This is a genomic window from Variovorax sp. TBS-050B (genome assembly GCF_029893635.1).
In the GTDB taxonomy this organism is placed as follows: domain Bacteria; phylum Pseudomonadota; class Gammaproteobacteria; order Burkholderiales; family Burkholderiaceae_C; genus Variovorax.
The window spans coordinates 4070609-4293115 of the sequence record NZ_JARXYR010000002.1 but is presented as its reverse complement, the minus strand read 5'-3'; the positions used below and the strand labels follow the sequence as shown (position 1 = coordinate 4293115).

Annotated in this window: 222 protein-coding genes, 4 tRNA genes, 4 pseudogenes and 1 riboswitch (2 of these 231 only partly in view); of the genes and pseudogenes, 129 read left to right on the top strand and 101 right to left on the bottom strand. The window is 69.2% G+C overall.

The window, feature by feature from the left end; genetic code table 11:
• Positions 1 to 623: the 5' portion of a MurR/RpiR family transcriptional regulator gene (locus M2165_RS22960; protein ID WP_280816881.1), read on the bottom strand. The gene continues 343 nt to the left of window position 1, outside the view; the window shows 623 of its 966 coding nt (coding positions 1-623); the start codon lies at positions 621 to 623; the stop codon falls past the left edge of the window.
• Between the two features lie 197 nt (positions 624 to 820).
• Between M2165_RS22960 and M2165_RS22955 the strand changes: the two genes are divergently transcribed.
• Together M2165_RS22955 and M2165_RS22950 are read left to right on the top strand one after the other, a co-directional pair.
• The gene (locus M2165_RS22955; protein ID WP_280816880.1) at positions 821 to 1225 is read left to right on the top strand and encodes a VOC family protein; all 405 of its coding nucleotides are present in this window, start codon (positions 821 to 823) and stop codon (positions 1223 to 1225) included.
• A gap of 89 nt (positions 1226 to 1314) precedes the next feature.
• Positions 1315 to 1893 carry a nucleotidyltransferase family protein gene (locus M2165_RS22950; RefSeq protein WP_280817604.1) on the top strand — a complete coding sequence of 193 codons (579 nt, stop codon included), beginning with the start codon at positions 1315 to 1317 and terminating at the stop codon, positions 1891 to 1893.
• Here M2165_RS22950 and M2165_RS22945 read toward each other — a convergent pair.
• The 4 genes from M2165_RS22945 to M2165_RS22930 form a co-directional block, all read right to left on the bottom strand.
• Positions 1863 to 2168: a type II toxin-antitoxin system RelE/ParE family toxin gene (locus tag M2165_RS22945; RefSeq protein ID WP_280816879.1), complete on the bottom strand. Its 306-nt coding sequence runs from the start codon at positions 2166 to 2168 to the stop codon at positions 1863 to 1865. The two genes, M2165_RS22950 and M2165_RS22945, sit on opposite strands and share 31 nt — an antisense overlap.
• Before the next feature lie 20 nt (positions 2169 to 2188).
• Positions 2189 to 2506 (bottom strand): type II toxin-antitoxin system ParD family antitoxin, encoded by a 318-nt coding sequence (locus M2165_RS22940; protein ID WP_280816878.1) that lies wholly within the window; start codon positions 2504 to 2506, stop codon positions 2189 to 2191.
• Positions 2507 to 2569: 63 nt separating this feature from the next.
• Entirely contained in the window at positions 2570 to 3328 is a 759-nt protein-coding gene (locus tag M2165_RS22935; protein ID WP_280816877.1) for an extensin family protein, read from the bottom strand.
• Between the two features lie 85 nt (positions 3329 to 3413).
• On the bottom strand, positions 3414 to 4307 hold the full coding sequence (locus tag M2165_RS22930; protein WP_280816876.1) for a LysR substrate-binding domain-containing protein: 894 nt from the start codon (positions 4305 to 4307) through the stop codon (positions 3414 to 3416).
• A gap of 60 nt (positions 4308 to 4367) precedes the next feature.
• Here M2165_RS22930 and M2165_RS22925 point away from each other — a divergent pair, with 60 nt between their 5' ends.
• Complete coding sequence (locus tag M2165_RS22925; RefSeq protein ID WP_280816875.1) at positions 4368 to 5543, top strand: FAD-binding oxidoreductase; 1176 nt, start codon at positions 4368 to 4370, stop codon at positions 5541 to 5543.
• A gap of 67 nt (positions 5544 to 5610) precedes the next feature.
• Here the strand turns inward: M2165_RS22925 and M2165_RS22920 are convergent, their stop codons facing one another.
• From M2165_RS22920 to M2165_RS22910, 3 genes are read right to left on the bottom strand one after another with little or no spacing between them, the layout of a single operon-like run.
• Positions 5611 to 6510, bottom strand: coding sequence for a transglutaminase family protein (locus M2165_RS22920; RefSeq protein ID WP_280816874.1), 900 nt, complete (start codon positions 6508 to 6510; stop codon positions 5611 to 5613).
• A gap of 52 nt (positions 6511 to 6562) precedes the next feature.
• Positions 6563 to 8446 (bottom strand): FAD-dependent 5-carboxymethylaminomethyl-2-thiouridine(34) oxidoreductase MnmC, encoded by a 1884-nt coding sequence (gene mnmC / locus M2165_RS22915; RefSeq protein WP_280816873.1) that lies wholly within the window; start codon positions 8444 to 8446, stop codon positions 6563 to 6565.
• Between the two features lie 16 nt (positions 8447 to 8462).
• Positions 8463 to 8738 carry an oxidative damage protection protein gene (locus tag M2165_RS22910; protein WP_280816872.1) on the bottom strand — a complete coding sequence of 92 codons (276 nt, stop codon included), beginning with the start codon at positions 8736 to 8738 and terminating at the stop codon, positions 8463 to 8465.
• Positions 8739 to 8874: 136 nt separating this feature from the next.
• Here M2165_RS22910 and M2165_RS22905 point away from each other — a divergent pair, with 136 nt between their 5' ends.
• The 13 genes from M2165_RS22905 to M2165_RS22845 all read left to right on the top strand — a co-directional run bounded on the left by M2165_RS22905 (position 8875) and on the right by M2165_RS22845 (position 19823).
• The gene (locus tag M2165_RS22905; RefSeq protein ID WP_280816871.1) at positions 8875 to 9915 is read left to right on the top strand and encodes a sulfate ABC transporter substrate-binding protein; all 1041 of its coding nucleotides are present in this window, start codon (positions 8875 to 8877) and stop codon (positions 9913 to 9915) included.
• Between the two features lie 28 nt (positions 9916 to 9943).
• Positions 9944 to 10528: an NADPH-dependent FMN reductase gene (ssuE, locus tag M2165_RS22900; RefSeq protein ID WP_280816870.1), complete on the top strand. Its 585-nt coding sequence runs from the start codon at positions 9944 to 9946 to the stop codon at positions 10526 to 10528.
• A gap of 113 nt (positions 10529 to 10641) precedes the next feature.
• Positions 10642 to 10776 (top strand): hypothetical protein, encoded by a 135-nt coding sequence (locus M2165_RS22895; RefSeq protein ID WP_280816869.1) that lies wholly within the window; start codon positions 10642 to 10644, stop codon positions 10774 to 10776.
• Positions 10777 to 10787: 11 nt separating this feature from the next.
• The gene (locus tag M2165_RS22890; RefSeq protein ID WP_280816868.1) at positions 10788 to 11744 is read left to right on the top strand and encodes a sulfonate ABC transporter substrate-binding protein; all 957 of its coding nucleotides are present in this window, start codon (positions 10788 to 10790) and stop codon (positions 11742 to 11744) included.
• Positions 11741 to 11905, top strand: a complete 165-nt coding sequence (locus M2165_RS22885; protein ID WP_280816867.1) for a hypothetical protein — start codon at positions 11741 to 11743, stop codon at positions 11903 to 11905. The genes M2165_RS22890 and M2165_RS22885 overlap by 4 nt, the downstream gene beginning before the upstream one ends.
• 11 nt (positions 11906 to 11916) lie before the next feature.
• Positions 11917 to 13086: an FMNH2-dependent alkanesulfonate monooxygenase gene (ssuD, locus tag M2165_RS22880; RefSeq protein WP_280816866.1), complete on the top strand. Its 1170-nt coding sequence runs from the start codon at positions 11917 to 11919 to the stop codon at positions 13084 to 13086.
• A 16-nt stretch (positions 13087 to 13102) separates the two neighbouring features.
• Positions 13103 to 13948: an aliphatic sulfonate ABC transporter permease SsuC gene (gene ssuC, locus M2165_RS22875; protein ID WP_280816865.1), complete on the top strand. Its 846-nt coding sequence runs from the start codon at positions 13103 to 13105 to the stop codon at positions 13946 to 13948.
• Positions 13949 to 13958: 10 nt separating this feature from the next.
• Entirely contained in the window at positions 13959 to 14939 is a 981-nt protein-coding gene (locus M2165_RS22870; protein ID WP_280816864.1) for an aliphatic sulfonate ABC transporter substrate-binding protein, read from the top strand.
• Positions 14936 to 15769 carry an ATP-binding cassette domain-containing protein gene (locus M2165_RS22865; RefSeq protein ID WP_280816863.1) on the top strand — a complete coding sequence of 278 codons (834 nt, stop codon included), beginning with the start codon at positions 14936 to 14938 and terminating at the stop codon, positions 15767 to 15769. Before M2165_RS22870 ends, M2165_RS22865 begins: the two co-directional genes overlap by 4 nt.
• A 36-nt stretch (positions 15770 to 15805) precedes the next feature.
• A complete protein-coding gene (locus M2165_RS22860; protein WP_280816862.1) occupies positions 15806 to 17095 on the top strand; it encodes an aminotransferase class I/II-fold pyridoxal phosphate-dependent enzyme in 1290 nt (429 codons plus the stop codon).
• A gap of 65 nt (positions 17096 to 17160) precedes the next feature.
• Entirely contained in the window at positions 17161 to 17376 is a 216-nt protein-coding gene (locus M2165_RS22855) for a molybdopterin-binding protein (RefSeq protein ID WP_042579699.1), read from the top strand.
• A gap of 96 nt (positions 17377 to 17472) precedes the next feature.
• Complete coding sequence (gene epsC / locus M2165_RS22850; RefSeq protein WP_280816861.1) at positions 17473 to 18378, top strand: serine O-acetyltransferase EpsC; 906 nt, start codon at positions 17473 to 17475, stop codon at positions 18376 to 18378.
• A 77-nt stretch (positions 18379 to 18455) separates the two neighbouring features.
• Positions 18456 to 19823 carry an NAD(P)/FAD-dependent oxidoreductase gene (locus M2165_RS22845; protein WP_280816860.1) on the top strand — a complete coding sequence of 456 codons (1368 nt, stop codon included), beginning with the start codon at positions 18456 to 18458 and terminating at the stop codon, positions 19821 to 19823.
• 27 nt (positions 19824 to 19850) lie between these two features.
• Here the strand turns inward: M2165_RS22845 and panE are convergent, their stop codons facing one another.
• Complete coding sequence (panE, locus tag M2165_RS22840; protein ID WP_280816859.1) at positions 19851 to 20786, bottom strand: 2-dehydropantoate 2-reductase; 936 nt, start codon at positions 20784 to 20786, stop codon at positions 19851 to 19853.
• 188 nt (positions 20787 to 20974) lie between these two features.
• Between panE and M2165_RS22835 the strand changes: the two genes are divergently transcribed.
• Positions 20975 to 21532 carry an NAD(P)H-dependent oxidoreductase gene (locus M2165_RS22835; protein ID WP_280816858.1) on the top strand — a complete coding sequence of 186 codons (558 nt, stop codon included), beginning with the start codon at positions 20975 to 20977 and terminating at the stop codon, positions 21530 to 21532.
• Between the two features lie 83 nt (positions 21533 to 21615).
• On the opposite strand, the gene M2165_RS22830 is transcribed toward M2165_RS22835, so the two are convergent.
• Positions 21616 to 22263 carry an NAD(P)H-dependent oxidoreductase gene (locus M2165_RS22830; protein WP_280816857.1) on the bottom strand — a complete coding sequence of 216 codons (648 nt, stop codon included), beginning with the start codon at positions 22261 to 22263 and terminating at the stop codon, positions 21616 to 21618.
• 133 nt (positions 22264 to 22396) lie between these two features.
• Between M2165_RS22830 and M2165_RS22825 the strand changes: the two genes are divergently transcribed.
• The 8 genes from M2165_RS22825 (at position 22397) to M2165_RS22790 (ending at position 29323) form a co-directional block, all read left to right on the top strand.
• The gene (locus M2165_RS22825; protein ID WP_280816856.1) at positions 22397 to 23311 is read left to right on the top strand and encodes a LysR family transcriptional regulator; all 915 of its coding nucleotides are present in this window, start codon (positions 22397 to 22399) and stop codon (positions 23309 to 23311) included.
• A gap of 104 nt (positions 23312 to 23415) precedes the next feature.
• Complete coding sequence (locus M2165_RS22820; RefSeq protein WP_280816855.1) at positions 23416 to 24057, top strand: peroxiredoxin; 642 nt, start codon at positions 23416 to 23418, stop codon at positions 24055 to 24057.
• 138 nt (positions 24058 to 24195) lie between these two features.
• Positions 24196 to 24768: an alpha/beta hydrolase gene (locus tag M2165_RS22815; protein ID WP_280816854.1), complete on the top strand. Its 573-nt coding sequence runs from the start codon at positions 24196 to 24198 to the stop codon at positions 24766 to 24768.
• The gene (locus M2165_RS22810) at positions 24765 to 25784 is read left to right on the top strand and encodes a sulfate ABC transporter substrate-binding protein (RefSeq protein ID WP_280816853.1); all 1020 of its coding nucleotides are present in this window, start codon (positions 24765 to 24767) and stop codon (positions 25782 to 25784) included. Before M2165_RS22815 ends, M2165_RS22810 begins: the two co-directional genes overlap by 4 nt.
• 3 nt (positions 25785 to 25787) lie before the next feature.
• Positions 25788 to 26675: a sulfate ABC transporter permease subunit CysT gene (gene cysT / locus M2165_RS22805; RefSeq protein WP_280816852.1), complete on the top strand. Its 888-nt coding sequence runs from the start codon at positions 25788 to 25790 to the stop codon at positions 26673 to 26675.
• A gap of 1 nt (position 26676) precedes the next feature.
• On the top strand, positions 26677 to 27567 hold the full coding sequence (gene cysW, locus M2165_RS22800; RefSeq protein WP_280816851.1) for a sulfate ABC transporter permease subunit CysW: 891 nt from the start codon (positions 26677 to 26679) through the stop codon (positions 27565 to 27567).
• A 149-nt stretch (positions 27568 to 27716) separates the two neighbouring features.
• Complete coding sequence (locus M2165_RS22795) at positions 27717 to 28814, top strand: sulfate ABC transporter ATP-binding protein (protein ID WP_280816850.1); 1098 nt, start codon at positions 27717 to 27719, stop codon at positions 28812 to 28814.
• Positions 28811 to 29323, top strand: a complete 513-nt coding sequence (locus M2165_RS22790) for a disulfide bond formation protein B (RefSeq protein WP_280816849.1) — start codon at positions 28811 to 28813, stop codon at positions 29321 to 29323. Before M2165_RS22795 ends, M2165_RS22790 begins: the two co-directional genes overlap by 4 nt.
• Before the next feature lie 6 nt (positions 29324 to 29329).
• On the opposite strand, the gene M2165_RS22785 is transcribed toward M2165_RS22790, so the two are convergent.
• The 5 genes from M2165_RS22785 to M2165_RS22765 form a co-directional block, all read right to left on the bottom strand.
• Positions 29330 to 30022: a mobilization protein gene (locus M2165_RS22785; protein WP_280816848.1), complete on the bottom strand. Its 693-nt coding sequence runs from the start codon at positions 30020 to 30022 to the stop codon at positions 29330 to 29332.
• Between the two features lie 90 nt (positions 30023 to 30112).
• The gene (locus M2165_RS22780; protein ID WP_280816847.1) at positions 30113 to 30538 is read right to left on the bottom strand and encodes a universal stress protein; all 426 of its coding nucleotides are present in this window, start codon (positions 30536 to 30538) and stop codon (positions 30113 to 30115) included.
• An 87-nt stretch (positions 30539 to 30625) separates the two neighbouring features.
• Positions 30626 to 31447, bottom strand: coding sequence for a sulfite exporter TauE/SafE family protein (locus tag M2165_RS22775; RefSeq protein ID WP_280816846.1), 822 nt, complete (start codon positions 31445 to 31447; stop codon positions 30626 to 30628).
• Between the two features lie 285 nt (positions 31448 to 31732).
• The gene (locus M2165_RS22770; protein WP_280816845.1) at positions 31733 to 32056 is read right to left on the bottom strand and encodes a cell division protein ZapA; all 324 of its coding nucleotides are present in this window, start codon (positions 32054 to 32056) and stop codon (positions 31733 to 31735) included.
• Positions 32053 to 32277 (bottom strand): DUF904 domain-containing protein, encoded by a 225-nt coding sequence (locus tag M2165_RS22765; RefSeq protein WP_280816844.1) that lies wholly within the window; start codon positions 32275 to 32277, stop codon positions 32053 to 32055. The genes M2165_RS22770 and M2165_RS22765 overlap by 4 nt, the downstream gene beginning before the upstream one ends.
• A 143-nt stretch (positions 32278 to 32420) precedes the next feature.
• Positions 32421 to 32674, top strand: a riboswitch (cobalamin riboswitch).
• Positions 32675 to 32741: 67 nt separating this feature from the next.
• Here M2165_RS22765 and M2165_RS22760 point away from each other — a divergent pair.
• The 10 genes and pseudogenes from M2165_RS22760 to M2165_RS22715 all read left to right on the top strand — a co-directional run bounded on the left by M2165_RS22760 (position 32742) and on the right by M2165_RS22715 (position 41868).
• Positions 32742 to 34688, top strand: a complete 1947-nt coding sequence (locus M2165_RS22760; RefSeq protein ID WP_280816843.1) for a TonB-dependent receptor — start codon at positions 32742 to 32744, stop codon at positions 34686 to 34688.
• A gap of 38 nt (positions 34689 to 34726) precedes the next feature.
• A complete protein-coding gene (locus M2165_RS22755) occupies positions 34727 to 35302 on the top strand; it encodes a bifunctional adenosylcobinamide kinase/adenosylcobinamide-phosphate guanylyltransferase (protein WP_280816842.1) in 576 nt (191 codons plus the stop codon).
• A complete protein-coding gene (locus tag M2165_RS22750; RefSeq protein WP_280816841.1) occupies positions 35299 to 36177 on the top strand; it encodes a helical backbone metal receptor in 879 nt (292 codons plus the stop codon). The genes M2165_RS22755 and M2165_RS22750 overlap by 4 nt, the downstream gene beginning before the upstream one ends.
• Positions 36178 to 36192: 15 nt before the next feature.
• On the top strand, positions 36193 to 37203 hold the full coding sequence (locus tag M2165_RS22745; protein WP_280816840.1) for an iron ABC transporter permease: 1011 nt from the start codon (positions 36193 to 36195) through the stop codon (positions 37201 to 37203).
• Positions 37200 to 38024, top strand: a complete 825-nt coding sequence (locus M2165_RS22740; RefSeq protein ID WP_280816839.1) for an ABC transporter ATP-binding protein — start codon at positions 37200 to 37202, stop codon at positions 38022 to 38024. The genes M2165_RS22745 and M2165_RS22740 overlap by 4 nt, the downstream gene beginning before the upstream one ends.
• A gap of 158 nt (positions 38025 to 38182) precedes the next feature.
• Entirely contained in the window at positions 38183 to 38752 is a 570-nt protein-coding gene (gene cobO, locus M2165_RS22735) for a cob(I)yrinic acid a,c-diamide adenosyltransferase (protein ID WP_280816838.1), read from the top strand.
• A gap of 13 nt (positions 38753 to 38765) precedes the next feature.
• On the top strand, positions 38766 to 39725 hold the full coding sequence (gene cbiB, locus M2165_RS22730; RefSeq protein WP_280817603.1) for an adenosylcobinamide-phosphate synthase CbiB: 960 nt from the start codon (positions 38766 to 38768) through the stop codon (positions 39723 to 39725).
• A gap of 9 nt (positions 39726 to 39734) precedes the next feature.
• Positions 39735 to 40761 (top strand): annotated as a pseudogene (locus M2165_RS22725) (aminotransferase class I/II-fold pyridoxal phosphate-dependent enzyme).
• A 19-nt stretch (positions 40762 to 40780) separates the two neighbouring features.
• Positions 40781 to 41134 (top strand): CidA/LrgA family protein, encoded by a 354-nt coding sequence (locus M2165_RS22720; RefSeq protein ID WP_280816837.1) that lies wholly within the window; start codon positions 40781 to 40783, stop codon positions 41132 to 41134.
• Positions 41134 to 41868: an LrgB family protein gene (locus M2165_RS22715; RefSeq protein WP_280816836.1), complete on the top strand. Its 735-nt coding sequence runs from the start codon at positions 41134 to 41136 to the stop codon at positions 41866 to 41868. Before M2165_RS22720 ends, M2165_RS22715 begins: the two co-directional genes overlap by 1 nt.
• On the opposite strand, the gene M2165_RS22710 is transcribed toward M2165_RS22715, so the two are convergent.
• A complete protein-coding gene (locus tag M2165_RS22710; RefSeq protein ID WP_280816835.1) occupies positions 41865 to 42779 on the bottom strand; it encodes a LysR family transcriptional regulator in 915 nt (304 codons plus the stop codon). The two genes, M2165_RS22715 and M2165_RS22710, sit on opposite strands and share 4 nt — an antisense overlap.
• 184 nt (positions 42780 to 42963) lie before the next feature.
• On the opposite strand from M2165_RS22710, the gene M2165_RS22705 reads away from it, so the two are divergent.
• The 10 genes from M2165_RS22705 (at position 42964) to M2165_RS22660 (ending at position 55890) form a co-directional block, all read left to right on the top strand.
• A complete protein-coding gene (locus M2165_RS22705; RefSeq protein WP_280816834.1) occupies positions 42964 to 43845 on the top strand; it encodes an alpha/beta hydrolase in 882 nt (293 codons plus the stop codon).
• A 136-nt stretch (positions 43846 to 43981) separates the two neighbouring features.
• On the top strand, positions 43982 to 45232 hold the full coding sequence (locus M2165_RS22700; RefSeq protein WP_280816833.1) for an efflux RND transporter periplasmic adaptor subunit: 1251 nt from the start codon (positions 43982 to 43984) through the stop codon (positions 45230 to 45232).
• Positions 45233 to 45272: 40 nt separating this feature from the next.
• Positions 45273 to 48551 (top strand): efflux RND transporter permease subunit, encoded by a 3279-nt coding sequence (locus M2165_RS22695; RefSeq protein ID WP_280816832.1) that lies wholly within the window; start codon positions 45273 to 45275, stop codon positions 48549 to 48551.
• A gap of 43 nt (positions 48552 to 48594) precedes the next feature.
• On the top strand, positions 48595 to 50082 hold the full coding sequence (locus tag M2165_RS22690; RefSeq protein ID WP_280816831.1) for an efflux transporter outer membrane subunit: 1488 nt from the start codon (positions 48595 to 48597) through the stop codon (positions 50080 to 50082).
• Positions 50083 to 50180: 98 nt separating this feature from the next.
• Positions 50181 to 51626: a cobyric acid synthase gene (locus M2165_RS22685; RefSeq protein WP_280816830.1), complete on the top strand. Its 1446-nt coding sequence runs from the start codon at positions 50181 to 50183 to the stop codon at positions 51624 to 51626.
• A complete protein-coding gene (gene cobT, locus M2165_RS22680) occupies positions 51623 to 52663 on the top strand; it encodes a nicotinate-nucleotide--dimethylbenzimidazole phosphoribosyltransferase (protein ID WP_280816829.1) in 1041 nt (346 codons plus the stop codon). The genes M2165_RS22685 and cobT overlap by 4 nt, the downstream gene beginning before the upstream one ends.
• Entirely contained in the window at positions 52660 to 53445 is a 786-nt protein-coding gene (gene cobS, locus M2165_RS22675) for an adenosylcobinamide-GDP ribazoletransferase (RefSeq protein ID WP_280816828.1), read from the top strand. The genes cobT and cobS overlap by 4 nt, the downstream gene beginning before the upstream one ends.
• Entirely contained in the window at positions 53442 to 54020 is a 579-nt protein-coding gene (locus M2165_RS22670) for a histidine phosphatase family protein (protein ID WP_280816827.1), read from the top strand. The genes cobS and M2165_RS22670 overlap by 4 nt, the downstream gene beginning before the upstream one ends.
• A gap of 33 nt (positions 54021 to 54053) precedes the next feature.
• Positions 54054 to 54941 carry a helix-turn-helix domain-containing protein gene (locus M2165_RS22665; protein ID WP_280816826.1) on the top strand — a complete coding sequence of 296 codons (888 nt, stop codon included), beginning with the start codon at positions 54054 to 54056 and terminating at the stop codon, positions 54939 to 54941.
• 46 nt (positions 54942 to 54987) lie between these two features.
• Entirely contained in the window at positions 54988 to 55890 is a 903-nt protein-coding gene (locus tag M2165_RS22660; RefSeq protein WP_280816825.1) for an SDR family NAD(P)-dependent oxidoreductase, read from the top strand.
• Positions 55891 to 55897: 7 nt separating this feature from the next.
• Here the strand turns inward: M2165_RS22660 and nth are convergent, their stop codons facing one another.
• The 3 genes from nth to M2165_RS22645 are packed head-to-tail and all read right to left on the bottom strand — an operon-like array spanning position 55898 to position 58133.
• Positions 55898 to 56545, bottom strand: a complete 648-nt coding sequence (gene nth, locus M2165_RS22655) for an endonuclease III (RefSeq protein WP_280816824.1) — start codon at positions 56543 to 56545, stop codon at positions 55898 to 55900.
• Positions 56542 to 57876 carry a type II toxin-antitoxin system HipA family toxin gene (locus M2165_RS22650; RefSeq protein WP_280816823.1) on the bottom strand — a complete coding sequence of 445 codons (1335 nt, stop codon included), beginning with the start codon at positions 57874 to 57876 and terminating at the stop codon, positions 56542 to 56544. Before M2165_RS22650 ends, nth begins: the two co-directional genes overlap by 4 nt.
• Positions 57870 to 58133 carry a helix-turn-helix domain-containing protein gene (locus tag M2165_RS22645; RefSeq protein ID WP_280816822.1) on the bottom strand — a complete coding sequence of 88 codons (264 nt, stop codon included), beginning with the start codon at positions 58131 to 58133 and terminating at the stop codon, positions 57870 to 57872. Before M2165_RS22645 ends, M2165_RS22650 begins: the two co-directional genes overlap by 7 nt.
• Positions 58134 to 58263: 130 nt before the next feature.
• Here M2165_RS22645 and M2165_RS22640 point away from each other — a divergent pair, with 130 nt between their 5' ends.
• On the top strand, positions 58264 to 59451 hold the full coding sequence (locus tag M2165_RS22640; RefSeq protein ID WP_280816821.1) for a PLP-dependent aminotransferase family protein: 1188 nt from the start codon (positions 58264 to 58266) through the stop codon (positions 59449 to 59451).
• Between the two features lie 7 nt (positions 59452 to 59458).
• Here M2165_RS22640 and M2165_RS22635 read toward each other — a convergent pair whose 3' ends face one another.
• The gene (locus M2165_RS22635; protein ID WP_280816820.1) at positions 59459 to 59686 is read right to left on the bottom strand and encodes a hypothetical protein; all 228 of its coding nucleotides are present in this window, start codon (positions 59684 to 59686) and stop codon (positions 59459 to 59461) included.
• 59 nt (positions 59687 to 59745) lie between these two features.
• Between M2165_RS22635 and M2165_RS22630 the strand changes: the two genes are divergently transcribed.
• On the top strand, positions 59746 to 60069 hold the full coding sequence (locus M2165_RS22630) for a DUF6172 family protein (RefSeq protein WP_280816819.1): 324 nt from the start codon (positions 59746 to 59748) through the stop codon (positions 60067 to 60069).
• Positions 60070 to 60363: 294 nt separating this feature from the next.
• On the opposite strand, the gene M2165_RS22625 is transcribed toward M2165_RS22630, so the two are convergent.
• The 5 genes from M2165_RS22625 to mfd are packed head-to-tail and all read right to left on the bottom strand — an operon-like array spanning position 60364 to position 66353.
• A complete protein-coding gene (locus tag M2165_RS22625) occupies positions 60364 to 61440 on the bottom strand; it encodes an Ldh family oxidoreductase (protein WP_280816818.1) in 1077 nt (358 codons plus the stop codon).
• Positions 61437 to 62171 (bottom strand): phosphoserine phosphatase SerB, encoded by a 735-nt coding sequence (gene serB, locus M2165_RS22620; protein ID WP_280816817.1) that lies wholly within the window; start codon positions 62169 to 62171, stop codon positions 61437 to 61439. Before serB ends, M2165_RS22625 begins: the two co-directional genes overlap by 4 nt.
• A complete protein-coding gene (locus M2165_RS22615; RefSeq protein ID WP_280816816.1) occupies positions 62172 to 62570 on the bottom strand; it encodes a type II toxin-antitoxin system VapC family toxin in 399 nt (132 codons plus the stop codon).
• Complete coding sequence (locus tag M2165_RS22610; protein ID WP_280816815.1) at positions 62567 to 62815, bottom strand: hypothetical protein; 249 nt, start codon at positions 62813 to 62815, stop codon at positions 62567 to 62569. The genes M2165_RS22615 and M2165_RS22610 overlap by 4 nt, the downstream gene beginning before the upstream one ends.
• A 49-nt stretch (positions 62816 to 62864) precedes the next feature.
• On the bottom strand, positions 62865 to 66353 hold the full coding sequence (mfd, locus tag M2165_RS22605) for a transcription-repair coupling factor (RefSeq protein WP_280816814.1): 3489 nt from the start codon (positions 66351 to 66353) through the stop codon (positions 62865 to 62867).
• Between the two features lie 102 nt (positions 66354 to 66455).
• On the opposite strand from mfd, the gene ispD reads away from it, so the two are divergent.
• On the top strand, positions 66456 to 67169 hold the full coding sequence (ispD, locus tag M2165_RS22600) for a 2-C-methyl-D-erythritol 4-phosphate cytidylyltransferase (RefSeq protein WP_280816813.1): 714 nt from the start codon (positions 66456 to 66458) through the stop codon (positions 67167 to 67169).
• Positions 67166 to 67654: a 2-C-methyl-D-erythritol 2,4-cyclodiphosphate synthase gene (gene ispF, locus M2165_RS22595; protein WP_280816812.1), complete on the top strand. Its 489-nt coding sequence runs from the start codon at positions 67166 to 67168 to the stop codon at positions 67652 to 67654. The genes ispD and ispF overlap by 4 nt, the downstream gene beginning before the upstream one ends.
• A gap of 28 nt (positions 67655 to 67682) precedes the next feature.
• Here the strand turns inward: ispF and M2165_RS22590 are convergent, their stop codons facing one another.
• Both M2165_RS22590 and ompR (M2165_RS22585) read right to left on the bottom strand, forming a co-directional pair.
• Positions 67683 to 69089 (bottom strand): sensor histidine kinase, encoded by a 1407-nt coding sequence (locus M2165_RS22590; RefSeq protein ID WP_280816811.1) that lies wholly within the window; start codon positions 69087 to 69089, stop codon positions 67683 to 67685.
• 79 nt (positions 69090 to 69168) lie between these two features.
• Positions 69169 to 69900, bottom strand: a complete 732-nt coding sequence (gene ompR, locus M2165_RS22585; protein WP_012747691.1) for a two-component system response regulator OmpR — start codon at positions 69898 to 69900, stop codon at positions 69169 to 69171.
• Between the two features lie 277 nt (positions 69901 to 70177).
• Here ompR (M2165_RS22585) and M2165_RS22580 point away from each other — a divergent pair, with 277 nt between their 5' ends.
• Entirely contained in the window at positions 70178 to 70429 is a 252-nt protein-coding gene (locus M2165_RS22580; RefSeq protein ID WP_280816810.1) for a hypothetical protein, read from the top strand.
• Between the two features lie 66 nt (positions 70430 to 70495).
• A complete protein-coding gene (locus tag M2165_RS22575) occupies positions 70496 to 71206 on the top strand; it encodes an SIMPL domain-containing protein (protein WP_280816809.1) in 711 nt (236 codons plus the stop codon).
• Positions 71207 to 71218: 12 nt separating this feature from the next.
• Here M2165_RS22575 and M2165_RS22570 read toward each other — a convergent pair whose 3' ends face one another.
• Positions 71219 to 71989, bottom strand: coding sequence for a 3-hydroxybutyrate dehydrogenase (locus tag M2165_RS22570; RefSeq protein ID WP_280816808.1), 771 nt, complete (start codon positions 71987 to 71989; stop codon positions 71219 to 71221).
• Between the two features lie 68 nt (positions 71990 to 72057).
• On the opposite strand from M2165_RS22570, the gene M2165_RS22565 reads away from it, so the two are divergent.
• From M2165_RS22565 to rimO, 6 genes and pseudogenes are all read left to right on the top strand, one after another.
• Entirely contained in the window at positions 72058 to 73017 is a 960-nt protein-coding gene (locus M2165_RS22565) for an alpha/beta hydrolase (RefSeq protein WP_280816807.1), read from the top strand.
• Positions 73018 to 73124: 107 nt separating this feature from the next.
• A pseudogene (locus tag M2165_RS22560) lies at positions 73125 to 75261 on the top strand (bifunctional (p)ppGpp synthetase/guanosine-3',5'-bis(diphosphate) 3'-pyrophosphohydrolase).
• 48 nt (positions 75262 to 75309) lie between these two features.
• Positions 75310 to 75386 (top strand) — tRNA-Val (locus tag M2165_RS22555).
• 152 nt (positions 75387 to 75538) lie between these two features.
• Positions 75539 to 75922, top strand: coding sequence for a hypothetical protein (locus M2165_RS22550; protein ID WP_280816806.1), 384 nt, complete (start codon positions 75539 to 75541; stop codon positions 75920 to 75922).
• 76 nt (positions 75923 to 75998) lie between these two features.
• A complete protein-coding gene (phaR, locus tag M2165_RS22545) occupies positions 75999 to 76559 on the top strand; it encodes a polyhydroxyalkanoate synthesis repressor PhaR (protein WP_280816805.1) in 561 nt (186 codons plus the stop codon).
• 39 nt (positions 76560 to 76598) lie between these two features.
• Entirely contained in the window at positions 76599 to 78005 is a 1407-nt protein-coding gene (gene rimO, locus M2165_RS22540) for a 30S ribosomal protein S12 methylthiotransferase RimO (RefSeq protein ID WP_280816804.1), read from the top strand.
• An 87-nt stretch (positions 78006 to 78092) separates the two neighbouring features.
• On the opposite strand, the gene M2165_RS22535 is transcribed toward rimO, so the two are convergent.
• From M2165_RS22535 to M2165_RS22520, 4 genes are all read right to left on the bottom strand, one after another.
• Positions 78093 to 78290, bottom strand: coding sequence for a hypothetical protein (locus M2165_RS22535; protein WP_280816803.1), 198 nt, complete (start codon positions 78288 to 78290; stop codon positions 78093 to 78095).
• A gap of 40 nt (positions 78291 to 78330) precedes the next feature.
• A complete protein-coding gene (locus M2165_RS22530) occupies positions 78331 to 78612 on the bottom strand; it encodes a hypothetical protein (protein WP_280816802.1) in 282 nt (93 codons plus the stop codon).
• 69 nt (positions 78613 to 78681) lie between these two features.
• The gene (locus M2165_RS22525) at positions 78682 to 79074 is read right to left on the bottom strand and encodes a YkvA family protein (protein ID WP_280816801.1); all 393 of its coding nucleotides are present in this window, start codon (positions 79072 to 79074) and stop codon (positions 78682 to 78684) included.
• A gap of 404 nt (positions 79075 to 79478) precedes the next feature.
• Positions 79479 to 79563: transfer RNA gene (locus M2165_RS22520), tRNA-Leu, on the bottom strand.
• Between the two features lie 80 nt (positions 79564 to 79643).
• Here M2165_RS22520 and rnr point away from each other — a divergent pair.
• Positions 79644 to 81917 carry a ribonuclease R gene (gene rnr, locus M2165_RS22515; protein WP_280817602.1) on the top strand — a complete coding sequence of 758 codons (2274 nt, stop codon included), beginning with the start codon at positions 79644 to 79646 and terminating at the stop codon, positions 81915 to 81917.
• 67 nt (positions 81918 to 81984) lie between these two features.
• Positions 81985 to 82749, top strand: a complete 765-nt coding sequence (locus M2165_RS22510) for an SDR family oxidoreductase (protein WP_280816800.1) — start codon at positions 81985 to 81987, stop codon at positions 82747 to 82749.
• Positions 82750 to 82774: 25 nt separating this feature from the next.
• Here the strand turns inward: M2165_RS22510 and M2165_RS22505 are convergent, their stop codons facing one another.
• Genes M2165_RS22505 through M2165_RS22495 form a run of 3 tightly spaced genes read right to left on the bottom strand, consistent with a single transcriptional unit; the run spans position 82775 to position 86911 of the window.
• Positions 82775 to 84241: an NAD(P)H-hydrate dehydratase gene (locus M2165_RS22505; protein WP_280816799.1), complete on the bottom strand. Its 1467-nt coding sequence runs from the start codon at positions 84239 to 84241 to the stop codon at positions 82775 to 82777.
• A gap of 30 nt (positions 84242 to 84271) precedes the next feature.
• Positions 84272 to 85531, bottom strand: a complete 1260-nt coding sequence (locus M2165_RS22500; protein WP_280816798.1) for a D-amino acid dehydrogenase — start codon at positions 85529 to 85531, stop codon at positions 84272 to 84274.
• A gap of 54 nt (positions 85532 to 85585) precedes the next feature.
• Positions 85586 to 86911, bottom strand: coding sequence for an amidase (locus M2165_RS22495; RefSeq protein WP_280816797.1), 1326 nt, complete (start codon positions 86909 to 86911; stop codon positions 85586 to 85588).
• Positions 86912 to 87134: 223 nt separating this feature from the next.
• Between M2165_RS22495 and rpsB the strand changes: the two genes are divergently transcribed.
• From rpsB to M2165_RS22385, 22 genes and pseudogenes are all read left to right on the top strand, one after another.
• On the top strand, positions 87135 to 87887 hold the full coding sequence (gene rpsB / locus M2165_RS22490; protein WP_280816796.1) for a 30S ribosomal protein S2: 753 nt from the start codon (positions 87135 to 87137) through the stop codon (positions 87885 to 87887).
• 80 nt (positions 87888 to 87967) lie between these two features.
• A complete protein-coding gene (tsf, locus tag M2165_RS22485) occupies positions 87968 to 88891 on the top strand; it encodes a translation elongation factor Ts (RefSeq protein WP_280816795.1) in 924 nt (307 codons plus the stop codon).
• Positions 88892 to 88992: 101 nt separating this feature from the next.
• Positions 88993 to 89716: pseudogene (gene pyrH / locus M2165_RS22480) on the top strand (UMP kinase).
• 13 nt (positions 89717 to 89729) lie between these two features.
• Positions 89730 to 90299, top strand: coding sequence for a ribosome recycling factor (frr, locus tag M2165_RS22475; RefSeq protein ID WP_280816794.1), 570 nt, complete (start codon positions 89730 to 89732; stop codon positions 90297 to 90299).
• 8 nt (positions 90300 to 90307) lie between these two features.
• Positions 90308 to 91051, top strand: coding sequence for a polyprenyl diphosphate synthase (uppS, locus tag M2165_RS22470; protein WP_280816793.1), 744 nt, complete (start codon positions 90308 to 90310; stop codon positions 91049 to 91051).
• A 26-nt stretch (positions 91052 to 91077) separates the two neighbouring features.
• The gene (locus M2165_RS22465) at positions 91078 to 91923 is read left to right on the top strand and encodes a phosphatidate cytidylyltransferase (RefSeq protein WP_280816792.1); all 846 of its coding nucleotides are present in this window, start codon (positions 91078 to 91080) and stop codon (positions 91921 to 91923) included.
• Between the two features lie 2 nt (positions 91924 to 91925).
• Positions 91926 to 93107 (top strand): 1-deoxy-D-xylulose-5-phosphate reductoisomerase, encoded by a 1182-nt coding sequence (gene ispC / locus M2165_RS22460; RefSeq protein WP_280816791.1) that lies wholly within the window; start codon positions 91926 to 91928, stop codon positions 93105 to 93107.
• Between the two features lie 27 nt (positions 93108 to 93134).
• On the top strand, positions 93135 to 94505 hold the full coding sequence (gene rseP / locus M2165_RS22455; protein ID WP_280816790.1) for an RIP metalloprotease RseP: 1371 nt from the start codon (positions 93135 to 93137) through the stop codon (positions 94503 to 94505).
• A 38-nt stretch (positions 94506 to 94543) separates the two neighbouring features.
• A complete protein-coding gene (bamA, locus tag M2165_RS22450; RefSeq protein WP_280816789.1) occupies positions 94544 to 96979 on the top strand; it encodes an outer membrane protein assembly factor BamA in 2436 nt (811 codons plus the stop codon).
• Positions 96980 to 97525 carry an OmpH family outer membrane protein gene (locus M2165_RS22445; protein WP_280816788.1) on the top strand — a complete coding sequence of 182 codons (546 nt, stop codon included), beginning with the start codon at positions 96980 to 96982 and terminating at the stop codon, positions 97523 to 97525.
• Positions 97526 to 97538: 13 nt separating this feature from the next.
• Positions 97539 to 98516 carry a UDP-3-O-(3-hydroxymyristoyl)glucosamine N-acyltransferase gene (gene lpxD, locus M2165_RS22440; protein WP_280816787.1) on the top strand — a complete coding sequence of 326 codons (978 nt, stop codon included), beginning with the start codon at positions 97539 to 97541 and terminating at the stop codon, positions 98514 to 98516.
• 23 nt (positions 98517 to 98539) lie between these two features.
• Entirely contained in the window at positions 98540 to 98989 is a 450-nt protein-coding gene (fabZ, locus tag M2165_RS22435; protein ID WP_280816786.1) for a 3-hydroxyacyl-ACP dehydratase FabZ, read from the top strand.
• A gap of 13 nt (positions 98990 to 99002) precedes the next feature.
• Positions 99003 to 99791 carry an acyl-ACP--UDP-N-acetylglucosamine O-acyltransferase gene (gene lpxA / locus M2165_RS22430; protein ID WP_280816785.1) on the top strand — a complete coding sequence of 263 codons (789 nt, stop codon included), beginning with the start codon at positions 99003 to 99005 and terminating at the stop codon, positions 99789 to 99791.
• Positions 99792 to 99799: 8 nt separating this feature from the next.
• Positions 99800 to 100948 (top strand): lipid-A-disaccharide synthase, encoded by a 1149-nt coding sequence (gene lpxB / locus M2165_RS22425; RefSeq protein ID WP_280816784.1) that lies wholly within the window; start codon positions 99800 to 99802, stop codon positions 100946 to 100948.
• Positions 100920 to 101645 (top strand): ribonuclease HII, encoded by a 726-nt coding sequence (gene rnhB, locus M2165_RS22420; protein ID WP_280816783.1) that lies wholly within the window; start codon positions 100920 to 100922, stop codon positions 101643 to 101645. Before lpxB ends, rnhB begins: the two co-directional genes overlap by 29 nt.
• A 12-nt stretch (positions 101646 to 101657) precedes the next feature.
• Positions 101658 to 102440 carry an RNA methyltransferase gene (locus M2165_RS22415; protein ID WP_280816782.1) on the top strand — a complete coding sequence of 261 codons (783 nt, stop codon included), beginning with the start codon at positions 101658 to 101660 and terminating at the stop codon, positions 102438 to 102440.
• Positions 102441 to 102581: 141 nt separating this feature from the next.
• A pseudogene (gene carA, locus M2165_RS22410) lies at positions 102582 to 103767 on the top strand (glutamine-hydrolyzing carbamoyl-phosphate synthase small subunit).
• Complete coding sequence (locus M2165_RS22405) at positions 103760 to 104317, top strand: ORF6N domain-containing protein (protein ID WP_280816781.1); 558 nt, start codon at positions 103760 to 103762, stop codon at positions 104315 to 104317. The pseudogene carA and the gene M2165_RS22405 overlap by 8 nt, the downstream one beginning before the upstream one ends.
• 3 nt (positions 104318 to 104320) lie before the next feature.
• Positions 104321 to 107569, top strand: a complete 3249-nt coding sequence (gene carB / locus M2165_RS22400) for a carbamoyl-phosphate synthase large subunit (RefSeq protein WP_280816780.1) — start codon at positions 104321 to 104323, stop codon at positions 107567 to 107569.
• Positions 107570 to 107577: 8 nt separating this feature from the next.
• On the top strand, positions 107578 to 108447 hold the full coding sequence (locus M2165_RS22395; RefSeq protein WP_280816779.1) for a Kdo hydroxylase family protein: 870 nt from the start codon (positions 107578 to 107580) through the stop codon (positions 108445 to 108447).
• 64 nt (positions 108448 to 108511) lie between these two features.
• Positions 108512 to 108988, top strand: coding sequence for a transcription elongation factor GreA (gene greA, locus M2165_RS22390; protein ID WP_280816778.1), 477 nt, complete (start codon positions 108512 to 108514; stop codon positions 108986 to 108988).
• Between the two features lie 8 nt (positions 108989 to 108996).
• Positions 108997 to 109419, top strand: coding sequence for a DUF4149 domain-containing protein (locus M2165_RS22385; protein ID WP_280816777.1), 423 nt, complete (start codon positions 108997 to 108999; stop codon positions 109417 to 109419).
• A 40-nt stretch (positions 109420 to 109459) separates the two neighbouring features.
• Here the strand turns inward: M2165_RS22385 and M2165_RS22380 are convergent, their stop codons facing one another.
• Together M2165_RS22380 and M2165_RS22375 are read right to left on the bottom strand one after the other, a co-directional pair.
• Positions 109460 to 110179, bottom strand: coding sequence for a glycosyltransferase (locus tag M2165_RS22380; RefSeq protein ID WP_280817601.1), 720 nt, complete (start codon positions 110177 to 110179; stop codon positions 109460 to 109462).
• Between the two features lie 41 nt (positions 110180 to 110220).
• Entirely contained in the window at positions 110221 to 110700 is a 480-nt protein-coding gene (locus M2165_RS22375) for a YhbY family RNA-binding protein (RefSeq protein WP_280816776.1), read from the bottom strand.
• Between the two features lie 34 nt (positions 110701 to 110734).
• Here M2165_RS22375 and M2165_RS22370 point away from each other — a divergent pair, with 34 nt between their 5' ends.
• The 5 genes from M2165_RS22370 (at position 110735) to M2165_RS22350 (ending at position 116318) form a co-directional block, all read left to right on the top strand.
• Positions 110735 to 111403 carry an RlmE family RNA methyltransferase gene (locus tag M2165_RS22370; RefSeq protein WP_280816775.1) on the top strand — a complete coding sequence of 223 codons (669 nt, stop codon included), beginning with the start codon at positions 110735 to 110737 and terminating at the stop codon, positions 111401 to 111403.
• A gap of 188 nt (positions 111404 to 111591) precedes the next feature.
• Positions 111592 to 113514 (top strand): ATP-dependent zinc metalloprotease FtsH, encoded by a 1923-nt coding sequence (ftsH, locus tag M2165_RS22365; RefSeq protein WP_280816774.1) that lies wholly within the window; start codon positions 111592 to 111594, stop codon positions 113512 to 113514.
• An 84-nt stretch (positions 113515 to 113598) separates the two neighbouring features.
• Positions 113599 to 114468 carry a dihydropteroate synthase gene (gene folP / locus M2165_RS22360; RefSeq protein WP_280816773.1) on the top strand — a complete coding sequence of 290 codons (870 nt, stop codon included), beginning with the start codon at positions 113599 to 113601 and terminating at the stop codon, positions 114466 to 114468.
• A gap of 33 nt (positions 114469 to 114501) precedes the next feature.
• Complete coding sequence (gene glmM, locus M2165_RS22355) at positions 114502 to 115833, top strand: phosphoglucosamine mutase (RefSeq protein ID WP_280816772.1); 1332 nt, start codon at positions 114502 to 114504, stop codon at positions 115831 to 115833.
• Entirely contained in the window at positions 115830 to 116318 is a 489-nt protein-coding gene (locus M2165_RS22350; protein ID WP_280816771.1) for a GNAT family N-acetyltransferase, read from the top strand. The genes glmM and M2165_RS22350 overlap by 4 nt, the downstream gene beginning before the upstream one ends.
• Before the next feature lie 65 nt (positions 116319 to 116383).
• On the opposite strand, the gene M2165_RS22345 is transcribed toward M2165_RS22350, so the two are convergent.
• The 9 genes from M2165_RS22345 to lexA all read right to left on the bottom strand — a co-directional run bounded on the left by M2165_RS22345 (position 116384) and on the right by lexA (position 125537).
• Positions 116384 to 117658: an acyl-CoA dehydrogenase family protein gene (locus tag M2165_RS22345; RefSeq protein WP_280816770.1), complete on the bottom strand. Its 1275-nt coding sequence runs from the start codon at positions 117656 to 117658 to the stop codon at positions 116384 to 116386.
• 28 nt (positions 117659 to 117686) lie between these two features.
• Positions 117687 to 118793, bottom strand: a complete 1107-nt coding sequence (locus tag M2165_RS22340; protein WP_280816769.1) for a phosphotransferase — start codon at positions 118791 to 118793, stop codon at positions 117687 to 117689.
• Position 118794: 1 nt separating this feature from the next.
• Positions 118795 to 119514 carry a Crp/Fnr family transcriptional regulator gene (locus M2165_RS22335; protein ID WP_280816768.1) on the bottom strand — a complete coding sequence of 240 codons (720 nt, stop codon included), beginning with the start codon at positions 119512 to 119514 and terminating at the stop codon, positions 118795 to 118797.
• Positions 119515 to 119575: 61 nt separating this feature from the next.
• The gene (locus M2165_RS22330; RefSeq protein WP_280816767.1) at positions 119576 to 120355 is read right to left on the bottom strand and encodes an enoyl-CoA hydratase; all 780 of its coding nucleotides are present in this window, start codon (positions 120353 to 120355) and stop codon (positions 119576 to 119578) included.
• 40 nt (positions 120356 to 120395) lie between these two features.
• On the bottom strand, positions 120396 to 121916 hold the full coding sequence (locus M2165_RS22325; RefSeq protein ID WP_280816766.1) for a 3-hydroxyacyl-CoA dehydrogenase: 1521 nt from the start codon (positions 121914 to 121916) through the stop codon (positions 120396 to 120398).
• A gap of 126 nt (positions 121917 to 122042) precedes the next feature.
• Positions 122043 to 123200 (bottom strand): MFS transporter, encoded by a 1158-nt coding sequence (locus tag M2165_RS22320; RefSeq protein ID WP_280816765.1) that lies wholly within the window; start codon positions 123198 to 123200, stop codon positions 122043 to 122045.
• A 34-nt stretch (positions 123201 to 123234) separates the two neighbouring features.
• Positions 123235 to 124242, bottom strand: a complete 1008-nt coding sequence (locus tag M2165_RS22315) for a D-2-hydroxyacid dehydrogenase family protein (protein WP_280816764.1) — start codon at positions 124240 to 124242, stop codon at positions 123235 to 123237.
• 90 nt (positions 124243 to 124332) lie between these two features.
• Positions 124333 to 124668, bottom strand: a complete 336-nt coding sequence (locus M2165_RS22310; protein WP_280816763.1) for a hypothetical protein — start codon at positions 124666 to 124668, stop codon at positions 124333 to 124335.
• A gap of 185 nt (positions 124669 to 124853) precedes the next feature.
• Positions 124854 to 125537, bottom strand: a complete 684-nt coding sequence (lexA, locus tag M2165_RS22305; protein ID WP_280816762.1) for a transcriptional repressor LexA — start codon at positions 125535 to 125537, stop codon at positions 124854 to 124856.
• 72 nt (positions 125538 to 125609) lie between these two features.
• Between lexA and M2165_RS22300 the strand changes: the two genes are divergently transcribed.
• Positions 125610 to 126608, top strand: coding sequence for an asparaginase (locus tag M2165_RS22300; RefSeq protein WP_280816761.1), 999 nt, complete (start codon positions 125610 to 125612; stop codon positions 126606 to 126608).
• 22 nt (positions 126609 to 126630) lie between these two features.
• Here the strand turns inward: M2165_RS22300 and adk are convergent, their stop codons facing one another.
• The 6 genes from adk to M2165_RS22270 form a co-directional block, all read right to left on the bottom strand.
• A complete protein-coding gene (gene adk / locus M2165_RS22295; RefSeq protein WP_280816760.1) occupies positions 126631 to 127287 on the bottom strand; it encodes an adenylate kinase in 657 nt (218 codons plus the stop codon).
• A gap of 140 nt (positions 127288 to 127427) precedes the next feature.
• Complete coding sequence (gene kdsB / locus M2165_RS22290; RefSeq protein ID WP_280816759.1) at positions 127428 to 128201, bottom strand: 3-deoxy-manno-octulosonate cytidylyltransferase; 774 nt, start codon at positions 128199 to 128201, stop codon at positions 127428 to 127430.
• Positions 128198 to 128380 (bottom strand): Trm112 family protein, encoded by a 183-nt coding sequence (locus M2165_RS22285; RefSeq protein ID WP_013541700.1) that lies wholly within the window; start codon positions 128378 to 128380, stop codon positions 128198 to 128200. The genes kdsB and M2165_RS22285 overlap by 4 nt, the downstream gene beginning before the upstream one ends.
• A complete protein-coding gene (gene lpxK, locus M2165_RS22280; protein WP_280816758.1) occupies positions 128361 to 129344 on the bottom strand; it encodes a tetraacyldisaccharide 4'-kinase in 984 nt (327 codons plus the stop codon). The genes M2165_RS22285 and lpxK overlap by 20 nt, the downstream gene beginning before the upstream one ends.
• A gap of 108 nt (positions 129345 to 129452) precedes the next feature.
• On the bottom strand, positions 129453 to 129875 hold the full coding sequence (locus M2165_RS22275; protein WP_280817600.1) for a biopolymer transporter ExbD: 423 nt from the start codon (positions 129873 to 129875) through the stop codon (positions 129453 to 129455).
• 14 nt (positions 129876 to 129889) lie between these two features.
• Positions 129890 to 130522, bottom strand: coding sequence for a MotA/TolQ/ExbB proton channel family protein (locus M2165_RS22270; protein WP_280816757.1), 633 nt, complete (start codon positions 130520 to 130522; stop codon positions 129890 to 129892).
• A gap of 313 nt (positions 130523 to 130835) precedes the next feature.
• Here M2165_RS22270 and xseA point away from each other — a divergent pair, with 313 nt between their 5' ends.
• The gene (gene xseA / locus M2165_RS22265; RefSeq protein WP_280816756.1) at positions 130836 to 132140 is read left to right on the top strand and encodes an exodeoxyribonuclease VII large subunit; all 1305 of its coding nucleotides are present in this window, start codon (positions 130836 to 130838) and stop codon (positions 132138 to 132140) included.
• Between the two features lie 55 nt (positions 132141 to 132195).
• Positions 132196 to 132777, top strand: coding sequence for a Fe-Mn family superoxide dismutase (locus M2165_RS22260; RefSeq protein WP_280816755.1), 582 nt, complete (start codon positions 132196 to 132198; stop codon positions 132775 to 132777).
• Between the two features lie 145 nt (positions 132778 to 132922).
• Here M2165_RS22260 and M2165_RS22255 read toward each other — a convergent pair whose 3' ends face one another.
• The 3 genes from M2165_RS22255 to M2165_RS22245 form a co-directional block, all read right to left on the bottom strand.
• Positions 132923 to 133384, bottom strand: a complete 462-nt coding sequence (locus M2165_RS22255) for a DUF192 domain-containing protein (RefSeq protein ID WP_280816754.1) — start codon at positions 133382 to 133384, stop codon at positions 132923 to 132925.
• An 84-nt stretch (positions 133385 to 133468) separates the two neighbouring features.
• On the bottom strand, positions 133469 to 133666 hold the full coding sequence (locus tag M2165_RS22250; RefSeq protein WP_280816753.1) for a hypothetical protein: 198 nt from the start codon (positions 133664 to 133666) through the stop codon (positions 133469 to 133471).
• Positions 133667 to 133823: 157 nt separating this feature from the next.
• Positions 133824 to 134147, bottom strand: coding sequence for a cell envelope biogenesis protein TolA (locus M2165_RS22245; protein WP_280816752.1), 324 nt, complete (start codon positions 134145 to 134147; stop codon positions 133824 to 133826).
• A 219-nt stretch (positions 134148 to 134366) separates the two neighbouring features.
• On the opposite strand from M2165_RS22245, the gene icd reads away from it, so the two are divergent.
• The 6 genes from icd (at position 134367) to M2165_RS22215 (ending at position 142840) form a co-directional block, all read left to right on the top strand.
• On the top strand, positions 134367 to 135626 hold the full coding sequence (icd, locus tag M2165_RS22240) for an NADP-dependent isocitrate dehydrogenase (RefSeq protein ID WP_280816751.1): 1260 nt from the start codon (positions 134367 to 134369) through the stop codon (positions 135624 to 135626).
• Between the two features lie 316 nt (positions 135627 to 135942).
• The gene (gene clpS / locus M2165_RS22235) at positions 135943 to 136302 is read left to right on the top strand and encodes an ATP-dependent Clp protease adapter ClpS (RefSeq protein WP_280816750.1); all 360 of its coding nucleotides are present in this window, start codon (positions 135943 to 135945) and stop codon (positions 136300 to 136302) included.
• Between the two features lie 67 nt (positions 136303 to 136369).
• Positions 136370 to 138691, top strand: coding sequence for an ATP-dependent Clp protease ATP-binding subunit ClpA (gene clpA, locus M2165_RS22230; protein ID WP_280816749.1), 2322 nt, complete (start codon positions 136370 to 136372; stop codon positions 138689 to 138691).
• 179 nt (positions 138692 to 138870) lie between these two features.
• Positions 138871 to 140316 carry a cardiolipin synthase gene (gene cls, locus M2165_RS22225; RefSeq protein ID WP_280816748.1) on the top strand — a complete coding sequence of 482 codons (1446 nt, stop codon included), beginning with the start codon at positions 138871 to 138873 and terminating at the stop codon, positions 140314 to 140316.
• Between the two features lie 177 nt (positions 140317 to 140493).
• A complete protein-coding gene (gene sbcB / locus M2165_RS22220) occupies positions 140494 to 141936 on the top strand; it encodes an exodeoxyribonuclease I (RefSeq protein ID WP_280816747.1) in 1443 nt (480 codons plus the stop codon).
• Between the two features lie 55 nt (positions 141937 to 141991).
• Entirely contained in the window at positions 141992 to 142840 is an 849-nt protein-coding gene (locus M2165_RS22215) for an NAD-dependent protein deacetylase (protein WP_280816746.1), read from the top strand.
• 8 nt (positions 142841 to 142848) lie between these two features.
• Here the strand turns inward: M2165_RS22215 and M2165_RS22210 are convergent, their stop codons facing one another.
• The 4 genes from M2165_RS22210 to M2165_RS22195 are packed head-to-tail and all read right to left on the bottom strand — an operon-like array spanning position 142849 to position 145347.
• Complete coding sequence (locus tag M2165_RS22210) at positions 142849 to 143670, bottom strand: alpha/beta hydrolase (RefSeq protein WP_280816745.1); 822 nt, start codon at positions 143668 to 143670, stop codon at positions 142849 to 142851.
• 56 nt (positions 143671 to 143726) lie between these two features.
• Positions 143727 to 144587, bottom strand: coding sequence for a sterol desaturase family protein (locus M2165_RS22205; protein ID WP_280816744.1), 861 nt, complete (start codon positions 144585 to 144587; stop codon positions 143727 to 143729).
• Positions 144588 to 144598: 11 nt separating this feature from the next.
• Positions 144599 to 144883, bottom strand: coding sequence for an EF-hand domain-containing protein (locus M2165_RS22200; protein WP_280816743.1), 285 nt, complete (start codon positions 144881 to 144883; stop codon positions 144599 to 144601).
• A gap of 17 nt (positions 144884 to 144900) precedes the next feature.
• Positions 144901 to 145347, bottom strand: a complete 447-nt coding sequence (locus M2165_RS22195; RefSeq protein WP_280816742.1) for a hypothetical protein — start codon at positions 145345 to 145347, stop codon at positions 144901 to 144903.
• 192 nt (positions 145348 to 145539) lie between these two features.
• On the opposite strand from M2165_RS22195, the gene ompR (M2165_RS22190) reads away from it, so the two are divergent.
• A complete protein-coding gene (gene ompR, locus M2165_RS22190) occupies positions 145540 to 146265 on the top strand; it encodes a two-component system response regulator OmpR (RefSeq protein WP_280816741.1) in 726 nt (241 codons plus the stop codon).
• Complete coding sequence (locus M2165_RS22185) at positions 146262 to 147572, top strand: ATP-binding protein (protein ID WP_280816740.1); 1311 nt, start codon at positions 146262 to 146264, stop codon at positions 147570 to 147572. Before ompR (M2165_RS22190) ends, M2165_RS22185 begins: the two co-directional genes overlap by 4 nt.
• Here M2165_RS22185 and M2165_RS22180 read toward each other — a convergent pair whose 3' ends face one another.
• From M2165_RS22180 to M2165_RS22130, 11 genes are all read right to left on the bottom strand, one after another.
• Positions 147573 to 148859, bottom strand: a complete 1287-nt coding sequence (locus M2165_RS22180) for an amidohydrolase family protein (RefSeq protein ID WP_280816739.1) — start codon at positions 148857 to 148859, stop codon at positions 147573 to 147575.
• Between the two features lie 22 nt (positions 148860 to 148881).
• On the bottom strand, positions 148882 to 149805 hold the full coding sequence (locus M2165_RS22175; RefSeq protein WP_280816738.1) for an ABC transporter permease: 924 nt from the start codon (positions 149803 to 149805) through the stop codon (positions 148882 to 148884).
• Complete coding sequence (locus tag M2165_RS22170) at positions 149802 to 150866, bottom strand: ABC transporter permease (RefSeq protein WP_280817599.1); 1065 nt, start codon at positions 150864 to 150866, stop codon at positions 149802 to 149804. Before M2165_RS22170 ends, M2165_RS22175 begins: the two co-directional genes overlap by 4 nt.
• Positions 150866 to 152476: an ABC transporter ATP-binding protein gene (locus tag M2165_RS22165; protein WP_280816737.1), complete on the bottom strand. Its 1611-nt coding sequence runs from the start codon at positions 152474 to 152476 to the stop codon at positions 150866 to 150868. Before M2165_RS22165 ends, M2165_RS22170 begins: the two co-directional genes overlap by 1 nt.
• Complete coding sequence (locus M2165_RS22160; protein ID WP_280817598.1) at positions 152467 to 153339, bottom strand: 5'-methylthioadenosine/S-adenosylhomocysteine nucleosidase; 873 nt, start codon at positions 153337 to 153339, stop codon at positions 152467 to 152469. Before M2165_RS22160 ends, M2165_RS22165 begins: the two co-directional genes overlap by 10 nt.
• Before the next feature lie 83 nt (positions 153340 to 153422).
• On the bottom strand, positions 153423 to 154427 hold the full coding sequence (locus M2165_RS22155; protein ID WP_280816736.1) for a BMP family protein: 1005 nt from the start codon (positions 154425 to 154427) through the stop codon (positions 153423 to 153425).
• Between the two features lie 178 nt (positions 154428 to 154605).
• Positions 154606 to 155238 carry a uracil phosphoribosyltransferase gene (gene upp, locus M2165_RS22150; RefSeq protein ID WP_280816735.1) on the bottom strand — a complete coding sequence of 211 codons (633 nt, stop codon included), beginning with the start codon at positions 155236 to 155238 and terminating at the stop codon, positions 154606 to 154608.
• A gap of 38 nt (positions 155239 to 155276) precedes the next feature.
• Positions 155277 to 156680, bottom strand: coding sequence for a URC4/urg3 family protein (locus tag M2165_RS22145; protein WP_280816734.1), 1404 nt, complete (start codon positions 156678 to 156680; stop codon positions 155277 to 155279).
• On the bottom strand, positions 156677 to 158002 hold the full coding sequence (locus M2165_RS22140; protein WP_280816733.1) for a GTP cyclohydrolase II: 1326 nt from the start codon (positions 158000 to 158002) through the stop codon (positions 156677 to 156679). The genes M2165_RS22145 and M2165_RS22140 overlap by 4 nt, the downstream gene beginning before the upstream one ends.
• Positions 158003 to 158096: 94 nt before the next feature.
• On the bottom strand, positions 158097 to 158564 hold the full coding sequence (locus tag M2165_RS22135; protein WP_280816732.1) for a DUF6152 family protein: 468 nt from the start codon (positions 158562 to 158564) through the stop codon (positions 158097 to 158099).
• Positions 158565 to 158581: 17 nt separating this feature from the next.
• On the bottom strand, positions 158582 to 159001 hold the full coding sequence (locus tag M2165_RS22130) for a hypothetical protein (protein ID WP_280816731.1): 420 nt from the start codon (positions 158999 to 159001) through the stop codon (positions 158582 to 158584).
• Positions 159002 to 159190: 189 nt separating this feature from the next.
• Here M2165_RS22130 and M2165_RS22125 point away from each other — a divergent pair, with 189 nt between their 5' ends.
• Together M2165_RS22125 and M2165_RS22120 are read left to right on the top strand one after the other, a co-directional pair.
• A complete protein-coding gene (locus tag M2165_RS22125; RefSeq protein WP_280816730.1) occupies positions 159191 to 159772 on the top strand; it encodes a sigma-70 family RNA polymerase sigma factor in 582 nt (193 codons plus the stop codon).
• On the top strand, positions 159769 to 160410 hold the full coding sequence (locus tag M2165_RS22120; RefSeq protein WP_280816729.1) for a DUF1109 domain-containing protein: 642 nt from the start codon (positions 159769 to 159771) through the stop codon (positions 160408 to 160410). The genes M2165_RS22125 and M2165_RS22120 overlap by 4 nt, the downstream gene beginning before the upstream one ends.
• A 46-nt stretch (positions 160411 to 160456) precedes the next feature.
• Here the strand turns inward: M2165_RS22120 and M2165_RS22115 are convergent, their stop codons facing one another.
• Positions 160457 to 161977, bottom strand: coding sequence for a helicase HerA-like domain-containing protein (locus M2165_RS22115; RefSeq protein WP_280816728.1), 1521 nt, complete (start codon positions 161975 to 161977; stop codon positions 160457 to 160459).
• Between the two features lie 101 nt (positions 161978 to 162078).
• Here M2165_RS22115 and M2165_RS22110 point away from each other — a divergent pair, with 101 nt between their 5' ends.
• Genes M2165_RS22110 through fabG form a run of 10 tightly spaced genes read left to right on the top strand, consistent with a single transcriptional unit; the run spans position 162079 to position 171563 of the window.
• A complete protein-coding gene (locus M2165_RS22110) occupies positions 162079 to 162390 on the top strand; it encodes a phosphopantetheine-binding protein (RefSeq protein ID WP_280816727.1) in 312 nt (103 codons plus the stop codon).
• A gap of 3 nt (positions 162391 to 162393) precedes the next feature.
• Complete coding sequence (locus M2165_RS22105) at positions 162394 to 163035, top strand: hypothetical protein (protein WP_280816726.1); 642 nt, start codon at positions 162394 to 162396, stop codon at positions 163033 to 163035.
• A gap of 16 nt (positions 163036 to 163051) precedes the next feature.
• Complete coding sequence (locus tag M2165_RS22100; protein WP_280816725.1) at positions 163052 to 164764, top strand: AMP-binding protein; 1713 nt, start codon at positions 163052 to 163054, stop codon at positions 164762 to 164764.
• Positions 164764 to 165756, top strand: coding sequence for an acyl-CoA synthetase (locus M2165_RS22095; protein ID WP_280816724.1), 993 nt, complete (start codon positions 164764 to 164766; stop codon positions 165754 to 165756). Before M2165_RS22100 ends, M2165_RS22095 begins: the two co-directional genes overlap by 1 nt.
• Complete coding sequence (locus tag M2165_RS22090) at positions 165734 to 166357, top strand: LolA-related protein (RefSeq protein ID WP_280816723.1); 624 nt, start codon at positions 165734 to 165736, stop codon at positions 166355 to 166357. Before M2165_RS22095 ends, M2165_RS22090 begins: the two co-directional genes overlap by 23 nt.
• Positions 166354 to 168750 (top strand): transporter, encoded by a 2397-nt coding sequence (locus tag M2165_RS22085; protein WP_280816722.1) that lies wholly within the window; start codon positions 166354 to 166356, stop codon positions 168748 to 168750. Before M2165_RS22090 ends, M2165_RS22085 begins: the two co-directional genes overlap by 4 nt.
• The gene (locus M2165_RS22080; protein WP_280816721.1) at positions 168750 to 169601 is read left to right on the top strand and encodes a polysaccharide deacetylase family protein; all 852 of its coding nucleotides are present in this window, start codon (positions 168750 to 168752) and stop codon (positions 169599 to 169601) included. The genes M2165_RS22085 and M2165_RS22080 overlap by 1 nt, the downstream gene beginning before the upstream one ends.
• Positions 169598 to 170362 (top strand): class I SAM-dependent methyltransferase, encoded by a 765-nt coding sequence (locus M2165_RS22075; protein WP_280816720.1) that lies wholly within the window; start codon positions 169598 to 169600, stop codon positions 170360 to 170362. Before M2165_RS22080 ends, M2165_RS22075 begins: the two co-directional genes overlap by 4 nt.
• Positions 170359 to 170835, top strand: coding sequence for a hydroxymyristoyl-ACP dehydratase (locus M2165_RS22070; protein ID WP_280816719.1), 477 nt, complete (start codon positions 170359 to 170361; stop codon positions 170833 to 170835). Before M2165_RS22075 ends, M2165_RS22070 begins: the two co-directional genes overlap by 4 nt.
• Positions 170832 to 171563, top strand: coding sequence for a 3-oxoacyl-ACP reductase FabG (gene fabG / locus M2165_RS22065; RefSeq protein ID WP_280816718.1), 732 nt, complete (start codon positions 170832 to 170834; stop codon positions 171561 to 171563). Before M2165_RS22070 ends, fabG begins: the two co-directional genes overlap by 4 nt.
• Positions 171564 to 171569: 6 nt before the next feature.
• Here the strand turns inward: fabG and M2165_RS22060 are convergent, their stop codons facing one another.
• From M2165_RS22060 to M2165_RS22050, 3 genes are read right to left on the bottom strand one after another with little or no spacing between them, the layout of a single operon-like run.
• A complete protein-coding gene (locus M2165_RS22060) occupies positions 171570 to 172346 on the bottom strand; it encodes a glycosyltransferase family 2 protein (protein ID WP_280816717.1) in 777 nt (258 codons plus the stop codon).
• On the bottom strand, positions 172313 to 173116 hold the full coding sequence (locus M2165_RS22055) for a lysophospholipid acyltransferase family protein (protein WP_280816716.1): 804 nt from the start codon (positions 173114 to 173116) through the stop codon (positions 172313 to 172315). Before M2165_RS22055 ends, M2165_RS22060 begins: the two co-directional genes overlap by 34 nt.
• Before the next feature lie 30 nt (positions 173117 to 173146).
• Positions 173147 to 174178 carry a Rid family hydrolase gene (locus tag M2165_RS22050; RefSeq protein WP_280816715.1) on the bottom strand — a complete coding sequence of 344 codons (1032 nt, stop codon included), beginning with the start codon at positions 174176 to 174178 and terminating at the stop codon, positions 173147 to 173149.
• 202 nt (positions 174179 to 174380) lie between these two features.
• Between M2165_RS22050 and M2165_RS22045 the strand changes: the two genes are divergently transcribed.
• The 8 genes from M2165_RS22045 to rng are packed head-to-tail and all read left to right on the top strand — an operon-like array spanning position 174381 to position 181304.
• On the top strand, positions 174381 to 175106 hold the full coding sequence (locus M2165_RS22045; protein WP_280816714.1) for a YebC/PmpR family DNA-binding transcriptional regulator: 726 nt from the start codon (positions 174381 to 174383) through the stop codon (positions 175104 to 175106).
• Between the two features lie 25 nt (positions 175107 to 175131).
• Positions 175132 to 176430, top strand: coding sequence for a phosphoribosylamine--glycine ligase (gene purD, locus M2165_RS22040; protein WP_280816713.1), 1299 nt, complete (start codon positions 175132 to 175134; stop codon positions 176428 to 176430).
• A complete protein-coding gene (gene hemF / locus M2165_RS22035; RefSeq protein WP_280816712.1) occupies positions 176430 to 177350 on the top strand; it encodes an oxygen-dependent coproporphyrinogen oxidase in 921 nt (306 codons plus the stop codon). The genes purD and hemF overlap by 1 nt, the downstream gene beginning before the upstream one ends.
• A gap of 28 nt (positions 177351 to 177378) precedes the next feature.
• Entirely contained in the window at positions 177379 to 178005 is a 627-nt protein-coding gene (gene nadD / locus M2165_RS22030) for a nicotinate-nucleotide adenylyltransferase (RefSeq protein ID WP_280816711.1), read from the top strand.
• Entirely contained in the window at positions 178005 to 178673 is a 669-nt protein-coding gene (rsfS, locus tag M2165_RS22025) for a ribosome silencing factor (RefSeq protein WP_280816710.1), read from the top strand. Before nadD ends, rsfS begins: the two co-directional genes overlap by 1 nt.
• Complete coding sequence (gene rlmH / locus M2165_RS22020; protein ID WP_280816709.1) at positions 178670 to 179137, top strand: 23S rRNA (pseudouridine(1915)-N(3))-methyltransferase RlmH; 468 nt, start codon at positions 178670 to 178672, stop codon at positions 179135 to 179137. The genes rsfS and rlmH overlap by 4 nt, the downstream gene beginning before the upstream one ends.
• 31 nt (positions 179138 to 179168) lie before the next feature.
• Positions 179169 to 179771 carry a nucleoside triphosphate pyrophosphatase gene (locus M2165_RS22015; protein ID WP_280816708.1) on the top strand — a complete coding sequence of 201 codons (603 nt, stop codon included), beginning with the start codon at positions 179169 to 179171 and terminating at the stop codon, positions 179769 to 179771.
• A 6-nt stretch (positions 179772 to 179777) separates the two neighbouring features.
• Positions 179778 to 181304, top strand: a complete 1527-nt coding sequence (gene rng / locus M2165_RS22010) for a ribonuclease G (RefSeq protein ID WP_280816707.1) — start codon at positions 179778 to 179780, stop codon at positions 181302 to 181304.
• Positions 181305 to 181413: 109 nt separating this feature from the next.
• On the opposite strand, the gene msbA is transcribed toward rng, so the two are convergent.
• A complete protein-coding gene (gene msbA, locus M2165_RS22005) occupies positions 181414 to 183207 on the bottom strand; it encodes a lipid A export permease/ATP-binding protein MsbA (protein WP_280816706.1) in 1794 nt (597 codons plus the stop codon).
• Between the two features lie 253 nt (positions 183208 to 183460).
• Here msbA and tolB point away from each other — a divergent pair, with 253 nt between their 5' ends.
• The 5 genes from tolB to M2165_RS21980 all read left to right on the top strand — a co-directional run bounded on the left by tolB (position 183461) and on the right by M2165_RS21980 (position 186988).
• Positions 183461 to 184687, top strand: coding sequence for a Tol-Pal system beta propeller repeat protein TolB (tolB, locus tag M2165_RS22000; RefSeq protein ID WP_280816705.1), 1227 nt, complete (start codon positions 183461 to 183463; stop codon positions 184685 to 184687).
• A gap of 26 nt (positions 184688 to 184713) precedes the next feature.
• Positions 184714 to 185235, top strand: a complete 522-nt coding sequence (pal, locus tag M2165_RS21995) for a peptidoglycan-associated lipoprotein Pal (protein WP_280816704.1) — start codon at positions 184714 to 184716, stop codon at positions 185233 to 185235.
• On the top strand, positions 185235 to 185984 hold the full coding sequence (gene ybgF, locus M2165_RS21990) for a tol-pal system protein YbgF (protein ID WP_280816703.1): 750 nt from the start codon (positions 185235 to 185237) through the stop codon (positions 185982 to 185984). Before pal ends, ybgF begins: the two co-directional genes overlap by 1 nt.
• Positions 185985 to 186072: 88 nt before the next feature.
• Positions 186073 to 186858 (top strand): tRNA threonylcarbamoyladenosine dehydratase, encoded by a 786-nt coding sequence (locus M2165_RS21985; RefSeq protein ID WP_280817597.1) that lies wholly within the window; start codon positions 186073 to 186075, stop codon positions 186856 to 186858.
• 54 nt (positions 186859 to 186912) lie between these two features.
• Positions 186913 to 186988, top strand: a tRNA-Lys gene (locus M2165_RS21980).
• Between the two features lie 215 nt (positions 186989 to 187203).
• Here the strand turns inward: M2165_RS21980 and M2165_RS21975 are convergent.
• From M2165_RS21975 to M2165_RS21920, 12 genes are all read right to left on the bottom strand, one after another.
• Positions 187204 to 187842, bottom strand: a complete 639-nt coding sequence (locus M2165_RS21975) for an SGNH/GDSL hydrolase family protein (protein WP_280816702.1) — start codon at positions 187840 to 187842, stop codon at positions 187204 to 187206.
• Between the two features lie 252 nt (positions 187843 to 188094).
• Positions 188095 to 188808 carry an XRE family transcriptional regulator gene (locus M2165_RS21970; protein WP_280816701.1) on the bottom strand — a complete coding sequence of 238 codons (714 nt, stop codon included), beginning with the start codon at positions 188806 to 188808 and terminating at the stop codon, positions 188095 to 188097.
• A 425-nt stretch (positions 188809 to 189233) separates the two neighbouring features.
• Entirely contained in the window at positions 189234 to 189737 is a 504-nt protein-coding gene (locus M2165_RS21965; RefSeq protein ID WP_280816700.1) for a hypothetical protein, read from the bottom strand.
• A 43-nt stretch (positions 189738 to 189780) separates the two neighbouring features.
• On the bottom strand, positions 189781 to 191808 hold the full coding sequence (locus tag M2165_RS21960) for an ATP-binding cassette domain-containing protein (protein WP_280816699.1): 2028 nt from the start codon (positions 191806 to 191808) through the stop codon (positions 189781 to 189783).
• Positions 191809 to 191955: 147 nt separating this feature from the next.
• Positions 191956 to 192843, bottom strand: coding sequence for a 50S ribosomal protein L3 N(5)-glutamine methyltransferase (gene prmB / locus M2165_RS21955; RefSeq protein WP_280816698.1), 888 nt, complete (start codon positions 192841 to 192843; stop codon positions 191956 to 191958).
• Positions 192840 to 194021 (bottom strand): succinyl-diaminopimelate desuccinylase, encoded by a 1182-nt coding sequence (gene dapE / locus M2165_RS21950; protein ID WP_280816697.1) that lies wholly within the window; start codon positions 194019 to 194021, stop codon positions 192840 to 192842. The genes prmB and dapE overlap by 4 nt, the downstream gene beginning before the upstream one ends.
• Before the next feature lie 15 nt (positions 194022 to 194036).
• Positions 194037 to 195185, bottom strand: a complete 1149-nt coding sequence (locus M2165_RS21945) for a PilT/PilU family type 4a pilus ATPase (RefSeq protein ID WP_280816696.1) — start codon at positions 195183 to 195185, stop codon at positions 194037 to 194039.
• Between the two features lie 67 nt (positions 195186 to 195252).
• Positions 195253 to 196086: a 2,3,4,5-tetrahydropyridine-2,6-dicarboxylate N-succinyltransferase gene (dapD, locus tag M2165_RS21940; RefSeq protein WP_280816695.1), complete on the bottom strand. Its 834-nt coding sequence runs from the start codon at positions 196084 to 196086 to the stop codon at positions 195253 to 195255.
• Positions 196087 to 196128: 42 nt separating this feature from the next.
• Complete coding sequence (dapC, locus tag M2165_RS21935; protein WP_280816694.1) at positions 196129 to 197346, bottom strand: succinyldiaminopimelate transaminase; 1218 nt, start codon at positions 197344 to 197346, stop codon at positions 196129 to 196131.
• Between the two features lie 44 nt (positions 197347 to 197390).
• Positions 197391 to 198044 carry a LysE family translocator gene (locus tag M2165_RS21930; RefSeq protein ID WP_280816693.1) on the bottom strand — a complete coding sequence of 218 codons (654 nt, stop codon included), beginning with the start codon at positions 198042 to 198044 and terminating at the stop codon, positions 197391 to 197393.
• Between the two features lie 16 nt (positions 198045 to 198060).
• Entirely contained in the window at positions 198061 to 199407 is a 1347-nt protein-coding gene (gene argA / locus M2165_RS21925) for an amino-acid N-acetyltransferase (protein WP_280816692.1), read from the bottom strand.
• Between the two features lie 40 nt (positions 199408 to 199447).
• Complete coding sequence (locus tag M2165_RS21920) at positions 199448 to 201442, bottom strand: AAA family ATPase (protein ID WP_280816691.1); 1995 nt, start codon at positions 201440 to 201442, stop codon at positions 199448 to 199450.
• A gap of 504 nt (positions 201443 to 201946) precedes the next feature.
• Here M2165_RS21920 and hrpA point away from each other — a divergent pair.
• On the top strand, positions 201947 to 205738 hold the full coding sequence (gene hrpA, locus M2165_RS21915; protein ID WP_280817596.1) for an ATP-dependent RNA helicase HrpA: 3792 nt from the start codon (positions 201947 to 201949) through the stop codon (positions 205736 to 205738).
• A gap of 80 nt (positions 205739 to 205818) precedes the next feature.
• Here the strand turns inward: hrpA and M2165_RS21910 are convergent, their stop codons facing one another.
• The 6 genes from M2165_RS21910 to lptF all read right to left on the bottom strand — a co-directional run bounded on the left by M2165_RS21910 (position 205819) and on the right by lptF (position 210919).
• A complete protein-coding gene (locus M2165_RS21910; RefSeq protein ID WP_012747828.1) occupies positions 205819 to 205977 on the bottom strand; it encodes a DUF3309 family protein in 159 nt (52 codons plus the stop codon).
• Positions 205978 to 206090: 113 nt separating this feature from the next.
• Positions 206091 to 207266 (bottom strand): pyridoxal phosphate-dependent aminotransferase, encoded by a 1176-nt coding sequence (locus M2165_RS21905; RefSeq protein WP_280816690.1) that lies wholly within the window; start codon positions 207264 to 207266, stop codon positions 206091 to 206093.
• Positions 207267 to 207289: 23 nt separating this feature from the next.
• The gene (locus M2165_RS21900; RefSeq protein WP_280816689.1) at positions 207290 to 208231 is read right to left on the bottom strand and encodes a CysB family HTH-type transcriptional regulator; all 942 of its coding nucleotides are present in this window, start codon (positions 208229 to 208231) and stop codon (positions 207290 to 207292) included.
• 63 nt (positions 208232 to 208294) lie between these two features.
• Complete coding sequence (locus M2165_RS21895) at positions 208295 to 208672, bottom strand: CbiX/SirB N-terminal domain-containing protein (protein ID WP_280816688.1); 378 nt, start codon at positions 208670 to 208672, stop codon at positions 208295 to 208297.
• Between the two features lie 7 nt (positions 208673 to 208679).
• Positions 208680 to 209786: an LPS export ABC transporter permease LptG gene (gene lptG / locus M2165_RS21890; RefSeq protein WP_280816687.1), complete on the bottom strand. Its 1107-nt coding sequence runs from the start codon at positions 209784 to 209786 to the stop codon at positions 208680 to 208682.
• Positions 209783 to 210919 carry an LPS export ABC transporter permease LptF gene (gene lptF, locus M2165_RS21885; protein WP_280816686.1) on the bottom strand — a complete coding sequence of 379 codons (1137 nt, stop codon included), beginning with the start codon at positions 210917 to 210919 and terminating at the stop codon, positions 209783 to 209785. Before lptF ends, lptG begins: the two co-directional genes overlap by 4 nt.
• Before the next feature lie 21 nt (positions 210920 to 210940).
• Between lptF and M2165_RS21880 the strand changes: the two genes are divergently transcribed.
• From M2165_RS21880 to M2165_RS21865, 4 genes are all read left to right on the top strand, one after another.
• Complete coding sequence (locus M2165_RS21880; RefSeq protein ID WP_280816685.1) at positions 210941 to 212479, top strand: leucyl aminopeptidase; 1539 nt, start codon at positions 210941 to 210943, stop codon at positions 212477 to 212479.
• Complete coding sequence (locus tag M2165_RS21875; protein WP_280816684.1) at positions 212476 to 212919, top strand: DNA polymerase III subunit chi; 444 nt, start codon at positions 212476 to 212478, stop codon at positions 212917 to 212919. Before M2165_RS21880 ends, M2165_RS21875 begins: the two co-directional genes overlap by 4 nt.
• A gap of 204 nt (positions 212920 to 213123) precedes the next feature.
• Entirely contained in the window at positions 213124 to 213309 is a 186-nt protein-coding gene (locus M2165_RS21870) for a hypothetical protein (RefSeq protein ID WP_280816683.1), read from the top strand.
• Between the two features lie 144 nt (positions 213310 to 213453).
• On the top strand, positions 213454 to 214662 hold the full coding sequence (locus tag M2165_RS21865) for a branched-chain amino acid ABC transporter substrate-binding protein (RefSeq protein ID WP_280816682.1): 1209 nt from the start codon (positions 213454 to 213456) through the stop codon (positions 214660 to 214662).
• A gap of 83 nt (positions 214663 to 214745) precedes the next feature.
• Here the strand turns inward: M2165_RS21865 and M2165_RS21860 are convergent, their stop codons facing one another.
• From M2165_RS21860 to M2165_RS21835, 6 genes are all read right to left on the bottom strand, one after another.
• On the bottom strand, positions 214746 to 215138 hold the full coding sequence (locus tag M2165_RS21860) for a response regulator (RefSeq protein WP_280816681.1): 393 nt from the start codon (positions 215136 to 215138) through the stop codon (positions 214746 to 214748).
• 108 nt (positions 215139 to 215246) lie between these two features.
• A complete protein-coding gene (locus M2165_RS21855; RefSeq protein WP_280816680.1) occupies positions 215247 to 215603 on the bottom strand; it encodes a hypothetical protein in 357 nt (118 codons plus the stop codon).
• Positions 215604 to 215736: 133 nt separating this feature from the next.
• Positions 215737 to 216012 (bottom strand): hypothetical protein, encoded by a 276-nt coding sequence (locus M2165_RS21850; protein ID WP_280816679.1) that lies wholly within the window; start codon positions 216010 to 216012, stop codon positions 215737 to 215739.
• A 164-nt stretch (positions 216013 to 216176) separates the two neighbouring features.
• A tRNA-Ser gene (locus M2165_RS21845) sits at positions 216177 to 216267 on the bottom strand.
• 35 nt (positions 216268 to 216302) lie between these two features.
• A complete protein-coding gene (locus tag M2165_RS21840; RefSeq protein ID WP_280816678.1) occupies positions 216303 to 217232 on the bottom strand; it encodes a stomatin-like protein in 930 nt (309 codons plus the stop codon).
• A 26-nt stretch (positions 217233 to 217258) separates the two neighbouring features.
• Positions 217259 to 217684 (bottom strand): NfeD family protein, encoded by a 426-nt coding sequence (locus tag M2165_RS21835; protein WP_280816677.1) that lies wholly within the window; start codon positions 217682 to 217684, stop codon positions 217259 to 217261.
• 115 nt (positions 217685 to 217799) lie between these two features.
• On the opposite strand from M2165_RS21835, the gene M2165_RS21830 reads away from it, so the two are divergent.
• Positions 217800 to 220100, top strand: coding sequence for an arginine/lysine/ornithine decarboxylase (locus M2165_RS21830; RefSeq protein ID WP_280816676.1), 2301 nt, complete (start codon positions 217800 to 217802; stop codon positions 220098 to 220100).
• Between the two features lie 26 nt (positions 220101 to 220126).
• Here M2165_RS21830 and M2165_RS21825 read toward each other — a convergent pair whose 3' ends face one another.
• Both M2165_RS21825 and fabI read right to left on the bottom strand, forming a co-directional pair.
• Complete coding sequence (locus M2165_RS21825; protein WP_280816675.1) at positions 220127 to 220993, bottom strand: DNA ligase; 867 nt, start codon at positions 220991 to 220993, stop codon at positions 220127 to 220129.
• Positions 220994 to 221037: 44 nt separating this feature from the next.
• The gene (gene fabI / locus M2165_RS21820) at positions 221038 to 221820 is read right to left on the bottom strand and encodes an enoyl-ACP reductase FabI (RefSeq protein ID WP_280816674.1); all 783 of its coding nucleotides are present in this window, start codon (positions 221818 to 221820) and stop codon (positions 221038 to 221040) included.
• 37 nt (positions 221821 to 221857) lie between these two features.
• Here fabI and M2165_RS21815 point away from each other — a divergent pair, with 37 nt between their 5' ends.
• Positions 221858 to 222507: the 5' end (the start) of an extracellular solute-binding protein gene (locus tag M2165_RS21815; RefSeq protein WP_280816673.1), read on the top strand. It continues 1147 nt past the right edge of the window; the window shows 650 of its 1797 coding nt (coding positions 1-650); the start codon lies at positions 221858 to 221860; the stop codon falls past the right edge of the window.

The window sequence follows — 222507 nt, the reverse complement described above, 5'->3', positions numbered from 1 at the left end:
ACCGTGTCGGTGAGGTAGCGCGGAAAGGTCAGCGCGATGCACAGGTCCTGCGGTCCCGCATGCGTGAGCGTGCGCGCCGCATGCGTGACCCCGCTCACGCTGGAGAGCAGCCGCACGTCGTTGCAGCTGCCGTCGAGCCCATGCTGCAGCAGGCCCGCGAGCCAGGCGCTGGCGCCGAAGCCCGCGATGTAGATCGAGCGCGCCTTGCCGATGCGTTCCACCGCGGCCTCGCAGGCGGCGTGGTCCAGCGTCTGGCGCGTGGCCTCGATGTTGCGCCGGCTCTCGTCGAGCGCGGTGGCGAACACCTCGGCCACCGTGCTCGGCCGCTCGAGGTTGCCGCGCAGCCGCTCGACCGGCGCCACCAGCGACTCGAAGCCGCGCACGAGCTCGGCGCGGAAGGTGGCGTAGCCGTCGAAGTCGAGCGCCCGCGCGAAGCGGTTGGCCGTGGCCACGGACACGCCCACGGCCGCCGCGAGTTCGTCGATCGGCAGCGTCGCGACCTGCAGCGGATGCTCGAGCACGTAGTCGGCCACCTGCCGGTGCGAGCGCGTGAGCCGCGGCAGCGATTGCGCGATGCGCTGGGCCACCGTGGTGCCGGTGGTGTCGACGTTGGTGCCGTTCATTCCGCGATGGTGCACCCATGGGGTGCGGTTGTGACAATGGATTTTCAAATATAAGACAAAAAAGAAAAATTTTTGTCATTTTGAGTCGAAAGGGTGCAAATTCCGGGCCAGGGCGTCGGGGCCCGCGGGCGAGGGCCTCCCTTATGCTGCGCGGACGGTGACGGCGTGGATGCCGTGGCCGCCACCAAGGAGCTCCCGTGTTCTCCCATGTCTTCACGAGCGTCGGCGACTTCGACCGCGCATTCGGCTTCTACGGCGCCCTGATGGAAGGCCTCGGCTTCGAACTGCGCTTCTGCGAGCCGGAGAAGCCGTGGGCCGGCTGGCATGGCGCAGGCGGCGCGCGGCCCTTGTTCGTCATCTGCAGGCCCTACGACGGCCAGCCGCACCACCCGGGCAACGGCCAGATGGTCGCCTTCACCGCGGCGTCCAGGGAGCGGGTGCGCGCATGCCATGAAATCGCGCTGAAGCACGGCGGAACCTGCGAGGGCCCGCCGGGGCTTCGGCCGCACTACCACGCGAACTACTACGGCGCGTACTTCCGCGATCCGGACGGCAACAAGCTCTGCGTGGTCTGCCATGACGCGGAGGGGCAAGGCGCGTGAGTGCGAGCGGCGATCGGCGCACAGGACCCGGTCGCGCCGACGCCGGCGCCGAGCCGTTGGAGCCCGAGCTCGAGCGGCGGCTCGTCGCGATGGTCCGTTCGTCGCCGGCGTTGATGACGGCACTCGCCGCGGTGCGCTCCCTCGCGCTGGATGCGTGGTGCATCGGCGCCGGGGCCGTGCGGTCGCTGGTGTGGGACCGCTTGCACGGCTTCGCGCAGCCCTCGACCTTGGACGACGTCGACGTCGTGTACTTCGACGAGACCGCCGGCGCCGGCGACGATGCCTGCCTCGAAAGCCGCCTCCGTGGGCTGATGCCGGGCGTGCGTTGGGAAGTCACGAACCAGGCCACCGTCCATCACTGGTTTGCCGCGGAACTCGGGCAGATCGTCGCGCCCTTGCGCTCGCTGGAAGAGGGCGTCGCCACCTGGCCCGAGTTCGCGACCTGCGTCGGCGTGCGGCTGGGCGCAGACGATGCGATCGAGGTCATCGCGCCGCATGGGCTCGGCGACCTGTTCGGCCTGCGCGTGCGGCACAACCCCGCGCGGGCGAGCGCGGCGACCTACCGGCAGCGCGTGGCGTCGAAGCGTTTTGCCGAGCGGTGGCCGCGGCTGTCGATCGACGCGGCGTGCGGCATTGCTCAAAGCCGATGCATCAGCTCCGCCACATAGTTGGTGCGCGTGTGCGGCACGTCCACCACGTCCACGCAGTCGGGGCGGCGGAAATAGATGATCAGGTACGGGTACGTCGACAGCGCCCACGAGCGCAAGCCGGGCATGTCGAGTTCGGCTTCGAGGCGCGGGGAACCCGCATCGGGGTTTCGCTTGAGCAGCGCGTAGGCGTCCTGGAGTTCGTCCACGAAGCCCCTGGCCGCGCTCGGCGCCTGCATGGTGATGGCGTAGTACCGGATGGCGGCCTCGATCTGCATCCTCGCGCGGGGACGCACGAGAAACCGCGTGACGCCCTTCAAGCCCTGGTCGCTTTCTTCTTCTTTTGGGTGGCGGGGGCCGGTGGGCGCCGCGTTCCGGGCGCAGCCGACTTCGTGCCCGCCGTTTCAGCGCGCGCGATCTCGGCACGCAGATCATCGAAATGCGTTGCCGTCCATTCCTCGGCCGCGCCCGATTCCAGGCCGGCAAGAACGGCGGCCCGAAACTGCTCACGGGCCAGGTCGCGGCGAATGAGGTCGCGCATGTATTCGCTGGCGTTGCCGTAGCGGCGATCGGCGACCTGCGCGTCCACGAAGGCCTTCATTTCGGCCGGCAGGGAAATGTTCATCGTCGTCATGCGGTTCACTGTATCGCACGATGGCAATCTTTGCCATTCACGCTGGTGCCTCGCCGTCGCCCTTCATCGGCACACCGAGAACCCACCCGTCTCCAGATGCAGATGATCCCGGTGCGCCGCGTTGTATTCGGGCCCGAGCACGCCGTCGAAGAAGCGGCAGCCGCCTCGGTGCGCATCGCGCAGCAGCCGCGCGGCGGGGTCGTTCGCGTCGGCCTGGGCTGACCAGTCCCGCCGCACGCTGATCCGCCGCCCGTTGGCGAGCGTGAATCCGGCGACGTCGAGCGCATCGGCGGTCGCATGCCGGCTGCGCGAGGCGCCCGGCACCGCGCCTTCGCCGCGGTTGATGTTGCGGCAGGCATAGCTGCCGAGGTGCTCGATTGCGCGCACCGGCTGGTCGAAATGCCGCCGCGCGGCGGGCTGCAGCGCATGCCGCTCCCACATGAAGAACGACAGCGCCATCGGGCAGCTCAGCGAGGGCGCGCTGCCGAGCTGCACGCCCCCGGCGTCGCGCAGGCGCACCGCATTCTCGAAGCCGCAGCCCGGCCCGGTGACGCGGTCGGGCAGGCGGTCGTACGCCATGCCGGTGCGCGCCAGCGCCGCGAAGCAGCGCGCGGGGTCGCGCTTCGCGCGTGCGAGCTTGAAGCCCGTGAGCCAGCCGGGCTCGGCCGCGAGGTCGAGCGGTGCCCAGGGGTTGAAGCGCTCGGGGATCGCGATGGCGCCGCTTGCCATCGCCCAGGCGAGCGCGGCCAGCGCGGCAGCGCAGAGGCCGGCGCCGAGCCATCGGGCGCGGCGCGACGAGGAGGCGGGAGGGCGGTCGGACACGTGGGCTGTCGGCGGAGGTTGCGTCGAGGTCGAGCCTGCCGTGGCCGCGAAGGTGCGCTCGTAGGCCGATGCCGCGCGGGCGGCCTCAGCCCGGCGTGAGCCCGAGCACCCAGCGCTTGAAGTGCTCGAGCGCGGCCGAGGCCGTGCGGCCTTCGGGATGGGCGAAGTAGTAGCCCTGGCGCACCTCGAGGTGGCGGTCGGTCGGCACCACCAGCTCGCCGGTGCGCAGCTCGCGCTCGACCAGGATGCGCGGCGCGAGGCCCACGCCCATGCCCGCGGCGGCCGCGGCGGTGACCATGGTGAAAAGCTCGTAGCGCGGTCCGCGCGAGGCGTTCACGGTGTAGTCCCAGCCCTGCTGCGCGTACCAGTCGCGCCACGCGTGGGCGCGCGTGCCCAGGTGCACGTGGCGGCAGCGCGCGAAGGCGGCTTCGTCCCAGGGCGCGTTCGCGTCGCGGAAGGCCGGGCTGCACACGGGCACCATCTCGCCCTCGGCGAAGATGAGGCCGCCCTCGGTGCCGGGCCAGAACTGTTCGCCGAAGTAGATCGCCGCGTCGTAGGCGTTCTCCTGGAACGAGAAGGGCTGCGAGCGCGACCAGAGGTTGACCGTGATGTTCGGATGCAGGCGGCTGAACGCGGGCAGCCGCGGGATCAGCCACTGCGTCGCGAAGGTGGGCACCACGGCGACTTCGAGCACGAAGCCCATGTCGTGGCCCGCGCTGATCTCGAGCGTGTCGCGCCGGATCTGGTCGAGGTGGCGGCGGATGCGCGCGGCGTATTCGCGGCCGGTGTCGGTGAGCGTGAGGCGCCGCCGCACGCGCGAGAACAGCGGCACGCCCAGGCGCTGCTCGAGCATGGCGACCTGCCGGCCGACGGCGCTTTGCGTGAGCGCGAGTTCGGCCGCCGCGCGCGTGAAGCTCCCCAGCCGCGCCGAGGCCTCGAAGGCCTGCAGCGCGCCGAGGTTGGGAATGTCTTTTCTCATCGGTGGCGCTATTCTGCTCGGTCATCCCATGGCAGCGCGCACGAGCGAGAAGGGCACATCATGCGTCGGGTGGTCATCATCGGCGGCGGCGCCATCGGCTCCGCGATCGCCTGCTTCCTGAGCTGCGGCTCGCCCGGCGACGAGCCGCTCGCGGTCACAGTGGTGGAGCGCGACTTCTCGTACCGCCAGGCCTCGTCGGCGCTCTCGGCCAGCTCCATCCGCCAGCAGTTCTCGACCGCCGTCAACATCCGCATGTCGCGCTACGGCATCGACTTCTTTCGGCAGATCGGCGAGCACCTGCGCATCGGCGACGAGGTGCCCGACATCGGCCTCGTCGAGCCCGGCTACCTCTACCTCGCATCGGCCGCGGGCGCCGACGTGCTGCGCGAGAACCACGCGCTGCAGCAGGCCGAAGGCGTGGACGTGGCGCTGCTCGCGCCGACCGAACTGCAGGCGCGCTTCCCGTGGCTTTCGACCGAGGGCGTGGCGCTCGGCTCGCTCGGCCTTTCGGGCGAAGGCTGGTACGACGGCTACAGCGTGCTGCAGGCCTTCCGGCGCAAGGCCGCGGCGCAGGGCGTGCGCTACCTGCAGGCAAGCGCGACGGGGCTGCGGCTCGAGGGACGGACCGTGACCGGCGTGCAGCTCGAAGGCGGCGAGACGCTCGATGCCGACGTGGTGGTCAACGCCGCGGGCGCCTGGGCCGCGAAGGTCGCGGACTGGGCCGGCATCGCGCTGCCGGTGCGCGGGCGCTGCCGCAGCGTGTTCAGCTTCTCCTGCCCCGAGCGGCTGCCGGGCTGCCCGCTCGTGATCGACACCTCGGGCATCTGGCTGCGGCCCGAAGGGCGGCAGTTCATCTGCGGCTTCGCGCCGCCCGAGGACCATGACGCGGACGACGCGCCGCTCGAGGTCGACCACGCGGCCTTCGAAAGCTTCGTCTGGCCCACGCTGGCCGCGCGCGTGCCGGCGTTCGAGGCGGTCCGCATGACCGGCGCCTGGGCCGGCTACTACGAGATGAACCTGTTCGACCACAACGCGATCCTCGGCCTGCACCCGGACTGCGCCAACCTGTACTTCGCCAACGGCTTCTCGGGTCATGGCCTGCAGCAGTGTCCCGCGGTGGGGCGCGGGCTGGCGGAGCTGATCCGCTTCGGCGAGTACCGCAGCCTCGACTTGTCGGCGCTGTCGTTCGCGCGCGTGCGCGAGAACCGGCCGCTGGTTGAGAAGAACGTGATCTGACGCCACGCCAGTGGTGGCCGGGCTCGATGCCGGGCTCGTGCGCATCGCCTGAGCCGTCGCCAGCGGCTCAGCTGTCGCGCTTGGTCACCACCACGGCCGCTTCGAGGCTTTCGAAGGCATCGGCATCGCCGTACCAGCTGCCCGAGATCGGCGCCGCCTGCGCCGGATCGCGCGAGACCGCCACGCGGATCAGCTGGCCGCTGCCCATGAGGTTGTTGGTCGGGTCGAAGGCGAGCCAGCCGGCGCCCGGCAGGTAGGCGTGCAGCCACGCATGCGTGGTGCCGGCGCCGGTCATCGATTCGCCCTGCGCGCGCGCGGCGGTGTCGAGCGCGGCGTCGTAGAGGTAGCCCGAGACGAAGCGCGTGGCAATGCCCAGGCGCCGCGCGGCCTCCATCATCAGCAGCGCGTAGTCGCGGCAGCTGCCGCTGCCGAGCGCGAGCGTCTGCAGCGGCGTCTGCGTGCCTTCCTCGTCGCGTGCCTTGTACTCGAGGCTCTGGCCGATGTGCGCGTTCATGCGCGTGAGCACTTCGCGCGTGCTGTTGGGCTTGTCGCTGTGCAGGAACTGGTGGGCCCAGCGGATCAGCGTGCCGGCATCGTCGTCGTCGTGGTGCGGGCGCAGGTAGTGCTCGAGGTCGAGCCGCTCCTGCACCGAATACGCGAAGGGCAGGAACTCGGCCGCCGGATCGAGTGTGAGCTGGTCCTGCGGCGCGGGCACGTGTTCGATGGTGAAGGAACAGACGATGCGCAGTTCGGTCGCTTCGCCGAGCGGCTGCACGAGCGCGACCGAATTGGAGTGTGGGTCCTGGATCAGCCGCATCGCCGCCTCGGGGCTCACCTGCAGGTCGGTGGCGAGCACGCGCAGGTCGTGGCTGTCGCGCGGGCGGAACATCACCCGGTGCAGCCCGAAGCTCACGGGCTTCCTGTAGCGGTAGACGGTGGTGTGCGTGATGTCGTAGTGGATGGCCATGGGCCGCATTGTCCTGCCTCGGCCGTGCGCGGCTTCGACCGCGCGCCGAGACTTATGTCTCGGAACCGCCTTCGAGCGGCGCGCCGGGTGCCCGCACGCGGGCGGTGCCGAGCGCGTCCGCCAGCCGCGCCGGCAGCGGCAGCGGCTCTGCGTGCCATTGCGCCGCCAGCAGCTCCGCGCACAGCGCGGCAAAGCTCAGGCCGCGCGAGCCCAGCGCGGTGCAGACCCAGAGGCCGGCGGCCGCGTCGAGCGGTCCGACGAGGGGGCGGCGGTCGCCCGAGGCGCAGCGGATGCCGACCCAGGCTTCGACCTCGCCGCGCGCGAAGGCCGGCGCGAGGGCGGCGGCGGCCGCGGGTGCGAGGCGTTCGAGCCGCTGGCGGTTCGCGGCCGCATCGGCAGGCCGCGGCGCGAGGTCGGTGTCGCCGCGGTCGTAGGTGGCGCCCGCGAGCCAGAGCCGAGCGCCGTCGGGCTCGGGCACCCCGGCGATCAGATGGCCGTCGCCGTTGATCGGCATCGCGGGCAGGGCGGCGGCATCGCCCCCATCGGCCGCGCGGCCCCAGGCGACCTGGCCGCGCACCGGCTGCAGCGGCAGGGCGGGCGCGAAGTGCTGCGATGCGCAGCCCGCGGCCACGACCACGCGCTCCGCCTCGGCCAGCGTGGCGCCGGCGGCATCGCGCAGTTGCCAGCCCGCGGCGCCGCGGACCAGGCGCTCGACCCGCGCTCCGCCGCGGAACACCACGCCCGGCGTGCGCAGCCAGGCCTCCACCAGCCGTGCCGGGCGCACCCAGCCCGCGCGCGCATGCCGCAGCGCCGGCGCGTCGGGCGGCAGTGCGGCCGCGGCCAGGCAGGCGGCATCGGCGCGCCACGATTCGTTGGGACCGTCCTCGCGCCACGCGGGCGGCAGGCGCAGGTCGCCGTCGGGACGGCGCTCGAGCACGCCGCTCGCGCGCCAGTCGCGCCCTTCCGGCAGCAGGCGCTCGAGCTCGGTCCAGGTCGCGCGAACGCCCGCGCGCGTGAGGCGCGAGAGCAGCGCGTCGTCGGGCGACACATGCGGCGCCATCACGCCGACCGGCAGCCCCGAGGCCCCGGCCGCGGGATGTGCGGCGGCATCGAGCACCGTGACCTGCCAGCCGCGCCGTGCCAGGCTCGCGGCCACGGCAGCGCCCGCCAGGCCGGCGCCCACGACAGCGCAGCGCGCGGGCTCCGCCTGCGCGGGCGACGGGCCGCGGCGCCGCACGGTCCAGGCCGGTGCGAACACGGCGCCGAGGCAGTCGCGCTTGGGCGGCAGGCCCGGCCGCCGTTCGAGCCGGAAACCGTTCTGGGCCAGTGCGTCCCGCACCGCGCGCGCGAAGGTCCAGGTGGCCAGGCCGGTGCCCTGGCGTGCGAAGCGCGAGACCGCCTTCAGCGTCTCGGGCGACCACATGGCCGGGTTCTTCTGCGGGCTGAAGCCGTCCAAAAAGATGCTGTCAGCCTCGAAGCGCTGCGCGCGCAGCATCGCCTGCACCTCGCCGACGCAGAGCGTGAGCAGCACGCGGCCGTCGTCGAAGGCGAGCCGGTGAAAGCCCGGCAGCAGCCCGTGCCATTGCGCGGCGAGGGCCTGTGCGAGCGGCGTGAGTTCAGGGTAGGCCTCGGCCGCGCGCAGCAGATCGTCCGCGGCCACGGGATGGGCCTCGATGGCGACGAAGTGCAGCATTTCCGGCCGCGCGCCATCCGCGCGCCAGGCCTGCCAGGCTGTCAGGAAATTGAGGCCGAGCCCGAATCCGGTTTCGAGAATCAGCCAGCGCGGCCGTCCGGCCCAGGCTTCGGGCAGGCCGCAGCCGCCGAGGAACACATGGCGGGCCTGCGCCAGCGCCCCGGTTTCGGTGTGATAGATGTCGTCGAAGCGCGCGCTGTGCGGAACCCCGTCCGGCCGCCAGGTGACGGGCTCGGCGCTCACAGCCGGGCCACGGTGCTCAGCTGCCCGAAGGAGGCACGTAGCCCTGCGCCACGTCGGCGCCTTCACCGAAGAAGTGCTTCTCCATCTGCCGCGCGAGGTACTGGCGCGCGCGCAGATCGGCCAGGTTGAGCCGGTTCTCGTTGACCAGCATCGTCTGCTGCTTGAGCCAGGCGGCCCAGGCCTCCTTGCTCACGTTTTCCCACAGGCGCTTGCCCAGTTCTCCGGGATAGGGCGGGAAGTCGAGCCCTTCGGCCTCTTTGCCGAGCTTGATGCACTGAACCATGCGTGCCATTTGATTGCCTCTGTGGGGGAAAGCGGTTGCTTAGTTGATTTGGCTATTTAGAACTGAGAACTCGGTCGTTCCCGTTTCCATATGCCGTATTGAGAATAGGTGGCTTCATCGATATGCCTTTTTGAGCAGGACAACAATGAGCATCCGCCGCGACTTTATCAAGCTTTCCCTCGGTGCCGGCGTGGCCGGCGCCATGGCCCTGACGGCGTTGCCGTCGTTCGCGCAGCAGGGCGCGGGCCCCGTGACGCTGCTCAACGTGTCCTACGACCCGACGCGCGAGCTCTACGTGGACTACAACCGCGCCTTCGCCAAGTACTGGAAGGGCAAGACCGGTCAGGACGTGACCATCAAGCAGTCGCACGGCGGCTCGGGCAAGCAGGCGCGCTCGATCATCGACGGCATCGACGCCGACGTGGCCACGCTCGCGCTCGGCGGCGACATCGATGCGCTGGTCACGCACGGCGGCGTGGTCAAGGCCGACTGGCAGAAGCGCCTGCCGCACAACTCGGCGCCCTACACCTCCACCATCGTGTTCCTGGTGAAGAAGGGCAACCCCAAGGGCCTGAAGGACTGGGACGACCTGGTGAAGCCCGGCGTGCAGGTGATCACGCCCAACCCCAAGACCTCGGGCGGCGCGCGCTGGAACTACCTGGCCGCATGGGAATTCGCGAAGCGCAAGTACGGCAGCGACGCCAAGGCCAAGGAATACATCGGCAACCTGTTCAGGAACGTGCCGGTGCTCGACACCGGCGCGCGCGGCGCGACCATCACCTTCGTGCAGCGCGGCGTGGGCGACGTGCTGCTGGCCTGGGAGAACGAGGCCTTCCTCGCGCTGAAGGAATTCGGCGCCGAGAAGTTCGAGATCGTGGTGCCGTCGATCTCGATCCTCGCCGAGCCGACCGTGGCGGTCGTCGACAAGGTGGTCGACAAGAAGGGCACGCGCGCGGTGGCCGAGGAATACCTCAAGTACCTGTACTCGGACGAAGGCCAGGACATCGCGGGCCGCAACTTCTACCGGCCCACCTCCGACAAGGCGAAGGCCAAGTACGACAAGCAGTTCCCGAAGCTCACGCTCGTGAGCATCGACCAGGCCTTCGGCGGCTGGGCCGCGGCCGACAAGGCGCATTTCGCCGATGGCGGCTCCTTCGACCAGATCTACGGTCCGAAGCAGAAGTAATCGACCTTCATCGGAAAGAAAGCCCCTCGTGTCCGTTCTCCTGATTGCCGGCAGCCCCTCCGCACCCTCGCGTTCCACCGCCTTGCTCGAGGCCGTGGGCGCGCGGCTCGCCGCCCGCGCGGCGCGCATCGACCGCCTCGTGGTGCGCGATCTCCCGGCCGAAGCGCTGCTCCGCGCCGAGTGGGGCCATCCCGCCATCGCGGCCGCCATCGCCAAGGTGGCGGCGGCGCGCGCGGTGGTGGTCGCGACGCCGGTCTACAAGGCGGCCTACGGCGGGGTGCTGAAGGTGTTCCTCGATCTGCTCGCGCAGAACGCGCTCAAGGGCAAGACCGTGCTGCCGCTCGCCACGGGCGGCAGTCCGCACCACATGCTCGCGCTCGACTATGCGCTGCGGCCGGTGCTGCATGCGCTCTCGGCGCGCCACATCCTGCCGGGCGTCTACGCGACCGACGCGCAGATCACGCTCACGCCCGAGAACGCCTGGCAGGTGCATGCCGAGCTGGCCGAGCGGCTCGACGATGCGGCCGAGGTGCTTGCGACCGAAGGGCTGCAGCTGCCGGCAAGACACGGCTTCGAGCCAGTCCCTTTTTCGCAGGTGCGATGTAGCGTCTGAAGACGGCCGCTCTCGCGGTCCCTGCTTTCCCTCCCCCAAGACCCCCGCTGCCCGCTCCTCGTGCGCCGGCGGAAGGGGCCGGCTTTGCCTGAATTTCCGAAGAAGGAGTCCCCATGAATCCCGTTGCCACCGAAGATTCCGTGCTCGAGACGCCGCCGCGCTCGTTCTGGCACGCGCTGCGCGACCTCGCGGTCAGCGCCATCGTCGTCACCGCGGTCGCGCTGATCGCCGGCTTCATCTCGGCCTGAGGAGCATGCGCATGACATCGCTCCCGATCCCGCGCCGCCGCCTGCTGCAGGGCGCGGCCGCAGCCATTGCGCTGCCTTCGTTCTCCGCGCTCGCGCAGCAGCCCGCGCGCCAGTTCCGCATCGGCAAGCAGAAGGGCCTGCTGAGCATCCTCAAGGGCCGCGGCACGCTCGAGAAGAGGCTCGCGCCGCTCGGCGTCTCGGTCAAGTGGACCGAGTTCACGGCCGGGCCGGTGCAGCTCGAGGCGCTCAACGTCGGCTCGATCGACTTCGGCGACGTGGGCGAGGCGCCGCCGATCTTCGCGCAGGCCGCGGGCGCGCCGCTGGCCTACGTGGCGGCCTCGCCGCAGCGCCCGCAGTCGGAAGCGGTGCTGGTGCCCAGGGGCTCGGCGATCCGCAGCGTGGCCGATCTCAAGGGAAAGAAGGTCGCGCTCAACAAGGGCTCGAACGTCCACTACTTCATCGTCAAGCTGGCCGAGAAGCACGGCCTGTCGTACGGCGACCTGAACCCGGTCTTCCTGCCGCCGGCCGATGCGCGCGCGGCCTTCGAGAAGGGCTCGGTCGACGCGTGGGTGATCTGGGACCCGTTCCTCGCCGCGGCCGAGAAGTCGCTCGATGCGCGCGTGCTGGCCGATGCCACGGGCGTGGTGGGCAACCGCTCCTACTACTTCTCGTCGCTCGGCTATGCGGCCAGGAACGCCGACGTGCTGGCCATCGCGATCGAGGAGCTCAACCGCGTCGATGCCTGGGGCAACGCGAACAAGGACGCGCTCGCGGCCGAGCTCGCGGCGCTCTGGGGCCTGCCCAAGCCCGTGGCCGACCTGACCGTGGCGCGCGCGGCCTACGGCACCGGCCCGATCACCCGGGCGATCCTCGCGGAGCAGCAGCAGATCGCCGACACCTTCTTCGAGCTGAAGCTGATCCCCCGAAAGATCAGCGTCTACGAGGCCGCCGCGGCGGGCACCGCATGACGCCCGCCGCGACCTCCCGCACCCTGCCGCACCGCGCCGCGCAGGTGCTCGCCACCACCTCGCGCGCCTGGGGCCTGCATGCGCGCCCGCGCCCGCACGCGGGGCCGGTGCGCCTTCGCCTTGCGCCGCCGTGCGTGCGCGGCTTCTTCTTCGCCATCTGACGAGCAACCCCATGCAGATCTTCTGGTTCCTTCCCACGCACGGCGACAGCCGCTATCTCGGCAGCACCGAAGGCGCGCGCCCGGTCGACCTCGCTTACCTGCAGCAGATCGCCGGCGCGGCCGACCACCTGGGCTACGAGGGCGTGCTGATTCCCACCGGCCGCTCCTGCGAAGACCCGTGGGTCATCGCCTCCAGCCTGATCGGTGCGACGACGCGGCTGCGCTTCCTGGTGGCGGTGCGGCCCGGCCTGCACCAGCCCGCGCTGGCCGCGCGCATGGCCGCCACCTTCGACCGGCTCTCGGGCGGGCGGCTGCTCGTGAACCTCGTGACCGGCGGCGACCAGGCCGAGCTCGAAGGCGACGGCGTGTTCCTCGACCATGCGGCGCGCTACGCGCAGTCGGCCGAGTTCATCCGCATCTGGCGCGAGATCATCGCGCGCAGCCACGAGGGCCAGGCCTTCGACTACGAGGGCGAGCACCTGCGCGTGAAGGGCGCGAAGCTGCTCTATCCGCCGGTGCAGAAGCCGCATCCCCCCGTGTGGTTCGGCGGCTCCTCGGCCGCTGCGCACGAACTGGCGGCCGAGCAGGTCGACGCCTACCTCAGCTGGGGCGAGCCGCCGGCCGAGCTGGCGAAGAAGATCGCCGACGTGCGCAACCGCGCGGCGCAGAAGGGCCGCACGGTGCAGTTCGGCATCCGGCTGCACGTCATCGTGCGCGAGACCGAGGCGGACGCCTGGCAGGCCGCGGAAGAACTGATCAGCCGCGTCGACGACGAGACCGTGGTGCGCGCACAGGCGGCGTTCGCCCGCATGGACTCCGAAGGGCAGCGCCGCATGGCGGCCCTGCATGCGTCGGGGACGAAGCGCTCGCGTGCCGAGCTCGAGATCGCGCCCAACCTCTGGGCCGGCGTGGGGCTGGTGCGCGGCGGCGCGGGCACCGCGCTCGTGGGCGATCCGCGGACGGTCGCGGCGCGCATCGAGGAATACGCGGCGCTCGGCCTCGACAAGTTCATCTTCTCGGGCTACCCGCACCTGGAGGAAGCCTATCGCTTCGCCGAACTGGTGTTCCCGCTGCTCTCGCGCAAGACGCGGACGCGGCTCGCCGGCGGGCCGGTCACGGGGCCCTTCGGCGAAGTGGTCGCCAATCTCGATGCGCCGTCGCGGCTCGTCTCCCAAAGCTAGAAGGACAGGAACACCCATGGTGGAACAGGTACAGGAACTGCCGGCGGTCGCGCCGGCCGAAGGCACGGGCCGCGCGCTGCGCGCCTTCGGCGGCCATGTCGCGAAGCGGCTGGTGCCGTGGATCGTGCCGGTGGCGCTGATCGTCGCCTGGCAGATCGCCTCGTCGCTCGGCTGGCTCAGCACGCGCGTGCTGCCCGCGCCGCTCGACGTGGTCAAGGCGGCCTGGTCGCTCACGGTGTCGGGCGAGCTCTGGACGCACGTCAAGGTCAGCGCGGGCCGCGCGCTCGCGGGGCTGGCGATCGGCGGCGGCGCGGGGCTGGCGCTGGGGCTGCTCACCGGCTCGGTCAAGTCCTTCGAGACGCTGCTCGACTCCACGATCCAGATGGTGCGCAACATTCCCGCGCTCGCGCTGATCCCGCTCGTGATCCTGTGGTTCGGCATCGACGAATCGGCCAAGCTGTTCCTGATCTCGGTGTCGGTGTTCTTTCCGATCTACCTCAACACCTTCCACGGCATCCGCAACGTCGATCCGCAACTGATCGAGATGGGGCGCACCTACGGGCTCTCGCGCTGGCAGCTCTACCGCGAGGTGATCCTGCCGGGCGCACTGTCGTCGATCCTCGTCGGGCTGCGCTTTTCGCTCGGGCTGATGTGGGTGATCCTGATCGTGGCCGAGACCATCTCGGCGCAGGCCGGCATCGGCTACCTGACGATGAACGCACGCGAGTTCCTGCAGACCGACATCGTGCTCGTGGGCATCCTGCTCTATGCGCTGCTCGGCAAGCTGGCCGACCTGTTCGCGCGCGGGCTGGAGCAATGGTGGCTGCGCTGGCACCCGGGTTACCAGAAGAAGGCGAAGTGAGGGCAGGGCAATGAACCGGAAGTCTTTCAACATCGGCCGCCGCACCGCGGTGGCCGCGCTAGGCGCCTTCGGTGCCGGCGCCGTGTGGGCCCAGGGCGCCACGCCGCGGCCCGCGGTGGTGCGGCTCGGCTATCAGAAGTCGTCCACGCTGACCGCGGTGCTGAAGGCGCAGGGCACGCTCGAGCAGCGGCTCGCGCCGCTCCACGTCGTGCCGAGCTGGCACGAGTTCACCAGCGGCCTGCCGCTGCTCGAGGCCCTGAACCTCGACAACCTCGACTTCAGCGCCGACGTGGCCGACACCGTGCCGGTGTTCGCGCAGGCCGCCGGCGCCGCGCTGACCTTCGTCGCACAGGAAGCGCCTTCGCCGACCGCGCAGGCGATCCTCGTGCGCGAAGACTCGCCGCTGCGCAGGGTCGCGGACCTCAAGGGGAAGAAGGTCGGCTTCGCCAAGGCCGCGGGCGCGCACTACCTGCTGATCGCGGCGCTCGAGAAGGCCGGCCTTTCCTTCCGGGACATCGAGCCCGCGTACCTGACGCCGGCCGACGGCCGCGCGGCCTTCGAGCGCGGCGCCATCGACGCCTGGGTGGTGTGGGACCCGTTCCTCGCCGCGGCCGAGCGCCAGGCCAAGGTGCGCGTGCTGGCCGACGGCACGGGCATCGCCCAGTACCAGCGCTACTACCTCGCGAGCACGCGCTTCGCGAAGGCCCGGCCCGACGTGCTGCGGGTGGTGTATGCCGAACTCGAGAAGGCCGGCCGCTGGGTCAAGCAGAACCCGAAGGACGCGGCGGCCCTGCTGTCGCCCGTGTGGGGGCTCGACACCGCGACCATCGAGCAGGCCAACGCGCGCCGCAGCTATGCGGTGCGGCCGGTGCGCGCCGAGGCGCTCGCCGAACAGCAGCGCATCGCCGACGCCTTCTTCGCCGAGAAGCTGCTGCCCCGAAAAATCAACGCGCTCGACGTGGCGCTGTTCCAACCAGGCTCGACATCATGAGTGCAGTGCACGAAGACATCCGACAGTCCGACGCGGCCCTCGCGGGCGGCGTGCGCCTCGAGGCGCGCGGGCTCCACAAGCGCTACGGCGAGCGCGAGGTGCTGCGCAACACGCAGCTCGCGATCGAGCCGGGGCAGTTCATCGCCATCGTCGGGCGCAGCGGCTGCGGCAAGAGCACGCTGCTGCGGCTGGTCGCGGGACTGGAGGCGCCCAGCGCCGGCGGCCTGTTCGCCGACGGCCGGGCGATCGACGGGCTGCACGACGACACGCGCATCATGTTCCAGGAGGCGCGGCTGCTGCCCTGGCGCCGCGTGCTCGACAACGTGACGCTCGGCCTGTCCGACGCCGCCCGTGCGCGGGGCCGGGAAGTGCTGGCGCAGGTGGGCCTGGCCGACCGCGAGAACGAATGGCCCGCGCGGCTGTCGGGCGGTCAGCGCCAGCGCGTGTCGCTCGCGCGCGCGCTGGTGCACCGGCCGCGGCTGCTGCTGCTGGACGAGCCGCTGGGCGCGCTCGATGCACTCACGCGCATCGAGATGCACCGCCTGATCGAAGACCTCTGGCAGCGCCACCGCTTCACCGCGCTGCTGGTGACGCACGACGTGCAGGAGGCGGTCGCGCTCGCCGACCGCGTGATCCTGATCGAGGACGGCCGCATCGCGCTCGACGAGCACATCGCACTCGCACGGCCGCGCTCGCAGGGCGACCCGGCCTTCGCGGCGATCGAGAAGCGCATCCTCGACCGCGTGCTGCAGAAGTCGGCCGACGGCGAGGCCGGAGAGCCCGGTGCCTGGCTGCCGCCGCCCGCGCACGCGCTGCGCTGGGCGATCTGAGATTCATTGTTCCCAACGCAGGACGAAAGACCTCCCATGTCGCAGAACTGGAAATTCGAGACCCTCTCGGTGCACGCCGGCTACTCGCCCGATCCCACCACGCGCGCGGTGGCGCCGCCGATCTACCAGACGGTGGCCTATGCCTTCGACAGCGCGCAGCATGGCGCCGACCTGTTCGACCTCAAGGTGCCGGGCAACATCTACACCCGCATCAACAACCCCACGCAGGACGTGCTCGAACAGCGCGTGGCCGCGCTCGAAGGCGGCATCGCCGCGCTCGCGCTGGCCTCGGGCCAGGCGGCCGTGACCTATGCGATCCAGACCATCGCCGAAGCCGGCGACAACATCGTGAGCAGCACCGCGCTCTACGGCGGCACCTACAACCTGTTCGCGCACACGCTGCCGCAGTTCGGCATCGGCACGCGCTTCGCGGACCACCGCGACCCGGCGAGCTTCGAGCCGCTGATCGACGAGCGCACCAAGGCCGTGTTCGTCGAATCGCTCGGCAACCCGGCCGGCAACGTGACCGACATCGCCGCCGTGGCCGAGATCGCGCACCGCCACGGCGTGCCGCTGATCGTCGACAACACCGTGCCTTCGCCGTACCTGAGCCGGCCGATCGCGCACGGCGCCGACATCGTGGTGCATTCGCTGACCAAGTACCTCGGCGGCCATGGCACCAGCATCGGCGGCGCCATCGTCGATTCGGGCAGGTTCCCGTGGGCGCAGCACAAAGAGCGCTTCCGGCGCCTCAACGAACCCGACGTGAGCTACCACGGCGTGGTCTACACCGAGGCGCTCGGCCCGGCGGCCTACATCGGCCGTGCGCGCGTGGTGCCGCTGCGCAACACGGGCGCGGCGATCTCGCCGTTCAACGCCTTCCAGATCCTGCAGGGCATCGAGACGCTCGCGCTGCGCATGGACCGCATCAGCAGCAACGCGCTCGCGGTGGCGCAGCACCTGAAGCGCCACCCGGCCGTGAGCTGGGTCAACTACGCCGCGCTCGAGGACCATCCCGACCACGCGCTGGCGCAGAAGTACTTCGGCGGCCGCGCGAGCGGCGTGCTGACCTTCGGCATCGGCAGCGGCCGCGCGGGCGGCGCGAAGTTCCTCGACGCGCTGCAGCTGTTCACCCGGCTCGTGAACATCGGCGACGTGCGCTCGCTCGCCACCCATCCCGCCTCGACCACGCACCGCCAGCTCTCGCCCGAGGAACTCGCGCGCGCCGGCGTGACCGAGGACACGGTGCGGCTGTCGGTGGGCATCGAGCACATCGACGACCTGCTCGCCGACCTCGACCGGGCGCTCGCCGCCGCGGCCGCATGAGCACGGCCGCAGGCGTGCTTTTTTCATTCTTCCCTCCACCCGAACCATCCGAAAGAGAACCCACCATGTCCATCCAGGCCATCAACGTGCGCAACCAGTTCAAGGGCAAGGTCCGCGAGATCATCCGCGGCGACGTCGTCTCCGAAGTCGACGTCGAGACCGCCTGGGGCATCGTCACCTCGGTGATCACCACGCGCTCGATCGACGAGCTCCAGCTCAAGGTCGGCTCCGACGTGGTCGCGCTGGTGAAGTCGACGGAGGTTTCGATCGCCAAGCTCTGACGGACCCCGGGGCTTGCGAATCCCGGCGCCGCGTTGGCGCCGGGTTCTTTTTGCTTGCTTTACAGTGCAACGGACGCTGTCACCGGAGAAGCAAGCATGGTCCATTTCGAAGTCGGCGAGATCGTCCGCGCGCTGCACGAGGCGCGCAACGAGTGGCGCGATTCGCAGCGCCGTTCGCGCGAGCCCGGCGCGCGCGAGTTTCCGTCGCGCGATGCGCTCGCGCAGATCGTCGAATCGCTCAAGGGCGCGCTGTTCCCGATGCGGCTCGGCCCGCCCGAACTGCGGCACGAGAGCGAGGACTTCTACGTCGGCCACACGCTGAACACCGCGCTGCAGGCGCTGCTGTTGCAGGCGCGGCTCGAACTCAACTTCAATGCGCGCCACGCGCCCGACGCCGCGGTCGACATCGACCAGACCGCCGCCGAGGCGGTGCGGCAGTTCGCGCTCGCGCTGCCGCGGCTGCGCCGGCTGCTCGACAGCGACGTGCTCGCGGCCTACCACGGCGATCCGGCCGCGCGCAGCGTTGACGAGGTGCTGCTGTGCTATCCGGGCGTGCTCGCGATGATCCACCACCGGCTCGCGCACGAGCTCTACCGGCTCGGGCTGCCGCTTCTGGCGCGCATCGTGGCCGAACTCGCGCATGCGCAGACCGGCATCGACATCCACCCCGGCGCGCAGATCGATGCCGGCTTCTTCATGGACCACGGCACCGGCATCGTGATCGGCGAGACCGCGGTCATCGGCAAGCGCGTGCGGCTCTACCAGGCCGTGACGCTCGGCGCCAAGCGCTTCCCGACCGACGCCGAAGGCAACCTGCAGAAGGGCCTGCCGCGGCATCCGGTGGTGGAGGACGACGTGGTCATCTACGCCGGCGCCACCATCCTCGGACGCGTGACGCTGGGCAAGGGCGCGGTGATCGGCGGCAACGTCTGGATCACCGACGACGTGCCGCCCGGTGCGAGCGTGACGCAGGCGAGCCTGCAGAACGCGCCGCGGGGCTGAGCGTTCGGCCAGGCGACGGGCGCCGCGGGCCGCGCTATGCTTCGCGGTCGTTTCCCAACCCTGTCGCCTGCATCCGCATGTTCCAGCCACAAGCCGCTTCTTCCGCTCCCGCTTCCACCGCGCCCGCCGCGGCATCCTGCGACGTCCTCGTCGTCGGCGGCGGCCCTGCCGGTTCCACCATCGCGGCGCTGCTCGCGCAGCAGGGCCGCAAGGTGGTGCTGGTCGAGAAGGAGCACCATCCGCGCTTCCACATCGGCGAATCGCTCTTGCCCGCGAACGTCGAGCTGTTCGAGAAGCTCGGCGTGCGCGACCAGGTCGAGAAGATCGGCATGCCGAAGTTCGGCATCGAATTCGTCTCGCCCGACCACGAGCACCGCAGCTACGTGGACTTCGCCGAGGGCTGGGACAAGTCGCTCGACTCGGCCTGGCAGGTGCGCCGCTCCGAGCTCGACGAACTGCTGTTCCGCAACGCCGCCGCGCGCGGTGCCGAGGCGATCGAGGGCTGCAAGGTGCGCGACGTGGCCTTCGACGCCGAGGGCGCCACGGTGCAGGCGGTGATGGACGACGGCGCGAAGCGCAGCTGGCGCGCACGCTTCCTGGTCGATGCCACGGGCCGCGACACGCTGCTCGCCAACAAATTCCGCTGCAAGGAGAAGAACCCCGACCACAACAGCACCGCGCTGTTCGGCCACTTCACCAACGCCGAGCGGCTCGAGGGCAAGAAGGAAGGCAACATCAGCATCTGCTGGTTCGACCACGGCTGGTTCTGGTTCATTCCGCTGGCCGACGGCACCACGAGCGTGGGCGCGGTCTGCTGGCCGTACTACCTGAAGACGCGCGACAAGCCGCTGAAGGACTTCTTCTACGACACCATCGCGCTCTGCCCGGTGCTCGTGGACCGGCTGAAGAACGCCACGCTGGTGGACGACGCGGTGCACGCCACCGGCAACTTCTCGTATTCGAGCACGCACGCCACCGGCGACCGCTACCTGATGCTGGGCGACGCCTTCACCTTCATCGACCCGATGTTCTCCTCGGGCGTGTACCTGGCCATGCACAGCGCCTTCGACGGCGCCGAACTCGTGGCGACCGCGCTCGACCGGCCGGCCGCGCTGGCCGCGGCGCGGCGCGACTTCGAGGCCATGATGCGCAAGGGGCCGCGCGAGTATTCATGGTTCATCTACCGCGTGACGAACCCGACGATCCGCGACATGTTCATGCACCCGGGCAATCCGTTCCGCGTGAAGGAAGGCCTGATGTCGCTGCTGGCCGGCGACATCTACCGCGACACGCCGATCTGGCGTGCGCTCGGCATGTTCAAGTTCCTCTACTACTTCATCTCGATCACCCACATGCGGCGCACCTGGGAAGGATGGAAGCGGCACCGCTTCAACATCCGCGACATGGGTGCGCTCAAGGGCGAGACGATCCTCAAGGCTGACTGACCGGCGCGCCGCCCGGCGCCGCTGCGTTCAGGCGGCTTCGCGCGCGCGGCGGGCTTCGTAGGCCTTGAGGTGGACGTAGGCGGCGCGCAGCATGGACGGCGCGGCCGAAGGGGCGGGCGAGGGCGCGCGGCCGAGCAGGTCGCCGACGATGTGGTCGGCCTCCACGGGTGCGCCGCGCACGATGTCCTTGTACATGGAGGCCGTCATCGGCGAGCCCGGCGCGGTGAGGAAGGCACGTCCGCGCTCGATGGCGGCAGGGCGCAGCGCAAAGCCGTTGTGGGCGGCGATGGCGGCGCATTCGTCGAAGATCGAGAGCGCCACGTCGCGGCCGCCCGCGGCCGCGATGTCGCCGATGGAGGCGCGCATCAGGCTCGTGAGGCCGGCGGCCGAGGCGATGAAGACCCACTTCTCCCACATGTCCTGCGAGATGTTCTCGCTCAGCGTGGCGTCGAACTTCGCGCCCGCGAACTCGGCCGCGATCGCCTCGACGCGCGCCGAGCGGCCGCCGCCGCGCTCGCCGTAGCTCAGGCCGTGCATGTCGTTGAGGTGCAGCACGCGGCCCTCGTCGTCGAGCGTGGCGGAGATCATGCAGAGCCCGCCGAGCACGCGCGCATCGCCGAAGCGCGCGGCCAGCCGGTCGACGTGGCGCAGGCCGTTGAGCAGCGGAAGGATCACGGTGTCGGGGCCCACCGCGGGCGCGAACGCGTCCATGGCCGATTCGAGGTCGTAGGCCTTGCTGCCCACCACGACCACGTCGTACGGCGCCTCGATGTCCTCGGCCAGCACGTGCGGCGGCGAGGGCAGGTCGAGGTCGCCGAAGGGGCTTCGGACCACGAGCCCGGTCTTTGCGATCTGCGCGGCGCGGCGCGGTCGCAGCAGAAAAGTCACGTCGCGTCCGGCCTCGAGCAGCCGTCCGCCGAAATAGCCGCCGAGCGCGCCGGCGCCCACCATCAGAAATCTCATCGCGATTCGCTCCTGGTCGAAGAATGACGCGGGCCATGATGCCCGCGATCGCGCAGGCGTGCTCGGCGCCTGCCAAAGGCGGGTGCGGCCGATGAACTTTTCCGGAAAAGGTCATGGGCGCTTCGCATAATCGTCCGGCCCGACTTTTTCTTCTTCTTCTTCTTTTCTTTCATCAAGGAGCCTCACCCATGAGCCAGACCCGGATCGCCGTCATCGTCGGCAGCCTCCGCAAGGATTCGTTCAACCAGAAGCTGGCGCTTGCGCTGGCGCACCTCGCGCCCTCGGACTTCACCTTCGAGCATGTGCGCATCGACGACCTGCCGCTGTACAACCAGGACGACGACGGCAACCAGGCGGCCCCGGTCCGGCGGCTCAAGAGCGAGATCGCCGCGGCCGACGGCCTGCTGTTCGTCACGCCCGAATACAACCGCTCCTTCCCCGGCGTGCTGAAGAACGCGATCGACCACGCTTCGCGCCCCTACGGGCAGAGCGCCTGGGGCGGCAAGCCGGCCGGCGTGCTGGGCGTGTCGGTGGGCGCCATCGGCACTGCGCTGGCGCAGCAGCACCTGCGCAACGTGCTGGCCTACCTCGACGTGCCCACGCTCGGCGCGCCCGAGGTGTTCCTGCAGGCGAAGGACGACCTGTTCGACGACCGCGGCCACATCGGCAACGAAGGCACGAAGAAGTTCCTGCAGGGCTGGATGGACAAGTACGTGGCCTGGATCAAGAGCCACGCGGCAGCCTGAGCCGCCGCGCGACCATGAAAAAGGCCGCCCCTCGGGGCGGCCTTTTTTCTGGCAGGGCGGAACGCAGGAGGGCGGACGCCCGCTCAGGCCGCCTGGGCCACGTTCTGCTGGTTCGCAGCCTCGGCGGTGACCGCGAGGATGTCGCCACGCGCCGCGCTCAGTGCGGCGGCCTTGGGCGCATCGCCCATCGCCAGGCCTTCCGCGCGCACGAAGCGCACGTCGGTGATGCCGAAGAAGCCGAAGATCACCTTGAGGTAGCTCTCCTGGTGTTCGGTGGCCTGGCCGGCCTCGGTGGTCGAGTAGATGCCGCCGCGGCTCGAAGCCACGATCACGGTCTTGCCGCCGGCGAGGCCCGTGGGGCCCTTTTCCGTGTATTTGAAGGTGCGGCCGGGCTGCGCGAGGCGGTCGATCCAGGCCTTGAGCTGCGTCGGGATCGAGAAGTTGTAGAGCGGTGCGCCCACGACGACCACGTCGGCCGCGAGGAACTGGCTCACCAGCTTCTCGGACAGCGCGTTCTCGCGCTGCTGGGCTTCGCTGGGCTGGGCCTGCAGGCCGATCTTGGCGCCCAGGGAGTCAGGACCGAAGTGGGGCGGGGCGTCGAGGGCGAGGTCGAGGTACTCGACGGTGGTGTCGGGGTGCGCAGCCTTCCAGGCGGCCACGATCTCGGCGGTGAGCTGGCGCGAGACCGAGCCGTTGGCGAGGACGCTGGAGTCGATGTGCAGCAGTTTCATGATCGATCGCTTTCTTGATGGAAAGCCGGCGCTCGAAAGTGGCCGGCGACGTGAGAATTCTATTTTTGGTGCCAGTGGCTGATAAGTAGTCAAATTTTGACGACTTCGTTCCATATGCAGGACAATCGAAGCCATGCAGGACCTCAACGACATGGTTTTCTTTGCCGAAGTGGCCGAGCGTGGCGGCTTCGCCGCCGCCAGCCGCGCACTTGGCATTCCCAAATCGCGCCTTTCGCGCCGCGTGGCGGAACTGGAGGATTGGCTCGGCGTGCAGCTGATGCAGCGCAGCACCCGGCGCCTGTCGCTCACGCCGGCGGGCGAACTCTTCCTGCGCCATTCGGCGGCGGTGCGCGATGCGGCCCAGGCGGCGACCGAGGCGGTGGCGCAGGTGCACACCGAACCCTGCGGCATCGTGCGCCTGGCCTGCCCGATCACGGTGGCCCACAGCGGACTCGCGCAGCTGCTGCCGCGCTTCATGGCGCTCTATCCCGCGGTGCGCATCGACCTGCGCGTGCTGAACCGGCCGGTGGACCTGATCGAGGAAGGCATCGACATCGCGCTGCGCGTGCGCCCCGCGATCGAGGACAGCACCACGCTGGTCGCCAAGGTGCTCGGCACCAGCCGGGCGGTGATGGTGGTGCGGCCGGACCTGCTCGAGCGCTTCGGCCCGGTGCAGACGCCCGCCGACCTCGCGAAGCTGCCGAGCGCGGCCATGTCGGCCAACGCCGAGGGCCGCAGCGAATGGCGGCTCGAGGGGCCGAACGGCGAGATCCACGTGCACCTCCACACCCCGCGCTACGTGGCGGACGACCTTGCCTCGCTGCAAGTGGCCGCGCTCGAAGGCGTCGGCGCGACGCTCCTGCCCGGCTACATGTGCCGCGCCGACCTCGCCGCGGGCCGGCTGGTGCAGCTGCTGCCGGACTGGGGGCCGGCGCAGGCGATCGCGCACATGGTCTTTCCGGCGCGGCGCGCGCTGGTGCCGGCGGTGCGCAAGCTGATCGATTTCCTCGCCGAGCACCTGAGCGGCAGCCAGTCGCCGATGTATTGAAAAGGCTTATTCGAAAATCGCCATAACCAAACAAGCAGATATTCGTTTGGCATTGAAGCGACCGTTCGCACAATCGCGGGTTCCATCTTCCAAGGAGAGCGACCATGGCGACCCTGCGACTCGGCGATACCGCCCCCAATTTCACCCAGGACTCGAGCGAAGGCCCCCTCGACTTCTACCAGTGGGCGGGCGACTCATGGGTGGTGTTCTTCTCGCATCCGGCCGACTTCACGCCGGTGTGCACCACCGAACTCGGCAAGACCGCGGCCCTGTCGGGCGAGTTCGCCAAGCGCGGCGTGAAGCCGATCGCGCTCAGCGTGGACCCTGCCGACAAGCACAAGGAGTGGATCGGCGACATCAACGAGACGCAGAACACCACGGTCAACTTCCCCATCATCGCGGACCATGACCGCAAGGTGGCCGACCTCTACGACCTGATCCATCCGAACGCCTCGGCCACGGCCACGGTGCGCAGCGTGTTCATCATCGATCCGAAGAAGACGATCCGCGCGACCATCACCTACCCGGCCTCGACCGGCCGCAACTTCGACGAGATCCTGCGCGTGATCGACTCGCTGCAGCTCACCGACAGCCACAAGGTCGCCACGCCCGTGAACTGGAAGGACGGCGACGACGTGGTCATCGTCCCGAGCATCCAGGACCCGGCCGAACTCGCCCAGCGCTTCCCCAAGGGTTTCAAGGCCGTGCGGCCGTACCTGCGCATCACGCCACAGCCCAACAAGTAAGACAGGGACAGCAAGGGTGCAGGCTTCGATGCTCCTTCAGGGAACACCGCGGAACCGGCTCTGCCGGGCCGCTGGTGTTGCCCCCGGCGAGGGGGTGGGCGAAGCGACACGAAGTGCGCGAAGCCTGGGGGAGAGCCAATGACTCGCATCGTGATCGTTCCCGGCTGGCGCGACTCCGGCCCGGGCCACTGGCAGAGCCTGTGGCAGGAGCGCATTCCCGACGCGGTGCGCGTGGTGCAGGACGACTGGGCCTCGCCCAAGCGCGAGGCCTGGGTCGGCACGCTGGCCCGGCTGGTGCTCGAGAGCCCGCAGCCGGTGGTGATCGCGGCGCACAGCCTCGGCTGCATCGCGACCGCGCACCTGCCGCCCGAGGCCGCCGCCCGCATCCGCGGTGCGCTGCTGGTGGCGCCGGCCGATCCCGAGCGCCGCGCCGCGCTCGCGGACTTCGCACCCGTGCCCTATGCCGCGCTGCCGTACCGCAGCATCGTGGTCGCGAGCAGCAACGACCCGTATTGCCCGATCCGTCTCGCGGGCGCATATTCGCGCGCCTGGGGCAGCGAGTTCGTTCGCATGCAGAATGCGGGCCATATCAACATCGACTCGGGGCACGGGGACTGGCCGCTGGGCCTGGCCCTGCTCCAGTCGCTGACCGACGAGCCCGCCGCGTGGCCGGCGGGCCGTGCATCTTCAGAAAACTTGGCAACCACATGACTTCCAGACTCAAGACCTTCGCCGCCGTGCTCGTGCTGGCTTCTTCCGCACTCGCAGCCAGCAGCGCGCTGGCCCAGCAGGGCAACACGCTGCTGAACGCGTCGTACGACGTGGCGCGCGAGTTCTACAAGGACTACAACGCCGCCTTCGCCGCCCACTACAAGAAGACCACGGGCAAGGACGTGAAGATCGACCAGTCGCATGGCGGCTCGAGCGCGCAGGCGCGCGCGGTGGCCGACGGCCTCGACGCCGACGTGGTGACCATGAACACCACCACCGACATCGACTTCCTCGCCAACGCCGGCGTGGTCGCGAAGGACTGGAACAAGAAGTTCCCCGAGAACGCCGCGCCCACCACCTCGACCATGCTGTTCCTGGTGCGCAACGGCAATCCCAAGGGCATCAAGGACTGGGAAGACCTCGTCAAGCCCGGCGTGCAGGTGGTGATCGTCAACCCCAAGACCGGCGGCAACGGGCGCTACGCCTACCTCGCGGCCTGGGGCTACGTGAAGAAGAAGGGCGGCACCGATGCGCAGGCGGCCGAGTTCGTCGGCAAGCTGTTCAAGAACGTGCCGGTGCTCGCGCGCGGCGGCCGCGACGCGACCACCGCCTTCCTGCAACGCAACATCGGCGACGCGCTGATCACCTTCGAATCGGAAGTGGTCTCGATCGACCGCGACTTCGGCACCGGCAAGGTCGACACGGTCTACCCGTCGATCAGCATCGTGGCCGAGAACCCGGTCGCGATCGTCGAGCGCACGGTCAAGAAGAAGGGCACGGGCGAGCTCGCCAAGGCCTACCTCGACTGGCTCTACTCCGAGGAAGCCCAGGAGATCGCGGCCAAGCATGCGCTGCGTCCGCGCTCGCAGGCGGTGCTCAAGAAGTACGCCGCCACCTTCAAGCCGCTGCAGCTGTTCACGGTGCAGGAACTCTTCGGCAGCCTCGGCGAGGCGCAGAAGGTGCACTTCAACGACGGCGGCCAGTTCGACAAGCTCTACACGCCCGGCGCGAAGTAATCGATGAGCGGCGCTGTTCCTTCGGCGCTCCCGTCCGCGGGAGCGCCGTTTTCACGTTCGAACCGGGCAGCGGGCGCCAAGCGCGTGCTGCCGGGCTTTCACATCACGCTCGGCTTCTCGGTCTTCTACCTGTGCCTGATCGTGCTGATCCCGCTGTCGGCGCTGGTCTTCAAGACCTTCACGCTGAGCTGGGAGCAGTTCTGGGTGGCCGTCACCGCGCCGCGCGTGATGGCCTCGTACCGGCTGACCTTCGGCGCCTCGCTGCTCGCGGCGATGGTGAACGCGGTGTTCGGCCTGCTCGTGGCCTGGGTGCTGGTGCGCTACAAGTTCCCGGGCAAGCGCATCGTCGATGCGCTGGTCGATCTGCCGTTCGCGCTGCCGACGGCCGTGGCCGGCATCTCGCTGACCGCGCTGCTCGCGGGCAACGGCTGGATCGGGCAACTGCTCGAGCCGCACGGCATCAAGCTCGCCTTCACGCCCGCGGGCGTGGTGATCGCGCTGATCTTCATCGGGCTGCCCTTCGTGGTGCGCACGGTGCAGCCGGTGCTCGAGGACGCCGAGAAGGAGCTGGAAGAAGCCGCCACCTCGCTCGGCGCGACGCGCCTGCAGACCTTCACCAAGGTGATCTTCCCCTCGATCGCGCCCGCGCTGCTCACCGGTTTCGCGATGGCCTTCGCGCGCGCCATCGGCGAGTACGGCTCTGTGATCTTCATCGCCGGCAACATGCCGATGATCTCGGAGATCACGCCGCTCATCATCATCGGCAAGCTCGAGCAGTACGACTTCGCGGGCGCCACCGCGGTCGCGCTCGTGATGCTGGTCATCTCGTTCCTGCTGCTGCTGGTCATCAACGGCCTGCAGGCGTGGCAGCGTCGCCGTGCGGGGGCCTGAGATGAGTGCTCCCTCCAAAGTCATCCGCCGCGTCCAGGCGGGCACCACCGAGGCGCCGTGGGTGCGCTGGCTGCTGATCGGCCTGGCGCTCGCGTTCATGTTCCTGTTCCTGGTGCTGCCGCTCGCGGCCGTCGCCACCGAGGCGCTGCGCAAGGGCGCCGCGGCCTACGTCGAGGCGCTCCAGGAGCCCGACGCCTGGAGCGCGATCCGCCTCACGTTGATCACGGCCGCCATTGCCGTGCCGATGAACCTGGTGTTCGGCGTGGCCGCGGCCTGGGCCATCGCCAAGTTCGAGTTCCGCGGCAAGGCCTTCCTGACCACGCTGGTGGACCTGCCGTTCGCGGTCTCGCCCGTGGTCGCAGGCCTGATCTACGTGCTGGTGTTCGGCGCGCAGGGCTGGCTCGGGCCCTGGCTCGCGGCGCACGACATCAAGATCATCTTCGCGGTGCCCGGCATCGTGCTCGCGACCGTCTTCGTGACCTTCCCGTTCATCGCGCGCGAGCTGATCCCGCTGATGCAGGCGCAGGGCAGCGACGAGGAGCAGGCCGCGATCGTGCTCGGCGCCACCGGCTGGCAGACCTTCCGCCGCGTGACGCTGCCCAACATCAAGTGGGGCCTGCTGTACGGCGTGATCCTCTGCAATGCGCGCGCGATGGGCGAGTTCGGCGCGGTGTCGGTGGTCTCGGGCCACATCCGCGGCCAGACCAACACCATGCCGCTGCACGTCGAAGTGCTCTACAACGAATACCAGTCGGTCGCGGCCTTCGCGGTCGCCTCGCTCCTGGCCATCCTCGCGCTGGTCACGCTGGTGATCAAGTCGGTGATCGAATGGCGCCACGAGCGCGAGATGAAGGCTATCGCCGAACTGCCGCCGGAGCGGCCGACCACCTGAAGACAGAACAGCCGTACGCAGAGGACGCGAAGGTTTCGCAAAGAGCGCGAAAGAAGACACTCAAAAATTTCTTTGAATTTTTGTGTGACTTCCGCGAAACCTTCGCGCCCTCTGCGTTCGGAGTCCGTATTCGGTTTTGAAAGAATGACATGAGCATCGAAATACGCAACATCAGCAAGCAGTTCGGCGACTTCCGCGCCCTGAACGACGTGAACCTCGACGTCGCCTCGGGCGAGCTGGTCGCGCTGCTCGGTCCCTCGGGCTGCGGCAAGACCACGCTGCTGCGCATCATCGCGGGGCTGGAGACGGCCGACACCGGCAGCATCCTGTTCGCGGGCGAGGACACCACCGACGTGCATGTGCGCGAGCGGCAGGTGGGCTTCGTGTTCCAGCACTACGCGCTGTTCCGCCACATGACGGTGTTCGAGAACGTGGCCTTCGGCCTGCGCGTGAAGCCGCGCCGCGAGCGGCCGAGCGAGGCGCAGATCAAGGCCAAGGTGACCGACCTGCTCAAGCTGGTGCAGCTCGACTGGCTGGCCGACCGCTATCCGTCGCAGCTCTCGGGCGGCCAGCGCCAGCGCATCGCGCTCGCGCGTGCGCTCGCGGTCGAGCCCAAGGTGCTGCTGCTCGACGAGCCCTTCGGCGCGCTCGACGCCAAGGTGCGCAAGGAGCTGCGGCGCTGGCTGCGCCGGCTGCACGACGAGCTGCACGTGACCTCGATCTTCGTCACGCACGACCAGGAAGAGGCGCTCGAGGTGGCCGACCGCGTGGTCGTCATCAACAAGGGCCGCATCGAGCAGGTGGGCTCGCCGCAGGAGGTCTGGGACCAGCCCGCGAGCCCCTTCGTCTACGGCTTCCTCGGCGACGTGAACCTGTTTCATGGCCGTGCCGACGACGGCGCGGTGCAGCTCGACGGCATGCGCCTCGATTCGCCCGAGCACCGCGACGCGCGCGGCGCCAAGGCCATGGCCTACGTGCGGCCGCACGACCTCAGCGTGGAGCGCTACACCGCCGGCGCGAGCGGCATCGTCGCCACGCTGTCGCGCGCCATCGTGGTCGGTCCGATCGCGCGGCTGGAACTTGAGCCCACCGGGACGAATCCAGATAATCCGGGCTCCGGAACCATCATCGAAGCGCAAATCCCTGCGCAACAGTTCCGCGACCTGGGCTTGAACGAGGGCGACACCGTGGTCGCCACGCCGCGCAAGGCCAGGGTGTTCGTCGAAGAAGATTGGGTTTCCCCTTGATCGCTTGGTTTTTCGGCGCGCCGCGCCGCGCGCTTGCTCTGATCTGCCTCGCCTGCGTGCTGATGCTGGCCTTCGGGCTCTACCTGCAGCACGTGGTGGGCCTCGAGCCCTGTCCCATGTGCATCGTGCAGCGCTATGCATTGGTGCTGGTGGCGGTGTTCGCGGGGCTCGCGGCGCTGTTCCGCGCGCAGGGGCTGCGCCTCGCGGGCACGGCGCTCGCGCTGCTGTCGGCGATCGGCGGCGCCTACACCGCGGCCGCGCAAAGCTGGCTGCAGTGGAATCCGCCCGAGGTGGTCACGTGCGGCCGCGACCTCTACGGAATGATCGAGACCTTTCCGCTCAAGCGCGCGCTGCCGATGATCTTCCGCGGCGGCGGCGACTGCTCGAAGGTCGACTGGTCGCTGTTCGGCCTCACGCTCGCGAACTGGTCGTTCGTGGCCTTCGCCGTCCTCACGGTCCTGCTGCTGGTGCTGCTGTTCCGCCGCCGCGCGGCAACGACAAGGGCCTGAGGCCGTTCAGAGCGGCAGCGTGTCGAAGGCCGCGTAGGCGGTCGCGAGCCACGACTTGACGCGCTGGCGCTCCAGCAGGCCGAGGGCCTGCGGGCTCTCGCGGTCGTTCACCGCCTTCCAGAAGCTCGTGTTCTGCGCATCGATCTTGCGCATGCTGGCCTCGTGCAGGCGCGGCAGCGCGATCACGCGTGCGCCGGCGGCCGTGGCCTTCGAGAGCGACTGCGACGCGAGCAGCATGCCGAAATCGCTGCCGCGGCCGTAGTTCTGCACCACGATGTAGTTGGGCCGGTTGCCGAAGGTGTCGATCAGGGTGCCGAGCAGGTCGGTGGCGTCCTTGCCATCGTCGAGCACGTGCCAGAAGTTGACCGCCACGCCGAGTTCGTCGAACACGTCGAACAGGTCCGACTCCTTGATCCAGCGCGCGAGCGGCGCGAGCGTCTGCGCCGCGAGGTCGACGATCACGCTCTGCTGCGGATTCGTCTCGAAGCCGTTCACCACGGTGTCGAGTCCCTCGAAGCTGTCGACCACGACGGGCGAGGCGAAGCCTTCGTAGAAGCGCGTGAACGAGCTGTGCGAACGGTCGGTGTCGAAGCCGGTGAAGGGCCGGCTGTGGTCGATGAAGTACTGCGCCAGCACGCGCGCGGTGACCGACTTGCCGACACCGCCTTTCTCGCCGCCGATGAAATTGATGGATGCCATGGTTGATCCGGTCGTCGGGGAGCGGTCCCACTGTAACCCGTGGATCACCGCGGACGATTGCCGCGCACGGCGGCGGCGCGGCGGCCGCCGTTACTGCACGAGCAGCACGGAGGTGTCGGTCTCCGAGATCACCTTGGTGGCCACCGAACCCATCAGCGCGCGCCCGAGGATGCCGTGGCCGTGCGTGCCGAGCACGATCAGCTGGGCCTTCGCCGCGGCCGCGGACTTGAGGATCTCCTCGGCCGCATGGCCGTGGCGCTTGTCCATCGTGTAGCCGGTCACGCCTTCCTTGGCGAGCAGGGCGACCACGGGATCGAGCACCTTGGCGCTTTCTTCCGCGTAATAGTCGTCCACCACCTCCTTGCTGAGGTGGCGCGCCACATGGCCCGAGATGCCGGTGACCACGTGCACGAAGACGAGTTCGTGGCCGTCCACGAACATCGCCCGGTTGGCGAGCAGATAGCTGAGCGCCTTCTGCGTGTAGGGGCTGCCGTCGACGGCGATGAGGATTTTCATGCGGCGGTTATACGGGCCGCCTCCGCGTGCCGCAACCGATCCACCCGGAGACCGAAGGGCTTTTTAGCCAAAGGGCGAAGGCCGGTCTCAGCCCTGCAGCCCCTTCCAGAGCATGTAGACCGCGAGCAGGTACAGGATGCTCGCGAACACGCGCTTGAGCTTCTTCACCGGCAGGTTGTGCGCGGCCTTCGCGCCCAGCGGTGCGGTGAGCACGCTGCACACCGCGATCACGGCGAGCGCCGGCAGCCAGATGTAGCCGAACGAGCCGTCCGGCAGTCCCTGCACCGTCTGTCCGCTCACCACGTAGCCGAGCACGTTGGCCACCGCGATCGGAAAGCCCAGCGCTGCGCTCGTGGCCACGGCGTTGTGGATCGAGATGTTGCACCACGTCATGAAGGGCACGCTCACGAAGCCGCCGCCCGCGCCGACCAGGCCCGAGATGAAGCCGATCGCACCGCCCGCGCCGAGCTGCCCCGCGGTGCCGGGCATCTGGCGCGTGGGCTTAGGCTTGCGGTCGAGGAACATCTGCGTGGCCGAGAAGCCCACGAAGAGGCCGAACACGATCGCGAGCACCGTCCCCTTGAGCAGCGCGAACACGCCCAGGCTGCCGATCAGGCTGCCGATCACGATGCCGGGCGCCAGGCGCCGGACGATGTCCCAGCGCACCGCGCCGCGCTTGTGGTGCGCACGCACGCTGGAGACCGAAGTGAAGATGATCGTGGCCATCGAAGTGGCGATCGCCATCTTCACCGCCAGGTCGGAAGCCACGCCCCGGTGACCCATGATGATCGTGATGAACGGCACCATCAGCATGCCGCCCCCGATACCGAGCAGGCCCGCCAAAAAACCGGTGCCCAGGCCGAGTGCGGCCAATTCGGCGATCAGGAGGGGGTCGAGCAGGGAAGTCACGCGAGGAAGCCTTGAGAAGAAAAAGCAACGGCCCCGTGCAGTGCATGCAGGGGCCGTATGAACGGAAAAAGGTGTCTGCAAGTGGGCGCCGAACCCGCATCCTGAACCAGGGTTCAGGTGGGCGAGGGCAGCAAGACTTCGGGTTCATCTGACGCGAGATGATCACGCCCGTCGAGCGATGTACCAAGCCCGGCTCCGGAGAGCATTGGAACAAGGAAATATTAAGCCCGACGCGCACCGCAGACAGTTCGGATTTTACGCCTGCACCGCGCCGGGTGCCTCCGCTCAGAGTAAATGGTCATCGCCCGCGAGGGCTTGATCGAGTTTATGAATGAGCTGCGTGGCCTTGGCGTCGGCATCGTCGTCGGCCGGGGCGGCGGCCTCGGGCGCCGGCGCGGGTGCTGCCGCCTGCTGCGCGGCGAGGTCGAAGGCGAGGTTCAGCGAGGCCAGCACCGCGATGCGGTCACGCGCCTTGACCTTGCCCGCATCGCGGATCTTGCACATGGCCGCGTCGACGCGGTCGACGGCTTCGCGCAATTGCGCTTCGCCGCCGTCGGGACAGCCGAGCAGGTAGCTCTGGCCCATGATCTGAACTTCGATCTGCTTCATGCGGGGGAATCTTCGGAAGGTGGTTCGGCCGGCAGCCGCTCGAGCAGCGCGTCGAGGCGCGTGCGGGCCGCGGCGAGCCGCGACTTCAGCTGGTCGCGCTCGCGCGTGAGCGCCTCGACCTGCTCCTGCAGCAGCGCATTGGTGCGCTGCACCTCTTCATGACGCACGAGCAGGCGTTCCACACGCTCGGCGATCTGGTCGATGGGGCTGGAGGCGGGCATGGTTGACGATTGTAGTTTCCCGGGGTTGCGGGTCCGCGGCGCCACGCGCCGTGGTGAACCGCACGGATTCTGCGGCCACCCGCGGCCGTCCTTCAAAAACTTTCTCGGCCGCGCGGCGCCGGCGCAACTTTCGGCTTACTGCGCCTAGAATCCCCGCCGTTGGTGCCTGCGGCGTGGTTCACGCGCCGCGGTTCAACGGGAAGCAGGAGTGAACGCCCCTTTCGGAAACGAAGTCCGGGCCGAAGCCGCCTGCGCTGCCCCCGCAACGGTCAAGCAGTCGACGCCGCGCGCGTCAGCCTCATCCACACAGCCACTGGGCGCCCTGAAACAGGCGCCCTGGGAAGGCGGTGAGGCCGCACTGCCAGCCCGGATACCGGCCAACAAGGCGGCTGCCGCATTCGGCAGCCATTGCGCCCACACGCCGGCGGGGAAGCCGGCGAAGGGCATAGACGTTCGTTCCATTCATGACTTCCTGCGTTCCAGTTTCCTTCGGCCGTGCACCCGCGCGCCGCAGCCGCCTCGCCTGCCTGCCGCTCGCGCTCGCCTCCGCCTTCGGCGGCGCCGCGCTGCTGCATCTGCCCTCGACCGCGCGCGCCCAGGCCCAAGGGCCGGCCACCCTCGGCGAGACGGTGGTCACGGCCAACCGCACGCCGCAGCCGCTGGCCGATCTCGTCGGCGACGTGTCGATCGTCGACCGCGAGACCATCGAGAAGAGCGGCGCCGTCGGCGTGGCCGACGTGCTCGCGCGGCTGCCCGGCATCGAGATCGCGCGCAGCGGCGGCGTGGCCAACACCACCAGCCTGTTCGTGCGCGGCGCGGAGACGCGGTTCACGGCGGTCTACATCGACGGCGTGCGCGTCGACTCGCAATCGACCGGCGGTGCCGCCTGGGAAAGCATTCCGCTGTCGCAGATCGACCGCATCGAGGTGCTGCGCGGCCCCGCCGCGGCGGTGTACGGCTCCGACGCGGTGGGCGGCGTGATCCAGCTCTTCACGCGCCGCGGCGAGGAGGGCGTGGCACCCTACGCGGGCGTCGGCATCGGCAGCCATGGCCTGCGCCGTGGCGAGGCCGGCGTGAGCGGCAAGTCGGGCGGCTTCGACTACGCGGTCGGCGTGTCGCACGAGGAGAGCAAGGGCTTCAACGTGCTGCCGATGGACAAGCGCACGCCTTCGAAGGACGGCTTCACCAGCCCCGACCGCGACGGCTACCGCACCAACGCCGGCAACCTGCGCCTGGGCTACCAGATCACCCCGGACCAGCGGCTCGACGCCACGCTGCTCTACAGCGACACCAACGCCGGCTACGACGCCCCGGTGAGCTTCAGGACCCGCCCGCCGATCCTCTTCAAGAACGACGTCTCGAGCAACACGCTGCAGACGGCCGGGCTCTCGTGGTCGGCCAAGTGGAACGAGGTCTACAGCACCCGCGTGCAGGTGACCGATTCGCAGTCGATCTACAAGACGCAGCCCTCGTTCTACCGCACCGAAACCAGGCTGCGCGGCTACCTGTTCCAGAACGAATTCCGCTTCGGCCCGCACCTCGTGACGGCCACGCTGGAGCGCCGCGAGGATGCGCTCGAGAACGCGCCCACCACCAGCAGCGGCCTGTTCGCGCGCGACCGCTCGCAGGACGCGGTGTCGCTCGGCTACGGCTTCGTGCAGGGCCCGCATTCGCTGCAGCTGCACGTGCGCCACGACGACGACAGCGAATTCGGCGGCAAGACCACCGGCAGCGCCGCCTACGGCTACGCGATCACGCCGAAGCTGCGCGCCACCGTCTCGGCCGGCACCGCGTTCCGCGCGCCCACGCTGTACCAGCGCTTCAGCGAATACGGCAACGCGAGCCTCAAGCCCGAGTCGGCGCGCAACGTCGAGCTCGGCCTGCGCTACACCGACGGCGCGACGCACGCCGGCATCGTGGTCTACGAGAACCGGGTCGAGAACCTGATCGTGTTCGACGGCGCGGCCACCGGCTGCAGCTCGAGCTTCGGCTGCTACGCGAGCACCGCGCGCGCGCGCTACCGCGGCGTCACGCTCTCGGGCGGCCACCGCATCGGCGACGTGACGCTGCGCGCGTCGGCCGACTTCCAGGATCCACGCGACCGCGACACCGACCTGCTGCTCGCACGCCGCGCGCGCCGCCACGGCACGCTGGGCGCCGACTGGCGCATCGGCGCCTGGACGCTGGGCGCGGAGGTGCAGAGCTCGGGCAAGCGCTACGACGACGCGGCCAACACCCGCCGGCTCGGCGGCTACACCGTGCTGAACCTGGTGGCGAGCACGCAGCTCACGCCCGAGATCGGCCTCGTCGCGCGCATCGACAATGTGGGCGACAAGGACTACATGCTCGCGCGCGGCTACGACACCGGCGGACGCAACGCCTACCTCGGCCTCAAGTGGACGCCGCGGTAGCGCAAGCCCGACCGATAGGCACCGACCGCGAAACGCCCATGACCCCTGCGCACGAATTCATCCTCGGCGGCCAGAAGAGCGGCAAATCGCGGCGTGCCGAGCAGCGCGCCATCGACTGGCTGGCCGAGGCGCCCGGCGCGCGCCGCGCCGTGCTGATCGCCACCGCGCAGGCGCACGACGCGGAGATGCGCGCGCGCATCGCGCGCCACCAGGCCGACCGCGCCGGGCGCGTGCCCGCGATGCGCACGGTCGAGGAGCCGGTCGAGCTGGCGCGCGCCATCGTCAGCCACAGTGCGCCGGACACGCTGGTGGTGGTCGACTGCCTCACGCTCTGGCTCACCAACCTGCTGATGCCGCTGCGCGACGCGCATGCGCGGCCGGCCACCCGCACGCCGGAGCTGCACGCCGGCATGCTGCAGCGCGCGCTGCGCGACGCACGCGGACCGCTGGTGCTGGTCGGCAACGAGATCGGCTTGGGCGTGATCCCGCTCGGCCGCGAAACCCGCGCCTTCGTCGATGCGCTCGGCCGCCTGAACCAGGAAGTGGCCGCGGCCTGCGGCCGCGTCACGCTGATGGCGGCCGGACTGCCGCTCACCCTCAAGGCCCCCGCATGATCCCGGCCACGAAGCAACGACTCCGCGCCTTCGCGTTCGCAACCGCGCTCGGCCTGGCCGCGCTCGGTGCGCAGGCGCTCGAGGTGAGCGACGAGCGCGGCGTGAAGGTGGCGCTGCCGCGGCCGCCGCAGCGCATCGTCACGCTGCTGCCCTCGCTGACCGAGGGCGTGTGCGCGCTCGGCGCCTGTTCGCGGATCGTCGGCGTCGACAGCTACTCCAATTCGCCCGAGTCGGTGCGCGGCCTGCCGCAGCTCGGCGGCGGGCTCGATCCGAACGTCGAGGCCATCGTCGCGCTGCGGCCCGATGCGGTGCTGCTCGCGAAGTCCTCGCGCGTCACGCAGCGGCTCGAGGCGCTCGGCCTCAAGGTGCTGGTGCTCGAGCCGAAGAGCCATGCCGACGTGCGCCGCGTGCTCGACAAGCTCGACCAGGTGCTCGGCACCGGCGAGGCGCCCGCGGTCTGGCGCACCATCGACGCGAGCGTCTCGGCCGCGGCCGAATCGGTGCCCGCGCGCGCCCGCGGCCTGAAGGTCTACTTCGAGGTCAACAGCGTGCCGTACGCGGCCGGCGAATCGTCCTTCATCGGCGAGACGCTGGCGCGGCTCGGCGCGAAGAACATCGTGCCGGCCGCGCTCGGTCCCTTTCCCAAGCTCAACCCCGAGTACGTGGTGCGCGCCGACCCCGACCTGATCATGGTCGGCACGCGCAGCGCGCAGGGCCTGGAGCAGCGCCCCGGCTGGGGCGCGATCCGCGCGGTGCGCGAAGGGCGCATCTGCCGCTTCGATGCCGCGCAGTCGGACATCCTGGTGCGCCCGGGCCCGCGCATGGACGAGGCGGCGCGGCTGATGGCGCGCTGCCTGGCCGAGAAGGGCGGCTGAGTGCGCGAGGGCGTCATGCACACGCAGCACCAGCGCCGCGTCTGGCTGGTCGGCGCGGCGCTGCTCGGCCTGGGCGCCGCGCTCGCCGTGCTCGGCCTCGGCATCGGCAGCACCGGCTACCAAAGCCTGCTGGCGGCCGGGCGCGATCCGGTGGCGCTGCAGATCGTCTGGGACATCCGCCTGCCGCGCACCCTCGGCGCCTGGCTCGCGGGCGCGCTGCTCGGGCTGGCGGGCGCGGTGGCGCAGGGGCTGTTCCGCAACCCGCTCGCCGATCCCTACCTGCTCGGCAGCGCCTCGGGCGCCTCGCTCGGCGTGGCCGTGGCGCTGATGCTGTTCGGCGGCACCGCCGCGCATGCGCAATGGGCGATGCGCCTCGGGCTCACGGGCGCGGCCTTCGTCGGCGCGGTGCTCGCGGTGATGCTCACGCTCACGCTGGCGCGCGGCGTGCAGCAGACGCTGCGGCTGCTGCTGGCGGGGGTGATCGTCGGCGTGGTGCTCGGCGCGGTGAAGGACCTGATCACCATCGCCTCGGCCGACGTGCTGCAGGCGATCCAGGGCTTCATCATGGGCAGCACCGGCCTGGTCGGCTGGAGCGCATGCGCGGTGATGGCGATCGTCGGCGCGGTCTGCCTGCTGGCGGGCTGGGCGCTCGCGCCGCTGCTCGACGGGCTGTCGCTCGGCGAAGCCACCGCGCGCAGCCTGGGCCTGCCGCTCGCCGGCATGCGCGCGGCGCTGGTGGTGGTGCTCGCGCTGGCCACCGGCGCGGCCGTCGCGCAGACGGGCCTGATCGCCTTCGTGGGCCTGGCCTCGCCGCACCTCGTGCGCTCGCTGGTCAAGACCACGCATGCGCGGCTGATCGTGCTGTCGGCCGCGATGGGCGGCCTGCTGCTGATGTCGGCCGACCTGCTCGCGCGCTGGCTGATCGCGCCGCAGGAGCTGCCCGTGGGCGTGCTCACCGCGGTGCTCGGCGGCAGCTACCTGCTGTGGCTGATGCACCGGCGCAGCGCGCGCGGAGGGATGGCATGAGCGCCACCCGGCGGCCCGAAGCGGCCCGCACCGCAGCCAGTCCGGTGAACGCCCCCGCGCTCGAAGCATGCGGCGTGACTGCCCGGCTCGGCAGCGCCGAGGTGCTGCACGGCATCGACCTGGCGATCGGCGCCAGGCGCTGGACCAGCATCGTCGGGCCGAACGGCGCGGGCAAGTCGACGCTGCTCAAGGTGCTCGCGGGCCTGCTCGCCCACCGCGGCGAGGTGCGGCTGTTCGGCGAGGCTGCGGCGCAGCTTTCGCACCGCGTGCGCGCGCAGCGGCTCTCGTGGCTCGGCCAGAGCGGCGCGGCGGGCGAGGGCAGTGCCGACGACCTGATGGTCTACGACATCGCGATGCTCGGCCGCCTGCCGCACCAGCGCTGGCTGGCGACGCCGAGCGCGGCCGACCATCGCGCGGTGGAGCGCGCGCTGCGCAGCACCCAGGCCTGGGACTGGCGCGAGCGCCCGCTCGGCCAGCTCTCGGGCGGCGAGCGCCAGCGCGTGCTGCTGGCGCGCGCGCTCGCGGTCGAGGCCGAACTGCTGTTGATGGACGAACCGCTCGCCAACCTCGACCCGCCGCACCAGGCCGACTGGATGCAGGCCGTGCGCGCCCTCGTGGCCGAAGGCCGCACGGTGGTCAGCGTGCTGCACGAACTGCCGATGGCGCTGGCCGCCGACGAACTCGTGGTGATGGACCAGGGCCGCGTGGTGCACCACGGCGCCAGCGACGATCCCGCCACGCACGCCGCCCTCGAACGCGTGTTCGACCACCGCATCCGGGTGCACTGGGTGGCGGAGCAATGGATTGCGTTGCCGGAATGAGATGCGGGCAGCCGAACGCAGAGGTCGCGAAGGTTTCGCAAAGGTCCCAGAAATGAAGACAAGAATCTGCCTGTTCTCCTTCTGCGACCTTTGCGTTTTTTCGCGACCTCTGCGTTCCCGGTCAAGTCCGCTTTCCAGGCCTGATTGAAGAGGTACACATGCAAATAGAAACCCCACCCACCGACAAGCCCTACGACAAGCCCGAAGGCGAGCGCCGCGGCCTCGTGATCGTCAACACCGGCGACGGCAAGGGCAAGAGCACCGCGGCCTTCGGCTTGGCGCTGCGCGCGCACGGCCGCGGCAAGGCCGTGAAGATCTACCAGTTCATGAAGGTGCCGACGGCGCGCTTCGGCGAGCACCGCATGTTCGAGCAGATCGGCATTCCGATCGAAGGGCTCGGCGACGGCTTCAGCTGGAAGAGCCAGGACCTCGAACGCTCCGCACAGCTCGCGCGCGACGGCTGCGAGAGGGCGAGGGCGGCGATCCTCGCGGGCGAGCACTTTCTGGTCGTGCTCGACGAGATCACCTATCCGCTGATCTACGGATGGCTGCCGCTCGAAGGCGTGCTCGAGACGCTGCGCACGCGGCCGGCCCATGTGCACGTGGTGCTCACCGGCCGCCGCTGCCCGCCCGAGATCGTCGAGCTGGCCGACACCGTGACCGAGATGACGATGGTCAAGCATGCCTTCAAGGCCGGCATTCCCGCGCAGCGCGGCATCGAGGATTGATTGATTGGCGCCGCTGCAAGCACCAGGATCGTCCGCGCTTTCGCTGGTTTTGATCGCCGCGCTGTGGCTCGCGCTGGCCATCGACCGCTGGCTCGGCGAGCCGCCCGCGCGCTGGCATCCGGTGGTGTGGATCGGCCGCTACCTGGGCTGGACCGGCGCGCGCATCGCACCGCCGGCGGCGCAGGCACGGCCGGTGGATTGGCCGCGCTTTGGCTGCGGCGCGCTGGTGTGGTGCGTGGGGGCGATCGCCACCGGTGCGGTGGCCGCGGCCGTGCAGGGGGCGGCGGTGCAGGGGCTGCCGGCCTGGGCGGCGGCGCTGGTGCTCGGGCTCGCGCTCAAGCCGCTCTTTGCATGGCGCATGCTGCGTGACGAAGTGCTGGCGGTCGAGGCGGCGCTGGGCGATTCGCTGGCCGCGGGCCGCGCACGGCTCGCGCGGCTGGTAAGCCGCGACGTGGAGGCGCTCGGCGAACGCGAGGTGCGCGAGAGCGCGATCGAATCGCTGGCCGAGAACCTCAACGATTCGCTCGTGGCGCCGTTGTTCTGGTTCGTGCTGCTCGGCCTGCCCGGCGCGGCGGTCTACCGCTTCGCGAACACGGCCGATGCGATGTGGGGCTACCGCGGCGAACGCCAGGGGCGCGACTGGACCTGGTTCGGCAAATGGGCCGCGCGCGCCGACGACCTGCTCTCGTGGCTGCCGGCACGGATCACGGCGCTGCTGCTCGCGCTCGCGGCCGGGCGCTGGCCGCGCGGCCTGGCGCGCGAGGCAGGGCGCACGCCTTCGCCCAACAGCGGCTGGCCGATGGCGGCGATGGCGCTGCTGCTCGGCGTGCGGCTCGCGAAGCCGGGCGTCTACGCGCTGAACGCCGAGGTCCGGGCGGCCGGCGCGGACGACACGCGGCGCAGTGCGCGGATCGGGGGCCGGGCGGTGCTGGCCTGGGCCGCCTGCGCATCGCTGGCGCTGGTGGCGGTGTAGGGGCTGCGAATGGAAAACCTGGGCATTGACGCCTTGCCGCACGGCGGCCCCGACGCGGGCGGTGCCGCCGCGCACGACTTCTCGACCAACGGCAATGCGGTCGGCGCCTGCCCCGCGGCACTGGCCGCCCTGCGCGACGCCGACGCCTCGCGCTACCCCGATCCGGCCTACACCGCGCTGCGCGGCGCACTCGCGCGCTTCCACGGCGTGGCGGCGGAGCGCATCGTGATCGCCGCGAGTGCGAGCGAGTTCATCCAGCGCATCACCGCCGCCTTCGCACAGGCCGGCGGCCGGCGGGTGCGGCTGCCGGCTAACGGCTATGGCGAGTACGGTGCCGCGGCGCGCGCCTGGGGCCTTGCGGCGGAACGTTCTGGCGACGCGGCGGCGCGACGACGCTGTCCTGCGCTGGTGCTGCGAGCCGTCGAGCCCGTTCGGCCAGGCGCAGACCGAGCTCGAGGCGCAGGTCGAGGCAGGCGGGCCCTGCGTGCTCGACCTGGCCTACGAACCCCTTCGCCTCGAAGGTGCCTGTTCGCTCGACGCGGCGCAGCGGGACCGCGTCTGGCAGCTCTGGACGCCGAACAAGGCCATGGGCCTCACGGGTGTTCGCGCGGCCTATGCCATCGCGCCCGACGATACGGCGGCCGGGCCGCTGATGCAGCGGCTTGCGCGGCTCTCGCCTTCATGGCCGGTGGGCGCGCACGGCGTCGCGCTGCTGCAGGCCTGGACCGGCGACGCGGCACAGGCCTGGCTTGCCGACAGCCTGCGCACGCTGGCGGCGTGGAAGGCGCAGCAGCGCGCCGTCTGCGCGTCGCTGGGCTGGGAGTGCTTCGCGAGCGCGGCCAACTTCTTCTGCGCCCGCACCGAACGGCCGTATGCCCCGCATGCCGCCGCGCTGCGCGCCGAGGGCATCAAGCTGCGCGACTGCGCCTCCTTCGGGCTGCCTGGCGTCGTGCGGCTCGGCGTGCTGCCGCCGGCGAGCCAGCAGGCGCTGAAGCGGGCCTGGACCCGTGCGACCATCGGCGGTCCCGACCGATGAAGAAGAACGCACCACGGCCATGCTCCACGCCATCACCACGCTCTTTCTGTGCCAGCTCGCGGGCGAACTGCTCGTGCAGTGGCTGCGCCTGCCGATCCCCGGTCCGCTGATCGGCATGCTGCTGCTCTTCGTGGCGCTGCTCGTGCGCGGCCGCGTGCCCGAGGCGCTGGAGGCCACCTCGGGCCATCTGCTGCGCAACCTGATGCTGCTGTTCATTCCGGCCGTGACCGGCGTGATGCTGCATTTCGAGCGCGTCGGGCGCGAGTGGCTGCCGTTCCTCGCGGCGGGCATCGTGGGTGCGGCCTTCACCATGACGGTGACCGCGCTCACGCTGCGCTGGATGATCCGCATCACCGGAAAGAACGCCGAATGATGAGCACCGCGCCCGTCAAGCTGTTCGAGATCTGGACCTTCCTCGCGCAGTCGCCGCTGTTGTGGCTGTCGCTCACGCTGCTGGCCTACCTCGGCGCGCTGTGGCTGCATGCGAAGAGCGGCCGCAATCCGGCGGTCAACCCAGTGCTGGTCTCGGTGATCGTCATCGTCGCGGTGCTGCTCGCCACGCGCACGCCGTACGACACCTACTTCGAGGGCGCGAAGTTCGTGCACTTCCTCATCGGCCCGGCCACCGTGGCGCTCGCGGTGCCGCTCTACGGGCAGATCGCGCGGCTCCGGCGGCTGTGGCTGCCGATCGGCGTGGCGCTGTTCGTGGGCTCCGTGGCGGCGATCGTCTCGGCCGTCGGCATCGCCTGGGCGCTCGGCGGCTCGCAGGAACTGCTGCTGTCGCTCGCGCCCAAGTCGGCCACCATGCCCATCGCCATGGGCGTGGCCGAGAAGATCGGCGGCCTGCCGTCGCTGGCCGCGGTGGCCGCGGCGGTCGCGGGCATTTCGGGCGCGATCATGGCCACCGGCCTGCTCAACCTGATCGGCATCAAGGAGCCGGCGGTGCGGGGCTTCGCGGTGGGCATGGCCGCGCACGGCATCGGTACGGCGCGCGCGATCCAGGTCAACGAGACGGCGGGCGCGTTCTCGGCGCTCGCGCTCGGGCTCAACGGCATCGCGACGGCGCTGCTGGTGCCGTTGCTGATCCGGCTGGCGGCGGCGCTCTAGCGCCGCTGCAGCCGCGGGTTGCCGGCGAACAGGTCGGCCGCCCAGTCGACGAAGGCCCGGACCTTCGCGCTCAGGTGGCGGTTGGGCGGGTAGACCACGTGGATCGGCAGCGGATCGCGCTCCCAGTCGGGCAGCAGCTCGACCAGCTCGCCGGTCTCCAGCAGCGGCTCGGCCTGGAAGCTGATCACCTGGGAGATGCCGAAGCCGCCGAGCACGGCCGCGAGGTGGGCATTGCTCTCGTTGACCGACACGCGGTAGGGGCCGTTGAGCTCGATGTACTCGTCGCCCTTCTTGAACTCGTGCGGGTAGATGCGCCGCGTGCTGCCCGAGAAATAGCTCACCACGTGGTGGCGCTTCTCGATGTCGTTCGGATGCTGCGGCTTGCCGTAGCGCTTGACGTAGGCGGGCGACGCCACGGTCACGAAATGCAGCGTGCCGATGCGCCGCGCCACCAGCGACTGGTCGCTGAGCTCGCCTGCGCGGATCACGCAGTCGACGTTGTCGCTGATGAGGTCGACCGTGCGGTCGCTCACGCCCAGGTCGACCTGGATGTCGGGATAGCGGTCGCAGAAGCTCGCCAGCGCCGGCAGGATGATGAGCCGCGCCACCGAGGTGCCGACGTCGATGCGCAATCGCCCCGTCGGGTTGGCGTTGGCGTTGGTCATGCTGGCTTCGATGTCGTCGAAGTCGTTCAGCAGGCGCGCCGCGCGCTCGTAGTAGGCCGCGCCGTCGGGCGTGACCGTCACGCGCCGGGTGGTGCGGTTGAGCAGCTTCACCCGCAGGCGCGACTCCAGCGCCTGGATCTGCTTGGTGACCGTGCCCTTGGGCAGGGCGAGCGAATCGGCGGCGCGCGTGAACGTGCCGGCTTCCACCACGCGGACGAAGATCCGCATTGCCTGGATTTGATCCATGGATGTTGACTATTCCTGGGGCCCGGCCGCTGCCGAGGGGACGCGGATTCTCACACAAGCAAGCAAATCCCCTGTGTGGTGCGGATTGTTCGCTGTTTGGAAACAGAGTAGGGGCGCGTTCCCTGTTTAACGTCACACCGGCCGCCTTATATTTCGACTATCGCCAATCCCCCTGAGGTTGCCCATGTCGCCCCGTCCATCGTCCCGCTCTGCCGACGCCGCCGCGCTTGCCGCGGCCGACGGCGTGGAAGCCGATCTCTCGATCGAGCTGCCCGGCCGCGACCCGGTGGACGCCCGGGTGTACGGCCAGCGCCCGCGCGGCGAGACCGTGCCGCTGGTGCTGCATTTCCATGGCGGCACCTTCGTCTGCGGCACGCTCGACAACGGCCGCAACGTGGCGCGCCTGCTGGCCGGGGCCGGTGCGGTGGTGGTCTCCGTGGCCTATCCGCTGGCGCCCGCCTCGCCGTTCCCAGAGCCGATCGAAGTCGGCTATGCCGCGCTCGAATGGCTCTACAAGCAGCGCACCAAGCTGGGCGGCAAGGGCGCGCAGGTGTACCTCGCCGGCGAGGAAGCCGGCGGCAACCTCGCGGCCGCGGTGGCGCTGATCGCCCGCGACCGGGCCCATCCGCCGCTCGCCGGCCAGATCCTGTTGTCGCCGATGCTCGACCCCTGCGCCGGCACCGCCTCGCTGCGCAAGGCCACCAACGACGCGGCCGAATGCCGCTGGGCCAAGGGCTGGGAGAAGTACCTGAGCTGCCCGTCGAACGCGATGCACCCCTATGCGGTGCCGAGCGGCTCGATCCGCCTCTCGGCGCTGGCGCCCGCGCTGGTGCTGGTGGGCCAGGACGACGCGATGCGCGACGAGGCACTGACCTTCGCCGGCCGGCTGCGCGCCGCGGGCATCGACGTGACGAGCAGCGTGCTGCCCGGGGCCGCCAACTGGCCCAAGGCGCTGTACGACCCCGAACCCTCGGGCTGCAAGGCCTGCGAGGCGAGCGTGCAGCAGCACTTCCGCGAGTTCTTCAGCGCGACCACGCCGCCGCCGGCCGCGCCCAAGCCCAGCTAGGCGGGGCATCGCGGCCGGGCTGACGCCGCGAAGCCGACTTCCCAGCCATTCCGTTTCCGAAATCCGTCTCCTGGCGCCGAAAGCGCCGGGATGGCCTGTTGCATCCCAAAAATGTCATCGAGAAGGACGAACCATCATGTCGAACAAGAACCAGAACCTTTCTTCCGCCGCCCGCAAGGGCCTGTGGCCCGCAGTCACCGGGCTGACCGCCGTGCTCGCCGTCGCCGCCGCGGTGCTGGGCATGCACAGCTTCAAGGCCGAGGCCACCGCGCCGGCCGCCGCGCCGCAGGGCACGCCGGTCTCGGTCGCCACCGTGGCGCCGAGCGAGGTCAACGCCTGGGACGAGTTCTCGGGCCGCCTCGAAGCGGTGCAGCGCGTGGACGTGCGCTCCCGCGTGGCCGGCGCGGTGCAGGCGGTGCACTTCCGCGAGGGCGCGCTGGTCAAGCAGGGCGACCTGCTGATCACCATCGATCCCGCGCCCTATGCCGCCGAAGTGGAGCGCGCCGAGGCGCAGGTCGCGTCGGCCCAGGCCCGCCAGGCTTTCGCCCGCAGCGAGCAGGAGCGCGCCAAGCGCCTCTGGGACGAGCAGGCGATCGCCCAGCGCGAGTACGACGAGCGCGTGAACGCCAGCCGCGAAGCCGACGCCAACCTGCGCGCCGCGCAGGCCTCGCTGCAGTCGGCGCGCCTGAACCTCGGCTACACCCAGGTGCGGGCGCCGGTGGCGGGCCGCATCGGCAAGCTCGAGATCACCGTCGGCAACCTCGTGGCCGCCGGTCCCGGCGCACCGGTGCTGACCACGCTGGTCTCGGTGAGCCCGATCTATGCGAGCTTCGATGTCGACGAGCAGGTGATCACCCGCGCGCTGAAGGACCTGCCCAGCGGTTCGAGCGCACGCGGCCAGATCGAGAGCATTCCCGTGCAGATGGGCACCGCCGGCCTGGAGGGCACGCCCTTCGCCGGCAAGCTGCAGCTGATCGACAACCAGGTCGACGCCCGCAGCGGCACGGTGCGGGTGCGCGCCTCGTTCGACAACAAGGACGGCGCGCTCATCCCGGGCCAGTTCGCCCGCATCCGCATGGGCCAGGCCCGCAACGAGACCGCGCTGCTGGTGAGCGAGCGCGCCATCGGCACCGACCAGAACAAGAAGTTCGTGATGGTCGTGGGCGACGACAACAAGGCCGTGTACCGCGAGGTCGCGCTCGGCGCGCCGATCAACGGCCTGCGCGTGGTCACCAAGGGCCTGAAGGCCGGCGACCGCGTGGTGGTGAACGGCCTGCAGCACATCCGCCCCGGCGCGCTGGTGGTGCCGCAGAACGTGACCATGGACGCGAAGGCCGACACGAAGCAACAACAACCGGAGCGCGTGGCCGAGGCCGCGAAGTCCTGACATCGGAGGGGAGCGCCTTCGCGCTCGCCGGAGAACCAACATGAATCTTTCCAAATTCTTCATCGACCGGCCGATCTTTGCCGGCGTGCTGTCGCTGCTGATCCTGATCGCAGGCCTGATCGCACTGCGCGGGCTGCCGATCTCGGAGTACCCCGAGGTCGCGCCGCCGCAGGTGGTGGTGCGCGCCCAGTATCCGGGCGCCAACCCCAAGGTGATCGCCGAGACGGTGGCCACGCCGCTCGAGGAGCAGATCAACGGCGTCGAGGGCATGCTCTACATGGGCAGCCAGGCCACCACCGACGGCGTGATGACGCTGACGGTGACCTTCCGCCTCGGCACCGACCCCGACAAGGCCCAGCAGCTGGTGCAGAACCGCGTGGCGCAGGCCGAACCCCGGCTGCCCGAGGAAGTGCGCCGGCTCGGCCTCACGACCGTCAAGAGCGCGCCGGACATCACGATGGTGGTGCACCTCGTGTCGCCCAGCGGCCGCTACGACATCGACTACCTGCGCAACTACGCGGTGCTCAACGTCAAGGACCGCCTGGCGCGCATCGAGGGCGTGGGCCAGGTGCAGATCTGGGGCGGCGGCGAGTACGCCATGCGCATCTGGCTCGACCCGCAGAAGGTCGCGCAGCGCGGCCTCTCGGCCAGCGACGTGGTGGCGGCGATCCGCGGCCAGAACGTGCAGGCCGCGGCCGGCGTGATCGGCGCCTCGCCGGGCCTGCAGGGCATCGACGTGCAGCTCTCGGTCAACGCCCAGGGCCGGCTGTCGACCGAGGAAGAGTTCGGCGACATCATCGTCAAGACCGATGCCGGCGGTGCGGTGACGCGCCTGCGCGACATCTCGCGCATCGAGCTCGGTGCCGCCGACTACTCGCTGCGCTCGCTGCTGGACAACGACTCCGCCGTGGGCGTGGGCGTGTTCCAGTCGCCGGGCTCCAACGCGCTCGACATCTCGGCCAACGTGCGCAAGACCATGGTCGAGCTCAACAAGAACATGCCCGAGGGCCTGGAGTACCGCATCGCCTACGACCCGACGCAGTTCGTGCGGGCCTCGATCAAGTCGGTGATCCACACGCTGCTCGAAGCCATCCTGCTGGTGGTGCTGGTGGTGATCCTGTTCCTGCAGACCTGGCGCGCCTCGATCATTCCGCTGCTGGCGGTGCCGGTGTCGGTGATCGGTACCTTCGCGGTGCTGCACATGCTGGGCTTCTCGATCAACGCGCTGAGCCTGTTCGGGCTGGTGCTGGCGATCGGCATCGTGGTGGACGACGCGATCGTGGTGGTGGAGAACGTCGAGCGCAACATCGAGGCCGGGCTCACGCCGCGTGAAGCCACCTACCGCGCGATGCGCGAGGTGTCGGGCCCGATCATCGCGATCGCGCTGGTGCTGGTGGCCGTGTTCGTGCCGCTGGCCTTCATCAGCGGCCTGACGGGGCAGTTCTACCGCCAGTTCGCGGTGACCATCGCGATCTCGACCGTGATCTCGGCGATCAACTCGCTCACGCTGTCGCCCGCGCTCGCGGCGCTGCTGCTGCGCGGCCACGACCAGCCCAAGGACGCGCTGACGCGCGGCATGGACCGGGCCTTCGGCTGGCTGTTCCGCGGCTTCAACAAGTTCTTCCACCGCGGCTCCGAGGCCTACAGCGGCGGCGTGAAGGGCGTGATCTCGCGCAAGACGCTGATGCTCGCGATGTACCTCGCGCTCGTGGCCGTGACCTTCGGGCTGTTCAAGGCGGTGCCCAGCGGCTTCGTGCCGACGCAGGACAAGCAGTACCTGATCGGCTTCGCGCAGCTGCCCGACGGCGCCACGCTCGACCGCACCGACGACGTGATCCGCCGCATGGGCGAGATCATGAAGAAGAACCCGAACGTCGAGGGCACGCTGGCCTTCCCCGGCCTGTCGATCAACGGCTTCACCAACAGCTCGAACTCGGGCATCGTGTTCGCCATGCTCAAGCCCTTCGAGGAGCGCACCCGCCAGGACCAGAGCGGCGGCGCGGTCGCGGGGCAGCTGAACCAGGCGTTCGCGGGCATCCAGGACGCGTTCATCGTGATGTTCCCGCCGCCCCCGGTGGCGGGCCTGGGCACCACGGGCGGCTTCAAGCTGCAGCTGGAAGACCGCGCTTCGCTCGGCTACGACCAGATGGACGCGGCGGTGAAGGCCTTCATGGCCAAGGCTTCGCAGGCGCCCGAGCTGACCGGCATGTTCTCGAGCTGGCAGGTCAACGTGCCGCAGCTCTATGCCGACATCGACCGCACCAAGGCGCGCCAGCTCGGCGTGCCGGTGACGGACATCTTCGACACGATGCAGATCTACCTCGGCAGCCTGTATGCGAACGACTTCAACAAGTTCGGCCGCACCTACAGCGTGCGCGTGCAGGCCGATGCGCCGTACCGCGCCCGCGCCGAGGACATTGGCATGCTCAAGGTGCGCTCCACCTCGGGCGAGATGATCCCGCTGTCGGCGCTGATGAAGGTGAACCCCACCTTCGGCCCGGAACGCGCGATGCGCTACAACGGCTACCTCACGGCCGACATCAACGGCGGGCCCGCACCCGGCTTCTCGTCGGGCCAGGCGCAGGACGCGATCGAGCGCATCGCCGCGGAGACGCTGCCCAAGGGCATCGACTTCGAGTGGACCGACCTGACGTACCAGGAAATCCTCGCGGGCAACTCGGCCATCATCGTGTTCCCGATCGCCATCCTGCTGGTGTTCCTGGTGCTGGCGGCGCAGTACGAGAGCCTGACGCTGCCGATCGCGATCATCCTGATCGTGCCGATGGGCCTGCTCGCCGCGATGACCGGGGTCTGGATCTCGGGGGGTGACAACAACGTCTTCACGCAGATCGGGCTGATCGTGCTGGTGGGGCTGAGTGCGAAGAACGCGATCCTGATCGTGGAGTTCGCCCGCGAGCTCGAGTTCGCCGGCCGCACGCCGATCCAGGCCGCGATCGAGGCCAGCCGGCTGCGCCTGCGCCCGATCCTGATGACCTCGCTGGCCTTCGTGATGGGCGTGCTGCCCCTGGTGCTGTCGACCGGCGCGGGCTCGGAGATGCGCAAGGCCATGGGCGTGGCGGTGTTCGCCGGGATGATCGGCGTGACGGCCTTCGGCCTGTTCCTGACGCCGGTGTTCTACGTGCTGATGCGCCGCCTCGCGGGCAACCGCCAGCTCAAGCAGCATGGCGAGGTGCCGCACGTCGAGGACTTCGTCTCGGCCGACCATCCGGCCGCGCCGGCCGCACCGTCGTCGCACGGCGGTTCGGGCGGCGGCGGGCTGCACCCGGTGCCGGCATCGCCCAGGCCTTCGCACGAGTGATCGCGCGGGCGACGAACGATCAAGAAGAAAGAAGAGTTTCATCATGAAATCCGCAAATCAATCGTGGGCCCGGCCCGCTCGCATGCTGCGCAACGCGCTGCTGCCGCTGGCGGCGGCCCTGGCCCTGGCCGGCTGCGCCAGCGTGCCGAGCGGCCTGCCGGAAGTGCCGACGACGGCCCAGTTCAAGGAGCAGGGCGCGACCCCGCCCGCGGGCTGGACCCGCGCCGTGCCCTCCGAGGCGCAGGCGCGCGGCGCCTGGTGGCTGGCCTTCAACGACCCGGTGCTCAATGCGCTGATCGAAAAGGCCGACGTACAGAACAACAACATCCAGGCCGCCGCGGCGCGGCTCGCCGAAGCGCGTGCGCTCGCGCGCAGCGCCAACGCCGACCGGCTGCCGCAGATCGGCCTGGGCGCGGGCGCCAACCGCGGTGCCGGCCTCGACAAGGCCACCGCCAGCACGCGGCCGGCGACCATGACCAACATCGGCGCGACCTTCTCGTACGAGCTCGACCTGTTCGGCCGCCTCTCGGGCGCGAGCGATGCGGCACGGCTCGACGCGGCAGGCCGCGAGGCCCTGCTGCAAAGCACCCGCCTCGCGGTGCAGGCCGAAGTGGCGCAGACCTACCTGCAGCTGCGCGCGCTCGACGCCGAGCGCGCACTGGTGCGCGAGCAGGTCGAGGCCTACCGCGACACGCTGCGCCTGTCGCAGCGGCGCCAGCAGGCCGGCGACATCGCCGAGCTCGACGTGGCGCGGGTGCAGACCGAGGTCTCGTCGACCGAATCGGAAGCGCTTGCGCTCGATCGCCAGCGCGCCCAGGTCGAGCATGCGCTCGCGGTGCTGGTGGGCGATTCGGCCTCGAGCTTCGGCCTGCGCACCGACGAGTGGAACACCGCGCTGCCCGCGGTGCCGCCCGGCGTGCCGGCCACGGTGCTGACGCGGCGCCCCGACGTCTCGGCGGCGCAGAACGCGGTGTTCGCGGCGCAGGCGCGCGTGGGCGTGGCGCAGGCGGCCTGGTTCCCGGACATCTCGCTGACCGGCGCGGCCGGCTATGCCTCGCCCGAGATCGGCGACCTCTTCAAGTGGTCGGCGCGGTCGTGGGGCGTGGGCGCGCTGCTGTCGCTGCCGATCTTCGACGGCGGCCGCCGCGAGGCCGGCGTGCAGGGCGCCAATGCGCAGCTCGATGGCGCGCTCGCGAACTACCGCAACCAGGTGCTCGTGGCCTTCCAGGAGGTCGAGGACCAGCTCGCCGCGATCCGCATCCTGCAGGAGCAGTCGGCGGTGCAGGCGCAGGCCGTGACCTCGGCGCAGCGCGCGACCAGCCTGTCGGACACGCGCTACCGCAACGGCTACGTGAGCCAGCTCGACCTGCTCGACGCGCGCCGCAGCGAGCTGCGCAACCGGCGCCAGGCGCTGCAGGTGAAGTCGGCGCAGTACCAGGCGGCCGTGGGGCTGATCCGCGCCATCGGCGGCGGCTGGGAGGCACCGCCCGCCACCGCGAGCGCCGCGCCGGTGCAGACCGCGGCGCGTTGAACACGCGCCACGCAGCAAGAAAAAGAGGAAGGGGCCGCGGGCCCCTTTTTCTTTGGCGCCCGCAACGGGGCCGCGCGGCGGCAACGGACAATAGCCGCATGAGATCTCGATGCGTGATGGTCCTCGGCACCACCAGCGGCGCCGGCAAGAGCTGGCTGGCCACGGCGCTGTGCCGCTGGTATGCGCGCCAGGGCCTGAAGGTGGCGCCGTTCAAGGCGCAGAACATGAGCAACAACGCACGCGTGGTCGATGGCGGCGAGATCGGCAGCGCGCAGTACTTCCAGGCGCTGGCCGCGCGCGCGCTGCCCGAGGTGCGCATGAACCCGCTGCTGCTCAAGCCCGAGCGCGACACCCACAGCCAGGTGGTGCTGCTGGGACAGGTGAGCGCGGAGCTCACGGCCTTGCCCTGGCGCGGACGCAGCGAGCGCGTGTGGCCGCAGATCGCCGAGGCGCTCGACGCGCTGCGCGCCGAGAACGACGTGGTGGTGATCGAGGGCGCCGGCTCGCCGGCCGAGATCAACCTGATGGCCAGCGACATCGTCAACCTGCGCGTCGCGCGCCATGCCGATGCGCGCTGCCTGCTCGTGACCGACATCGACCGCGGCGGCGCCTTCGCGCACCTCTACGGCACCTGGGCGCTGCTGCCCGAGGCCGAACGCGCGCTGCTGCGCGGCTTCGTGCTCAACAAGTTCCGCGGCGACGCGGCGCTGCTCGCGCCCGCGCCCGAACAGCTGCAGGCGCTGACCGGCGTTCCGACGGTGGCGACGCTGCCGATGTGGTGGCAGCATGGCCTGCCGGAAGAAGACGGCGTCTTCGATGCGCACAGCCGCTCGACCGGTACCGTCACCCGCACCATCGCCGTCGCCGTCGTCGCCTGTCCGCGCATCAGCAACCTCGACGAGTTCCAGCCGCTCAAGAACGTGCCCGGCGTCCGGCTGAGCTGGGCGCGCACGCCCGCCGATCTGGTGGGTGCCGACTGGATCGTGCTGCCCGGCTCCAAGCACACCAGCGGCGACCTCGCGTGGCTGCGCGCCCAGGGCCTCGACCGCGCGATCGCGGCGCATGCCGCGGCCGGCGGCGCGGTGCTCGGCATCTGCGGCGGGCTGCAGATGCTCGGCGAGGCGCTGGTCGATCCGCACGGCATCGACGGCAATGCGCCGGGCCTCGGCCTGCTGCCGCTGGTGACGGTGTTCGAGCGCGACAAGACGGTGCGCCACCGCAGTGCGGTGTTCGGCGCGCTCGCCGGGCCGTGGGCCGCGCTCTCGAACGTGGGCGTGAGCGGCTACGAGATCCATCATGGCCGCACCGCGCTCCATCCCCAGATGGCGCAGGACGGCCGCGAAGCGATGCCCGAGGGCCTGGCCTGGCAGAACGCCCGCGGCAACGTGCTCGGCCTCTACCTCCACGGCCTGTTCGAAGACCCCGCCGCGCTCCACGCGCTGTTCGGTGCCGCCGCGCCTACGCTCGACGCCACCTTCGACGGCCTGGCCGATTTCATCGACAACCACTTCGAGGCCGGCGTGCTGCACGGCCTGATCGCATGACCGACGACCACATGATCCCTTCGATTCCCGACCTCCACGACGACGCACTCGCGGCGCGCCTGCAGGGCCTGCTCGACAACAAGACCAAGCCGCTCGGCGCGCTCGGCCGGCTCGAAGGGCTGGCGCTGCGGCTCGGCCTGATCCTCGGCAGCGAGGCGCCCGCGCTCGAGGCGCCGCAGATGCTGGTGTGTGCGGCCGACCACGGGCTGGCGGCGCGCGGCGTCTCGGCCTATCCGAGCGAAGTGACCTGGCAGATGGTCGAGAACTTTCTTTCGGGCGGCGCGGCCGTGAGCGTGCTGGCGCGCCAGCACGGCCTGGCGCTGACGGTGGTGGATTGCGGCGTGCGGCGCGACTTCCAGCCGCGCCCGGGCCTCGTGCAGCGCCGCATCGCGGCCGGCACGGCCGATGCCTCGACCGGCCCGGCGATGAGCGCCGCGCAGTGCGCGCAGGCGATCGAGAACGGGCGCGAGGTGGTGCGGGCTTTGCCGGGCAATGCGCTGCTGCTCGGCGAGATGGGCATCGGCAACAGCTCGGCCGCGGCGCTGCTGCTCGCGCGGCTGGGTGGCTTGGACATCGACGCCTGCACGGGCGCGGGCACCGGCCTCGATGCCGCGGGGCTCGCGCGCAAGCGCACGGTGCTGCGCGAGGTGCTCGCGCTGCATGCGACGGCCGTGGCGCCGCTGGACGCGCTGGCGGCCTTCGGCGGCTTCGAGATCGCGACGCTGGCCGGTGCCGTGCTGCAGGCCGCGCACGAGCGGCGCGTGATCGTGGTCGACGGCTTCATCGCCAGCGCCGCGGTGCTGGTGGCGAACGCGCTCGCGCCCCACGTGGCGCAGCGCTGCGTGGCGGCGCACTGCTCGGCCGAACCCGGGCACACGGCGCTGCTGCGCTGCCTGGGCCTGGAGCCGCTGCTCGACCTGGGCCTGCGCCTCGGCGAAGGCTCGGGCGCGGCGCTCGCGTGGCCGCTGCTCGAATCGGCCTGCCGCATCCTGCGCGAGATGGCGAGCTTCGAGTCGGCCGGCGTGTCGCGCGGATGAACGGCCTGCGCCACTACCTGCTGGCCCTGCAGTTCTTCACGCGGGTGCCGGTGACCGGACGGCTCGCCGAATGGGTCGGCTTCAGCCCGCAGATGCTGCGCGCGAGCGCGGCCCATTTTCCGGGCGTGGGCTGGCTGGTGGGCGGCGCGGGCGCGGCGGTCTTCGTGCTGGCGCTGCAAGGGCTGCCGGGGCTGGTGGCGGCACTGCTGAGCATGGCGGCGACTGCGCTGCTCACCGGCGCCTTCCACGAAGACGGCCTGGCCGACGTGGCCGACGGGCTGGGCGGCTCGGCCGACCGCGGCCGCGCGCTCGAGATCATGAAGGACTCGCGCATCGGTGCCTTCGGCGCCATCGCGCTCGTGCTGGTGCTCGGCCTCAAGGCGGCGCTGCTCGCGGCGCTGGCGGGGCAGGGCGCGCCGGCCGCGGTGGCGGCGGCCGTCGTGGCCGCGCATGTGCTGTCGCGGCTCGCGCCGCTGTTCCTGATCCGCTGGCTGCCCTACGTGGGCGATGCCGGCGCGAGCAAGGCGAAGCCGCTGGCCGACGCGATCGGCGCCGGCGCCTTGGGCGTGGGCGTGCTCTGGTCGCTGCCGGCCGCGGGCCTGCTGCTCGCGACGCAGGGGCCTGCGCGCACGCTGGCGGCGGTGCTCGCCTGCGCGCTCGCGGCGCTGGCGATGGCGCGGCTCTTCCGGCGCCGGCTGCAGGGCTTCACCGGCGACGGCCTCGGCGCCACGCAGCAGGTGTGCGAGATCGCGATCTACCTCGCGCTCGCATGGCGGGCATGAAGCTCTGGCTGGTGCGCCACGCGCGCACCGACGCGGCGCCGGGGCTGTGCTACGGCGCCACCGACGTCTGCGCACCGGCCGAGGCGACGCGCGCGGTGGCGCGGGCCGTGGCATCGCGCCTGCCCGAGTCCGCGGCGCTGGTGCATTCGCCGCTGCGGCGCTGCGCCGAGCTCGCGCATGCCATCGCGGAACTCCGGCCCGGGCTGGCGCCGCGCGCGGACCCGCGCATCGCCGAGATGGATTTCGGCGCCTGGGAAGGGCGGCCCTGGTCCTCGATCGCACGGGCCGAGTTCGACGCCTGGACCGGCAGCTTCGCCGACGCCCGCGCGGGCGGGCATGGCGAGAGCACGGACGCCTTCATGCAGCGCATCGGCGCGGCCTACGACGCATGGCGCGCGTCGGGGCAGGACGCGGTGTGGATCACGCACGCGGGCGTGATGCGTGCGGCGCGGCTGCTGCACCAGGGCGTGCGCCGCGTCGCGCATGCGGCGCAGTGGCCGGCGGCGCCGATTGACTACGGGGCCTGCGAACTGATCGAATGCGGCCAGCAGCAGACGACCCACGGCGCGCCCTGAGCGGCCGCCGCGCCGCCACCGTTCGCGCCATCCATGTCCACGCCCGCCACCCACGAACGCCTCTACGTCCGCCTCGACGAGGACCCGCTGCACGGGCCCGAGGCGGCCATGCCCGCGGGCGCGCTGCGGGCCTTTCCCGTGTCGGCGGCGCTGCGCGCGCATGTCGCGCACATCCTGTGCTACCGCGAGGCGCTGCCCGAGGGCCGCGAGCTGCTCGAACGGGTGCTGCCCGACGGTGCCGTGCGGCTGGTGTTCAATCTCGGCGATGCGCCTTCGGCGGGCGCGGGTGAAGGACAGCCGGTGGAGGCCATCGGCGCCTCGGCCGCGCCGGCGCTGGTGCGGCTGCGCGGGCGCGTGGAGGGGCTGTCGGTGACGCTGCGGCCCGGCGCCGCCGCGGCCCTGCTCGGCATGCCGGCCGGCGAGATCGCGGGCACCGCGGTGCACCTCGACCAACTCTGGCGCGGCGAGGGCGCCATGCTGCGCGAACGCATGGCCGAAGCGCCCGACGACGCAGCGCGCGTGGCGCTGCTCGACACCGCATTGCGGCAGCGGCTCGGCGCGAGCGATTTCGCCGCGCACCCGGCGGCGGTGCGCGCCGCGCAACTGATCGCGGCATCGGGCGGCCGGCTTTCGCTGCGGGAGGTGGCGGCGGGGGTGGGCGTCGGCGAGCGCCGGCTGCAGCAGCTGTTCCAGCAGCAGGTGGGGCTGTCGCCGCGCGCCTGGAGCCGCCTCGCGCGGCTGCATGCCTGCCTGCGCGCGCTGCGCCGGCCTGCTGCCGCGGGCTGGGCCGAACTCGCGCTCGACGGCGGCTTCTACGACCAGGCGCATCTCGCGAACGAGTTCAGGGCGCTCTGCGGGCTCACGCCGACCGAGTTTGTCGGTCGCACGGCGATTTCGCATTCTTCCAAGACCGCGGCCTGAGCCCCGCGCTACCTTCGAGGCTCGACGCAGCGAAAGGAGAGAAGCGATGCAGAACGACAGGAGCGGGAACGACAAGCCGCTGAAGGGCCATGTGGCCGTGGTCACCGGCGCGAGCCGCGGCGCGGGGCGCGGCGTGGCCGTGGAACTCGGCGCCGCGGGCGCGACCGTGTACGTGACCGGGCGCAGCACGCGCGCGCAGCCGGCGCAGGGCTACGGCCGCATCCTCGCGCTGTCGGCGCTCGACGCGCTGCCCGGCAGCATCGACGACACCGCCGACGAGGTCACGCGCCTGGGCGGGCAGGGCATCGCGGTGCGCTGCGACCACACGCGCGAAGACGAGGTGGCGGCGCTCTTCGCGCAGGTGCAGAGCGAACAGGGCCGGCTCGACCTGCTCGTGAACAACGCCTGGGGCGGCCACGAGAGTTTCGACGGCGTGTTCGATGCGCCGTTCTGGGCGCATCCGCTGTCCCACTGGGACGCGATGTTCGACCGCGGCGTGCGCAACCATCTGCTCGCGAGCCGCTTCGCGGCACCCGTCATGGTGGCGCAGGGGCGCGGGCTGATCGTGACCACGAGCTTCTGGGACCAGGGCAAGTACATGCGCGGCAACCTGTTCTACGACCTCGCGAAATCGGCGATGAACCGGCTCGCCTTCGGCATGGCCGAGGAACTGCGCCCGCACGGCGTGGCCTCGCTCGCCTTGTCGCCGGGCTGGATGCGCACCGAGTTCGTGCTCGCGGGCCACCAGACCGACGAGGCGCATTGGCAGGAGCGCCCGGCGCTCGCGCGCACCGAATCGCCGCGCTACCTCGGGCGTGCGGTGGCGGCGCTGGCGGCCGATCCCGAGGTGCTCGGCAAGTCGGGCGGCGTGCACCGCGTGGCCGACCTGGCGCGCGAGTACGGCTTCACCGACATCGACGGCCGGCAGGTCGAGGCCTTCGTGCTGTAGCCCTGGTTCAGGCCGAATGCGGCGCCGGCGTCTTCGGCTTGTAGTCGCAGTACTCGCGCACCGCGCATTCCCAGCAGCGCGGCTTGCGCGCCACGCAGATGTAGCGCCCGTGCAGGATCAGCCAGTGGTGCGCATGCAGCCGGAACTCGAAGGGCACGCGCTTCTCGAGCTTGAGCTCGACCTCGAGCGGCGTCTTGCCCGGGGCGAGCCCGGTGCGGTTGCTGACGCGGAAGATGTGCGTGTCGACCGCGATCGTCGCCTCGCCGAAGGCCACGTTGAGCACCACGTTCGCGGTCTTGCGGCCCACGCCCGGCAGCGCCTCGAGTTCGGCGCGCGTGCGCGGCACTTCGCCGCCGTGCTGCTCGACGAGGATGCGGCAGGTCTCGATCAGGTGCTTGGCCTTGCTGCGGTAGAGACCGATGGTCTTGATGTATTCCTCCAGGCCTTCGACGCCCAGGCGCAGCATCGCCTGCGGCGTGTTGGCGACCGGGAAGAGCTTGCGCGTGGCCTTGTTCACGCCCACGTCGGTCGCCTGCGCCGAGAGCAGCACGGCGGCCAGCAGCTCGAAGGGGGTGGCGTATTCGAGTTCGGTCTCGGGCGTGGGGTTGGCCGCCTGCAGCGTGGCGAAGAAGGGGGCGATGTTGTCTTTTTTCATGGGGCGTCGGAGGCGGCGAGCCGCTTGGCATTGGACTTCATGCCTTCGAAGATGGCACTTGCGACCTGCTCGGGAAAATGGGTGGGCATCTGCGTCCGGACGCGGTCGATCACGTCCGGCAGCGTCTCGATGATTTCGGCGCGCAAGGCCTGCGCGTTGGCGAGGCCGGCGAGCTTCGCGACCACGTCCCAGTGGCGCGGCAGGATTTCGGCCAGCTTCCAATGCGCGTTGCGGCTGCGAATCGCCATGGCGAGCCGGGCCTTGTGCCAGCTGATGTGGTTCGGCCCTGTGCCGATGACGGGCCAGGCGGAAAGCACGTCGTACAGCGGTGCGAGACGATAACCGCCGCCGCGCTCCAGAAAGATCGAGAAGTTCTTCGCATGGCCGTCGGTGGCAGCCAGCAGCCAGAACAGCATCTGCGCCTTCACGAAGTTGCGTTTGTCGGCCGCGGTCTGCGTGCTGCCGTCGAGCACGCGCAGGATGTCTCGCATGCCGGGGCCGCCGTCGGCTTCGTACTTGCGCGCGCCCGGGGCGCCGAGCGCCTGGCAGAAGTCTTCCTGCGGCAGCCGGGCGATCCATTCTTGCGGTGTGCCGGCGCGCTGCAGGGCACGGTCGAACCGCCGCACGACCAGCACCTTGCGGGCGCCGAACACCGCGATCTCGCAATGCGCCACCGGCAGGCCGAAGGCTTCCACGATGCGCGAGCAGAGCCATTCGTTCTCGACCGAGGCGTGCATGTCGACGCCCATGTTGCCGACCAATCCCAGCGGAAGCTTCAGGATGTGGGTCGTCGGCGTCGTACCCAGGGGGCGGTACCACTGGCCGTCGCGCCGCAGGAGCGCGGTTTTTTCCTGTGCGCCGGCAATGGAAATGCGGAAATCGTCTTCTTCGCGCTGACCCAGCGCGCGGCCCGCGGACAGCGATACGTCGATCGCCCGTTCGACGCCGGCGAGGTCCAGCGGTTCGGCCTCCACGCGATCGAAACCGATGGGCGACTGCTCGGGCTGCAGCAATTGCACGGCGCCCACGCAATCCCGGCCGATCGCGCCCAGCAGATCGAAGGCGCCGGTGCTGCGCGTGGCGAACTTCGCCTGCAGTCGCTGGCGAATCGGGTCGCTGTCGGGAAGCAGGTTGTCGAAGTAGTTGCGCACCACCTCGCCGCGATGCGGCGCATTCCCGGGCATGAAGGGCAGCGAGAGCGAAATCCGGCGCGCCGCAGGCGACACGACCCACGACTCGACGTACTGGAATCGATGCTCGCCGTCGCGCACTTCCCAGTCGCCCACCTTCTGGCCATTGATCCAGACGGCCAGGCGCTGTGGGGCTACCACGAGGCATCTCCGGTTGCGGGCCCGACCGATGGCGACGACGGCAATTCCTCGAGGACGAAACGGTAGCCCATGGCGGCGACCAGCCGTGCCAATTGGTCGAAGCTGGTGACGCCGGGCTCGGCCTCGATGCGGGCGATCCGCTTCTGGCTCACGCCGAGGCGCGTGCCGAGTTCGGTCTGCGTCAGTTGGTTCGCCTGTCGCATGGCCTTGAGCAGGGTGCGCATCTGCTGCGGCGTCTCGATCGGGAAGGTGGCCATGGTTACTACTTTCAAGGAGTAATCTCAGAATACTACATAAAGGTGGTAAATCCGAAAAACCGCTTCAGGGCAGTAAAGTACCCGCGCCTCGGTCACAACCGACAATAGCGCCCAGAAAGTGAGACCTCCCATGCAATTCGCTTCCCGCCTCGACAACGTCGAAACCTCCGCCATCCGCGAACTCTTCAAGCTGCTCGGCAAGCCCGGCATCATCAGCTTCGCGGGCGGCTTTCCCGACAGTGCCATGTTCGACGTCGAGGGCTTGCGCGAAGCGAGCCAGAAGGCGCTGGCGGAAGAGCCCGGCGGGGCGCTGCAGTACGGCGCGACCGAAGGCTACGAGCCGCTGCGCACGCAGCTCTCGGCCTTCATGAAGACCAAGGGCGTGGCGGTCGACCCGAGCGGCCTGATCGTCACCACCGGCAGCCAGCAGGCGCTCGACCTGCTCGGCAAGACCATGATCTCGCCCGGCGACAAGGTGATCGTCGAGGGGCCGACCTTCCTCGCCACCATCCAGTGCTTCCGCCTTTACGGCGCGCAGCTGGTGAGCGCACCGGTCGACGCCAACGGCGTGAAGACTGACGAGCTCGAGAAGCTCATCGCCGAGCACAAGCCAAAGTTCGTCTACCTGATCCCGACCTTCGGCAACCCGAGCGGCGCGATGCTGAGCCTGGAGCGTCGCAAGAAGGTGCTCGAACTCGCGGTCAAGTACCAGACGCTGGTGGTGGAGGACGATCCCTACGGCGATCTCTACTTCGGCGAAGCGCCGCCGCCTTCGATCATGGCGCTGAGCCAGGAGGTGCCGGGCAGCCGCGAGTTGATCGCGCACTGCGGCAGCCTCAGCAAGGTGCTGAGCCCGGGCCTGCGCATCGGCTGGATGATCGCGCCGGCGGAACTGCTCGCGAAGGCGACGATGTGCAAGCAGTTCAGCGATGCGCACACCAGCACCTTCGCACAGGCGACGGCCGCGCAGTACCTGAAGAGCGGCCGGATGCCCGCCACGCTCGCGCACGTGCGCGAGGTCTACGGCCAGCGTGCGAAGGCGATGGGCGAGGCGCTCACGCGCGAGCTCGGCGATGCGGTGAGCTTCACGCAGCCGAACGGCGGCCTGTTCTTCTGGGCCCGCCTCACGGGCGCCAACGGCAGGCTGGCCGATGCGAACGAACTCGCCAAGCGCGCGATCGAGAAGCTCGTGGCCTTCGTGCCGGGCGCACCGTTCTATGCCGAGAACCCCGACGTCGCGACGCTGCGCCTGAGCTTCGCGACCGCCGACGTGGCGAAGATCGAGGAAGGCGTGAAGCGCCTAGGGCAGGCGCTCTAGCTTCCGCTCAGGGCGAGCGGTGCAGGCGGGGTGCCGCCAGCAGCGCGAGGTTGTCCGCGATGGCCGCATCCACGTTCGGATAGCGGCCTTTCATTTTGGAGAGCGTCATGATCGTCTGCAGCGCCTTCAGGTCCTTGACCGAGGGCGCGACGTTGATCTGCGCGATGGCCGCGGAGGGATTGCCGCGGTTGATCAGTGCCATCACCTTGCTTGCCCAGTCGTTCGCGCGTGCCATGCCTTCTTCACCTGCTTTCCATTGAACCGCCGACTGTACACAGCGGGGTACGATCCACCATGAGAAAAACCTTTCAGCTCCAGGTCGAGGGCAAGCACCCCGACCGCCTCGTCGAAGCCATCAAGCACGAGATCCGCAAGTACATCAAGCGCGAGCGCCGGCGCGAACTGCCCGAGGGCGCGGACTTCTGGGACTTCGACTGCCGCTTCGGCGGTGCTTCGGAGAACGCCGAGACCATCCATCTTTCCGCCATCACGGGGCTCATCGACGGCGTCGTGAAGGAAGGAGGCAAGCAGTTCTACGTCGAGATCCTGGCCAAGCCGGGCAAGCGCAGGCCGCGGGCGGAAGGGGAGGCTGCCGCTGCTTCCGACGAAGAAGACTGACGCGGGAGGGCGGGGGCGCGTGCCCAGGCCACCGGGTACTCCCCTCCGCGAATGTCCCCCGCCTTCGGCTCCTCCTTTATTTCGCTGCGGGGAGTACCCGGTGGCCTGTGCACCGGGGCACGCTCCTAGCGATCAGCCGATCAACCCCCGCCCTGTTTGCGCTCCCGCCGATGGGGTGCCTTGCGCAGCGAAATAAAGGAGGAGGCCGAAGGCCGGGGGACATTCGCGGAGCAAGGTACCCGTCGGCGGGATCGCAGCCCTGAACAGCCGCGCCAAAAAGCAGAACCGCCGAACTCAGAGCAGCGCCTGCGCCAGCCGCAGCCCGTGCCGCTGCTCCGCATCCTGCAGCGACCGCGCAATCGACGGATGCAGCCGCACCCCGTCCTTCGACTGCGCCTCGCGCCGCTTCAAACCGCCTTCGCCCGGCAGCCGCACGGGCCTGGCCGGGTCGATCGGCGCATTGCCGCGGCATTGCGCCGCCACGTGGTCCATCTGGCGCAGGAACGCGTCCTTGCCGCCGAAGGCACGCAGGTCGTGCAGCGTGATGTGCACCGTCGCGCCCCAGCCTTCGGGTGGATCGGCGCGGCCGTGGCCCGCGAGGCCGGCGGTCAGCGTCTCGACCAGCAGCGCCATGCCGTAGCCCTTGTGGCCGTGGCTCAGGCCGCCCACCGGCAGCAGCGTGCCGGGCGGCTGGTCGAACAGCACCTGCGGGTCGTTGGTCGGCCGGCCCGCGGCATCGATCAGCCAGTCTTCCGCGAAGGTCTCGCCGGCCGCGCGCTTGCGGTTGCTCATGCCATTGGTGGTGATCGAGGCCGAGATGTCGACCATCACGCCGCCCTGGGAGAGCGGAAAGCCCATCGCCAGCGGATTGGGCGTGAACACCGCCTGCGTGCCGCCGAAAGGCGCGACGCTCGCGGTGTTGGGGTCGGAACAGGCGAGCAGCATCAGCATGTCTTCCTGGAGCGCGCGCAGCATGTAGACCGCCAGGCAGGCGATGTGGTGGCTGCGGCGGATCACGAGCGAGGCGGTGCCGAGTTCGCGCGCACGTGGCACCAGCAGGTCCATGCCCTGGTCCATGAGCCACGGACCGGGCAGGCGCCTGCCGTCCCAGAGCACGGCGGCGGGGCGGTCCGACAGCACGTCCGGCGCGCCGTCGCGCGTCATGCCGCCCGATTCGAGCTCCTTCACGTAGCCGGCCAGCAGCGCGAGGCCGTGCGTGTCGTGACCCAGCAGATCGCCTTCGACGAGCGTGCGGCCGACGCTGTCGGCCATCGACGGCGCCAGTCCGGCCTTCTGCAGCATCGCGCTGGCGTAGTCCCGGAGCGCATCGGCGCGGTAGAGCGGGGCGGAGGATGCCGCGGTGTCAGTCATCGGAAGATCTCCAGCAGGCGGTCGAGCCCGCCTTCGTTGATGGCCACCATGGCCTGTTCGCGCACCTTCGGCTTGGCGTGGTAAGCGACCGAGAGGCCCGCTTCGCCCATCATCGGCAGGTCGTTCGCACCGTCGCCGACCGCGATCGTCTCCTGCGGCGAGATGCCGAGCAGCGAGGCCGCTTCGAGCAGCGTGCGGCGCTTCTCGGCGCCGTCGCAGATGTCGCCCCAGCTCTGCTGCACCACCTGACCCGTGAGATGCCCGTCGGCCTCGTCGAGCAGGTTCGAGCGAGCGAAGTCGATGCCCAGGCGCTCCTTCACGCGATTGGCAAAGAAGGTGAAGCCGCCCGAGACCAGCAGCACCTTGAGCCCCGCGGCCTTGCACGCGGCCACCAGTTCGGCGGCGCCGGGGTTGAGCTGGAGACGCTCGTCGTAGACCTGCTGCAGCGCCGCGACCGGCACGCCCTGGAGCAGCGCCACGCGGCGGCGCAGGCTTTCCTTGAAGTCCTTGATCTCGCCGCGCATCGTGGCTTCGGTGATGGCCGCCACCTCGGCCTTCTTGCCGACGGCATCGGCGATCTCGTCGATGCACTCGATGTTGATCAGCGTCGAGTCCATGTCGAAGGCGATCAGCTTGAAGTCGGCGAGCGCGAGCGGCGGGGTGAAGCGCTGGAGGACGAGGCCGGAACCGGGTTCGGAATGCGCATCTGCGCGCGGGGGGAGGGTGTTCATTCAGTCATGCCAGTTTTCGACGCGCAGGCCCGGCACGCGCGCGAACTCGCGGACGTTGCGGCTGACGACGATCAGGTTGTGTGCGATCGCGATGCCTGCGATGAGCAGGTCATAGGGGCCGATGGGCGTGCCTGCCTGTTGCAGATGGGCCTTGATGCGTCCCGCAGCCGCTGCGCCGGCGTCGTCGAGCGGCAGCACGCGCAGCCGCTCGCGCATTTCGTCGAAGAGCGCGCGCTGGGGGCCGGGGTTGCCGGACTTCGCAAGACCGAACTCGAGCTCGAAGACGTTGATGGCGCACAGGCTCATGTCCGCGTCGGGCGTCGCCGCCATGCGCGCGCGCACGCCGCCTGCGCCGCGAAACGCGTAGATCAGGGTGTTGGTGTCCAGCAGGAACTTCACAAGGATTCCCGCGGCGTGTCGGGTGGCAGGTCCTTGTGCATCTCCTCGGTCAGCGGAAATACGTCCCAGGCGGCCTTTTGCTCGTCGGCTGCTGCGAACACGCTCTGCCAGTCGGCTTTCTGACGCTGCCGTTCACGTTCCGCGAACTGGGCAAACCAGCGGCTCAAGGAGAGGTTGGCGGCGGCTGCCGCCGCGCGCGCTGCTTTCTCGGACTCGTCATCGAGGTAGATGGTGACTTGCGACACGGCGAATCTCCAAGAAAATTACATCGGAAATTATATAAGTGCGACCCACTTATACGGCAGCGACGGGGCTTTCCCGGGTGGTGGGCTGCCCCAGACTGCGCAGCACGTCGCGCACCATCTGCGCGCGCTCCTTCGGCTCCTTGAGTTCGCGCTCGATGCGCAGTTTCTCGTTGCCGGCGAGCTTGATGTGCCGGTTCTTCTGGATCAGCTGGATGATCGCCATCGGATCGACCGGCGGGTCCTTCTTGAAGCTGATGTTGATGATGCCCGGCGCCGCATCGACCTTGACCACGCCGTAGGGGCGCGCGAGCACGCGCAGCCGGTGGGTGTCGATGAGGGTCTGCGCCTGCGGCGGCAGCTTGCCGAAGCGGTCGACGATCTCCTCGAGCAGCGTGTCGATCTGGTCCGGCGTCTTGGCGGTGGCGAGCTTCTTGTAGAACGACAGGCGCAGGTGCACGTCGCCGCAATAGTCGTCGGGCAGCAGGGCGGGGGCGTGCAGGTTGATCTCGGTCGTGACCGACAGCGGCGCGAGCAGGTCGGGCTCCTGGCCGGCCTTGAGCGAGCGCACGGCCTCGCCGAGCATCTCGTTGTAGAGCTGGAAGCCGATCTCCATCATGTTGCCGCTCTGGTTCTCGCCGAGCACCTCGCCGGTGCCGCGGATCTCCAGGTCGTGCATCGCGAGGTAGAAGCCCGAGCCGAGCTCCTCCATCTGCTGGATCGCGTCGAGCCGCTGCGCCGCCTGCTTGGTCAGGCCCTCGGTGTCGGGCACCATGAGGTAGGCATAGGCCTGGTGGTGCGAGCGTCCGACGCGGCCGCGCAGCTGGTGCAGCTGCGCGAGGCCGAACTTGTCCGCGCGGCTGATGACGATGGTGTTGGCCGTGGGCACGTCGATGCCGGTCTCGATGATGGTCGAGCACAGCAGCAGGTTGTAGCGCTGCGCCACGAAGTCGCGCATCACGCGCTCGAGCTCGCGCTCCGGCATCTGGCCGTGGGCGACGGCGATGCGCGCCTCGGGAAGTATCTCTTCCAGCTTCTGGCGCCGGTTCTCGATGGTCTCGACCTCGTTGTGCAGGAAGTAGACCTGGCCGCCGCGCTTGAGCTCGCGCAGCACGGCCTCGCGGATCACGCCCGTGCCCTCGTTGCGCACGAAGGTCTTGATCGCGAGCCGGCGCTGCGGCGCGGTGGCGATCACGCTGAGGTCGCGCAGGCCCTCGAGCGCCATGCCCAGCGTGCGCGGGATCGGCGTGGCGGTGAGCGTGAGCACGTCGACCTCGGCGCGCATCGCCTTCATCGCCTCCTTGTGGCGCACGCCGAAGCGGTGCTCCTCGTCGATGATGAGCAGGCCGAGGTTCTTGAACTTGACCGACTGCGACAGCAGCTTGTGCGTGCCGACGACGATGTCGACCGTGCCCTCGGCCAGGCCCTTGGCGGCGGCCGTCACTTCCTTGGCCGAGCGGAAGCGGCTCATTTCGGCCACCTTGACCGGCCACTTCGCGAAGCGGTCGACCAGGGTCTGGTAGTGCTGCTCGGCCAGCAGCGTGGTGGGCGCGAGAAAGGCCACCTGCTTGCCGCCGGTGACCGCGATGAAGGCCGCGCGCAGCGCGACCTCGGTCTTGCCGAAGCCGACGTCGCCGCAGACCAGGCGGTCCATCGGCTGGGGCGAGATCATGTCCTGCACCACGGCGTGGATCGCGGCCTTCTGGTCGGCGGTCTCCTGGAAGCCGAAATCGTTCGCGAACACTTCGTAGTCGGCCGGCGAATAGCGGAAGGCATGACCCTCGCGCGCGGCGCGGCGGGCGTAGATGTTGAGCAGCTCGGCGGCCGAATCGCGCACCTGCTCGGCGGCCTTGCGCTTCGCCTTGTCCCACTGGCCCGATCCGAGCTTGTGCAGCGGCGCCTCGTCGGCGCTCACGCCGGTGTAGCGGCTCACCAGGTGCAGCTGCGAGACGGGCACGTAGAGCGTGGCCTTGTCTGCGTACTCGAGGTGCAGCATCTCCTGCAGCAGCGGCTTGCCGTCGGGACCGTTGCCCTGGCCCAGGTCCATGTGGATCAGCCCGCGGTAGCGGCCGATGCCGTGCGCCGAATGGACCACCGGGTCGCCCACGTTGAGTTCCGACAGGTCCTTGATCAGCGCCTCGACGTCGCTGACCTGCTCCTGCTTCTTGTTGCGCCGGCGCGTGGTGGGGGCGGTGGCGAAGAGCTCGGTCTCGGTGACGAAGTCGATGCCCTGTTCGCGCCAGGCGAAGCCCGAGGCCAGCGCGGCGGTCGCGATGCCGATCTTCTCGTCGGCGGAGGCTTCGAACTCGGCCAGCGAGTCGAAGGCCGGCGGGCTCACGCCGCTCGCGCGCAGGAAATCGAGCAGGCTCTCGCGCCGGCCCTCGCTCTCGGCGATGACCAGCACCCGGTGCGGCGTGCTGCGGACGTGTTCCTTGAGGCCGACCAGCGGGTCTTCGGCGCCGCGCACCACCGCGAAGGGCGGCAGGCGGTCGAATTCGGCATAGGGCGCCTCGGTGGCGACGTCGCCCCGGATGGCGAGCTGCGCATGCGGCTTGGCGCGCTGGTAGAACTGCTCGGCGCTCAGGAACAGCGCTTCGGGCGGCAGCGCGGGCCGCTCGGGATCGCCGCGCACGAGCCGGTAGCGCTCGCCCGTGTCCTGCCAGAAGTGCTGGAACGCGGGTTCGAGGTCGCCGTGCAGCACCACGGTGGCGTCGGCGCCGAGGTAGTCGAACACCGTCGCGGTCTCGTCGAAGAACAGCGGCAGGTAGTACTCGATGCCGGCGGTGGCGACGCCGTTGCCCATGTCCTTGTAGATGCGGCTCTTGGTCGGGTCGCCCTCGAGCAGTTCGCGCCAGCGGCTGCGAAAGCGCGCGCGGGCGTCGTCGTCCATCGGGAACTCGCGGCCCGGCAGCAGGCGCACCTCGGGCACGGGGTAGAGGCTGCGCTGGGTGTCGGGGTCGAAGGTGCGGATCGAGTCGATCTCGTCGTCGAACAGGTCGACGCGGAAGGGCACCGGCGAGCCCATGGGAAAGAGGTCGATCAGGCCGCCGCGCACCGCGTACTCGCCCGGGCTCACCACCTGCGTCACATGGCTGTAGCCGGCCAGCGTGAGCTGGGCCTTGAGCTTCGATTCCTCGAGCTTCTGGCGGGCCTTGAAGTGGAAGGTGTAGCCCGCCAGGAAGGCGGGCGGCGCCAGCCGATAGAGCGCGGTGGTGGCGGGCACCAGCACCACGTCGGCCTCCTTCTGGCTGATGCGCCAGAGCGTGGCGAGGCGCTCGCTGATCAGGTCCTGGTGCGGCGAGAAGCTGTCGTAGGGCAGCGTCTCCCAGTCGGGGAAGAGGGCGCAGCGCAGGTCGGGCGCGAAGAAGGCGATCTCGTCGATCAGCCGCTGCGCGTCGTTGGCGTCGGCCGTGAACATCGCGGTGGCGCGGCCGGCGGCCTTCTCGCGCAGGCCGAGCTGCGCGAGCAGCAGGGCATCGGCCGACAACGGGGGACGCGGCAGCGTGAATCGCTTGCCCGCCGTGAGGTGGGGGAGGTCCATGGAGCGTTGGCTGGAAATGCACGACACCCCGCGCCGGCTGGCGAGGGGTGTGCGAAGCGGTCGATTCTAGAATGGCGGCCCTTTGTCCGCTTGCCGTCGCCCATGTCCGCTTCCCGACTCTTCGTGCTGATTCCCTGCGCCGGCCACGGCCACCGCGCGGGCGGTACGCTGCCCAAGCAATACCAGCGCATCGCGGGGGCGTCGATGGTGGCGCACACGGTGCAGGCGTTCCGCGCGCTGGCGGGCCGCTTCGCGGGGCTGGCGGTGGTGGTCTCGCCCGACGACCGCGAGCTGCAGGCGGCGCTGCCGCGCTTTCCCGCCGAAGGCGAATACCTGCTGCAGGTGGGCGGCGTCACGCGCGCGGCCACGGTGCGCAACGGCCTCGCGGCGCTGCGGCAGAAAGGCGCGGGCGCGCACGACTGGGTGCTGGTGCACGACGCGGCGCGCTGCCTGGTGACGTCGAGCCAGATCGAGGCGCTGATCGCGGCCTGCGAGCACGATGCCGTGGGCGGCCTGCTGGCGCAGCGGCTGGCCGACACGCTGAAGGTCTCGTCCACCGACAGCCGGGTCGCGCAGACGCTGCCGCGGGCCGACAAGTGGCTCGCGCAAACGCCGCAGATGTTCCGCATCGGCATGCTGCTCGATGCGCTCGAGCGCGCCGGCGATGCGGTGACCGACGAAGCCAGCGCGATCGAGGCGCTCGGGCTCGCGCCGCTGCTGGTGCCCGGCAGCGCGCAGAACTTCAAGGTCACTTTTCCCGAGGACTTCGCGCTCGCCGAGGCACTGCTGCTGGGCCGCAAGAAAGGCATCGCATGAGCGCCCCGTTCGACATCCGCGTGGGCGAGGGCTGGGACGTGCACCAGCTCGTGGCCGGGCGCAAGCTGATCCTGGGCGGCGTCGAGGTGCCGCACACCACCGGCCTGCTCGGCCATTCGGACGCCGACGTGCTGCTGCACGCGATCACCGACGCGCTGCTCGGTGCGGCGGGGCTGGGCGACATCGGCCGGCACTTCCCGGACACCGACGCGCAGTTCCGCGGCGCCGATTCGGCGGTGCTGCTGGCGGAGGCGGCGCGCCGGGTGCGCGCGGCCGGATGGGCGATCGGCAACGTCGACAGCACCGTGATCGCGCAGGCGCCCAAGCTCGCGCCGCACATCCCGGCCATGTGCCGGCGCATCGCGGAAACGCTCGCGCTCGCGCCGGAACAGGTCAACGTGAAGGCCAAGACCGCCGAGAAGCTCGGGCCGGTGGGCGAGGGCCGGGCGATGGAAGCGCGCGCGGTGGTGCTGCTGCACCGCTGACGCGCACCGGCCGCGCGGCTCGGCCGGATCAGGCCCTGCGGGGCGGCTCGGCGGGCTTGCCGTCGGGCATCGCGCGCGGCATGCGGATGTGCGCCGCGAGGCCGCGGCCCGGCGTGCTGGTGAGCGCGAAGGTGCCGCCCATGCGCTCGATGTTCTTCGCCACGATCGACAGCCCGAGCCCGGCGCCCGCGGCCGAGGTGCGTGCCACGTCGCCGCGGAAGAAGGGCTTGGTCAGCTGCGACAGCAGCACCGGGTCGACGCCCGCGCCGTGGTCGCGCACCTTGATCAGCACCGCGTCGTTGTTGGCCTGCGCCTGGATCACCACGTCGGCCACGCCGGTGGCGGGCGTCTTGCCGTAGCGCCGCGCGTTCTCCACCAGGTTGGAGATCACGCGCGTGAGCTCGACCTCGTCGCCGAGCACGCGCAGGTCGGCCGGCACGTCGACGCGGATGTTCATCTCCTCGTAGTCCTGCACGGCATAGGTGCAGGCGTCGACCACGTCGCGCAGCAGCACCGGGCGGGGCACCACGTGGTCGGGGCGGGCGTAGTCGAGGAACTTGTCGATGATCGCGTCGAGCTGCGCGATGTCGGCCGCCATGTGGTCGCGCGCATCCTCGTCCTGCACGCTCATCTCGGTCTCGAGGCGCAGGCGCGCGAGCGGCGTGCGCAGGTCGTGCGAGATGCCGGCCAGCATGATGGCGCGGTCCTGCTCGATCTTGGCGAGCTGGTCCGCCATGCGGTTGAAGCCGATGTTGACCGCGCGGATCTCGTTGGTGCGCGCGCTCTCGTCGAGCCGGTGCGCCTCGTACTCGCCTTCGCGCACCTGCATGGTGGCGCGCGAGAGCTGCTTGAGCGGCAGGTTGATGAGCCGCGTGATCAGCGCCGCGCCGGCGAGCGACAGCGCCATTGCCGTGCTGAGCCAGACCAGCCAGGTGCGCCCGCCCACGCGGCTGAAGCGCGTGGGGTCGAGCAGCAGCCAGTAGGCGTCGCTCTCGATCGTGAAGCCGATCCAGAGGCCGGGCTCGTCGTTGACGCGGCTCGCGACGGTGGTGCCGTCGCCGAGGCGCTGCATCAGCTCCTCGGTCACGCGCTGGTCGAGCGCGCCGCTGGTGTAGGGCTGGAAGCGGTCGTTGGGCTCGCGCGGCAGGATGCGCACGCCTTCCTGGTCGGCCAGCGTCTTGATGAGCGAGACGCGCGTGATGGCGTCCGAGTACACCAGCGCCGCGCGCGTGAGGTTCACGAGCGAGGCGATCTGGTGCGCGGTCTGGATCGCGCGCGGTTCGTATTCGAGCGAGCGGAAGGTCTGCAGCCAGGCGACGGTGCAGCCGATCAGCAGCAGCGCGAGCAGGAAGAAGGTGCGCCAGAACAGGCTGAAGCCGAGCTTCAGCCCGCGGCGGCGCTCGCGCTGGCCGGCGCCCTCGAGCGGGCTCGGCATCGTGACCTGGGCGCCGTCCTCCGGGGCTGGGCTGGGTCGTCTTTCCGATTGCAGGCCGATGGCCACCACCTCGTGCCGGTCAGGCCGTGCCGTCCGGCACGAAAACGTAGCCCACGCCCCAGACGGTCTGGATGTAGCGCGGCGCCGCGGCATCGGCCTCGACCAGCTTGCGCAGGCGCGAGATCTGCACGTCGAGGCTGCGGTCGAAGGGCTCGAACTCGCGGCCGCGCGCCAGCTGGGCCAGCTTTTCGCGCGACAGCGGCTGGCGCGGATGGCGCACCAGCGCCTTCAGCATCGCGAATTCGCCGGTGGTCAGCGAGAGTTCCTCGCCGTCCTTCTTGAGGGTGCGCGAGCCGAGGTCGAAGGCGAAGGGACCGAAGGTCACGGTCTCGTTCTCGGTCGACGGCGCGCCCGGTGCCTCGAGCGGCGGACGGCGGCGCAGCACCGCATGCACGCGGGCCAGCAGCTCGCGCGGGTTGAACGGCTTGCCGAGGTAGTCGTCGGCGCCGACTTCGAGGCCGACGATTCGGTCGACGTCTTCGCCCTTGGCGGTGAGCATGATGATCGGGGTGCGATCGTTGGCGGCGCGCAGGCGGCGGCAGACGGAGAGGCCGTCCTCGCCGGGCATCATCAGGTCGAGCACGATCAGGTCGACCGTGTCGCGCAACAGGATGCGGTTGAGCGCCTTGCCGTCCTCGGCCACGATCACTTCGAAGCCTTCCTGGGTCAGGTAGCGGCGAAGCAGATCACGGATGCGGGCGTCGTCGTCGACGATCACGATCTTGTCGGTGCGAGCGGGAACTTGAGTCATTTCTACAACGTCGAATTTGTAACAGCGCCGATTCTGAAGGCGTTGACGTCCGGATGAGTCGCATTTGCCGGTGGTTTGACACTAAGTTACAAAACTTGCGGACGCTCGCTGTCTAGTCATCCGACGTTCGCCCGGTGATGGCAAAGTCGCCCTGACTGTCGATCTTTGCTCAATGAGAACCTTATTTCCCGCGCTGCCCATCGTCGTTGCATGCACCTGCTGTCCCGCATGGGCCGGTGGTGATTTTCTGGCGGTAGGGGATGCACGGCGGAACGACGTGCGCCAGGCCGTGGCGGCCCATCGCGCGGCGCAGCGCGACGAGATCCGCCGCGAGGAGGCCGCCGCCGGCCGGCGCCTCACCGCGGCCGAGCTGCACGAACTGCGCCAGCAGGTGCGGGGGCAATGGGCGCCGCCGGGTACCCCGGTGCGGATGAATTCGGCAGAATCCCAGCCGGCCGAGCGGATCGCGCCGGCGCCGCCGATGTCGGCCGCGCGGGTCCTGACCCTGCCGCGCAGCCAGCGCCGCTGACGCGGTCCGGCAGCGCGCCGGTCGCCTTCTGTTCTCCACCAACAACCCAAGAGGGAGTATTTCGCCTTGAAAAAACTGAAAACGATCGCAGCCTGCATCGCACTGGCCGCAGCGGCGGGCGCAGGCAGCGCCATGGCCCAGAACGGGGTCGCGCCGCCGCAGAACGTGCTGCAGCTCACGGCCTCGGGCACGGTGGAGGTGCAGCAGGATCTGCTGAGCATGACGCTGACCACCACCCGCGACGCCGCCGATGCCGCCACCGTCCAGACGCAGCTCAAGGCGGCCGTCGATGCCGCGCTAGCCGAAGCGAAGAAGAACGCCCAGCCGGGGCAGCTCGACGTGCGCACCGGCAACTTCAGCCTCTCGCCGCGCTATACCCGCGAGGGCAAGATCAACGGCTGGCAGGGCACGGCCGAGATGGTGCTCGAGGGCCGCGACTTCCCGCGCATCACCCAGACCGCGGGCCGCATCAGCACGCTCAACGTGGGCAACGTCGGCTTCGCGCTGAGCCGCGAACAACGCGCCCGCAGCGAGACCGAGGCGCAGACCATCGCGATCGAGAACTTCAAGCAGAAGGCCAACGAACTCGCGAAGGGCTTCGGCTTCGGCGGCTACACGCTGCGCGAGGTCTCGGTGAATGCGAACGACGGCGGCCCGATCCGTCCGCGCGTGATGGCGGCCGCCGCCAAGTCGTTCTCGGCCGACGCGCCGGTGCCGGTGGAAGCCGGCAAGACCAGCGTGGTGGTGACCGTCTCGGGCTCGGTGCAGCTCAAGTAAGCGCAGGCGCCTTCACTGGGCGGTCCAGCCGCCGTCCATCTGCCAGGCGACGCCGCGCACCTGGTCGGCGGCGGGCGAGCACAAGAACACCGCGAGCGCGCCGAGCTGCTCGACGGTGGTGAACTGCAGCGAAGGCTGCTTCTCGCCAAGCAGCTCGTTCTTCGCCTGCTCCACCGAGATGCCTTCGCGCGCCGCGCGATCGTCGATCTGCTTCTGCACCAGCGCCGTCAGCACCCAGCCCGGGCAGATTGCGTTGCAGGTGATGCCGGTGGTGGCGGTTTCGAGTGCCACCGACTTGGTCAAGCCCACGATGCCGTGCTTGGCCGCCACGTAGGCCGATTTCTGCGCCGAGGCCACGAGCCCGTGGGCCGAGGCGACGTTGACGATGCGGCCCCAGTTGGCCTCGCGCATCGCGGGAACCGCAAGGCGCGTGGTGTGGAAGGCGCTCGTGAGATTGATGGCGATGATCGCGTCCCAGCGCTCCGGCGGGAAGTCTTCCACCTTCGCGACGTGCTGGATGCCGGCGTTGTTGACGAGGATGTCGACGCGGCCGAACTTGGCGGCTGCGAACTTCATCATGTCCTCGATCTGGTCGGGCTTGCTCATGTCGGCGCCGTGGTACTCGGCGCGCACGCCGAGCGCCTCGATCTCGGCCTTGGGGGCCGCGGAATCGCCGAAGCCGTTGAGCACGACGTGGGCGCCTTGCTGTGCGAGCGCCTTGGCCATGGCAAGGCCGATGCCGCTGGTGGACCCCGTGACAAGCGCGGTTTTGCCTTTGAGCATAAAGATGTATCTCCGGATGAATTAGGATGCGACGAGACCATTATCCGCACCAGCACGACTTCGTTTTCATGACCGACCCGACGCTTCATGACGTGGCGTGCGATGACGCCCAGGGCGGCCATCGCATGGCCTATTGGCAGTGGGGCGACGCGCACAGTGCGCGCGTGGTGGTCTGCGTGCACGGGCTGACGCGGCAGGGGCGCGACTTCGACGTGCTGGCCCGCGCCATCGTGGCGCGTGCCGGCGGCGACGTGCGCGTGGTCTGCCCGGACGTGGCGGGCCGTGGCCGCAGCGACTGGCTGCGCGACCCGATGCTCTACCAGGTGCCGGTGTATGCGGCCGACATGCTGGCGCTGGTCGCGCAACTGCATCGCGAGCAGCCGATCGAGACGCTCGACTACCTCGGCACCAGCATGGGCGGGCTGATCGGCTTCGTGCTCGCGGGGCACCGCGAGCTGCCGCTGGTGCGGCCGATACGCCGCTTCGTCGTCAACGACGTCGGCCCGACGATCGAGGCCGCCGCGCTGCAGCGCATCGCCGCCTACGTGGGGCAGGGCGGTCGCTACGAGAGCCTGCAGGCCGCCGCCGATGCGATGTGGGCGATCTCCACCAGCTTCGGTCCGCACACGCCCGAACAATGGCTGGCGCTCTCGCGGCACATGGTGGTGCCGGCATCCGAGCGCACGGCCGACGGTGCGGCCAAGGCCGCGCCGCGCGACGGCGACGATCAGGTTGCCGGTCCGTGGCTGCTGCATTACGACCCCGCGATCGCCGTCGCGCTGCGTTCCATCACTCCCGAGGCCGCGGCCCAGGGCGGCGCGGTGATGTGGAGCCTCTACGACGCGATCACGGCACGCACTTTGGTGACGCGCGGCGCACAGTCCGATCTGCTGTCGCGCGAGACCGCACAGGCCATGACGCAGCGCGGACCGCGCGCGACATTGGTCGAGTTCGACGGCGTCGGGCATGCGCCCACCTTCGTCGATCCCGCCCAGGTCGCCGCCGTCGTGTCCTTCCTGTTCGATTGAGCTGCCACGTGAAGCGAGAGTCCTCGAACCTTCAGACGGCGACCACGCCCGACATGGCCGTGGTCGACTATCCGCTGTCCGCCGCCACGGCCGACCGCACGCCCGTGATGGCGAACATGCTGGCGCGCGCGCGCGCCTTCGCCGAGCCGCTGATCGCCGACGAGACGCTCGACACCGGCGAGAACACGCTCGCGCATGCCGATGCGGTGGCCGCCATCGTGGCGAAGATGGGCGGCTCCGAGGCCATGCAGGCGGCGAGCTACCTTGTCTACGCGTGCCCCCACCTCAACCGGCCGCAGGAGGTGATCGCCAAGGTCTTCGGCGAGAACTTCGCGGCGCTGGCGGTCGAGACCACCAAGCTGGTCCGCGTGCAGGAGCAGGCGCGCTCGGCGTCGCAGGGCCATGCCGAAGGCGCCGGCGCGCAGACCGAGAACGTGCGCAAGATGCTGCTCGCGTTCTCGCGCGACCTGCGCGTGGTGATGCTGCGCCTCGCATCGCGGTTGCAGACGTTGCGGCACGCCGCGGCGAGCAAGCAGCCTGCGCCTGAAAGCGTGGCGCGCGAGTCGCTGCAGGTGTTCGCGCCGCTCGCCAACCGGCTCGGCATCTGGCAGGTGAAATGGGAGATCGAGGATCTCTCGTTCCGCTTCCTCGAGCCCGAGACCTACAAGCTGATCGCGCGGCTGCTCGACGAGAAGCGCGTCGAACGCGAGGGCCACGTCGAGCAGTTGCGCTCGCAGCTCGAGCGGGAACTGCAGGCCGAGGGCGTGCGCGCCACGGTGCAGGGGCGGCCGAAGAACATCTACAGCATCGTCAAGAAGATGCGCGGCAAGTCGCTCGACTTCGCGCAGGTGTTCGACATCCTCGCGCTGCGCGTGGTGGTGCCCGACGTCAAGGACTGCTATGCGGCGCTGGCCTGGGTGCATTCGCACTTCCAGCCGATCGACGAGGAGTTCGACGACTACATCGCCAGGCCCAAGCCCAATGGCTACCAGTCGCTGCACACGGTGGTGCGCGAGCTGATCGACGGCAAGCCCGGCAAGCCGATCGAGATTCAGATTCGCACCGAAGAGATGCACGACCATGCCGAGCACGGCGTGGCGGCCCACTGGGCCTACAAGGAAGCCGGCCACAAGGGCTATGCCGGCGTGTGGGCCAGCGGCGAATACGACGCGAAGATCGCGGTGCTGCGGCAACTGCTCGCGTGGGAGCGCGATCTTTCCGGCGGCCTGCAGGGGCAGGGGCTTTTCGACGACCGCATCTATGTGCTCACGCCCGATGCGGCGATCGTCGAACTGCCGCAGGGCGCGACGCCGGTCGACTTCGCCTACACCGTGCACACCTCGCTCGGCCACCGCTGCCGCGGTGCGCGCGTGGACGGCGCGATGGTGCCGCTCAACACGCCGCTGTCCAATGGGCAGACGGTGGAGATCATCGCGGCCAAGGAAGGCGGCCCGTCGCGCGACTGGCTCAATGCCGAGCTGGGTTACCTGGCGAGCCATCGCGCACGCGCCAAGGTGCGCGCATGGTTCAACGCGCAGATCACGCACGAGACCGTCGCACGCGGACGCGAGGCGGTCGAGAAGCTGCTGCAGCGCGAAGGCAAGACCGCAACGCGGCTCGAGGACCTCGCCTCGCAACTGGGCTTCAAGTCGGCGGACCAGCTGTTCGAAGTGGTCGGCAAGGACGAGTTCTCGCTGCGCAACATCGAGATGCTGCTGCGGCCGCCGGAGCCCGCGCCGAATCCCGACGACGGCGTGCACATCAAGAAGCCGCGCGCGAGCGAGAAGTCGGGCAAGGGCGGCGTGCTGGTGGTGGGCGTGTCTTCGCTGATGACGCAGTTGGCCAAGTGCTGCAAGCCGGCGCCGCCCGATGCGATCAGCGGCTTCGTGACGCGCGGTCACGGCGTCAGCGTGCATCGCACCGACTGCAGCAACTTCCGCATGATGGCCTCGCGCGACAGCGGCCGCGTGATCGACGTCGAGTGGGGTACCTCGAAGGGCGGCGAGTCGCCGGTCTACGCGGTCGACGTCGCGGTGGAAGCCGCCGACCGCCAGGGTCTGCTGCGCGACATCTCCGATGTGTTCGCGCGCGAGAAAGATGAACGTGATCGGCGTGCAGACGCAGTCGGTCAAGGGAACGGCATGGATGACCTTCACCGTCGAGATCTCCGATGCCGCGCGATTGACGCAGGTGCTCGGGAGCGTGATGGCGGTCACCGGCGTGCGATCTGCACGTCGGCGCTAAAAAGTGCGTTTTCTCCTGCTACAATAGCTGCTTCTCGGACACATCCTTAGGCGCGTAGCTCAGCTGGTTAGAGCACCACCTTGACATGGTGGGGGTCGTTGGTTCGAGTCCAATCGCGCCTACCAATTTCTGCTTCATTCCCGGCCAACCACCGGGTTCCTTGAACAGAGCATCACCGGGTTCCCCGGTGCGTCCATCGTCCTTTCGGTGCGCAGACAAAGACCATGGCCCGGTTGTTGTGCTACCTTGGCCACTCTGCAAGCCTTTCTCAAATTTCTTGATAAGCGATCTGATGAATACGCGGTCAACGCTGGTTGATCGGGCTCAGGCCGAGAAGCGGCTGGCCGCATTGCTCCGGCAAGCCCCCATCGAATTTGCGCGCGCGGCCTACGGCATCACCGACCATGCCAGCGGTCGCACCGACACCATGGCCGCGCGCGAAATCGCACGCGCCCTTCGGCAGGGCGTGCCCGTGACGCAGGAACGCGTCGAGCAGCGCGCCCGTGCCTACCTGCCCACCGCCGGCCACGAGCATTGCCCGCGCTGCTGGGTGGTGTACGGACAGAAGAATCCCCTGCGCTTTCGCGAGGCGAGCGAAGAACGTCCGGAGACCGCGGGCTGCGGCGCATGCGGTGCCGAATATGCGACGTCGCTCGACTGAAGATGAGGGCGGCGCACGGTCAGGGTAAACCTTGTCGCGATGCAGCAAAACCGCTACCTAGAATCGTCCGCACGACATGGGCATCCATGTAGAGGAGCGCGCAGTGCAGAGCAAGAAGTCCGGGGTCAAACCGGTGCAACGTGTCATCAAGAAGTACCCCAACCGAAGGCTCTACGACACCGAGACGTCCACGTACATCACCCTGACCGAGGTGAAGCAGCTGGTCATCCAGAACGCCCAGTTCGTGGTGCGCGACGCCAAGACCGGCGACGATCTCACGCGCAGCATCCTGCTGCAGATCATCCTTGAAGAAGAAGCGGGCGGCGCTCCGATGTTCACCGAGCAGGTGCTGGCCAACATCATCCGCTTCTACGGCCAGGCGATGCAGGGCTACATGGGCCCGTACCTCGAGAAGAACATCCAGGCCATGACCGAAGTGCAGGCCCAGCTCGCCGAAAAGGCCGAAGGCCTCACGCCCGAGATGTGGTCCCGCTTCCTGACGATGCAGTCGCCGATGCTGCAGGGCCTGATGGGCAACTACGTGGAGCAGTCGAAGAACGTCTTCCTGCAGATGCAGGAACAGATGCAGAAGAACACCGAACAGGTGCTGGGCGCGTTCGGCATCAAACGCCCCTGAATCCCGGGCCCGGCCGATAGCTGGGACAATACGGCTCATATGAGCGAAGTTGCCTCCCACGAACGAACTGCCACGTCGGCCGCCCCCAAGGTCGGCTTCGTGAGCCTCGGCTGCCCGAAAGCCCTCACGGACTCCGAACTGATCCTGACCCAGCTGAGTGCCGAGGGCTACCAGACCGCCAAGACCTTCGAAGGCGCGGACCTGGTGATCGTCAATACCTGCGGCTTCATCGACGATGCGGTGAAGGAAAGCCTCGACACCATCGGCGAGGCGCTGGCAGAGAACGGCCGCGTGATCGTCACCGGCTGCCTCGGCGCCAAGACCGGGGAGCAGGGCGGCAACCTCGTTCGGCAGATGCATCCGAGCGTGCTCGCCGTCACCGGGCCGCATGCGACGCAGGAAGTCATGGATGCGGTGCACGCCAACCTGCCGAAGCCGCACGATCCCTTCATCGATCTGGTGCCGAATACCTTCGGCATCGCCGGCGTCAAGCTCACGCCGCGGCACTACGCATACTTGAAGATCAGCGAAGGCTGCAACCACCGCTGCACCTTCTGCATCATTCCGTCGATGCGCGGCGACCTCGTCTCGCGGCCGGTCGGCGATGTGCTCGGCGAGGCGAAGGCGCTGTTCGAGGGCGGCGTGAAGGAACTGCTGGTGATCAGCCAGGACACCTCGGCCTACGGCGTCGACGTGAAGTACCGCACCGGCTTCTGGGACGGCAAGCCGGTCAAGACGCGCATGCTCGAGCTGGTCCGCACGCTCGGCGAAATCGCGGAGCCCTTCGGCGCATGGGTCCGGCTGCATTACGTGTACCCGTATCCGAGCGTCGACGAAGTCATTCCGCTGATGGCCAGCGGCCAGGTGCTGCCGTACCTCGACGTGCCGCTGCAGCACAGCCACCCTGACGTGCTCAAGCGCATGAAGCGTCCCGCGAGCGGCGAGAAGAACCTCGAGCGCATCGCGCGCTGGCGCGAGGTCTGCCCCGAACTCGTGATCCGCAGCACCTTCATCGCGGGATTCCCGGGAGAGACCGAGCAGGAATTCGAGCACCTGCTCGACTTCATCCGCGAGGCGCAGATCGACCGCGCCGGCTGCTTTGCCTACAGCCCCGTCGAGGGGGCCACCGCGAACGACATCCCCGGCATGCTGCCGCCCGAAGAGCGCGAGGCGCGCCGCGCCCGCTTCATGGAAGTGGCCGAAGCCGTGTCGATCGCCAAGCTGCGCCAGCGCGTCGGTGCCACGATGCAGGTGCTGGTGGATTCGGCGCCGGCCCTCGGCCGCAAGGGCGGCGTGGGGCGCACCTATGCCGACGCGCCCGAGATCGACGGAACCGTGCGGCTGCTGCCGCCTGAGAAGATCAGCAAGACGCTCAAGGTGGGCGAGTTCACGCGCGCGCGCATCGTGGGCGCGGAAGGTCATGACCTGATCGCGCTGCCGATCTGAGGACCACTTCCGTCATTCAGAAAGAGAAAAGCCCGCGCGAGCGGGCTTTTCAACTGGCGGAGGCGCGGCCGTTCCGGCCGGCAGCCCTCAGTCTTCCGAGCGCGAGATGACCAGAAGGCTCATGAACAGCGCGCCGAGAAACATGCCGATCAACAAGGTGAATGCAGCGATCACGATGGTTTCCGTTTGGTTAGATGAACGTATTCTCAAACTAAACGTAACTTTATGTGTCGCATCGGCGTTACTTCCGGACGCTTTTTGAGTTGAAAGTGTGACTTTTGCCACACCTAGGACCAAGTCGTCCGGGCTGACGGCAGATGTCGGCTCAATCCGAAGGGGTGCGCTCGTCCTCGGAGGTCCGACCGGGATACAGGTACCTGAAGTATCGGCCTGACTTGCCGTAGAGCTGCGCCGCGAGTGCCACCGGGTCTTCGTTGCCGTGCTTTTCGTAGAGCACCGGCCCCCAGATGATGAAGCCGTCGATGCTCAGCGAGTGCGGCGCCGGCTCGATGGCTTTCCATGCATGCGCGAACTTCGAAATCCATGCCAGGGCTTCGCTCAGTGCATGGTTGCGGCCAGGAGGTGAGGGTTCTGCAGATGCGGACATGGCGGTATCCTTTGTTAAAAGACTGTATGAATGTACAGTAAATTAACCGCCGCAGGGTGCCGACTTGACTCAGCTGAAGCCGGCGACCCAGGCCCAGAGTCCGACGCCCATCGCGATCCACAGCATGACCACGAGCACGGCACCTCCAATGCTCCGCGGCTTGGCGCCCCGGGTCTTCATCCACTGGTCCGCTTGCGCGCGACATTCGGAAAGCACGTCCGCCGGCACGAGTCGGATGTTCAGCCAGATGAGGGCGGGCAGCAAGAGAACGTCGTCGAGGTAGCCCAGCACGGGAATGAAGTCGGGAATCAGGTCGATCGGACTCAGTGCGTACGCGACCACGAAAGCGGCGAGCAGCTTGGCGAACCAGGGCGTGCCCGGGTGGCGGCAGGCGAACCACAGGGTGACGGCATCACGCTTGATTCGCGACGCCCATTGGCGGATGCTTTGAAGGATGGGCATGGTCGATGAAAGACGACGAGAGGCACGGCGGCAAGGCGGACGATCGTATGCGCCGGCGCCTGGGCGATGCGCTGACCGGCGGTCGGTTTACCTTCGTCTCCGCGTGGTAAGGTGCGTCTCGGCTTCAAGGCCGATACGCAGACCCGTCCAGGGTCTCTGCCGCGGGTTGAACGCCGCACTCTTACCAGCCCACTTGTTCGAATCCGTGCCGTCGATCAGCGTTTCGCAGGATGTTCCTTTCGAGGAGCGCGAGCGTTCGTGCGGGTGGGCAGGAGTGCCGCTGATTGCGCCAGGGTTGGCTGCGGTCGGCATTCACGAGGGAAGGCTTCCCTCGATCATGTACCCAGGGCAAAGAAAAAACCCCTGCGAATCTACGATTCACAGGGGTTTCAGCTTGGTAGGGGTGGTGCCCAGAAGAGGACTCGAACCTCCACGATGTTACTCGCTAGTACCTGAAACTAGTGCGTCTACCAATTCCGCCATCTGGGCCCACATAGCTGCCGAAGCAGTTATGTTTTGAATTTCAGGAAAGAGAGAATCATATCAAAAATAATGGCCATTCCAGCGGACTGCTGGATGAATTTGAAGGAACCGTTCAAGGACATCGCGACGGACACGGTTTCGTGCAGCGCGACGACGGTGAAGCCGACATCTATCTGCCGCCCAACGAGATGCGCGCGGTGCTGCACAAGGACCGCGTCAAGGCGCGCGTGGTGCGGCAGGACCGGCGCGGTCGTCCCGAGGGGCGCGTGGTCGAGATCGTCGAGCGTCCGGAGCAGCCGATCATCGGCCGCCTGCTGCATGAAGGCGGCGTGTGGCTCGTCGCACCCGAGGACAAGCGCTACGGTCAGGATGTCCTGATCCCGAAGGGCGCCACCGGCCACGCGAAGGTGGGGCAGGTGGTGGTGGTGCAGCTCACCGAGCCGCCGGCGCTGTTCGGCCAGCCCGTGGGCCGCGTGAAGGAAGTGCTCGGCGAGATCGACGATCCCGGCATGGAGATCGAGATCGCGGTGCGCAAGTACGGCGTGCCGCACGAGTTCTCCGAGGCCTGCCTCGCCGAGGCCAAGGCGCTGCCCGAGAAAGTGCGTCCCGTCGACAAGAAGGGACGCATCGACCTGACCGACGTGCCGCTGGTCACGATCGACGGCGAGGACGCGCGCGACTTCGACGACGCGGTGTACTGCGAGCCCGCGAAGGTCGGCCGCGGCAAGGGCTGGCGCCTGCTGGTGGCCATTGCCGACGTGAGCGCCTATGTGCACACCGGCTCGGCCATCGACATCGATGCCTACGACCGCGCCACCAGCGTCTACTTTCCGCGCCGCGTGATCCCGATGCTGCCGGAGAAGCTCTCGAACGGCCTGTGCTCGCTGAACCCCGAGGTCGAACGCCTCTGCATGGTGTGCGACATGCTCGTGGCTGCGGACGGCGAGATCTACGCCTACCAGTTCTATCCGGCCGTGATGTTCAGCCACGCACGCTTCACCTACACCGAAGTGGCGGCGATCCTCGGCAACACGCGCGGTCCGGAGGCGGCCAAGCGCAAGGAGCGCGTGAAGGATCTGCTGAACCTGGCGGACGTCTACAAGGCACTGCTCAAGCAGCGCGGCAAGCGCGGCGCGGTCGATTTCGAAACCACCGAGACGCAGATCATCTGCGACGACGCCGGCCGCATCGAGAAGATCGTGCCGCGCACGCGCAACGAGGCGCACCGGCTGATCGAGGAAGCCATGCTCGCGGCCAACGTGTGCAGCGCCGACTTCATCGCGCAAGGCAAGCACCCGGGGCTGTACCGCGTGCACGAAGGCCCGACGCCGGAGAAGAAGGAGATCCTGCGCGGCTATCTGAAGGCGATGGGCGTCGGCATGAGCATCACCGACGATCCGAACCCCGGCGAGTTCCAGGCCATCGCCGAGGCGACCAAGGACCGGCCCGATGCGCAGCAGATCCACACGATGCTGCTGCGTTCGATGCAGCAGGCCATCTACACGCCGATCAACAGCGGCCACTTCGGTCTGGCCTACGAGGCCTACACCCACTTCACGAGTCCGATCCGGCGCTATCCCGACCTGCTGGTGCATCGCGTGATCAAGGCCATCCTGGGCAACACGCGCTACCAGCTGCCGATGCTGCCGACCCCGGGCGAGGCGCACGCCAAGCTCGCCAAGCGGCTCGCATCGCGCGTCAAGGCACCGACGGCCAAGCCGCAGAAGGCCACCGTGGCGCCGAGCAAGGAAGTGCTCGCCTGGGAGGCCGCCGGCCTGCATTGCAGCGCCAACGAGCGCCGCGCCGACGAGGCGAGCCGCGACGTCGAAGCCTGGCTCAAGTGCAAGTACATGCGCGAGCACCTGGGCGAGGAGTACGGCGGCGTGGTCACCGCGGCCACCACCTTCGGCATCTTCGTGACGCTCGATGCGATGTACGTCGAGGGGCTGGTGCACATCACCGAACTCGGCGGCGAATACTTCAAGTTCGACGAGATGCGCCAGGAACTGCGCGGCGAGCGCACCGGCATCCGCTATGCCATCGGCACGCGCGTGCGGGTGCAGGTGAGCCGCGTCGACCTCGACGGTCGCAAGATCGACTTCCGCCTCGTGCGCGAGGGCGAGGACCTCACGACGCGCGCGATGAAGGACAAGGGTGCGGCCCCCGCAGGCGTGCCGGTCAAGGCCTCGGCCAAGCGCAGTTCGCGCCACAAGGCCGAGAGCGCCGCCGCCGAGCCGCGCAGCGAGCAGCGCGGCGCGGCCGCCGCGGCGCCGGAACCCCAGACCGCGATGCAGGCGTTCAAGGCGGCGGTCAAGAAGGCCACCAACAAGATGAAGGGGCGCAAGCCGCGCCGTCCTTGACGCGCCGCATCGTGCCCGTCGAACACAGACTCAACCCCACCGACAAGCTGAAAAGGAGACACAGAGCATGAGCGTGGACAACAACAGGAGCCGCATCGCGATCGTCACGGGTGCGGGCACCGGCATCGGCCGTGCCGCGGCCTTGGCATTGCTGGGCGATGGCTGGAGCGTGGCGCTCGCCGGGCGCCGCCTCGAGCCGCTCGAGCAGGTGGCCGAGGAGTCGGGCGCCGGTGCGCGCGCCTTCGCGGTGCCCACGGACGTGGCCAGCGCGGAATCCGTGCAGGCGCTGTTCGCCGCCACCGTGGAGCGCTTCGGCCGTGTCGACCTGCTGTTCAACAACGCCGGCGTCGGCAACCCGCCCGGCCCCTTCGAGGACTGGACGCCCGAGCAGTGGCGCGGCGTGGTCGACATCAACCTGAGCGGCATGTTCTTCTGCATCCAGCAGGCGTTCCGCACGATGAAGGCGCAGACGCCGAGGGGCGGCCGCATCATCAACAACGGCTCGATCTCGGCCACCGCGCCGCGGCCGAATTCGGCCGCCTACACGGCGACCAAGCACGGCGTCGAGGGCCTGACCAAGACCGCCTCCCTCGACGGACGCAAGTACGACATCGCGGTGGGGCAGATCGACGTGGGCAATGCCATGACCGAGCTGGCCGCGCGCATGGCCAAGGGCGTGCCGCAGGCGAACGGCGAACTCGCGATCGAACCGCTGATGGACGTGAAGATCGTCGGCCAGTCCGTGCTCTACATGGCGAACCTGCCGCTGGACGCCAACGTGCTGTTCCATACCGTCATGGCCACGAAGATGCCCTTCGTCGGCCGCGGCTGACGCAGGGCGCGGAGCCCGCCTGCGTTCAGGAAGCGCCGCGCCTGCCGAGCGCGCCCGCCGTCAGCGCGGGTGCGCCGGCCGGCCAGACGTCGGCCGCATGGCCGTGGCGCCACACCGCTTCACGGGCGGCATCGAAGGCTGATCGCCCTGAGGCCAGCCCCGCTCCGATCATCCCCGCCAGAACGTCCCCGGTGCCGGCGGTCGCGAGGCGCGCATTGCCGGTCAGGTTGACGACAGGCGGCGCGCCGGCTTCGGCGATCACCGTTCCCGATCCCTTGAGAACCACCACCGCGCCGAAGCGCGCGGCGAGTTCGCGTGCCGCGCGAAGGCGGTCCGCCTGAACCTCCTGCGCGGTGCAGGCCAGCAGCCGCGCGGCCTCGAGCGGGTGCGGCGTCATCACCGTGGGACGTCCGCGGGAGGCCCGTGCCTGGAGCTGCGCCTGCAGATGGCCGTCGGTCGCGATCGCGTTCAGCGCGTCGGCATCGAGCACCAGTGCCGCCGCCGTCGCCAGCACGCGCGGCAGCACGGCGCGCACGGCGGTGCCCCCGCCGCAGCCGCAGACCGCGACCGTGCGGGAGAGGTCGAGCGAGGCGGCGTCGCGCAGCATCAGCTCGGGCTGGAGCGCGGCGAGCGGGGCCGCCGCGGGGTCGAGCAGCCCCGCGTAGACCCGGCCCGCGCCCGCGTGCAGCGCAGCCGTGGCCGCCAGCAGCGCGGCGCCCGCCATGCCGGGCGCGCCGCCGATCACCGCCACGTCGCCGTAGCTGCCCTTGTGCGAGGCGTGCGGGCGCGGCCGGACAGCCGGTGCGCCAGCGAGACGCGCCGCGGGCGCGCCGGCCGCGCCGCCGCAGCCGAGGTCGTCGAACCAGATGCTGCCGCAGGCATCGCGGCCCTGTGCCGTGAAGAGGCCAGGCTTCAGCGTCAGCAGGCTCAGGCAGTGGCGGGGCGAAGGGCTGCCGTCCGCAGGCCCGCCGGCGCGGTGCCGCAGCACGCCGGTTTCGGCATCGAGGCCGGAGGGCACGTCGATGCTCAAGGTGGGCGCCGGCGCCGCGTGCATGCGCGCCAGCCACTCGGCCATCGCGCCCTCCGGCGGCCGGGTGGCGCCGATGCCGAGCAGCGCGTCGATGGCGAGGTCGTGCGCGGCCGGCGGATGGGGCGCGAACTCGACGCCGGCGTCGCGTGCGCGCTGCAGCGAAGCCCTGGCGTCGGGCGGCAGCCGGCCTTCGTCGCCGACGAAGGTGACGACCGGCGCGAAGCCGCGAAGGCGCAGCCGGGCCGCGGCCTCGAAGCCGTCGCCGCCGTTGTTGCCGGGCCCGCAGGCCACCCAGACCGTGCGCGCATGCGGCGCGATCGCCATCGCCAGCCGCGCGGCGGCCAGCCCGGCGCGCTCCATCAGGGTGTGGGCGGGCAGTGCTTGCGCCGCGGCCTGCTCGATGCGGCGCGTGGTGGCGACGTCGAACAGGTCGGCGACGGTGTCGGGCGTGATGCGTTGCATGGGCCGATTCTGCGCCCCGCGGGCCTTCTGCTAGGCGTGCAGATGGAGCCGTTCGACGCCGAGTCCTTCGAGATCGACGCCGGCGTCGCGCCCCCCGATCAGGTCGGCCACCACGCGGGCGCTGCCGCACGAAAGCGCCCAGCCGCTCGAGCCGTGCCCGAGGTTGAGCCAGACGCCGGGTACGCCGCTCGCGCCGAGCACCGGCGGGCCGTCGGGCAGCATCGGCCGCGCGCCTTTCCATTGCTGCACGCCCGACTGCAGCGTGACCGCGCCCGGAAACCAGTCGTGCAGCACCTTGTAGAGCGTCTGCACCGCGGCCGGATTCATGCGGCCGAGCGAACCGCCGATCTCGGCGCTGCCCGCCACCCGCACGCGCTGGCCGAGCCGCGAGATCGCGACCTTGTAGCGCTCGTCCATCACCGCACTGCGCGGCGCGTTGAGCGATTCGCGGATCGGCGCGCTGATGGAATGCCCGTACACCGGCGCCAGCGGAATCCGCAGCCCCAGCGGCCGCAGCAGCGAGGCCGAGGCGAGCCCGGCGCAGACCACGACGGCGTCGAAGTTCAGCGGCGGCGAGCCGCTCGCGAGCGACAGCGACGTGGGCGTCGCGCGGCTCAGCGGCGCGATGTCGCAGTTGAAATGGAACTGGGCGCCGAGGGCCTCGGCCTCCCACTTGAGGAGCAGCGCGAACTGGCGGCAGTTCGCCACCTCGTCCTCGGGCAGATGGATCGCGCCCGCGAGCGCCGTGTCGGTGCTGAGCGCCGGCTCGATGCGGCGTGCCTCGTCGGCATCGACCTCGCGAAAGACGCTGCCGGCCGCGCGCAGCACCTCGAGCCCGGGCTGCACCAGTTTCTTCTCGCGCTTGGAGCGCAGGAGCACCAGGTAGCCGTCGCTGCGTTCGTAGCTCAGTTCGCGCGCTTCGGTCACCTCGTGCAGCCGGGTCCGGCTGTAGAACGCGAGGCGCTGCATGCGCGCGCGATTGGCGAGATACGTCTCCAGCTTGCACGCCTTCTGCCAGCGCGAGATCCAGCCGAGGTCGCGTGCGCCCAGCGGCCAGCGCAGCTTGATGGCCCCGTGCGAAGAGAGCAGCGAGCGCAGCACCTTGACGCGCATGCCCGGCGCGGCCCAGGGCGTGACGTAGCCCGGCGCCACCACGCCGGCATTGGCGAAGCTGGCTTCTTCGGCGGCGGCGCCGCGGCGCTCGAAAACGGACACTTCATGGCCGTCCGAGGCCAATTCCCAGGCGGTGGTGACGCCGATGATCCCGGCGCCCACGATCGCGATTTTCATTGATGGAAGAAGTAAGAAGAGAGGGCCCGCACCTGTCGGCGCGACTGCGCGAGCCTACCGTGCCTGCAGCACTTTTTCCGCCTGAAGGGCAATCGCGAGCACCGGATCGTCATGCAGGGCCCCGTGCCAGATCATCAGCCCGGCCGGAAGCTCGCCGGCCGCGTGGCATGGCAGTGAGATCGCGCAGCCGTCGAGCATGTTGACGACCGAGGGATTGCGCAGCAGCAGCGCGTTGATGCGGAAGAACGCGTCGTCGCGCTCGGCGCCGGGCGCCACGTCAGCGATGGCGGGCGCGGTGATCGGCACCGTGGGCGACAGCACGGCGTCGAACGGCGCCAGCGCCGTTTCGATGCGAGAGATCCAGTCGCGGCGCGCGTTCACGAGGTCGATGTATTCATGCGCCTTCATCGCGGCACCCTTGAGGATGCGCTGGGCCACGCGCGGGTCGTAGCCCGCGCCGCTGCGTTCGAGCAGCAGGCGGTGCCATGCATACGCCTCGGCGGCCGAGAAGCCGCCCGTGGCGTTGATCGCCGGCAGCTCGGCAAGCTCGGGCAGCACGATCTCCTCGATGCGGGCGCCGCCTTGTCGCAGCGCCGCGAGCGCATCGTCGAAGGCGCGGGCCACCGCGGGCTCGATGCCGTCGAAGAACAGGTTCTTCACCACCGCGAGCCGGTAGGCGCCCAGCGCCGCCGCGCCGGCCGTCACGCGCCGGGCGGCGAGGATCTCGTGGGCGAGGATGGCGTCGCGCACCGAGCGCGTCATGGCGCAGACGGTGTCGAGCGTGGTCGACAGCGGCAGCGCGCCGTCGGCCGGAACGAGGCGGGCGGTGCTCTTGAAGCCGACGATGCCGTTCAGCGCGGCCGGAATGCGGATCGAGCCGCCGGTGTCGGAGCCCAGGCCGATGAACGCAGCACCCGTGGCCACCGAGATCGCGGCGCCGGAGGACGAGCCGCCCGGAATGCGCGGCGTGGCGGCGTCGGCCACGTTGGCCGGCGTGCCGTGGTGGGGATTGACGCCGACGCCGGAGAACGCGAACTCCGTCATGTTGGTGCGGCCCGTGAGCACCCCGCCGGCGGCGCGCAGCCGCGCCACGGCGACGGCGTCGGCCCGGGCGGCCGGCGCGTGCGACAGCACCACCGAGCCGGCCGGCGTCGGCTGCCCTGCGATGTCGAACAGGTCCTTGGCGGTGAAGGCGAGGCCGGCGAGCCGGCTTGCGGGCGCCGCCGCGGCGACCTCCTGACGCGCCTCGTGGAACATCGTGCGGGTGAATGCGTGGCGGCAGGCCGCCGATTCGGAGAGGCCGATGGCGCGCTCCAGTTCGGTGCGTGCGTCGGTGCCACCGGCCAGGAGGTCCAGACGGGTGGCGTGAAGGTCGTTCATGGGTGGCTTGAAGGGCTGCGGACGGCTCGGTTCCGGGGGAGGGACGGGTGGGCCGTGCTATACTCGTTGGGTTTCGCTGACGGGTGGCAGGCTTTGACAGTCTTGTCGCCCCATCCAGCCAGACACATCCGCAAACCGGCCCATTCAAGGTGTTGCTGTTCCGCAGAAGCCAGGAGCAGCAAAACGGGCTGGATTTTAGACCCAACCTTTGGAGTAATTTTCAATGTCGACCACCATGCGCGAAATGCTGGAAGCCGGTGTCCACTTCGGACACCAGACCCGCTTCTGGAACCCCAAGATGGCCCCGTTCATCTTCGGCCATCGCAACAAGATCCACATCATCAACCTGGAAAAGTCGCTCCCGATGTTCCAGGAGGCGATGAAGTACGCCAAGCAGCTCACCGCCAACCGCGGCACCATCCTGATGGTCGGCACCAAGCGCCAGGCGCGCGAGATCGTGGCTGCCGAGGCGCGTCGCGCCGGCGTGCCCTACGTCGACACCCGCTGGCTCGGCGGCATGCTGACCAACTTCAAGACGGTCAAGACCTCGATCAAGCGCCTGAAGGACATGAAGGCCCAGCAGGAAGCCGGCCTCGACAGCCTGAGCAAGAAGGAACAGCTCACGTTCACGCGTGAAATCGAGAAGCTCGAGAAGGACATCGGCGGCATCCAGGACATGACCGCGCTGCCCGACGCCATCTTCGTGATCGACGTGGGCTTCCACAAGATCGCCGTGGCCGAAGCCAAGAAGCTCGGCATTCCGCTGATCGGCGTGGTGGACTCGAACCACTCGCCCGAAGGCATCGACTACGTGATCCCGGGCAACGACGACTCGTCGAAGGCCGTCACGCTCTATGCCCGCGGCATCGCCGACGCGATCATCGAAGGCCGCAACAGCGCCACCGGCGACGTGGTCAAGGCCATCGCCGAAGGCAGCGACGAATTCGTTGAAGTCGAAGAGGGCGCCTCGGCCTGATCGAGGCCTTCACGCGCCTGAAGAAGGGGCTTTGGTGCCCCTTTTTTTTAATCTGATTTTTTGGACACGGAGAGAGAACAATGGCTGCAATCACCGCAAGCATGGTCGGCGAACTGCGCGCAAAGACCGATGCGCCCATGATGGAATGCAAGAAGGCCCTGACGGAGGCCGACGGCAACATGGAAAAGGCTGAAGAGCTGCTGCGCATCAAGCTCGGCAACAAGGCCGGCAAGGCCTCGGGCCGCATCACGGCCGAGGGCGTGGTCACCGCGTTCGTCGAAGGCGACAAAGGCGGCATGATCGAGATCAACTGCGAGACCGACTTCGTCACCAAGAACGACAGCTTCCTGGCCATGGCCAACGCCGCCGCGATGCTGGTCGCGAAGAACAACCCGGCCGACCTCGCGGCGCTGGGCGCGCTGCCCTACGAGCAGGACGGCTTCGGCCCCACGCTCGAGGACGTGCGCAAGGGCCTGATCGGCAAGATCGGCGAGAACATGAGCTTCCGCCGCTTCAAGCACTTCTCGGGCAACGGCAAGCTGGCTTCGTACCTGCACGGCACGCGCATCGGCGTGATGGTGGAGTTCGAAGGCGACGACACCTCGGCCAAGGACGTGGCGATGCACATCGCCGCCATGAAGCCGGTCGCGATCTCGGCCGCCGACGTGCCTGCCGACCTGATCGAGAAAGAACGTGCCGTGGCGGCAGGCAAGGCCGAGGAAGACCGCAAGGCGGCCGAAGCCGAGGGCAAGAAGCCGCAGCCGGCCGACATCGTTGCCAAGCGCATCGAAGGCGGCGTGCAGAAGTACCTCAAGGAAGTCTCGCTGCACAACCAGGCTTTCGTGAAGAACGACAAGCAGACCGTCGAGCAGATGCTCAAGGCCGCCAACACCGCGATCAAGAGCTTCACGCTCTACGTGGTCGGCGAAGGCATCGAGAAGAAGGTCGACGACTTCGCCGCCGAAGTGGCCGCGCAGGTTGCTGCCGCCAAAGCCAACGCGTAAAACTGTTACGCACCGAAGCGACGGCACGCCCCTGTGCGCCGTCGCTTTTTCACCGCCTCGTTCTACACTCGCCCCCGCCAACTCAACCAAGGAAAATGCCCATGTCCGATGCCCGCCCAGCCCACAAGCGAATCTTGTTGAAGCTGTCGGGCGAGGCGTTGATGGGGGATGACGCCTTTGGTATTAATCGTGCCACCATCGTGCGCATGGTCGAGGAGGTGGGCCGAGGTCGTGAACATGGGCGTGGAGGTCGCGGTCGTGATCGGCGGCGGCAACATCTTCCGCGGCGTCGCGGGAGGCTCCGTCGGCATGGACCGCGCCACGGCCGACTACATGGGCATGCTGGCCACGGTGATGAACTCGCTGGCGCTGGCCGATGCCATGAACAAGCAGGGGCTGGTGGCGCGCGTGATGTCCGCCATCGCGATCGAACAGGTCGTCGAGCCCTACGTGCGGCCCAAGGCCCTGCAGTACCTCGAAGAGGGCAAGGTTGTGGTCTTCGCGGCGGGCACGGGCAATCCGTTCTTCACCACCGACACCGCCGCCGCGCTGCGGGGCGCCGAGATCGGCGCCGAGCTGGTGCTCAAGGCGACCAAGGTCGATGGCGTCTATACCGCCGATCCGAAGACCCATCCGGATGCCACGCGCTATTCGACGCTCACCTTCGACCAAGCCATCGCGCAGAATCTCGGCATCATGGACGCCACCGCCTTCGCGCTGTGCCGCGACCAGAAACTGCCGATCAAAGTGTTCTCGATCTTCAAGAACGGCGCGCTCAAGCGCGTCGTCATGGGCGAGGACGAGGGCACGCTGGTGCATGCCTGAGGAGTAAATTGAGATGACCACCCCGACCATTGCCGACATCCGCAATGCGACCGACAGCAAGATGAACCAGTCGCTCGCAGCGTTCCAGAACAACCTCACGAAGATCCGCACCGGCCGCGCGAATCCTGCGCTGCTCGACTCGATCCACGTCGAGTACTACGGCTCGCAGGTGCCGCTGAGCCAGGTGGCCAACGTGTCGGTGCTCGATTCGCGCACGATCAGCGTTCAGCCTTGGGAAAAGGGCATGGGCGCCAAGATCGAGAAGGCCATCCGCGAAAGCGACCTGGGCCTGAACCCCGCGTCGATGGGCGACCTGATCCGCGTGCCGCTGCCCGCCATGAGCGAGGAGCGCCGCCGCGAGATGACCAAGCTGGTGCGCAACGAAGGCGAGAACGCCAAGATCGCCACGCGCAACCTGCGCCGCGACGCGAACGAATCGGTCAAGAAGCTGGTCAAGGAGAAGCTCGCTTCCGAAGACGATCAGAAGCGCGCCGAAGCCGAGATCCAGAAGGTCACCGACCGCCACATCGCGGAGATCGACCGCCTGGTCGCGGCCAAGGAAGCGGAGATCATGGCCGTTTGAGGCTGCGCATGGCTTCCCCTTCGCCGCAGATTCCCCGCCACATTGCCATCGTCATGGATGGCAACGGACGCTGGGCCACGCGGCGGTTCCTGCCCCGCGTGGCAGGCCACAAGCAGGGCGTCGAGTCGCTGCGCCGATGCGTGACCGCCTGCGTGGACCGCGGCGTCGGCATCCTCACCGTGTTCGCGTTCTCGTCGGAGAACTGGAACCGGCCCGCCGAAGAGGTGTCGGGACTGATGGAGCTGATGGTCGGCGCCCTCGCGCGCGAGGTGCCCAAGCTCAGCCGCGACGGCGTGCGCCTGCATTTCGTCGGCGAGCGCGCGGGACTCTCCAAGAAGATGGTGCAGGGCCTCGTCGACGCCGAGACCGCCACCGCGCAGAACACCAAGCTGATCCTCAACGTCTGCTTCAACTACGGCGGCCGGTGGGACATCGCGCGGGCCGCCGCCCGGCTTGCGGCAGAGGGCGAGGCGCTCACCGAAGCCAATCTCGACCGCGCCATGGCCCTGGCGCATGTGCCCGATCCCGACCTGCTGATCCGCACGGGCGGCGAGCAGCGCCTGTCGAACTTCCTGCTGTGGCAGAGCGCCTATGCGGAGCTGTTCTTCAGCGACAAGCTCTGGCCCGAGTTCGACGAGGCCGCGCTCGATGCCGGCATCGCCGCCTACCAGGCGCGCGAGCGCCGCTTCGGCAAGACCTCCGCGCAGGTCACCGCCGGCAACCAACCCTCCCAAGACCGCCAGATGGCCTGAGGGCTGCCGGCACAACCCCAAGCCGCATGCTCAAACAACGCATCATCACGGCGGTCGTGCTGCTGGCCATCCTGCTGCCGGCGCTCTTCTACCCCTCCTACGTTCCCTTCGCATGCGTGATGCTGGTGCTGATCGGCGCCGCCGCATGGGAATGGGGACGGCTCAACGGCTACGGGCAGCGGCTGTCCGTCTTTCTGGGCGCCGAGACCATCGCGCTTTGCGCGCTGTCGTGGTGGCTCGGGCTGCTCGACCGCTCGCTGCTGCCGATCTGGCTCGTGGCGAGCGCATGCTGGGTGCTGGGCGGGGCCGCGCTGCTGCGCGTGGCGGTGCCCGGTTGGCCGCGCATTCCGCGCGGCGTGCGCCTCGTCGGCGGCCTGCTGGCGCTCTGGGTGGCCTGGCTCGCGGCCGTGCAGGCGCGCATGGTCGGCATCAACTTCCTGCTGTCGATCCTGGTGCTGGTCTGGGTGGCGGATGTTTTCGCCTATTTCGCCGGCCGGGCGCTGGGCCTCAAGTTCACGCGCGGCAAGCTCGCCCCCGCCATCAGCCCGGGCAAGAGCTGGGAAGGCGTCTGGGGCGGCATGGCCGGCGTGGTGGTGCTGGCCTTCGCCTGGGTGTGGGCCGACAGGGCTGCCGGCGCGGCCGTTGCCAGCCTCCACACGCGGCTCTACGACCGCGGCTGGTGGCTGCTTCTGCTCGGCGTGGTGTTTCTTTCGGCGATGAGCGTCGTCGGCGACCTGGTCGAATCGCTCATCAAGCGCAGCGCCGGCGCCAAGGACAGCAGCAACCTGCTGCCGGGTCACGGCGGCGTGCTCGACCGCGTGGATGCCCTCTTGCCGGTGCTGCCCATTGCCATGATGCTGGCTTCCTTGTGAACATGTCCAAACAACGCGTCACGGTGCTGGGCTCGACCGGCTCGGTCGGCGTCAGCACGCTCGACGTCATTTCGCGCCACCCCGAGCGTTTCGAGGTCTTCGCGCTTTCCGCGGCCACCAAGGTCGACGAGATGCTGGCGCAGTGCGCCCGCTTCCTGCCGCGCTTCGCCGTCATGGCGAGCGCGCCGCATGCGGCGCTGCTGGCTGAGAAGATCGACCAGAACCGCCTGCCGACGCGGGTGCTGAGCGGCGCGGCGGCCATCGAGGAGATCGCCGCGCACGACGAGGTCGATGCCGTCATGGCCGCGATCGTCGGTGCCGCGGGCCTCGGGCCCTGCCTCGCGGCCGCGCGTGCCGGCAAGCGACTGCTGCTGGCCAACAAGGAAGCGCTGGTCGTCGGCGGCGAGCTCTTCATGCGCACCGTGCACGAAGGCGGCGCCACGCTGCTGCCGATCGACAGCGAGCATTCGGCGATCTTCCAGTCGCTGCCGGAAGACCCCTCGACCTGGGCCCGGCGCATCGACAAGATCATCCTGACGGCGTCGGGCGGGCCCTTCCGCACCCGCGCGCCGGAGACGCTGGCGTCGGTCACGCCCGAGCAGGCCTGCGCCCATCCGAACTGGGTCATGGGCCGCAAGATCTCGGTCGACTCGGCCACCATGATGAACAAGGCGCTCGAGGTCATCGAGGCGCGCCATCTGTTCGGCGTGCTGCCGGAGCAGATCGAGGTGGTGATCCATCCGCAGAGCGTGGTGCATTCGATGGTGCAGTTCACCGACGCCTCGGTCATCGCCCAGCTCGGCACCCCCGACATGCGCGTGCCGATCGCCGTCGGCCTGGCCTGGCCCGAGCGCATCGAGAGCGGGGCGGGGCGGCTCGACTTCCGCCAGATGGCGGCGCTGAGCTTCGACGCCCCCGATGCGGCGCTGTTCCCCGGCCTGGGCCTGGCGTGGCACGCGCTGCGCGCCGCCCCGGGAACCACCGCGGTGCTGAATGCCGCCAACGAGGTCGCCGTCGAGGCCTTTCTCGACCGGCGGCTGCGCTTCGACCGCATTCATGCGGTCAACATGGAAACTTTGGAGGCCGTGGCTCCCTCCAAGCCCGCATCGCTGGCCGACCTGCTGGCGCTCGATGCCAGCGCCCGGGCGGCGGCCAATGCCGCGGCGCTGCGCTTCGCCGCCTGACGCGTCCCCTGCCAACCGAGAATCCCGATGCTCACTGTCATTGCTTTCGTGGTCGCACTCGGCGTGCTGATCGCCGTCCACGAATACGGCCACTACCGCGTCGCCGTCGCCTGCGGCGTGAAGGTGCTGCGCTTCTCCGTCGGCTTCGGCAAGACCCTGTACCGCTGGCAGCCCCGGCGCCAGCACCCGGGACAGGCGACCGAGTTCGTGATCGGCGCGTTCCCGTTCGGCGGCTACGTCAAGATGCTCGACGAGCGCGAAGGGCCGGTGGCGCCCGAAGAGCGGCATCGCGCCTTCAACACGCAGCCGCTGCGTTCGCGTGCGGCGATCGTCGCGGCCGGGCCGATCGCCAATCTGCTGCTCGCGGTGGCGCTCTACACCGCCGTCAACTGGATTGGTGTCGAGGAGCCGGTCGCCAGGCTCGCCCGTCCGGTGGCTGCTTCGCTCGCCGAGGCGGCCGGGCTGCGCGGCGGCGAGCATGTGCTGCGCGCGGGCTTCGAGGGGCAACTGGAGCCGGTGGACTCGTTCGAGGACCTGCGCTGGCGCATGACGCGCGGCGCGCTCGACAGCCGCGACCTGACGCTCGAGATCGCGGGCGAGGGCGGCCGGCCGGCGCGCGAGCTCGTGCTGCCCCTGAGCCGCATGCATGCGAAGGACGCCGATCCGCAGATGTTCCGCAAGATCGGTCTGCTCGCGCCGCTGACGCGGCCCGAGATCGGACAGGTCATGGCCGAGAGCGCCGCCGAGCGCGCCGGCCTGCGCAGTGGCGACGTGGTGCGCGCCGTCGGGAACACGGCCATCGTCGACGGCCAGCAGCTGCGCGAGGCGATCCGCACTTCGGTCGACGGCGACCAGCCGCGTGCGCAGACCTGGCAGGTGCTGCGCGGCGGCCAACCGGTCGAGCTCGTGGTCACGCCCGAGGTGCGCGACGACAACGGCGCCAAGGTCGGACGGATCGGCGCCTACGTGGGCGCGCCGCCCGAGATGGTCACGGTTCGGCAGGGGCCGATCGAGGGCTTCTGGCGCGGCATCGTGCGCACCTGGGAGGTGTCGGCCCTCACGGTACGGATGATGGGCAAGATGGTGATCGGCGAAGCATCGCTCAAGAACCTGAGCGGCCCGCTCACGATCGCCGACTACGCAGGCAAGTCCGCCAGCCTCGGATTCACGCAGTACCTCGTGTTCCTGGCCCTGATCAGCGTGAGCCTGGGCGTGTTGAATCTCATGCCGCTGCCGGTCCTCGATGGAGGACACCTGATGTATTATCTTTGGGAGGGCCTGACCGGCAAGGGCGTCTCCGACGCCTGGATGGAACGGCTTCAGCGCGGCGGTGTCGCTCTGCTGCTGGTCATGATGTCGGTTGCACTCTTCAACGACGTCACGCGGCTCTTTGGTTAACTTTCTGCCGGCCCTTTCCGCGCCGGCCCAATTCACAGATGAACACAAACTTCAGTCGCTTTCGCCTGCGTAGCGTAGCCGCGGTGGTGGCCAGCGCGTTGGCGGCCACGGCAGCCTGGGCCGTCGAGCCTTTCACGGTGCGCGACATTCGCGTCGAAGGCTTGCAGCGCGTCGAACCCGGCACGATCTTCGCATCGCTGCCGCTGCGCGTGGGCGACACCTACAGCGACGAACGCGGCTCGGCCGCGATCCGCGCGCTGTTCGATCTGGGGTTGTTCAAGGACGTGCGCATCGACGTCAACGGCAACGTGCTGGTGGTGATCGTCGAGGAGCGGCCCACCATCGCCGACGTCGACTTCGTCGGCACGAAGGAATTCGACAAGGCCGCGCTCCAGAAGGCGCTGCGCGAAGTGGGCCTGGCCGACGGCCGCCCGTACGACAAGGCGCTCGCCGACCGCGCCGAGCAGGAGCTCAAGCGCCAGTACGTGAGCCGCAGCCTCTACAACGCGCAGGTGGTGACCACGGTCACCCCGATCGAGCGCAACCGCGTCAACCTGACCTTCACCGTGACCGAAGGCGACTCCGCCCGCATCCGCGAAGTGCGCGTGGTCGGCAACAAGGCCTTCAGCGAATCGACGCTTCTGAGCCTGTTTGACCAGGACAGCGGCGGCTTCATGAGCTGGTACACGAAGTCGAACCAGTACTCGCGCACCAAGCTCAATGCCGACCTCGAGACGCTGCGCTCCTACTACATCACGCGCGGCTACCTCGAGTTCCGCATCGACTCGACGCAGGTCGCGATCTCGCCCGACCGCCAGGACCTGACGGTCACGGTCAACATCACCGAAGGCGAGAAGTTCGTCGTGGCGGGCGTCAAGCTCGACGGCAACTACCTCGGCCGCGACGACGAGTTCAAGTCGCTCGTGACCATCAAGCCGGGCGAGCCCTACAACGGCGAACAGGTCACGGAAACCACCAAGGCCTTCACCGACTACTTCGGCACCTTCGGCTACGCCTTCGCGCGCGTGCAGGCGCGTCCCGAGATCGATCGCGTCAACAACCGCGTGACGCTGACGCTGCAGGCCGAGCCCTCGCGCCGCGTCTACGTGCGCCGCGTCATCGTCGGCGGCAACACCAAGACGCGCGACGAAGTCATCCGGCGCGAGTTCCGCCAGTTCGAAGCCTCGTGGTACGACGGCGACAAGATCAAGCTCTCGCGCGACCGCGTGGACCGCCTCGGCTTCTTCACCGAAGTCAACGTCGAGACGCAGGAGATCCCCGGCTCGCCCGACCAGGTCGACCTCACGATCAACGTGGCCGAGAAGCCCACCGGCAGCCTGCAGCTCGGCGCCGGCTATTCGAGCGCGGAGAAGGTGGCTCTCACCTTCGGCATCTCGCAGGAGAACGTGTTCGGCTCGGGCAACTTCCTCGGCGTGCAGGTCAACACCAGCAAGTACAACCGCACGGTGTCGCTGACCACGACCGATCCGTACTTCACGAAGGACGGCATCTCGCGGACCGTGAGCCTCTATCACACCACCACGCGCCCGTACTCGACGAACGTCGATGGCGACTACAAGCTCGTGAACCAGGGTGGATCGATCCGCTTCGGCGTGCCGTTCAGCGAGGTCGACACGGTCTTCTTCGGCGTCGGCCTCGAGCGCTACGCTTTCGATCCGAACAGCACGACCTCGTTCTCGGGCCTGTTCACGCCGGCTTCGTACCTGCGCTACTTCCAGTGCTCGAAGGACGCGAGCGGCTGGTTCGTGACCGGCTGCGACCAGAAGAGCGTCTGGGGCGTGCCGCTGACCATCGGCTGGGGCCGCGACAGCCGCGACAGCGCGCTGGTCCCGACCACCGGCCGCCTGCAGCGCGCCAATCTGGAACTCGGCGTCGCGGGCGACATGAAGTACGTCAAGACGAACTACCAGTACCAGCAGTTCTTCGCGATCAACAAGCAGTACACCTTCGCGATCAATGCCGACGTCGGCTATGCCAAGCCGCTGGGCGGCAAGGTCTACCCGATCTTCAAGAACTTCTATGCCGGCGGCCTGGGTTCGGTGCGCGGCTTCGAGCAGAACTCGCTCGGTCCGCGCGACGTGCCGCTGCCCGGCCAGACCGAAGGCGCGGCGCTCGGCGGTACCAAGAAGGCGGTCTTCAACGCCGAACTCAGCACGCCGTTCCCCGGCGCCGGCAACGACCGCACGCTGCGCCTCTACGGCTTCTTCGACGTCGGCAATGTGTTCGGTTCGCGCGCCGACGGCCTGACCGACGAGCAGTGGAAGGCGCAGAAGAAGCTGCGCGCTTCCGTGGGCCTGGGCATCAGCTGGATCTCGCCGCTCGGCCCGCTGCGTCTGGCCTATGCCTTCCCCGTCAAGTCCCAAAAGGAAGTGCTGGATCCGGCCACCGGCTTCGTCCTGATCCCGAAGGATAGAATCCAGCGCTTGCAATTCCAGATCGGAACGTCTTTCTAAATGAAGCATTTGATCCGCGCCGCCGCTGGCGCGTTGTTGATTCCCGTCTTCGCGCTGGCTGCCGCGCCTGCCCACGCGCAGGAGACCTTCCGCATCGGTTTCGTGAATCCGGACCGCGTGCTGCGCGAGGCCCAGCCCGCGAAGAATGCGCAGGCGAAGCTGGAGGCCGAGTTCCTCAAGCGCGAGAAAGACCTCACGACGCAGGGCGAAGCGCTCAAGACCGCCTCCGAGCGGTTCGAGCGCGAGGCGCCCACGCTCTCCGAAAGCCAGCGCACCGCGCGCCAGCGTGCGCTGGTCGAGCAGGACCGCGACTTCCAGCGCCGTCGCCGCGAGTTCCAGGAAGACCTCAACGCGCGCAAGAACGAAGAGCTCCAGCAGGTCTACGAACGCGCCAACCGCGTCGTGAAGCAGGTGGCCGAGGCCGAGAAGTACGACGCGATCCTGCAGGAAGCGATCTACATCAACCCGAAGCACGACATCACGGACAAGGTGATCAAGGCGCTCAACGCCACGACCACTTCCTCCGCGCCAGCGGGCGGCAAGTAACGCCGCAGACGGCGTGTCGTTGCAGCTCGGAGCCATCGTCAGCGCCCTGGGGGGTGAACTCCACGGCGACCCGGCGCTGTCGATCGAGCGGCTCGCGCCGCTGCAGAACGCCGAGCCCGATGCGCTCAGCTTCCTGAGCCATCCCAAGTACCAGCAGGAACTCGCGGCCTCCCGGGCCGGCTGCGTGATCGTCGGCCCCGCCATGCGCGAGGCCGCGGCCGCACGCGGCGCCTTCATCCTCACGCCCGACCCCTACCTCTATTTCGCCCGCCTCACGCAGCTGTGGAAGGCGCACCATGCGCGGCCCGAGGCCGATCGCATCCATCCCTCGGCCGTGGTCCATCCCGAAGCAACCGTCGATCCGACGGCACGCATCGGCGCCTTGTGCGTGGTGGAGCGGGGCGCACGCATCGGCGCGGGCACGGTGCTCAAGTCGCGCGTCACGGTCAGCGAGGACTGCGTGATCGGCGAACGCTGCCTGCTGCATCCCGGCGTGGTGATCGGCGCCGACGGCTTCGGCCTTGCGCCGCATGCGGGTGCCTGGGTCAAGATCGAGCAGCTCGGCGCGGTGCGCATCGGCGATGACGTCGAGATCGGTGCCAACACCTGCATCGACCGCGGCGCGCTCGACGACACGGTGATCGAGGACGGCGTCAAGCTCGACAACCTGATCCAGATCGGCCACAACGTGCGCGTGGGCAAGCACACGGCCATGGCGGGCTGCGTCGGCGTGGCGGGCAGCGCGACCATCGGCGCGCACTGCACCTTCGGCGGCGGCGCGATCGTGCTGGGCCATCTCACGGTGGCGGACGGCGTTCACGTGTCGGCCGCGACGGTGGTCACCCGCTCGATCCACAAGGCCGGCCAGTACACCGGCATGTTCCCCATCGACGACAATGCGAGCTGGGAAAAGAATGCTGCAACGCTGAAGCAGTTGCACGGCCTGCGCGAACGACTCAAGGCGCTGGAGAAGGCTCCCGAGAAAAAGTGAAGACGATGCAGGAACAGACAATCATGACGACGACGCTCGATATCCATCAGATCCTCAAGCTGCTGCCCCACCGCTATCCGTTCCTGCTGGTGGACCGCGTGCTGGACATGGAGAAGGGCAAGCGCATCACGGCGCTCAAGAACGTGACGATGAACGAGCCGTTCTTCAACGGCCATTTCCCGCACCGTCCGGTGATGCCGGGCGTGCTGATGCTGGAAGCGATGGCGCAGGCCGCGGCGCTGCTGTCGTTCCGTTCGCTCGACATCGTGCCGGACGACAACACGGTCTACTACTTCGCCGCCATCGACGGCGCGCGCTTCAAGCGCCCCGTGGAGCCCGGCGACCAGCTCACGCTCGAGGTCGAGATCGAGCGCATGAAGGCCGGCATCTCCAAGTTCAAGGGCCGTGCGCTCGTGGGCAGCGAGCTGGCCTGCGAGGCCTCGCTGATGTGCGCGATGCGCCAGATCAACTGATGTCGACCGGCGCATGACGCAGGTTCATCCGACGGCCATCGTCGACCCCAGGGCCGAACTCGACCCGACGGTCGCGGTCGGTCCCTACGCCGTGATCGGTCCGCACGTGCGGGTGGGTGCCGGCACGACCATCGGCGCGCACTGCGTGATCGAGGGCCACACCACGATCGGGCGCGACAACCGGATCTTCCAGTTCTCCTCGCTCGGCGCGATCCCGCAGGACAAGAAGTACGCCGGCGAGCCGACGCAGCTCACGATCGGCGACCGCAACACGGTGCGCGAGTTCTGCACCTTCAACCTCGGCACCGTGCAGGACGTGGGCGTCACGCGCATCGGCGACGACAACTGGATCATGGCCTACGTGCACATCGCGCACGACTGCCAGGTCGGCAACCAGGTCACGATGGCCAACAACGCCACGCTCGCCGGCCACGTCGAGATCGGCGACTGGGCCACCATCGGCGGACTGACCGGCATCCTGCAGCGCATGCGCATCGGCGCCCATGCCATGGTCGGTTTCCAGAGCAACGTCGACAAGGACGTGCCGCCCTACATGGTGGTCGACGGCAGCCCGCTCGCGGTGCGCGGCGTCAATCTCGTCGGCCTGCGCCGGCGCGAGTTCTCCGCCGAGCGCATCGGCGCGATCCGCGACATGCACAAGCTCCTGTACCGCCAGGGCAAGACGCTCGAGGAGGCGCGCGCCGGCATCGCCGCGCTGGCCGCACAGGTGCCCGATGCCGCGGCCGACGTGGCGCTGATGGACGGCTTTCTCGCCACTTCGACGCGCGGCATCGCGCGCTGATTCCGGTCATGACATCCAACGCGCAGCGTCGCTTCGCGCTGGTCGCCGGCGAAGCCTCCGGCGACCTGCTCGCCGGCCTGCTGCTCGATGGCCTGCAGGCGCGCTGGCCCGCATTGCAGACCATGGGCATCGGCGGTCCCCGGATGCTTGCGCACGGCTTCCAGAGCTGGTGGCCGCAAGAGAAGCTCGCGGTCCGGGGCTACATCGAGGTGCTGCGCCATTACGCCGAGATCGCCGGCATCCGCCGCCAGCTCAAGGCGCGGCTGCTGCGCGAATGGCCCGAGCTCTTCATCGGCGTCGACGCGCCCGATTTCAACCTCGACCTCGAGGCCGGCCTGCGCAGCCGCGGCATGAAGACGGTGCATTTCGTCTGCCCCTCGATCTGGGCCTGGCGCGCCGACCGCATCGAAAAGATCCGTGCCGCGGCGGACCATGTGCTGTGCATCTTTCCATTCGAGCCCGCGCTGCTCGAGGCGCAGGGCGTGCAGGGCAGCTACGTCGGCCATCCGCTCGCCAACGTGATCCCGATGACGCCCGACCGCGCCGCGGCCCGCGCGGCCCTGGGCCTGGCGCCGGATGCGCAGGTCGTGGCGCTGCTGCCCGGCAGCCGGCGCTCCGAAGTGCGCTATCTGGCCGCGCGATTCTTCGCGGCCGCTGCGCTGATGCTGAAGGCAAAGCCGGCGCTGCAGTTCGTGGCGCCCATCCTGCCGGGGCTGCGCGTGGAGGTCGAGGCGCTGCTGCAGGCCAGCGGCGCGGCCGGCCGCGTGACGCTGCTCGACGGCCAGTCGCATGCGGCGCTGGCCGCCTGCGATGCCACGCTGATCGCGAGCGGCACCGCCACGCTGGAGGCCGCGCTGTTCAAGCGGCCGATGGTCATCGCCTACAACATGAATTCGCTCACCTGGCGGCTGATGCAGCGCAAGCAACTCCAGCCCTGGGTCGGCCTGCCGAACATCCTTTCCAACGAGTTCGTGGTGCCCGAGCTGCTGCAGGAGGCCGCGACGCCCGAGGCACTGGCCCGCGCCACGCTCGACTGGCTCGACGCGCCCGAGAAGACCGAGGCGCTGCAACAAAGATTTTCAGCGCTGCACGTGCAACTGCAGCGCGATACGCCGACACTTTGCGCCGATGCGATCCAGAAAGTTCTTGAAGGCTGAGCAGGCGCCGCTCGCCTGGGATGCGCCCGGCCTCGTGGCCGGCGTCGACGAGGCCGGTCGCGGGCCGCTGGCCGGCCCGGTGGTGGCCGCGGCCGTGATCCTCGACGACCAGCGCCCGATCCGCGGCCTGGCCGACTCCAAGACGCTGACGGCGCTGCAGCGCGAGCGGCTGCACGACCAGATCCTCGCGAAGGCACTCTGCTGCTCGGTCGCCCAGGCCAGCGTCGAGGAGATCGACACGCACAACATCCTGCAGGCCACGATGCTCGCGATGCGCCGCGCGGTCGAGGGGCTGCGCCTCAAGCCCGCCAAGGTGCTGGTCGACGGCAACCGGCTGCCCACGCTCGACGTGCTGGCCGAAGCCATCGTCAAGGGCGATGCGCGGATCAAGGCGATCTCCGCCGCTTCGATCCTCGCCAAGGTCCATCGGGACCGCCTGTGCGAGCAGCTGCACGTGGAATTCCCGCACTACGGCTTCGCCGGCCACAAGGGCTACGGCACGCCGGAGCACCTCGAGGCGCTGCAGCGCCATGGCGCCTGCGTCCACCACCGCCGGTCGTTCAGCCCGGTGGCCGCGGCGCTGGCCCGCACGGGGACGATCCCCGTGCTGCCGGCGGACGCCGCGCTGCTGCCGGATGCGGCGCAGATCGCCGCCGCCGCGGAAAGCGTCCGCCTCGACCTGCGCACCGCGCCCTGAGGCTTCGCACGCATGACCGAACCCGCCGGCCCGAGCCGCATCAGCTCGCGAGACAACCCGCTGCTCAAGGATCTGCGCAAGCTCGCCCAGGACCCGGGCGCCTACCGCAAGCTCGGCCGTGTCTGGCTCGAAGGCGACCACCTCTGCCGGGCGGCCTTGTCGCGCGGCGTCCGGCCCGCGATCGCGGTTTTTGCCGCGTCGTTCTGGCCCAGCGCGCCGGCCGAATGGCACCTCGGTGCTACCAAAACAGTAGTGGTCGACGACGACCTGCTGCGCGGCGCGAGCGGGCTCGAATCGCCCGCGCCGATGGGCTTCGTGCTCGACCTGCCGCCGCCGGCGGCCTTGCAGCCCGATGCGCCCAGCGTGGTGCTCGACCGCCTGCAGGACGCCGGCAATGCCGGTTCGATCCTGCGCAGCGCGGCCGCCTTCGGTTTCGCTCAGGTGATCGCGCTCAAGGGTACGGCAGCGCTCTGGGCGCCGAAGGTGCTGCGCGCCGGCATGGGCGCGCACTTCGGCCTGCGCCTGATCGAAGGCGTGGCGCCGGAAGCGCTCGACGCGCTGACGGTTCCGCTCGTGGCCACCAGCTCCCACCATGGCGAATGGCTTCACAAGGCGCGCCTGCCGCATCCCTGCGCATGGCTGATGGGGCACGAGGGGCAGGGCGTCTCGCCCGCGCTCGAGGCGCGCGCGGCCCTGCACATCCGCATCGCCCAGCCCGGCGGCGAGGAATCGCTGAACGTGGCCGCCGCCGCCGCGATCTGCCTGCACGCGAGCAGTGCCCTTCAAGCCGGGTAGGGGCGCAGTCCGGGCTACAATCGGGGGCTTACTCGCAAATCAGCGTCGCCCGGCCGCCTTCAACGCCATCTTCCCCTTAAGCAGCAGTCCGCAGGCAACGCGCCTGGGGCTCCGGGCGACCGTAACCATCCGGAGAACCCAGTGCTTTTGTCTCTCAAGGGAAGTTTCCCGCCCCGCCATCCTGGCGCTCGCAGACGGCACGGTCTTTCTAGGCAATTCGATCGGGGCCGCCGGCTCCACGACCGGTGAAGTGGTGTTCAACACCGCCATGACCGGCTACCAGGAAATCCTCACCGACCCGAGTTACTGCCAGCAGATCGTGACGCTCACGTATCCGCACATCGGCAACTACGGCGTCAACGGGGAAGACATCGAAGCCGACAAGATCCATGCCGCCGGCCTGATCATCAAGGACCTGCCCCTCGTCGCCTCCAACTTCCGCAAGACCGCGACGCTGACGGAGTACCTGGTCGAGGGCAAGACCGTCGCGATCGCCAACATCGACACCCGCAAGCTCACGCGCCACCTGCGCACCCACGGCGCCCAGAACGGCTGCATCCTCGGCCTGGCCGCGGGCGAGGCGGTCACGCAGGCGCTGATCGACAAGGCGATCGCCCAGGCCAAGGCCGCGCCGAGCATGGCCGGCCTCGACCTCGCCAAGGTGGTGTCGGTCACGCAGACCTACGAATGGACCGAGACCGAGTGGAAGCTCGCGAACGCGAACGGCAAGCCGGGCTACGGCGTGCAGATCACGCCGCGCTTCCACGTGGTGGCCTTCGACTACGGCGTCAAGAAGAACATCCTGCGCATGATCGCCCAGCGCGGCGCGCGCATCACCGTGGTGCCCGCGCAGACGCCCGCAGCCGACGTGCTCAAGCTCAAACCCGACGGCATCTTCCTCGCCAACGGTCCCGGCGACCCGGAGCCCTGCGACTATGCGATCGCGGCCACGCGCGAGCTCATCGAGACCGGCATCCCGACCTTCGGCATCTGCCTGGGCCACCAGATCATGGCCCTGGCCTCGGGTGCGAAAACCTTCAAGATGAAGTTCGGCCACCACGGCGCGAACCATCCGGTCAAGGACCTCGACAACGGCCGCGTGAGCATCACGAGCCAGAACCACGGCTTCGCGGTGGACGAGAAATCGCTGCCGTCGAATCTGCGCGCCACCCACGTCAGCCTGTTCGACAACACGCTGCAGGGCTTGGCACGTACGGACAAGCCGGCGTTCTGCTTCCAGGGCCATCCGGAAGCCTCGCCCGGCCCGCACGACATCGGCTACCTGTTCGACCGCTTCACCGAGCTGATGGAGCAGGCACGTGGCTGATGCACCCGCGGTGCTCGACGTCTCGGTGCTCGCGGCATTGCGCGAGGCCGAGAACAAGATCTACGTGCTGCGTGGCCTGAAGGTCATGCTCGCGCAGGATCTGGCCGATCTCTACGGCGTCGAGACCCGGGTGCTCCTGCAGGCCATGCGCCGCAACCTCGACCGCTTTCCGGCGGATTTTGCTTTTTCCCTTGAAAATCAAGACCTTGCGAGTTTGAGATCACAGATCGTGATCTCAAAAACCGAGAAGCCCGGCTCCGGTGGCGCCCGCTACCGCAGCGTGGCCTTCACCGAGCAGGGGGTCGCGATGCTCTCGAGCGTGCTGCGCAGCGAACGCGCGGTGGCGGTCAACATCGAGATCATGCGCACCTTCGTGAAGCTGCGCAGCATGCTGTCGGAGCATGCCGACCTCAAGCGCAAGCTGACCGCGCTGGAACAGAAGTACGACCAGAACTTTCGCGATGTCTTCACCGCGATCCACCAACTGATGGATGAGCCGAAGCCGGGCGCCTACAGCGGCCGCGGCATCGGTTTCACCAAGGACGATTAAAAGATGCCCAAGCGCTCAGACCTCCAATCCATTCTCATCATCGGCGCCGGCCCGATCATCATCGGCCAGGCCTGCGAGTTCGACTACTCCGGCGTGCAGGCCTGCAAGGCGCTGCGCGAGGAGGGCTACAAGGTCATCCTGATCAACAGCAACCCCGCAACGATCATGACCGACCCGGCCACGGCCGACGTGACCTACATCGAGCCGATCACCTGGCAGACGGTCGAGAAGATCATCGCCAAGGAGCGTCCCGACGCGATCCTGCCGACCATGGGCGGCCAGACCGCGCTCAACTGCGCGCTCGACCTCTGGCGCAACGGCGTGCTCGACAAGTACACCGGTGCGGCCACCAACAAGTCGGTCGAACTGATCGGCGCGACGCCCGAGGCCATCGACAAGGCCGAGGACCGCCTGAAGTTCAAGGACGCGATGACCAAGATCGGCCTGGGCTCGGCGCGCTCGGGCATCGCGCACTCGATGGACGAGGCCTGGGCGGTGCAGAAGAACGTCGGCTTCCCGACGGTGATCCGCCCCAGCTTCACGCTCGGCGGCACGGGCGGCGGCATCGCCTACAACCCCGAGGAATTCGAGACCATCTGCAAGCGCGGCCTCGAAGCCTCGCCGACCAACGAGCTGCTGATCGAGGAATCGCTGCTCGGCTGGAAGGAGTACGAGATGGAGGTCGTGCGCGACAAGGCCGACAACTGCATCATCGTCTGCTCGATCGAGAACCTCGACCCGATGGGCGTGCACACCGGCGACTCGATCACCGTGGCGCCCGCGCAGACGCTGTCCGACAAGGAATACCAGATCCTGCGCAATGCCTCGCTCGCCGTGCTGCGCGAGATCGGCGTGGACACCGGCGGCTCGAACGTGCAGTTCTCGATCAACCCGAAGGACGGCCGCATGGTCGTGATCGAGATGAACCCGCGCGTGTCGCGTTCCTCGGCGCTGGCCTCCAAGGCCACCGGCTTTCCGATCGCCAAGGTCGCGGCCAAGCTGGCCGTGGGCTACACGCTCGACGAACTGCGCAACGAGATCACCGGCGGCGCCACGCCGGCTTCGTTCGAGCCCTCGATCGACTACGTGGTCACCAAGATCCCGCGCTTCGCATTCGAGAAGTTCCCGCAGGCCGATTCGCGCCTCACCACGCAGATGAAGTCGGTGGGCGAGGTGATGGCCATGGGCCGCACCTTCCAGGAATCGTTCCAGAAGGCGCTGCGCGGCCTCGAAGTGGGCGTGGACGGCCTGAACGAAAAGACGCAGGACCGCGAAGTGCTCGAGAAGGAGCTCGGCGAGCCCGGCCCCGAGCGCATCTGGTACGTGGGCGACGCCTTCGCCATGGGCCTGAGCGTGGATGAAGTGTTCGCGCTGACCAAGATCGACCCGTGGTTCCTGGTGCAGATCGAGGAGATCGTGAAGATCGAACTCGAGCTCGAGACCAAGTCGCTCGAGGACATCGACCGCGACACGCTGCTCGCACTCAAGAAGAAGGGCTTCTCCGACCGCCGCCTCGCGAAGCAGCTCAAGACCACCGACACCGCGATCCGCGAGAAGCGCCGCGCCCTCGGCGTGCGCCCGGTCTACAAGCGCGTGGACACCTGCGCGGCCGAGTTCGCGACCAACACGGCCTACATGTACTCCACCTACGAGGAAGAGTGCGAGGCCGAGCCGACTACAAGCAAGAAGATCATGGTGCTCGGCGGCGGTCCCAACCGCATCGGCCAGGGCATCGAGTTCGACTACTGCTGCGTGCATGCCGCGCTCGCGATGCGCGAGGACGGCTACGAGACCATCATGGTCAACTGCAATCCGGAGACCGTGTCGACCGACTACGACACCTCGGACCGCCTCTACTTCGAGCCGCTCACGCTGGAAGACGTGCTCGAGATCGTCGACAAGGAAAAGCCCACCGGCGTGATCGTGCAGTACGGCGGCCAGACGCCGCTGAAGCTCGCGCTCGACCTGGAGGCCAACGGCGTGCCGATCATCGGCACCTCGCCCGACATGATCGACGCGGCCGAGGACCGCGAGCGCTTCCAGAAGCTGCTGCACGAACTCAAGCTGCTGCAGCCGCCGAACGCCACCGCACGCACCGAGGCCGAGGCGCTCGAGAAGGCCGCGGCGCTCGGCTATCCGCTCGTGGTGCGCCCGAGCTACGTGCTCGGCGGCCGCGCGATGGAGATCGTGCACGAGCAGCGCGACCTCGAGCGCTACATGCGCGAGGCCGTCAAGGTCAGCAACGATTCGCCGGTGCTGCTCGACCGCTTCCTCAACGACGCGGTCGAGTGCGACGTCGACTGCCTGCGCGATGCCGAGGGCCAGACCCTGATCGGCGGCGTGATGGAGCACATCGAGCAGGCCGGCGTGCACTCGGGCGACTCCGCCTGCTCGCTGCCGCCCTACAGCCTCTCGGCCGAGACCGTGGCCGAACTCAAGCGCCAGAGCGCGGCGATGGCGGCGGCGCTCAACGTGGTCGGCCTGATGAACGTGCAGTTCGCGATCCAGCAGAAGGACGGCAAGGACACGATCTACGTGCTCGAAGTCAATCCGCGCGCATCGCGCACCGTGCCCTACGTGAGCAAGGCCACCGGCATCCAGCTCGCCAAGGTCGCGGCGCGCTGCATGGCCGGCCAGTCGCTCGCGTCGCAGGGCGTCACGAAGGAAGTGACGCCGCCGTACTTCAGCGTCAAGGAAGCGGTGTTCCCGTTCGTCAAGTTCCCGGGCGTCGACACCATCCTCGGCCCCGAGATGAAGTCGACCGGCGAAGTGATGGGCGTCGGCCGCACCTTCGGCGAAGCCTTCGTCAAGTCGCAGCTCGGCGCCGGCACGCACCTGCCGAAGTCGGGCAAGGTCTTCATCTCGGTGAAGAACAACGACAAGGCGCGCGCGGTCGAGGTCGCGCGCGGGCTCGCCAAGCTCGGTTTCGAGCTGATCGCCACCAAGGGCACGGCCGCGGCCATCGCCGCCGCGGGCATCGCCTGCGAGACGGTCAACAAGGTCACTGAAGGCCGTCCGCACATCGTCGACATGATCAAGAACAACGAGATCGCGCTGGTGATCAACACGGTCGAGGAACGCCGCAACGCGATCGCCGACTCGCGCCAGATCCGCACCTCGGCGCTGCTCGCGCGCGTGACCACCTTCACCACGATCTTCGGCGCCGAAGCGGCGGTCGAGGGCATGGGCTTCATGGACGAACTCGGCGTGATTTCGGTGCAGGAGATGCACGCGCAGCTCGCCGCGGCCTGAGCCTCGCCATGGAAACGCAGCTCGTCGAACTGGACCTCGCGGACTGGGCCGCGGCCACGCCCAACGAGGCGTGGATCGCGGAACTCGAGGCCGGCAAGGTGCTGTACTTCCCGCGGCTCGGCTTCGAGCTGCTGCCCGAGGAGCGCCGGCTGCTGACGCCGAGCCTGCTCGCCGAGGGCGTGCGCAACATCAGCCTGGACGCCGAGGGCCGGCTCAAGGGCGCGGCCGGCGACGAGGCGGTGCAGCGCGCGACCGCGGCGATGGTGGGGCGCTTCCGCGCCCAGGCGACGCAGCTCATCCATGGCCTGCTGCCGCACTACACGCCCGCGCTGCGCCTCGCGCCCACGAGCTACCGGCCGGCACAGGTCGAGACGCGCGTGCAGTCCTGGCGCGCCGACGACCGGCGGCTGCACGTCGACGCCTTTCCGTCCCGGCCGAACTACGGCGAGCGCATCCTGCGCGTGTTCACCAACGTCAATCCCGACGGCGCGCCGCGCGTATGGCGCGTGGGCGAGCCGTTCGAAGACATCGCCCGGCGCTTCGTGCCGCGTGCCAAGCCCTATGTCCGCTGGCAGGCGAAGCTGCTGCAGGCGCTGCACGTGACCAAGTCCTTCCGCAGCGAGTACGACCACCTGATGCTGCAGCTGCACGACGGCATGAAATCGGACCTGGCCTACCAGGAGAACTCGCCGCAGGAAACCGCGAAGTTCCCGCCCGGCTCGGTGTGGGTGTGCTTCTCCGACCAGACCTCGCACGCCGTGATGGCGGGCCAGTACATGCTCGAGCAGACCCTTCATCTGCCCGCCTCAAAGCAATACAATCCCGATTCGAGCCCGCTCGCCATCCTGAGCCGGCTGACCGGACGCACACTCGTCTGATCATTTCCCCCATCGACCGCCGAACGGCAGCGTTCGGCGGTTTCGCTTTATGGAGACTACATACATGGCGACCATCCCCATCACCAAGCGCGGCGCGGAGAAGCTGCGCGACGAGCTGCGCAGGCTCAAGACGCAGGACCGGCCGGCCATCATCAGCGCCATCGCCGAGGCGCGCGCCCAGGGCGACATCAGCGAGAACGCCGAGTACGAGGCCGCCAAGGACCGCCAGGGCTTCATCGAGGGCCGCATCCTCGAGATCGAGGGCAAGCTCTCGGCCGCGCAGGTCATCGACCCCGCCGAGCTCGACGCCGGCGGCAAGGTGGTGTTCGGCTCCACCGTCGAACTCGAGGAAGAAGAGAGCGGCGATGCGGTGCAGTACCAGATCGTCGGCGAGGACGAGGCCGACCTGAAGCAGGGGCTGATCAACGTCTCGAGCCCGATCGCGCGCGCGCTGATCGGCAAGGAGGAGGGCGACACCGCCGAGGTGCAGACGCCCGGCGGTCTCAAGCGCTACGAGATCGTGGCGGTCCGCTACCTCTGAACGGGCGGATGAAGGCGCGTCTCGCCCTGCTGCTGGCCGCCTTCTGGTGGGGCAGCCTCACCACGATCGGGTTTCTCGTGGTGCCGATGCTGTTCGCGAAGCTCGGCAACCCGGCCGTGGCGGGCAATTTCGCGGCCCGGCTGTTCGAGGCGCAGAGCTGGATCGCGATCGGCTGCGGCCTGCTGCTGCTGGCTCATTTCAGGTCCAGGATGGACGACGAAGGCACGACCGGCGTCTTCATGCCCGCGATCTTCCTGATTCTCGCGGCCCTGCTGCTGGCACTGCTCCAGCAATACGCCGTGGCTCCGCGCATCGTGGCGCGCGACAACCTCAAGCTCTGGCATGCCGTGGGAAGCGGCATGTACCTGGCGCAATGGTTGTGCGCGGGTGCGCTGCTGTGGCGCATGAGCGCCCGCTCCCCGTCGGCTTGAGCGGACCTGGCGGCGCGCTCGCTGCTGCGCCGCCCGCCTGTCATTCCTTCCAGAACTTCGCGACCCAGTTCGCCGGCCGGATGTACCGGAAGGCGCGGTTGCGCCGGCCGGCCAGCGCGTCGGGCGGATTGCATTCGCCATGGAACACCATGACGCGGGCGCCTTCGGGCACGAACGGCTCTTCCCAGTAGTTGGAGGGCCAGGTCGGAATGCCGTGGTACTTGAAGCTCGGGCACCATGCCGCGGGCCAGTAGGCCAGCTTGCCCTGCTTGTGCATCATGGCCGACAGGTAGGTCTGCTCGTTGCGGTACTCGGCCTGCACCTCGTCCATGTGTTCGCGGAAATGCGCCAGCACGTCGGCGTGGGCGCCGAGCTCGAAGCGGTAGACCGACGAGTTGCCGGTGATCCGCTGGCGCCGCCAGGGGCGGGCGTAGTCGTGGATGATCAGGAACTCGCCGGGCTGCTCGAAGAAGGCGTCCAGGCCGCCCACCACGACCACGTCGAGGTCGAGGAAGAGGGCGGTGCCGCGCAGGCCGTGCAGATCCTTTTCGAAGGTCGTGAGCTTCTTCCAGGCGCCGTCGCGCTGGCCGGGGGCCAGGTGCAGGTTGAGCGGCGGGATCGGCAGGCAGAGGACTTCGGGCCGGATGCCGGCGCCGTCGTCCGTCAGGCACACGAACTTGAACTCGCCGCCGAGGTTGCGGCGAACCATCGCATAGAGCCGGTTGACGTACTCGGGGCCGTACTTGGTGCCCCACTTCATGCAGAGAATATGGCGCTCGGCGCCTTGTGCCGACACCGGGCTCAGTCCGACTGGTTGCGCTTCTTGGCCGACAGCGGACGCTTCGCCTTGGCGCGCTTGATGTTGCCGCCCGGGGTGAGCCGCTGGTTGCCGAGGACCCGCAGGGTCTTGATCTCGGGGCGCTGGCCGCCGCGCTTGCTGTACTTGACGATCTTCACGTCGCGCGGTCCGGGCATGCGGTCTTCGTCGAGCACGCGCTCCTTCTCGGGCTTGGGACGCCACAGCACCAGCAGCTTGCCGATGTGCTGGATGGGGGCGGCGTCGAGTTCCTCGGCGAGCTCGCGCAGCATCGCGTCGCGCGCGAGGCGGTCGTCGGAGAACACGCGGATCTTGATCAGGCCGTGGGCCTTGAGGGCCGCATCGGCCTCCTTCTTCACGGCAGGGGTGAGCCCGTCTCCACCGACCATGACGATCGGATCCAGGTGATGAGCTTCGGCGCGGTGCACCTTGCGCTCGGCAGGGGTAAGTTGAATGGCGGGCATCCCCGTATTATCGACGCGTCCACGAACACTCCCCATGAGCACCAAAGCCAAAAGCAAGAAAGTCAACAAGGCGTGGCTGCACGACCATGTCAACGACCCCTACGTGAAGCTCGCCACGAAGGAGGGCTACCGTGCGCGCGCCGCCTACAAGCTCAAGGAGATCGATGAATCGCTCGGGCTGGTCAAGCCCGGCCAGCTGGTGGTCGACCTGGGCTCCTCGCCAGGGGCCTGGAGCCAGTACCTGCGCCGCCGCATGTCGCCCGAAGGCGCCGCGGCGGGCGAACTCAACGGCACCATCATCTCGCTCGACCTCCTGCCGATGGAGCCGATCGAGGGCGTGACCTTCCTGCAGGGCGATTTCCGCGAGGCCGAGCTGCTGGCGCAGCTGGAAGGCGTGTTGGCGGGCCGCAAGGCCGACCTGGTGGTCTCGGACATGGCGCCCAACCTCTCCGGCATCCATTCGGCCGATGCCGCGCGCGTGGCGCACCTGATCGAACTCGCGATCGACTTCGCCCAGCACCACCTGCGGCCCGAAGGCGCGCTGGTCGCCAAGCTGTTCCACGGCAGCGGCTACGACGAACTGGTGAAGCTCTTCCGCGCCAATTTCCGCACCGTGAAGCCGTTCAAACCCAAGGCCTCGCGTGACAAATCGGCAGAAACCTTTCTGGTCGGCATGGGTCTGAAGGGGCGGGAAACGCTTTGATACCTTGACGCGATGCGCTCCATTGCGTCGGAATTCGGGCAATTCGCCGCGTCAACCCTGGTGCGGCTATGGCTGCTTTAGGGAAAAGCCGCTTTTTCGCAGCTTGAAAAGCCTAAAATGGGGCGCAATTGCGTACCCGTGGCGCGTCCTTTCACAATCTTGTCACGCGCTTTTGACTGGAGCTTCGTTTGAACAATCAGTGGTTTTCCAAAGTTGCCGTCTGGCTCGTCATTGCCATGGTGTTGTTCACTGTGTTCAAGCAGTTCGACACCCGCGGCGGCGTCGGCTCGGGGACGGTGAGCTATTCGGAGTTCCTGGACCAGGTCCGGAACAACCAGATCAAGAGCGCCGTCATCCCTGAGGGCGCCGGCGGCGGCGAGATCATCGCCGTCACCAACGACGACCGCAAGATCCGCACCACCGCCACCGTGCTCGACCGCGGCCTCGTGGGCGACCTGATCGACCACAACGTCAAGTTCGACGTCAAGCCGCGCGAAGAAGGCTCGCTGCTCATGACGCTGCTCGTGAGCTGGGGCCCGATGCTGCTGCTGATCGGCGTCTGGATCTACTTCATGCGCCAGATGCAGGGCGGCGGCAAGGGCGGGGCGTTCAGCTTCGGCAAGAGCAAGGCCCGCATGATGGACGAGAACAACAACACGGTCACCTTCGCCGACGTCGCAGGCTGCGACGAGGCCAAGGAAGAAGTCCGCGAGGTGGTCGACTTCCTGAAGGATCCGCAGCGCTTCCAGAAGCTCGGCGGCCGCATTCCGCGCGGCCTGCTGCTGGTCGGCCCCCCGGGCACCGGCAAGACCCTGCTGGCCAAGTCGATCGCCGGCGAGGCCAAGGTGCCGTTCTTCTCGATCTCGGGTTCCGACTTCGTCGAGATGTTCGTCGGCGTGGGCGCGGCCCGCGTGCGCGACATGTTCGAGAACGCCAAGAAGAACGCGCCCTGCATCATCTTCATCGACGAAATCGACGCGGTCGGCCGTCAGCGCGGTGCCGGCCTCGGCGGTGGCAACGACGAGCGCGAGCAGACCTTGAACCAGATGCTGGTCGAGATGGACGGCTTCGAGACCAACCTCGGCGTGATCGTGGTCGCGGCCACCAACCGCCCCGACATCCTCGACGCGGCCCTGCTGCGCCCGGGGCGCTTCGACCGCCAGGTCTACGTCACGCTGCCCGACATCCGCGGCCGCGAGCAGATCCTCGGCGTTCACATGCGCAAGGTGCCGCTGGGCCAGGACGTGAACCCGAGCGTCATCGCGCGCGGCACGCCCGGCATGTCGGGCGCCGACCTGGCCAACCTCTGCAACGAGGCCGCCCTCATGGCCGCACGCCGCAATGCGCGCGTGGTCGAGATGCAGGACTTCGAGAAGGCCAAGGACAAGATCTTCATGGGCCCCGAGCGCAAGAGCATGGTCATGCCCGAGGAGGAGCGCCGCAACACGGCCTACCACGAGTCCGGCCATGCGCTCATCGGCAAGCTGCTGCCCAAGTGCGACCCGGTGCACAAGGTCACGATCATCCCGCGCGGCCGCGCCCTCGGCGTGACCATGAGCCTGCCGGCGCAGGACCGCTACAGCTACGACCGCGAATACATGCTGAACCAGATCAGCATGCTGTTCGGCGGCCGCATCGCGGAAGAAGTGTTCATGCACCAGATGACCACCGGCGCCAGCAACGACTTCGAGCGCGCGACCTCGATCGCCCGCGCCCGCGACATGGTCACGCGCTACGGCATGTCCGATGCGCTGGGCCCGATGGTCTATGCCGAGAACGAAGGCGAGGTGTTCCTGGGCCGCTCGGTCACCAAGACCACCAACATGAGCGAGCAGACCATGGAAAAGGTCGACTCCGAAGTGCGCCGCATCATCGACGAGCAGTACGCCCTGGCGCGCCGCCTGATCGAGGAGAACAGCGACAAGATGCACGCGATGGCGAAGGCGCTGCTCGAATGGGAAACCATCGACACCGAGCAGCTCGACGACATCATGGCCGGCCGCGCACCGCGTCCGCCCAAGGACTGGACGCCGCGCATTCCGCCTTCGGGCAGCGGCGGCAGCGGCGGGACGCCCGCGGTCAATCCGGACCCCGCGCCCAGTGCCGCCTGAGGTGCAGCCGGACATCGACAGCAACGGGGCCCTGGGCCCCGTTTTCGATGACGACGCAGCAGCAGCAGCAGAAGAAGGCGCCGCATGACGATGGCTCCCGCGGTCTGGCAGACCGCCCGCTTCCCGATCGATCTCGCGCAGCCGCGCGTGATGGGCATCGTCAACGTCACCCCCGATTCCTTCTCCGACGGCGGCGCGCATGCCTCGACCGAAGCCGCGCTGCGGCATTGCGAGCAGTTGCTGAAGGAGGGCGCCGACATCCTCGACATCGGCGGCGAGTCGACGCGCCCCGGGAGTCCGCCCGTCCCCCTCGAGACCGAACTCGCCCGCGTGCTGCCGGTGGTGCGCGAAGCCGTCCGGCTCGGCGTGCCGCTCTCCGTCGACACCTACAAGCCCGAGGTCATGCGCGCGGTGCTCGACCTGGGCGCGGACATCGTGAACGACGTCTGGGCGCTGCGGCAGCCCGGCGCGCGCGAGGCCGTCGCCGCCCATCCTTCGTGCGGCATCTGCCTGATGCACATGCACCGCGACCCGCAGACGATGCAGGCCGTGCCGATGCAGGGCGACCCCGTCCCCGAAGTGCTCTCGTTCTGGGCGGCGCAGGTGTCGCCGCTGCTGGCGCTCGGCATCGCGCCCGCGCGGATCGCGCTCGACCCGGGCATCGGCTTCGGCAAGACGGTGGCGCAGAATTTCTCGCTGCTCGCGCGGCAGCGCGAACTGCAGGCGGCGGGGTATCCGCTGCTGCTCGGCTGGTCGCGCAAATCGTCGATCGGCGCGGTCACCGGCATTCCGGTGGCGGCCGAGCGGCTGGTGCCCAGCGTGGCGGCCGCGGTGCTCGCGGTCGACCGCGGCGCGGCGGTGGTGCGCGTGCACGACGTGCGCGACACCGTCGCGGCGCTTGCCGTGTGGCGCGCCATGCAGGCTGAACAGGAATCGCCATCGCTTCGCTGCTGAAGCGCCTCCAACCATCTACAAGAAGAACGAAACATGACCCGTAAATACTTCGGCACCGACGGCATCCGCGGCACGGTGGGCCAGTCGCCCATCACGCCCGACTTCGTGCTGCGCCTCGCACACGCCGTGGGCCGCGTGCTCAAGAAGAGCGAGTCGCGCCCCACGGTGCTGATCGGCAAGGACACGCGCATCTCGGGCTACATGCTCGAATCGGCGCTCGAGTCGGGCTTCAACTCCGCCGGCGTCGACGTGGTGCTGCTCGGACCGCTGCCCACGCCGGGCGTCGCCTACCTCACGCGTGCGCAGCGCGCGAGCCTGGGCGTGGTGATCAGCGCGAGCCACAACGCCTTCCCGGACAACGGCATCAAGTTCTTCAGCGCGCAGGGAACGAAGCTCGACGACGACTGGGAACTCGCGGTGGAGGCCGCGCTCGAGGAGGCGCCGGTGTGGGTGTCCTCGGCCGAGCTCGGCAAGGCGCGCCGCCTCAACGATGCGCCCGGCCGCTACATCGAGTTCTGCAAGAGCACCTTCGCCAGCGACCTCACGCTGCGCGGCATGAAGCTGGTGGTCGATGCGGCCCACGGCGCGGCCTACCAGGTGGCGCCGAACGTGTTCCACGAACTGGGCGCGGAGGTCGAGAGCATCGGCTGCGCACCCGACGGGCTCAACATCAATGAGGGCGTGGGGGCGACGCATCCCGCCGCGCTCGTCGAAGCCGTGAAGGCGCAGCAGGCCGACTACGGCATCGCGCTCGACGGCGATGCCGACCGCCTGCAGCTGGTCGACGCGAGCGGGCGCCTCTTCAACGGCGACGAACTGCTCTACCTCATGGTCGCCGAGCGCATCGCACGCGGCGACAAGCCCGCGGGCGTGGTGGGCACGCTCATGACCAACAAGGCCGTCGAGGTCGCGCTGCGCGGCCAAGGCATCGAGTTCGTTCGCGCCAAGGTCGGCGACCGCTACGTGCTCGAGGAGCTCGACCGGCGCGGCTGGCTGCTCGGCGGGGAGGGGTCGGGCCATCTGCTCGCACTGGACCGCCACACCACCGGCGACGGCATCGTGAGCGCGCTGCAGGTGCTGCAGGCCTGCGTGCGCAGCGGCAAGACGGTGGCGGAGCTTCTTGCGGGCATCACGCTGTTCCCGCAGACGCTGATCAACGTCCGCCTGACGCCGGGCCAGGACTGGCAGCGCAACGAGGCCCTGAGCCGCGAGACCCGGCGCATCGAAGCCGAGCTCGGCGACGGCGGCCGCGTGCTGATCCGCGCGAGCGGCACCGAGCCGCTGGTGCGCGTGATGGTCGAGGCGCGCGATGCGAAGCAGGCGGAGGCCTGCGCGCAGCAGCTGGCGGCCACGCTGGCGCCATGACGGCGACGGTGCGGGTCGTTCTCGCCGACTACCGCGATGCCGCGCAGGCGGCCGCGCTGGTCGAACTGCTCGACGGCTATGCGCGCGACCCCGCGGGTGGCGGCACGCCGCTCGACGCCGAGGTCCGCGCGGCCCTTCCGGCGGCGCTCGCGGCACGGCCACAGGCCTTCAGCGTGCTCGCCTACGACGGCGACCGGCCCGTCGGGCTGGTCAACTGCATGGAGGGCTTTTCGACCTTTGCCTGCAAGCCGCTCGTCAACGTGCACGACGTGGTCGTGCTGGCGAGCCACCGCGGCCAGCGGGTCGCGCAGCGGATGCTCGCCTGCGTCGAGCAGGAGGCGCGCCGGCGCGGCGCGTGCAAGCTCACGCTCGAAGTGCTCTCGGGCAACGCGCCGGCCCTGCGTGCCTACGAGCGCGAGGGGTTTGCGAACTACCAGCTCGACCCGGCCTTCGGGCACGCGGTGTTCCTGCAGAAGAAGCTCTGACGAAACAAGAAAGGCCGCGGCGATCGGATCGCCGCGGCCCTTGCGGTGCGTTGTTCGTCAGCGCATCAGAAGCGCGTCACCGGCATGTCGGCTTCGGTCTTGGCGGCGGCCGAATACTTGCCGAGCTCCCACTTCGCGATCGCGTTGCGGTGCACTTCGTCCGGGCCGTCCGCGAAGCGCAGCGTGCGCGCGCCGGCATAGGCGTAGGCCAGCGGGAAGTCGTCGCACATGCCACCGCCGCCATGCGCCTGCATGGCCCAGTCGATCACCTGGCAGGCCATGCTCGGCGCCACCACCTTGATCATCGCGATGTCGGTCTTGGCGACCTTGTTGCCGGCCACGTCCATCAGCCATGCGGCCTTGAGCGTGAGCAGGCGCGCCATGTCGATCTTGCAGCGCGCCTCGGCGATGCGCTCCTGCGTCACCGTCTGCGAGGCGACGGTCTTGCCGAAGGCCACGCGCGAGGATGCGCGCCGGCACATGAGTTCGAGCGCACGCTCGGCCAGGCCGATCAGGCGCATGCAGTGGTGGATGCGTCCCGGGCCGAGGCGGCCCTGCGCGATCTCGAAGCCGCGGCCTTCGCCGAGCAGGATGTTGTCGACCGGCACGCGCACGTTCTCGAAATACATCTCGACGTGGCCGTGCGGCGCATCGTCGTAGCCCATCACGTTGAGCGGGCGCACGATGCGGATGCCCTTGGCATCGGCCGGCACGATCACCATGCTCTGCTGCGAGTGGCGCGGCGCCTCGGGGTCGCTCTTGCCCATGGTGATGAAGACCGCGCAGCGCGGATCGGCCGCGCCCGAGATCCACCACTTGTGACCGTTGATCACGTACTCGTCGCCCTGGCGCTCGATGCGGGTCGAGATGTTGGTGGCGTCGCTCGACGCCACCTCGGGTTCGGTCATCGCGAAGGCCGAGCGGATCTGGCCTTCGAGCAGCGGCTTGAGCCAGCGCGCCTTGATGTCCTCGGAGCCGTAGCGGGCGATGGTCTCCATGTTGCCGGTGTCGGGCGCCGAGCAATTGAAGACTTCGGAAGCCCACTGCACGCGTCCCATGATCTCGGCGAGCGGCGCGTACTCCTGGTTCGTGAGGCCCGCGCCTTCATAGCCCGAGGCGGCGGCGCTGTCGACCGGCAGGAACAGGTTCCAGAGCCCCTGGGCCTTGGCCTTCTTCTTGAGCTTCTCGACCGTCTCGAGCGCGGTCCAGCGCTTGCCGGCGGCCGTGTTGGCGGCCAGTTCGGCCGAATACTCGGCTTCGGCAGGATAGATGTGATCGTCCATGAACGCGCTGACGCGTTTCTGGAGTTCCTTGGTTTTTGCCGAGTAATCGAAGTCCATCGTCTGTCTCCTGGTGGGGGTAGGGCAGCTACGCCTTTTGGGCAAACTGCCAGGCCATGTCGGCCATGGGGCGCGCACCGCGGGCCGAAGCCACGGCTTGCTCGCTCGATGCGGTGCCGGCCTCGACCCGCTTGGCAATGCCTTGCAGGATCGCGGCCATGCGGAACAGGTTGTAGGCCTGGTAGAAGTTCCAGTCCGGCGCCAGCGCTTCGGGCGTGCTGATGCGCGTGCGCTCGCAGTAGCGGCGGATGTATTCGCTCTCCGTGGGAATGCCCAGCGCCGCCACGTCGACGCCGCCGATGCCGCGGCCGGTGGTGGGCGGCATGTGCCACGACATGCAGTGGTAGCTGAAGTCGGCCAGCGGATGGCCGAGGGTCGAGAGCTCCCAGTCGAGCACCGCGATGATGCGCGGCTCGGTGGCGTGGAACATCACGTTGTCGAGCCGGTAGTCGCCGTGGACGATCGAGACCTTGCTCTCGTCGCGCGCGCTCTCGGGCATGTGCGTGGGCAGCCAGTCGATCAGCCGCTCCATCGCCTCGATCGGCTGCGAGAGCGCGCCGGCGCCGTCGGCCGAGGCCTTGTACTGCTTGCTCCAGCGGCCGATCTGGCGCTCGAAGTAGTTGCCGGGCTTGCCGTAGTCGGCCAGGCCGCGCGCGGCGAAGTCGACCGTGTGCAGCGCGGCGATCACGCGGTTCATCTCGTCGTAATGGGCCGCGCGTTCGGCGTTGCTGAAGCCCGGCAGCGACTGGTCCCAGAGCACGCGGCCCTGCATGAACTCCATCACGTAGAAGGCGCGGCCGATGACGCTCTCGTCCTCGCACAGGCAGTGCATGCGCGGCACCGGCACGTCGGTGCCGGCCAGCCCGCGCATGACCTTGAACTCGCGCTCGACCGCATGGGCCGAGGGCAGCAGCTTGGCGACCGGGCCGGGCTTGGCGCGCATCACGTAGCTCTGCTTCGGCGTGACCAGCTTGTAGGTCGGGTTCGACTGGCCGCCCTTGAACATCTCGACCGAGAGCGGACCCTCGAAGCCTTCGAGGTGCGCCGCGAGCCAGGCGGAGAGCGCCTCGACGTCGAAGGCATGCTGCGACGAGACCGCACGGGTGCCGATGAAGTTGGAGAAGTCCTGGCTCATGTCAGTGATCTGCTTCCGAGATGCGCATCAGCGCCGCGCGATCCAGCACCACGAGGCCCGCCGGTTCGATGCGGATCGTGCCCTCGCGCTCCATGGTCTTGAGCTCCTGGTTGACCCGCTGGCGCGAGGCGCCGAGCAGCTGCGCGAGCTCTTCCTGCGCCAGGTGCAGGCCGATGCGCGTCTGGCTGCCGTCTTCCAGGTTCGGCACGCCGTAGCTGCGCACCAGATGGATGAGCTGCTTCGCGAGCCGCGCGCGCAGGGGCAGGGTGTTGAGGTCCTCCACCAGGCCGAACAGCGTGCGGATGCGCCGCGCCTGCAGCCGCATCAGCGCTTCGTACAGCTCGACGTGGGTCGCGAGGATCTTCTGGAAATCGGCCCGCGCCACGCAGAGGATGGTGGTCTCCCCATGCGCATAGGCGTCGTGCGTGCGCCGGTCCCCGTCGAACATCGCCACGTCGCCGAACCAGATGCCCGGCTCCACGTAGGTCAGCGTCACCTGCTTGCCCGAGACCGCCGTCGAACTGACGCGCACCGCGCCCTTGGCGCAGGCGATCCAGTGATCGGGCGGATCGCCCCGGGCGGAGATCAGGTCGCCGTCCTTGTGGCGTTTGACGAAGGCGCATCGAAGAATGTCGTGCCGTAGCGATGGCGAAAGGGAAGAGAACCAGCGACCACTGTTGATCGCTTCACGTTCTTCGATGGTAAGAATGGGGTCGTCCATTGGTCTGTCCTGTCGGCGACTGAAAAGCTGGGAGGTGTCACGGGAGCGACGGGGCGCGCTGCTAGCCGTATTGCGGCGGCTTCTTCTCGAGGAATGCGGCGATGCCGATGCCGGCGTTCGGATGATGCAGGTTGCGCACGAAGTGATCGCGCTCCTGCGAAAGCTGCGATGCGTAGGTGGCGCCGCGCGACTCCGTCAGCAGTTCCTTGATGCTCGCGAGCGCATTGGGTGCATGCGCGTTGAGCCGGCCCGCGAGCGCCAGTGCGCCCGCGAGCGCCTGGCCGTTCTCGGTGAGTTCGTTCACCAGGCCGGCGGCATGCAGCCGCGGTGCCGTGATGCGTTCGCCGCCCATCAGCCACTCGCTCGCGAGCTGGCGCGGCAGCGCCCGGCCCAGCTCCCAGCTCAGGCCGCCGACCGGCGACAGCGCCACGTTGCTGTACGAGGACGCGAAGATCGCATCGCGCGCGGCCACGACGAAGTCGCATGCCAGCGCGAGCGAGAAGCCCGCGCCCGCCGCCGCGCCCTCTATGGCGGCGATGACCGGCTTGGGAAAGGCGCGGATCGAGTCGATCCAGTTGTGCAGGCCCTCGATGCTTTCGGCCTGCACCGAAGGATCGCGCTGGCGGTTGTCGGCCAGCCGCTGCAGCGAACCGCCGGCGCAGAACCAGGCGCCCTGGCCCACGATGACGACGCTGCGGACCTCGTGGCTGCTCTCGGCGCCGTTGAGCGCCTCGATGCCCGCGGCGTAGATCTCGGGGCTCAGCGCATTGCGCTGGGTCGGATTGGCGATGGTCAGCACCATGGTGCGTCCCTCGCTGGTGCTCTTCAGTTCGGCGGTCATGGCTGTGATGCTTTCATCGGTGGTTGGGGAATGGGTGGGGCTACTCTTCTTCGTGCAGCAGGCTCAGGCCGAGCGCGCCGCGCCGGCGCAGCCACGGGCTCGGGCGATAGCGTGGGTCGCCGTAGACCGTCTGCAGGTTGAACAGCACTTCGAGCATGTTGGTTGGCCCGTGCAGGTTGCCCATGGCGAGCGGCCCGCGCGGATAGCCGAGGCCCAGCTGCACTGCGGTCTCGAGATCGGCCGGCGAGCACACGCGCTGCTGGCACATGTCGGCGGCGATGTTCACGATGGTGCCGACCACGCGCTGCGTGACGAAGCCACCGCTGTCGCGGATCACGCTCACGGCCTTGCCGTCGCGCGCGAAGAGGGCATGGGCCGCATCGCGCATGTCGCGCCGGGTCGCGGGATTGGTGGCGAGCACGCGGCGCCGGGTGGCGGCATCGTCGATCAGCATGTCGATGCCGACGGTGCGCGTGGCGTCGAGGCGCTCGACGGCGGCCATGGTGGTCACGTCGAAGCCGAGCGGTGCCACCAGGATCAGCGAACCGGGCGCGGCCGACGCGCCGCTGTCGATCTGCGCGCCCAGCGTGTTCACCTGGCGCAGCAGTTCGGCGCGCCGGGCGGCACGGGGCGAGACCCAGACCGCGGGCAGCGTGCCCACGGTGGGCGGCGGCGCCTCGGGCGCCTGCTGCATCGCGCCGTCCTGGTAGCGGTAGAAGCCCTCGCCGGTCTTGCGCCCCAGCGCACCGGCCGCGAGGCGCTGCGCGGTGATCACGCTCGGCCGGAAGCGCGGCTCCTCGTAGTACTGGTGATAGATCGACTCCATCACCGGATGCGACACGTCGAGCGCGGTCAGGTCCATCAGCTCGAAGGGGCCGAGCCGGAACCCCGCCTGGTCCTTCAGGATGCGGTCGACCGTCGCGAAGTCGGCCACGCCCTCGCTCACGATGCGCAGCGCCTCGGTGCCGTAGCCGCGCCCCGCGTGGTTGACGATGAAGCCGGGCGTGTCCTGCGCCTGCACTGCGCTGTGGCCCATCTGCGCGGCATAGCCCGCGAGCCGCTTGCAGGTCTCGGCCGAAGTCTTGAAGCCCGCCACCACCTCGACCACCTTCATCAGCGGCACCGGGTTGAAGAAGTGGAAGCCCGCCACGCGCTCCGGATGCGCGAGTCCGGCCGCGATCGCGGTGACGGAGAGCGAGGAGGTGTTGGTCGCGAGCGTGGCCGTGGGGGCCACGACCGATTCGAGCTCGCCGAACAGGCGGCGCTTGACCGCGAGGTCTTCGACCACCGCTTCGATCACGAGATCACAGGCGGCGAGGGCGGCGATCGAATCGACCGCTTTGACGCGTGCGATGTGCGCATCGCGCGCAGCGGCGTCGATCTTTCCCTTCTCGTGCAGCTTGTTCCATTGGGCTGCGAGCGCTTCGCGCCCGCGTTCCGCGGCGCCTGCGACGCTGTCGAGCAGCAGCACGTCGCTGCCCGCCTGGGCCGCGATCTGGGCGATGCCTCGGCCCATGGCGCCGGCGCCGACGACGCCGATCCGGGTGTAGTTCACTGTCATTTGCAGAAAGATTTTCGCTGGTTGGGGGCGGGGCCCGTGGACGGCACCGCGGCGCGCCGCGGCGGGTGCAGCCCCCGATTTTGCAGGCACGGGCCGCGCGGGCGCTGCAGGTGTTACGCGGGTGCGTCAGGCGGGGCGGCGGCTGCGATCGACGGCCACGCTCACGCTGATGGCCGTGAGCAGCAGCGCCAGCCCGACCAAGCTCATCCATGCCGAGGCATCGTGGGCCAGCAGCCATCCGCCCAGCGCCGCGCCCACCGCCTGGCCGACGTAGATGCCCGAGCTGTTCAGCGCCACCGAACCCGGCGCGAGCGCGGGCGCGAGGCCCACGAGCCGCGCCTGCTGCGCCGAATTGGCGGCGAAGCAGCCCAGGCCCCAGGGCACGAGCACCGCGGCCAGCCACGGCAGCGTGTGTGCCGAGGGCCAGAGCAGCAGGCTCAGCGCGATCAGCGAACTCGTCACGAGCACCATGCGGCCCGCGCCGAGGCGGTCGATGAAGCGGCTCACGAGCATGTTGCCCGCGAGGCCGAAGAGCCCGAACAGCGCCCACATCAGGCTCAGCGTGCCCGGGTCGGCGCCGAAGTCCCGCTTCAGGATCGGGCCGAAATAGCTGAACAGCACGAACTGCCCCGAACCCTGCAGGGCCGTGACCGACACGATGCCCATCAGCACCGGGCTGCGCAGCACGCGCGACCAGGCGGCCGCCGTGAGCGCCGCGGGCCGGATGCCGGTCGGCAGGGTCAGCCAGACCCAGCCCGCGCTCGCGAGGCTCAGCAGCGCGATGGCCCCGAAGGCGGTGCGCCAGCCCAGATGTCCGCCGATCAGCGCGCCGATCGGCAGGCCCAGCACCGAGGCCACGGACCAGCCGAGGAAGACGAAGGTCACGGCGCGTCCGCGGTGTTCCTGCGGCACCAGCATGCCGGCGCAGGCCGCGGCCTGGGGGGTGAAGATGGCGGGCGCCACCACGGTGAGCATGCGCACGGGGAGCAGGGCGGCGAAGCTCGGCATCAGCGCCGCCAGCGCATGCCCTGCGGCATACCAGACCAGCGTGAGCGTGAGCAGCAGGCGGCGGTCCCAGCCCGCGACCACGGCCGCGAGCAGCGGCGCGCCAAGGCACATCACCATCGCCGCCGCGGTGATCAGCTGGCCCGCCGTCGCCACGGTGACGTCCAGCGAGGTACTGATCTCGTTGAGCGTGCCCGGCACCGCCATCACGCCCGTGCCGATCACGAAATTGCCCGCCAGCAGCGCCCAGAGCGCGCCGCGCGGTGCGGTGCGGTTCATGGCGTCGCTCCCGCTCTGCCGGGCGGGGCGGCGTTCACCGGCGAACCTGCAGGGCGCCGGGGTTCACGATGTTGGTGGGATTGCCCTTGATGAAGCTCACGACGTTGTCGAAGGCCTGGCCGAAATAGCTCTCGTAGCTCTCCTGCTCGACATAGCCGATGTGCGGCGTGCAGATGCAGTTTTCGAGCCGCAGCAGCGCATGGCCCTGCAGCGGCGGCTCGCTCTCGAACACGTCGATCGCTGCCAGGCCCGGACGGCCGCGGTTGAGCGCCGCGAGCAGCGCATCGGCCTCGACCAACTCCGCGCGCGAGGTGTTGACGAAGAGCGCGGTCGGCTTCATGCGCGAGAGGTCCTCGAGCGTGACGATGCCGGTGGTCTCCTCGTTCAGCCGCAGGTGCACCGACAGCACGTCGGCCGCGGCAAAGAACTCCTGGCGGTTCTGCGCCACCTGGAAGCCGTCGGACCGCGCCTTGGCGCAGCTCGCCTCGCGGCCCCAGATCACGACCTGCATGCCGAACGCCTGTCCGTAGCGCGCCACCAGCTGCCCGATGCGGCCGTAGCCCCAGATGCAGAGGGTCTTGCCCTTGAGCACCGAACCAAGTCCGAAATTGGGCGGCATCGAAGCCGACTTGAGCCCCGACTGCTGCCAGGCCCCGTGCTTGAGATTGCTGATGTACTGCGGCAGCCGGCGCATGGCCGCCATGATCAGCGCCCAGGTGAGTTCGGCGGGCGCCTGCGGCGAGCCCGTGCCCTCGGCCACCGCCACCCCGCGCTCCGTGCAGGCGGTGACGTCGATGTGCCCGCCCACGCGGCCCGTCTGGGAAATGAGCTTGAGCTTGGGCAGCTTCTCGATCAGCTGGCGCGAAATGTGGGTGCGCTCCCGGATCAGCACGATCACGTCGGCATCCTTCAGGCGGACCGAAAGCTGGCCGATGCCCTTCACCGTGTTGGTATAGACCTTGGCCGCATACGCGTCGAGCTTGGAGGCGCAGCGCAGCTTGCGCACGGCGTCCTGGTAATCGTCGAGGATCACAATGTTCATGGCACGCCATTGTGCCTCGCAGCATTGACATGACGTGCGTGTGAACGTTTGGATACCCGTCCCGGGCTCTGGTCACCGGGCGATACGGGTTCAGTGCAGGCGCGAGGACTGCGGCGTGGCAGCGACCGTTTCCATCGCTTCCAGGGCCGCGAGGCGGTCGAGTTCGGCACAGACGTCGGCCATGCGGCCCGAAATCACCATGCGGTTGGTGCTGCGCTTTTCGCCCTGGTGGCCGTCGACCACGCGGATCACGCGCAGGGGGCGGGCGGCCGCGGGCGCTGCTTTCGGCGTGGACTGGCCATGGCTGCGCGCCGTGCAGGCGGGGCGGACCGCCACGTAGCGCAGGCCGGCGGAGGCGCTGCCCGCCTGGCGCTGGCGCGCGCCGCGCGCCGGCAGCAAGCGGCTGGCGAGCGATTGCAGCGGCATCCAAAGGTCAACGATAGCGAGTAGGGCGATTCCCATGTGAACTCCAAGAAGGTTTGAGGTTGAACACAGGCAGGATTGCTTTCGCCGGACGCAACAGGGTGATGGCCACTGTGTGTGCCATACGCCCGCCACCTGATGCGGCTGGATGGGGTGGTGCTGCTGCTCGCAGCCGGCCCGAGGCCGGGCTACATCAGCATGGTGTTGCGGATGAGGCCGACCGCGAGGCCTTCGATCTCGAAAGGCTCGCCGGGCTGGACGATGATCGTGGGGTAGTCCGGATTTTCGGCGTGCAGTTCGATGACCTGCTTGTTGCGCTTGAGGCGCTTGACCGTGACTTCGTCGCCGAGGCGTGCCACCACGATCTGACCGTTGCGCGCCTCCTTGGTGGCCTGGACCGCGAGCAGGTCGCCATCCATGATGCCGGCGTCGCGCATCGACATGCCGCGCACCTTGAGCAGATAGTCGGGCTGCTGCTGGAACAGCGTGTTCTCGACGTAGTAGGTCTGGTCGACATGCTCCTGCGCGAGGATCGGCGAACCCGCAGCCACGCGGCCGATGAGCGGCAGCGCGAGCTGCGCCATGCCGGGCAGCGAGAGCGAGAACTGCGCGCCTTCGCGGTGGCGCGTTTCGTTGAGCGAGCGCAGTGCATCGCCCTTCAGCCGGATGCCGCGCGAGGTGCCGCTCACGAGTTCGATCACGCCCTTGCGGGCGAGCGCCTGCAGGTGCTCTTCGGCGGCGTTGGCGGACTTGAACCCGAGCTCGTTGGCGATCTCCGCCCGCGTGGGCGGCGCGCCGGTGCGTGCGATGGCGCTCTGGATCAAATCGAGGATCTGCTGCTGGCGGGCGGTAAGCTTCACGGCGAACTGCATAGTGGTTCCTTGCGGCACTGGCTGAATATCCAGTACCTGTATTTTTAACCAGTTTTTAAAAGTTGGCAACCCATGGTCGATTTCATCCCACCGGCTGCGCGGCGCGTCGTGGTCCTGGGCACGGGCGGCACCATCGCGGGCCGGGCCGCGAGCAGCGGCGACAACATCGGCTACACCGCGGGTGAAGTCCCCGTGGCGGACCTGCTCGGCGGCATCGCGGCGCCCGAGGGCATCACGCTCGCCGCGGAGCAGGTGGCACAGCTCGACAGCAAGGACATGGGCTTCGACGTCGGGCTGCAGCTGGCGCAGCGCTGCGCCGCCTTGCTGTCGGAGGCCGACGTCGCAGGCGTGGTGATCACCCACGGCACCGACACGATCGAGGAAACGGCGTACTTCCTCCACGCGGTGCTTGCGCCCGCCAAGCCGGTGGTGCTGACCTGCGCCATGCGCCCGGCGAGTTCGCTGTCGCCCGACGGGCCTCAGAACGTGCGCGATGCGATGGCGGTGGCGGCCACGGCGGGCGCCGGCGGCGTGACGGTGGTCTGCGCCGGCACGATCCATGGCGCGCCCGACGTGCAGAAGGTGCATACCTACCGTGCCGACGCCTTCGCCTCGGGCGATGCCGGGCCGGTCGGCTACGTGGAGGAGGGCGCGGTGCGGCGCCTGCGGGATTGGCCTCGCAGCGGAGCGCCGTTCGCGCTCGATGCGGCAGAGATCGCGGCCATGGGCTGGCCGCGCGTCGAGGTCGTCATGAGCCATGCGGGCGCGAGTGGCGCGCTGATCGATCTGCTGGTTCAGGAGCGCGCGTCGGGTGCTGCGGCGCCGGTGCGCGGCCTGGTGCTGGCGGCCACCGGCAACGGCACGGTGCACCATGCGCTCGAAGCCGCGGCGCTGCGCGCGCAGCAGGCCGGCATCGAGGTGCTGCGCGCCACGCGCTGCGCGAGCGGACGCATCCTGCCGAGGCCCGACGACCGCCTGCGCGATGCCGGCGCCCTGACGCCGGTCAAGGCGCGGATCGCGCTGATGCTGGAATTGCTCGCGGTGAAGAAGAAGGCGCAGGGCGCAGCCTGAAGGGCAGCGCCTCGCGCGGCGCTCAGCTGCTCAGGGCGGCCAGCGCGCGCTGGGTGATTTCGTCGACGGTGCCGACGCCCTTGATGGCGCGGTACTTGGGCGCGTTGGCGGGGTCGGCCTTCGCCCAGGCGGAGTAGTAGTCGACCAGCGGACGCGTCTGCTGGCTGTAGACCTCGAGCCGCTTGCGCACGGTTTCTTCCTCGTCGTCCTTGCGCTGGATCAGGTCTTCGCCCGTCACGTCGTCCTTGCCCTCGACCTTGGGCGGGTTGAACTTCAGGTGATAGGTGCGGCCCGACGCGGGGTGCGAGCGCCGGCCGCTCATGCGTTCGATGATGTCGCTGAACGGCACGTCGATCTCGAGCACGTAGTCGAGCTTGACGCCGGCTGCCTTCATGGCGTCGGCCTGCGGAATGGTGCGTGGGAAGCCGTCGAACAGGAAGCCGCCGGCACAGTCCGATTGCGCGATGCGTTCCTTCACGAGGTCGATGATCAGGTCGTCGCTCACCAGCCCGCCCGATTCCATGACCGCCTTGGCCTGCTGCCCGAGCGGCGTGCCTGCCTTGACCGCCGCGCGCAGCATGTCGCCCGTGGAGATCTGCGGAATGCCGTACTTCTGGCAGATGAAGGTGGCTTGCGTGCCTTTGCCCGCCCCGGGCGCGCCCAGCAAAATTAGTCTCATGGTGTCCTCGGACGGTTCTTAGATTTTGTGTCGCACCCTGCCACGGCCTCGTGGCCGCGCAAGGCGGAATTGCTTCGAGGATAGCATGCGAGGGCGCCCGCGATTCGTGCCGCCGCCCTCGGTGCGCGCGCCTCGGCGCCTCAGTCGGCGGGAGCGGCCGCGAGGATCGCGCGCACGCGGGCGAGGTCTTCGGGCGTGTCGACGCCGGGGCCCGGCGCCGTCTGGCTGACGTGCACGGCGATGCGGTGTCCGTGCCACAGCGCGCGCAGTTGTTCGAGCGCTTCGGTGGCCTCGACCGGCGCGGGGGGCAGCGCGGGAAAGCGCCGCACGAAGCCGGCGCGATAGCCGTAGATGCCGATGTGGCGCAGCGGCGCCGGCGAAGGCAGCACGGTGGGCGCCGCGCCGCCCGAAGAACCGTCGCGCCACCACGGAATCGGTGCGCGGCTGAAGTAGAGCGCATGGCCCTCCGCGTCGAGCACGGCTTTCACCACGTTGGGGTTCATGAAGTCGGCGAGCGAATCGATCGCGTGCACGGCGGTGCTCATCGCCGCCGAGGGCTTCGCGGCCAGCGTGGCTGCCACGGCGTCGATCAGCGCGGGGTCGATCAGCGGCTCGTCGCCCTGCACGTTGACGACGATGTCGTCGCCGTCGAGCGCCAGCTGCTCGCAGGCTTCGGCGAGGCGGTCGCTGCCGCTCGGATGGTCCTGCCGGGTGAGGACGGCCTCGATGCCATGCGCGCGGCAGGCATCGACGATCGACGCATGGTCCGCCGCGACCACGACGCGCGACGCGCCGGACCGGCCCGCGCGCATCGCCACGCGCACCACCATCGGCAGGCCGGCGATGTCCGCCAGCGGCTTGTCGGGCAGCCGCGTCGAAGCCAGCCGGGCGGGTACCAGGACGGTGAAGCTCACAGCCCCAGCTCTTCGTCGGACAGCGTGCGCGCCTCGTTCTCCAGCAGCACCGGGATGCCGTCGCGCACCGGATACGCGAGCCGCGCGCTGCGCGAGCAGAGCTCCTGCTTCTCGGCGTTCCAGGTCAACGGGCCCTTGGTGACGGGGCAGACGAGCAGTTCAAGCAGCTTGGTGTCCATCGAGCGATGATAGCTTCGCGTCGAGCGCGGCGAAGAAGGCTGGAGAAGGCATGAAGTCGAGCGGCACCGCCAGGGCGTCGGGCGCCTTGCGCCAGAGCTTGACCGCATCCTTCTCGGTGCAGAGCAGTCGCTGACCGTCGGCGGCGGGCCGCTCCCAGTTCTCGAAATCGTGGTGATCCGGCAGCGCGATCGTGGCCGAAAGCGTGAGCCCGCGCGCGCGCAGCATCTCGAAGAAGGCCTCGGGCCGCGCGATGGCGGCGAGCGCAACCACCGGCCGGGTCGCGAGCGTCTCGAGCGGAACGCGGGTGCCGTCGCGCGCCACCGCCTCCGGCGCCAGTGCGCGCGTGGCGGTGTAGCCGCCCTCGAAGGCCGGCCGGCTGCCGCTGTGGAGCACCAGGTCGCAGGGCCGCGGCCAGCGCTCGCGCAGCGGCCCCGCGGGCAGCCGCCAGCCGTTGCCGACGCCGCGGTCGTCGAACACGCAGATCTCGATGTCGCGCGCCAGCGCGAGGTGCTGCAGGCCGTCGTCGCTCACGATCACCTGCGTGGCCGGATGCCGCGCCAGCAGGGCGCGTGCCGCTTCGATGCGGCGCCGCGCCACGAACACGGGCGCTCCGGTCGCGCGTCGGATCAGGGCCGGTTCGTCGCCCACGTCCTCGGGCGCGCTGTCCTCGCGCACCTCGCGGCAATCGTCCGTGCGGCGGCCATAGCCGCGGGACACCACGCCGACCCGCAGGCCGCGGTCCCGCAGATGCCGCACCACCGCCATCACCACCGGGGTCTTGCCGGCGCCGCCGGCAATCACGTTGCCGACCACGATCACCGGCACGCCGACGCGTTCGGTGCGGCGCCAGCCGCGCCGGTAGAGCCAGCGTCGCAGCGCGAAGAGCGCCGCATACAGGAGCGACAGCGGCCACAGCAGGCAGGCCAGTGCGCCGCGGTGCAGCCACGCCTGCTGCAGCTTCATTCAGCTTCCTCGCGGGGGCGCGCTGCCTTCGGGCGTGCCCGCGAGACCGGCGCAGCCCGGCCGAATGGGCATCGCGCGTTCGAAGGAGGCGCTGCAGGAGCCGTTCATCTAGTGCGGATTCGCCGTCGACTGGGCTGCGAAGGTGATCTGCACCAGGCCCGCGCGGCGCGCGGCTTCCATCACCGTGATCACCGACTGGTGCGGGCTGGTGGCGTCGGCGCTGATGATGACCACGCTGTCCTTGCCACCGGTGGCGGCCGATGCCAGCGCTGCCGCCACCGCGTCCACGCTGCGCTCCGCCACGGGGGTCTTGTTGACCGTGTAGCGCCCGTCGGCGGACACCCCGACGATCACTTCCTTGGGATAGTCGCGCTGCGCATCGACGTCGGCCGTCGGCAGGCGCAGCTGCATCTCCGTGAACTTGCTGTAGGTGGTCGACAGCATCAGGAAGATCAGGATGACCAGCAGCACGTCGATGAACGGGATCAGGTTGATCTCCGGCTCGTCGCGCGCGCCGTGGCGAAACTGCATGCGGGCGCGGCGGCTCATTTGCGCAGTGCGCTGAGGTGGCGCGCGAAGCGTTCGCCCGAGAGTTCGAGGTGCAGCAGGTATTCGTCGACCCGGCTGCGGAAATAACGCCAGAAGATCAGCGTCGGGATCGCGACGATCAGGCCGAAGGCCGTGTTGTAGAGCGCGATCGAGATGCCGTGCGCAAGCTGGGCGGGATTGCCAGAACCCACCGCGCCGCTGCCGGGCGACTGGGAGCCGAAGATCTCGATCATGCCGATGACCGTGCCCAGGAGGCCGAGCAGCGGCGCCGCCGACGCGATGGTGGCCAGCGCCGGGAGATAGCGTTCCAGCTTGTGCGCGACGGTGCGGCCGGAGGCTTCCATCGCCGCGCGCAGGTCGTCCTCGGTGCACAGCGGGTTGGCATTGAGCGCGCGCAGGCCGGAAGCCAGCACCTGGCCGAGCATCGAGTTGCGCTCGAGCTTGGTCACCACCTCGGGGCCCGGCACGGCACCGTGCGAGACCGTGATGGCCTCGTCGAGCAGTTTGGGCGGCAGGACCTTGACGGTCTTCAGGCTGACAAAACGTTCGATGACGAGCGCGAGCGCGATGACCGAACAGGCGAGCAGCGGCCAGATCGGCCAGCCCGCGGCAACAATGATGGAAAACAAGAAATTCCTCCGGCCCGTAGACTGCAAATGCGCGGCGATTATCCACCGAGCGCACCCCTCGCCACGCGGTGTGTTGCCTGTAAGCGAAGACGCACAGATTCTGTGGATAACTTTGTGACTAACCCGTTGCGCAACTCGCCCGGACCCGCATGGGACGGGCCTTCCATTAGATCGATTGAATTTTGAGCACCGCTTTTTCCAATGAAATCAAGGGCTTGCACGACAAACCGTGCTTTTGTTTACCGTCGTGCGCCGCGTGCTGCGGCGCGGTGGGCCACTGTGGAAGAGTGGCGGCCCGCCACTCCCGCGCGTCGTGAGCTGGCGTGAGCCCGGCGCGGCGCCAGGGCCGCGGATCTGGGCCGTCGGCGCGCTGTGCCGCGCGGTGGCGGATGCGCTCGACGCGCGCTTCAACCCGGTCGCCGTCCGCGGCGAGATCTCCGGTTTTTCGCGCGCCTCCAGCGGGCATTGCTATTTCGCGCTGAAGGACGAATCGGGGCAGCTGCGCTGCGCCATGTTCCGGCGCGCGGCCGGCCTGCTCGATTTCTCGCCGCGCGACGGCGACCAGGTCGAGGTGCGCGGGCGGCTGGCCGTCTATGAACCGCGCGGCGACCTGCAGCTCGTGGTCGAGAGCCTGCAGCGCGCGGGGCAGGGCGCGCTGTTCGAACAGTTCCTGCAGCGCAAGGCGCGGCTCGAAGCCGAGGGGTTGTTCGACGTGGCGCGCAAGCGCGCGCTGCCGGTGATGCCCCGCGCGATCGGACTCGTGACCTCGCTCGGTGCCGCGGCGCTGCACGACGTGGTCACGGCACTGCGCCGCCGCGTGCCGCACATCCCCGTGGTGCTTGCGCCCGCGGCGGTGCAGGGCGCGGGCGCACCGGCGGAACTCGTGCGCGCGCTGCAATCTTTGTACGCGCTGACGCCCGCGGTCGATGCGATCCTGCTGGTGCGCGGCGGCGGCTCGATCGAAGACCTCTGGGCCTTCAACGACGAGACGCTGGCGCGCACCATCGTCCAGAGCCCGGTGCCGGTGGTCTGCGGCGTGGGCCATGAGACCGACTTCACCATCGCCGACTTCTGCGCCGACCTGCGCGCGCCCACGCCGACCGCCGCGGCGGAACTCGTCAGCGCGCCGCAATCCGTGTGGCTCGGCGCGATCGACCTGCTGAACGGGCGCCTCGACGATGCGCTCGGCGCGCGGCTGGACGCGCTCGGACAGCGGCTGGACCAGGCGGCGGGGCGGCTCGGACGGCCGTCGGCGCTGGTGGCGCGCCAGCAACTGCGGCTCGCGCATCACTCGCAGCGCCTGCGCTATGCGGTGCAGTCACGGGTGGAGCGCCTGGGGCATGCGCCGCGGGCGATCGCGGCCGACTTTCCGCTGAAGCTCGCGCGCACGCTGGCGCAGCGGCGCGAGCGGCTCGAGCGCGTGGCGCTGCGGCTTCGGCTGCTCGATCCCGCGCTGGTGCTGCAGCGCGGCTATGCCTGGCTCAGCGACGCCGACGGCCGCGCGATCGTCAGCGCGAAGAAGCTCCAGCCCGGCGACGCCGTGGTCGCACGGCTCTCCGATGGCGCCGTCGACCTGATGGTGGCAGCCGGCAGAACGGGAACGCGTCCGACGCCATGACGGGCATTACTTCCTAGAATCCCCGATTCCCCACAACCAACCCACGAGAAAAACCATGGAACATGTGCTCCCACCCCTGCCTTACGCCCTCGACGCCCTGGCGCCCGAATACTCGAAGGAGACCCTCGAGTACCACTACGGCAAGCACCACAACGCCTATGTGGTGAACCTCAACAACCTGCAGAAGGGCACCGAGTTCGAGTCGATGACGCTCGAGGAGATCGTCAAGAAGTCCAGCGGCGGCATCTACAACAACGCCGCGCAGATCTGGAACCACACCTTCTTCTGGAACTGCATGAAGCCCCAGGGCGGCGGCACGCCCACGGGCGCGCTGGCCAAGGCGATCGATGCCAAGTGGGGCAGCTACGACGCCTTCAAGGAAGCGTTCGTGAAGTCGGCCGTGGGCAACTTCGGCTCGGGCTGGACCTGGCTGGTGAAGAAGGCCGACGGCTCGCTCGACATCGTGAACATGGGCGCTGCGGGCACGCCGCTGACGACCGGCGACACGCCGGTGCTCACGGTGGACGTCTGGGAGCACGCCTACTACATCGACTACCGCAACCTGCGCCCGAAGTTCGTCGAGACCTTCCTCGCGAAGCTGGTCAACTGGGACTTCGCGGCGAAGAACTTCGGCTGAGCTGAATACGGGCAGCCGGACGCAGAGGACGCGAAGGTTTCGCGAAGGGCGCGAAAGGAAAACCAAAAATTTTGATTGGGATTCTTTTGCGACTTCTGCGCGCTTTTGTCTTTCTTCTGCGTTCGGCTGTCCGTCCCGATCCCGATCAGCGCCGGCCGGCGGCGAACAGCTCGCCGCCGAGCTTGGCGCCCTTCTTGATGTTCTTCTTGGCGAACCAGCCCTGGTTCATCTCGAGCACGTAGCGCACCGGCTCCTCGGAGCAGTGCGAGTTCTCGGTCATCGGCTGCATGTCCACCAAGTTGACGATCCGGCCGTCGTCGGCCACGAAGGCCGCGGTCAGCGGCAGCAGCGTGTTGCGCATCCAGAAGCACTGGGTGGCCGGCTGCTCGAACACGAAGATCATTCCCTCGGCCTGGGGCATCTCCTTGCGGAACATCAGACCGATCTCGCGCTGTCGCGGCGTCTGCGCGACCTGGGCATCGATCTTGTACAGCCCGACCGTCAACTGGGTGCGCGGCAGGTCGGTCTGGGGTTGTGGCTGCTGGGCCTGTGCGCCGCCTGCGACGAAGGCGGCAAGCAGAAGCAGGGCGGCGAAACGCTGGAACATCGGGGCCTCACTTGGGGGCGGGTCAGGGCGCAAGCGCCAATAAAAATGCCCGCTGATGCGGGCATTGCCGGTGCGCTCGAAAGCTTACACCTTCTTGGCGGCCGCCGTGTGGGCCTTGGCGACATGACGGACCTTGTGCTTCTTCACCGCGTGCTTGGCCTTGGGCTTGGCCTTGTGGACCGCAGCGGCGGGGGCCTCCACCTTCGGCGCGGGTGCCGGTTGCTGGGCGAAGGCGCCGGCTGCGAAGAGACCGGCGACGAGGGCTGCGAGCAGCTTGTTCATGAGACATCCTTTGAGATTGTTGGGTATGGATCACCTCCCGACGGAAGGCCCAGCTTCAACGCCGCAGGCGTGCGCTCCGGTTGACAGTCATGCCGCGGCCGCGGACGAAAAAAAAGCGCTCCCATGGAGCGCTTCTTCTCGAAGGATGAATCCTTGCTTACTTGGGCGTGCCGCCCTGGGTCGACTTGCGCTTCACGCTGCCGTCCTTGTTGCGACGACGCTGATCGCGGGTCTCGGCACGCTTTTCGCCAGCAGCTGCAGCCTTGTCGGTACCCAGGGCACCGCCTTCGGGCGTCTTGGCGATGTCGCCAGCGGGAGCGGGCACCTGGCCGGCGGGCTTGGCTTCCTTCTTGGCTTCAGCGCGGGCTTGCGGCTTGCTGTTGGTAGCGTTCCCTTGTTCGGGCGTGGTGCCGGTGGGGTTCTGGGCGTAGGCGCCAGCGGCGAACAGGCCAGCGATCATGACTGCGAGAAGTTTGCTCATTGTTGATTCCTCTATTCGAGAATTGGTTGGAAACGCCTCCCGGCGAGCAGAAGGTTTGCCACTAACGAGACCGTGGTCCCTTGGGTTGACAAACGCCTGCTGAAGGGTTGCGTCTAAAATGTACAGCGATTTGTTCGCGGGCTGTACAGCGATTGCCATCGCTGTCTGAATTCGCAGACAGTCGTCCGAATTACGTCACTCCCGGAGTCATTCCCACTCATGTCCAGCTACCAGCACATCAAAGTCCCGGCCGAAGGCCAGAAGATCACGGTCAACGCCGACAACTCGCTCAATGTGCCTGAGCAGCCGATCATTCCTTTCATCGAAGGCGACGGCACGGGTCTGGACATCACCCCGGTGATGCTCAAGGTGGTGGATGCTGCGGTGGCCAAGGCCTACGGCGGCAAGCGCAAGATCCACTGGATGGAGGTCTACGCCGGCGAGAAGTCGACCAAGGTCTACGGCCCCGACGTCTGGCTGCCCGAGGAAACCCTGCACGCGGTGCGCGACTACGTGGTCTCCATCAAGGGTCCGCTGACCACGCCCGTGGGCGGCGGCATCCGTTCGCTGAACGTGGCGCTGCGCCAGGAGCTCGACCTCTACGTCTGCCTGCGTCCCATCCAGTACTTCGAGGGCGTGCCCAGCCCGGTGCGCGAGCCGCACAAGACCAACATGGTCATCTTCCGCGAGAACTCGGAAGACATCTACGCCGGCATCGAGTTCGAAGCCGAGAGCGACAAGGCCAAGAAGCTCATCAAGTTCCTGCAGGACGAGATGGGCGTCAAGAAGATCCGCTTCCCCAACACCTCCGGCATCGGCGTGAAGCCGGTTTCGAAGGAAGGCACCGAGCGCCTGGTGCGCAAGGCGCTGCAGTACGCGGTCGACAACGACAAGCCCAGCGTGACCCTGGTCCACAAGGGCAACATCATGAAGTTCACCGAAGGCGGCTTCCGTGACTGGGGCTACAACCTCGCGGCGAAGGAATTCGGCGCCGAGCTGATCGACGGCGGTCCCTGGATGAAGTTCAAGAACCCCAAGACGGGCAAGGAAATCACCGTCAAGGACAGCATCGCCGACGCGTTCCTGCAGCAGATCCTGCTGCGTCCCGCCGAGTACAGCGTGATTGCCACGCTGAACCTCAACGGCGACTACGTGTCCGACGCCCTGGCCGCGCAGGTCGGCGGCATCGGCATCGCCCCGGGCGCGAACCTGAGCGACACCGTCGCGATGTTCGAGGCCACCCACGGCACGGCGCCCAAGTACGCCGGCAAGGACTACGTGAACCCCGGTTCCGAAATCCTCTCGGCCGAGATGATGCTGCGCCACATGGGCTGGAAGGAAGCCGCCGACCTGATCATCAGCTCGATGGAAAAGTCGATCGCCAGCAAGAAGGTCACCTACGACTTCGCCCGTCTGATGGACGGTGCCACGCAGGTGAGCTGCTCCGGGTTCGGCCAGGTGATGATCGACAACATGTAATTGCGCGAGCAGTCGCGTTTCGGCGCCTCCGGGCGCCCGAAAAACGAGCCCTCAGGATCGTTCCGGTCCTGGGGGCTTTTCTTCTTTTTCGGAAGCGGCGACGGCAGCGTTTCGGCGGAATTGCAACACCTCCGGAACACCTTGCTCCAGCGGCGGTGCTGCGTAATATTTAGGTCGTCGGCACTGGCGACAGGGCGGAAATTCCCGGGGTATTTTTTGCTGTCACCCCAGACGCAAGCCCCTTGATTTGTCGAATACAAGCCACCAAGTCTTCCTGCGCCGGCACGGTGCTTGCACGCTCTATAGAATCTTTTTTATGGCAACGAGAATTCCCAAGACTCCCCCGACTCCGCCGGCCCAGAAACCGGCCGGGGACGACGGAGATTCGGTCGTTCTGGAGCGGCGGCCGCAGAAAACCGCGCCGCCGCAGATGTACCAGGTGGTGATGCTGAACGACGACTACACGCCCATGGAGTTCGTCGTCGTCGTATTGCAGGAATATTTCAACAAGGATCGCGAAACCGCGACCCAGATCATGCTCAAGATCCATCTTGATGGCCGCGGCGTTTGTGGGGTTTATTCCCGCGATCTTGCGGCCACCAAGGTCAACCAGGTGATGGAGGCCGCGCATCAGGCCGGGCATCCGCTCCAGTGCGTGAGCGAGCCGGTTGCGTGAACCAGTTGAATTGCGCAAGCTCCAACCCATCTGAGAACTTATTTACAGCAAGGCAAAAGGAAATCACATGATTGCCCAGGAACTGGAAGTCAGCTTGCACATGGCCTTCGTCGAGGCCCGGCAGCAGCGCCACGAGTTCATCACCGTGGAACATCTGCTGCTCGCTTTGCTGGACAACCCGAGCGCCGCAGAGGTCCTGCGCGCCTGCTCGGCCAACGTCGACGACCTGCGTGCGTCGCTCACCAACTTCATCAAGGACAACACGCCACAGGTGGCGGGTACCGACGATGTCGACACCCAGCCCACGCTGGGCTTCCAGCGCGTGATCCAGCGCGCCATCATGCATGTGCAGTCCACCGGCAACGGCAAGAAGGAAGTCACCGGCGCCAACGTGCTGGTTGCGATCTTCGGCGAGAAGGATTCGCATGCGGTGTACTACCTCCACCAGCAAGGCGTCACGCGCCTCGATGTGGTGAACTTCATCGCCCACGGCATCAAGAAGAGCGATCCGCCGGAAGCCGTCAAGGGCAGCGGCGATGCGCCTTCGAGCGAGGGCGAGGAGGGCGGCGGCGAAAAGAACGAGAAGGCGTCGCCGCTCGAGCAGTTCACGCAGAACCTCAACCAGATGGCCAAGGACGGCAAGATCGATCCGCTGATCGGCCGCGAGTACGAGGTCGAGCGCGTGATCCAGATCCTGTGCCGCCGGCGCAAGAACAACCCGCTGCTCGTCGGCGAGGCCGGCGTGGGCAAGACCGCGATCGCGGAAGGCCTCGCATGGCGCATCACGCAGGGCGACGTGCCCGAGATCCTCGCCGAGTCGAACGTGTTCTCGCTCGACATGGGCGCGCTGCTCGCGGGCACCAAGTACCGCGGCGATTTCGAGCAGCGCCTGAAGGGCGTGCTCAAGTCGCTCAAGGACAAGCCGAACGCGATCCTGTTCATCGACGAGATCCACACGCTGATCGGTGCGGGCGCGGCTTCGGGCGGCACGCTCGATGCGTCGAACCTGCTCAAGCCGGCGCTCTCGAGCGGCCAGCTCAAGTGCATCGGCGCCACCACCTTCAGCGAATACCGCGGCATCTTCGAGAAGGATGCGGCTCTGTCGCGCCGGTTCCAGAAGGTCGACGTGGTCGAGCCGACGGTGCAGGAAACCGTCGACATCCTCAAGGGACTGAAGTCGCGCTTCGAAGAGCACCATGGCGTCAAGTACGCGGTGGCGGCGCTGCAGGCCGCGGCCGAGCTGAGCGCGAAGTACATCAACGACCGTCACCTGCCCGACAAGGCCATCGACGTGATCGACGAGGCTGGCGCCGCGCAGCGCATCCTGCCCGCGAGCAAGCGCAAGAAGACCATCAGCAAGACCGAGGTCGAGGACATCGTGGCGAAGATCGCGCGCATTCCCCCGGCCAACGTCAGCAACGACGACCGCAGCAAGCTGCAGACGATCGAGCGCGACCTCAAGAGCGTGGTGTTCGGCCAGGACAAGGCGCTCGAGGTGCTCGCCTCGGCCGTCAAGATGGCGCGTTCCGGCTTGGGCAAGGGCGACAAGCCGATCGGCTCGTTCCTGTTCTCCGGTCCCACGGGCGTGGGCAAGACCGAGGCCGCGAAGCAGCTCGCCTACATCATGGGCATCGAGCTGATCCGCTTCGACATGTCGGAGTACATGGAGCGCCATGCGGTGAGCCGCCTGATCGGCGCGCCTCCGGGCTACGTCGGCTTCGACCAGGGCGGCCTGCTGACCGAGGCCGTCACGAAGAAGCCGCATGCGGTGCTGCTGCTCGACGAGATCGAGAAGGCACACCCCGACATCTTCAACGTGCTGCTGCAGGTCATGGACCACGGCACGCTGACGGACAACAACGGGCGCAAGGCCGACTTCCGCAACGTCATCATCATCATGACGACGAACGCGGGTGCCGAGACCATGAACAAGGCGACCATCGGCTTCACGAACGCGCGGCAGGCGGGCGACGAAATGGGCGACATCAAGCGCCTGTTCACGCCTGAATTCCGCAACCGGCTGGATGCCATCGTCAACTTCAAGGCGCTCGACGAGCAGATCATCCTGCGCGTGGTCGACAAGTTCCTGCTGCAGCTCGAAACGCAGCTGGCCGAGAAGAAGGTCGAGGTCACCTTCACCGACAAGCTGCGCAAGCACTTGGCGAAGAAGGGCTTCGATCCGCTGATGGGCGCGCGTCCGATGCAGCGCCTGATCCAGGACACGATCCGTCGTGCACTGGCCGACGAGCTGCTGTTCGGCCGCCTGACCGACGGCGGGCGCCTCGAGGTCGACCTCGACGACAAGGACGAAGTGCTGCTCGACATCCAGCCGCTGCCGAAGAAGGAGGGCAAGTCCAAGCCCGAAGCCGAGGAAGCGGCGGCAGGTTGATTGGCTCTCCCCCGGGCTGCGCGCACTTCGTGTCGCTGCGCCAACCCCCTTCCGGGGGCGATGCCTGCGGCCCGGCAAAGCCGGTTCCGCGGCATCCCCGGAATGAAGTCAAAGGCCGGTAGCATTCGCTGCCGGCTTTTTTTTGCCGGTCGAAAAATCGACGACTGTTTCGCTTCGCCTTGATCCTCCCCGAACTCAGCCAGGAATGGAAAACCGGCCTCTCCCTCGCGTGGAGCGGCTACATCGCCGTCCTCTCGGTCTGGATCGTGATGCAGAAGCGTGCGCCGGTCTCGACGATGAGCTGGATCCTGTCGCTGGCGCTGCTGCCGTTCGCGGGCTTCGTCGTCTACTACTTCCTCGGCCCGCAGCGGCTGCGCAAGCAGCGCATCAAGCGGCTGCGCAGCCGTGCCGCCGCGCATGCGCAGGCCGACGTGGCGCTGCTGCGCGACGCGGCGCAGAAAGCGCCGCCCGCGCTGCAGCAGATGGCGCGGCTGGGCACGGCCGCCTGCGGGCTGCCGGTGTCGAGCGCCACCGGGGTGGAACTGCTCTCGGGCGGTGCGCGCACCTTCGACGCCATCTTCGAGGCCGTGCGCGCCGCGCGCGACCACATCCATCTCGAGTACTACATCTTCGAGCCCGACCGCATCGGCACCGCGCTGCGCGATCTGCTGGTCGAGCGGGCGCGCGATGGCGTCGCGGTGCGGCTGCTGATCGACGCGCTGGGCTCCAAGCGCATCGGCCGCAAGTTCATGGCGCCGCTGCTGGAGGCGGGCGTGAAGGTGGCGCTGTTCCATGACACCAAGGTGGGTCGGCGCCTGCGGCCGGTCACCAACTACCGCACCCACCGCAAGATCGTGGTCTGCGACGGCCGCGTGGGCTTCACAGGCGGCGTCAACATCACCGACGAGGAAGACAAGCGCACCCGCCCCGACGCCTACCACGACGTGCACCTGCGCATCGAAGGCAGCGCCGTGCGCTGGCTGCAGACCACCTTCCTCGAGGACTGGACCTACGCCACCGGCGAGGACCCTCGCGGCATGGATGCCACGCTCGCCGCGATGCTGCCGCAGCTCGAGGCCGGCGACATCCCGGTGCAGATCGTCACCAGCGGGCCCGACAACATGCTCGAGCCGATCCACCGCATTCACGTCGCCGCGATCCATTCGGCCACGCACCGTGCCTGGCTCACCACGCCTTATTTCGTGCCCGGCGAGCCCGCGCTCATGGCGCTCACGAGCGCGGCGCTGCGCGGCGTCGACGTGCGCCTGCTGGTGCCGCGGCGCAGCGACTCGGCGATCGTGAGCGCGGCCGCGCGCTCGTATTACGACGAGCTGATCGCCGCCGGCGTGAAGGTCTGGGAGTACGAGGCGCGCATGCTGCATTCCAAGACGCTGGTGGTCGACGACCAATGCGCGATGATCGGCACCGCGAACTTCGACAACCGCAGCTTCCGCCTCAACTTCGAGGTCTGCGCCGTGGTCTACGGCCCCGAGCTGGCGCGGCCGCTGGCGGCGCAGTTCGAAACCGACCTGCACAGCGCCGGCGCGGTGCGCGCCAACCGGCCGCAGAGCTTCTGGCGCAGGTTGGGGGATTCGATCGCTCGCTTGTCTTCGCCGCTGCTTTGAATTCGGGCTTCCGGACGCAGAGGACGCGAAGGTTGCGCGAAGGACGCAAAAAAATCCAGAACAGGTTTCAGGACCCGGATCTTTTCTCATTCGATCTGTCTTCTTTCGCGTCCTCTGCGAAACCTTCGCGCCCTCTGCGTCCGGTACCCGCTCCCGCTCCCGTATCCTTCCCAACCCATGACTGCTCAAACCTTCCTCTGGCACGACTACGAAACCTTCGGCGCCGTGCCGCGCCGCGACCGGCCCTCGCAGTTCGCCGCCATCCGCACCGACGCGGCGCTCAACGAGATCGGCGAGCCGCTGATGATCTACTGCAAGCCCGCGCCCGACTACCTGCCGAGCCCCGAGGCCTGCCTGATCACCGGCATCACGCCGCAGCTCTGCCTGGAGCGCGGCATCCCCGAGCACGCTTTCGCCGCCCAGATCGAGAAGGCCTTCTCGCAGCCCGGCACCATCGGCGTGGGCTACAACACCATCCGCTTCGACGACGAGGTCACGCGCTTCCTGTTCTGGCGCAACCTGATCGATCCCTATGCGCGCGAATGGCAGAACGACTGCGGGCGCTGGGACCTGCTCGACGTGGTGCGCCTGACCTACGCGCTGCGGCCCGACGGTATCGAGTGGCCGGTGAAGGAAGACGGCAAGCCCAGCTTCAAGCTCGAGGACCTCGCGCGCGCCAACGGCCTGCTGCACGAGTCGGCGCACGATGCGCTGTCCGACGTGCGCGCCACCATCGCCCTGGCGCGGCTCATCCGCGACCGGCAGCCGCGCCTCTTCGAGTTCGCCCTCGGCCTGCACAAGAAGGACCGCGTGGCCGCCGAACTCGGCCTGCCGGCCGTGCGCGAGACCGCCAGGCCGTTCCTGCACGTGTCGGGCATGTTCCCGGCCGAGCGCGGCTGCCTTGGCGTGATGTGGCCGCTCGCGAGCCATCCGACCAACAAGAACGAATTGATCGCATGGGACCTCGCCCATGATCCGAGCGAGCTGCGCGACCTCGACGTCGAGACGCTGCGGCTGCGCCTGTTCACGCGCTCGGCCGATTTGCCCGAAGGCGTGGTGCGCCTGCCGGTGAAGGGCGTGCACCTCAACAAGTCGCCGATGGTCGTGGGCAACCTGCGCACGCTCGCGCCGGCCATGGCCGAGCGCTGGGGCGTCGATCTCGATACCGCCATGCGCCACGCGGCCATCGCGCGCGACCTGCCCGACATGAGCGCGATCTGGTCGCAGGTGTATGCGCGGCCGCAGGAGGCGACGCCCGACGTGGACGAGGATCTCTACGGCGGCTTCGTCGGCAACGCCGACCGCCGCCGCCTGAACCAGCTGCGCGCGCTCTCGCCCGAGGAACTCGCGAAGGACCGCACCGGCTTCGACGACGCGCGACTCGACGAGATCGTGTTCCGCTACCGCGCGCGCAACTGGCCCGAGCTGCTGAGCGAGGAGGAGACCGAGCGCTGGGAATCGCTGCGCGCGGCGCGGCTCTTCAAGGGCGAGGGCGGCGCGCGCACCATCGAGGCGCTGTTCGCCGAAGTCGATGCGCTTTCCGAGACGGCGGACGAGCGCGGCGAGGAAATCCTGGGCGCCCTCTACGAATACGCCGAGGCGATCGCGCCCGAAGCCTGATCGGGCAAGGCGGGCGGCGACGGCACGAAGCGCGCTGCCGCCGTATGCTCCGGGCATGACTGCCACCGCCGACGCGCTCGCCGACTTCGCCCATTGCCACCCGAGGCTCTTCGTGCTCACCGGCGCGGGCTGCAGCACCGAATCGGGCATCCCCGACTACCGCGACGCGAAGGGCGACTGGAAGCGCCCGTCGCCCGTCACCTACCAGGCCTTCATGGGCGAGGAATCCACGCGCCGCCGCTACTGGGCGCGCAGCCTGATCGGCTGGCCGACCATGGCCGGCGCGCGTCCGGGCGCGGCGCACCGTGCACTTGCGCGGCTCGAGGCCGCGGAGCGCGTGGGCCTGCTGCTCACGCAGAACGTCGACGGGCTGCACGAAGCCGCGGGCAGCCGGGGCACCATCGACCTGCACGGCCGCATCGACACCGTGCGCTGCATGGGCTGCGAAAGGCGCATGCCGCGCGCGGCGCTGCAGTCGGTGCTGCGCGAGCGCAATCCACGCTGGGCCGCACTCGAGGCCCGCGCCGCCCCCGATGGCGATGCCGACCTCGAAGGCCATGACTTCGCCACCTTCGACGTCCCGGCCTGCGCGCATTGCGGCGGCCTGCTCAAGCCCGACGTGGTGTTCTTCGGCGAAAGCGTGCCGAGGGAGCGCGTCGCCGCAGCCTTCGCGGCGCTCGAGGCAGCCGACGCCGTGCTCGTGGCCGGATCGTCGCTCATGGTGTATTCGGGCTTTCGCTTCGTGCAGGCGGCGGTGGCGGCGGGCAAGCCGGTCGCAGCGGTGAACCTCGGGCGCACGCGGGCCGACGAACTGCTGTCGCTGAAGGTCGAAGCGCCGGTGGGCGAGGCGCTCAGCGCGCTCGCGCGGCAGCTCGCGCCCGAGGCGCAGCCCGATCCCGCCTAGCTGCAGCTTCAATGCGGCCGCGCGCCGGTCGAACGGATGAAGGCATCGACCGCCGCCGTGTACGCGCCCGGCAGGCCCAGCTCGGCGTTGATGCCGGCATGCGTCAGATCTTCGGGCTGCACTTCCGCACGCGTGCCGGCGGACCTCACGCGTGCGGCGAACGCCCGCGCCTGTGCGCACGCGTCGTCGCGCCGCAGCGTGGAGCACACCAGCAGCATCGGCGGCGCGCCCGGTGCGAGCGTGTCCGTCGGCGACACCGCGCGCCACAGCGCGGGATCGCTGCCGAACGCGCGGTCGTACAAGCGCAGGTGCGGCCGCTGCATCAGCGCGGCGGTGTCCAGCGCCGCGCTGTCGAGCATGACCGCGCCGAGCCAGCGCCGCGCGCCTTGCTGCCGCGCGATCTCGGGCGAGGCGCTGAGCAGCGCCACCAGGTGCGCGCCCGCCGAATGGCCCATCAGCACGAAGCGGTCCGGATCGCCGCCCCATGAGCGCGCGCTCGCCTGCGCTGTGGCGACCGCGAGCGCCACGTCCTGCGCCTGTTGCAGCACGTCGACCTGCGGCACCAGGCGGTAGCCGACCGAGACCAGGATGAAGCCCTGGTCGCGTACCCAGTGCGCGATCTTCGGCGCCACCACCGCAGCGGCCGTCTTGTCGCCGAACATCCATGCGCCGCCGTGGACCATGACCAGCACCGGCGCACCGCGCGGGTTCGCGGGCAGGTACACGTCCATGCGCTGGCGCTCGCCGGGTCCGTAGGGCAGGTCGGCCATGCGGCGCACCTCCACGGCCGGCCAAGCCGCGGGCGGCGGTGCGCCGGCCTGTTGGGCCATCGCCGGTCCTAGCGCCATCAGCCCGAGCCAGGCCGCGCAGGCCCGCAGCCGCCGGTTCACGACACGGCCCCCGGTGGACCGAAGAGCGTCGCGGCCTTCGCGCGCCAGCCTTTCGCCTGCCGCAGGTCGCGGCCGAGGTTTGCCCATTCGTGGAAGGCGATGCGCAGCGGATTGTTCGTGCGAAGCGGCACGGTGAGGCCGTAGCGCAGCGGCACTTCCTTGCGCTCGTCCGCGAAGGTGCCGAACAGGCGGTCGAACACGATCAGCACGCCACCGTAGTTGCGGTCGAGGTACTCGGGGTTCGACGCATGGTGCACCTTGTGGTGTGTCGGCGTGTTGAAGACCCATTCGAGCGGCCCGAGGCGGGGCATCCACGGCGCATGCAGCCAGAACTGGTAGAGCAGGTTGGCCGCGAGCGTTGCCGCCACGGCCACGGGCGGAAAGCCGAGCCACACCAGCGGGGCGAAGAAAAGCGCGGTGCCCGTGAGCTTGCCGGTCCAGCCCAGGCGCAGCGCGGCGGCCAGCGTCAGCTCGTTGGGCGAGTGGTGCACCGCATGCGAGGCCCAGAACCAGCGCACCCGGTGCGCCGCACGGTGGTACCAGTAGTAGCAGAACTCCTGGCCCAGGAAGAGCAGCGCGAAGGCGGAGGGCGTCGAGAGCACGATGGTGTCGATGCGGTGCGCATGCGCGAACGCGAGCACCGGCGCGGCGATCGACAGGCCCAGCGCATCGACCGCGCGGCGGCCCGCGGCATCGGCCAGCGAGGCGCCGTAGGCGCGCCAGTCGTAGGCCCGGCGCCGCACGAAGCTCTGCACCAGGCCCTCGAGCGTGGCCGCGGCCAGCACCACGGCGAGCAGGCCCGCGAGCCAGATGGCGATGCCGGGCCCCACGGCGGGTCGGAGGAGGTCGAAGGACATGTTGTCGCTGCTCAGCGGCGGTTGCGCTGCCGGCTCGCGGCGTAGCGCTCGATCTGCGCCATGGTCACGCCGCCCGTGCCGGCGCCGTCGATGGCGTCGAAGTTGCGGTGCACCCAGGGCATCCCTGCGCGGGCTTCGTCGCGCGTGAGGCGGCCGTCGGAATTGGCGTCGGCGGCGCCGAAGCGCTGCTGCAGCTGGCTGCGCATCTGTTCCGCGCGGTCGCCGCCGGGCCCGCGGGCGCAGGCCGTGACGGAGGCCGCCGCGAGCAGCAGAAGAAGGGCATGGCGGATTGTCATGGACGTGCTCCTTTGCATCAACGGCATGGAATGACCGCGCCGGCGGCGCTGTAGCAGGTGGCGCTGCGCGTCAGGCCGCCGTCGCTGCTGTAGCTGGTGCTGCGCTGGATCGTGTTGCCGGTGAGCGCGCTGGTGGCGGTGGTGCTGCGGCTCTGCGTCACGTGGCCCGCGGCGTCTCGCGTGGCGCTGCCGCTGCTGGTGACGGCACCTCGCGCCCCGACGGCGGACATGCGGCCATGGTGGCTGGCCGAGCCGTCGGGCTGGAAGGACGTCGCACCGGCGCGCGCCGCATAGCCGCCGTAAGGCCCGCGCACCGCGCGCATGTTCGTTGCGGTGATGCCGCCCGCGGCGTTGGGGCGCAGCACATGGCGGCTGGCCGCGGCGGCCTCGGAGGGCGCGAGCGCCGGCGCCAGCAGCACGGCCGCGAGCATCGGCAGCGTGGAAAGGGAAAGCACGCGAATCATATCGAAGGTCTCCTTTGCGATGGCGGCCCCGCACCTTGCGGAGCCCGAAGGCCAATGTGGACGGGAGATGTGAGCCAGACGTTTCGACGCCGGGCCGGTTCATGACAATCGATGAACGCTCCTCGGGCGCTGTCATCGTTTGTCATGATTTCGCCCGCGGTCGGGCCGGGCCCTCGCCGTTACGATTCCCGCATGACCGACGCGCTCGCCCGCATCCTGATCGCCGACGACGAGGCCGACCTGCGCGCGCTGCTGCAGCGCTACCTCGGCGACCAGGGCTATGCGGTGCGCACCGTCGACGGCGCCGGGCCGCTCGACCGGCTGCTCGCGCGCGAGCGCTTCGACGTGCTGGTGCTCGACGTGATGATGCCCGGCGAGGACGGCCTGGCCGTCTGCCGCCGGCTGCGCGCCCAGGGCGAGACCATTCCGATCCTCATGCTCACCGCGCGCGGCGATCCGGTCGATCGCATCGTCGGACTCGAAATGGGTGCCGACGACTACCTGCCCAAGCCCTTCAACCCGCGCGAACTGCTGGCGCGCATCCAGGCGCTGGTGCGGCGCCAGCGCATGCTCGGCGCCCATGTCGGTCCCGCGCCGGCGCAGCAAAGCGTCCGCTTCGGCGCCTTCCGGCTGCACCTGGACGAACGCCGCCTCGAGCGCGAGACGGCGGACGGCGCCGTGCAGGACGTGCCGCTCACCACCGGCGAGTTCGCGCTGCTCCAGGCGCTGGCGCTCCATGCCAACCGGCCGCTCGGCCGGGAACGCCTGATCGAGCTGGCGCGCGGCCGCGAACACGAGGCGACCGACCGCAGCATCGACGTGCAGGTGATGCGCCTGCGCAAGCTCATCGAAGCCGACACCGCGCAGCCGCGCCACATCCGCACGGTGTGGGGCCTCGGCTACATGTTCGTGCCATGAGCCTCCTCCCGCGCAGCCTGTTCGGGCGCAACGCGCTCCTGATCGTGCTGCTCATCGCGCTGGGCCAGATCGGCGGTGGTCTGCTGCTGCGCGAGATGATCATCAAGCCGCGGCTCGACCAGATCGCCGAGAGCGTCGCACGCAACGTGGCCGCCATTCGCGCGGGCCTGCGCGCGCTGCCGCCGGCGCAGCGACCGGACTTCGTGGCGGGATTCAACGGCCAGGCGCTCGCGGGCCGCGCGGACCGTGCACGCACGGCAGGCGACGATGCCCGCGTGCTGCTGACGCCGCTGGAGCGCCGCTTCGTGCGTGCGGTGTCGGCGCGCATCGCGGCGCAGGGCGTCGAACTCGTGTGGCGGCGCGAGCCCGACGGCGGGCTCGCGCTCCGGCTCGCGCTCGACGGCAGCGAACACTGGATCGTTACGCCCGGGCTGCTGCCCGTGCGCGAGTTCACGGGCGCGCTGGTGGCGGTGTCGGTGGGCAGCGCGCTGCTGGCGCTGGTGGGTGCGCTGTGGCTGCAGCGCCGGCTCAACCGGCCGCTGGCGCGCGTGGTCGAGGCGGCGCGCATGCTGGCGGCGGGCCGCGAACCTGCACCGCTGTCCGAGGACGGTCCCACCGAAGTCGCCACCGTGAGCCGCAGCTTCAACCAGCTCGTGGGCAGCCTGCGCCAGACCGAGCGCGAACGGGCACTGATGCTCGCCGGCATCTCGCACGACCTGCGCACGCCGTTGACCAAGCTCCGCCTGGGCGTCGAGATCGTGCGCGACCGCCTGGAGCCCGAGCTCGCGAGCAGCATGACGCGCAGCGTGGAGGAGATGGATGCCATCGTCGGGCAGTTCCTCGATTTCGCGCGCGGGGAGGGCGACGAGCAGGCGGTGCCGGTCTCGCTCGACGAACTCGTGCAACAGCTTGCGGCCGCGGGTGCCGACCATGGCCGGCCGATGGCGCTGCACCTGGGCGGCCTGCCGCCGATGCCGCTGCGGCCCGTCGCGATGCAGCGCGCCATCGGCAACCTGATGGAGAACGCGTGGCGCCATGGCAGGCCGCCGGTCGTGCTTTCGACGCGCGTGGCCAGCGGCGAAGCGGTGGTCGAGGTGGCGGACCACGGTGCGGGCATCGAGCCGGCCGAGGCGGAATCGCTCAAGCAGGCCTTTCGCCGCGGACGTGCCGACCGCAGCGGGGCGCCTGGCGCGGGGCTCGGCCTGGCGATTGCGCAGCGCATTGCGCAGGCGCACGGCGGGCGGCTCGAACTGGACACACCGGCCGGCCAGGGCCTGCGCGCGCGGCTGTGCCTGCCGCTGTCCTAGCTAGCCGTTGCGCTGCGGCGTCATCCAGCTCGTGGCCGCGCCGCGCCCCGCCAGGTGCAGGCTCGCGGTGGCCGGCGGCGTTTCCGCCAGCAGCCGGCCTTTGCGGTAGACCTTGAGCCGCGTGGCGCGCAGCCGGATCGCCTCGATGGGATCGCGCGCCTGCAGCAGCACGAAGCTCGCGTCGCAGCCCGCCTCCAGGCCGTAGCCTTCGAGGTGCATCGCCCGCGCCGCGTTCGCGGTCACCGCATCGAAGCACTGGCGGATGCCGGCTTGGCTCGTCATCTGCGCCACGTGCAGGCCCATGTGCGCGACCTCGAGCATGTCGCCCGAGCCCATGCCGTACCACGGGTCCATCACGCAGTCGTGGCCGAAGGCGACGTTCACGCCCGCGGCCATGAGCTCGGGCACGCGGGTCATGCCGCGGCGCTTGGGGTAGCTGTCGTGGCGGCCCTGCAGCGTGATGTTGATGAGCGGATTGGCGACCACGCCCACGCCGCTCTCGGCGATCAGCGGCAGCAGCTTGCTCACGTAGTAGTTGTCCATCGAGTGCATCGAGGTGCAGTGCGAGCCGGTCACGCGGCCCTGCATGCCCAGGCGCTGCGCTTCGAAAGCCAGCGTCTCGATGTGGCGCGAGAGCGGGTCGTCCGACTCGTCGCAGTGCATGTCGACCAGGCTGCCGCGCTCGGCGGCGAGTTCCATCAGCAGCTTCACGCTCGCGGCGCCGTCGGCCATGGTGCGCTCGAAATGCGGAATGCCGCCGACCACGTCCACGCCCTTGTCGAGCGCGCGCCGGAGGTTCTCGACGCCGCCCTGGGAGCGCAGCACGCCGTCCTGCGGGAAGGCCACGAGCTGGAGGTCGATGTAGGGCGCGACGCGGCGCTTCACCTCCAGCAGCGCATCGACCGCGAGCAGGCTCGGGTCGCTGGTGTCCACGTGCGTGCGGATCGCGAGCAGGCCCTTGGCGACTGCCCAGTCGCAATAGGCGAGGGCGCGCTCGATCAGCGCGTCGGCCGTGAGCAGCGGCTTGAGTTCGCCCCACAGCGCAATGCCTTCGAGCAGCGTGCCGCTCTGGTTGACGCGCGGCAGGCCGTAGCTCAGCGTGGCGTCCATGTGGAAATGCGGGTCGACGAAAGGCGGCGCCACGAGCAGGCCGCCGGCGTCGAGCGTCTCGTGCGCCGGCGCATCGAGGCCTTCGCGGAGCTCGGTGATGCGGCCGGCCTGCACGGCGATCGACATGCCGCTGCGGCCGTCGGGAAGGGTGGCGTTGGTGACGAGGAGATCGAGCATCGTGGGGAGGTCCGGTGAGCGTTCAGCGCTCGCCCTTGCGATAGGGCTTCATCAGCGCCTGCGGATAGCTGGCCTTGCGCGCCACCAGCACCAGCGCCAGGATCGACAGCAGGTACGGCAGCATCAGGTAGACCTGGTAGGGCAGCACGGCATCGCCCGATTGTTGCAGCCGCAGTTGCAGCGCGTCGAAGAAGGCGAACAGCAGCGCGCCGAGCAGGGCCTTGCCGGGCCGCCACGAGGCGAACACCACGAGCGCGACGCAGATCCAGCCGCGCCCGTTCACCATGTTGAAGAAGAAGGCATTGAAGGCCGAGAGCGTGAGGAAGGAGCCCGCCACGCCCATCAGCGCCGAGCCCGCCACGATGGCGCCCGTGCGCGTGGCCGCGACCGACACGCCCTGGCTCTCGGCCGCCTGCGGGTTCTCGCCCGCCATGCGGACCGCAAGGCCGAGCGGCGTGCGGTACAGCACCCAGGCGACGGCCGGCACCAGCAGCAGCGCGAAGAGCGTGAGCGAGGTCTGCGCGTTCAGCACCGGCACCGGCAGCCATTCCATCGGCGCGAAGGGCGTGATGGTCGGCGGCGTGTCGACCTTCGGAAAGCTCACGCGGTAGCCGAAGTAGCTGAGCGCCGTGGCGAGCAGCGTGATGCCGAGACCCGAGACATGCTGCGACAGCGCGAGGCCCACGGTCAGGAAGGCATGCAGCAAGCCGAAGACCATGCCCGCGAGCGCGGCCACGCCCACGCCGGCCCACAGCGGTGCACCGGCATACACCGCGAGCCAGCCGGTGAACGCACCCGCGACCATGATGCCTTCGATGCCGAGGTTGAGCACGCCCGCGCGTTCGCACAGCAGCACGCCGAGCGTGCCGAGGACCAGCGGCGTGGCGATGCGCAGCACCGCGATCCAGAACGCGGGGTTGGCGAGGATGTCGAGGACGTCGCTCATCGCATGCGCACCCGGTACTGCGTCAGCAGCGTCGCCACCAGCACCGCGATCAGCGAGGCCGCGACGATCACGTCGGCGATGTAGGTCGGCACGCCCACGGCGCGGCTCATGGTGTCGGCGCCGACCAGCACGCCCGCGACGAACACGCCCGCGGCGATCACGCCGAGCGGATGCAGCCCCGCGAGCATCGCGATCACGATGCCGGTGTAGCCGTAGCCCGGCGACATGTCGAGCGTGACGTAGCTCGTGCGGCCCGCCACCTCGATCGCGCCCGCCAGGCCCGCGAGCGCACCCGAGAGCAGCGCGACCGCCACCACCACCGTGCGCGTGACCGGCACGCCCGCGAAGGCCGCGGCGCGCGCATTGGCGCCCGTGGCACGGATGTCGAAGCCCAGCACCGTGTGCTTGAAGATCGCCCACACGATGACCGCGAGCGACACCGCCCAGACCAGCCCGGTGTGCACGCGCGTCTGCGCGATCAGCTTGCCGAGTTCGAGGTCGGGTTGCAGCGACACGCTCTGCGGCCATCCCATCGCGGCCGGGTCCTTCATCGGGCCGTCGAGCAGCGCGGAGACGCCGAGCAGCATGATGAAGTTGATCAGCAGCGTGGTCACCACCTCGTCCACGCCCAGCCGGTTCTTCATGAGCGCGGGCCCGAGCAGCAGCAGCGCGCCGGCCGCCGCGGCGGCCAGCATCATCAGCGGGAACAGCAGCCAGTTCGGCAGTTCGAAGCCGGTGCCGCCGTGCATGCCGCCCACCGCCACGGCCGCGAGCGCGCCCGCGAACAATTGCCCCTCGGCGCCGATGTTGAAGAGCCGCGCCTTGAAGGCCACCGTCGCGGCCAGCCCCGTGAGGATCAGCGGAATCGCGCGCGTCAGCGTCTCGCTCCAGGCGAACACCGAGCCGAAGCCGCCTTCGAAGAGCAGCACGTAGGTGCGGCCCACCGGCGCGCCCGCCCAGAGCACCAGCAGCGCGCTCACCGCCAGCGTGAACGCGATCGCGCCGACGGGCGCGAGCACCAGCGCAGCGCGCGAGCCTTCATGGCGTCGTTCGAGCCGCATCATGCCGCGGCTCCCTGGCCCGAAGCCGGTGGCGATGCGGCACCGGCCATCGCCAGGCCGATCGCTTCGCGCGTCCATGCCGCGGCCGGCCGGGCCTCGCCGATGCGGCCGCCGTGCATCACGGCCACGCGGTCGCCGAGCGCGAGCACTTCGTCGAGGTCGTCGGAAATGACCAGCACCGCCGCACCCGCGTCGCGCGCGGCGATGAGCTGCTGCTGCACATAGGCCACCGCGCCGATGTCCAGCCCCCAGGTCGGCTGATGCGCCACGATCAGGCGCGGCGCGCGGGTGGGATGCTTCCGGTTGTCGTCGTGCCGGTCGGCATCGGGGGGCGCCGGCGGGAGCAGGGCGCGCCCGAGGATCAGCTTCTGCATGTTGCCGCCCGAGAGCGCGCGGGCCGGCGCCGAGAGGCCGGCGCCGCGCACGTCGAAGGCCTGCTCGATGCGGCGGGCATGCAGCCGCGCCGCAGTGCGCCGCACCAGCGACGACCAGCGCGAGAAGGCCGGGCTGCGCAGGCGCTCGGACACCGCGTTCTCCCACACCGGCAGATCGCCGATCACACCCACCGCATGCCGGTCTTCGGGAATGCGCGCCACGCCGCGCTGCACCAGCCGCGCCGGCGAGGGCGGCAGCGCGCGGCCCATCAGCTGCGCCGTTCCCGAGGCGGCGCGCCGGGTGCCGCAGAGCAATTCGGCCAGCGCGGCCTGTCCGTTGCCCGACACGCCCGCGATCGCGGTGATCTCGCCCGCACGCAAGGTCAGCGACACGTCGCGCAGGCGGTCCCGTCCGTGTTGCGCATCGGCCGCGGTGCTCACGTGGTCGAGCACGCACACCGCGTCGCCCACCGACCGCGGCGGCCGGCGCTGCGGCACCTCGACCGCATGGCCGACCATCCACAGCGCGAGCTGCGACTGCGTGACCTCGGCCGTGCGCGCCTCGGCCACCAGCCGGCCGGCGCGCAGCACCGCCACCCGGTGCGACACGCGCAGCACCTCGCCGAGCTTGTGGCTGATGAAGATCACCGACAGCCCCTGCGCCACCATCTGCGCGAGCGTGGCGAACAGCGCTTCGCTTTCCTGCGGCGTGAGCACGGCCGTGGGTTCGTCGAGGATCAGGATGCGCGCGCCGCGGTAGAGCGCCTTGAGGATCTCCACGCGCTGCCGCTCGCCCACCGAAAGGCTGCCGATCCTCGCCTCGGGCTGCACCGGCAGGCCGAAGCGCTGCGCCACCTCGAGCAGCCGCTCGCGCGCGGCCGCGCGGCGCGACACCGGGCGCCACAGCGGCTCGGTGCCCATCATCACGTTGTCGAGCACGCTGAGGTTGTCGGCCAGCGTGAAATGCTGGTGGACCATGCCCACGCCGGCGGCCAGCGCGGCCTTCGGATGGCCGGGTTCCAGCGGCGCGCCGAAGACTTCGATGCGGCCTTCGTCGGCGACGTAGTGGCCGAACAGGATCGACATCAGCGTCGACTTGCCCGCACCGTTCTCGCCGAGCAGCGCCAGCACTTCGCCGGCCTGCAGGTCGAGCGAGACGGCGTCGTTGGCGACCAGGCTGCCGAAGCGCTTGGTGATGCCCTGCAGGCGCAGGACCGGCGTACCGCTCACTGCCATGCCGCGAGGAAGGCCAGCATCACCTTGGCCGAGTTGTCGGCCGCGATGTTCATGAAGGTGCCCATCTCGTTCTCGCCGTCGCCGCCGCCCGCCAGGTCGCTGAGCGAACGGAAGGCGATGTACGGCACGCCGTTGGCGTACGCCACCATGCCGACGGCGGCGGTCTCCATGTCGAGCACGTTGGCCTCGAAGGTGCGGAAGGTGTATTCGCGGAACGCCTTGTTGTCCATGAAGGCCTGGCCCGAGACGCCGTTGCCGCCGACCACCAGCTGGGGCTTGCGCGCGAGGCACTTGCCCGGAGCCGCGCAGTGCGCGAGGTCGACGTTGCGGATGCCGCGCGCCACCTCGAGCATCTTCGGGTCGGCCTCGAACCAGAACTTGCGGTGCAGCTGCGGGCGCGCCGCCGAGCGCACCTCGACGGGGCGCGGGTGCAGCATGCCGAAGTTCGGCAACGTGGCGTCGGTGATGAAGGGAGGCGCGGTGAACCGGCCCGGCGACGTTTCGCGCGCCATCAGCACCTCGAGGTACTGGCCCCATTGCGCCGGCACCGTGACGTCGCCCACGTGCAGCCGCGGATTGACCCCGCCCGCGATGCCGCTGAACACGATGTTCGTGACGCGGAAGCGGTCGAGCGCGAGCTGCGTGTTCATCGTCGCGTTGGTCATGCTGATGCCCGAGAGGAACAGCACGACCGGCTTGCCCTCGAGCCTGCCGGTGGTGAACTCGACCCCGTTCGCGCGGTGCGTGGCCGGCCCCTGGAGGCGGCCGAGCAGCAGCTTGAGCTCGGGCTCGAAGGCCGAGATCACCGCGATGCGCGGCGTGTCGTCGAGCCGCGCGCCGCCCGGCACCGCCTGTGGCTGCATGCCGGCGCAGCCCGCCAGCCCGGCCGCGAGCGCGCAGGCGGCGAGCGCGCGCCGGCAGGCCCGGCGCAGGTTCGCTGCCGCCTTCACTTGGCGGTCGACTTGGGTTGGCTGTCGTCCACCTTCACCGTGAACTTGCCCGCGAGGATGTCGGCCTGCCGCGCCTTGACCTTGGCGACGACCTCGGCCGGCACCTTCTTCTCGAAGGTGCCGAGCGGCGCGAGCTCGGAGCCCTTGTGCTTCATGTGCGAGTAGACGCCGTAGTCCTCGGCCGTGAACTTGCCTTCCTTCACGAGCTTGATCGCGCGGTCGGCCGAAGGCTCGAAGTTCCACAGCGCCGAGGCGACCACCGTGTCGGGGTACTGCGCCTGCGTGTCGATCACGTTGCCGATCGCGAGCTTGCCCTTTTCCTTGGCCGCGTCCGAGACGCCGAAGCGCTCGGCGTACATGACGTCGGCGCCCTTGTCGATCATCGCGAACGCAGCCTCCTTGGCCTTGGGCGGGTCGAACCAGCTGTTGATGAAGCTCACGCTGAACTCCACCTTCGGGTTCGTTTCCTTCGCGCCAGCCATGAAGGCGTTCATGAGCCGGTTCACCTCGGGGATCGGAAAACCGCCGACCATGCCGATGCGGTTCGTCTTGGTCATGCCGCCGGCCACCATGCCGCTCAGGTAGGCCGGCTCCTGGATGTAGTTGTCGAACACGCTGAAATTGGGCGCCTGCGGCTTGAGCGACGAGCCCATGAGGAAAGCGACCTTCGGGAAGTCCTTCGCCACCTTGCGCGCCGCGGCTTCCACCGCGAACGCTTCGCCCAGGATCAATTGGTTGCCTCCCGTGGCGTACTCGCGCAGCACCCGTTCGTAGTCCGCGTTGCCGACGTTTTCGGTCGCCTTGTACTCGATCTCGCCGCGCGCCTCGGCCGCCTTGAGCGCCTTGTGGATGCGGCCCACCCATTGCTGCTCGAACGGCACGGTGTACACCGCCGCCACCTTGAGCTTGGCCTGCGCGAGCGCAAGGCCGGGCGCCCCGGCCGCGAGCGCAGCGGCGGCGAGGGCGGCGGTACGAATGATGATCTGGCGGCGTGCTGTCACGGTCTTCTCCTCGTCGATAAAAAATTCAAGCGCTGCAATCCCCATGCCACACCGCACCAAACCCCCCCCGGCCCATCCGGGAAACACCGCGGAACCGGCTCCGCCGGGCCGCCGGTGTTGCCCCCGGTAGGGGGTTGGCGAAGCGGACACGAAGTGCCGCGCAGCCTGGGGGCGAGCGTTATTTCGTTCCGAAGATCCGGTCGCCCGCATCGCCCAGCCCCGGCAGGATGTAGCCATGGCTGTTGAGCTCGCGGTCGATCGCGGCGGTGTAGATCGGCACGTCGGGATGCGCTTTCTGCATGGTGGCGATGCCTTCGGGGCAGGTCAGCAGGCAGACGAACTTGATCGACTTCGGATTGAGCTCCTTCAGGCGCTCGACCGCGGCCACGGCCGAATTGCCGGTCGCCAGCATGGGATCGACCACGATCACGTCGCGGTTCTCCATCTCGCCGGGCATCTTGAAGTAGTACTCGACCGCGGTCAGCGTCTTCGGATCGCGGTACAGCCCGATGTGGCCGACGCGCGCGCCCGGCACCACGGTGAGCATGCCGTCGAGGATGCCGGTGCCCGCGCGCAGGATCGACACCAGCACCAGCTTCTTGCCGTCGATGACCTTGGCCTGCATGGTCTCGAGCGGGGTTTCGACCTCGACGTCCTGCATCGGCATGTCGCGCGTGACCTCGTAGGCCATGAGCATGCTGATCTCGTTCAGGAGCCGGCGAAAGCTGTTGGTGGAAGCGTCCTTGCGGCGCATCAGCGTGAGCTTGTGCTGGACGAGGGGATGGTCGAGGAGATGGACGTTGCTGCTCATTGAATTTTTTTCTTTGCCGTTGTGCGGAACCGGCGAGTCTAAAAGACCGTGCCGTCGCTTTCGATCAAAAGCGGCGGCGCACCGTCCCGCAAGCGCTGTGCCAGGGCCCGGCCGGCGGCCCAGGTGCCGCCCTCGAGCACGCAGGCGAGCGGCAGTTCCTCCTCGCTGCGGTCGAGCACCTTGCGCACGCGCGGCGCCAGTTCGTCGAGCAGCGCGACGGTGAGCGCGCGCCATTCGACGATGAATTCGTCGCTCGCCTTCCATTGCCGTGTCAGGAAGGCCGGGTCCTTCGGCACGATCACGCCGCTGTCGATCAGCAGGCCGCCGTTGCGGTATTCGGGCAGGGCGGTGAGCGCATTCACCTGCCGCACCTTCACGCCGGCCCATTCGAAGGGTTCCAGCAGCGAGTAGGTGAGCCACTGCGACAGCTTGTGGAACGGCATCCATCCGTTGGTGAGCCCCGGGCCGCGCACCGCGCTGTGGCGCCAGCAGTCGCCGAGCGCGAGCGCCGGGTCGGCGGCCCCGATGCCGCCGAGCACGTCGCTGCCGTCGGCCGCGATGCTGTCGACGGCATTGGCTGCGGGCCAGATGCGCGAGAGCGAATCGAGCAGCAGGGTCAGGATCTCGTGCGCCGTGACCTCGGCCGTCGGCGGCGCGGCCGGGCCGAAGGGGCCGACCAGCGTGTCGAACAGGTTGCCGGGCCGGCCTTCGTCGCCGAAGTACTCGGGCTGCTCGGCCAGCGCCTCGCCGAGCCGGCGCAGCAGCATCGCCCGGCCGGCCAGGCCGACCAGCGGATTGACCTCGCTGACCTGGAACGCGGCGCCGAGCCGGTCGGTCACGAGCGCGCGAAGCCCGGCCGCATCCACCTGCAGCGGATGACCGGCGCGCGAGGAGAACATGCCGCTCGTGAAGGCGTGGAAGCTGGCGATGCCCAGGCCCTCGGAGCGCGTGAAGCGCTCGCCGGTGGCGGGCTCGGTGTAGTGCCAGTCCGGGCCGGCGCCGGCGTCGAGCAGCACGCTCACGAGCACCAGGTCGATGTGGGCACGGGCGCGCTGCCGCGCGTCGGCGTCGCCGAGCAGGCTGTTCAGTTGCGCCAGGCGGTCCACGCCGCCGGCCTCGAAGTGGCGCCAGCGGCTGTGGTACGGAATGGTGTCCCAGGGATAGCGTTCGCGCGTGACCTCGGCCACGCTGCGGGCGGCGTCCTCGAGTGCGTCGTCGCCGCCGATGCGGAACCAGTCCGATTCGCCGCGGCGCGCGCGTGCGAGCAGGCCGGCCGCGCGGCGGCGGATCTCGGCCGTGCTGCGCAGCAGGCGGGCCGCGCCCGCGGCGTCGTGGGTATCGACCGCGAATTCGATCGCCGGATCGACGTTGCCCGCGGCGCCCGGCGCCAGGCTGCCGGAACCGTCGGCGGGGAGATGGTCTTGCGCTTGGCTGTCGTTCATTCGCTCAGTCCCCGGCCCTTGGCCTTCTTGAGTTCCTCTGCATCCGGCACCGGACCGGGCGTGAAGTAGCCGGCCGCCATCTTGGCGTCCATCTCGACGCGCGCATCGGCCGGGATCAGTTCGTCTGGAATGTTCACGCGCTCGCCGATCTCGATGCCCGAGCCGACGATGGCGTCGAACTTCATGTTGCTCATCGACACGAGGCGGTGGATCTTCCGGATGCCGAGCCAGTGGAACACGTCGGGCATCAGCTCCTGGAAGCGCATGTCCTGCACCCCGGCGACGCACTCGGTGCGCGCGAAGTACTGGTCGGCCGTGTCGCCGCCCACCTGGCGCTTGCGCGCGTTGTAGACCAGGAACTTCGTCACCTCGCCGAGCGCGCGGCCTTCCTTGCGCGAATAGGCGATCAGGCCCACGCCGCCGCGCTGCGCGCCCTGGATGCATTCCTCGATGGCGTGCGTGAGGTAGGGGCGGCAGGTGCAGATGTCGGAGCCGAACACGTCGGAGCCGTTGCATTCGTCGTGGATGCGCGCGGTGAGCTCGACCGCGGGGTTGGCCAGATCGCGCGGGTTGCCGAAGATGTAGAGCGTCTGCCCGCCGATCGGCGGCAGGAACACCTCCAGGTCGGAGCGCGTGACGAGCTCGGGGTACATGCCGCCGGTCTCCTCGAACAGCGTGCGGCGCAGGTCGGTCTCGGAGCAGCCGAAGCGCCGCGCCACCTCGGGCAGGTACCAGACGGGCTCGATCGCCGCCTTGGTCACCATCGCCGCGCCGCCCGCGGTGAGGAACTTGCCGTCGGCGTGCAGCCGGCCTTTCTGCAGCGCCTCGATCACCTCGGGCAGGATCACGTGCGCCTTGGTGATCGCGATGGTCGGGCGGATGTCGTAGCCCGCCGCGAGTTCGGCCGAGAACACGTCGGACACCAGCGCCCCCCAGGGATCGAGCGAGACGATGCGCCCCGGCTCGCTCCACTGCGGATAGGGGCCGATCACGTCGGTCGGCGAGGTGTTGGTCAGGTCGGCCTTGTGCTCGCGCTTGAGCGCCCCGGCGGCCACGGCCAGCGCGCGATAGACGCTGTAGGAGCCGCTGTGCGTGCCGATGACGTTGCGATGGGCCCGCTTGGTGGTGGTGCCGACGACCGGGCCGCGCTCGGTGGCGGTGGCCGCGCCCCAGCGGATCGGCAGTGCGCCGAAGCCGCCCGCATGCGAGGTCAGCCGGATGTGGCCGGCCGAGGGCGAGGACGGAAGCGGGGGAAGGGGAGAAACGGGAAGCGCCGGCGTCGCGGGGACTGCGGCAGAGGTCGCTGTGCTGTCTGCTGGCATTGGAGGCCCTCAAAAAATGCAATGTACCGATCGCGCGCGCGGCTGGCAAGCCGGGCGCGCGCGAGGTCACTGCCCTCTTCGGGCCGGTGCGGCCTCAGGCCGGCGAGGAGCGCAGGCCGTAGGCCTTGCCGTCCACGAACAGGTATTCGGCACGCAGCACCGCATCGCCTTTCTCGCCCGTGAAGGTGAAACCGAGCGCGGCGACCGGCGTGCCGGGCTTGATCTCGGCGACGCCCCAGGCCTCCAGCCGCGTGAGCGGCGCCAGTTCGATGAGCCACTTGCGGTCGGGCCGGCTCGGCAATTGCGCCTTCGCGAGCAGCGCCGGACCGTCGACCGCCGCGCTCTGCCGCGGCAGCGCGCGCTGCTTCAGGTCGGCCGGCAGGCTCGGGTTCTCGGGGCGCTCGATCTCGACCTCGCCATGGGGGTTGCGCCACATGACGCGGGTGGCGCGCCCCTCGAGGTAGAGCGGGCGCTCCTGGTCGAAGCTGCTCCAGCCGTGGTGCGCCCAGGCCGGCAGCGCGAGGGCGAGCGAGCCGGCGGTGAACATGCGTCTTTGAATCATCGGTGGGTCTCCTGGGTTCAGACGTAGGCAATCCAGCGCCCGCAGATGATGACAGCGAGCCAAAACCCCAGCGACAGCAGGCATTGCGCGCGCGGCAAGGCGCCGTTTGCGGCCGGGCCGCCGCGCAGGTGGAACCAGAGGGCGTTGGCGCCCGCCAGCGCGATCAGCACGAGCTTGGCGCGGAAGGCGGTGTTGGCCAGCAGTTCGCCGGGCTGGGTGGAGAACATCACCAGGCCGGTGGCCGCGCACAGCCCGAAGCCCGCGAGCGCCGGAACCAGGGTGATGCGCGCGAGCTGCGGCGCCGGCAGCGCCCGGGCCAAGCCGAGCACCCGCAGCTCGAACACCAGCAGCCCGCCGAACAGCAGTGCGATGCCCACGATGTGCACCGCCTCAAGCGCGGGGTACGCCCAGGGGTGGGAGGCCAGTCCGGCCAGCATCGGCGTCAGCCGCCGGCCGGCCGCGGCAAGCAGGCGGCGGGGCGGGAGGGGGCAGGCGGGTCGGTCGGTCGCATGGGATGCTCCTTCCAGGGGTGGGGCGAGCTTATCCGAGGCCGGTCCCGGGACTTTCGTGTGGGCAAGGCACAATCCTTCGGACATCTTTTCGAAAGGCTGTAACTGGCCGGGCCGATGGTACGAAACACACTGGACAGTGAAACGCGACTGAGTGCCACCGAGGCGACGCTGCGAGCTCTCTTCCTGCGTGGCCTCGACGGCGACGCGGCGGCGTATCGCGAATTCCTGCAAAAACTCAGCGCGCATCTGCGCGCGTTTCTGGCCAGGCGGCTGTTCGGCTGGCCCGATGAAGTGGAAGACCTTGTCCAGGAATGCCTGCTCGCCATGCACAACCAGCGCCACACCTACCAGAGCGACCAGCCGCTGACGGCCTGGGTGCATGCGATTGCCCGCTACAAGATGATCGACCTGCTGCGCGCCAAGTCCTCGCGCGAGGCGCTGCATGACCCGCTGGACGACGATCTCGAGGTGTTCGCCGACTCCGCCACCGAGGCCAGCGACGCCCGGCGCGACCTGGAAGGCCTGCTGAAGACGCTGCCCGAGCGCCAGCGCCTGCCGATCGTGCACGTGAAGCTCGAGGGCCTCACGGTGGCCGAAACGGCCGGGCTGACCGGCATGTCGGAGTCGGCCGTGAAGGTCGGCATCCATCGCGGCCTCAAGGCGCTGGCGGCAAGGATCAGGAGCAAGACGCAATGAAAACCGATGACCTCGTCGCCATGCTGGCCGCCGGCCCCACGGCGGCGCCGCGCCGCGCGGCCGCACGGCGCCTCGAACTCGCGCTGCTCGCGGGCCTGCCACTGTCGTTCGCCATCCTGTGGGCCGGCTACGGCATTCGCCCCGATCTGCTCCAGGCCATGTTCTGGCCGATGTTCTGGATGAAGCTGCTGTTCCCGGTGACCATCGCGATCGCGGCCTTCGTGATGGCGCAGCGCCTGGGTCGACCCGGCGTGCGGGTCCGGCGCAGCTGGCTCGGTGTCGCGGTGCCCGTGGCCATGGTCTGGGGCATGGCGGGCTTCGCCCTGTTCGATGCGCCGCCCGGCGAGCGCATGCCGCTGCTCATGGGCCAGACCTGGCGCACCTGCCTGGTCAGCATCGGGTTCATCGGGCTGCCGGTCTTCGTGGCGGCGCTGTTCGCGATGAAAGGCCTGGCGCCCACGCGCCCGGCACTCGCGGGTGCGGCAGCCGGGGCCTTCGCGGGCGGCGTGGGCGCGGCGATCTATGCGCTGCACTGCCCCGAACTGGCGGCGCCGTTCCTCGCGGTCTGGTACATCGGCGGCATGGCGGTGCCCGTGGCCGCAGGCGCGCTGATCGGGCCGCGCCTCTTGCGCTGGTGACGCGCGCGGGCACCCGCCCGCACGGCCCGCGCGAGCGTCCGGCCTGCTAGCGGCGCTTCTTGGCGCCGAAGATGCCGCCGAGCACCCCGCGCAGGATCTCCTTGCCCACCGAGGTGCCCATGGTCCGCACCGCCGACTTGGCCATGGTCTGCACCAGCCCGTCGCGCTTGCCGCCGCGCGGGCCGGTGCTGCCGAACAGCAGGTCGTTGAGCATGCTGCCGGCGCCAGAGGCTTCGGTGTCCGCGCCGGCCTTGCCGCCGGGCGTCTTCGCCGCGGGCGCATCCGGCGCGCTTTCGGCGCGGCCCTTGAGCTTTTCGTACGCTGATTCACGGTCCACCGTCTTCTCGTAGACGCCGGCCACGAGCGAGCCGGCGATCACCGCCTGCCGCTGGGCCGGCGTGACCGGGCCGATCTGGCTGCCGGGCGGCACCACGAACACGCGCTCGGTCACGCTCGGACGGCCCTTCGCATCGAGAAAGCTCACCAGCGCCTCGCCCACGGCGAGTTCGGTGATCGCGGTCTCGATGTCCAGGCCGGGCTTCTGGCGCATGGTGGTCGCGGTGGCCTTCACCGCCTTCTGGTCGCGCGGCGTGAAGGCGCGCAGCGCATGCTGCACGCGGTTGCCGAGCTGCGCCAGCACCGAGTCGGGGATGTCTAGCGGGTTCTGCGTCACGAAATAGACGCCCACCCCCTTGGAGCGGACCAGCCGCACCACCAGCTCGATGCGCTCGACCAGCGCCTTGGGCGCCTCGTTGAAGAGCAGGTGGGCCTCGTCGAAGAAGAAGGCCAGCTTGGGCTGGTCGGGGTCGCCGATCTCGGGCAGCTGCTCGAACAGCTCCGACAGCATCCAGAGCAGGAAGGTCGCGTAAAGCCGCGGCGAGTTCATCAGCTTGTCGGCCGCAAGGATGTTGACCACGCCCTTGCCGCCCACGGTCTGCATGAAGTCGGCGATGTTGAGCATCGGCTCGCCGAAGAACTTCTCGCCGCCCTGGGTCTCGATCTGCAGCAGCCCGCGCTGGATCGCGCCCACGCTCGCGGCGCTGATGTTGCCGTATTCGGTGGTGAACTGGCTCGCGTTCTCGCCCACGTACTGCAGCATGGCGCGCAGGTCCTTCAGGTCGAGCAAGAGCAGGCCGTTGTCGTCGGCGATCTTGAAGACCAGGTTGAGCACGCCGGCCTGGGTTTCGTTCACGTCGAGCATGCGGCCGAGCAGCAGCGGCCCCATGTCGGAGACGGTGGCGCGCACCGGATGTCCCTGTTCGCCGAACACGTCCCACAGGGTGACGGGGCAGGCGGCGGCCTCGGGCAGTTCGATGCCGCGTTCCTTCAGCGTGGCCGCCATCTTCTCGCCGATGCTTCCTTTCTGGCTCATGCCGGTCAGGTCGCCCTTCACGTCGGCCATGAACACCGGCACGCCGATGCCCGAGAGCTTCTCGGCCAGGGTCTGCAGCGTCACGGTCTTGCCGGTGCCGGTGGCGCCGGTGATCAGTCCGTGGCGGTTGGCGAGCTGGGGCAGCAGGTGGCACTCGATGGTGTCGTGGCGCGCGATCAGAAGAGGGTCGGCCATGAAGGGCTCCGGGGTCGTATCGAAGCGGGCAGTCTACTCACGCCGCGCTCCTATAATCCACCGCCCCCGAGGTCGTAACCCAAAAAGTTCAGGAGGTTTTCTTGTCATCGACTGCTCAGCCCCCCATTCCCGCCGCTGGCGATTCCCCTGAACAGTCGCCGATGGAGAAAGAGCTGGCCGTTCTGCTGGTGAACGCGCTCAATCTCGAAGTCGCCCCCGAGGACATCGTGCCGACCGATCCGCTGTACGGCGAAGGCCTGGGCCTCGACTCGATCGACATCCTCGAAGTCGCGCTCGAGGTGTCCCGCCGCTACGGCTTCCAGTTGCGCTCGGACGACGAGCGCAACCAGCAGATCTTCCAGTCGCTGCGCACGCTCGCGACCCACGTCGCCCAGCACCGCAGCGCTTCCTGATCCATGTCTCGATGGCGACTGGCGCTCCTGCTGCTGGTGGGGGTGGCCTATGCCGGCCTCTCGCACTGGATGATGCTGTTCCACCCCACCGAGCCGTGGGCCGTGGTGGTGCTGCTCGGCCCGCTCTGGCTCGCCGCCATGGGCTTTGCCGCGAGCCGGTTCGGCCGCTTCGGCTTTGCCGCCGCGCTGCTGCTCGGCATCGCGGGCTTCGCGCTCGTGTTCATGGGTGAGGCCGGTGACACCAACCGGCTCTACGTGTTCCAGCATGTCGCGATCAACGGGCTTCTGTGCGGCTGGTTCGGCGCCTCGCTGCGCGGCCCCGGGCTGCCGCTGATCACCCAGTTCGCGCAGCGCGTGCATCCGCTCAAGGGCCAGATGCTGGCCTACACGACCCGCCTCACGCGCGTCTGGACCGTGTACTTCGCGGTGGTGGTGGTGTCGTCGATCGTGGTCTACCTGACGCTGCCTTTCTCGGCCTGGTCGCTGCTCGCGAACGTGCTGACGCCGCTGTCCGTCACGCTGCTCTTCGTCGGCGAACACCTGTTGCGCTACCGGCTGCACCCGGAGTTCGAACGCACGCGGCTCATCGACGCGGTGCGCGCCTTCCAGGGCAGCTCCATCGGCGAGCGTCCGGGCCACCGTTGACCTGCGGAGGCTTTTCTTGAGCGCCGACACCCGACTGCTGCCGCTGATCGCGCACCGCGACCTCGATGCGCCCCTGGCCTGGCGCGCGGGCGTTGCGGTCAGCACGCGGCAGTTCCTGGCCGACGTGGCGCGCTTCGCGCCGGTGCTGCCGGCCGAGGGACCGGCGGTCAATCTCTGCGTCGACCGCTATGCCTTCGCCGTCTGCCTCGCGGCCGCGCTGGTCCGCGGCCATGCGAGCCTGCTGCCGCCCGACGCACGCCCCGACACCCTCGCGCGCCTGCGCGGCGCCGAGTCCGCCGACAGTCTTTTCGCGCTGACGGACGATCCCGGCCTCGCCACGCCGGGCATGCCGCGCGTGCTGATCGAGGACCGCTCCAGCGCCGAAGGCAGTGAGCACCTCGAGGTGCCCGCCGTCGACGCGCGAATGCATGCGGTGAGCCTGCTCACCTCCGGTTCCACCGGCGCGCCGCAGCCGCATGCCAAGCGCTGGGAAACCCTGGTCGGCGACGTCGCGGTGGCCGTCGAGCGGCTTTCGAGCCTGCTCGGGCGGCCGTCGCTGGCCGGCCTGACGCTGGTCGCCACCGTGCCGGTGCAGCACAGCTACGGGCTCGAATCGTCGGTGCTGCTGGCCCTGCTCGGCGGCGCGGCCTTCGAGAGCGGCCGGCCGTTCTTTCCGGCCGACGTGGCGCGCACGCTGGAATCGGTGCCGCGCCCGCGGGCACTGGTCACCACGCCTTTCCACCTCAAGACGCTGCTGCTGTCGGGCATCGCGCTGCCGCCCGTGGACCTGATCCTCTCGGCCACCGCGCCGCTGTCGCCGCAGCTCGCGGCGCAGGCCGAGCAGATGCTGGGCGGCGTGCTGATCGAGATCTACGGCAGCACGGAATCGGGCCAGGTCGCCACCCGCCGCACCACGCAGAGCGAGGTCTGGGAGAACTTCGGCCAGATCCGCGTGCACGCCGAGCCGGGGGAGGGCGATGCGCCCGAGCGCTTCGTCTTCAGCGGCGACTTCGTGCCCGAGCCCACCCCCATGGCCGACGTGCTCGAACTGCTCGACGCGCGCCGCTTCCGGCTGCTCGGCCGCGCCAACGACCTGATCCACGTGGCCGGCCGGCGCAGCTCGCTCGGCCACCTGAACTACCACCTCAACAGCATCCCGGGCGTCGAGGACGGCGCCTTCTGGCTGCCCGACGAGGTGGCCGACGGCGTGGTGCGGCCGGTGGCCTTCGTGGTCGCGCCGACGCTCTCGGCCGGCGAGATCATCGCCGCGCTGCGGCAGCGGCTCGAGGCCGTGTTCGTGCCGCGCCGCGTGGTGCAGGTGAAGGGCTTTCCGCGCGAAGGCACGGGCAAGCTCACCGCCCGCGCGCTGCGCGAGTTCGCGCTGGCGCAGCTGGCCGAGGACGACACGCCGGTCCAGCTCGCGCACCGGGTGCCGGCCGACCATCCGGCGTTCGCGGGCCACTTTCCGGGCCAGCCGCTGATGCCGGGTGCGCTCCTTCTTGCCGAGGTCATGGAAGCCGTGCAGCGCGTGCCGGCGCTGGTGGCGCGGCTCGGCAGCCATCCCACGCTCGCGGCCGCGAAGTTCCTCGCGCCGGTGCGGCCGGCCAGCCTTCTTTCGATCGAGCTGCAGCCGGAGGCCGGCGCCGCGCGCGGCGTGCGTTTCGACGTGCGCTGCGACGGCGTCGTGGCTGTCACCGGCCGCTGGACCGCCGCGCCAGAGTCCGCCTGATGAAGCACACCGACGAGGAAACGCGCGCCGTCGACGCGGCCGCGCAGGCCGGCCAGCGCGGCGACTGGGCGCGCGCGCCCGAGCGCAGCAACATGCTGGCGCTGCGCTTCATCTGCCTCATGGCGCTGGTCTGCGGACGGCGCATCACGCGGCTGCTGCTGCCGCCGATCAGCCTCTACTTCCTGCTGTTCGCGCCCACGCCGCGCCGCCACATCAAGCGCTACCTGTTTCGCGCCATCGGGCCGCACGCCGGATGGCTCGACGGCTACCGGCTGCTGCACGCCTTCGCATCCACGGTGCTCGACCGCGTGTACTTCCTGCGCGGCCGCATGGACCTGTTCGACGTGAAGGTCGAAGGCGCCGAACCGCTCGAAGCCGAGGTCCTGGCAGGGCGGGGCGCCTTCCTGCTCGGCGCCCACTTCGGCAGCTTTGAGGCGATGGGCGCCTGCAAGCAGCACAGCGCCCACCGGCAGCAGCTCCGGCTCGCGATGCTGATGTACCCCGACAACGCGCAGCGCATCACGGCCATCCTCAATGCGATCAGCCTGCCCGAGCTGCGCCCGCACGTGATCGCGCTGGGCCGGCCGCATTCGATGCTGGCGCTGCGCGACTGGCTCGACGGCGGCGGCCTGGGCGGCATGCTGGCCGACCGCACCCTGCCGGGCAGCGAGGACCAGCCGGCGCAGCAGCGCGGCAACAACATCGTGCTGCCGTTCCTCGGCCAGCCGGCACGCTTCAACGACGGGCCGTTCCGCCTCGCGGCGCTGCTGCGGCGCAAGGTGTTCTTCATGGCCGGCGTCTACGGCGGCGGTGCGCGCTACGATGTCCGGTTCGACCTGCTGGCCGACTTCGGCGAACGGGCCGCCGACCCCGCCGAGCGGGAACGCCGCATCCGCGCGGCCGTCGAAGCCTATGCGGCGCGGCTCGAAGCGCTGTGCCGCGCCCACCCGTACAACTGGTTCAATTTTCATGACTTCTGGCTCGAAGACTAGTTTTGCCCGCCGTTGCAGGGGCCTGTGGCTGGCGCTGGCCTTCTGCTGCGCCGCGCCCGCATGGGCCTTCGACCTGCCCGAACTGATGGGCCTGCTGTCCAGGCAGAAGAGCGGCGAGGCGCGCTTCACCGAGCAGCGCTTCGTGCACGGCCTCGAAGGGCCGCTCGATGCCCGCGGCACGCTGAGCTTCGAAGCGCCCGACAAGCTGGTGCGCCGCACGCTGTCGCCGCGCGTCGAGACCATGGCCGTCGACGGCAACACCCTCACGCTCTCGCGCGGCGGGCGCAGCCGCGTGCTCACGCTCGACAGCATGCCCGAGCTGCTCGGCCTGGTGGAGGCCATGCGCGGCACCCTGAACGGCGACGGCGCGACGCTGCAGCGCTATTTCCGCAGCACCGTGGGCGGCTCGGCCGCCAGCTGGACGCTCGATCTCGCGCCCATCGACAGCCGCCTCGCGGCCCAGATGCGCAGCATCCGCATCAGCGGTCGCGCGAGCGAGGTGCTCGGGCTCGAAATGGAATTCGTCGGCGGCGACCGCTCGGTCATGAGCATCTCGCCCGAGCGCGCCGGCGCCGCGCCCGCCGGGCGCAGCACGCCGTGATCGCACGCGGCAGCGCGGAGGGGCCGCCGGGCCGCCAGCGCCGCACGCTGGTGCTGCTGGCGTGGCTGCTGATCGTGCTGGCCGGCGCGCTGCAGATCGCGCGCACGCAGTTCAGCGCCGACCTCTCGGCCTTCCTGCCGAAGAGCCCCGACGCGCGGCAGCAGGTGCTGATCGAGCAGCTGCAAAGCGGCGTCGCCTCGCGCACGCTGATGCTCGGCATCGAAGGCGGCGCGAGCGCCGAGCAGCGCGCCGCGGTGTCGCGCGCGGTGGCCCGGGCGATGCGGGAGAGCCGCCTCTTCGACCTGGTCCAGAACGGCGACACCGGCGACTGGAGCGAGGCCGGCACCTGGGTGTTCGAGCACCGCTACCAGCTCTCGCCGGGCATGCGCCCCGCGCATTTCAGCGTCGAGGGCCTGCGCGACGCCATCTACGAAACCCTCTCGATGCTCGGCACGCCGGCCGGCAATGCAATCAAGCCGCTGCTCGACCGCGATCCGACCGGCGAGACGCAGCGCATCGCCGTCGACCTGGTGCCGGCCAGCGCGCCGCGCAGCGAGAACGGCGTCTGGGCCTCGCGCAGTGCGCCGCGCGCGCTGCTGATCGCCACCACGCACGCCGCGGGCAGCGACCTCGATGCGCAGGCCGTCGCCATCGCCCGCGTGCAGGCGGCCTTCGATGCCGCAACGCGCGACATCGCCGAGGCCAGGCCGAAGCTGCTGCTGAGCGGCCCGCCCGTGTTCTCGGTGCTGAGCCGCGACAAGATCAAGACCGAAGCCACCCATCTGGCGATCGTCGGGGGCATCGTGATGGGCGTGCTGCTGCTGCTGGCCTTCGCCTCGCCGCGCGCGCTGGTGATCGCCTTCCTGCCGGTGGCGACGGGGGTGGTGGTGGGCACGGCCGCGGTGAGCCTGGTGTTCGGTTCGGTGCACGGCATGACCCTCGGCTTCGGCAGCACGCTGATCGGCGAGACCGTCGACTACGCCATCTACTTCCTGATCCAGGCGCGGGGCGCCGCCGTCGCCGGCACCGGCTGGGCGCGCTGGCGCGAGGTGCACTGGCCGACCGTGCGGCTCGGCCTGCTGACCTCGGTCTGCGGCTTCGCGGCGCTGGTGTTCTCGGGCTTCCCGGGGCTCGCGCAGCTCGGCGTGTTCTCGATCGCGGGGCTCGTGGCGGCGGCGCTCGCCACGCGCTACGTGCTGCCGATGCTCGCGCCCGACGGCGCGAGCGGCATGGGAATGCGCAAGTACATGGCGCGTGCCGCCGGCATGCTGGTGCGCGGCCTGCCGCGCCTGCGCTGGGCGCTCGCCGCGCTCGGCGTGGCCGCGCTCGCGATGGTGGTCTGGCAGGGCGGCCATCTCTGGCGCGCCGACCTCGGCGCCATGAGCCCGGTGCCCAAGTCGGCCCAGCAACTCGACGAGATGCTGCGCGCGGACATCGGCACCGGCGACGGCGGCACGCTGGTGGTGGTGTACGGCGCCGACGAGGAGACCGCGCTGCGCAACACCGAAGCCGCCACCGCGCGGCTCGAGGCGCTGGTCGACAAGGGCGAGCTCGGCGGCTACGAGGCCGTGACGCGCGTGCTGCCGAGCGTCGCCACGCAGCAGGCGCGGCTCGCGAGCATTCCCGATGCCTCGACGCTGCGCACCCGGCTCGCCGAGGCAACGGCGGGCTCGCCGCTGCCGGCAGCGCGCCTCGGACCTTTCCTGGCCGACGTCGAGGCCGCGCGGCAGCGCGCGCCGGTGCGGCGCGCCGACCTCGAGGGCAGCCCGCTCGGCGCGGTCGTCAACACGCTCATGTACCAGCGCCCGGGCGGGGAGTGGGCGACGCTGGTGGTGCTGCATCCCGGCCCGGGCTTCGACGCGGCGCGGCTCGAGGCGGCACTGGCCGGCGCGCCCGAGGTGCAGGTGGTCGACGTCGGCCGCGAACTGGCCGGGCTCTACCAGCGTTACCTGCACGAGGCCTTCGTGCAGGTGCTGCTCGGCGCGCTCGCGGTGGTGGTGCTGCTCGGCGCGTACCTGCGTTCGGGCGCGCGCCTGTTCGCGGTGTGCCAGCCGCTGGTGTTCGCGGTGGTGCTCACGCTCGGCGGCATGGCGGTGCTGCAGGTGCCGCTCGGCATCCTGCACCTGGTGGGGCTGCTGCTGATCGTGGCGGTGGGCTCGAACTACGCGCTCTTCTTCGACCAGTTGCGCGTGGCCGGACGCGCCGACGAGGACACGCTCGCCTCGCTGATGCTCGCCAACCTGACGACGGTCGTGTCCTTCGGGCTGATCGCGATCTCCGACATTCCCGCGCTGTCCTCGATCGGCCGCGTGGTGGCGCCGGGCGCCTTGCTGGCGCTGCTGCTGTCGGCCGCCTTTGCCCGCCGGCTGCCGGCCGCGACGGCGCGCGGCTGATGGGAAAATCCTGCGCCATGCCTTCCGCTTCCGCCCCCGCCACTGCCCGCGAATCCTGGCCCTGGCCGCCGGCCATCCGCGCCAGCGCGGCGCTGCACCTGGCGGCGGTCGGCGCCGGCGCGCTGGTGCCGGGCGCGCTGCCATGGGCCATCGGTGCCGTGGTGCTGAACCATGCGCTCATCACGGGCGCGGGGCTCACGCCGCGCAGCAGCCTGCTGGGCCCCAACGTCACGCGCCTGCCCGAAGCGGCCGGCGCGCGGCGCGAGGTGGCGATCACCATCGACGACGGCCCGGACCCCGAGGTCACGCCGCGCGTGCTCGACCTGCTCGACGCGCACGGCCAGCGCGCCACCTTCTTCTGCATTGCCGAGCGCGTGCTCGCGCATCCGGCGCTCGCGCGCGAGATCGTGGCGCGCGGCCACAGCATCCAGAACCACACGGCGCGGCACCGCCACAATTTCTCGTTCCTCGGGCCGCGCGGCTTCGCCGCCGAGATCGCGCGGGCCCAGGAGATCCTGGCCGATACCACCGGCGAGCGACCGAGCTGCTTTCGCGCGCCCGCGGGCTTGCGCAACCCCTTCCTCGAGCCCGTGCTGCACCGGCTCGGCCTGTCGCTCGTGAGCTGGACGCGCCGCGGCTTCGACACGCGCGAGGGCGATCCCGCCAAGGTGATGGCGCGCCTCGGCCGCAACCTGCGCGCGCGCGACATCCTGCTTCTGCACGACGGCAATGCCGCGCGCACCCCCCTTGGAAACCCTGTGCTGCTGGAGGTACTGCCCTTGCTGCTCGAACGCCTGCGCGCCGATGGACTGCGCGCCGTGACCCTGCCGGAAGGCCTGAAGACGCCATGAGCGCCGTGCTTCCCGCATCCACCGACGGCGCCTGGCGCGAACTGCACGAGGCCGCCACCGTTCCCTACAAGAAGGGCGGCAACTTCGCCTGGCATTTCGCGCGCGGCAAGCTCGGGCGCGACCCGGTGTTCCGCGGCCTGCTCGAGCGCGGGCTGATCGGCGAGACGCACCGCCGCGTGGTCGACATCGGCTGCGGCCAGGGGCTGTTCGCGAGCCTGCTCGCATCGATGAGCCGCATGCAGGCGCAGGGGCGCTGGCCTTCGGCCTGGAAGCGCACGCCCGCGGCGGCAGACTACACCGGCATCGAACTCATGCCCAAGGACGTGGCGCGCGCCGAAGCGTCCATCGGCCACCTGCAGCCGGCGCCGCGGCTCGTCTGCGCCGACATGTGCTCGGCGCCGCTGCCCGACTGCGACCTGGTGGTGATCCTCGACGTGCTGCACTACGTGAACATCGATGCGCAGAACGACGTGCTGCGGCGCGTGCGCGACGCATTGCGCGCCGGCGGCAATCCCGACGCCCGGCTGCTGCTGCGTGTGGGCGATGCGGCCAGCCGCCGCGGCTTCGCGATCAGCCAGTGGGTCGACCGCACGGTGACGCGCATCCGCGGCCACAAGGTGTCGCCGACCTGGGGCCGTCCGTTGGCGCAGTGGGTGGCGGTGCTGCAGCAGCTGGGTTTTCGCGTGCAGAGCATTCCGATGAGCGAAGGCACGCCGTTCGCCAACGTGCTGCTCGTGGCCGACCTGGAGCCCGCCGCATGACGGCCGCGCCGCAGACGCTGACCCGCGAGGGCATTGCCGCGCGCATTCCGCACAGCGGCAGCATGTGCCTGCTGGACCGGCTCGAGCGCTGGGATGCCGAATCGATCCACTGCAGCACCCGCTCGCATGCGCAGCCCGACAACCCGCTGCGCACCGCGAGCGGCCTGCTCGCGCCCAACGCCATCGAATACGCCGCGCAGGCCATGGCGCTGCACGGCGGCCTGCTCGCGGCCGAGGGCAGCACGCCGTCGGCCGGCTTTCTCGCGAGCGCGCGCCAGGTTCGCTTTGCGGTGGCGCGGCTCGACGACGTGCCCGGGGCGCTGCAGGTGCAGGCGCGCCGCCTGTCGGGCGATGCGAACCAGATCCTCTATGAATTCGCGGTCAATGACGGCGACGGCCGCGCGCTCGCCGAAGGCCGCGCCGTGGTGGTGCTGAACACGCCGCTTGCAGCAACCGGAGCCAGGGCACCATGAGCCTCGAAGGAAAACGCGCATTGATCACCGGCGCCAGCGGCGCGCTGGGCAGCGCCATGGCCGAGCGCCTCGCGCGCGACGGCGCCACGGTGCTGCTGCATGCCAACTCGCGGCCCGATGCGGTGGCACAGCTCGCGGACGCCATCACGGCGGCCGGCGGCAAGGCCGAATGCCATGTGTTCGACCTGCGCAGCGACGAGGCCTGTCAGGCCGCGTGCGAACGCATGCTGGCCGACGGGCCGGTCCAGATCGTCGTCAACAACGCCGGCGTGCACGACGACGCGGTGCTGCCCGGCATGCGCGCCGAGCAGTGGCACAAGGTGATCGACGTCTCGCTCAACGGCTTCTTCCGCGTCACGCAGCCGCTGCTGCTGCCGATGATGCGCACGCGCTGGGGGCGGATCCTCAACATCTCGTCGGTGGCGGCGCTCGCGGGCAACCGCGGCCAGGTCAACTATGCGGCCGCGAAGGGCGCGCTCAACAGCGCGACCAAGGCGCTGTCGCTCGAGGTCGCCTCGCGCGGCGTCACGGTCAATGCGATCGCGCCGGGCATCATCGCCTCGCCGATGGCCGACGCGGTGTTCGATCCGGCCGTGGTGCAGCAGATGGTGCCGATGAAGCGCGCCGGCACGCCGCAGGAGGTGGCCGCGCTCGCGGCCTTCCTCGCGAGCGACGAGGCGGCCTACATCACGGGGCAGGTGATCTCGGTCAACGGCGGGATGATCTAGCGCCGCTCAGGGCTGGAACGGCGGCAGCCGCCGGAACTTGCGCCACAGCAGCGCCGGCAGGCGCAGCACGAACTCGATCACGAGCCGCGTGTGCATCCAGGTCAGCAGCACGTTGTCGCGTCCGTAGCGGAAGTGCGAGACGCCGCCTTCCTCGGGGGTCAGGTACTTGACCGGCGCATCGATGTTCACCGGCTTCACGCCGCGCCAGGCGAGCCGCACGACGGCTTCGGTGTCGAAGTCGAAGCGGCGCATCCAGGGCTGGCGCTCCATCACCGCGATCAGCTCGGGCACCGGATAGACGCGGAATCCGTAGAGCGAATCGCCCACGCCCGCGAACAGCGTCTCGAGCTGGGTCCAGCCGTTCGACACGCGCCGGCCGCGCACGCGCAGCAGCGGCGCGGAGGCGTCGAAGACCGGACGGCCGAGCACCATCGTCTCCGGGCGCGCTTCGGAAGCGGCCATGAAGGCGGGGATCAGGTCGGCCGGGTGCTGGCCGTCGGAATCCATCGTCAGCGCATGGGTGAAGCCGGCTTCGCGCGCCGCGCGCAGGCCGTGCAGCACCGCCGCGCCCTTGCCCTGGTTCTGCGGCAGCAGCCACACGCGCAGGCCGGGGTCGTGCGCTGCCATCTGCTGCAGGCGCTCGCCGGTGCCGTCGGTGCTGCCGTCGACCACCACCCAGACCGGGTTCCACTGCGCGCGTGCTGCTTCGACCGTCGAGAACAGGCGCTCGCCCGTGTTGTAGCTGGGGATCAGGACAAGGTGGGTGCGCGAGGCGTCTGGCATGCGGGGGACGCGTCGGAGGCGCGCTGTTCCATGTGTTGGCGAAAGTACTGTTCCAGCTCCGACTGCAGCGCGTCGCTGTGCTGCGTGGGCGCGAAGCGCTGCCCCAGGCGCAGGGTGAAGACGATCGGCAGCGGCGGCACGCGCCAGATCGGCCAGCCCTTGGCGAGGTAGGGCGAGTCGGTGTCGATGAAGACGGTCTGGATCGGCGCCTGCGCGAGCTTGGCGATCAGCGTCACGCCGGGCCGGAACGGATTCAGCGGCGGCGTCACGGTGCGCGTGCCCTCGGGAAAGATCACGAGCTGGCCGCCGTTGCGCAGGTCGGCCACCGCGAGGCGCACCATGGTGCGTGCCGATTCGTTGCTGATGTAGCGCGCCAGCCGCGCGCCCGCGCCGAGGAAGATGTTGCGCAGCAGGTCCGCCTTCATGATGCAGGCGCTGCGCGGCAGCCGCGCCACCAGCAGCAGGGCGTCGAGCATCGTCGGATGGTTGGCGACGAAGATCACGCCGGGCTCGTCGCGCATGCGATCGAGGCAGCTCGCGTCGATGCGCATCATCCCCGTCACCGACGCCAGGCCCCAGAACATGCGGTAGGCGAAGGCGATGGTCATGCGGCCGAGCGCGCGCGCCGGGGCCTCGGGCATCACGGGATAGAGCAGCATCGCGATCAGGTTCCAGGCCAGCGAGATCAGGCCCAGGAACGCGAGCAGCGCGTAGAGCATCAACGCGAGCGGAAGGGTCGAGGCGATGCGCAGCACGCGGTTCATCGACATGGTGTCGCCGGTCCGGTCGGTCGCACCGGATCAGGCCCGCAGGCGACCCGGGGCGACCGCGTGCGCTTCGATCTCGACCAGCAGGTCGCTGCGGCAGATGTCCGCCTCCAGGTAGACCGCATGCCGGATCATCGGTGCGTCGGCGCCGAGCGCCTGCTCGAGCACGCCGCGCACCTTGTCGGCGTCGGCCGGATGGCGCACGTAGACCACGCAGTCGAGCATCGCGAGCGAGAACACGGCGCTGGACTGGCCGTTGGCCGCCGCGATCACGGCCTCGAGGTTGCGCAGGGTTTCGCGCGTCTGTTCGAGCACGTCGCCGTGGTGCACGGTCTCGTGGCCGACGATGCTCGCGGTGCCGGAGATGAAGAGCGCCACGTTGCCGTTGCCGATCTCCGCCAGCGCGGCGCGCGAGAAGGTGGGCGAGCGCGGGCCGTAGGTTTCGGGATAGCGGTAGGCCGAGACCTGGCGCGGGTTCTCGACCGGCAGCGGCGCGGTCTGGCCGGCCAGGAAGCGGATCGACAGCGCGCCCTGGTGGATGCCCAGCGCGCAGGCCGCCGGCGCGCCCTCGAAGGCGGCGCGGCCGGCTTCGAAGAAGGCTTCCTGGCGGCCGAGGTTGAACTGGCGGTAGCGCTCGAGCCCGCCGCCGTCGGCATTGATCTGCGGCAGGTAGTTCCAGATGCGCAGCAGGTGCGGCGTGCCGCCCTGGTCCAGCGTCTTGAACAGGTCGCGGTAGGCGCGGTGGGCGAGTTCGGCCAGGCCTTGCTGCTCGGCGGCTTCGTCGAGGTCGATCGCGCCGAGCAGCCATTGCCCGTTGCTGCGCCAGCGCGCGATGCCGGTGGTGCCGGAGCCGACCGGTGGGCCGTCGACATGCCACACGTCGGCCATGGCGCCTTGCGCCGAGAGCACGCGCGCATTGACGGTCGGCATCCACGCGAGGCCGTGCGGCGTGCCGTAGCCGAGTGCGGCGAAGGGCGCGCTGCCGTTGGCCAGCGCGAGGCTGTCCGGAAGCGAAAGGCGCTCGACGCGCAGCGGCGAGAGGGGAGCCGGGGACTGCACGGTCATCCGGCCTCGGCGTTGCGCCGCACGGGCGTGCGCGGCGGCAGGTGGCGCGGATTCCCCGGCGCGACGTGAAGCGATGGCGTCATCGAGGGATTATCACCAAAAGACATGGCCGCTTTTGGCGCCGCGGCGCCGGCCGTTGTGCGCGCCGGACAGTAAACTCGACACCTTGCTTTGAAAACACAAGATTGCGAGATAGAAAGCCATGGCCGGACACAGCAAATGGGCGAACATTCAGCACCGCAAGGGCCGCCAGGACGAGAAGCGGGGCAAGCTCTGGACCCGAGCCATCCGCGAGATCATGGTGGCCGCGCGCGCCGGCGGCGGTGACCTCAGCGCCAACCCGCGGCTGCGGCTCGCGGTCGAAAAGGCCAAGGCCGTCAACCTGCCGGCCGACACCGTCAAGCGCAACATCGACAAGGCGACCGGCAACCTCGAAGGCGTGAACTACGAGGAAATTCGTTACGAAGGGTACGGCATCGGCGGCGCCGCGATCATCGTCGACACCATGACCGACAACCGCGTGCGCACCGTGGCCGAGGTGCGCCACGCTTTCGCCAAGCACGGCGGCAACATGGGCACCGAAGGCTCGGTGGCCTTCCAGTTCAAGCACTGCGGCCAGATCATCTTCGCGCCCGGCACCGACGAGGACAAGGTGATGGAACTCGCGCTCGAGGCCGGCGCGGAGGACGTGGTCACCGACGACGACGGCGCCATCGAGGTGCTGACCGCGGTCGGCGACTTCGAAGCCGTCAAGAGCGCGCTCGAGGCGGGCGGCCTCAAGCCCGAGGTGGCCGAGGTCACGATGCGGGCCGAGAACACCGTCGAGGTGACCGGCGAGGACGCGGCCAGGATGCAGAAGCTGCTCGATGTGCTCGAAGACCTGGACGACGTCCAGGAGGTCTATCACAACGCTGCGCTTTCCGAATGACAGACATACAGATGAAGGCCTGCGAATGAAGGTACTGGTAATCGGGGGCGGCGGCCGGGAGCACGCGCTCGCGTGGCGCCTGGCGCAGTCCAGCCGCGTGAGCCGCGTCTACGTGGCGCCGGGCAACGGCGGCACCGCGAGCGACGAGCGCTACGACTGCATCGACATCACCGAGCCCGCCGCGCTGCGCGAGTGGGCCGCGAAGGAGAAGATCGCGCTCACCGTCGTCGGCCCCGAGGCGCCGCTGGCGGCCGGCGTGGTGGACGAATTCCGCTCGCACGGCCTGCGCATCTTCGGCCCCACGCGTGCGGCCGCGCAGCTCGAAAGCTCCAAGGCCTTCTCCAAGGCCTTCATGAAGCGCCACAAGATCCCGACCGCCGAATACGAGGCCTTCACCGATGCGGCCGCGGCGCATGCGTACATCGACGCCAAGGGCGCGCCGATCGTGGTCAAGGCCGACGGCCTCGCGGCCGGCAAGGGCGTGGTGGTGGCCATGACCGCGCAGGAAGCGCACGAGGCGGTCGACTTCATGCTGGTCGACAACAAGTTCGGCGTCTCGCACAACGACGGCGGCGCCCGCGTGGTGATCGAGGAGTTCCTGCAGGGCGAGGAAGCCAGTTTCATCGTGCTGTGCGACGGCAAGAACGTCACCGCGCTCGCGACCAGCCAGGACCATAAGCGCCTGCTCGACAACGACGAGGGTCCGAACACCGGCGGCATGGGCGCGTATTCGCCCGCGCCCGTGGTCACGGCCGAGGTGCATGCGCGCGCGATGCGCGAGATCATCCTGCCGACCATCCGCGGCATGGAGAAGGACGGCATCCCGTACACCGGCTTCCTCTACGCCGGCCTGATGATCGACGCGGCCGGCCATCCGAAGACGCTCGAATTCAACTGCCGCATGGGCGACCCCGAGACGCAGCCGATCATGATGCGCCTCAAGTCCGACCTGTTCCAGGTGTTCTGGCATGCCACCGACGGCACGCTCGACCAGGTCGAGCTGCAGTGGGACCGGCGCGTGGCGCTCGGCGTGGTGATGGCGGCGCACGGCTATCCGCTCTCGCCGCGCAAGGGCGACCGCATCACCGGCATTCCGGCCGAGGCGCCCGATGCGGTGGTGTTCCATGCGGGCACCACGCAGCAGGACGGCGAGCTCAAGACCAGCGGCGGCCGCGTGCTCTGCGTGACCGTGCTCGCCGACAGCGTCAAGCTCGCGCAGCAGCGCGCCTACGAAGTCGCGGCGCGCATCGGCTTCGACGGCGCCCAGTACCGCAAGGACATCGGCCACCGCGCCGTGCAGGCGCGCAACAACCCGCAAACCTGATGCAGCAGACCCAACCGACTGCGGTCGGCGACTACCTGCGCCAGCTCCAGCAGCAGATCGTGGCGGCGGTCGAAGCGGCCGACGGCGGCGCCCTCTGCGTGCGCGATGCGTGGCAGAAGGAACCCGGCGAGGCGCTGCAGGGCAGCGGCCTGACCTGCATCCTCGAAGGCGGGGCGCTTTTCGAGCGCGCGGGCTGCGGCTTCTCGCAAGTGCGCGGTCCCAGTCTGCCGCCCTCGGCCACGCAGAACCGGCCGGAACTCGCCGGCGCGCCGTTCGAGGCCATGGGCGTGTCGCTGGTGTTCCATCCGCGCAACCCCTACGTGCCGATCGTGCACATGAACGTGCGCATGCTTGCCGCGCTGCCCGAGGGCCGGGACCCGGTGTGCTGGTTCGGCGGCGGCATGGACCTCACGCCCTGCTACGGCTTCGAAGAGGACGCGGTGCATTTCCACGCCACCTGCCGCGACGCGCTCGCCGCCTTCGGCGACGACAAGTACCCGCGCTTCAAGGCCTGGTGCGACGAGTATTTCTTTCTCAAGCACCGCAACGAGCAGCGCGGCATCGGCGGCATCTTCTTCGACGACTTCTCCGAAGGCGGCTTCGAGAACGGCTTCGCCATGCTGCGTTCGGTGGGCGATGCCTTCCTGCCGGCCTACCTGCCGATCGTCGAGCGCCGCCGCGCCACGCCCTTCGGCGAACGCGAGCGCGCGTTCCAGCTCTACCGGCGCGGCCGGTACGTGGAGTTCAACCTCGTGTGGGACCGCGGCACGCACTTCGGCCTGCAGTCGGGCGGCCGCACCGAATCGATCCTGCTGTCGATGCCGCCGCTCGCGAGCTGGGCCTATCGCCAGCAGCCGGCGCCGGGCAGCCCCGAAGCGGCGCTGTACAGCGACTTCATCGTGCGCCGGGATTGGGTATGAAGCCTGGTCGGGCGCGCGGCGGGCGATCATGCGGCTGAGCGAGGGCGCGCGCATCGGCGTCTTCGGCGGCGCCTTCGATCCACCGCACAACGCGCACGTGGCGCTCGCGACGGCGGCGCTCGCGCAATCGAACCTCGCGGAACTGCACGTCATTCCCACCGGCCAGGCCTGGCACAAGCGCCGCACGCTCACGGCCGCGGAAGACCGCCTCGCGATGGCGAAGCTCGCCTTCTCGGACCCGGAGGGCAGGGTGGTGGTCGACAGCCGCGAGGTGCTGCGCGACGGCCCCACCTACACGCTCGACACGCTGCACGAACTGCAGCGCGAGCAGCCCGGCGCGCAGCTGGTGCTGATCATGGGCGCCGACCAGGCGCGCGCGCTGCCGACCTGGCACGGCTGGCAGGATATACTCGGCATTGCTATTGTTTCTGTAGCGTATCGCGCATTGTCGACGGGCAGCACCGCTCGTTTTGACCCGAAGATGCTGCCAGGCCTGCCGGCCGGTGCGCGCTTCGAGGCGCTCGAACTGCCCGCCATGGACACCAGCGCCACCGACATCCGGCGGCGCGCGGCGCTTGGCGAGAACATTTCCTCGCTGGTTCCGCCCGCCGTTGCACGCTATATTGACCAACACCACCTTTACCGCTCTGCCTGATGACCACTGAAGCCGCCGCCAAGAAAGACACCCAGAAACTCCAGCGGGCCATCATCGATGGCCTCGAAGACGTCAAGGCGCAGGACATCCAGGTTTTCGACACCGAGCATCTCTCGCCGCTTTTCGAGCGCGTGATCGTCGCATCGGGCACCTCCAACCGGCAGACCAAGGCGCTCGCCTCGAGCGTGCGCGACGCGGTGCGCGAGGCCGGCTTCCCCAAGCCGCGCGTCGAGGGCGAGGACAACGGCGAATGGATCATCGTCGACTGCGGCGCCGCGGTCGCGCACATCATGCAGCCGGCCATCCGCCAGTACTACCACCTGGAGGAGATCTGGGGCGACAAGCCGGTGCGCGCCAAGCTCGGCGGCACCAAGCCCGCGGCCGCCAAGGCGGCAAAGAGCGGCGACGAAGAAACCAAGAAGCCGGCCAAGGAGCCCAGCCTGCGCCGCGCGAGCGCGGCCAAGACCGCGATCCGCGCGGCCGAGCAGGAGGCCAAGGCCGAGAAGGCCGCCAGGGCGCCCGCCAAGAAGACGGCTGCGCGCAAGGCACCGGCCAAGAAGACCGCCACCACGGCGCGCGTGCCGGTGAAGGTGGTCGGCAAGCCGGCCGCGAAGAAGCCCGCGGCCAAGAAGGCGCCTGCCAAGAAGGCGCCAGCGCGCCGCGCATGAAGCTGCTGGTGGTCGCCGTCGGGCAGCGCATGCCCGACTGGGCGCAGACTGCCTGGGACGACTACGCCAAGCGCTTCCCGCCCGAGCTCAAGCTCGAGCTGCGGGCCGTCAAGACCGAACCGCGCGGCTCCAAGTCGCTCGAGACCCTGTACGCCGCCGAGCGCGAGCGCATCGAGGCCGCCATCGCCCGCGGCATGCGCATCGTGGTGCTCGACGAACGCGGCACCGCGCTCACCACCAAGGCGTTGGCCGCGCGCCTGCAAGCCTGGCAGGGCGAGGGCGACGACGTGGCGCTCGTCATCGGCGGGCCCGACGGGCTCGATCCCGCCTTCAAGGCCGCGGCCCACGAACGCATCCGCCTGTCCGACCTGACGCTGCCGCATGCGATGGCACGCGTGCTGCTCGTGGAGCAGCTCTACCGCGCCTGGTCGGTCAATGCCGGCCATCCCTACCACCGCGAGTGAGCGGGCCGGCGGGCCGCACGGAGACCTGAACTTGCCTGATTTCATCTACCTCGCATCGCAAAGCCCGCGCCGCGCGCAGCTGCTCGGCCAGTTCGGCATCCGGCACGAACTGCTGCTGGCCGGCCCCGACGAGGACGCCGAATCGCTCGAGGCGGTGCGGCCGAACGAATCGCCGACCGCCTACGTGCAGCGCGTGACCGCGCTCAAGCTCGATGCGGCGGTCGCGCGCCATCGGCGCCTGGGTCTGGCCGCGGCGCCGGTGCTCTGCGCCGACACCACGGTGGCCCTCGGCCGCAGCATCCTCGGCAAGCCCGCGGATGCGCGCGATGCCGAGCGCATGCTGGCGCGGCTCGCCGGCACCACGCACCGCGTGCTCACCGCCATCGCGCTGCAGCACGGGCGCCAGCGGCACGCGGCGCTCAGCGTCTCGCGCGTGCGCTTCGCCGCGATGACGCGCACGCAGATCGCCCGCTATGCGGCGAGCGGCGAACCGCTCGGCAAGGCCGGCGCCTACGCGATCCAGGGCGCCGCCGCCGCGTTCGTCGAGCACATCAGCGGCTCCTATTCGGGCATCATGGGACTCCCGATGTTCGAGACCGCGCAGTTGCTTCGACGCGCCGGCTTCACCCTCTAGGACCTCATGCAAGACATCCTGATCAATTGGTCTCCCCAGGAGACCCGCGTGGCCGTGGTCGAGCATGGCGCGGTGCAGGAACTGCACGTCGAGCGCACGCTCGAGCGCGGACTCGTCGGCAACATCTACCTCGGCAAGGTCTCGCGCGTGCTGCCCGGCATGCAGTCGGCCTTCATCGACGTGGGCCTCGAGCGCACCGCGTTCCTGCACGTGGCCGACCTGGTCGCGCCGTTCACGCCCGGCTCGCGGCCGAGCGCGCCCGCACCCGAGCGCGACCATCGCAACGGCGGGCCGATGATCCCGATCGAGAAGCAGGTGTTCGAGGGCCAGTCGCTGCTGGTGCAGGTCATCAAGGACCCGATCGGCACCAAGGGCGCGCGGCTCTCGACGCAGATCAGCATCGCCGGCCGGCTGCTGGTCTTTCTGCCGCAGGACAACCACATCGGCGTGTCGCAGAAGATCCCGGCCGACCAGCGCGATTCGCTGCGCGCGCGCATGCTCGCGCTGATCGAAGCCGCCGCCGCCGCCGACAGCGGCGGCGTGGTGCCCGCCAACACCGGCGGCTTCATCCTGCGCACCAACGGCGAGGACGCATCCGACGCGGAACTGGCCGAGGACATCGCCTACCTGCGCAAGACCTGGTCGCGCATCCGCGAGGCCTCGGGCCGCATGCCGCCGATGTCGCTGCTGCACCAGGACCTGAGCCTGCTGCAGCGCGTGCTGCGCGACATGACGACCGAGGACACGCAGACCATCCGCATCGACTCGCGCGAGCAGTTCGAGGTGCTGCTGAAGTTCGGGCTCGAATACATGCCGCAGGCGGCGGGCAAGCTGCAGCACTACCGCGGCGAGCGGCCGATCTTCGACCTGTACGCGGTGGACGAGGAAATCGCCAAGGCGCTGGGCCGCCGGGTCGATCTGAAATCGGGCGGCTACCTCGTGGTGGACCAGACCGAGGCGCTCACCACCGTCGACGTGAACACCGGCGGCTTCGTCGGCGCGCGCAACTTCGACGACACCATCTTCAAGACCAACCTCGAGGCCGCGCAGGCCATCGCGCGGCAGCTGCGGCTGCGCAACCTGGGCGGGATCATCATCGTCGACTTCATCGACATGGCGCGCGACGACCACCGCGAACAGGTGCTCGCCGAATTCCGCAAGCAGCTGGCGCGCGACCGCGTCAAGACCACGGCGGGCGGCTTCTCGCAGCTCGGCCTCGTCGAGATGACGCGCAAGCGCACGCGCGAATCGCTGGCGCACATGCTCTGCGAACCCTGCGTCGCCTGTGGCGGCCAGGGCATCGTAAAGACCGCGCGCAGCGTGGCCTACGACGCGATGCGCGAGATCCTGCGCGAGGCGCGGCAGTTCACGCCGCGCGAGTTCCGCATCGTGTCGTCGCCGCAGGTGATCGAGCTGTTCCTCGACGAGGAGAGCCAGCACCTCGCCGGGCTCAGCGACTTCATCGGCAAGCCGATCTCGCTGCAGGCGGAGCCGGCGATCGGGCAGGGGCAGTACGACATCGTGCTGCTTTGAAGGCGGACTTCCGGACGCAGAGGACCCGAAGGTTTCGCGAAGGGCGCGAAAGGGATACCTGAAGGACGGGTGGTGCGGGGGCTCTGGCGGAACGCGGCTGGCCTTGAACCTAGAGGGTCGGCGGCTGGCCGGCGGACGCGGTGCGCAGCGCGGTGCTCTGCAGGCGCGCGTAGAGGCCGTCGAGCGCCATGAGCTGTGCGTGGCTGCCTTGCTCGACCACGCGGCCCTGTTCCATCACCACGATGCGGTCGGCATGCTGGATGGTCGAGAGGCGGTGCGCGACGATCAGCGTGGTGCGGTTCTGCATCAGGCGCTGCAGCGCGTCCTGCACCAGGCGCTCCGATTCGGTGTCGAGCGCCGAGGTGGCCTCGTCGAGCAGCAGGATCGGTGCGTCCTTGTAGAGCGCCCGCGCGATCGCCAGGCGCTGGCGCTGCCCGCCCGAGAGCTGGGTCGCGTTGTGGCCGAGCACGGTGTCGATGCCCTGCGGCAGGCTCTCGACGTGGCTGGCGAGGTTGGCCGCGGCCACGCATTGCTGCACGCGTGCGCGGTCGATCTCGGCATCGGCGCCGAGCGCCACGTTGGCGGCCAGCGTGTCGTTGAGCATGACCACGTCCTGGCTCACCATCGCGAACTGCGCGCGCAGGCTGCGCAGTTCCCATTCGGCGATGTCGTGGCCGTCGAGCAGCACGGCGCCGCCGCTCGGCAGCACGAAGCGCGGCAGCAGGTTCATCAGGGTCGTCTTGCCGGAGCCCGAAGGACCGACGAAGGCCACGCTCTGGCCCGGCTCGATCGCGAGGCTCACGCCGTCGAGCGCCGGGCGCTCGTCCTCACCGCGGTAGTTCACGCGCGCGTCCCTGAACTCGATGTGGCCCTGGGCGCGCGCCATGGCGAAGCGGCCCTGCGGCTCCGTCGGCACCTCGTCGACCAGCGCCAGGCCGCGCTCGAGCGCCGCCAGGCCGCGCGTGATCGGCCCGGCGACCTCGGCGAGCCGGCGGATCGGCGCGATCAGCATCAGCATCGCCGTGATGTAGGCGACGAAGCCGCCGACCGTGAAGCCCTGCTCGCCGCTCTGCCAGAGCGCGATCATCACCACCACCGACAGCGCCAGCGCCGCCATCATCTGCGTCAGCGGCGTGGTCGCGGCCTGCGCGATGGTGGACTTCACGGCCAGCCGGTTGAGCTGCTGGCTCAGCTGCTCGAAGCGCCGGGCCTGGGCCGTCTCGGCGCCATGCAGGCGCACCATGCGGTGCGCGAGCACGTTCTCCTCGACCACGTAGGCCAGCTCGTCCGTGGCCTGCTGGCCCTGCTGCGTGAGCTTGTAGAGGCGCTTGGAGAACACCTTCATGATCCACGAGATGCTCGGCACCAGGAAGGCCACGATCAGCGTGAGCTTCCAGTTCAGATAGACCAGGTAGCCCAGCAGCGCCACCAGCGTGAAGCCGTCGCGCGAGAGTCCGAGCAGCGCCTGCACCAGCAGCATCGCGCCGGTCTGCACTTCATAGACCACGGTGTTGGACAGCGTGCTGGCCGACTGCCGCGCGAAGAGGGCGAGCTCGGCGCCGAGCAGCCGCTCGAACAGCACGCGGCGCAGCCGCTGCATGCCTTCGTTGGCGATGCGCGAGAGCGCGTACTGCGAAATGAACTGCGCGATGCCGCGCACGGCGAACAGCAGCAGCACCGCGGCCGGCACGAACCACAGCGGCATCTGGCCACGCGTGAAGCCGCGGTCCAGCAGCGGCTTGAGCAGCGCGGCCATCAGTGGCTCCGTCAGCGCCGCGAGCAGGGCGCCGATCAGTCCCAGCGCCCACCACTGGCGCGAGCCGCCGAACCAGGTCATGAGACGCGCGAGCCGTCGGAGCAGGGGAGGGCGTGCGGAGGTCTCGCTGCCGGGGGATGCTTGCATGGCGGCGGATTCTACGGGGCGCCCGCCGGACCCTTCGGGCGGGACGCCTTGTAGGACCGCGCCGATCGATACACGTTTTGTGACGGCGCCGCCGGGCCAGTGTGTAACATGTGGGGCGTTGCACCGGGGAGAACTTTTTTACCCCGAAACATCTCCGAACCGCATGAACAAGCCGTTGCCAGCTTCCATTCCAACTCCTTCTTCATCGCTTCTTGCTCGCCGCTCCCTGATCGCGGCCCTGGCCGCGACCCCCATGCTGCCCGCGCTGGCCCAGTTCAGGGTCGAGGTCTCGGGCGTCGGGCTCACCCAGCTGCCCATCGCGCTGGTTCCCTTCAAGGGCCAGGACGCTTCGCCGCAGAAGATCTCCGACATCGTGCAGGCCGACCTCGAACGCAGCGGCCAGTTCCGTGGCGTCGATGCCTCGGGCCAGGCGCTCGACGAGGCCTCGCGCCCCGATCTCTCGCTGTGGCGCCAGCGCACCGCCGACTCGCTCGTGGTGGGCAGCGTCACGCGGCTCGGCGACGGCCGCTACGACGTGCGCTTCCGCCTCTGGGACGTGGTGCGCGGACAGGACCTCGGCGGCCAGAGCTACACCGTGCCGCAGGGCGACCTGCGGCTCGCATCGCACCGGATCGCCGACTACGTGTACGAGAAGCTCACCGGCGACAAGGGCATCTTCTCGACGCGCATCGCCTACGTGACCAAGGGCGGCAGCCGCTACTCGCTCTGGGTGGCCGATGCCGACGGCGAGAACGCGCAGGCCGCGCTCGCGAGTCCCGAGCCGATCATCTCGCCCGTGTGGTCCTCCAACGGCCAGCAGCTTGCCTACGTGTCGTTCGAGTCGCGCAAGCCCGTGGTGTACGTGCACAACGTCGCGAGCGGCCAGCGCCGTTTGCTCGCGAACTTCCGCGGCTCCAACAGCGCGCCGGCCTGGGCGCCCGACGGCAACTCGCTGGCCGTCACGCTGAGCCGCGACGGCGGCTCGCAGCTCTACACGATCCCCGCGAGCGGCGGCGAGCCGCGCCGGCTCACGCAGAGCGCGAGCATCGACACCGAGCCGGTCTACTCGGCCGACGGCAGCACCATCTACTTCGTGAGCGACCGCGGCGGCGCGCCACAGATCTACAAGATGAGCGCCAGCGGCGGCGCGCCCACGCGCGTCACCTTCAGCGGGACCTACAACATTTCTCCTTCCGTCAGCGGCGATGGCCGGTGGTTGGCCTACATCTCGCGCATTGGCGGTGCGTTCAAACTCCATGTGATGGAGTTGGCAACCGGCAATGTCTCGGCCATCACCGACACCTCGGCAGACGAAAGCCCAAGTTTCGCCCCCAACAGCAAGCTCATCGTCTACGCAACGCACCTGCAAGGCCGCGAAGCGCTCATGACGACCACGCTGGACGGAAAAATAAAGGCACGGCTGGCGGGCCAGGCGGGAGACATAAGAGAACCGGACTGGGGTCCGTTTCAAAAGCAATGACCAAAGGTTTATTTGAGGAGTACCCAATGTTGAAACGTACGATTTATTCGCTGGCCATCGTGGCTCTGATTGCCGGTTGCTCGTCGGGCACCAAGCTCAACGACACCCCCGTGACCGACCGTTCCGGCACCGCCGGCGGCAGTCAGCAGGGCAGCGCGAGCGCCGTGGCTCCCGTCACGATCGACCCGAACGCAAGCACTGCGCAAGGCCCGACGGGCGTCGAACGGATCGTCTATTTCGACTACGACAGCTACACCGTCAAGCCCGAGTTCCAGTCGGTGATCGACGGCCACGCGCGTTTCCTGCGTGCCAATGCGCAGCGCCGCATCTCGATCGAAGGCCACACCGACGAACGCGGCGGCCGCGAGTACAACCTCGCGCTCGGCCAGAAGCGCTCCGAGGCCGTTCGTCGCGCGCTCACGCTGCTCGGCGTCAACGATTCGCAGATCGAGGCCGTGAGCTTCGGCAAGGAAAAGCCGGCGGTCCAGGGCTCGGGCGAGGAAGTCTGGGCACAGAACCGTCGCGCTGAAATCCGCTACACCCGGTGATGCAGCAATCCCTCTGGCGAAGCGCGGCCCTGGCGGCCGCCTTGCTCTGCGCGTCGGCCGGCTCGCAGGCCGCTCTGTTCGAGGATGACGAGGCACGCCGCGCCATCCTCGACCTGCGCCAGCGCGTCGAGGCCATGCGGCAGCAGACCGATCAGCGCCTGGCCGACGAGAACGGCCAGCTGCGCCGCAGCCTGCTCGATCTGCAGACCCAGATCGAGCAGATGCGCGGCGATCTCGCGCGCATGACCGGCCAGAACGAGCAGCTGCAGCGCGCGCTGAGCGAAATCCAGTCCCGCCAGACCACCATCGACGACCGCCTCAAGCAGAACGAGCCGACGAAGGTTTCGGTCGATGGCCGCGAGTTCAACGCCGATCCGCGCGAGAAGGCCGACTTCGATGCCGCACTCGGCATCTTCCGTGCGGGCCAGTTCGCGCAGGCGCAGACCGCCTTCGCCGAGTTCGTCAAGCGCTACCCGCAGAGCGGCTACAACGCCTCGGCGCTGTTCTGGCTCGGCAACGCGCAGTACGCCACGCGCAACTACAACGAGGCCATCGCGAACTTCCGTTCCATGCTCTCGCTCGCGCCCGACCACGCCAAGGCACCCGAGGCCGTGCTGTCGATCGCGAACTGCCAGATCGAGCTGAAGGACACGCGCGCCGCGCGCCGCACGCTGGAAGACCTGACCAAGGCCTATCCGCAGTCCGAAGCCGCCCAGGCGGGCCGCGAGCGCCTTTCGCGCCTGCGCTAGCGACAGCGGAGCTTTCCGCTTGAGCACAGCAGAGGCCGTCATCTCTTCCGAAGAAGCTTCGAGCGTCGCCGCGGATGTCGTCACGGACATCGCGGCGCCTGATTTCGCGCGCCGCTTCGGCGGGCTCGAGCGGCTCTACGGCGTGGCCGGTGCCGCGCGCATTTTCCAGTCCCACGTGGTCGTCGTCGGCATCGGCGGCGTCGGCTCGTGGGCCGTCGAGGCGCTCGCACGCAGCGGCGTGGGGCGGCTCACGCTGATCGACCTCGACCATGTGTCGGAGTCGAACATCAACCGCCAGATCCACGCCCTCGAGGCGACGGTTGGGCAGGCCAAGGTCGAGGCCATGCGCGAGCGCATCGCGCAGATCAATCCCGCCTGCAAGGTGCTTGCGCTCGACGAGTTCGTCGAACCCGACAACTGGGCCGCCTTGCGCGAGGCCGCGGAGGCCGCCAACGGTCCGGTCACGGCCGTCATCGATGCCTGCGACCAGGTCAAGGCCAAGCTCGCGATGGCCGCATGGGCACGCAGCGCGCGCGCGGTGGCCTTCGTCACCGTGGGAGCGGCGGGCGGCAAGCGGCAGGCCCACAAGGTCGAGGTGGAAGATCTCTCGCTCGTCACCCACGACCCCTTGCTCGCCCAACTTCGCCAACGCCTGCGCAAGCAGCACGGCGCGCCGCGCGAAGGCCGCAAGATCGGCGTGAGCTGCGTCTTCAGCCGCGAAAGCGTCGCACCACCCGACGCGTCCTGCGCCATCGAGGGCGATGGCTCGCTCAACTGCCACGGCTATGGGTCGGTGGTGAGCGTGACCGCGACTTTCGGCCAATGTGCGGCCGGCTGGGTTCTGGACAAAATCGCGAGCAACGCCGCGCTATAATCTTTGGCTTTGCCGCGCTCGGCGCAGCAGGAAAACAAAAAGAGAAATGGTTCCGGGACGTTAGCTCAGTTGGTAGAGCAGCGGACTTTTAATCCGTTGGTCACTGGTTCGAATCCAGTACGTCCTACCACCCATCTCTTCTCTGCAGAGACACTTCGAAGGCCGCTTTCAAGCGGCCTTTCTCTTTGGCGCGTCGGGGGTGTGCACGACGTTCTCCGCTGCCGTCAAGGGCGGCTCGAGCCTATCGATGGCGTGCTTTCCTTCGAGAGGGGACGACGGGCGCGCCGCGGCCCATTTTTCGCGGCTCAATGGCGCCCCGCAACACGCCGAGGCGATCACCGCGAGCTACCCGCGGCACTCCGGCGCCGCCTTCTCCAGTGTCTCGACGAGGCGCTGCACGAGCCGCGTGCTGTATTCCTGGCTCGGGTGGACGTCGTCGACCATGTGCTTCGGGTCAAACGGTACGCTGCCCCAGTCGGCAAAGACTGCGCCTTCCTCGGCGGCAATCCGGCGCGCGGTGGCGTCGTACTGTTCGCGGCGCTCGGCCAAATTCCCACGCACTCTCGACAGCCCCGTGACGACCAGCGCTTTTCTCTGCGCCTTCACATGCCGCGCCATGGCGCGGAACGCCGGCTCATAGTCGTAGCTGTTCCCCACATCATTGATTCCGTACTCGAGCACCACCACGCGTGCGGTGCTGGGCTGACGCACGAATGCCGGTCGGCGCTGGAACGCCGAATCGCCGACGACCGAGTGATCGGAGATTTGCCAAGTGGGCCGCATGCGCCGCATCGCCACGACAGGAGGGTCGGGCAGGCGATTTCCAAGGTTCGCGCCGAATCCGCCATAGAGGATGGAGTCGCCATAAAGACCAACGGAGCACACCAACGCCGCCGGCGGGGGCGCCTTGGCATCCTCGATCGGCGCCTTCTGTGGTGCTGGTCCGAATGTGCTGCACCCGGCCAATAAGACGGTGGCAGCCATGGTGGCCCACTTGGAGCGCGAGATGAGAAGGGGATGTTTTGCCATGGGGCAGGAGTATGCCCCCCTACCTAGCGCAGGGCTGGAACTCGGAAGCGCCGCCGGGCAAAAAAGAAGCCCGCGCAGAGGCGGGCTCGAAGGTGACCTGCTGGAGGGAGGAGGGAGGATCAGAGGTGCAGGCCACAGGGAGAGCCTCGACTGTGCGCCGCCAACCTGCCTGCGACCTGACCAGCATCCGCGTTCTTCGCGGCGTCATCAGTCCTCGTCTTCCCATTTGCCGACGACGGTGCCGAGCACGGTGAACGGCGTGCGGATCGGCTCGTGCTTGGGATTCAGCGGCAACAGCCAGCGGCGTCCATCCTCTTCCTTATAGGTCTTGAAGGTGATCTCGCCGGTTTCGAGCCGGGCGATGACGCGCTCGCCGTCGGCGGGCGTGGTGAGCTGGGTGTCGACGAAGATGATCGATCCGGCGGGGTAGCTTTTGAGATGGCCGCTCGGCGCGGTCATGCTGTCGCCGCGCACGCGCAGCGCGTAGCTCCGGTCCCGGCTGTGGTGCGCGATGCAGGGGATCCAGCGCTCGGCCTTGGTGCTGTCGCGCGAGGCGCTGGTCCATGACGCGACCTCGGACCAGCCGATCAGCGGCAGGGTGTCGGGCGTGCCGGGCTCGAAGGCGGGGCCGGCAGGCGGGGTGCGTGCGACGCGGTAGGGGGGCGGCGGCTCGTTGGCGTTGTCGCGCGAGGGGCGCGACTGCACTTCGTCCCACGGCGCGGGTCCGTCGCCGGTGTCGAGCCAGTTGGGGTCCACGCGGTAGGCGCGTGCCAGGGCCAGCAGGCCCATGGAGCGGCCGGTGTCGCCGCGTTCGATCTTCGAGATGTTGGATTGCTTGACGCCCGAAGCGGCTTCGGCCTGCTTCTGAGTCATCTTCGCGAATTTGCGAGCGGCCTTTGCGCGCGCGGCAATAGTCTCCATGAAGGAGATTTAAGCCCAGGCGAATATTCAACTTGGACTCTAAAATAGTTGCAAGGGAGTAAATGCCATGAAGCCACGTGAGTTGGTGCGGGCGCAAAGAGCCATCAGGCCGGCGCAGGAGCGAACGAGGGGCGCAGCGTCGGAATTGCGGCGTCTGCAAGGCACGGCGGCAGCAGCGCGCCTGGCTGCGGCGCCGGTGGTCGTGCCGGTGGTGGTGGTACTCGCCTCCCGGGCTGAGCGTTTGCCAAGGCGGCCATCGGCCGATCTGTGGCTCGACCGTGCGCTGTGCGCGCTCGTGGCGCTGCTCGCCGCGGCGGCGCTCTGCTACGGACTCTGCGTGGACGACAACGGACTTGCGGGCTGTGCGCTCTCGGCGCTGGTGGCCGCGGCGTGGGCGGCGTCGGTGCTGTCCGACCGGGCCACGCTCACGCGCTCGCGCGAGATTCGGGCGGCGATAGAGCGAGCGTCGCGCGCACGCGGACGCAATCCTTGATGTGCTGCTCGCCGAGGGCGCGCAGGGCCGCGTAGCCGAGCGCGGCGGAAACCACCTGGCCGGCGATCGGCACGTACTTGGCCGCCTGCTTGGTGGTGAGCTTGATGCCCGCGTGCCGCGCGAGCTTGATGAGCAGATCGCGCGTGACCAGCCGGCCGACGAGCAGGGCGCCGACGGTGGTGGCCGCCTTCTGGATGCGCTCGCGCTGGTGCGGCGCGAGCTTCTCGACCTGGGTGGCCGAAAGCCCGAACTCGGCGCTGATCTGCGGCACCAGCCGCGACAGCAGCGCCGCGTCGGCGGCCCAGTCGACGCCCGGCAGGGGCACGGCGCTGGCGGCGGCGGCCATCAGGGCCTTGCGGCCGATCAGGCGGCGGCTGCGGTGGATCGCCGCGATCAGTGCTTCGTCGCCGCGGGCGAGTTCGATGGCGGATGGCATGCGGCGGATCTCCTTCCCAAGGTGGCTGCGCGCGGCCGTCCCGTCAGGTCGCGAGCGCCTCGAGTTGATCCGAAAGTGCCAGCCAACGTTCCTCGAGCCGCTCGATCTCGTCGTTGAGCGCCTTGAGCCGCTTGCCTGCTTCGGCGATCTCGGCGGGCGGCAGCGGCTCGGCGAGTCGGGCTTCCAGCGCGCTGCGCTCGGTGCCGGCGGCGGCGAGGCGCTCGTCGATCTGCGCGATCTCGCGCTTGAGCGGACGCGCCTGGTCGTTGCGCTGCTGGCGCTCCTGGGCGTCCTGCTTGCGCTGCTGCGCGGCGGCGGGCGCGGCGGCCGCGGGCGCGGCGACAGGCACCGCCGGTGCGGCCTCCGATGCAGCGGCGACGCTGGCTGCCTCGCGCACGGCGAGCCTTGCTTCCTCGCGCAGCCGCTTGGCCTCGTCGAGCAGGTAGCGCTGGTAGTCGTCGAGGTCGCCGTCGAAATCGGTCACCGCGCCGCGGCCCACGAGCCAGAACTCGTCGCACACCGAGCGCAGCAGCGCGCGATCGTGGCTGACGAGCATCAGCGTGCCCTCGAATTCGTTGAGCGCCACGGCCAGCGCCTCGCGGGTTGCCAGGTCGAGGTGGTTGGTCGGCTCGTCGAGCAGCAGCAGGTTCGGACGCTGCCACACCATCATCGCGAGCACCAGCCGCGCCTTCTCGCCGCCGCTCATGGTGCCGACGGGCTGCTTGACCATGTCGCCGCTGAAATTGAAGCTGCCCAGGAAGCCGCGCAGCGCCTGTTCGCCGGTGGCTTCGCGCGCGTTGCTGCCGAGCTCGCGCGCCAGCCGCACCATGTGCTCCAGCGGATTGCTCCCGGGATGCAGCACGTCGAGCTCCTGCTGCGCGAAGTAGCCGATGTTCAGGCCCTTCCCCTCGGTCACCTGACCCGCCAGGGCGCCCATTTCCCGCGCGATGGTCTTCACGAGCGTGGACTTGCCCTGGCCGTTGGCGCCCAGGATGCCGATGCGCTGGCCCGCCAGCACCGAGCGGTTGACGCCGCGCAGAATCACCTTGGGCTCCGCGCCTTCGCCGCCTTCCGGATGCGGGTAGCCGAAGCTCGCATTGCTGATCGAGAGCATCGGGTTCGGGATGTTGCCGGGCTCCTTGAACTCGAAGCTGAACTCGGCTTCGGCGAGCAGCGGCGCCACCTTCTCCATGCGCTCCAGCGCCTTGACGCGGCTCTGCGCCTGCTTGGCCTTGCTGGCCTTGGCCTTGAAGCGGTCGATGAACTTCTGCAGGTGGGCGATCTTGTCCTGCTGCTTGGCGAAGGCCTGCTGCTGCTGTTCCATCTGCAGCGCGCGCATTTCCTCGAACTTGCTGTAGTTGCCGCCGTAGCGCGTGAGCTGGGCGTTGGCGATGTGCAGCGTCACGTCGGTCACGGCGTCGAGGAACTCGCGGTCGTGGCTGATGACGATCATGGTGCCGGCGTACTTCTGCAGCCAGGCTTCGAGCCAGACGAGCGCGTCGAGGTCGAGGTGGTTGGTCGGTTCGTCGAGCAGCAGCAGGTCGCTCGGGCACATGAGCGCGCGCGCGAGCTGCAGGCGCATGCGCCAGCCGCCCGAGAAGCTGTTGACGGGCTGGTCGAGCTCGTGCGCCTTGAAGCCCAGGCCGAGGATCAGCGCCTGCGCGCGCGGCACGGCGTCGTGTTCGCCGGCGTCGGCGAGGTGGGTGTAGGCGTGGGCCAGCTCCATGCCGATCTCGGCATCGTCGGGGTTGGCCTCGTAGGCGGCCTCGGTGGCGGCCAGCGCCTCGCGCAGCTCGACCAGCCGGGTGTCGCCGCCGACCACGAAGTCGGTCGCCGATTCGTCGGTCTCGGGCATGTTCTGCGCGACCTGCGCCATGCGCCAGTGCTTCGGCACGGAGAAGTCGCCGCCGTCCTCGTGCAGCGTGCCGTTGAGCAGCGCGAAGAGGGTGGACTTGCCGGCGCCGTTGCGGCCCACGAGGCCGACCTTTTCGCCCGGATTGAGGGTGACGGTGGCGCCGTCGAGCAGAACCTTGGCGCTGCGGCGAAGAATGACGTTCTTGAGAGTGATCATGAAATGGAGCCCAACCCCGGATTATCCGAGTTGGGCTGAATCGAGGCGCCAATGCGGGTACAGAACGCAGAGGGCGCGAAGGTGACGCAGAGGTCGCAGAAGAAAATCCAAAAAAGATTCTTCTGCGTCTTCTGCGAAGTTTTTGTCTTACTTCTGCGTTCGGCTGTCCGATTTCAACAGCGCCTCGCGCGTGACCAGCAGCACCTGGTCCTCGCCCGCCGAGGTTTCGAGCCACACCACCTCGAGCCGCGGAAAGGCGTTCTCGAAATGTTCGCGCTCGTTGCCGATCTCGAGCACCAGCACGGCCCGCTCGCTCATGCGCGCGGGCGCATCGGCCAGCAGCCGGCGCACGAAGTCCATGCCGTCGGCGCCGCCGGCCAGCGCCAGTTCGGGTTCGGCGCGGTATTCGGCGGGCAGGGCGGCCATGCTGTCGCTGTTCACGTAGGGCGGATTGCACAGCACCAGGTCGTAGGGCCCGGGCAGGCTGGCCAGGCCGTCGGACTCGACCAGCCGGATGCGGTCGTCGAGCTGGTGGCGCGTGACGTTGATCGCCGCGACTTCGAGCGCCTCGCGCGAAAGGTCGGCGGCGTCCACCGTGATCTCGGGGTAGGTCATCGCGGCGAGCACTGCGAGGCTGCCGTTGCCGGTGCACAGGTCGAGCGCGCGCTGCGTGTGCTCGCCGAGCCAGTAGTCGATGCTGCCGTCGGCCATCAGCTCCGCGATGAAGCTGCGCGGCACGATCGCGCGTTCGTCGACGTAGAAGGGCACGCCCTGCAGCCAGGCTTCCTTCGTGAGGTAGGCCGCGGGCTTGCGCGTGGCGATGCGTTCGTCGATCAGTGCCGCCACCTTGGCGGCATCGGCCGGCGAGACCGCACGCTCGGCCACGGCGTCGAGGTCGTCGAGCGGCAGCTTCAGGCGCCACAGCACCAGCCAGGCGGCTTCGTCGAAGGCGTTGGCGGTGCCGTGGCCGAAGGCGACGCCCGCGGCTTCGAGGCGCCCGGCGCCGGCTTCGATGAGTTCGATGACGGTGCTCATCCGGCGAGCGAGGCTTCGAGCCGCTCCAGCGTGCGCCTGTAGATGTTCTTCAGCGTCTCGATCTCGGCCACCTCGATGTGCTCGTCGATCTTGTGGATGCTCGCGTTGACCGGTCCGAGCTCGACCACCTGCTTGCAGATCTTGGCGATGAAGCGCGCATCGCTCGTGCCGCCGCTGGTCGAGAGCTCGGTCGCGATGCCGGTCTCGTCGGCGATCGCGGCCTGCACGGCGCCGACGAGTTCACCGGGCGTGGTGAGGAAGGGCAGTCCGCCGACGGTCCACGCCAGCGTGTAGTCGACGCCGTGCGCATCGAGCACCGCGTGCACCCGCTGCTGCAGCGACTCGGGCGTGGATTCGGTCGAGAAGCGGAAGTTGAAGTCGATCACCGCGCTGCCGGGAATCACGTTGCTGGCACCGGTGCCCGCGTGGAAATTGCTGATCTGCCAGCTGGTCGGCTGGAAGTACGCGTTGCCGGCGTCCCAGCCGCCCGCGGCGTTGATGGCCACCAGTTCGGCCAGCGCCGGCGCCACGGCATGCACCGGGTTCTTGGCCAGGTGCGGATAGGCGATGTGGCCCTGCACGCCGTTGACCGTGAGCCGCCCGCTCATCGTGCCGCGGCGGCCGTTCTTGATCATGTCGCCGCAGCGCTCGACCGCGGTGGGCTCGCCGACGATGCAGTAGTCGACGGTCTCGCCGCGCGCGGCCAGGGCGTTGCAGACGATCACGGTGCCGTCGACGCCCGGGCCTTCCTCGTCGCTGGTGAGCAGCAGCGCGAGCGTGAGCTTCGGGTCGGGCGTGGCCTGCAGGAATTCCTCGATCGCCACCACGAACGCCGCCAGCGAGGTCTTCATGTCGCAGGCGCCGCGGCCGTAGAGCCGGCCGTCGCGGTGCGTGGGCGTGAAGGGATGGCTGCGCCACTGATCGAGCGGGCCGGTGGGCACGACATCGGTGTGGCCTGCGAACACGAGCGTGCGGCTCGCCGCCGCGGCGCCGGCCGGCGGGCGGCGCACCGCCCACAGGTTGGTGACGCGGAAATCGGCCGGGCCGCTTTCGATGGTTTCGAGCGTGAAGCCCAGCGCCGCCAGCCGCTCGCCGATGATCCGCTGGCAGCCTGCGTCGTCAGGCGTGACGGAAGGGCGCGAGATGAGTTGTTCGGCGAGCTGGAGCGTTCGGGACATCGGGGCTTTTTCTACTCAGAATTTCACGTCGAGCGTGATGTCGGTGAAGGTCGGTTCTTCCACCTGGTCCATCAGGCTGCGTTCGTCGACCTTGGGCTTGGGCGCGGCGCGGTTCTGCAGGCGCCACATCAGGTTGGTGGGGGAGTCGGCATGGGCGAGGCCTTCCTCGCGCGTCACGCGCTCCTCGGTGATCAGGCGCGCGATGTCTTCCTCGAAGGTCTGCGAGCCTTCGGCCATCGACTGTTCCATGGCCTCCTTCACGCCCGAGAAGTCGCCCTTCTCGATGAGCTCGGCCACGAGCGCGGTGTTCAGCATCACCTCGAGCGCCGGCACGCGGCCGCCCGCGGGCGTGCGCAGCAGCCGCTGCGACACGATGGCGCGCAGCGCGCCGCCGAGGTCGCCGAGCAGCGTGGGGCGCACCTCGACCGGGTAGAAGCTCAGGATGCGATTGAGCGCGCGGTAGCTGTTGTTGGCGTGCAGCGTGGCCACGCACAGGTGGCCCGACTGCGCGTAGGCGATGGCGGCCGACATGGTGTCGCGATCGCGGATCTCGCCGATCTGGATCACGTCGGGCGCCTGGCGCAACGCGTTCTTGAGCGCGACCTGCAGCGATTCGGTGTCGCTGCCCACGTCGCGCTGGTTCACCACCGACTTCTTGTTGGTGTAGGTGAATTCGATCGGTTCCTCGACCGTGAGGATGTGGCCCGTGGCGTGCTCGTTGCGGTAGTCGAGCATCGAGGCGAGCGTGGTGGTCTTGCCCGCGCCCGTGGCGCCCACCATCAGGATCAGCCCGCGCTTTTCCATGACGAGCGTCTTGAGCACGTCGGGCAGGTTCAGGTCGGCGAAGCTGGGAATGGCCGAGGCGATGTGCCGCACCACCACCGCATAGCTGCCGCGCTGGCGCATCGCGCTGACGCGGTAGTTGCCGGCGCCCTCGAGCATCACGGCCATGTTGAGTTCGCCGGTGCGCTCCAGCTCCTGGATGCGGGCCTCGGGCACCACTTCGGCCAGGAGCGCGAGCGGCGCGGTCGCGGGCAGCACCTGCGCGTTGATCGGCACGCAGACCCCGTTGATCCGGATCAGCACCGGGGAGTTCGCCGAGAGGTAGATGTCGGACGCCTTGCGCTCGGCCATCAAACGAAGGATCCGTTCCATCATGTTCATCGGGCTTTCTCCTCGGGTGCTTTTGTGAAAATCATTGCCGGGCTGCGCAAGTGCCGCCGCGCTGCGCTCAGTCGCGCAGCAGGTCGTTCAGGCTGGTCTTGGAGCGCGTCTGCGCATCGACCGTCTTGACGATGATCGCGGCATAGGTGCTGTAGTCCTGGCCCGACTTGGTCTTCTTGGGCAGGTTGCCGCTGATGACCACGCTGCCCGACGGCACGCGGCCGTACGAGATCTCTCCGGTCTCGCGGTTGAAGATCGGGGTGCTCTGGCCGATGTACACGCCCATGCCGAGCACCGAGTTCTCTTCGATGACCACGCCTTCGACCACTTCGGAGCGCGCGCCGATGAAGCAGTTGTCCTCGATGATGGTCGGGCCGGCCTGCAGCGGCTCGAGCACGCCGCCGATGCCGACGCCGCCCGAGAGGTGCACGTTCGCGCCGATCTGCGCGCAGGAGCCCACGGTGGCCCAGGTGTCGACCATGGTGCCTTCGCCCACGTAGGCGCCGATGTTCACGTACGAGGGCATCAGGATCGCGCCCTTGGCGATGTAGCTGCCGCGGCGCGCGACGGCCGGCGGCACGATGCGCACGCCCGATTCCTTGAGTTCGTTGGCCGACAGGTGCGAGAACTTGGTCGGCACCTTGTCGTAGAAGCCCAGCGAGCCGGCCTGGATCTGCTCGTTGTCCTTCAGGCGGAACGACAGCAGCACGGCCTTCTTGATCCACTGGTGCACGTTCCACTGGCCGACGCCCTCGCGCGTGGCGACGCGCAGCTTGCCGTTGTTGAGTTCGGAGATCACGTGCTCGACGGCCTCGCGCACCTCGGCCGGTGCGGCGCCGGCCGAGAGGTTGGCGCGGTTGTCCCACGCGGCGTCGATGGTTTGTTGCAGTTGCTGGGTCATGGAGAGGCTCTCGGGTGAAAAAGAGGGGTGCCGGAGGCGGATTCAGCGGCCTTGCGGCCCGGACTGCACGAAGCGCACGATGCGCTCGGCGGCTTCGACGCATTCGGCGGTTTCGGCCACCAGGGCCATGCGGATGCGGCCGCGGCCGGGGTTGGCGCCGTGCGTCGTCTCGCGGGCCAGATAGCTCCCCGGCAGAACGGTGACATTGTATTGAGCGTAGAGGGCGCGGGCGAAGGCTTCGTCGTCGCCGGCCCACACTTCGGGCACGCCGGCCCAGAGGTAGAAGCTGGCGTCGGGCAGGCGCACGTCGAGCACCGGCTCGAGCAGCGGCGTGACGGCCGCGAACTTGGCGCGGTACTTCGCGCGGTTCTCGACCACGTGGGCTTCGTCGCCCCAGGCCGCGATGCTGGCCGCGGCCACGGTGCCGCTCATCGCGCTGCCATGGTAGGTGCGGTAGAGCTGGAAGCTCTTGATGATCGCCGCGTCGCCCGCCACGAAGCCGCTGCGCAGGCCGGGCACGTTGCTGCGCTTCGAGAGCGACGTGAGCGCGATCAGGTTGCGGAAGTCGCTGCGGCCGAGCTTTTCGGCGGCTTCGAGGCCGCCGAGCGGCGGCTCGTCGCGGAAGTAGATCTCGCTGTAGCACTCGTCGGCCGCGATCACGAAGCCGTGGCGGTCCGACAGCGCGAAGAGCTTCTTCCATTCGTCGAGCGGCATCACCGCGCCAGTCGGATTGCCCGGCGAGCAGACGAACACGAGCTGGGTGCGCGCCCAGATCGCCTCGGGCACCGAGTCCCAGTCCACCGCGAAATTGCGCGCCGGCACGCTCGGCACGTAGTACGGTTCGGCGCCCGAGAGCAGGGCCGCGCCTTCGTAGATCTGATAGAAGGGATTGGGCGACACCACCACCGGCGCCGGCGAGCGCCGGCCGTCCACCACCGTCTGCGCGAGCGAGAACAGCGCCTCGCGCGAGCCGTTGACCGGCAGCACCTGGCGCGCCGGGTCGAGCTTCAGGCCGTAGCGGCGCTGCAGCCAGTCGGTGAAGGCGGTGCGCAACGGGAGGCTGCCGGCCGTGGCCGGATAGGCTGCCAGCGAATCCATGCCCGCGGCCAGCGCGTCCTTAATGAAATCGGGCGTCGCGTGCTTGGGTTCGCCGATGCCGAGGCTGATGGGCGCGAAACCGGGGCTGGGCGCGACGCCCTCGAACAGGCGCCGCAGCCGTTCGAAGGGATAGGGCTGGAGCTTGGAAAGCAGGGGATTCATGGAGCGCGATTATCGGCGACGGGTCGCCGGCCGCCCGTGCGCCTTCAGGTGCCGCTGCGCCGGTAGAACGCGAGCGAACCCGCCAGCGCCAGCAGCATCGCGCCGCAGGTGCGGTCGATCCATTGCGCGGCCGCGGCCGTGAGCAGCCGCATGGCGCGCGCGCCGACGAAGGCGTAGACCAGCATCACCGCCGCATCGAGCGCGGCGAACAGCACCGCGATGATCGCGTACTGCATGCCCTGCGCGGCCGCGGGATCGATGAACTGCGGCATCAGCGCCGAGCAGAACAGGTAGCCCTTGGGATTGGTGACCGCCACCAGGAAGGACTTGAGGAACACCTTGCGTCCGTCGCCCGGCGCGCCCGTGGCCGCGGCGCCGGCCTGCTGCGCGGCGGGGGCCGCGTCGAAGCTGCCGCCGCGCGAGCGCAGCATGCGCACGCCGAGCCATGCGAGGTAGGCCGCGCCCACCCACTTGAGCATCGAGAACCAGAACTCCGATGCCGCGAGCAGCGCGCCCAGGCCCAGCGCCACCGCGCCCACCAGCACGAAGTCGGAGGTGACCGCACCGAGGATCCCCGGCAGCGCCCCGCGCACGCCGCGCCGCGAGCCGTTGCTGAGCGCCAGCAGCACCGTCGGCCCCGGCGTGGCGATCGCGGCCAGCGCGACGATGGAGAACAGCAGGGCGGTGGCGAGCGTCATGGGCGGGCTTTCATCCTCAGATCTTCTTGACGAGGACCTGGCTCTTGCGGTCCCAGTTGTACTTGCGCTTGCGCGCCTCGGGCAGCCAGTCGGGGTTGACCTGCTGGAAGCCGCGCTTGATGAACCAGTGCATGGTGCGCGTGGTGAGCACGAAGATGCTCTCGAGCCCCATCGCCTTGGCGCGCTGCTCGATGCGCTTGAGGATGCGCTCGCCGTCGCCCTGCGACTGCGATTGCGGCGACACCGTGAGCGCGGCCATCTCGGCGGTGCGCGCCTCGGGGTAGGGGTACAGCGCCGCGCAGCCGAAGATCACGCCGTCGTGCTCGATCACCGTGTAGTGGCCCACGTCGCGCTCGATCTCGGTGCGGTCGCGCTTCACCAGCGTGCCGTCGCGCTCGAAGGGCTCGATCAGCTGCAGGATGCCGCCGATGTCGTCCACCGTGGCCTCGCGCAGGCTTTCGAGCTTCTCGTCGATCACCATGGTGCCGACGCCGTCGTGCACGTAGATCTCGAGCAGCAGCGAGCCGTCGAGCGCGAAGGGCAGGATGTGGTTGCGCTCCACGCCGGCCTTGCAGGCCTTCACGCAGTGCTGCAGGTAGAAGGCCGTGTCGGTCGGCTTCTGCGGCGGCGGCAGCGAGGCCAGCAGCTTCTCGGCCGCGGCCAGCGGCAGCTCGGTGTCGATCGGGTTGTCTTCGCTCTCGGGCAGCTCGCTGTCGATGCGGATGCCGGGAATCTCGGTCAGGAAGATCAGCTTGTCGGCCTGGATCGAGATCGCCACGCTGGTGGCGACGTCTTCCATCGTGAGGTTGAAGGCCTCGCCCGTGGGCGAGAAGCCGAAGGGCGAGATCAGCACCATCGCGCCGAAGTCGAGCGTGCGGCGGATGCCCGCGGCGTCTACCTTGCGCACCAGGCCCGAATGCTTGAAGTCCACGCCGTCGACCACGCCGATCGGGCGCGCGGTGATGAAGTTGCCCGAGATCATGCGCACCGTCGAGCCCGCCATCGGCGTGTTCGGCAGGCCCTGGCTGAAGGCGGCCTCGATCTCGTAGCGCAGCTGGCCCGCGGCCTCCTGCGCCGAGTCGAGCGCGACCTCGTCGGTGATGCGGATGCCGTGCGAATAGCGCGCCTCGTGGCCCTTGGCCGCGAGCTGCTCGTTGACCTGGGGGCGGAAGCCGTGCACGAGCACGATCTTGACGCCCATGCTCTGGATCAGCGCCAGGTCCTGCGCGATGTTCTGCAGCTTGCCCGCCGCGATCGCTTCGCCCGCCAGCGCGACCACGAAAGTCTTACCGCGGTGCGTGTGGATGTAGGGCGCGACCGAGCGGAACCAGGGCACGAAGGTGAAGTTGAAGACGGTGGACATGGTGCGTGATTGTGCATTCTCGACAGGCGTCTGGCGCGGCTCAGGCCATCGAGCGCAGCAGCCGGGCCGCTGCCCCGGCGGGCGGCGTGCCGCGGGCCCTGAACGAGGCGAGCCGGCTGGCGTAGGCATCGAGCGGTTCGGCCTCCCGCGCGCCGGGCGGACCGGACGGCGCGAGCGGCAGGCCCAGCAGCGCGGCGAGCTCGCCGGAGGCGATCGCACCGTGTGCCATCAGCGCGTCGACCACCGCCAGGAACGCCGTTTCGTGCGACTCGATCAGCGACCGCGCGCGCGATTGCTCGCGCCCGAGGATCTCCTCGATCTCGGGATTGGTGGCGGCAACGTCGGTGTTGAGGTTGTCGTTCGCATCCTGCGTCACGTCGGTGCGGCTCAGCCGGCTGCCGAAGGCATGGTGGCGCACGTGCCGCGCCGCGGTCGCGGTGGCCTGGGCCAGGTCCTGCTCGGCGCCCGTGGTGCAGCCCGCATCGCCGAACACCAGCCGCTCGGCCGCGCGGCCCGCGAGGCTCACGCAGATGCTGTCGAGCGTGTTCTGCTTCGACCAGGCCTTGCGCTTCACGTAGCTGTTGTAGCCGCCCTCGAAGGAGGCCACGTTGATGCGGATCTCCTGCGGCGCGCGGCCGAAGAGCAGGGCGTAGACCACGCCGTGGCCCGCCTCGTGCACCGCCAGCAGCGCGCGGAAGTCGGCGTTCGCGCGCTGCTTGAGCCGGTTGAGCTCCAGCACCACCGGGAACTCGCGCCGCGCGAGCCGCCAGCGCGCCACCATGCGCGGCGCGCGCTCCAGGCCGTCGCCGGCATCGAGCATCAGCCGGACCGGCTCGCTGCCGGTGGCGCCTTGTTCCAGCGCCCAGAGCGCGGCGTTGACCAGCGTCGCGCTCAGGATCGCGTGGATCGACGAGAACAGCGGGCGCGTGCCCTGCGCCGGGAACACGGCGTTGGCATAGATCTGCTCGTACACGCTGGCGTCGAGCACGAAGCGCACGCCCGAGCTTTCCTGGATCTCGCTCACGTAGCGGTCGCAGATCGACAGGATCAGCCGCACGTAGGTGGCCCGGCTGAACGACGGGTAGATCACGTGGTTGTTGCCGAGCCGCGCGATCTGCTCGGGCTTGAAGCGCTCGGCCAGCGCCTTCTTCACGTCGATCAGCGAGAGCTTCTTCGTGAGCGCGTGGAAGATGTCGGCGTCGGTGTCGCAGTCCTCGACGCGCTTGGCGGTCTCGGCGTACATCTCGTCGAGGTTGCCCGAGATGAAGACCAGCAGTTTGGAATAGTCGGTCTCCCAGTTCTCCTGCGAGGCGCGGAAGGCGCGCAGCCGCGCCTGGATCTCGGCCGGCGTCCAGGTCATGATCTCGAGCAGCGATTCACGCAGCTTCAGGCAGCGCTTGAACTCCCCGGCTTCCCAGGGCGAGAGCTGGAGCCTGCGCTTGCGCTTCGGCTTCGCATCGTCCTTCGCGTCCTCGTCGTCCTCCTTCTGGTCCTGCTCGTATTCGGCCCAGGCGAGCGAGCTCTCGATCTCGCCCAGCACGGAAAGCGAAGGCGGCAGGCGGCCGTCGGAGAGCAGGGCCCAGACGTCCTGGTAGCGCTCGACGCGCGCTTCCTTGCCCTGCGCATCCACGGTGCGGAAACGCTGGAACTCGTCGAGCACGAGGATGCCGCGCTCGCCCTCGGCAATGCCCGACTCGGCCAGCATGGCCGAGATCGAACCCGCGCTGCGATGGCCCGAGCCATGGCTGAAGCCGTCCATCTGCACTTCGATGAAGCGGTCGTAGAAGCCCAGGTGCTGCGCGAGGCGGCGCACCAGCTGCGTCTTGCCGGTGCCGGTGAGGCCCCAGAGGCAGATCACCACCGGCCGGCTGATGAGCTGCGGCAGCACGTACCAGGCGCGCAGCGAATCGATCACGCGGTCGATGATCTCGTCGATGCCGAAGAGCTCGGTCTTCAGCGATTGGGCGATGGCCTGCAGATGGCGCGTGCGCTGGGCCAGCGCGGCATGCAGGTCGGTCGGAATGTCGTCGGACATGGTGGTTTTTTCTTCTTCGATGATTCGGAACGGGAACGCCACCGCGCCCTCGAATGCGAGGGAGCGGATGCTGGGGGGCGTTGCGCTGGGGTCAGGCCGGCGCGCTTCGGACTGCTCCGAAGCGCACGGGCGGCGTTCCGCTGAAGGGAACGCGGCGCGCGGGCTTCGTCAGGCCGGGCGAATCGACTTGACCCCGCCACGTGCATGCACGTGGCTTGCGCGGCAGCAGCGCAACGGTTGGGGGGCAAGGAAGGAGGTCATGGGCGCGATCGTAGCGGCGCGCGCAGGCCGAGTAAAGACTATTTACGGCGTGCGTCGCCAAAGACCGCGCCGCTGTGGGCGCGCTGCAACATCGGCGGTGGGCGCCGATAATCGACGGTTTGCCCGTTGGCAACCGGGCTTATCGAGCCGCCTGATCCCTTGACGACCTCCACGCCTTCTTCTCCCTCGCTTCGCATCGACTTTCCCGAATCGCTGCCGGTCTCGGCCCGGCGCGACGAGATCATGGCCGCCATCGAGGCGCACCAGGTGGTGATCGTCTGCGGCGAGACGGGCTCGGGCAAGACCACCCAGCTGCCGAAGATCGCGCTTGCGCTCGGCCGCGGCAAGCTCAATGCGCCGCCGGGCAAGGGGCGGCTGATCGGCCACACGCAGCCGCGGCGCATCGCGGCGAGTTCGGTGGCCAAGCGCATCGCGGAAGAACTGAAGACGCCGCTCGGCGACGTGGTCGGCTTCAAGGTGCGCTTCCAGGACCGGCTCTCGCGCGATGCCTCGGTCAAGCTCATGACGGACGGCATCCTGCTGGCGGAGACGCAGACCGATCCGCTGCTCAAGGCCTACGACACGCTGATCATCGACGAGGCGCACGAACGCTCGCTGAACATCGACTTCCTGCTCGGCTACCTGCGCGAGATCCTGCCGCGCCGGCCGGACCTGAAGGTGATCGTGACCTCGGCCACGATCGATGCCGAGCGCTTCGCGAACCATTTCGCCTCGGCCAAGGGACCGGCGCCGACGGTGTTCGTCTCGGGCCGCACCTTCCCGGTCGAGCAGCGCTACCGGCCGTTCGAGGAATCGCGCGAGCACGACCTCAACGACGCGATCGCCGACGGCGTCGACGAGCTCTGGCGCGACCCGCACAACGCGGGCGACATCCTGGTCTTCCTGCCCGGCGAGCGCGAGATCCGCGAGGCGGCCGACCACCTGCGCCGGCATCTGGCGCACCAGCCGCTCTACCGCAACGCCGAAGTGCTGCCGCTGTTCGCGCGGCTCTCGCAGGCCGAGCAGGACCGCATCTTCGACGGCCACACCGGCCGCCGCATCGTGCTCGCGACCAACGTGGCCGAGACCTCGCTCACCGTGCCGGGCATCCGCTACGTGATCGACAGCGGCACCGCGCGCGTCAAGCGCTACAGCTTCCGCAGCAAGGTCGAGCAGTTGCTGGTCGAGCCGATCAGCCAGGCCGCGGCCAACCAGCGCGCGGGCCGCTGCGGCCGCGTCGCCAACGGCATCTGCATCCGGCTCTACGACGAGAAGGACTTCGAGGGTCGGCCGCGTTTCACCGACCCCGAGATCCTGCGCTCCTCGCTCGCGGGCGTGATCCTGCGCATGAAGTCGCTGCGGCTCGGCGACGTGGCGCGCTTTCCCTTCCTGGAGGCGCCATCGCCGCGCGCGATCGCCGACGGCTATCAGCTGCTCAACGAACTCGGCGCGGTCGACGACGCCAACGAGCTCACGGCCACCGGCGCCGAGCTCGCCAAGCTGCCGCTCGACCCGCGCGTGGGTCGCATGATCCTGGAGGCCCGCACGCGCGGTGCGCTCGAGGAAGTCCTGGTGATCGCCTCGGCGCTCAGCGTGCAGGACGTGCGCGACCGGCCGATGGACGCGCAGCAGCAGGCCGACCAGGCGCATGCCAAGTTCGACGACGAGAAGAGCGAGTTCAGCGGCTACCTGCGGCTGTGGAAGTGGATCGCCGACGCGCGCGGCGGCCACGGCGACACGCACAAGCTCAGCAACCGCCAGTACGAGCAGCTGCTGCGGCAGAACTTCATCAACATCCGCCGCGTGCGCGAATGGCGCGACATCCATTCGCAGCTGCTCACGGTGGTCACCGAGCACAAATGGCGCATCAACAACGAGCCGGCCGGCTATGAAGCGCTGCACATGTCGATGCTCGCGGGCCTGCTCGGCAACGTCGGCTGGAAGCTCGAAGACGACGAGGCCTACCTCGGCGCGCGCGGCATCAAGTTCTACCGCCACCCGGGCGCGCACCTGAAGAAGAAGCCGGGCCGCTGGATCGTCGCGGCCGAGCTGGTCGAGACCACGCGGCTGTTCGGCCGCGGCATTGCCAACATCGAACCGCAGTGGCTCGAACAGGTGGCCGGCCATCTGCTGAAGAAGCAGCTGCTCGATCCGCACTGGGAAAAGAAGGGCGCGCAGGTCGCGGCGCTGGAGCGCGCCACGCTCTACGGCCTGGTGGTCTACAGCGGACGGCGCGTCGACTTCACGCGCGTCGACCCGCATGCGGCGCGCGAGATCTTCATCCGCGAGGCGCTGGTCGGCGGCCAGTGGGAGAGCCGCTTCCCGTTCCTCGCGGCCAACCGCAAGCTGGTGCGCGAGGTCGAGGGGCTGGAGCACAAATCGCGCCGGCAGGACGTGCTGGTCGACGACGAACTGATCTTCGCCTTCTACGACGCACAGCTGCCGGCCGACGTGGCGAGCGGCATCACCTTCGAGAACTGGTACCGCGAAGCCTCCAAGGCCCAGCCGCGGCTGCTGTTCCTGACGCGCGAGGAGCTGATGCGCCATCAGGCGGCCGGCATCACCACGCAGTCGTTCCCGCACACCTTGCGGCTCGGCGGCGTGGACTGCGCGGCGAGCTACCTGCACGAACCCGGCGACGCGCGGGACGGCCTCACGGTCACGGTGCCGCTGTTCGTGCTGAACCAGGTCAGTGAGGAGCGCTGCGAGTGGCTGGTCACGGGCATGCTGAAGGACAAGATCCAGGCGCTGCTCAAGAGCCTGCCGCAGCGCCCGCGCTCGCGGCTGGTGCCGCTGCCCGACACCGCGGCGAAGCTGGCCGCCGAACTGTCGGCGCCCGAGGTCTTCGGCAGCGGCTCTCTGACCGACGCGCTGCTCAAGCGCGTGCGCGATGCGACCAGCCTCGACGTGAAGCGCGCGGACTTCAAGCTCGACATGCTCGCGCCGCACCTGTTCATGAACCTGCGCGTGGTCGACGAACACGGCCGCCAGCTCGGCATGGGGCGCAACCTGGGCGCGCTCAAGGCCGAGCTCGGCGCGCAGGCGCGCGGCGCGTTCCAGGCGCTGGCGGGCCTCAACGTGAAGGCATCGGCCGATTCACGGGAAGCGCCGCGTGGCGGCACCCCGGCGCAGGGCCGCGGTGCGCCGGCCGCACCGGCGGCCCCCGCAGCGCCCAGCCTGCCCGCGGGCCAGCGCTACACGAGCTGGAGCTTCGGCGAACTGCCGGAGCTGATGGAGGTGCGCCGCGGGGCGCAGTCGCTGGTCGGCTTTCCGGCCCTGCGCGACGAGGGCGACGCCGTCACCATCGAGGTGTTCGACGAGCCCGCGGTCGCCGCCGCGAAGCACCGTGCGGGGCTGCGCCGGCTGTTCGCGCTGCAGCTGAAGGACGCGCTCAAGTACCTGGAGAAGAACATCCCCGAGCTGCAGAAGATGTCGGTGGCCTACATGCCGCTCGGCACCTCGGAGGAGCTGCGCACGCAGATCATCGACGTAGCGATCGACCGCGCCTTCCTGCAGGAGCCGCTGCCCACCGACGAGCCGGCGTTCAAGCGCCGGCTGGAGGAAGGGCGCGGCCGGCTCACGCTGATCGCCAACGAGGTGGCGCGGCTCGCCGGCGCGATCCTCACCGAGTACGCCGCGGCGGCGCGCAAGATCAAGGACACGAAGCTCCAGCCCGAATCGGTGCAGGATGCGGCGCAGCAGCTGCAGCGCCTCGTGGGCAAGCGCTTCATCGCCGAGGCGCCGTGGACGCAGCTGCAGCACTTTCCGCGCTACCTCAAGGCGATCGTGCTGCGGCTCGACAAGCTGCGCGGCGATCCCGCGCGCGATGCGGCCAAGCTGGCCGAGCTGCGTCTGCAGGAGCAGCGCTACTGGCGCCTCGTGGCCGAGCGCAAAGGCGTGGTCGACGAGCGCATGCTCGAGTTCCGCTGGCTGCTCGAGGAGCTGCGCGTGAGCTTCTTCGCACAGGAGCTGCGCACGCCGCAGCCCGTGAGCGTGAAGCGGCTCGACAAGGCCTGGGCCCAGCTGCAGGCCTGAGCGCGCGGCGGGCGAAAAAAAGCCCGCGGGGCCGCGGGCTTCTTCGATGGGCGATGGGGGCGCGGGAGGCGCCCCGTGCGTCATATCCGTCCCATGAGCACCAGGATGATGACGATCAGCACGACCAGGCCCAGCCCGCCGCTGGGCCAGTAGCCCCAGCTCCGGCTGTAGCCCCAGCTCGGCAGGGCGCCGATCAGAAGCAGTATCAGGATGATCAGCAGAATGAACGAGAGGGACATGCGTTTCTCCTGGACGTTGTTTTGACGAGCTGATGCTCGGCGTCCGCGGGCGGGAGAAACGCCGGATAGCCGCTTCTTCGGCGGTCAGGACTATCCTACCGGCGCCGTCGGCCTCAGAGCCGTGCCAGCCGCTCCAGTGCCGACCGCAGCGTCTCGTCCTTCTTGGCGAAGCAGAAGCGGACCACGCGCTGGTCGAAGCCGTTGCCATAGAAGGCCGACAGCGGAATCGCCGCCACGCCGATCTCGCGCGTGAGCCACAGGCAGAACTCGGCCTCCGACAGGTCGCTCACTGCCGAGATGTCCACGCACTGGAAGTAGCTGCCTTCGCTGCGCAGCAGCTTGAAGCGGGTCTTCTCGGCCAGCCCGGCTGCGAACAGGTCGCGTTTGCGCTGGTAGAAGGCGGGCAGCTCGAGGTAGGGCGCGGGCGCGGCCATGTACTGCGCGAGCGCATGCTGCATCGGCGTGTTGACGGTGAACACGTTGAACTGGTGCACCTTGCGGAACTCGGCCATCAGCGGCGCGGGCGCCGCGACGTAGCCGACCTTCCAGCCGGTGACGTGGTAGGTCTTGCCGAAGCTGCTCACGATGAAGCTGCGCGCCGCCAGGCCCGGAAAGCGCGCCACGCTCTCGTGCCGGGCGCCGTCGTACACCATGTGCTCGTAGACCTCGTCGGCGATCACCAGCACCTCGGTGGGTGCGAGCAGTTCCTCGAGCCGGCGCATCTCGTCGGCGGTCCAGACCGTGGCGCTCGGGTTGTGCGGCGTGTTGACGATGATCGCGCGCGTGCGCGGCGTGAGCGCCGCGGCGATGCGGTCGAAGTCGGGGCGGAAGCTGCCGGGCGTGAGCGGCACGCGCACCACGCTGCCGCCCGCGAGTTCGATGTTCGGCACGTAGCTGTCGTAGCAGGGCTCGAGCACGATCACCTCGTCGCCCGGTCGCACCACCGCGAGGATGGCGGTGATGATGGCCTGCGTCGCGCCCGCGGTGACGGTGATCTCGTCGGCGGCGCTGTAGTCGTGTCCGTAGAGCGCCGAGATCTTGCCGGCGATGGCCTGGCGCAGCGCGGGAATGCCGGGCATCGGCGGGTACTGGTTGTGGCCCGCGGCCATGGCGGCCGTGACGTCCTCGAGCAGCTTCGGGTCGCAGTTGAAATCGGGAAAGCCCTGGCCCAGGTTGACCGCGTTCTTCTCGGTCGCGAGCGCCGACATCACGGTGAAGATGGTGGTGCCGACGGCGGGCAGCTTGGTGGCGATCGCGGGGGTGCGGACGGCGGATGGGACGGTGCTCATGGTCATGGTCGGGTTCGTCGGGATCAAAGCTCGTAGTCCTGCTGGTGGCCGCTCAGGGCTTTCGCGATCAGGTTGCGGTCGAGGCGGTCGGACAGCAGCTCGGCGAACTTGAACACGAAGTTGCGCAGGTAGGCGCTGCGCTTGAAGGCGACGCGCGCGATGTTCTGTCCGAACACGTGGCCCATGGGACGCACCACGAGGTCGGCGTTCGATTCGTCGCGCACCGCCATCTCGGCCACGATGCCCACGCCGAGCCCCAGGCGCACGTAGGTCTTGATCACGTCGGAGTCGATGGCTTCGAGCGCGATGCGCGGCGTGAGCTTCTTCTGCGCGAACGCATGGTCGATGCGCGTGCGTCCGGTGAACGACGGGTGGTAGGTGATGATCGGTTCGAGCGCCAGGTCCTCGAGCGAGATGCGCTCCTTGGCGGCCAGCGGATGGTCCTTGGGCAGCACCAGCACGTGCTGCCATTCGTAGCAGGGGAGGGTGACGAGCTCGGCATAGTCCGAGAGCGACTCGGTCGCGATGCCGACCTCCGCCACCTCGTCGATCACCATGCGCGCCACCTGGTCGGGCGAGCCTTGGTGCAGGCTCACGTTGACCTTCGGATAGGCCTCGCGCAGCTTCGCCACCGGCACCGGCAGCACGTAGCGCGCCTGCGTGTGGGTGGTGGCGATCGAAAGCGTGCCGCTGTCCTGTGCGCTGAACTGCTCGCCGATGCGCTTGAGGTTGCCGACCTCGCGCATGATCAGTTCGATGCTCGCGATCACGTGCTGGCCCGGCTCGGTGATCCGTTTCAGGCGCTTGCCGTGGCGGGCGAAGATCTCGACGCCGAGTTCTTCCTCGAGTTCGATGATGGCCTTGGAGACGCCCGGCTGCGAGGTGTGGAGCGCCTTGGCGGCCTCGGTCAGGTTCAGGTTGCGGCGCACGGCTTCCTGGACAAACTTGAACTGGTGCAGATTCATATCAAATTCCGTCTTATTGCGGAATTTATTATGCCTTTGAAGTCTATTGAAATCGCTTGAAGTTCAAGGTTTGCTTGCAATTCTGGCGAGCAGATCGACCAGCTCGGGCGATTCCCCGACGATGTCGGCGAGTTCGAAGTCCACGTCGGGCCAGGCTTGCTGCAGCGCCTCGACCTGCAGCGGGAGGTCTTCGCGCGCATGCTTGCCCATGCCGAGGAAGAGCGGCACGATGCGCAGCCGCCGGGCGCCGCTCGCGACGAGTGCGCCGGCCGCGGTGCGCAGGTCGGGCGCGGCGAGCTCCATGTAGGCGCAGGTCACGCGGGCCTGCGGATCGAGCGCCGTGACGCGCGCGGCCACCGCCTCGATCGGCTCGCGCCAGCGCGCGTCGCGCGAGCCGTGCGCGAGCAGCACGATGCCCCTGGCGTTGTGCGTGGTGGCCACCGCGCCGCTACCTTCGAAGCACCAGCCAGCTGAACGCGGCCAGCGACATCACCGAATAGATGAGCCCCGGCGCCGCCGCCGTGAGCATCGGCGACCAGTTGCTCAGGTTGCCGAGGTAGCCGAACACGTTGTTCAGCAGGAAGAAGCTGATGCCGATCATCACGCCGCCGAACACGTAGGTAGTGATGCCGGCCTGGCGGAAGTGCAGGTAGGCGAAGGGCAGGGCGAGCACCACCATCACCAGGCACGAGAGCGGATAGAAGACCTTGCGCCAGAACTGGATCTCGTAGCGCTGCGCGGTCTGGCCGTTGGCGTCGAGGTGGCGGATGTAGTCGAACAGGTCGATGGTGCCCATGCGGTCGGGCCGCAGCAGCGCCACCGACACCATTTCGGCCGTGAGCGTGGTGGGCCAGTCGAGCTGCGACACCTTGGTGGTCACGATGCGCGCCTTGTCGGCGTTGCGGGTGTCGTACTCCTGCGTCTCGACGTCCGACAGCGTCCAGTGGTCGTCCTCGATGCGCGCCGAGGACGCCACGAGCTGCTTGCGCACGTAGCCGTTGGCGTCGAACTCGAAGATGCGCGCGTTCTTGAGCGCGCCGTCGCGCGCGATCGACAGCACGTTGACCGCATAGGAGACGTTGTCGCGCTTCTCCTTGAGCCATGCGCCGGTGTTGCCCACGAAGGAATAGGTGCCCTGGTAGCGCGACTTGAGCAACTGCCCGGTGCGCTCGGACGCGGGCGCGATGTAGTCGCCCACGGCGAAGGTCAGCACGACGAAGCCCAGGCCCAGCAGCAGCAGGGTGCGCAGCGCGCGCCAGGGGCCGAGCCCGCTGGTTCGCAGGATGGTGTATTCCGAGCTCTGTGCGAGCCGCGCCATCACGAAGATGCAGCCGATGAGCACGGCGATCGGCAGCAGTTCGTAGAGATGGCTCGGGATCAGCAGCGTCACGTAGATCAGCGCCTGTCCGGGGCCGTAGGCCAGGCTTTCGGGGCGGCCGATCGACTGCAGCTCGTCGACGAAGTCGAAGAAGAAGAACAGGCTCAGGAAGCCGAGGGTCACGAAAGCCACGGCTTTCAGGGCCTCGACGTAGATCAGGCGGCGGATGGTTTTCACGAGGTCGGGTCGATTTTCTGTGGCTGGGACGGCAGGCCGCCGGCCATCACGCGCTCGGTCTTGCGGCGCCGGCCCCAGTTGTTGTTGCGCAGCCCCAGCCACGCCAGCGCCACCAGCATGACGCCGCCGTGCAGCAGCAGCATGAACGAGCCCATGCCGTAGCGCCCGGCGCTGATCCAGCTCTGCCCGAGGTTGAGCATGTTGTAGTAGACGACGAAGGCGAACAGCGCGAAGAGCAGGTTGCCGCTGCGGCCCACCCGCGGATTCACGCTCGACACGGTGAGCGCCAGCAGCACGAAGTTGATCGCCGCAAACAGCATGCCCACGCGCCAGGCCAGCTCGCCCCGGCTCGCGTTGCCCGGCTCGCGCAGCAGCTGCAGCGTGGGCTTGGCACGTGCCGGCGTGTTGTCGGCGGTGAAGTCGGTGTTGCCGCCGGCGCGGGTGCCGTAGGTCTCGAACTCGCTGATCTTCAGGCCCGAGGTGGGCAGCAGCGGACGCTCGAGCCGCTGGCCGTTGCTGAGCATCAGGTAGCGGTTGTTGCCGATGTCCTCGATGCGGCCGCTGCGCGCGGAGGTCGTGATCTGCAGCCCGCGCTCGATGGACCAGATGAACACGTTGGTCGCGGTGGCGTTGTCGGGCGTGTCCTTGTCGATGAAGAACACCCGCATGCGGCCGGACGATTCGCGGAATTCACCGGGCGACACGCGCTCGATGTCGCTGCGCCGCTCGTACTGGCTGCGCATGCCGATGGTCTGCGAATTGGCCCAGGGCCAGCCCACCAGCGCCATGACCGCGATCAGCACCAGCACCGGCCAGGCGAAGCGGAACAGGGGCTGGACGAAGTCGGCCAGGCCGCGGCCGCTGGAGAACCAGATCACCATCTCGCTGTCGCGGTACATGCGCGAGAGCGTGCCGACGATCGCCACGAACAGGCTCAGGCTCAGGATGGTCGGCATGTAGCCGAGCACCGTGTACGCCATCACCAGGAACACTTCCGACGGGTTCACGCTGCCCTTGGAGGCCAGCCCGAGCGTGCGGATGAGCATCATGGTCATCACGATGGTGACCAGGACCACGAGGGTCGCTCCGAAGCTGCGCGACAGCTCCTTGCGTAGGGAAGAATGGAATAACATCGTTCGAGGAAAAAAAGGATTATGGACTTTCAGCTCAAGACCCTCACCGTCGCCCGCGCCGCGGCCGAAAAATCCGACGTCCTGATCGTGCTGGTCGGCAGCGCGCCGATCGGCGCCAAGGACCCCCTCTCCGCACGGATCGCCAGCGCCCGCAAGGCCGGCGACCTGCCCGACAAGGCCGGCAAGCTGCTCGCGCTCTACCATCCCGACGAGGTCGCGGCCTCGCGCGTGGTGCTCGCGGCGATCGGCGACGGCAAGCCCGAGTCGGTGCGCACCGGCGTGCTCGCGGCGGTCAATGCAGCCAAGGCGCAGGGACCCAAGCGGGTGGTGATGGTGTTCGCCCACGAGGCCGATGGCGCCGCCGTCGCGAGCGCCGTGGCCGCCGCGGCGGATGCGAGCTACGTCTACACCACCACCAAGTCGAAGGCCTCGAACGGCGAGGGCGGCCGCAGCATCCGGCAACTGGTGCTCGGCGTGGCGGACGCGGCGGCCGTGACCCAGGCCTTCGGCGAGGCGCGCGCCACCGTGTCGGGCATCGAGCTGGCCAAGGAATGGGGCAACCGCCCCGGCAATCACTGCACGCCCACGCTGCTGGCCGACGCGGCCAAGGAACTGGGCCGGCTGCCGCGCATCAAGTGCGAGGTGCTCGGTCCGAAGGACGTGCAGAAGCTCGGCATGGGCTCCTTCGCCGCCGTTGCGCAGGGTTCGGCCGAGCCGCTGCGCTTCATCGTGCTGCGCTACCAGGGCGGCCCGAAGGACCAGGCGCCGGTGGTGCTGGTCGGCAAGGGCATCACCTTCGACACCGGCGGCGTCTCGCTCAAGCCCGCGGCCGAGATGGACGAGATGAAGTTCGACATGTGCGGTGCGGCCAGCGTGCTCGGCACCTTCCGCGCGCTGGGCGAGATCCAGCCGGCCATCAACGTGGTGGGCCTGGTGCCCGCCTGCGAGAACATGAACGACGGCCGGGCCCTCAAGCCCGGCGACGTGGTCACCAGCATGAGCGGGCAGACCATCGAAGTGCTCAACACCGACGCCGAGGGGCGCCTGATCCTCTGCGACGCGCTCACCTATGCCAAGCGCTACGAGCCGGCCGCGGTGATCGACATCGCCACGCTCACGGGCGCCTGCGTGGTCGCGCTGGGCGGCGTGCGCAGCGGCCTGTTCACGAGCGACGATGCGCTCGCCGCGGCGCTGCAGGCGGCCGGCGAGGCGTCGCAGGACCGCTGCTGGCGCCTGCCGCTCGACGACGAATACGCCGAGGGCCTGAAGAGCAATTTCGCCGACGTCGCGAACGTCGCGGGCCGCGCCGGCGGTGCGATCACCGCGGCCAAGTTCCTGCAGCGCTTCGCGGGCGACTTCGCCTGGGCGCACCTCGACATCGCGGGCACCGCGTGGAAGAGCGGGGCGGCCAAGGGCGCGACCGGCCGGCCGGTGGGCCTGCTGGTCAACTACCTCATGGCGCGCGCGCGCGGCACGTCGGCCGCGGCGCCGTCGCCCAGCAAGAGCGCGCGCAAGACCGGCAGCAGCGCCGCCGCGCGAAAGGCCCGCTCCGTCCAGTGACCGAAATCGGCTTCCACTTCAACACGCCGGACAAGGCCGGCTACGCCTGCCGCCTGGTGCGCAAGGCCGTGAACGCCCGCGGCCTGCGCGTGGTGGTCGTCGGCGAGCCGCAGATGCTCGACGCCATCGATGCCGCGCTCTGGCAGCTCTCGCCCTGCGATTTCGTCGCGCATTGCCGCGCCGATGCGCCGCCCCATCTGCTGAGCCGCTCGCCGGTCGTGCTTTGCGCCGGCGACGCGGAGGCCGCTGCGCTGCCGCACCGCGAGATGCTCGTGAATCTCGGGCCCGCGGTGCCGGCGGGCTTCGAGCGCTTCGAGCGGCTGATCGACATCGTGAGCAGCGAGCCCGAGGACCGTCAGATCGGCCGCTCGCGCTGGCGCCACTATGCCGATCGCGGCTATTCGATACAGCCGCACGACTTTGCAAGGAGCGCCTCCTGATGGCCAGCACGCTGCGCACGCCGCCCCGGTTCGTTCCCACGCTCACCACGGTGCTCGACCTGCCTTCCGAGCCCGCGACCGACGGCGCCAAATCGGCCGCAACGGCACCGCCGATCGACCCCGCACAGGCGGTGGCGCTGCCGCCGGCCGCGCAGCGCCCCGAGGCCGACATCGTGCGCCTCGAGGAGCAGTTGCTGCACCGGGTTGCTGCAGCGCGTGGACCTCTCGCTCGAGGAGCGTCTGAGCGACACCGTGTCGGCCGCGGTGCAGCAGCAGCTCGACGCGATGGTGCCCCGGTTGCGCGAGGAAATCGAGGCCGTGCTGCGCGCGCTGGTCATCGAGGCGATGGCCGCCGAGCTCTCGGAAAACCCAGGGTCTACGCCAACTTAACAGGTGTAAGGCTTGGGCTAAACTGCGCGCCAGGTCGGAAGGCGTGAGGGTGCCGCTGGTCTGCGGCGCGAAACTTGCGAGGTCTGCGCGCCCGGATCACACGACCGGTTTTTCGTTTTTTCTATCCATGTTCTGGAGGTTCTCATGCAATTGAAATGGACTGCAGTCGCACTGGCTGCAATCACGCTGGTGGCTTGCGGCAAGAAAGAAGAAGCCGCAGCGCCCGCTGCTGCCCCGGCGCCCAGCGCGGCAGCCCCGGCACCCGCTGCACCTCCGGCCGACGCTCTGGTCGTGAAGATCGGCCACGTGGCACCGACCAGCGGTCCCATTGCGCACCTCGGCAAGGACAACGAGTTCGGCGCCAAGATGGCGATCGAAGACCTGAACGCCAAGAACCTGAAGATCGGCGACAAGGTGGCCAAGTTCGAACTGGTGCCCGAAGACGACGCCGGCGATCCGAAGCAGGGCACCGCCGTTGCGCAGAAGCTGGTCGACAGCAAGGTCAACGGCGTGGTGGGCCACCTGAATTCCGGCACCACCATCCCCGCCTCCAAGCTCTACAGCGACGCGGGCATTCCCCAGATCTCGCCTTCGGCCACGAACCCGAAGTACACCCGCCAGGGCTTCAAGACCACCTTCCGCGTGGTGGCCGACGACACCCAGCTCGGCGGCACGCTCGGCAAGTACGCCGTCGAGACCCTCAAGGGCAAGAACATCGCCGTGATCGACGACCGCACGGCCTACGGCCAGGGCGTTGCCGAGGAATTCGAGAAGGCGGCCAAGGCCGCCGGCGCGACGATCGTCGGCCATGAATTCACGACCGACAAGTCGACCGACTTCAACGCCATCCTGACCAAGCTCAAGTCGGCCAAGCCCGACGTGCTGTTCTTCGGCGGCATGGACGCCGTGGGCGGCCCGATGCTCAAGCAGGTCAAGCAGCTCGGCCTGAACGTCAAGTTCATGGGCGGCGACGGCCTGTGCACCGGCGAGCTGCCCAAGCTCGCGGGCGACGCCATCGGCGAGGAGATGGTGGTCTGCGCCGAAGCCGGCGGTGTCGACGGCGACTTCAAGCAGCCGCTCGAGGACTTCAAGGCCAAGTTCAAGACCAAGAACGGCGTCGACGTGCAGATCTATGCACCGTACGTCTACGACGCGGTCAACGTGCTGGCCGAAGCCATGGTCAAGGCCGGTTCCGCCGACCCCGAGAAGTACCTGCCCGAAGTCGGCAAGGTGCAGTACAAGGGCGTGACGGGCCCGATCGCCTTCGACGAGAAGGGCGACATCAAGAACGGCGCACTGACCCTGTTCACGTACAAGGGTGGTGTGCGCACCCAGATCGCCGTGGTGCGCTGATCGATGCGCGGCGCGCCGTCATGGGCGCGCGCCAAAGAGAAAAGGGCCTTCGGGCCCTTTTTCTTTGGGGACATGGCGCTTCTTCAGGCCAGTACGGCATGTCCCGAGGGGCGGTCGGTGTTGCAGTAGTCGATGAAGGCGTCGAGATCGCGCGACTTGTCGAAGACCGCGTCCGCACCGAGGGCCTCGCAACGCACCCGGATGTCGGCCGTCACGTAGTTGCTCAGCACCACCACGCGCTGCCCGGGACCGCGGGACCGGCAGCCCGAGAGCACGCCGAGGCCCGAGCCTTCCTTCAGGAACAGGTCGACGATGAGCAGTTGCCAGTCGTGGGGATGGGCGGCGAGCCAGGCGAGCGCATCGGATTCGGTTTCGGCGAAGCCGACGACCTGACCGTCGACCAGATCTTCGAGCGCGGGGACCAGGTTGTCCCTGATGGTCTTGTTGTCCTCGACGAGGAACGTGATGAGGGCCATGCCGTGGTTTCGCCTTGAGAACCAATAGCGTAACGTGCCGGATGCGCTGGCTGCGTAGGAGAAGGGATAAGGAGCGGCGTTCCGTCCAGCAGGGCGGCGGGCGCTCGTTCAGTCCGCGGCGCCGGACCGGATCCGCGCCTTGAGTTCCTTCGCCTCGGCCTGGCTCTCGTCGCGCTGGGCGGTGATTTCCAGGCGCTTCTCGATCTCCTCGCTCAGTGCGGCGTTGACCTCGGCCAGCGTCTCGGCGGACTTCGCGAGCTTCTCCTCGAGCTGGCTGGTGTGCTCGATCGCCTGGGCCACTTCGCCCACCTGGATCTCTTCGGGCAGTTCCTGCCCGAGCACCGTGTTCACGACCGCCAGGTTGTCGGAAGCGCGTTGAACATCGGCTGCCACCGCCTCGGTCTTCTCCAGTGTCCGTTCGAGCGACGTGTCGCCGCGCGACGGCGTGTGTTGTTGTCCGGCCATCCGGGTTCCTTTGCAGACGAGAAAGTAAGACCTTTGGATGGTACCGCCAGACGTCTGCGTGTGGCAGGGGCGCGTGCCGTTGTCGAAGCGCAACGGCGTCGAAAATAGCCGGCCCCCCGGCGATCGACCGGCCTCAAACAGGCGAGACCCGCCCCTCGGCCCGCACCATGGACGGCGGCGCCGCGGCGTGGGCGAAGCGCTGTCCGATGCCCGCGGCGAACCAGCGGAAGGTGTTGGTCCGATGGTCCGCGCGGCCCGTGGTGCGCACGAACAGGTAGCCCGATGTCGCGTTGCCGAGTTCGTCGACCGGAATGCCCGCAGCCCGCAGCGCCGCGACTTCCGCATCGGCGCTCAGGTAGTACGGCAGCTGCAAGGTAACGGTCGCGTTGTGGATGACCTGATGGATCATTGCTTCCCCGCCCGGAGTCGTGAGGGGTGGAAGCTTCTGCCGAGGGCGCGCCGTCGTACAGCCGCCGGAGGTAAAAAGTGTGAATTCTCGCTTTGATGCCGCGGCCGGCGCTGCTGGCGGACCAAAGAAAAACGGGGCGCAAGGCCCCGTATTCATGACTTCTCTGGCGGAGCAGGCGGGATTCGAACCCGCGGAGGGCTATTAACCCTCACACGCTTTCCAGGCGTGCGACTTAAACCGCTCATCCACCGCTCCTGAGCCCTCGATTGTAGCAGTCGAAAGCGGCGCGATCAGGCCGGGTTCGACGGCTTGCCGACCTGGATCATGCGCATCGCCGAGGCGATGAGGGCGGAGGTCTCGGTCATGTTGCTCGGCACGATCAGCGTGGTCTTGGAATCGGCCGCGACCTTGCCGTAGGCGTCCACCGCGCGCTCGGCCACCTTGAGCTGCACCGCCTGCTCGCCGCCGGGCTGGCGGATGGCGGCGGCCACGCGCTCGATGGCGTCGGCAGTGGCGGTAGCCACGGCGGTGATGGCAGCCGCTTCGCCCTGCGCGTTGTTGATCTGCGCCTGCTTCTCGCCTTCGGAGCGCGCGATGAAAGCCTCGCGCTCGCCGGTGGCGATGTTGATCTGCTCCTGGCGCCGGCCTTCCGAGGCCGCGATCAGCGCACGCTTCTCGCGCTCGGCCGTGATCTGGCGCTGCATCGCGTGGAGGATCTCCTTCGGCGGCGTCAGGTCCTTGATCTCGTAGCGCAGCACCTTCACGCCCCAGTTGAGCGCCGCTTCGTCGATGGCGGCGACCACCTGCGCATTGATCACGTCGCGCTCCTCGAAGGTCTTGTCGAGCTCCAGCTTGCCGATCACGCTGCGCAGCGAGGTCTGGGCGAGCTGCGTCACGGCCACGATGTAGTTCGACGAGCCGTAGCTCGCGCGCATCGGATCGGTCACCTGGAAGTACAGGATGCCGTCGACCTGCAGCTGCGTGTTGTCGCGTGTGATGCAGATCTGGCTCGGCACGTCGAGCGGGATTTCCTTCAGGCTGTGCTTGTAGGCCACGCGGTCGATGAAGGGGATCAGGAAGTTGGGCCCCGGGGTCATGGTGCCGTGGTACTTGCCCAGGCGCTCGCGCACCCAGGCGTTCTGCTGCGGCACGAACTTGACCGACTGGCTGATGAAGATGATCGCGATGATCAGGATGATGATGGGGACTGAAAATTCCATGTTGCGTTTCTCCTCTTGATTGCTGTTCAGGTCTTGTCGACGACGAGCCGGCTGCCGACCACCTCGACCACGCGGTGCTCGCCGGGGGTGGGTTCACGGCCGGCGCGCTGCATCACGGTCCACTGCGCACCGCGGTAGCGCACGGTGGCCGTGCCGTCGGGGTTCCACGCCTCGACGTGGAGGGTCTCGCCGATGTCCAGGTTGATGTCGCGGTTCGCTTCGGTGGGCGGTGCGGGCGGGCGCCGGCGCCGCACCGCGTACCAGACCAGCACCGCGCCCACGCCGACCACGGCCGCGACGATCAACTGCGCCACCATGCCGAAGCCCAGATGCGCGGAAATCGCCGCCGCGGCGAAGCCCGCGGCGAGCAGCAGCAGGTAGACCGTGCCCGAGAGCAGCTCCAGCACGATCGCGGCGCCCGCGATCAGCCACCAGATGGTGGAATTTGCCATGTGTCGTCCTTTCTCCTCTTTGTTGTACGCACGGTATTCTGGGTCAAAAGACGACGGAACCCGTCATCCGAATTCCGTACACTTCGCGCCTCATTGCCTGTCCGGAGCCCCGCTCATGAAATTTCGCTTCCCCATCGTCATCATCGACGAGGACTTCCGCTCCGAAAACACTTCGGGGCTCGGCATTCGCGCGCTCGCGCAAGCCATCGAGACGGAGGGCTTCGAGGTGCTGGGCGTCACGAGCTACGGCGACCTGAGCCAGTTCGCCCAGCAGCAGAGCCGCGCCAGCGCCTTCATCCTGTCGATCGACGACGAGGAATTCTCCGTCGGTCCCGACCTCGATCCGGCCGTGCTGAGCCTGCGCAACTTCATCGGCGAGGTGCGGCGCAAGAACGCCGACGTGCCGATCTACATTTACGGCGAAACCAAGACCTCGCGCCATATCCCGAACGACATCTTGCGCGAGCTGCACGGCTTCATCCACATGTTCGAGGACACGCCCGAGTTCGTGGCGCGCCACATCATCCGCGAGGCCAAGAGCTACCTCGAAGGCGTGCAGCCGCCGTTCTTCAAGGCGCTGATCGACTACGCGGAAGACGGCTCCTACTCCTGGCACTGCCCGGGCCATTCGGGCGGCGTCGCCTTCCTCAAGAGCCCGGTGGGCCAGATGTTCCACCAGTTCTTCGGCGAGAACATGCTGCGCGCCGACGTCTGCAACGCGGTCGAGGAGCTCGGGCAGCTGCTCGACCACACCGGGCCGGTGGCTGCCAGCGAGCGCAATGCGGCGCGCATCTTCAATGCCGACCACTGCTTCTTCGTGACCAACGGCACCAGCACCAGCAACAAGATGGTGTGGCACCACACGGTCGCGCCCGACGACGTGGTGGTGGTCGACCGCAACTGCCACAAGTCGATCCTGCACGCGATCATCATGACCGGCGCGATTCCCGTCTTCATGAAGCCCACGCGCAACCACTTCGGCATCATCGGCCCGATCCCGAAGAGCGAGTTCGAGCAGAGCGCGATCAAGGCCAAGATCAAGGCCAACCCGCTGCTGGCCGACGTGGACCCGAACAAGGTCAAGCCGCGCGTGATGACGCTCACGCAGTCGACCTACGACGGCGTGATCTACAACACCGAGACCATCAAGAACATGCTCGACGGCTACGTCGACACGCTGCACTTCGACGAGGCCTGGCTGCCGCATGCGGCCTTCCATCCGTTCTACGGCGCCTACCACGCGATGGGCAAGCGCCGCGTGCGGCCGAAGGAGTCGCTGGTGTTCGCCACGCAGTCGACGCACAAGCTGCTCGCGGGCATCAGCCAGGCCAGCCACGTGCTGGTGCAGGACTCGCAGAACCGCGCGCTCGACCGCGACCTGTTCAACGAGGCCTACCTGATGCACTCGTCCACGAGCCCGCAGTACGCGATCATTGCGAGCTGCGACGTGGCCGCCGCCATGATGGAGCCGCCCGGCGGCACCGCGCTGGTGGAGGAGAGCATCCTCGAAGCGCTCGACTTCCGCCGCGCGATGCGCAAGGTCGAGGAGGAGTTCGGCAAGGACGAATGGTGGTTCAAGGTCTGGGGCCCCGAGAAGCTCGTCGACGAAGGCATCGGCCGCGCCGAGGACTGGATCATGCAGGGCGAGAAGAACGGCAAGCCGAGCAAGAAGTCCTCGCGTAACTGGCACGGCTTCGGCGAACTGGCCGACGGCTTCAACATGCTCGACCCGATCAAGTCGACGATCGTGACCCCCGGCCTCGACCTCGAAGGCAACTTCGCCGAGACCGGGATTCCCGCCAGCGTGGTGACCAAGTTCCTCGCCGAGCACGGCGTGATCGTGGAGAAGACCGGCCTCTACAGCTTCTTCATCATGTTCACCATCGGCATCACTAAGGGCCGCTGGAACACGCTGCTCACGGCGCTGCAGCAGTTCAAGGACGACTATGCGCGCAACCAGCCGATGTGGCGCATCCTGCCCGAGTTCTGCCAGCAGCATCCGGGCTACGAGCGCCTGGGCCTGCGCGACCTGTGTCAGCACATCCACCAGCTCTACGCGCGCTACGACGTCGCCCGGCTCACGACCGAGATGTACCTGAGCGACCTCACGCCGGCGATGAAGCCGAGCGACGCCTACGCCCACATCGCGCACCGCAAGACCGAGCGCGTGGAGATCGACGAGCTCGAAGGCCGCATCACCACCAGCCTGATCACGCCGTACCCGCCGGGCATCCCGCTGCTGATCCCGGGCGAGGTGTTCAACCGCAAGATCGTCGACTACCTGAAGTTCTCGCGCGAGTTCAACCTGCAGTGCCCGGGCTTCGAGACGGACATCCACGGCCTCGTCGCGCGCATCGACGAGACCGGCAAGAAGCGCTACTACGCGGACTGCGTGGCGCTGCCGAAGTCGAAGTAGGGCGCGAAGAAGCCGCGCCGCGCGCCTCAGGAGGGTGCGTCGGCGCGGACCCGCACGAAGCGCGCAAAGCGCGGCAGCCCGCTGGCGTTGACGCCGTTGTAGCGGTAGGTGACCCAGCTACCCACGGGCGGCGGGTTCTCACGCTGGGCATCGCTCAAACCGCTGCCGAGCCTGAAGCGCTTGCCGTCGGGCGTCTCGACGACCAGCGCGCCGAGCCGGCCGCCGTGCCGGCCCTTGCCCGCGACGTGGCCGACCACGCGGGCCTCGGCATCGTCATGGCTCTTGACCTTGAGCAGGTCGTTGCTGCGCTCGGCGCGGTACATCGAGCCGCCCCGGTGCAGCATGAGGCCTTCGCCGCCCATCTTCTCGGTCTTCTCCAGCAGCGCCTGCAGCGCCGCATGGGTGGTTGCGCGCTCCTGCGGCACCGGCACCACCCAGGGCGCCCCGGTGATCGGCAGCAGCCTGCGCAGCGCCGCGAGCCGCGCGGTGAAGTCGCCGCCGTGCGCCGGCAGGTCGAACACCATGAAACGGATCTCGTGCCACGCGGTGTCGTTGGGCACCTGGCTGCGGACGGTGGAGACCGCGCGTTCGAACTGGCCGCGCCCGGCCCAGAGCTCGCCGTCGAGCGGCTGCTTCGGCAGCGGCGCGGTGAACCATGCCGGTGCAGCCACCGCTTCGCCGCCGCGCGTCCAGAGGCGCCGGCCGTCCCAGTAGCCCCGCACGCCGTCGTATTTCTCGCTCACCCAGTAGTCGGCCAGCGGCATGCCGGGCTTGTAGACCTCCGCGAGCATCAGGCCCGGTGCGCCTTCGCGCGCTGCGGCCGGACGCAGGGCCAGCGCGCCCAGGCCTGCGAACAGCAGGGCGCGTCGCGTCAGCGCGAAGGCGCGACCCATCGGGACCATCCGTTCCGGTACGGCGAAGCGGCGAAAGCTGCGCCTTATTCCGCCATGCCGGGGACGACGCGGCTGAAGCCGCCGTCCACGTAGGTGATCTCGGCCGTCACGCCGCTCGCCAGATCGCTCAGCAGGAAGGCGGCCACGTTGCCGACTTCCTCGATGGTCACGTTGCGGCGGATCGGCGAGGCATCGGCCACGGCCGAGAGGATCTTGCCGAAGTCCTTGATGCCGCTCGCGGCTAGCGTCTTGATCGGGCCGGCGCTGATGCCGTTCGCGCGCATGCCCTTCGGGCCGATCGCGGCGGCGGTGTAGCGCACCGACGCCTCGAGCGAGGCCTTGGCAAGCCCCATGGTGTTGTAGTTGGGCAATGCGCGCTCGGCACCGAGGTAGGTGAGCGTCAGCAGTGCCGACTTGGGGTTGAGGTAGGGCAGGGCCGCCTTGGCCATGGCCGGGAAGCTGTAGGCGCTGATGTCGTGCGCGATGCGGAAGCCTTCGCGCGAGAGACCGTCGAGAAAGTCGCCGGCGATGGCCTCGCGGGGCGCGAAGCCGATGCTGTGCACGAAACCGTCGAAGGTCGGCCAGGTCTGCGCGAGGTCGGCAAAAAGCTTGGCGATCTGGGCATCGTCGCCCACGTCGCAGTCGAAGATGAGCTCGGAGCCGAAGTCGGCCGCGAATTCGGTGATGCGGTCCTTGAAGCGCTCGCCCACGTAGCTGAACGCCAGTTCGGCCCCCTGGTCGCGGCACGCCTTGGCGATGCCGTAGGCGATGGAGCGGTTGCTCAGCACGCCGGTGATCAACAGTTTTTTGCCGGAAAGAAAGCCCATAGGTCTGCCTCTTGAAAATCTTGGGCAGAATTCTCGCATGCGAGGTTGGCTGCTCTTTTTCTTGGCGCTCTCGGCGGCTCCTTCGTGGGCCGCCCATGCCTACGCGCAATTCGGCGACATCAAGTACCCGCCGGGCTTCACCCATTTCGGCTACGTGAACCCCGATGCGCCCAAGGGCGGCGAATTCAGGCTGGTGCCGCCGACGCGGCCCACCAACTTCGACAAGTTCAATCCGTTCACGCTCAAGGGCACGGCGCCCTCGGGCATCGGACCGCTGATGTTCGAGAGCCTGATGACGGGCAATTCGGAGGAGCCGACCACCGTCTACGGCCTGCTGGCCGAGGACGTGGAGGTGGCGCCCGACCGTCGCTCGGCCACCTTCCGCATCCATCCCAAGGCCCGGTTCAACGACGGCTCGCCGGTGCTGGCGGCCGACGTGGTGCATTCGTTCCAGACCCTGACGGGCCCGCTCGCGGCGCCGCAGTTCAAGACCATCTACGCCGAAGTCAGCAAGGTGACGGCGCTTGGCGAGCGCACGGTGCGCTTCGACTTCTCGAGCCCGAATCGCGAGCTGCCGCTGGTGGTCGGCGGCATGGCGGTGTTCAGCCGCAAGTGGGGCGCCGGCAAGCCCTTCGACCAGGTCGTGACCGAGGTGCCGATCGCCTCCGGTCCCTACCGGCCGGCGAG

Excerpts from the sequence above, each read along its gene's own strand:
- M2165_RS22135 (WP_280816732.1), bottom strand. The coding sequence starts at position 158,564 with ATGATTCAAAGACGCATGTTCACCGCCGGCTCGCTCGCCCTCGCGCTG.
- M2165_RS22090 (WP_280816723.1), top strand. The coding sequence starts at position 165,734 with ATGACTTCTGGCTCGAAGACTAGTTTTGCCCGCCGTTGCAGGGGCCTG.
- dapD (WP_280816695.1), bottom strand. The coding sequence starts at position 196,086 with ATGACCCAGCAACTGCAACAAACCATCGACGCCGCGTGGGACAACCGC.
- M2165_RS21860 (WP_280816681.1), bottom strand. The coding sequence starts at position 215,138 with ATGGCCCTCATCACGTTCCTCGTCGAGGACAACAAGACCATCAGGGAC.
- M2165_RS22465 (WP_280816792.1), top strand. The coding sequence starts at position 91,078 with ATGCTCAAACAACGCATCATCACGGCGGTCGTGCTGCTGGCCATCCTG.
- M2165_RS22125 (WP_280816730.1), top strand. The coding sequence starts at position 159,191 with ATGGTACGAAACACACTGGACAGTGAAACGCGACTGAGTGCCACCGAG.
- M2165_RS21850 (WP_280816679.1), bottom strand. The coding sequence starts at position 216,012 with ATGATCCATCAGGTCATCCACAACGCGACCGTTACCTTGCAGCTGCCG.
- M2165_RS22815 (WP_280816854.1), top strand. The coding sequence starts at position 24,196 with ATGACTCGCATCGTGATCGTTCCCGGCTGGCGCGACTCCGGCCCGGGC.
- M2165_RS21840 (WP_280816678.1), bottom strand. The coding sequence starts at position 217,232 with ATGGAATTTTCAGTCCCCATCATCATCCTGATCATCGCGATCATCTTC.
- epsC (WP_280816861.1), top strand. The coding sequence starts at position 17,473 with ATGGTCCATTTCGAAGTCGGCGAGATCGTCCGCGCGCTGCACGAGGCG.
- M2165_RS22255 (WP_280816754.1), bottom strand. The coding sequence starts at position 133,384 with ATGTTCCAGCGTTTCGCCGCCCTGCTTCTGCTTGCCGCCTTCGTCGCA.
- M2165_RS22345 (WP_280816770.1), bottom strand. The coding sequence starts at position 117,658 with ATGGACTTCGATTACTCGGCAAAAACCAAGGAACTCCAGAAACGCGTC.
- M2165_RS22920 (WP_280816874.1), bottom strand. The coding sequence starts at position 6,510 with ATGGCCATCCACTACGACATCACGCACACCACCGTCTACCGCTACAGG.
- M2165_RS22630 (WP_280816819.1), top strand. The coding sequence starts at position 59,746 with ATGAGAAAAACCTTTCAGCTCCAGGTCGAGGGCAAGCACCCCGACCGC.
- M2165_RS22660 (WP_280816825.1), top strand. The coding sequence starts at position 54,988 with ATGCAGAACGACAGGAGCGGGAACGACAAGCCGCTGAAGGGCCATGTG.
- M2165_RS22855 (WP_042579699.1), top strand. The coding sequence starts at position 17,161 with ATGTCCATCCAGGCCATCAACGTGCGCAACCAGTTCAAGGGCAAGGTC.
- icd (WP_280816751.1), top strand. The coding sequence starts at position 134,367 with ATGTCCAGCTACCAGCACATCAAAGTCCCGGCCGAAGGCCAGAAGATC.
- M2165_RS22115 (WP_280816728.1), bottom strand. The coding sequence starts at position 161,977 with ATGGCCGACCCTCTTCTGATCGCGCGCCACGACACCATCGAGTGCCAC.
- panE (WP_280816859.1), bottom strand. The coding sequence starts at position 20,786 with ATGAGATTTCTGATGGTGGGCGCCGGCGCGCTCGGCGGCTATTTCGGC.
- M2165_RS22865 (WP_280816863.1), top strand. The coding sequence starts at position 14,936 with ATGAGTGCAGTGCACGAAGACATCCGACAGTCCGACGCGGCCCTCGCG.
- M2165_RS22335 (WP_280816768.1), bottom strand. The coding sequence starts at position 119,514 with ATGGACGACCCCATTCTTACCATCGAAGAACGTGAAGCGATCAACAGT.
- M2165_RS22565 (WP_280816807.1), top strand. The coding sequence starts at position 72,058 with ATGACCGACCCGACGCTTCATGACGTGGCGTGCGATGACGCCCAGGGC.
- M2165_RS21835 (WP_280816677.1), bottom strand. The coding sequence starts at position 217,684 with ATGGCAAATTCCACCATCTGGTGGCTGATCGCGGGCGCCGCGATCGTG.
- fabI (WP_280816674.1), bottom strand. The coding sequence starts at position 221,820 with ATGGGCTTTCTTTCCGGCAAAAAACTGTTGATCACCGGCGTGCTGAGC.
- M2165_RS22895 (WP_280816869.1), top strand. The coding sequence starts at position 10,642 with ATGAATCCCGTTGCCACCGAAGATTCCGTGCTCGAGACGCCGCCGCGC.
- M2165_RS22740 (WP_280816839.1), top strand. The coding sequence starts at position 37,200 with ATGAGCGCCACCCGGCGGCCCGAAGCGGCCCGCACCGCAGCCAGTCCG.
- M2165_RS22885 (WP_280816867.1), top strand. The coding sequence starts at position 11,741 with ATGACGCCCGCCGCGACCTCCCGCACCCTGCCGCACCGCGCCGCGCAG.
- M2165_RS22870 (WP_280816864.1), top strand. The coding sequence starts at position 13,959 with ATGAACCGGAAGTCTTTCAACATCGGCCGCCGCACCGCGGTGGCCGCG.
- lpxK (WP_280816758.1), bottom strand. The coding sequence starts at position 129,344 with ATGAAGCTGCAGCAGGCGTGGCTGCACCGCGGCGCACTGGCCTGCCTG.
- M2165_RS22930 (WP_280816876.1), bottom strand. The coding sequence starts at position 4,307 with ATGAGAAAAGACATTCCCAACCTCGGCGCGCTGCAGGCCTTCGAGGCC.
- M2165_RS22530 (WP_280816802.1), bottom strand. The coding sequence starts at position 78,612 with ATGTCCGCATCTGCAGAACCCTCACCTCCTGGCCGCAACCATGCACTG.
- M2165_RS22505 (WP_280816799.1), bottom strand. The coding sequence starts at position 84,241 with ATGCAACGCATCACGCCCGACACCGTCGCCGACCTGTTCGACGTCGCC.
- M2165_RS22050 (WP_280816715.1), bottom strand. The coding sequence starts at position 174,178 with ATGACCGTGCAGTCCCCGGCTCCCCTCTCGCCGCTGCGCGTCGAGCGC.
- M2165_RS22705 (WP_280816834.1), top strand. The coding sequence starts at position 42,964 with ATGTCGCCCCGTCCATCGTCCCGCTCTGCCGACGCCGCCGCGCTTGCC.
- ssuC (WP_280816865.1), top strand. The coding sequence starts at position 13,103 with ATGGTGGAACAGGTACAGGAACTGCCGGCGGTCGCGCCGGCCGAAGGC.
- M2165_RS22215 (WP_280816746.1), top strand. The coding sequence starts at position 141,992 with ATGACTGCCACCGCCGACGCGCTCGCCGACTTCGCCCATTGCCACCCG.
- M2165_RS22710 (WP_280816835.1), bottom strand. The coding sequence starts at position 42,779 with ATGGATCAAATCCAGGCAATGCGGATCTTCGTCCGCGTGGTGGAAGCC.
- clpA (WP_280816749.1), top strand. The coding sequence starts at position 136,370 with ATGATTGCCCAGGAACTGGAAGTCAGCTTGCACATGGCCTTCGTCGAG.
- M2165_RS22070 (WP_280816719.1), top strand. The coding sequence starts at position 170,359 with ATGACGGCCGCGCCGCAGACGCTGACCCGCGAGGGCATTGCCGCGCGC.
- M2165_RS22445 (WP_280816788.1), top strand. The coding sequence starts at position 96,980 with ATGAAGCATTTGATCCGCGCCGCCGCTGGCGCGTTGTTGATTCCCGTC.
- rng (WP_280816707.1), top strand. The coding sequence starts at position 179,778 with ATGCAAGACATCCTGATCAATTGGTCTCCCCAGGAGACCCGCGTGGCC.
- cysT (WP_280816852.1), top strand. The coding sequence starts at position 25,788 with ATGAGCGGCGCTGTTCCTTCGGCGCTCCCGTCCGCGGGAGCGCCGTTT.
- purD (WP_280816713.1), top strand. The coding sequence starts at position 175,132 with ATGAAGGTACTGGTAATCGGGGGCGGCGGCCGGGAGCACGCGCTCGCG.
- M2165_RS21830 (WP_280816676.1), top strand. The coding sequence starts at position 217,800 with ATGAAATTTCGCTTCCCCATCGTCATCATCGACGAGGACTTCCGCTCC.
- M2165_RS21855 (WP_280816680.1), bottom strand. The coding sequence starts at position 215,603 with ATGGCCGGACAACAACACACGCCGTCGCGCGGCGACACGTCGCTCGAA.
- M2165_RS22625 (WP_280816818.1), bottom strand. The coding sequence starts at position 61,440 with ATGACTGACACCGCGGCATCCTCCGCCCCGCTCTACCGCGCCGATGCG.
- M2165_RS22180 (WP_280816739.1), bottom strand. The coding sequence starts at position 148,859 with ATGCTCGATCTCCTCGTCACCAACGCCACCCTTCCCGACGGCCGCAGC.
- M2165_RS22310 (WP_280816763.1), bottom strand. The coding sequence starts at position 124,668 with ATGCCGCTGCAATCGCTCGCCAGCCGCTTGCTGCCGGCGCGCGGCGCG.
- tsf (WP_280816795.1), top strand. The coding sequence starts at position 87,968 with ATGGCTGCAATCACCGCAAGCATGGTCGGCGAACTGCGCGCAAAGACC.
- M2165_RS22120 (WP_280816729.1), top strand. The coding sequence starts at position 159,769 with ATGAAAACCGATGACCTCGTCGCCATGCTGGCCGCCGGCCCCACGGCG.
- M2165_RS22700 (WP_280816833.1), top strand. The coding sequence starts at position 43,982 with ATGTCGAACAAGAACCAGAACCTTTCTTCCGCCGCCCGCAAGGGCCTG.
- lpxA (WP_280816785.1), top strand. The coding sequence starts at position 99,003 with ATGACGCAGGTTCATCCGACGGCCATCGTCGACCCCAGGGCCGAACTC.
- M2165_RS22510 (WP_280816800.1), top strand. The coding sequence starts at position 81,985 with ATGAGCGTGGACAACAACAGGAGCCGCATCGCGATCGTCACGGGTGCG.
- M2165_RS22860 (WP_280816862.1), top strand. The coding sequence starts at position 15,806 with ATGTCGCAGAACTGGAAATTCGAGACCCTCTCGGTGCACGCCGGCTAC.
- M2165_RS21900 (WP_280816689.1), bottom strand. The coding sequence starts at position 208,231 with ATGAATCTGCACCAGTTCAAGTTTGTCCAGGAAGCCGTGCGCCGCAAC.
- M2165_RS22395 (WP_280816779.1), top strand. The coding sequence starts at position 107,578 with ATGGAAACGCAGCTCGTCGAACTGGACCTCGCGGACTGGGCCGCGGCC.
- fabZ (WP_280816786.1), top strand. The coding sequence starts at position 98,540 with ATGACGACGACGCTCGATATCCATCAGATCCTCAAGCTGCTGCCCCAC.
- M2165_RS22415 (WP_280816782.1), top strand. The coding sequence starts at position 101,658 with ATGACCGAACCCGCCGGCCCGAGCCGCATCAGCTCGCGAGACAACCCG.
- M2165_RS22045 (WP_280816714.1), top strand. The coding sequence starts at position 174,381 with ATGGCCGGACACAGCAAATGGGCGAACATTCAGCACCGCAAGGGCCGC.
- M2165_RS21930 (WP_280816693.1), bottom strand. The coding sequence starts at position 198,044 with ATGACGCTCGCCACCGCCCTGCTGTTCTCCATCGTCGCGCTGGCCGCG.
- ybgF (WP_280816703.1), top strand. The coding sequence starts at position 185,235 with ATGCAGCAATCCCTCTGGCGAAGCGCGGCCCTGGCGGCCGCCTTGCTC.
- M2165_RS22940 (WP_280816878.1), bottom strand. The coding sequence starts at position 2,506 with ATGACGACGATGAACATTTCCCTGCCGGCCGAAATGAAGGCCTTCGTG.
- rlmH (WP_280816709.1), top strand. The coding sequence starts at position 178,670 with ATGAAGCTGCTGGTGGTCGCCGTCGGGCAGCGCATGCCCGACTGGGCG.
- fabG (WP_280816718.1), top strand. The coding sequence starts at position 170,832 with ATGAGCCTCGAAGGAAAACGCGCATTGATCACCGGCGCCAGCGGCGCG.
- M2165_RS21905 (WP_280816690.1), bottom strand. The coding sequence starts at position 207,266 with ATGAGCACCGTCCCATCCGCCGTCCGCACCCCCGCGATCGCCACCAAG.
- M2165_RS22250 (WP_280816753.1), bottom strand. The coding sequence starts at position 133,666 with ATGAACAAGCTGCTCGCAGCCCTCGTCGCCGGTCTCTTCGCAGCCGGC.
- M2165_RS22745 (WP_280816840.1), top strand. The coding sequence starts at position 36,193 with ATGCACACGCAGCACCAGCGCCGCGTCTGGCTGGTCGGCGCGGCGCTG.
- M2165_RS22570 (WP_280816808.1), bottom strand. The coding sequence starts at position 71,989 with ATGCTCAAAGGCAAAACCGCGCTTGTCACGGGGTCCACCAGCGGCATC.
- lpxB (WP_280816784.1), top strand. The coding sequence starts at position 99,800 with ATGACATCCAACGCGCAGCGTCGCTTCGCGCTGGTCGCCGGCGAAGCC.
- M2165_RS22300 (WP_280816761.1), top strand. The coding sequence starts at position 125,610 with ATGGTCGATTTCATCCCACCGGCTGCGCGGCGCGTCGTGGTCCTGGGC.
- M2165_RS22500 (WP_280816798.1), bottom strand. The coding sequence starts at position 85,531 with ATGAAAATCGCGATCGTGGGCGCCGGGATCATCGGCGTCACCACCGCC.
- M2165_RS22330 (WP_280816767.1), bottom strand. The coding sequence starts at position 120,355 with ATGACCGCCGAACTGAAGAGCACCAGCGAGGGACGCACCATGGTGCTG.
- M2165_RS21970 (WP_280816701.1), bottom strand. The coding sequence starts at position 188,808 with ATGGAGACTATTGCCGCGCGCGCAAAGGCCGCTCGCAAATTCGCGAAG.
- lexA (WP_280816762.1), bottom strand. The coding sequence starts at position 125,537 with ATGCAGTTCGCCGTGAAGCTTACCGCCCGCCAGCAGCAGATCCTCGAT.
- M2165_RS22245 (WP_280816752.1), bottom strand. The coding sequence starts at position 134,147 with ATGAGCAAACTTCTCGCAGTCATGATCGCTGGCCTGTTCGCCGCTGGC.
- M2165_RS21975 (WP_280816702.1), bottom strand. The coding sequence starts at position 187,842 with ATGGCTGCCACCGTCTTATTGGCCGGGTGCAGCACATTCGGACCAGCA.
- M2165_RS22170 (WP_280817599.1), bottom strand. The coding sequence starts at position 150,866 with ATGCGGCTCGAACGACGCCATGAAGGCTCGCGCGCTGCGCTGGTGCTC.
- msbA (WP_280816706.1), bottom strand. The coding sequence starts at position 183,207 with ATGCAAGCATCCCCCGGCAGCGAGACCTCCGCACGCCCTCCCCTGCTC.
- M2165_RS22195 (WP_280816742.1), bottom strand. The coding sequence starts at position 145,347 with ATGATTCGCGTGCTTTCCCTTTCCACGCTGCCGATGCTCGCGGCCGTG.
- M2165_RS22160 (WP_280817598.1), bottom strand. The coding sequence starts at position 153,339 with ATGCAGCCACAGGCGGTGCCGGGCGGCGCGCGGCTCGACGACACGCCG.
- cysW (WP_280816851.1), top strand. The coding sequence starts at position 26,677 with ATGAGTGCTCCCTCCAAAGTCATCCGCCGCGTCCAGGCGGGCACCACC.
- tolB (WP_280816705.1), top strand. The coding sequence starts at position 183,461 with ATGCTGCCCGCGCTGGCCCAGTTCAGGGTCGAGGTCTCGGGCGTCGGG.
- M2165_RS22285 (WP_013541700.1), bottom strand. The coding sequence starts at position 128,380 with ATGGACACCAAGCTGCTTGAACTGCTCGTCTGCCCCGTCACCAAGGGC.
- M2165_RS22140 (WP_280816733.1), bottom strand. The coding sequence starts at position 158,002 with ATGCCAGCAGACAGCACAGCGACCTCTGCCGCAGTCCCCGCGACGCCG.
- M2165_RS22835 (WP_280816858.1), top strand. The coding sequence starts at position 20,975 with ATGAGCCAGACCCGGATCGCCGTCATCGTCGGCAGCCTCCGCAAGGAT.
- M2165_RS22795 (WP_280816850.1), top strand. The coding sequence starts at position 27,717 with ATGAGCATCGAAATACGCAACATCAGCAAGCAGTTCGGCGACTTCCGC.
- M2165_RS22785 (WP_280816848.1), bottom strand. The coding sequence starts at position 30,022 with ATGGCATCCATCAATTTCATCGGCGGCGAGAAAGGCGGTGTCGGCAAG.
- cobO (WP_280816838.1), top strand. The coding sequence starts at position 38,183 with ATGCAAATAGAAACCCCACCCACCGACAAGCCCTACGACAAGCCCGAA.
- M2165_RS22315 (WP_280816764.1), bottom strand. The coding sequence starts at position 124,242 with ATGAACATTGTGATCCTCGACGATTACCAGGACGCCGTGCGCAAGCTG.
- M2165_RS22350 (WP_280816771.1), top strand. The coding sequence starts at position 115,830 with ATGACGGCGACGGTGCGGGTCGTTCTCGCCGACTACCGCGATGCCGCG.
- M2165_RS22095 (WP_280816724.1), top strand. The coding sequence starts at position 164,764 with ATGAAGCACACCGACGAGGAAACGCGCGCCGTCGACGCGGCCGCGCAG.
- M2165_RS22495 (WP_280816797.1), bottom strand. The coding sequence starts at position 86,911 with ATGAACGACCTTCACGCCACCCGTCTGGACCTCCTGGCCGGTGGCACC.
- clpS (WP_280816750.1), top strand. The coding sequence starts at position 135,943 with ATGGCAACGAGAATTCCCAAGACTCCCCCGACTCCGCCGGCCCAGAAA.
- M2165_RS22695 (WP_280816832.1), top strand. The coding sequence starts at position 45,273 with ATGAATCTTTCCAAATTCTTCATCGACCGGCCGATCTTTGCCGGCGTG.
- M2165_RS22055 (WP_280816716.1), bottom strand. The coding sequence starts at position 173,116 with ATGTCGATGAACCGCGTGCTGCGCATCGCCTCGACCCTTCCGCTCGCG.
- sbcB (WP_280816747.1), top strand. The coding sequence starts at position 140,494 with ATGACTGCTCAAACCTTCCTCTGGCACGACTACGAAACCTTCGGCGCC.
- carB (WP_280816780.1), top strand. The coding sequence starts at position 104,321 with ATGCCCAAGCGCTCAGACCTCCAATCCATTCTCATCATCGGCGCCGGC.
- M2165_RS22130 (WP_280816731.1), bottom strand. The coding sequence starts at position 159,001 with ATGCTGGCCGGACTGGCCTCCCACCCCTGGGCGTACCCCGCGCTTGAG.
- phaR (WP_280816805.1), top strand. The coding sequence starts at position 75,999 with ATGGGCATCCATGTAGAGGAGCGCGCAGTGCAGAGCAAGAAGTCCGGG.
- ssuD (WP_280816866.1), top strand. The coding sequence starts at position 11,917 with ATGCAGATCTTCTGGTTCCTTCCCACGCACGGCGACAGCCGCTATCTC.
- rsfS (WP_280816710.1), top strand. The coding sequence starts at position 178,005 with ATGACCACTGAAGCCGCCGCCAAGAAAGACACCCAGAAACTCCAGCGG.
- M2165_RS22080 (WP_280816721.1), top strand. The coding sequence starts at position 168,750 with ATGGGAAAATCCTGCGCCATGCCTTCCGCTTCCGCCCCCGCCACTGCC.
- ispF (WP_280816812.1), top strand. The coding sequence starts at position 67,166 with ATGAGCGCCCCGTTCGACATCCGCGTGGGCGAGGGCTGGGACGTGCAC.
- M2165_RS22760 (WP_280816843.1), top strand. The coding sequence starts at position 32,742 with ATGACTTCCTGCGTTCCAGTTTCCTTCGGCCGTGCACCCGCGCGCCGC.
- M2165_RS22670 (WP_280816827.1), top strand. The coding sequence starts at position 53,442 with ATGAAGCTCTGGCTGGTGCGCCACGCGCGCACCGACGCGGCGCCGGGG.
- M2165_RS22340 (WP_280816769.1), bottom strand. The coding sequence starts at position 118,793 with ATGAGCCAGGACTTCTCCAACTTCATCGGCACCCGTGCGGTCTCGTCG.
- ompR (WP_280816741.1), top strand. The coding sequence starts at position 145,540 with ATGACCGACGCGCTCGCCCGCATCCTGATCGCCGACGACGAGGCCGAC.
- M2165_RS22665 (WP_280816826.1), top strand. The coding sequence starts at position 54,054 with ATGTCCACGCCCGCCACCCACGAACGCCTCTACGTCCGCCTCGACGAG.
- greA (WP_280816778.1), top strand. The coding sequence starts at position 108,512 with ATGGCGACCATCCCCATCACCAAGCGCGGCGCGGAGAAGCTGCGCGAC.
- M2165_RS22720 (WP_280816837.1), top strand. The coding sequence starts at position 40,781 with ATGCTCCACGCCATCACCACGCTCTTTCTGTGCCAGCTCGCGGGCGAA.
- rseP (WP_280816790.1), top strand. The coding sequence starts at position 93,135 with ATGCTCACTGTCATTGCTTTCGTGGTCGCACTCGGCGTGCTGATCGCC.
- M2165_RS22750 (WP_280816841.1), top strand. The coding sequence starts at position 35,299 with ATGATCCCGGCCACGAAGCAACGACTCCGCGCCTTCGCGTTCGCAACC.
- bamA (WP_280816789.1), top strand. The coding sequence starts at position 94,544 with ATGAACACAAACTTCAGTCGCTTTCGCCTGCGTAGCGTAGCCGCGGTG.
- dapE (WP_280816697.1), bottom strand. The coding sequence starts at position 194,021 with ATGTCCCGAACGCTCCAGCTCGCCGAACAACTCATCTCGCGCCCTTCC.
- M2165_RS22845 (WP_280816860.1), top strand. The coding sequence starts at position 18,456 with ATGTTCCAGCCACAAGCCGCTTCTTCCGCTCCCGCTTCCACCGCGCCC.
- M2165_RS22075 (WP_280816720.1), top strand. The coding sequence starts at position 169,598 with ATGAGCGCCGTGCTTCCCGCATCCACCGACGGCGCCTGGCGCGAACTG.
- M2165_RS22685 (WP_280816830.1), top strand. The coding sequence starts at position 50,181 with ATGAGATCTCGATGCGTGATGGTCCTCGGCACCACCAGCGGCGCCGGC.
- cobT (WP_280816829.1), top strand. The coding sequence starts at position 51,623 with ATGACCGACGACCACATGATCCCTTCGATTCCCGACCTCCACGACGAC.
- M2165_RS21865 (WP_280816682.1), top strand. The coding sequence starts at position 213,454 with ATGCAATTGAAATGGACTGCAGTCGCACTGGCTGCAATCACGCTGGTG.
- hemF (WP_280816712.1), top strand. The coding sequence starts at position 176,430 with ATGCAGCAGACCCAACCGACTGCGGTCGGCGACTACCTGCGCCAGCTC.
- M2165_RS22060 (WP_280816717.1), bottom strand. The coding sequence starts at position 172,346 with ATGCCAGACGCCTCGCGCACCCACCTTGTCCTGATCCCCAGCTACAAC.
- M2165_RS21880 (WP_280816685.1), top strand. The coding sequence starts at position 210,941 with ATGGACTTTCAGCTCAAGACCCTCACCGTCGCCCGCGCCGCGGCCGAA.
- M2165_RS22820 (WP_280816855.1), top strand. The coding sequence starts at position 23,416 with ATGGCGACCCTGCGACTCGGCGATACCGCCCCCAATTTCACCCAGGAC.
- M2165_RS22690 (WP_280816831.1), top strand. The coding sequence starts at position 48,595 with ATGAAATCCGCAAATCAATCGTGGGCCCGGCCCGCTCGCATGCTGCGC.
- M2165_RS21920 (WP_280816691.1), bottom strand. The coding sequence starts at position 201,442 with ATGTCCGACGACATTCCGACCGACCTGCATGCCGCGCTGGCCCAGCGC.
- cobS (WP_280816828.1), top strand. The coding sequence starts at position 52,660 with ATGAACGGCCTGCGCCACTACCTGCTGGCCCTGCAGTTCTTCACGCGG.
- frr (WP_280816794.1), top strand. The coding sequence starts at position 89,730 with ATGACCACCCCGACCATTGCCGACATCCGCAATGCGACCGACAGCAAG.
- M2165_RS22525 (WP_280816801.1), bottom strand. The coding sequence starts at position 79,074 with ATGCCCATCCTTCAAAGCATCCGCCAATGGGCGTCGCGAATCAAGCGT.
- M2165_RS22210 (WP_280816745.1), bottom strand. The coding sequence starts at position 143,670 with ATGGCCCAACAGGCCGGCGCACCGCCGCCCGCGGCTTGGCCGGCCGTG.
- M2165_RS22830 (WP_280816857.1), bottom strand. The coding sequence starts at position 22,263 with ATGAAACTGCTGCACATCGACTCCAGCGTCCTCGCCAACGGCTCGGTC.
- M2165_RS21945 (WP_280816696.1), bottom strand. The coding sequence starts at position 195,185 with ATGAACATGATGGAACGGATCCTTCGTTTGATGGCCGAGCGCAAGGCG.
- M2165_RS22890 (WP_280816868.1), top strand. The coding sequence starts at position 10,788 with ATGACATCGCTCCCGATCCCGCGCCGCCGCCTGCTGCAGGGCGCGGCC.
- M2165_RS22910 (WP_280816872.1), bottom strand. The coding sequence starts at position 8,738 with ATGGCACGCATGGTTCAGTGCATCAAGCTCGGCAAAGAGGCCGAAGGG.
- prmB (WP_280816698.1), bottom strand. The coding sequence starts at position 192,843 with ATGAGCACCGTCATCGAACTCATCGAAGCCGGCGCCGGGCGCCTCGAA.
- glmM (WP_280816772.1), top strand. The coding sequence starts at position 114,502 with ATGACCCGTAAATACTTCGGCACCGACGGCATCCGCGGCACGGTGGGC.
- M2165_RS22645 (WP_280816822.1), bottom strand. The coding sequence starts at position 58,133 with ATGGCCACCTTCCCGATCGAGACGCCGCAGCAGATGCGCACCCTGCTC.
- upp (WP_280816735.1), bottom strand. The coding sequence starts at position 155,238 with ATGAGCAGCAACGTCCATCTCCTCGACCATCCCCTCGTCCAGCACAAG.
- M2165_RS21910 (WP_012747828.1), bottom strand. The coding sequence starts at position 205,977 with ATGTCCCTCTCGTTCATTCTGCTGATCATCCTGATACTGCTTCTGATC.
- M2165_RS22325 (WP_280816766.1), bottom strand. The coding sequence starts at position 121,916 with ATGACAGTGAACTACACCCGGATCGGCGTCGTCGGCGCCGGCGCCATG.
- M2165_RS21965 (WP_280816700.1), bottom strand. The coding sequence starts at position 189,737 with ATGCCATCCGCCATCGAACTCGCCCGCGGCGACGAAGCACTGATCGCG.
- uppS (WP_280816793.1), top strand. The coding sequence starts at position 90,308 with ATGGCTTCCCCTTCGCCGCAGATTCCCCGCCACATTGCCATCGTCATG.
- M2165_RS22755 (WP_280816842.1), top strand. The coding sequence starts at position 34,727 with ATGACCCCTGCGCACGAATTCATCCTCGGCGGCCAGAAGAGCGGCAAA.
- M2165_RS22375 (WP_280816776.1), bottom strand. The coding sequence starts at position 110,700 with ATGCCCGCCATTCAACTTACCCCTGCCGAGCGCAAGGTGCACCGCGCC.
- mfd (WP_280816814.1), bottom strand. The coding sequence starts at position 66,353 with ATGGACCTCCCCCACCTCACGGCGGGCAAGCGATTCACGCTGCCGCGT.
- ompR (WP_012747691.1), bottom strand. The coding sequence starts at position 69,900 with ATGACTCAAGTTCCCGCTCGCACCGACAAGATCGTGATCGTCGACGAC.
- serB (WP_280816817.1), bottom strand. The coding sequence starts at position 62,171 with ATGAACACCCTCCCCCCGCGCGCAGATGCGCATTCCGAACCCGGTTCC.
- lptF (WP_280816686.1), bottom strand. The coding sequence starts at position 210,919 with ATGTTATTCCATTCTTCCCTACGCAAGGAGCTGTCGCGCAGCTTCGGA.
- pal (WP_280816704.1), top strand. The coding sequence starts at position 184,714 with ATGTTGAAACGTACGATTTATTCGCTGGCCATCGTGGCTCTGATTGCC.
- M2165_RS22275 (WP_280817600.1), bottom strand. The coding sequence starts at position 129,875 with ATGCAGTTTCGCCACGGCGCGCGCGACGAGCCGGAGATCAACCTGATC.
- ispD (WP_280816813.1), top strand. The coding sequence starts at position 66,456 with ATGTCCGCTTCCCGACTCTTCGTGCTGATTCCCTGCGCCGGCCACGGC.
- M2165_RS22105 (WP_280816726.1), top strand. The coding sequence starts at position 162,394 with ATGTCTCGATGGCGACTGGCGCTCCTGCTGCTGGTGGGGGTGGCCTAT.
- rnhB (WP_280816783.1), top strand. The coding sequence starts at position 100,920 with ATGCGATCCAGAAAGTTCTTGAAGGCTGAGCAGGCGCCGCTCGCCTGG.
- adk (WP_280816760.1), bottom strand. The coding sequence starts at position 127,287 with ATGAGACTAATTTTGCTGGGCGCGCCCGGGGCGGGCAAAGGCACGCAA.
- M2165_RS22635 (WP_280816820.1), bottom strand. The coding sequence starts at position 59,686 with ATGGCACGCGCGAACGACTGGGCAAGCAAGGTGATGGCACTGATCAAC.
- M2165_RS22380 (WP_280817601.1), bottom strand. The coding sequence starts at position 110,179 with ATGAAGTGGGGCACCAAGTACGGCCCCGAGTACGTCAACCGGCTCTAT.
- M2165_RS21960 (WP_280816699.1), bottom strand. The coding sequence starts at position 191,808 with ATGATCACTCTCAAGAACGTCATTCTTCGCCGCAGCGCCAAGGTTCTG.
- M2165_RS21825 (WP_280816675.1), bottom strand. The coding sequence starts at position 220,993 with ATGGGTCGCGCCTTCGCGCTGACGCGACGCGCCCTGCTGTTCGCAGGC.
- ispC (WP_280816791.1), top strand. The coding sequence starts at position 91,926 with ATGTCCAAACAACGCGTCACGGTGCTGGGCTCGACCGGCTCGGTCGGC.
- folP (WP_280816773.1), top strand. The coding sequence starts at position 113,599 with ATGACGATGGCTCCCGCGGTCTGGCAGACCGCCCGCTTCCCGATCGAT.
- M2165_RS22165 (WP_280816737.1), bottom strand. The coding sequence starts at position 152,476 with ATGGCAGTGAGCGGTACGCCGGTCCTGCGCCTGCAGGGCATCACCAAG.
- M2165_RS22200 (WP_280816743.1), bottom strand. The coding sequence starts at position 144,883 with ATGACAATCCGCCATGCCCTTCTTCTGCTGCTCGCGGCGGCCTCCGTC.
- nadD (WP_280816711.1), top strand. The coding sequence starts at position 177,379 with ATGCGGCTGAGCGAGGGCGCGCGCATCGGCGTCTTCGGCGGCGCCTTC.
- nth (WP_280816824.1), bottom strand. The coding sequence starts at position 56,545 with ATGAAAAAAGACAACATCGCCCCCTTCTTCGCCACGCTGCAGGCGGCC.
- M2165_RS22810 (WP_280816853.1), top strand. The coding sequence starts at position 24,765 with ATGACTTCCAGACTCAAGACCTTCGCCGCCGTGCTCGTGCTGGCTTCT.
- M2165_RS22905 (WP_280816871.1), top strand. The coding sequence starts at position 8,875 with ATGAGCATCCGCCGCGACTTTATCAAGCTTTCCCTCGGTGCCGGCGTG.
- argA (WP_280816692.1), bottom strand. The coding sequence starts at position 199,407 with ATGTCCACCGTCTTCAACTTCACCTTCGTGCCCTGGTTCCGCTCGGTC.
- dapC (WP_280816694.1), bottom strand. The coding sequence starts at position 197,346 with ATGAATCCCCTGCTTTCCAAGCTCCAGCCCTATCCCTTCGAACGGCTG.
- rpsB (WP_280816796.1), top strand. The coding sequence starts at position 87,135 with ATGTCGACCACCATGCGCGAAATGCTGGAAGCCGGTGTCCACTTCGGA.
- M2165_RS22185 (WP_280816740.1), top strand. The coding sequence starts at position 146,262 with ATGAGCCTCCTCCCGCGCAGCCTGTTCGGGCGCAACGCGCTCCTGATC.
- M2165_RS22385 (WP_280816777.1), top strand. The coding sequence starts at position 108,997 with ATGAAGGCGCGTCTCGCCCTGCTGCTGGCCGCCTTCTGGTGGGGCAGC.
- M2165_RS22925 (WP_280816875.1), top strand. The coding sequence starts at position 4,368 with ATGCGTCGGGTGGTCATCATCGGCGGCGGCGCCATCGGCTCCGCGATC.
- M2165_RS22590 (WP_280816811.1), bottom strand. The coding sequence starts at position 69,089 with ATGCCGAGCCCGCTCGAGGGCGCCGGCCAGCGCGAGCGCCGCCGCGGG.
- rimO (WP_280816804.1), top strand. The coding sequence starts at position 76,599 with ATGAGCGAAGTTGCCTCCCACGAACGAACTGCCACGTCGGCCGCCCCC.
- M2165_RS22640 (WP_280816821.1), top strand. The coding sequence starts at position 58,264 with ATGCAATTCGCTTCCCGCCTCGACAACGTCGAAACCTCCGCCATCCGC.
- M2165_RS22765 (WP_280816844.1), bottom strand. The coding sequence starts at position 32,277 with ATGCCCGCCTCCAGCCCCATCGACCAGATCGCCGAGCGTGTGGAACGC.
- hrpA (WP_280817596.1), top strand. The coding sequence starts at position 201,947 with ATGGCCGCCATCGAGGCGCACCAGGTGGTGATCGTCTGCGGCGAGACG.
- M2165_RS22145 (WP_280816734.1), bottom strand. The coding sequence starts at position 156,680 with ATGAACGACAGCCAAGCGCAAGACCATCTCCCCGCCGACGGTTCCGGC.
- M2165_RS22770 (WP_280816845.1), bottom strand. The coding sequence starts at position 32,056 with ATGAAGCAGATCGAAGTTCAGATCATGGGCCAGAGCTACCTGCTCGGC.
- M2165_RS22715 (WP_280816836.1), top strand. The coding sequence starts at position 41,134 with ATGAGCACCGCGCCCGTCAAGCTGTTCGAGATCTGGACCTTCCTCGCG.
- M2165_RS22175 (WP_280816738.1), bottom strand. The coding sequence starts at position 149,805 with ATGAGCGACGTCCTCGACATCCTCGCCAACCCCGCGTTCTGGATCGCG.
- M2165_RS22825 (WP_280816856.1), top strand. The coding sequence starts at position 22,397 with ATGCAGGACCTCAACGACATGGTTTTCTTTGCCGAAGTGGCCGAGCGT.
- M2165_RS22780 (WP_280816847.1), bottom strand. The coding sequence starts at position 30,538 with ATGAAAATCCTCATCGCCGTCGACGGCAGCCCCTACACGCAGAAGGCG.
- M2165_RS22370 (WP_280816775.1), top strand. The coding sequence starts at position 110,735 with ATGAGCACCAAAGCCAAAAGCAAGAAAGTCAACAAGGCGTGGCTGCAC.
- M2165_RS22320 (WP_280816765.1), bottom strand. The coding sequence starts at position 123,200 with ATGAACCGCACCGCACCGCGCGGCGCGCTCTGGGCGCTGCTGGCGGGC.
- M2165_RS22260 (WP_280816755.1), top strand. The coding sequence starts at position 132,196 with ATGGAACATGTGCTCCCACCCCTGCCTTACGCCCTCGACGCCCTGGCG.
- M2165_RS22205 (WP_280816744.1), bottom strand. The coding sequence starts at position 144,587 with ATGTCCTTCGACCTCCTCCGACCCGCCGTGGGGCCCGGCATCGCCATC.
- M2165_RS22950 (WP_280817604.1), top strand. The coding sequence starts at position 1,315 with ATGGTCCGTTCGTCGCCGGCGTTGATGACGGCACTCGCCGCGGTGCGC.